The organism is Peribacillus sp. RS7, from assembly GCF_041956845.1.
In the GTDB taxonomy this organism is placed as follows: domain Bacteria; phylum Bacillota; class Bacilli; order Bacillales; family DSM-1321; genus Peribacillus.
Window position 1 is genome coordinate 4,381,707 of record NZ_CP168135.1, and the last position, 230,686, is coordinate 4,612,392.

Here is a 230,686-nt window from a genome sequence, read left to right on the forward strand (position 1 = left end):
AAGAATACGAAACAGTATTCAACGATAACAAACGTTGGAATGAAATCCAAACAAGCAACGAAGCGATTTATGCTTTCGATTCTAAATCAACATATATTCAAAATCCTCCATTCTTTGAAGGATTATCACCAGAACCAGGTTCAGTTAACCCACTTTCCGGTTTGCGTGTAGTAGGTAAATTCGGTGACTCAGTTACAACTGACCACATTTCTCCTGCAGGTGCAATCGGTAAAGATACACCAGCTGGTATCTACCTTCGTGAAAACGGTGTGAAACCGCGTGACTTTAACTCTTACGGTTCTCGTCGTGGTAACCACGAAGCGATGATGCGCGGAACGTTCGCAAACATCCGTATCCGTAACCAAGTTGCTCCAGGTACAGAAGGTGGATACACAACTTACTGGCCAACAGGCGATGTAATGGCTATCTATGATGCTTGTATGAAATACAAAGCTGATGGAACAGGTCTTGCAGTCATTGCTGGTAAAGACTATGGTATGGGAAGCTCTCGTGACTGGGCTGCGAAAGGTACTAACCTTCTTGGCATCAAAACAGTCATCGCTGAAAGCTTTGAACGTATTCACCGTTCTAACCTTGCGTTAATGGGTGTTCTTCCACTTCAATTCAAAGAAGGCGAAAACGCTGAAACACTTGGATTGACTGGTAAAGAAGCGATTGCAGTTAAAATCGACGAAACGGTTAAACCACGTGATATCGTAACAGTTACTGCTACTGATGAAGCTGGAAACGTAAAAGAATTTGATGTACTTGTTCGTTTCGATTCCGAAATCGAAATCGATTACTACCGTCACGGTGGTATCCTTCAAATGGTATTACGCAATAAATTAAAAGGCTAATTTCTGCTTAGGAAGCGGTAAACCTACTTGATAGGTTTACCGCTTTTTTTGTGTCAAGTTTATGAAAACAGGGGATAACATGATAAGATGATAGGAATTTCACTTTTCCGACTGTCCATTTATTGATAAGATGGAATAGGGAAGTAGTTCTATTTCTGGAAATGGACTAATATTTTTATTGTGATGGGACTAGGGGGACGAGTATGCTTAAAAAAATTATTGCCTCGGTTGTCTTACTGTCACTCTTTACGATAGCGATCGTGCAGGCGATGGATAATGAACCGAAGGAAAATGATGAAAAAGATTCACTGGGCGGATTGAAAATTGGAGCTAAAGCACCGAATTTCTCCCTAAAAACTTTGGATGGGAAACAAGTTGAATTATCGGATTATAAGGGGAAAAAGGTAATGCTGAATTTTTGGGCAACGTGGTGCCCGCCTTGTAAGAAGGAAATGCCGGATATGGAGAAATATACACAACAAGCGGGTGATGATGTTGTTGTTCTTGCTGTCAATATAGACCCGGAAAATGATGTACAATCCTTTGTAGACAATAATGGAATTACTTTTACCATACCGCTGGATAGTCAAAGTGCAAAAAATCCAGTGAATGAGCGCTATAAGATTCTTAGTATTCCGACAACTTACTTCATCGACAAAAAAGGCATTATCAGGAACAAGGTAATTTCAGCCATGCAACTTAAAGATATGGAACGTAACATCAATAGCATGCAATAGCGAAACCTTTTTGAGGTTCAGTTAGTTTGTCTACAAAAGGTGGCTTGGAATGGTCATATCCCAAACCACTTTCACGATTCTTTGACTACGCAATCATAAATGAAAGAAAAATCAATGGCAGCTTCCATTTTTCGGACACATGGTTCGGGGACGCAATATAGTCTAAAGCGAGGATCTCATTTGGTATCATTGGATATTATCATATTGGTTACCTCGAGGGGATTATTACTTAAATCAAAATTTGGTTTTACTCCATGACCTTTTACTGATTTAAATGGGTTGAAATAAACCCTCACAAGATTGAAGAATATTTGCGAGACTCCTTCCGAATAGCTGGCTAGCCAAGACCCCAATGACGCTTGCGGCGAGGCAGAAAGTCGGCGGAAGGGAGCGGATTTCTCTTCAACAAACTCTAGGTAAACTCAATATTCTTCGAGATTGAATATGCTCCAGCGGAACCTTTATGAGGTTCCGTTTTTTGTAATGTTAACAAAGTTGTCAAAAGTTAATGGAAAAATCAAAAAAAATAAAAAAATATGGTTAATGTTCATGAAAAAAGGGTTAAAGTATAGAGAGTGAAGTAATGGAATTTTTATCGGATTAAAAATCTGATAATTATGACAATTTATGGTTTGAGACCATATAGTCATAATTTTACATTAATTTGGCAATGCTGAATAATATACTAAATATAAGTAGGTGAAAACCATGAAAAAAAGAAAAAGGACATTTGAAGAATTAATTAAAGAAAACAAAAAAGAATTGCTGATGGACCTGGAACAAATGGAAAGACTTGAGGAACGTCTTGAAAAAAAACATATGCAAAAGGCTGAATAAGTTTTGCAAAATATTTCGAAATAAGAGTCAGTGCCATGAAGGTCCCTTCAAAGTGCTGGCTCTTTTTTTTGGATTTTTCAAAAACTGGCATTCATGAATTTCCTCTTTTATATCCATGATAAGAGAAGGAGGCGATAGAATGGGTAATCCAAAAAAAGATTCCAAACACTTTAGACCAAGCCATCTGGGGACACAACCAATAGCAGCAGGTGGGAATAACGGGAAGAAAATGCAGGACAAATCAGGGAAACACCCTCAAGTCATTCAAACTAAAGGTGAGTAATCGTAATAATATTATGTAAACAAAATAACATGAGGTGAAATTAATGGGCTCATATAAGCACAATCAGGATAACCGTTTGGATAATGTTGAAAAAATTCAGGATGCGATTCAAAATACAGAAGAAAACATAGTCGCAGCAAATGAAACGTTATCATTCTCTTCAGGGGCGGAAAAAGAGGCAATTAAGGACAAAAATGAACGAAGAAGAAAGAGCATTGATGGGATGAAGGAAGAAATGCAAGAAGAGCAAGAAGCACGGGAAAGCGGTTATAGTAACGATAATATTTAGCAAATGGGTAATGGGGAGAAAGAGGCGCGAAATCTTTCTCCCCTTCTTTATATTGCGAAGCAGACCGTTGAAACAGCTTAAATGAAATTTGAATAGTTATTATGGTAAAATGTTTATTGCAATAGACATGAAAGTGGGGAAACAAAATGTTCATAGCAGAAAACGAAATTGAAGTGCGGTATGCAGAGACGGATCAAATGGGTGTCGTTTACCATGCGAATTATTTTATATGGATGGAACTGGGCAGGACAAAATTGATAAATGATTTAGGTTTTTATTATGCTGATATGGAAGCGGATGGCATCCTCTCACCTGTTATGGATATTCAGGCTTCGTATAAAACCCCTGTCCGATATGGTGATAAGGTAAAGGTTAAAACCTGGATTGAAAAGTATGACGGCTTACGGGTCATTTATGGATATGAGATCGTTAATGGGAAAAATGAAGTGGCGGCTACAGGTCATTCTTCTCACGTTTGCGTTAAAAAGGAGAGCTTCCGCCCGATATCCATTAAACGCATGTTTCCTGATTGGCATGAGGCCTATGAAAAAAATAAAAAGCAGGATGAATTGGTTTAATAACAATTATTGAGGTGATCAAGAAATGGCTTTTGGGATTAAACGGGTAGACGTCGTAACCTGGAAACAGCGAATCGATCAAGGCCAAATAGCTTTTTTAACTCATTATTGGATCGATGACCGATTTCCTGGTTGCAAGACGGTTACAAAAGTGGGCTGCAAAGATTTAGGGCGTTTATCGGAGTGGGGTAAGAAATATGGCCTTAAAAAAGAGTGGATTCACCACAGGAAGGATGGTTACTCTCATTTCGATCTTCTAGGGGACAAGCAAAAGGAAATTCTTGAGGCAGAAGAAATTAAAGAGCGTCTGCTCGATTGAAACAAGAAAAAACAGCAGTTTACACCGCTGCGCATTGTCAAGCACCTTTTTCATAGTGAAATTCAGGTTCAGACAGTTTTTCGTTAAAGGTAATAATTAAATCATGGCCATCAAAGTACCAGATATCTTTCTCTTCTACATAGAAATTAATCTTATTCAATGTTGTTACGGCTCCTGTAGTTTCTGGTTCTTCTTGCATGATACCTAATGAAAAGCCGCTTTGGACGGAACTATGTCCACCATATCTTACATAAAAGCGCAAATGAGAGCCTTCTTGAAGCCCCAGTTCATCAATATACCACTTAGCTGCTTGATCGGAAATGGTAAGTTTCATAAAATTCTCCTTCCTGAGGTTCGTTATTTAAGTATAAAGTAATTATGAAGTAGATGCGAATAATGTGCGTTTTAGAAAGGAAACAACTATGGAGATCATATATAATATTTGTTTCATAACTCGAAAAATATCCAACGAAGTTGAAGTGTTGATGCTATTTCGCAAAAAGAATCCGAATAGGCATAAATGGAATGGAGTAGGTGGGAAATTAGAACAAGGTGAAACCATCGATGAATCGATGGAGCGCGAAATTCTTGAAGAAACTGGATTGAAGGTCAAGGGGTTGGCCTTTCGAGGGATTGTGACATGGAATCAAACGGGTGGAATGTATGTTTACCGAGCTGAAGATGCCTGGGGCGTGCTTGATGCCTGTGATGAAGGAGAACTTGCCTGGAAGCCATATCAATGGGTTATGGAGGCAGATGAAGTGGTGTCCAATATAAAGTATTATCTAAAAGATATTTTACAGGATGACCCACCACTGGAATTTGCCTGTATCTATGAAAATGAACACTTAATATCCGTCAAAAAGAAGCCTTTGCCTGATTTGGCAAAAGAATTGACTCTCACCATTTGAAAACCGCCAATGTGCGGTTTTTTTGCCGTATTCCGATTAGTAAGCTATATATCAAAAAGTGGCATAGGAGTACTCAGAATATAGGTACAATTAATGAGTTAAGGAAGATATATATCATATAAAAAGGATAAAACCGAAAAACTATATGGTATGAAGATATAGCGATAATACCATCTATTTAATTACCTTATATAGAGAATGCTGCTGATTTGCGGAAAACGGAGCTGTTAAAAGGGAGTAGGGATATGGTGTTGCTTTCATTATTATCATTATTAGCCTAAAAGGATATGTAAGGGTATGAGATGATTGTAAAGCTCAAACAGTTATTAAGTGATGGTTATTTACATTATAAAGAAGGGATGCTTTACCCAGCTTTAAGAAGGCGGGAAGAGAAAGAGAAATTAAAAAGACTTGCGGGATTCTTTAGAAGGATCGAAAAGGAAATACTATTATCCGACGAAATTTGGTGTTACCCAGTTTCAAGGTCAATGGAAGGAATGGAACGGATTTCAATAACTAATCAGTAAGGTCGTTTCCAAAACATATGGACACACAAAAATAGCTGCAGATTCCTGCAGCTATTTTGTATTTTCTTTTGCTTCAGCTTCTGCAAGCTTTCTCAGCAAGATTGGGGTAGGCATATGCATGATTTGCTCTAAAGGCAAGTTAAGCGACTTGGATAACTTTAATGCCGTTTCCGGTGATATTTGCAATGGCTTCATGGCACTTTCTCCTATCGATGGTTATTAGCTAGTTCCAGTGTAGCCTTTGTTCTACAATTATACAATCCTTACTTGACCATTTCTCGATCAAATAAAATCCATGCTTTACATATGAATGGAAGTTATCGTAAGAATTTTCAGTATATTTTACCTTGACATAGAGTGTGGTTGAAGGCAGAATAGGATAAGTGGTAGTCCGGATGGACTATAAATACCATTTGTAATTCATGTATTTTTATTTAATATCAATAAAACGGGTACAAAGATTCATGTTGATTTGATGGTTAAGATTGGCCTTATCGCGAATTACATGATCAGGGGGAGTAGGAAATGGGGATTTTCACGAAAGCTAAGCCGGAAAAAGCAATCTGGCTGCAAAAGGCAAAAGAGACGGATGGTATATTGGATGTAAGCAGTGAACAGGTGAGACTTCAGGTAAATATCATTGATTTAAAAGAATTCGATTTAAAGCTGATTCATGCTTTTAGGGAGGCAATCGAACCTAAGGTCGAAAGTGTTGTGGATTCCTTTTACCAAACGATTCTGCAGGTTCCGGAATTGAAAGGGATAATCACGGAGCACAGTACAGTGGAAAAATTGAGAAAAACGTTAATTTCTCATATGCTATCATTATTCAATGGTGTGATCGACGATGAATTTGTTGCATTGCGAACGAAGGTGGCGAAGACTCATTATCGAATTGGATTAGAGCCACGTTGGTATTCATCCGGTTTTCAAAATGTACAGAATTTTTTGCAAAAGATTGTCTTTGAGCAAACCAAGAATGAAGAAGAGCAGCGTGCATTGATATCAGCGATAGGAAAAATACTCAATCTCGAACAGCAGTTAGTCATTGAAGCCTATGAAGCGGAAAATTTAAAAGCAAGGGAAAATAAATACAAAGAAATCAAGGAGGAAGTGAAAAAGAAAATCTCATTGATTAGTGAAGAAGTACTATTATTAAGTAAAGAAACGGATGTATCCGTTAAACAATTGATAGAAAATGGGCATTTTGTCAAAGCGCAGATCGCAATGCGTGCTAATCTATCACTTCGTTCAAGAACGATAGCTGAAGAGGGTCAGGATCGTATGCAGATCATGACGGAAAAGATACAAAACCTTGTTATATTCATGAAAAATGTTGATGAAAACATCGGTTTGTTAAACCAATCCTTCCTAACCATTACCGAGTTTGTAAAGCTTGTACAGGGGATAGCCGACCAGACAAATTTACTCTCATTGAACTCAGCCATCGAGGCAGCACGTGCAGGTGAACATGGTAAAGGATTTGCAGTTGTTGCGAATGAAGTCAGGAAGCTTGCTGAACAGACTAAAACTTCAATCACTGAAATAGATGCAATCGTCCATACTTCCGGTGAATATATGAAAGAAGTTGTTGAATCAGTCCAAAGGGTCAAGGCGGTCGTTCAAGCAGGAGAGGAAGAATCTGAGTTAACCGAAAAGGCCTTCAATGAAATAATCGGAGTGATCGAAGGGAATATAACGGATTCAAATGAAATGGAAAGGACAATTCAGGAATTAGTATCAGTCATCCAGGAAATCGGAAACTCTACGGAAAAGGTGTCAGGGCATGCCAGTATACTGAATAACACGGCAAATCAACTGTAGAATGGAAATAAGCCCGTGTATAAGGGCTTATTTCGATGGACATTATGATCCTGTTACAACCATTTTACTTTTGGTTCAGTTTTATTGATAATCCGCTTGATGTTTGCACGATGCCGGTAAAAAATGAAAATCGTTAATATACCGATTACAATAATAAGCGGCCAATCCCCGGCATGAAACACTAAACTGTAGATGAGAGCAAGTAGAGAAGCAATCATGGAAGAAAGCGAGACATATTTGGATATGTATAAGGATATAAAGAATATGATAACGGCAAAGACAAAAAACAATGGTTCATAAGCAAGAATGACACCAGCTGAAGTTGCCACCGCTTTCCCGCCACGAAAGTTAGCGAAAATGGGAAACATATGACCGATGACTGCAAAAACGCCGGCTAGCAATAAATGCATTTCCACGCCTAACAAGTACGGAAGAAACGTTGCTAGGGTACCCTTAAGTATATCCATGATGGTAACGGTAAGCCCTGCTTTGACACCTAGTGTCCTGAAGGTATTTGTGCCGCCTAGATTTTTACTGCCATGCTCCCGAATGTCGATTTTGTAAAAGGTTTTACCTATTATTAAACCGGAAGGAATCGAACCGATCAGGTAGGCTGACAGTAGAGTGATAAATGTAAACATTCTATGACCCTTTCTTTAAAGAAAAATCTTCTTTTTTATCACGTTTAAGAAGCTGATTATTCCTTTTTTCAAAAATAAACGTGTAGAAATAGCTAAAAACAGCCTTAAAATACCTGTTAAGCTTCTCTTATTGTAACATTTTCGTGACAAAATGGTACGGCTGTCCAAAAAAAAATCCACTGAAAAAATGAATTTTCCTTGATGATCTTATATCTTTTGATATACGTTAAGTTCATGAAGGGTTAAAGGTTTACGCTTCCTTATTTTCGTGAATATAAATTGATGGAAGCCTCTTTGTATATATTATTACAATACGTGGTAGTCTGTATGAACAGAAAGACAGTTAAGATAAGTTAAGTGGGTCACACCTTTTCGAAACATATTCTTTCTTGTATAATGGTCTTTCTTAATAAAGGTAATAAACAGCTTTTCTCTTAATTAATACCCGTGTTAAGGAATACTCTATATGCTATGCAAATATTACACTTTATTATAAAGGGGATTGAAAAGAATAATGGAGAATCCAAGCAGAGAAGAAATGGGTCAGATGTTGAAAAAATCAAAGCGCATCGCTGTCGTTGGTTTATCAAATAACCCTGAGCGAACTTCTTATATGGTATCAAAGGCCATGCAGGAAAGCGGTTATGAAATCATCCCGGTAAACCCTGCTGTATCTGAAGTGCTAGGTGTCAAGGCTGTAAAAGCCCTGAAAGATATTGAAGGGCACATTGATATCGTCAATGTTTTCCGCCGTTCAGAGTTCCTTCCAGAGATTGCTAAGGAATTTGCAGAAATCGATGCTGATATCTTTTGGGCACAGCTAGGAGTGGAAAATGAAGAAGCCTATAATTTTTTAAAAGAAAAAGGATATACTGTCATCATGAATCGATGCATTAAAGTCGAACACGCCCTTACTAAGTAAAATGAAAAGAGCGAAATTCCGCTCTTTTTTAAGGATGGCAGTGTCTCAACCAGAGAAATAGTGGGGATTGAGCTTCAGGGCAAATTTAAGCCATTTAAGCTTAATTTGATTAAAATAGTAAAAGTATATTTGCCAAATGAAAATTTACCGCTACAATTAGAAAGGTAGCTATGATACGTTTTCAAAAAAGTGACCAGTTCCAAACAAAGGTGCTAACGCTAATAAAAGGGACGAAAAAAATAGAACACTTGTTCTTTGTTCGTGAAAGTATTATACTTTTTATATGATATTAACGTATGAATGAATTTGTTAAGCTAGTGAGTCATTTCATTGCAGTATGATTTGGCCCGGAAATTGTGTTTAGTAAGGAAAGGGGAATTTCTGTGGCAAAGAAAGTAAAAACAATCGAGTACAATGATGATGCAATTCAGGTACTGGAAGGACTCGAAGCGGTCAGAAAACGTCCCGGTATGTATATCGGCAGTACTGATGCACGCGGACTTCATCATTTAGTGTACGAGATTGTCGATAACTCCGTAGATGAGGCTTTGGCTGGATATGGAGACCAAATTAGTGTGAAAATACATAAAGATAACAGTGTAAGTGTGTCAGATAAAGGCCGTGGAATGCCTACCGGTATGCATAAATTGGGTAAACCGACGCCTGAAGTCATTTTGACGATTCTTCATGCCGGGGGTAAATTTGGACAAGGCGGTTATAAAACGAGTGGAGGCCTTCATGGGGTTGGTGCTTCGGTCGTTAACGCGTTGTCTGAATGGCTTGTCGTGACGATCAAAAGGGACGGGTTCATCTACGAACAACGTTTTTTCAATGGCGGCAAGCCGGAAACCACCCTGGAGAAAATCGGTAAAACCAATCAAGCTGGTACCAAAATCCACTTCAAGCCCGATCCAAAAATATTTTCGGTGACAACGTTCAATTATGATATCCTATGTGAGCGTCTTCGCGAATCAGCTTTTCTTTTAAAAGGCATGAAGATAGATTTGACGGATGAACGAAACGATCATAATGAAACTTTTCACTATGAAAATGGAATTGAAGCGTTTGTGGATTACTTAAATGAGGAAAAAGAGACCCTCCATAGTGTAGTCAGCTTAGAAGGGGAACAAAATGGGATAGAAGTCGATCTCGCCTTTCAATTCAACGATGGGTATTCAGAAAATATTTTAAGCTTTGTAAATAACGTTCGAACAAAAGACGGCGGCACCCATGAGATTGGCGCAAAAACGGCCATGACACGGGCATTTAATGATTATGCCAGAAAAATGGGGCTATTGAAGGAAAAAGATAAAAACCTCGAAGGTACCGATATACGTGAAGGCTTGTCTTCAATAATTTCTGTTCGTATCCCAGAAGAACTTCTTCAATTCGAAGGACAAACCAAGAGCAAGCTTGGAACTAGTGAAGCCCGTTCTGCAGTCGATTCCATCGTGTCAGAGCACTTAGCCTACTTTTTTGAAGAAGATCCGACCACGAGTACACTATTGGTTAAAAAAGCGATTAAAGCGTTCCAGGCCCGGGAAGCTGCGCGCAAAGCCCGTGAAGATGCAAGAAGCGGAAAGAAACGGAAAAAATCTGACGCCATCCTTTCAGGGAAATTGACACCAGCTCAATCGAAAAATCCCGAACGGAATGAATTATATCTCGTGGAAGGGGACTCTGCTGGAGGATCCGCAAAACAAGGGCGCGATCGCCGATTCCAAGCAGTACTGCCATTACGGGGTAAAGTTATCAATACGGAAAAGGCAAAACTAGCGGATATTTTTAAAAACGAGGAAATAAATACGATCATCCATGCTATCGGTGGAGGTGTCGGGGCGGAGTTCAATACGCCGGACACCAACTATGATAAAGTTATCATCATGACTGATGCCGATACGGATGGTGCCCATATCCAAGTGCTGCTGCTGACTTTCTTTTATCGCTATATGAAGCCGTTGATAGAGGCAGGAAAGGTTTACATTGCCTTGCCCCCTTTATATAAAGTGAGTAAAGGGACCGGGAAGAAAGAAGTCATTGAATATGCTTGGAGCGACGAGGAACTTCAGGGAGCGATAGATAAGGTAGGGAAAGGCTATATGATTCAGCGCTATAAAGGGCTGGGTGAGATGAATGCCGATCAATTATGGGATACCACCATGAACCCGGAAACTAGGACATTGATACGTGTGAAGATCGATGACGGTGCCCGTGCAGAAAGACGAGTGACAACGTTGATGGGAGATAAGGTCGAACCGCGCCGTAAATGGATTGAAGCCAATGTCGCTTTTGGTCTCGAAGAGGAATCGAATATTTTAGATAATGAAAATATGTCGATTGAAGAGGAGGTCAATAACGATGGTATTTGAAGAAACGTTTCGAGATTTGCCGCTAGAAGAGGTAATTGGGGACCGCTTCGGGCGTTATAGTAAATATATTATCCAGGATCGGGCACTGCCGGATGCAAGGGACGGATTAAAGCCAGTTCAGCGCAGGATATTGTATGCGATGCATGTAGAAGGAAATACACAGGAAAAAGGATTTAGGAAATCTGCAAAAACGGTCGGTAATGTAATTGGTAACTATCATCCTCATGGCGATTCATCTGTTTATGAGGCAATGGTCCGGATGAGCCAAGACTGGAAGCTGCGAAAGGTCATGGTTCAAATGCACGGAAACAACGGTAGTATTGATGGTGATCCGCCTGCTGCGATGAGGTATACAGAAGCAAGGCTATCATCGATTGCCTCCGAGATGTTACGAGATATTGAAAAAAGGACGGTCGATTTTGTACCGAACTTCGATGATACTTCGGAAGAACCTATTGTTTTGCCAGCGATGTTTCCTAACTTGCTTGTAAACGGATCCACAGGAATTTCTGCCGGTTATGCCACTGAAATCCCGCCACATCAAATAGGTGAAGTCATTGATGCTGCCATTATGCGAATCGATAAGCCTGAAGCAACAGTCGCTGATTTAATGACGGTCATTAAGGGGCCGGATTTCCCTACAGGCGGTATCATTCAAGGAATTGAAGGCATTCGTAAAGCCTATGAAACAGGTAAAGGGAAAATAATCATTCGCGGGTTGGCGGAAGTTGAAACGATTCGCGGCGGCAAACAGCAAATCGTCATCACTGAAATCCCTTATGAAGTCAATAAAGCGAACCTTGTTAAGAAAATGGATGAGTTCCGTCTTGACCGGAAAGTGGAAGGTATCGCTGAAGTAAGGGATGAAACGGACCGTACAGGACTGCGTATCGTCATTGAACTGAAAAAGGAAGCGGATGCCAATGGCGTCCTGCATTATTTATATAAAAATTCCGATCTTCAAATTGCTTACAATTTTAATATGGTCGCGATTTATAAAAAGCGGCCGACATTGATGAGCCTGCCAAAAATGCTAGATGCTTATATCGATCACCGTAAAGAGGTAATCGTGAACCGCTCCCGTTATGAGTTGCAAAAAGCTCATGACAGGGCACATATTGTCGATGGTTTAGTGAAGGCTTTATCTATATTGGATGAAGTCATCGCTGTAATCCGTGCCTCTAAAGATAAACGGAATGCCAAAGATAATCTCATCGCTAATTTCGCATTTACAGAAGCTCAAGCTGAAGCCATTGTCTCCTTACAGTTATATAGGCTGACAAATACGGATATTACAGCGCTTGAAGCAGAGGCAGCGGAATTGAAGAACAAAATTGAGGAATTGACCAAGATTCTTGGCAGTGAAAAAGTTCTTTTTCAAGTTATAAAAAAAGAACTTCGATTCATTAAAAAAGGTTTTGATGACGGCCGGCGTTCCAAAATCGAAAAAGAAATTGAAGAAATCAAAATTAATCTTGAAGTCTTGATTGCGAGTGAAGATGTGATGGTGACCGTGACGAAAGAAGGCTATGTCAAACGGACTTCATTACGGTCTTATGCAGCATCAGGCGGTCTTGATTTTGGCATGAAGGATTCCGATCGCCTGCTCCAGAGGCTGGAGATGAATACGACAGATGTCCTGTTACTGTTCACATCAAAAGGAAACTTCCTCTATTGTCCAGTTCATCAGCTTCCTGATATTCGTTGGAAGGAAACCGGTCAGCATATCGCGAACATCATACCTATCGACAGGGAAGAACAAATCATAAAAGCGATTCCTATCAAAGATTTCACCCTGCCGCAATTCTTAGTGTTCATCACTAAAAATGGTATGGTGAAAAAGACTGAAATAGCTTCCTACAAAGCCCAGAGACATTCAAAACCACTGGTCGGTGTCAATTTAAAAGGTGATGATGAACTGGTCGATGTCCATCATACCGATGGACAGGCAGACCTTTTCCTAGTCACGCATAATGGCTATGGTTTATGGTTTGATGAAGAAGAAGTAAGTGTTGTAGGTGTCCGGGCAGCAGGAGTAAAAGGGATTAATTTGAAAGAGGATGACTATGTCATTGGCGGTAAGGTTTTAGCCAAGGATAGTAAAGAATCAATCCTTATCGTTACCCAGCGCGGAGCCATCAAGAAAATGAAATTAACCGAGTTTGAGAAAACGAGCCGGGCAAAACGCGGTGTCGTGGTCTTGAGGGAATTGAAATCGAATCCTCATAGGGTCATTGGATTTGATACCATCAACAAAACTGATAGTCTATTCATTCTTTCCGAAAAGGGAACCATTGAAACGATCCACGCCGCTTCATTAAAGAATCATGATCGATACACGAATGGATCATTTGTTTTTGATGAAACGGTTAGTGGAAAAGCGAAAGAACTGTGGAAGATATCATTGGAAGATGACTCCGCCATAGAGCAGTGAATCATTTTTTTAAAGGGATGCTGATCATGATCAGCATCCCTTTTTATTTTTTTCACAAAAGAACAGTCCTATAAGAAAATAATCCCCGCATATCCCCATTACAGGTTGAGTCCTTTTACGAGAGTAACCTTTTAAGTCAAAAATGACTTATTGAGTCAATTTTAAATCCTAGCATTGCGAGCCATATATTTCTAATGGGACAACAAATAATTCAATTTTGAATTTTAATATTAACAGAATCTACATAACATAACGATTTATTTTTGGCACACTCCTTGCATATTGTTAGTATGACTTCTTTATTTTTTGAATGAAGAAAGGGGAGGACCAATGGATAGACCTTGGAAAAAGCATATCCCGCCCGGAAATCCAATGGAGATTGATATTCCTGAAATGTCTTTAACAGAACTATTTTATCAATCAGTCGAACAATATTCGGATAAAACAGCGGTTACGTTCATGGAGCAAAGGTATACATATTCAGAGTTAGGGAACTTAGTGAAAAAATGTGCCCGCTTGCTTGCTGATGAAGGGATTAAAAAGGGGGATCGTGTGGCTCTTATGCTTCCTAATTGTCCCCAATATCCGATTGGTTTTTTCGGAACTCTTTTGAATGGAGCAATAGTTGTCCAAATCAATCCGATGTATAAGCAAAACGAATTAATACATGTCCTGAAAGACTCAGGTGCAAGGCTCATCATTGTGCTCGACGAATTATTGCCAATAGTTGAAGCCGTAATGGCTGAAACCGATGTTGAAAAGATGTTGTGTGTGTCTCTGGAAAAAGGTAAATGTGAAATGATAAAAAAGCTGCTATCAGTAACAGAGGCGGATTTCACAGTGTGGATTGAACCCTCCGAAGATGTCGCCGTTCTCCAATATACAGGAGGAACGACAGGGCGTTCTAAAGGGGCGATGCTAACCCATGGTAATATCGTTGCGAATACGCTGCAAAGTGCAGCTGCTTCAAGAATAAATACTCAAAAGGGGAAGGAAAGGGTACTTGGAGTTTCCCCATTATTTCATGTTTACGGGATGACTTCAGGGATGAACCTGACATTTTATAATGGTGGAGAATTAATTCTTGTATCCCGGTTTGAGGTGACGGAAATCGTCGATATTATCAATAAACTTAAACCGACCATTTTTCCAGGGGTACCAACGATGTATATTGCTTTATTACAATATTACCAGTCCCAACCATTTGATTTGCATACATTGAAATCTTGCGTTTCAGGTTCGTCACCATTGCCATTGAATGTATTGTCAAGGTTTAACGAATTGAGTGGAACAAAGATTGCAGAGGGCTATGGCCTGTCCGAGGCGTCACCAGTCACTCACCGAAATCCAGTTAGCGGTCTCCAGAAATCTGGAAGTATCGGGATTCCTTTACAGAATACTGATGCCGCCATAATTGACAGTATTACAGGAGAACCATCCCTCATGGTTGATACACCAGGTGAATTGGTCATAAAGGGTCCACAGGTAATGAAAGGCTATTGGGGCATGCCTGAAGAGACGCGAAATACGATTCAAAACGGATGGCTTCATACCGGTGACATTGCCAAGATGGATGAAGATGGCTTCTTTTACATTGTGGGACGCAAGAAAGAAATGATCATCGCAGGCGGATTCAATATTTATCCAATTGAAATTGAAGATATTCTCTACAGCCATCCTAAGGTTCTTGAAGCTGCCGTCTTTGGCGTTCCCGATCAATATCGCGGTGAAACGGTACATGCTGCGGTAGTTTTAAAGCCAAGTGAAAGGATAACTGAAAACGAGTTGAAAGATTATTGCCGAAAACAGCTCGCTGCCTTTAAAGTCCCAAAAATAATCACATTTGAAAGTGAACTTCCGAAGACAGCGGTCGGTAAAATCTTGAAACGCAAGCTTCAAGAAAAACATATCGCTTATTCGGATAAAATATGAAAGCGTTAACAATCAATTCGCAGATAAAGGGGAATGCAAATGGACTTTCGCTTAGATGAAGACATCCTGCTATTAAAAGAAAATATAAGACAGTTTATCGAAGAGCAAATCGATCCTTTTTCCATGCAGATAGAGGATGAAGATCATATACCGGAATCGATCATTAATTTATCGAAGGAAATCGGGTTATTCGGACTTAGTATCCCGGAAAAGTATGGTGGGCTCGGAATCGGAATGGTAGGGAAATGTGCTTTATATGAGGAAATCGGCAAAACACATAATGGATATACCACTCTGATTGGGGCCCACACAGGTATAGGGACAGTAGGGATAGTTGAAATGGGCAATGAAATGCAAAAGGAAAAGTATCTTCCAGATATGGCAAGCGGTAATAAAATTGGCGCATTTGCTTTAACTGAGCCTGCAGCGGGGTCCCATGCGACGAATCTCAAAATGACTGCTGTCAAAAGTGGCGATAAGTATATCCTAAATGGGACTAAGCATTATATAACGAATGCAGATGTAGCGGATATTTTTACAGTTATGGCCGTAACGGACAAAGATAAAGGGGCAAAAGGAATCACTTCATTCATAGTAGAAAAGGATTTTCCTGGTTTTAGAGTTGGTAGCCTGGAAAGGAAAATGGGACTACGAGGCTCACATTCGGCCGAATTGGTTTTTGAAGATTGCGAGGTTCCGGCTGAAAATGTACTGGGGGACGTTGGTCAAGGGTATGTAAATGCATTGAAAATCCTTGCAAATGGCCGGGCAGGCCTTGCGGCACGAAATTTGGGGTCCTGTCAATACCTGCTGGATCTATCTACTAAATATGCCACTGAACGTGAACAATTCGATGTTCCTATCATTGATCATCAAGCCGTATCTCATATGATTGCCGAGATGGCAATGGAAATAGAAGCACTTCGCTCATTCACATACCGTGTCGCATGGATGGTCGATCAGAAAGAAAAAATCATTAAAGAAGCGGCAATGCTTAAGTTGTATGGTTCAGAAGTATATAATCGTGTCGCTGATAAGGCCGTTCAGATTCATGGCGGGATGGGATACATGAAGGATTATCCAGTTGAACGTTTCTATCGGGATGCCCGAATCACTAGAATATATGAAGGCACATCCGAAATCCAAAAAAATATCATTACTGGGCAATTGAAGAGAAAATATCAAAACTAGTCTAATTGGAAAGTGGAGGGGTTAAAATGGATTTACGATTATCGGATGAACAAAAAATGGTACAAAAAACAATACGCAAGTTTGTGGAAAATGAATTGATTCCCTTGGAAAATGAAGTACTACGGAATGAAATGGCTGGAAAACCTAGTTTACCAGAGGGGACATTAAAAGAATTACAGGAAAAAGCAAAAAAAGCTGGGTTTTGGGGCATCAATACTCCGGAGGAATTTGGTGGGGCAGACTTAGGACAGCTTATGATGGCCATTGTCTTGATGGAAGTATCAAAAACGTTTGTACCATTCAGCTTTGGAGGTTCGGCGGACAATATTCTTTATTATGGAAATGAAGAACAGAAAAAGAAATATCTGATCCCTACGATTAACGGGGAGAAAAAGACCTGTTTTGCCATGACGGAGCCGGGAGCAGGGTCCGATACGCGAAATATTAAAATGACGGCAGTAAAAGAAGGGAACGAATGGGTGCTTAACGGGGAAAAAACTTTCATTACAGGAGGAAACGATGCCGATTTCGTCATGGTCATTGCTGTAACCGACAAAGAAAGTCATCAAGCAACCGGAACGGAAGGGGTAACTTGTTTCATTGTAGACCGTGATATGGGCTGGAGATCAGAATATATCAATACGATGGGAGAATGGGGACCGGCCGGTTTGGTTTTTGATAATGTCAGGGTACCTGAAGAAAACATTTTAGGGGAAGTGCATGGCGGTTATAAACTAGGCTTGGAATGGATTGGGTTTGCAAGATGGATTGTGGGGGCGCGCGCTGTCGGTTCTGCAGAAAGATTGCTGCAAATGGCTATAGAATACGCTAAAGAACGTGTTACATTCGGTAAACCGATTGCTGAGCGACAGGCCATTCAATGGCAGATTGCTGATTCGGCTGTAGAAATCGAAGCTGCAAGATGGCTTGTTTTGAATGCAGCTTTCACACTTGATAATGGAGAAGACAATCGCCATTTAGCTTCAATGGCTAAACTCTATGGAGCGAATATGGGGAATCGGGTCGTTGATCGCGTATTGCAGATACACGGTGGCATGGGTTATACGAAGGAGCTTCCTATTGAACGTTGGTACCGTGAGGCTAGGCTTTGGAGGATTTATGATGGCACGGATGAAATACAGCGGATGATCATTTCCCGAAATTTGATTAAGGGACATGTTAAATTAGGACAATTCTTATAATAGATTAGGAGGAAACGATTATGACAGGGAGATTTACAGGGAAAACGGCTTTAGTTACGGGTGGAAGCAGAGGGATTGGCCTGGCGATCGTCGAACTATTTGCAAGCGAAGGCGCAAATGTAGCCATTATCGATATCAACGAAGAGGTTTTGACATCAACAGGAAATGAATTAAGGGATAAGGGTTACACCATTTTTACAAAAGTGGCCAATGTGGTCAATTCCGAAGAAGTGGAAGCATCCATTAAAGAAATAGCCGACACATTCGGCTCTCTTGATATCCTCGTGAATAATGCGGGGGTCATCCGAGATAATCTACTTTTTAAAATGACCGATTCAGATTGGCAAACGGTGATGGATGTGCATTTAAAGGGTACCTTCAATGCAGTACGTTCCGCCCAGAAGCATATGGTTGCAAATAAATACGGAAGAATCATCAATATATCATCCACCTCCGCCCTTGGGAATCGTGGGCAGGCTAATTATTCAGCTGCAAAAGCCGGGCTTCAGGGGTTAACAAAAACACTAGCGATCGAACTTGGAAAATATGGAATAACGGCTAATTCGGTCGCACCAGGTTTTATCGAAACCGAAATGACGAAAGAAACAGCCAGGCGGGTGGGAGTGAGTTTTGAACAATTCATCCAGGATAGGGCAAACAGTATTCCTGTTGCTAGAAGCGGTTTGCCAAGTGATATTGCTCATGCTGTTGCATTCTTTGCTGATGAAGCATCCTCATTCATTAGTGGGCAGGTTTTATATGTCGCAGGCGGTCCAAAAAATTAAGGGAAAAGGCGGGATGTTATGTTCAACGAAAGTATTGGAAAACGATCCAAACCCGTTAAAAATATGGTTGAACGGGGTGCCGTTAAAAAATTCGCATTATCGATTGGTGATCCCCACCCGATTTTCATCGATGAAGAAATAGGCAGGCAATCAAGGTATGGAACGAATATCGCACCACCAACTTTCCCAAGGGTTTTTGATTTTGGGACGATCGAAAGCTTAAACCTCCCGAATAAAGGGTTGATTCACGGCGAGCAGATATATCGCTACAACAGGCCGCTGAAGGTAGGGGAAGAAATCACCTGTTATACGGAAGTGAAAGACTATTATGAGAAAAAGGGAAAACAAGGGGAAATGGGATTTCTAGCCTTTAAAAATTATGGGACGGATGCGGATGGGGAAATTGTCTTCACTGCTGAACAGCTTGTCATTATCAATGAAACGATCAGAAAGATGGTGATGAGTAAGTGACGACATTAACCGAACTTCATATTGGTGACTCGTTACATTCAATTGAGCTTGAACCTGTAACGCGTTTGGATCTCATTAAGTACGCTGGTGCATCAGGTGATTTCAATCCCATTCATACGATTGATGAGGAAGCAAAAAATGCTGGTCTTCCCGGTATCATCGCACATGGAATGTGGACGATGGGAAACCTCGCAAAGATTTTCAGTAATCTTTATGAAATCGGATTTATCGAAGAATACAAGATTCGTTTCAAAGGTATGGTTTTCTTGAATGATGTCCTAACTCTTCAAGCCGATCTAAAAGAAAAAAATGGGGATAGATATTTTTTCAATGTAGCGGCCACTAACCAGTCAGGTAAGGAAGCGATCAGTGGAGAGGTTATTTTTAAGACCTACTAAGGGAAAGTAGTGATGAAAGTTATTTCATCACTACTTTTTTTAGGAACGAAATTCGACAATTTTAAAGGGATTTCGAATTTTATCCAGAATTGTACTTAAAAAGAATTCTTTTTGCGGCGGTGAATAGTATTGAATCAAGTGAAACAGGATTCTCAGTTTAATTTGCTCAAAGAGTGGACCTTTCCTGCACTAGTCGTGGATTCTGCAAACCGGATAAAGGATTGGGGCTATTATTTTAATCAATTGTTAGGTCAGAATGGTAATAAAATATTAACCGAACAATTCGATGAGTGGCAATTTCTCGATAATAAAAGGCTTGCAGCTGCAAGGCTGCGTGATAAACGGTATTTATTTTTATTGATGAAACAAATGGATACTGACAATATTCTATATATAGGCAGAGAAACACAATTTTTGGATGATTTATTGATTGATGCTCATGAAACGGATAAGTTGAATCGCGCTCTGGATGCCATTATCGAAAATTCCTATGATGGGATATACATCACCGATCAAGATGGAATCACCCTTTATACCAATTCGGCAATTGAACGGATCACTGGCATTCCAAAAGAGTATTATATAGGCAAGTCGGTGGACCAATTGATTAAGCGCGGCATCCTGAATGCTTCGGTGACGCATAAGGTAGTGAAGCTGAGACGAACGGTATCAGTCGTACAGGATAATTTTGCTGGAAAAGAAACATTGATTACAGGAAGTCCCGTTTTTAATGCGGCAGGGGAAATAGAGCAAGTCGTTACGAATATAAGAGATTTATCAGATTTAAATGAACTGATGCATGAGTTAACGAAAGTTAATGAATTGAATAATCAATATAAGCAGGAAATTGAAAAACTGCGGAAGATAACAAGCCAGGATGGCGTCGTATTCGTCAGTGATAAGATGAAAATGATTTATGAGATTGCTGAAAGAATATCGGATATTGATGCGACCGTACTCATTTTAGGAGAAACGGGCGTTGGAAAAGATGTCCTTGCCCGTAATATTTATAATCGGAGCATCCGATCTAAAAAAGGAGATTTCATCAAAATAAATTGTGGGGCAATTCCTGCTGATTTATTGGAATCCGAGCTCTTTGGATATGAAGGAGGGGCATTTACCGGTGCCAATCAAAAAGGTAAACCAGGGATGTTTGAGCTGGCGGAAAGTGGGATCTTGTTCTTGGATGAAGTCGGTGAGCTTCCCCTGCAACTTCAAGTGAAGCTGCTTCGGGCCCTTCAGGAAAGGGAGATTCAAAGAATCGGAGGTACAAAGCCAAAGAAAATCGATGTTCGCATAATCGCAGCCACGAACCGGAATCTATCGGAAATGGTCAAATCGGGCGATTTTCGTGAAGACCTCTTTTATAGGCTGAATGTCATTCCGATTACGATTCCTCCCCTAAGGGAAAGAAGAGAAGATATCTTGGCATTGATTGACCTATTTTTAACAAAGGCAAACGAACAATATAAATTCTCAAAAGAAATAGATTCGAGGCTGAAGGAATACTTTTATCAACATGATTGGCCAGGAAATGTCCGTGAATTGATTAATATAGTGGAAAGGCTCGTCGTACTGACGGATAATCATTTATTATCGATTAACGACCTTCCAGAAGAATATCAGCCGGAAAATCGGAATCAGCCCAACCGTAATTCTTCCCTAACTTTAAAGGAAGCGGTGGAAAGAGCCGAAAAGGAAATCCTGACGAAAGCGGCTCAAACCTACCAAACTACATATGAAATCGCAGAAGCCCTTGATTCCAGCCAGGCAACAATTGTGCGGAAACTTAAAAAATATCGATTGAAGGTCAGTGGAAAAGAATAGGTAAGTATGAAATGCACCTCCCATTGTTGGACACCATCCAACAATGGGAGGTGCATTTTTTTTTGACTAAATACCGGATAGGCGAAAAATTACATGGAGTTAAGTACTTGGAAGGGGAAAAATTTTATAGATCCATCGCAGATGAAAGAAATGTAGTTTTATCCATCTAATAAGATGGGTGACTTGCTATCTAGTAGACGGGATGGGAGGAATTGCCTTATTAAAGATTGTTATTTACTTTTTTCTAATATTCAAATAAATAAGGAAAAATATTATTGTGTTAGCAAGATCAAGGTAGGGTTTTAAATTATCCATCATGAAATCACCTTCTTTTTTCAATAAGTAGTCTCCAACCAATATTTGTCTTTGGCAACCCTTGTATATACTCTAGAAACGTTCAACTTGGAATTTTGAGATGCTCAATACTTAATCTCCCCCCATATGCACTGTAATTTAATGTCTCCGTACCTCATGGGCTTCTATTGAACAGTACTGAGTTCTAACTTCATCACATCAGAGATACCAACATCAGTAAGAAACATAGAACTCATTACTGAATAACGAAGTAATATTCTTTTCATGAATAAACTACCTCAACTTGGTAAGGAGCCTTCTTTACAAGAACAACAGATAGATAATTACCACATATTTTGTTCATATCAAAAATTACCCCCGAAAAAATTTCGTTTTTAATGTTGCTTTTTGTGCATGATTACCTCCTATTGCGAGAAATAAATGTAGTTGTGAAGGGTATTTTTAGATACTTGTCTTTTTATTTCTTCATTCTGATTCTTTTACTGATTCAGAAATGATTTTTTCAGTCAAAAGTGAATGATGGATAACCCATATGGAACCCATACATTTGGTTTTTACAATTCAATAATGAATTCACAGTGCTGGGAATAGGCGGTTGGACAGTGTGTTACTTATGGCACGGCACTTGCATTCATAAATAGGAAATTAAATCTATCTACGGAAGAACCTGTAGAAAGTGCGAGGTGAAAGGGGTGAACGATCCAGACGATTACCGCGGGGAAACTGTTAATCAGAGAAGAAGGAATCAGTGGCTATCCCTAAAAACAGCATATGCATTTCAGATAATCGTATCGCCTGGGATTCATTAGGCAGAAAGAATAAGGACTTAAAAACGTTAGGTGCATGTACTGAAATAAGTAGTCATTATAAATGAAAGCGCTAACAAGAACCCGAGTGGTGTTATCCGCTACTCCTAAGCTATATCTGTAGGCGGAAAGAATAGGGAAATAAACAGTGCCTATCTAATTGATCGATGATTGAGTTACTGCTCCTCCTCGAGAGGTTGAGCCAGTGAGGAATAAGTGAAAGTGTTTTTCGTCGCAGAAGTGTGCTTTCAAAATATGGACAGGAATGTGGGCCAGGGAATGAACCTAGGAGCAAAGTGAAATTCAATAATTATCAGGGAGGAAGTAAATGGATATTTTGATCCAGCAGCTTTTTAATGGTTTGACGATTGGCAGCGTATATAGTCTTGTTGCCCTGGGATTGACGCTAGTATATGGAATTTTGCATATCCCGAACTTTGCCCACGGTGCCCTATATATGTTGGGTGGATATATCACGTTGTCAATGATGACATTATATGGGGTCAATTACTGGATTGCCATGTTTGTATCCGTTATCGTTGTTGGTTTGTTGGGAGTCCTTTTGGAACGTTTCGTGTTTCGTCTGTTAAGGGAGGCACCTCCATTGCACGATAAGATAGCAGCAATCGGCATTCTCCTTTTTCTTGAAGCTTTTGCCCAATTTGTCTGGGGTGCAGACTTCCATACAATGACTTCTCCATACGGCCAAGTCGTCAACTTCATGGGCTTGACGTTCACACTACAGCGGTTATTGATCATCGTGTCAGCTATCGCAGTAATGGTTTTACTTTATCTTTTCCTTAAGAAAACTTATACCGGGTCAACGATAATAGCGATGTCCCAAAGCCGTGAAGGTGCGTCATTAGTGGGAATCAACATTAATAAAGTCGCGATGCTGACCTTCATGATATCGGGTGGTTTAGCTGCCATCGCTTCATCCCTTGCATCACCGATTAACCTTGTTTTTCCCGGCATGGGGCATTTAGTCATCCTAAAAGCATTCGTCATTATCATCTTGGGCGGGATGGGGAGCATCCCGGGGGCGATCGTAGGCGGATATATCCTAGGTTTTAGTGAGAGCCTGGGCGCAACTTATATTTCAAATGATTATAAGGACATCATCGCATTCATTCTTTTAGTCGTGATATTAACCGTGAAACCAACAGGTCTTTTTGCCAAGGGGGAGAGGTAGCGTGAAGATCTTAACGAAAAGAAATGGAATCATCGCTCTTATCATCTTTGCATTTTCATTCCCCTTTATCGCGCAAAACGACTATTATCTCCATATGCTGACGCTTTCGTTCATCTGGGCGATAGCTGTTTATGGGATTAATTTACTGTCAGGATATACTGGATATCTCTCACTTGCACATGCTGGATTTTTTGCCATTGGAGCATATTCACTTGGCCTGCTGACGGTAAAAGCGGGAATGAACTTTTGGTTGGCACTTGTAACGGCATGTTTAATCACATGTGCAATTGGGTTTTTAATCGGATTGATAGCGTTGAGGACAAAGGAACACTTTTTCGCGATTTATACCCTATGTGTTGGTTACATCATATATCTGGTCATCGATAAATGGGAGGGGCTTACAGAAGGGGTTAGGGGATTGATCGGTATTCCTGCTCCTGGAAATATAGGTCCAATCGCATTTGATACTGCAGCATCACAATATTATTTGGTCCTCATTTTCCTGCTTGCAGTGATTTTGATCGTGTATCGAATTATCCGCTCGTTGACCGGCAGGACGTATATGGCCATCAGGAACAGCGAGGACCTTGCACAAACGATAGGCATATCCACAATGAAGAATAAGTTAACCGCATTTGTCCTATCCACATTCTTTGCAGGTTTAGCAGGTGCCTTGTATGCTTCATTCATTCGCTTCATTGGACCTGATATCGGATCAACTGCCATAATGTTCGATCTATTGATGTATTTATTGGTTGGTGGAATCGGGACACTCTCAGGTCCATTGGTAGGTACATTACTATTAGTTATCCTTTCGCAGAATCTGCAATTCCTTCAAGAATATCGAATGTTGATATTCGGACCATTGCTTACGATAATCATCATCTTTTATCCGCGCGGAATCTCAGGGGCCATCTTTGATTGGCAAAACAAGCGAAAAGTTAATAAGCGGTCCAAGGTGAGAAACGAAATTCACATGAAAGCGGAGGAGGGATGAGTTTGCTTATCGAAACGAGGAATTTGACAAAGCGGTTTGGCGGATTAGCGGCGGTCAATAATGTGGATTTTATGATTGAAAAAGGCAGAATCAATGCAATAATCGGACCGAATGGTGCAGGAAAATCAACTTTTTTCAACTTGATCAGTGGCTTTCATCGCCCAACTTCAGGTACGGTCCTTTTTAAAGGGATAGATATCACCAAACTTCCTGCCAATGAAATTGCAGGGCTTGGAATTTCAAGGACCTTTCAAACGACAAGCCTTTTTGATCAATCGACCGTCTTGGATAATGTCATTGTCGGGCATAGACTGCGTACCAAATCCAATTTGGTTGATGCCATTCTAAGAACAAACCGTTTAAAACGGGAGGAAGCGGCATGCAGGGATAAGGCAATGGAGGTGCTTGATATTGTTGGATTGACGCAATCTGCTGACAGAATGGTCTCCAGCATCTCGCAGGAGGAAAAGAAACGGACAGCCATTGCCCTTGCCCTTGCAACGGAACCGGAAATTATCTTTCTCGATGAACCTGCTGCGGGAATCAACCCGGATGAAACGGAAGGTTTGACAGAACTGATTAAAAAATTAAATCGATCAGGACTGACCATTTGTTTAATCGAGCACAAAATGCATATGATCATGAACTTGGCAGATCAAATCATGGTCCTTAATTACGGGGAAAAAATTGCCGAGGGCACACCTAAGGAGATCCGCGGAAATGAAGCGGTGATTAAAGCCTATTTGGGAGGTAGTGCCAGTGCTTAAGTTAACCGATGTCGCCGTGAATTATGGGAGTTTCACTGCGATAAAACATGTGAATATCGAAGTTGCCAAGGAAGAAATCGTAGTTTTGTTAGGAGCTAATGGGGCAGGGAAAAGCACGACTTTTCGTTCCATAAGCGGTATCAGTAAGCTGTCCAAGGGGGAAATTCATTTTCAGGGCATGCCCATAGGGGGCCGTGCCCCGGATAAGAATGTTCTGGAGGGAATAGTCCAGTGTGCCGAGGGACGTAAACTATTTCCACAGATGACCGTCCAGGAAAACCTGAGGATGGGTGCCTATGTGCATCGAAAGAAAAAGGCGGAGATCAAGGATTCCTTGGAATACGTCTATCATTTATTCCCGATTTTAAAAGAAAAGCATCATGATGAAGCGGGAAGCCTGAGCGGAGGTCAACAGCAAATGCTGGCAATTGGAAGGGCCTTGATGTCGAAACCCAAATTGTTGATGCTTGATGAGCCTTCGGTGGGACTGGCTCCACTTATTGTCGAACAGATGTTTCAAGTCATTGAAGAAATAAACCGGGAAGGAATCACGATCCTGCTTGCGGAACAAAACGCGAATGCTGCCCTTAGCATTGCAGATAAAGGATATGTTTTTGAAAATGGGGAAATTGTCGTTCAAGGGACAGCCAGTGATTTATTAGCCAATGATGAAGTAAGGAAAGCATATATTGGAGCCTGAAAAATTGAATGGGGGATTTTTATGAAAAAATTGAAAGTAATATTTGTCTTCATGCTGCTAATGATCACTGTTTTGACTGGGTGCAATAAAGGGGATAGCACTGTGTCTAGCAGTGGCGGTAAAGGTAAAAGTGAAAATGTCGTTAACATTGGTTTTAGCGGTCCATTAAGCGGGGCAGCAGCGCTATATGGGAAAAGGACATTGAATGGTGTCGAAATGGCCGTCAATGAAATTAACGATGCTGGTGGTTTTGAAGTGGATGGTAAGAAATACACATTGAATTTGGTATCATTGGATGATAAATACTTACCAAATGAAACAGGTGCGAATGCAAAACGGCTAATTCAGGAACATGATACGCCGATCATTTTCACGCCTCATAGCGGAGGTGTGTTGGCACTGCAGGTTTTTAATGAACAAGAGGAATTCATCATTGGTGCTTATACGAGTGAACCGACAGTGACCGAGAGTGGAAATTCATTAACCGTTCGAATTCCGCCGAATTACGAAGGGTATATCGAACCTTTTACAACTTACGCAATGGAAAATTTCGGCAAGAAAATAGCCGCTTTACCTACTTCCTCCCAATATGGTAAAGACTGGACGGAAGCCGTTCTCCCACATTGGGAAAAGCAAGGCGGTAAAGTCGTTTATAATTCGTCGATCGATTTCGCCAAAGAAACCGATTTCTTCACGATCGTTACCAATGCCTTGAAAAAAGACCCTGATGTTCTATTTATCGGTGGTGCTTCGGAACCTACGGCAAAAGTAGCGAAGCAAGCTCGGGAGCTAGGGTTTAAAGGCGGTTTCATCATCATGGATCAAGCAAAGCTAGATCAAATGAAGCCGATTGCCGGTTCATATGAAACATTGGAAGGCTCGATTGGCGTTCTTCCACTGATGGATTCGGATGAAGAAGCAGTTCCCGCTTTCGTTGAGAAATATCAAAAGAACTATAAGGAAGATCCAAGTTCCGAAGTAGGTTTGAATTATATCGCCATGTATGCCTTTGTTGAAGCTATGAAATCTGCAGGCAGTGTGGATGATGCGAAGGCTATCCGTAAACATATGCAGGATGGTCTTTCAAATATAGGGCCAGATCAAAAAATATATGATATTCCCTCAATTGATGAAAATGGAGGATTTGCATCAACTATTGTCGTCGGCGCTGTCGAAGACGGGAAAGTTGTCCCCGTCCGTTAACTGGGTCAGGGGTTGCAGGCGTCCCGAGTCCTGTGAGTAAACCAGTTTAGCATTTTGTTATAGTACTTATGCGTGTATCGTACCCAAGTTTGGGAACGGTACACGTTTTTTTATTGTCGGAAAAATCAGGAGTGCAATATTACAAAACTAGAGGTTTCTATGGGTAAATCATTACACGCAGAAGGCGGCTATAGATGCATCCATTTCCCCGGGATGTAATGAAATTTTATTTGATTCCAAATAAGGAGATTGCCTGTGTGGGGTATGTTAAGGGAATGAATAATGTGAATTTTACAAAAATATCTTGTGCTAAAGTAATGAAACCGCTATCATTGAATATAATATGAAATATAATTTCATTATTTTCTATCAAATTTTGAAATTATATTTAAGCAATAGGAGGATTTGATTGTCTATGGAAGAACATCTGCGTTCGTTAACGACTGAATTACGGAACGAAGGGACGATGAATATCGATAGTGTAAATACGATGGAAATCATTTCAGCAATCAATAAAGAAGATTCAAAGGTGGCAGCAGCGGTACAGGAGGTTTTGCCAGAAATAAAAACGGTAGTTGAATGGGCTTACGAATCGTTAAAAAAAGGTGGGAGACTCATATACATCGGAGCAGGAACGAGCGGAAGACTCGGTGTTCTGGATGCCGTGGAATGTCCACCTACTTTCAGTACCCCGCCTGATAGGGTGCTGGGAATTATTGCAGGAGGGGAAAAGGCATTTGTTCGGGCTGTTGAAGGAGCGGAGGATAAAGAAGAGTTTGGGGAATCTGATTTAATTGACGTGAACCTTACAGCAATTGATACGGTAATAGGCATTGCGGCAAGCGGCCGTACCCCTTATGTGAGGGGCGCTTTACGTTATGCAAGGAAAGTTGGGGCTAAAGCGGTGGCTTTATCATGCAATAAAAACGCGAGCATCACAGAAGCAGCTGATATAGGGATTGAAGTGGTGGTCGGACCGGAAGTGTTAACGGGATCCACGAGAATGAAAGCGGCAACCGCACATAAAATGGTACTCAATATGATTTCAACAGCAACCATGATCCGCTTGGGAAAAGTCTATGAAAATCTGATGGTTGATGTAAATGTCAGTAATCAAAAACTGAAGGACCGTGCGATAGGCATCATAGAAACTGTAACGAATGCTGACTATGATCAAGCTTTGAATACGCTTGAGAAGGCAAATAATCAAGTTAAACCAGCGATTGTCATGATAAAAACGGCAACAGATTATCAAAAAGCAATCGAGTTACTGGAAAAGGCTGATGGAGATGTCAGAAAAGCCATCTCGATCCATAAAGATTAAGGAGGGAAACAATGGCTACAGGAGGATTATCCATCATACAGACGATGTTGAGCAAGCTGCCGCAATCAGAACAAAAACTAGCAGAATATATTCTACAGAATCCTCATGAAGTTGTGAACAGCACTGTACAGGAATTGAGTACGTCTGCCCAAACCAGCGGGGCTGCTGTTATTAGGTTGTGTAAATCGCTTGGAATAAAGGGGTTTCAAGATCTGAAAATAAGGATAGCTGGAGATTTGATGAAGACTGTAGAACAGGGTTACCGGGATATCGAGCCTTCCGAATCACTGTATCGGATTGTTGAGAAAACGACGAGTAATTCGATTCAGACCATTCGGGACACATCTGAAATAATCGATCATGATAATCTCAAACAGGCTATAACGCTGATGCTGAACGCTAAAACCGTCCACTTTTGCGGAGTGGGTGCTTCGAATATAGTTGCTGCAGATGCTCAGCAAAAATTACTTCGCATCAATAAAGGGGCAACTGCTTTTACAGATATGCATTTAGTTGCAACCCTGATTGCAAATGCAGATGAAAATGACATCGTTTTTGCCATTTCATTCTCAGGGGAAACACCTGAAGTTGTCAATATACTGAAGCTTGCTAAAGAACGTGGGGTCAAGACGATCGGGCTTACTCATTTTGGCCAAACAACGGTGTCTTCTTTATGTGATGCGACACTGTATACATCCTTTTCGAATGAAGCACCGTTTCGAAGTGCAGCAACATCCTCACGATTGGCGCAGTTATATATGATTGACATTTTGTTTTTGGGGATGGCTTCAGAGCAATATGAAGAAACTGTCCAATATATTGATAACACCAGGTCCGCAATCAAATCGATGACGGATCGATATAAATGAATATTACGAGATTTGACAAAGGGGGTTTTTGAATGGGTAAGGGGGATAAGTACGCCAGTTTAGCAGAAGAGATATTGGGGAAATTAGGTGGGGCATCGAATGTTGCCGATGCTGCACATTGTATGACCAGACTAAGGGTAATGCCAATCGATCGTTCAAAAGTAAACATGGATGATATAAAAAACACGGACGGCGTTCTTGGCGTCATTGAAGAAGAAACGATCCAAATCGTCCTGGGACCAGGCGTGGTGAACAAGGTTCATACAGAATTTGAAAAGCTTCTGGAGTCTTCCGGCGGTTTGGACTTAAAAGAAGTGGCCTCGAAGAACAAATCCGAGAATGATAGGAAAAACGCCAAACCTTTTAAACTTTTTTTACGCAGGATTGCAAGCATTTTCATCCCCTTAATTCCCGCGTTAGTGGCATCAGGTTTGATTACCGGTATTACAAAAGCGATCGTTCAAGCGGGCTGGCTTGCAGCAGAGTCGCAATTAGCCATCATTTTAACCGTTATCGGGTCAGGGCTCTTTGCCTATTTGGGAATTTTGGTTGGGACCAATGCGGCAAAGGAATACGGCGGATCACCTGCACTTGGTGCAGTAGCGGGTATCTTGGTCATCAATCCGGCAGTCGGCGACATTTCATTGTTCGGTGAAAATTTACTTCCTGGCCGCGGTGGGTTGATAGGAGTCCTTTTTGCTGCTATCTTCATAGCCTTGGTGGAAAAACAGGTCAGGAAATTCATTCCGCAATCACTGGATATCATTTTGACGCCAACCATCGCTTTACTCATTACCGGGATTGTCACTTACATTGTTTTTATGCCGGTAGGAGGGTTTTTATCGGATGCCATTACGACAGGGTTATTGAATATATTGGATATCGGCGGTGTTGTAGCAGGATTCGTGCTTGGTGCGGCATTCCTACCTCTCGTCATTACTGGTTTACATCAAGGTTTAACGCCAGTTCATCTAGAATTGATCAATTCGATTGGAGATGATCCACTGCTACCCATTTTGGCAATGGGAGGTGCAGGGCAAGTAGGAGCGGCATTTGCCATCTATATGAAAACGAAGAAAGCTAGTTTAAAGAGAGCAATCGGCGGGGGTCTTCCTTCAGGGATGCTTGGTATCGGCGAACCGCTTATATTTGGAGTGACGCTGCCACTGGGCCGGCCTTTCTTAACCGCCTGTTTAGGTGCAGGAGTAGGTGGGGCATTCCAAGCTCATTTCGGAATCGCAACGTCGTCTATCGGTGTTTCTGGACTACCGCTTACCTTTTTAGTGCATCCAAACCAAATCGGTCTGTTCCTCGTAGGGTTGTTTATTTCCTATATAGCAGGATTTGTTTTTACGTATTTGTTTGGATTTAAAGATGAAATGGCAGTAGAATTCAAGTGATTGGAATCTCTTTTTATTTACAGGATCCACATGCAGAAGCACAAATTATCCATGCCGCCAACCTAGGAGTGAAGAGGGCATTTACCTCGCTTCATATTCCTGAAGAAAAGGGTGACCTCGTAAAGAGGATGATCAAGCTTTTAAAGCTTTCAGAGTCCTATGGAATGGAAATCCATGCAGATGTATCATTAAACACGCTTAATCATTTGGGGATTAGCAAACTTGAGGATTTATGGCCATTAGGGATTAAAGGTATTCGCCTTGATGATGGGTTTGATCAAGAAGCGGTTACATCTTTATCTAAGGTGTTTTCCCTCTCACTGAATGCAAGTACGTGGAATGAAGATGAACTTCTAGCCGTGCTTGGGAGCGGGGTGGAACCGGAAAGTTTGATAGCATGGCACAACTTTTATCCAAGGCGTGAAACGGGACTTGAGGAAGAATTCTTTCATGTGCAAAATCGTATGTTCAAGAAATACGGCATACCGATTTTTGCTTTCATCCCGGGTGCTGGGAGTAAACGCGGCCCACTGCATGAGGGCCTTCCAACGCTTGAAAAACACAGGTTGATGAATCCATATGCTGCCGGTGTTGAGCTGTTTCAGCATGTGGAGGGAGTTTTCGTTGGAGATCAAGGAACGGAGAATAATTTGCTTGAGAATCTAATTACCTATAAAAGTCTAAATATTCTATCTATTAGAGTGAAATCCCGACTCTTGCAAAGCGGTCAGTTTAAATTGAGGCCAGATGTTTCTCAAGATGTTTTCCGGCTGCAAAATACCCGAGTCACAGTAAATGTTGAACCGAGTAATACTGTTGCACGCACCCTTGGATCCATAACGATGGACAATGATGGATACGGTCGATATCGGGGAGAGGTTCAAATTTGCAGGAGAGACCTGGAGGCAAGTCATCGGGTCAATGTGATAGGGCGAATTATAGAAGAAGATATTCCCTTGCTGTCCCTTCTAAAGCCTGGTCAAACGATAAAACTTATAATTGAGTGACCAATTGGGCTCTGAAAATCAATTATACAGGGATAAATGGATATATTCATGAAGGCTTGTTAAAAGAAGGCGGCTGATGGGGTTCCGGATGCTGCCTTGATTTCTTTTTATGACCTAAATAGCTCATTTCCAATCTCATCCTTTCAGGGTTATGGATATGGAATTGTTACTAACAGAACTAAAAAGTATACAAGGGAGGAAGCCTAAATGATAAAAAGGATATGTGCCCCTGCTGGAATCGCATTATTCTTGGTTTTATCCAGTCTGGGAGGGAATGCGACAGCAAAGGGATCAGAGAATGAGAATGAAAAATCAGTATCGGAAATTCAGGAAATCGTAGAAAACATGACAATCGATGAAAAAGTCGGTCAAATGCTCATGCCGGATTTTCGCAATTGGCAAAAACAAGGAGAAGCTAAGGCTACAGGGTTTACTGAAATGAACTCAGAAGTTGCAAGCATCATCAAAAAATATCATCTGGGCGGTGTGATTCTGTTTGCTGAAAATGTAGTCGATACCGAACAAACTGTTCGGCTCACGGATGGTTTGCAAATGGCAAGCCCAGACCTTCCGCTGTTCATTACGATTGATCAGGAAGGAGGAATCGTAACTCGCCTTCAAACTGGAACGAACCTTCCTGGTAATATGGCGCTTGGTGCAGCCAGAAATGGAAATTACGCTTATCAAACTGGAGAAATCATTGGAAAGGAACTTTCGTCACTTGGCATAAATGTCAATTTTGGGCCGTCTGTCGATGTCAATAATAATCCCGGAAATCCAGTTATTGGCGTTCGTTCCTTCAGTTCTGATCCAGAACTTGTATCAAAGCTTGGCATTCAGACGATAAAAGGATTGCAAAACCAGAACATGATAGCAACGACCAAGCATTTTCCTGGTCATGGAGATACAGCAGTCGATAGTCATTATGGACTCCCACTTGTCTCTCATGATAAAGAGCGTTTGCGTTCCATAGAGTTGGTTCCTTTCCAAAAGGCCATCGATGCTGGAGTGGATATGATGATGACTGCACATGTTCAATTTCCTGCATTCGATGACACTACGTATATCAGTAAAAATGACGGACAAGAAATTATGGTTCCTGCAACGTTGTCACATAAGGTCATAACCGGTCTTTTACGTGAAGAAATGGGTTTTGACGGTGTTGTGGTCACAGATGCTTTGAATATGAAAGCCATTGCGGACAACTTCGGACAGGAAGAAGCTGTTGTCCTTGCCCTGAAATCGGGTGTTGATATTGCGTTAATGCCTGCACAAGTAAATTCGCTACAAATGGAAAAGAATATAACCTCTGTATTCCATGCAGTGAAGGCAGCAGTGGAAAGCGGCGAACTACCTCTAAGTCAAGTCAATCAATCCGTAACAAGGATACTTGAACTGAAAGTGAAAAGAGGGATATTAAACCCTGATAATACTCCGATCGATAAAAAAATCGAAACCGCGCTTCAAGTGGTCGGGAATGAAGATCATTTAAAAAAAGAAAGGAAAATCGCGGAAGATGCCATCACTCTATTGAAAAATGAAGATAGAACATTGCCTTTCAAACCTAAGAAAAATGATAAAGTTTTAGTTCTTGCCCCTTTTGATGATCAAGTTGAATCCATGTCAAGGAGCATCCTAGAATTAGCTGATAAAAAGAAAATAAAGAAAGTCCAAATAACGGGTATGAGTTTTTCAGGAAAGTCATTTACAGTTGAAGTGGCTAAACTAATCGATGAATCGGATTTTGTCTTAACCGGTTCCTATGTTGTCAAAAACGATCCGGCTGTAAATGATGGAGTGATCGATGATAGCATTCAAGATTCGTCGAAGTGGGCAACAGCCTTCCCAAGAGCGATCATGAACCATGCTAATAAGAAGGATAAAGAATTTGTTTTAATGAGTTTAAGAAACCCGTATGATGTTGCAAACTTTGAAGAAGCGAAAGCGGTTCTTGCTGTTTACGGGTTCAAAGGTTATTCGAATGGGCGTTATAGACAGCCGAATATCCCGGCAGGCATCTCGACCATTTTTGGAGAATCAAAACCTAAAGGCACGTTGCCGGTCGATATACCATCAGTGACTAAGCCCTCTGAAAGGCTTTATAAATTTGGATATGGATTAGATATTAAATCAGGAAGATCCATTAAAAAATAGGGAGGGAAGCAATTTGAAAAGAATGATTATCTTATTTACCATTTGCATGCTTTCTTTCGGCATCGTTTCCTCAAAAAGTGTAACCGCTGTTAAAGAGAAGAAAAAACAAAAAGTCAATCCCGGTATTGAAGTCCTTTTAAAAGAAGAAAAGGACGTGTTAAGCGGAAAGAAAGTCGGTTTGATCACGAATCCAACTGGCATCGATTCTAAATTAACCAGCATCGTAGATCTACTTCATGATGATCCGGATATTAATTTGACAGCGTTATTCGGTCCTGAACATGGAGTGCGAGGAGATGCGCAAGCAGGTGCAAGCGTTGAATATTATATTGATGAAAAAACAGGGTTGCCCGTTTATAGCTTATATGGCAAAACGAAAAAACCGACGCCCGAAATGTTAAAAGATGTTGAGGTCCTTGTCTTTGATATCCAGGATGTCGGAACACGCTATTACACGTATATCTACACGATGGCTTATGCAATGGAAGCAGCCAAAGAAAATGATATCCCCTTCATCGTGCTGGACCGGCCGAACCCACAAGGCGGGGAGTCGGTAGATGGACCGGTGCTTGAACCTGAATTCTCATCGTTTGTTGGTTTGTACCCAATACCGCTTAAGCATGGGATGACTGTTGGGGAACTCGCGACTTTGTTCAATAAGGAATTTAAAATTGGTGCAGATCTAAAGGTCATCAAGATGAAAGGCTGGAAGCGAGATATGGATTATGACGATACTGGGCTTCCTTTTGTCTTGCCGTCACCGAATATGCCGACAGTCTCCACTACATTCGTATATCCGGCTACAGGCTTGATCGAGGGAACGAATGTCTCGGAAGGCAGAGGAACGACTAAACCATTCGAGTTGATTGGTGCTCCTTATATAAACGGTGATGAGCTTGCTGGGAAATTAAATGCTCTTCGTTTACCTGGTGTAAAATTCAGGGCAGCCTCTTTTACACCTATGTTTTCAAAGCATGCAGGTAAACTTAGCCACGGAGTGGAAATTTATATAACGGATAGAGAGGAATTCAAGGCTGTCCCTACTGGACTTCACATCATCAAGACCATTCAGGACCTATATCCTGGTGATTTCGAATTCCTTGCAGCCAACAATTTCAATTTATTGATTGGAAATGGCTGGGTAAGGTCCAGAATTGAAGAAGGTTCTTCAGTAAATGAAATTATAAAAGAATATCAAGAAAAGCAGGATGCTTTTAAAAAGGTTCGCAAAAATTACTTACTCTATAAATAAGTGGAGAAAAAGGAAAAGTCCATTTGGACTTTTCTTTTTTTATGAACATTAGAAGGAGGAGTAAATCGCTAAGACTTTTTTCCTGAATATAGTCAATTTATTAATGAAATGAAGTTCTAAAATGGAAGGAACCGTTGTCTAATAGAATATGGGGTTTGCCCTAAATCAGTAATTGTCAGGAGGAAAGCGGAATGAAAAAATATCTTCAAAAAATTGGACGTTCCTTGATGCTGCCAGTAGCCGTATTACCGGCAGCCGCCATTTTAATGGGGATCGGTTATTGGATAGACCCAGCAGGATGGGGAGCGGAAAGTCCGTTAGCGGCTTTCTTAATCAAAGCAGGGTCTTCCATCATTGACAATATGGCTATCTTGTTTGCTGTTGGAGTGGCGTTGGGGATGTCGAAAGGAAAAGATGGAGCCGCCGCTTTGAGCGGGCTGGTAGCCTATCTAGTCGTAACGACATTGCTTTCCACGGATTCGGTAGCGATGCTGCAGGGAATTGATGTAAAAGATGTAAACCCAGCATTTGAGAAAATAGAAAATGCATTTGTCGGAATCCTCTCGGGTCTAATAGCGGCAGCTATGTTTAATCGGTTCAGTAAGGTCGAACTGCCGGATGCATTCGCTTTCTTTAGCGGTAAACGCCTTGTCCCGATCCTTACTGCGGTTGCCATGTTACTGGTTTCTCTTATATTATTCTTCGTTTGGCCACTCATCTACTCCTGGTTAGTAATATTTGGGGAAGGAATAAGTGAATTAGGTGCTGCTGGAGCAGGACTCTATGGATTCTTCAATCGGCTTTTGATACCAACAGGTTTACATCATGCGTTAAACTCCGTATTCTGGTTTGATGTAATAGGTCTTAACGATATCGGTAAATTCTGGGCTGGAACAGGAATAAAAGGAACCACGGGTATGTATCAAGCCGGATTCTTTCCCGTCATGATGTTCGGTTTACCGGCTGCGGCTCTTGCCATGTACCATACGGCAAAATCACGGAAGAAAAAACAAGTGGCTTCATTAATGCTTGCAGCCGGTTTCGCTTCATTTTTCACAGGCGTCACTGAACCGTTGGAATTTGCTTTCATGTTTGTTGCACCAGCCCTTTTTGTTGTGCATGCCTTATTAACAGGAATATCGTTAGCTATTGCTGCGACTTTCCAATGGACAGCAGGGTTCGGTTTTAGTGCAGGATTCATTGACTTTGTTTTAAGTTCAAGATTGCCAATGGCAAATGAACCTTATATGCTACTTCTTCAAGGACTTGCTTTTGCTGTCATCTACTATTTCTTATTCCGATTCTTGATAACAAGGTTCAATTTAATGACTCCCGGCAGAGAAGATGATACAGAAGATGAGCTTGATGGTGAAGGAGTGATTGCGGAGGCGGACAACAGTCAAGGCGGTAATAATGAGAGTAAATTCTTTAGGATGGCTTCTGTTATTTATGAGGGATTAGGCGGAGACGCCAACGTAACATCTGTAGATAACTGCGTTACCCGATTAAGGGTTGAGGTGGAGAATATGGGAGCTGTCGATCAGAATAAAATCAAATCAACAGGGGTTGCTGGAATCAATATCGTGGGTCCCCAAAGCATTCAAGTCATCGTAGGGACACAGGTACAATTTATAGCAGATGAAATTGAAAAGATCCGACGGCATTAGGTCGGGATAAACTGCATATTGGCTTCCAATTCCCCCTTTAATGCAACTGTTTGTTTAATGTAAATGGGATGGATACACTAACTCTACGATCAGTTTTAAGTTTCCTTATCATTCTGATCGTAGAGATATTTATGATAACGTACTGTTTCATAGGTACCAATCAATTGATGTGAATCAAATCAATTCCTTAGATATATCTTATTAATCTCTGCTTTTAAATTAGAATAAAACGAATCAATGTTCTATAATATAAGGGTATTGAATAAAGGATTTGCAATGAAGTTTGGAGAATTACTAAATGAAGCTCGTCCGCATTCATTTGAATAGTAAGGATTTCATCGATAATGTAGGCTGTAGCTGTATACATAAAGACGACCTTAAAGAACACGATCGAATAGGGTACTTCGTTTTGAGCAAAGGATATCTTTGAATTTTTCTACCTTTTAGTATAGGAGAGGTTCCGATCATGTATAAACAAAAAACCAAAGAAACTGACAGTAGTGTCATTGAGTTCATTGAGAACGTCGATAATCCTAAAAAGCGTGAAGATGCATATCAATTATTGGATGTTTTTGCCAAGACGACAGGTTATGAGGCAAAGATGTGGGGACCGAGCATCATTGGATTCGGTATCTATCATTATAAATATGAATCTGGTCACGAAGGCGATGCCCCTCTGGTTGGCTTTTCACCCCGAAAAGCAAAAATCAGTTTATATTTTTCTCCGGGTGACAAAAAAAGGGAAGAATTGTTACAGGCATTTGGAAAACACACTTCTGGAAAAGGGTGTGTGTACATCAATAAAGTGGCAGATATCGAAATTGATGTTTTGAAAGAATTGATTAATCAGTCTGTCAAGTTTTTGAGAGAAAAGTATCCAAACAATGAAGTGAAATAAAGCGGTTGATCAATTTAATATTTGTTTCAGAGAACAAGAAAGCGAGAGGGAACCGAAAATGAGAAAAATTAAAGTGGGTTTAGTTGGGTATGGATTATCGGGCGCTACATTTCACGCGCCTTTACTAAGTGTTTTAGGGCAATTTCAAATAGTGAAAGTTGTCAGCTCCCAAAAGGAAAAAGTCCTAAAAGATTTGAAGGATGTGGAAGTGGTAGGCAGCTTGGAGGAAATACTTGAAGACTCGTCAATCGATTTGGCCGTTATTACGACACCGAGTGGTTTACATTATGAAATGGCCAAGCAAAGCTTGTTAGCCGGGAAGCATGTCATCCTTGAAAAGCCGATGGTAGTGGAAGCCTGGGAGGCAGAGGAGCTCATTAAGATTGCAGAGGAAAAGAATCTGCTCTTAAGTGTTTATCATAACAGGAGATGGGATAATGACTTTTTGACGGTGAAAAAACTTATGGATGATGGAGTGCTTGGGGAAATCAATACATACCAAGTCCATTATGATCGGTTCAGGCCAATGGTCAGGGATAGATGGAGGGAAAAACCAGGCCCGGGGTCAGGTATCCTATTTGATCTAGGTTCACATCTCATCGATCAAGCCTTGCATTTGTTTGGGGTGCCGCAGTTCGTTTGGGCAGATGTATTTTCGCAAAAAGAAAATGCAGAAACTGATGATTATTTCCATGTGATATTAGGATATGAAAAGCTGAGAGTTATATTGCATTCAGGTTCAATCGTCCCGACTAATGGACCTCGTTTTCAGGTTCATGGAAGTAAAGGATCATTTATAAAGTCCGGTAATGATTGCCAAGAGGCCGACCTAAGTGATGGTAAAAAACCGATTGATGACTCTTGGGGTGCAGATGCTCCTGAATTTTATGGTAAGCTGGTTACGGTTGAAGGAGAAAATGAGACACATGAAACCATTGAAACACTGCATGGTTCTTATTTAACGTATTACCAGGCAGTTGCCGATAGTATATTGAGCGGAAAAAAAGCTCCAGTCACTGCCGAAGAGGGACTAGCCGTCATTAAAATCATTGATGCGGCTTTTGAAAGCAGTAAATTGAGGAAAGCCGTTTATATTAAATGAAATTAATTTTCCCCTTATAACAATTTGAAGAACTATAAGCGGCCTTAACCTCTTTCAAGAGGAAAAAGGCCGCTTTTTATTATCGACAAATGTATGATTTCCTGGTTTATTAGGGAAATCATTAACTTAAGGAACATATGAAGCATTTACTCGTGAATTTGGAGCAAATACTCGTGAAATTCGTACATTTACTCGTGAATTCGAAGCAAATACTCGTGAATTCGAACGTTACGCAAGATTTCGAGCTGTAAATGCACATAAGTTTGGCCCAAAAATTCGGTAGAAGGTAGCATTACTCGTGAATTTGAGCCATTTACTCGTGAATTTGGAGCAAATACTCGTGAAATTCGTACATTTACTCGTGAATTCGAAGCAAATACTCGTGAATTCGAACATTACGCAAGATTTCGAGCTGTAAATGCATAAGTTTGGCCCAAAAATTCGGTAGAAGGTAGCATTACTCGTGAATTTGAGCCATTTACTCGTGAATTCGAACGTTACGCAAGATTTCGAGCTGTAAATGCATAAGTTTGGAGCAAATATTCGGTAGAAGGTAGCATTACTCGTGAATTTGAGCCATTTACTCGTGAATTTGGAGCAAATACTCGTGAAATTCGTACATTTACTCGTGAATTCGAACGTTGAGCAAGATTTCGAGCTGTAAATGCATAAGTTTGGCCCCAATATTCGGTAGAGGGTAGCAATACTCGTGAATTTAAGCCAAATACTCGTGAATTCGAACGTATTACTCGTGATTAAACTGAATGAAGGATCACGATTACAAGAGGAAAGGATATAAAAATCCTAATGAAAAACCCCGAATAGCGCTGCTACTCGGGGTTTTCATCATGCTATAAAACTTGAAATGCCTTTTTGAGTTCTAGGATAATGCCTTTGCATGAAGAGATCGCTTTTGCCAAGCCATGGTAATCATCAAAGTAATGATTAAGAGGAAAAGGCCCAACATGAACGGATAGGTGATGTGGATATCATACATCATTCCGGCAAGTGTGGGTCCAAGCACATTTCCGATACTCATATACGCATTATTCATACCCATTGCAAATCCCTGCTCATTCCCTGCCATTTTGGAAATCAGTGTGTTAAGAACTGGCCGTAAAATGGAAGTGGAAAGGAAGATAATAAGTGAGATTAAAAAGAAAATCAGGTAACTTGAAGCAAAAAGTGATAGAAGGAAACCTATGGCTGCAACACTGATAAAAATATTGAGCACATTCACTTCCCCAAAACGCCGTACAATCCGGTCGACGACAAACAATTGTACGATTACACTGACGATACCTGTTGCTGTAACCATGACAGCGATGTCCTTAGGACTTGAGTTGAATTGATTATCAAGATAAAGACCAATTACAGACTCATATGCCATTAATCCAAAGCTCATTACAAGAGTAATGATAAGTGGAATGAAATAGGGCATTTTCACGGATAAGGCAATCTTCCGAACCATTGTTTCAGTTTCTGCATCCATGGATTGAGTAACTTGTGCCGTTTCGCTTTCTTTTAATACAAAAATCGAAAATACCACTGCTGATAGGGATACCAGTGCAGAAATTAAAAAGGGAAACTTCAGGCCAAAGTCAGCTAAAAACCCTCCAATTCCTGGACCGACTACAATTCCTAGGGACATAGCGGCAGATACTAAACTATTGCCTTTAGCGCGTTGATCAAATGTGGTGATGTCAGCTACATAAGCAAATATTGCGGGTATAAGCAAAGCGGCTCCAATCCCACCGATGATACGCGACGCATACAATAACCAAATGGAATTGACTGCATAAAAAATAAACATGGATAATGTCAAACCGACCAATCCATAAATAATCATTTTTCTGCGCCCGAATTGGTCAGTCCATTTTCCGGCAATTGGCGAAAAGATAAGTTGTGCACCTGCGAAAATGGCGATCATTAGGCCAGCGGCGGTTCCGCCTTGATTAATGGAGGCCAGGTATGCTGGTAAAATGGGAATGATGATACCGAAACTTCCTATTGCTATAAACATATTGATCATGAGGATTATGATCTTTTTACGTTGCTCTGCTGACATGGACAGCCTCTCTCTCTTTAAAAATCAATAACCATTTTAGTTCGCATGGTTAATTTTTTGATACGTTAATTATGTTATAGTTTTAGATAGATAGTTGTCAATAAGAAAGGATTGTCAAACATGCATTCAAGTGAATTGTATAATTTACATATAGAGATTAAAGAACTAAGCAGCCTCACACAGGAAATGGTGGAACCGTTATTGGTTAAATACGATTTAACTTCTGTACAGTACCGTGCATTGCAATTAATAGTCTTAAATGAATCCATAGCTGTTAAAAATGTTTCGAATCATTTGAAGATTAAACCTGCAGCAGGAACTGCGCTAATTGACCGGCTTGAACGGAAGGATTTGATCGAAAGGGTACACAGCAAGGATGATCGGCGGGTCGTTTTTATCCAATCAACCGAAAGTGGAAAGGAAACCTACCATTCCATCAATAAGTGTTTTGCCAAAATCTTTCGTGATTTTTATAGCGTCTTAAATGAAGAGGAAACGGAAAGGCTTAAACAAATCGTTGGGAAACTGACAGAACATGTGTCGTCACGTATAGATAATAAAATATAGTCTTCTTGAAGGGGTTCCCTTATATATAGAAAGAAAAAGCACTATATTGATTTTCACGCTGGCCATTTTTATTTATTAGAGCAATGAATTCCACTATAACTTCATTGCTTTTAGGTGATTAATTATCAGAATGATTAATGATAAATGTTCCTAAACTTTTTTTCATTGTGTTCATAAAATGCCCAACGATGTAATCTGTTCACCACATACACATTCCCCGTAGTCTAATTTCAGCAAATTCAATGATTCTTAAAATGATGTCAGAAATCCATTAAAGAAGATATGATGATGGGAAATTGAATATGTATCAAAAGATTAAGAATTTTTTTTAATGTGAAATGCAAATGGTTCATACTAATGACGGAACTTGTAAAATGATACACTCAAACAAACTGGTGTGTAGTTCTATAAGAAGATAAAAAGGTCGATTCCTTATCGTAGAGGAAATCGACCTTTTTAGGTTGGAATTCTCTTAGCGGATAAACTTTCCGAAAAGGAATTTTAGGGATTAGTTGGTATATTTCCTTTGAAATGGCACGATTCATGCATATTATTTTTGCATATATATCTAACAATTATTTATGGGGGAGGAAAAGAATAGGAAACTGATAGAAGAACAATTATTGAAAACATTTATTTGAGTACCTTATCATGTTCGATGTAATTTAGGTTTAATTTCTCAACTTTGGATACCTGTAGCCCCTTGGTTATAAAACATATTGGCTAGGTTTATATGTCAGAAAATTAATCCCGATTTATATGGGCAAGGTAATGCAATTAAACTTAAAAAAGTTAGGAGATTATTAGTATGAAAATACCAGTGGAAAATATAGTAGAGTTAACTGTAGAACATCAATTCTTACAGGCTTACCCTATATTGAGTCAGTTACGAACTGATTTGACCCTAAAGGAATATCTACAATTATTAAATGATATGCGTAAGGAGGGTAAACAGCTATTTGCTTTATATCATGATACAAGCATTGTAGCTTTAGCGGGTATTAGCTGGCGTGAAGATTTATATAATGAACGCTATGTGTTTGTACAAGATTTGGTTACTGATGTAAATCATCGTCCTAGTGGCCTTGGATATAGTCTGCTTAGTTATATACATAATTGGGCAAAAGAAAATGGTGCTGAATATATTTCATTGGAATCGTGAATTCGGCGCGTTTTTTAGGAGGCTAGTACCTATTAGGTGCAGCCTTTTTTTTCGTACAAAACAAGTTAAAGGGATCCAAATGAAAAATGAAATGAGTCAGGAAGAATACTATGCACCTATTCAAAGGGGGAGGTGCCCTGCTGGAATTTATGATTGAAATTATCCTATGAATAAATGCATAAATTGCCAATATACGCATAATTTTGACTGAACCTTTATTTAATTGTACCGAATTACCTAATAAATTTACTGATTTATTTTTTTGTAATACTTTATATATTTAAATTTTAAGAGCAATTACTTAGGTAGGCTTATATCAGTCTGTATACTGGCAGGTAGATTAATCAACGAGGGCTTCTAAATGAAAGATTCGATTTAGTGTAATAAATATAAGTTATTTTAGATAAACTTGGTTTTTTACCACTAGCATAGACTGATACGTGGTAAGCGTGTTTTCCGGAATGATATGCTGCAATTAAACTATTTGGACTGCCAGCGAGTGCGGATGCCAGTGCAGTAGCTACTCCTGCTGGTGCTGTTGGACTACCTGCAAACACAAGAGTACTTACGATGCTTAACCATGTTGTTCCCTTTTGATAAGCCTTTACCATCTTTCCTAATTGGGCATTTGTTAGTTTAGCTTGATGAGCAATAGGTTTGCTCATTTCAATAATGCTTGCAGTTGGTTGTATTTGTATAAAATCTTCACTAATTAAATTGACTTCTACGATTGGGTTTACTGCTGTTGATGATGGTGTTAATTCAATTTTCTCTTCTGTGAGTGCATTAGGAACATTAGAGACCACCAATAAACTTGTTATTAGTTGAAAATAAGGACTTTTTCTTCATTTAATAACACTCCCTTTGTATTTTTTTGAATATTGGATATAATTTGATACTATATAACTATATAAGGGAGGTCAAGATAAATATGGAAATAAAGGAAAGAAAATATAAATCAGTGAAAATTGTACTTATCTCTACTTGTATAGGTTTAATAATAAGGATGTTTTCAGTAATTATAGCTGATCAAAAAGTATTTTCTATTTACAACATAGACATATTAATTTTAATTATAGCCATAATTGGATTAATCATATTTTTGAATAAAAAGAAAAAAATAAGATAAAATTAATAATGTATTTAGAATAAAATGTTGCAATGCTCTCTATATCCTAAAGTATCTAGAGGTTATCTTTATTTTTTATGATATATAGTACGGTAACCGACTGGAATGCTATTTTTGTATTCCCATAGGGCCTATGATTTTTTGAAATTTAGAATTTTGGAACATCTGTTACATCAATTGTCTTTTTGTATAAATCCGTGAAAAAATAAAAGGCGGGAAGAAAAACAGATTGTTTTTCTTCCCGCCTTTTATTTCATTGGACAGTCCCCAAAATGTTTAAAAGTTCCCCAAACTAGATCACAATATAAGGGAGAAATTAACAATTATGGCGAAAGAAAAATAATGAATGATTTATGTATTCTGTAAATTCAAATCAAACATTATAACGTTATATTGATTAGTTCGGTAAAATATGATAATCTATTTTTGTGAAGAGAAATGAAATGAATTCTCACACAATTCAGTGTAACCGTATACAAAGTCCTTGCAATCGATAGGATGTACCGAAAAGGATGAGGGAAATGACAGATACGTTAGTTCTGAAGAATGTAAAGATGATAGAGGGATATGCAGCTGATATCTTACTTGAAAATGGGATGATTAAAGAAATCGCACTTCCCGGAACTGCAACAGGAGATAAGGTAATAGATTATGATCAAAAAGTATTTGTTTCCAGCGGATGGATCGATATGCATGTACATGCTTTCCCGGAATTCGATCCTTATGGTGATGATGTTGATGAGATTGGATACAAAACTGGTGTAACAACGGTCATTGATGCGGGAAGCACGGGGGCAGATAGGATATCTGATTTGGTTAGCAGTTGTGAAAATTCCAAAACGAATGTTTTCGCCTTTCTGAATATTTCGCGGATTGGATTGAAAAGGATTGATGAGTTATCGGATATTTCATGGCTGGACGAAGGGGAGATCGGGAAGGCAATTTCCAAGTACGGGGATTTTGTCGTTGGACTAAAAGCGAGAATAAGTAAAAGTGTGGTTGGTCCAAATGGTATCGAACCATTGAAAATCGCTAGGAAGTTCTCGGTTGAAACTGATTTACCTTTAATGGTTCATATCGGTTCAGGGCCGCCTGATATTAAGGAAGTCCTTGATTTACTTGAGGAAAAGGACATTATTACACATTTCTTAAATGGTAAAGCGAATAATTTATTTGATGAAAGAGAAGAGCCACTGCCTGAGTTCAGTAAGGCGATTGAACGTGGTGTTCATTTGGATGTAGGTCATGGAACGGCAAGCTTTTCTTTTAAAACGGCAGAAACGGCGAAAAAGCGGGGAATCCGCTTCAATACGATCAGTACGGATATCTATCGGAAAAACAGAGAGAATGGCCCAGTTTTTAATATGGCACATGTGCTTACAAAATTTTTGTATCTTGGCTATCCATTAAAAGAAGTAATAGATGCCGTTACGGTCAATGCAGCATCATGGTTGCATAAACCAGAGTTAGGCAGGATTTCTGCTGGGGATATTGCGAACTTAACCTTATTCTCAATTGAGGATGAGCCGACGCTTTTATTGGATTCCGATGGCGAAAAAAGAATGGCAGAAAAAAGAGTTGTCGTAAAAGGAGTGGTTATAAATGGAGAGTACAATGAATGCTAAATACGGTTTGAAAAGAGTCATCAATGCAAGCGGAAGAATGAGCATATTGGGGGTTTCTGCCCCAACGGATACAGTGATGGACGCCATGAAAAAAGGTGGACAAAATTATGTTGAAATTTCTGATTTAGTCGATAAGTCAGGCCAGCATATAGCGAATTTGCTTCAGTCTGAAGCAGCTGTCGTCGTAAACTCGGCATCAAGTGGAATTGCCCTTTCAGTAGCGGCGATCGTTACTGAAGGAAACAGAAGAAAAAGCGAAAGGCTTCATCAAGAACCGATTAAAAAGAATGAAATCATCATGCTGAAAGGCCATAACGTTCAGTATGGTGCACCGGTTGAAACCATGATTTACCTGGGTGGCGGAAAATTGGTTGAAGTTGGGTATGCAAACGAAGGGAAAGCGGACCATATTGCGGATGCCATTAATGAAAATACTTCCGCCATTTTATACGTGAAATCACATCATGCCGTTCAGAAAAATATGATATCTGTCGAAGAAGCATGGGAAGTGGCCAAAACGAATAATATCCCTCTGATTGTCGATGCAGCAGCGGAGGAAGACTTGGAGAAATATGTACAATTTGCCGACTTGGCGATTTATAGTGGATCAAAAGCCATTGAAGGACCGACATCCGGTATCGTAGCTGGCAGAAAAAAATATATCGAATGGTTAAAGGTTCAATTGCACTGTATCGGAAGGAGCATGAAGGTCGGTAAAGAAACTACCTTTGGGCTGCTTCAGGCATTGGATGAGTATTTTGTCAAAACGGATAATAGTGAAAAAGAAAAAGCTAGTTTACAAGTTCTCGCTTCATTAAACTCCATTGATGGCGTAAAAGTAACGATTGTTCAGGATGAAGCCGGTCGTGCCATATATAGGGCACGTATTTCCATTGATCCTTTGATTACGGAAACAACGGCGAAGGAAGTGAACGAGCAGCTCAGAAATGGGGATATAGCCATTTATACACGTGATTATGGGATACGGCAAGGCTTTTTCGATATAGATCCACGTCCATTGCAAGGCGATGATATAAACGTCATTGAAGCTCAATTAAGAACCATTTTAGGAGGAAAACAAGGATGACAAACATAAACAAACGGTTATTGAATGATCGTGTAGCCTTAAATGTACTAGCAAACAGTGTAGAAAATGCAGTGGAAGTCTTTGAAGCAGCGGAAGGCCATGTATTGGTTGGTGTACTCTCAAAGGATTATCCAACTGTGGAAGCTGGTGTTACAGCAATGAAAGAATACGGGGAAGCCATTGATGAGGCCGTTTCCATAGGATTGGGCGCGGGCGATAATAGACAGGCAGCAGTTGTCGCAGAAATTGCAAAATACTATCCAGGCAGTCATATTAATCAGGTTTTTCCGGCTGTAGGTGCTACAAGGGCTAATTTAGGTGAGAAGGATAGCTGGATAAATTCACTTGTTTCTCCAACGGGGAAAGTCGGTTATGTGAATATTTCCACTGGTCCTGTAAGTGCAGGTGCAAGTGAAACGGCCATTGTGCCTATCAAAGCTGCCATTGCGCTGGTTCGCGATATGGGAGGAAATGCATTGAAATACTTCCCGATGAAAGGCCTGAAGCATGAAGATGAGTATCGTGCTGTGGCAAAAGCTTGTGGTGAAGAGGGATTTGCTTTGGAACCAACAGGCGGAATCGATTTAAATAATTTCGAGACCATACTGGAAATCGCATTGGAAGCAAAAGTGCCTAAAGTCATTCCCCATGTCTATTCTTCCATCATCGATGAAGAAACTGGAAAAACGAATGGGGAGGATGTACGGAAATTATTAGCCATAACAAAACAATTGGTTGAAAAACATGCCTAAAAGGATTGTGGCATTCGGGGAAGTAATGATGCGTTTGCAGGTACCAGGGTATGAATTGCTATCACAGGCTAACACTCTGCAATACTCCTTTTCAGGCACGGGGGTAAATGTTGCTTCTGCTATGACCAAGCTTGGACATGATGGATATCTTGTTACAAAATTACCGGATAACCCCCTTGGGGATTCAGCGGTTTCGGCTTTACAGCGCTTAGGAATTGGACGGAACTTCATCTCTAGAGGTGGAAAATACTTGGGGATGTATTTTTTGGAAAATGGTTTTGGACAGCGGGCGAGCCGTGTCACATACTCCAATCGATTGGAAAGCAGTTTTAATACAGCATACTCTTCTGGTTATGATATGGATATGATTTCAGAAAATGCGGATATCATCCATTTTTGCGGAATCACGCTTGCCATGGCGGAAAATGTACGGGAAAGTATGAAGGTGCTGGCTAGAAAAGTCAAAGAAAAAGGCGGCACAGTCTGTTTCGATTGCAATTACCGCCCCTCTTTATGGGAGGGTGGTTACGCGGACGCAAAGCCTCATTATGAAGAAATGCTTTCTTTGGCTGATATCGTCATGATGAATGAAAAAGACGCACTATATATTTTAGGAATGAAGTCAGAAGGCTCCACAAGGGAAGGGCAGCTTGTTGAGTTGACCCCAAAAGTAGCAGAGACATTCAATATTCAATCGATAGCGGGGACACATCGTTCGATCAACAGCGATAATACCCATACGTTGAGGGGATATATGTATAAGGAAGGAACATTTTACTTTTCCGATATCCTATCATTTTCCGTATATGATAGAATAGGTTCTGGAGATGCCTATACCAGCGGAATCTTACATGGTGAATTACTGGGATATTCCCCTGAAAAGACAGTTCGGTTTGCGGCTGTATCAGGAATGCTGGCATGTACTGTCGTTGGAGATACTCCTTTGGCAACCGAAAAGGAGATACTTTCGGCGATGGAAGGTAAAATGGAAGATATTAAGAGATAAAAGGCAGGAGATTAGGAATGAATGTGAACAGAAAAAATGGACCGATGTATTTACAAATAAAAGAAATATTGAAGGATCGTATTTTACATGGGGTTTATGCCATCGACACAAACATTCCCTCCGAGCCTCTATTGGAAGAAGAATTTAATGTAAGTAAGGTCACTGTCCGTAATGCAATCAAAGAACTCGTGCAAGAGGGGTATGTTGAAAAGAAAAGCGGCAAAGGCACCAGGGTCATAGCTAATGGATCTATTGTCAAACTTTCTAAAGGAAAGCGTTTTACAGAGCTTTTGGTGGAAGAAGGGCACTTCATTGTAAAAAAGGTGTTAAACATAAGTCATGTTGACCTTTCTTCGGACGCTAAGCTGCATTCTTTATTTGGTGACCAATGCACAAAAATCGAACGAATATATTTATTGGACAATGAACCTTATATTTACTTTACACATTATGTTTCACTTAATATAAATCAAGAAGAGATTAAAGAGGTCCAAATCAATTCTTTGTACCGCTTTTTGGAAGATCAAAACGTCAAACTTGAAACATTCAGAGATGAGTTTGCCGTTGCTATCGCTCCGGATCACATTTGCGAAACACTGAAAATCGAAAACAATAGTCCAGTATTGAAAAGGATTCGGATTTCCAGTGATGGGGACGGAAATGTTATGGAATACAGTGAAGGGTATTACAACACGGCTAAACAGAACTACATTGTGACATATAACGAGCCAGTACAATAATCCCATTTATTGTATTGGTTTGATTGTAAGCGATTTCTTAGGGATGGGGAGAACATATGGATCTATATTTATTAGGAATCACGCTGATAGCAATCGTAATTGTTATTTTGGGGGTATCATGGTGGAAATGGCATGCATTCATAAGCTTGACTGTAGCCAGTTTATTTTTAGCGGTTTTTTCCGGACTGCCAATGGACAAGATTGTAGGAGCTTATGAAACGGGTGTCGGAGCTGTCCTTGGTCACCTTATTGGAATATTGGCCTTAGGGACCATCTTAGGAAAGATGATGTCCGACTCAGGAGCTGGTATGCAGGTAGCTGACTTTTTCATTGATAAATTCGGCGTGAAGAACCTTCCATGGGCCATGCTTTTATCTGGTTTCATCATCGGTATTCCGGTATTTTTTGAAGTTGGTTTAGTCATATTGCTGCCTTTGGTCATTTCCATTCGAAAATCAACCAAAGTGAACATCTTGTTAATAGGTATTCCCGTGCTTGCTGGTTTATCGATCGTACATGGTCTGGTACCTCCGCATCCGGGAGCCATGACAGCTATTGGAATCTATAATGCAAACATGGGACACGTACTTCTGTACTCATTGATCATCGCATTCCCGACAGCTGTAATTGCCGGACCAATATTTGCAAAATGGCTTCATAAACGGGTCATTCCTGTTGGAGAACCTGAATTGATTCGGGTGGAAACAAAGTCAAGTGGATTACCGGGGACTGGAGTTTCGTTCTTCATCATCCTTTTGCCGGTTTTGTTGATGGTTTTAACTGTAGTGGCGCCTTATCTGTCGCTACCAGGTTCCATAGAAAAATTCCTATTGTTTATCGGAAGTCCAGTGATCGCCTTATTAATCTCCTGTTTTGCAGCTTACTATTTCTTGGGTTTCAGACAGGGCATGGACAAATCGCTACTTAAAAAGTTAACGGAAGAATGCTTATTGCCATTAGCTTCCATAATCCTTATTATCGGTGCAGGTGGAGGATTCAAGCAAATTTTAATTGATAGTGGCGTAGGGACTGCAATTGCTTCCATGTCTGAAGAAATATCATTATCACCCATCGTCCTTGCTTTCCTTGTGGCCGGATTGATTCGGGTTGCCACAGGTTCTGCAACAGTCGCTTTGACCACGGCAGCAGGAATTGTATCACCGGTCGTTGCCAATATGACGGGTGTTAATCTAGAATTACTCGTTATTGCCACGGGCGCAGGCTCACTTATGTTTTCCCATGTTAATGACGCCGGTTTCTGGTTAGTAAAAGAATATATGGGATTAACCGTAAAAGAAACCTTCAAAACATGGACAGTCATGGAAACCTTGCTTTCTTTCGTGGCATTCGGTCTGGTTTTAATTTTGGATATATTCATATAGTCAACAAAGGATGCAATTGTTGAATAAATAACTTTTACCTCCGTGATATGTCTTGGGGTGACATATCACGGAGGTTTATTTATTGAAAAGCTTTCTGGGAAGGGATCTCTTCTAAAGTAAATGAAAAGGATTGAATATAGTTGCCTTAGCTATGGAAGTGATTTGACTAGTGACAAGGGCAGTTTTCACCCAGAAGACGTTTGTTTTGCTCCTCGAAGATATAGGTCCTGACAAAGACTTCTATATTGTAAGATTGATAGCTTCCCGTTTACATATTCATCCTGAATATAATCCAATAATTCATTGGCATGATTAGGCTTTTGACGTTTTTCCTGAATATAATGGAGTATTAAAACTTCTATATTCACACACTCACCTTACTTGACAAGTATTTTTTTCATTAACAATATAACATGGGTAACCGAGTAATTGTCATTTTTTGAATATTTTAACTATCGACATTTTTATACAAATAAAGGAATGATTAGGGATGAACGCGGGAAAAATTGACGAATTATTATCGGGAAATGCTAAAAAGAGCTATACCGACTGATATGAGCTCTTTCCAACTTTTATTGTGCCGGCTTGCATTTAGGTCCGCCCAAGAAAAAAACCCTTGATATTTCAAGGGTTGGAGATAGTCCATTAAACTAGTGTTCGTCTAATTTTACAAGGAACGTTCTCTTTAGACTTGTATCTTTTGAGCAGGCAAAGGTGATAAAAGCAGTTCTGCCGCTTCTCTCTTAATGGAGAATATATAAGCTCCCAAACCTAAGAGGGCTGCAAAAATCAGCATGGCGATCGAAGTACTGAAATCCCCGCCGGACAAGTCACGAAGCCACCCCATGAAATAGCTTGAAAAGCCCCCCATTATATTCGTGAATCCCATTAGTCCAGCAGCACGTCCTGCCGTTTCAGGTGTTGAGTATTTTACCATGAGCATATTACTTAGATGGAACACACCGCCTTGACATCCCATTGCCAGTCCCATACATAGCCCGGCCAAAATAGGATTGGGGATGAATACCGCTACAGTCAGAAAGACAGCCGTCAATGAAAATAGAATCGAGGCCATCAAACTTGGACGTCTGGTTTTGTCCGCCAGAAAACCGCATGCCAAGACAAACCCTAAAGCAAATAGCCAGGAAAGCGAAGTAATGCTCGACATCCCTTCCTTTTCGAATCCTTTTGCTTCGATGAGATAGGTAGGGAGCCAAATGCTGATCCCGAAAAAAAGGAAGGAGCATACGAGCATGCCGAACCAGACTATCCAGAAACGATAATCCTGTGCGAAACTCTTACTCTCGGAAGGGATGCTTTCTTTCTCTTCATCATCCGATTGGCGAATGAAAGCCAATTCCTCCTTACTTATACGGGGGTGCTCTTCTGGTGTATTCCTCGTCAAAAAGATGAACATCGGGATATTAATAAACAAGTTGAAGGCTGCTAGCATAAAGAAAGCTGCTTGCCAGTGGAGTAAAGATATCACGAGCACCAAAACAACGGCTCCAATTGCAGGACCTAAATAGTTTCCGGTGAGCCATGATGCCTGGGCCCTCCCCAATTCTCGTTTATTAAACCAGTTAGAAATAAATTTACCGGAAACTGGAATCATCATCCCTTCGCCAAAACCGAGAATGACCCTGCTAATTAAAAACATTTCATATGAATTTGCTAGACCTGATGTAATCATGGTAAGAGTCCATACGAATAATCCGGCGATGGCTGTTTTTCGGGCACCTAATTTATCAATGATGAAGCCCCAAAAAAGATTTGAAACTCCATAAGCAATGGTGAATACAAAAGAAAGAAGACCGATCTTCGCGTTTTTGTCGTCGCCTGTCATACCAAGTGCATTCAAAAATTCTGGATCTGTTTGAATGATGGAAATGCCAACCTTATCAATTTGTCCAAAAAACCAAAAGAAAAAAATTGGAACGGCAATATACAGCCATCTTTTTTGCCCATTTAACATAATACCATCTCCTTATAGCTTTTAGCATTGCTTAAAACACTTACCATTGGAATAAGTGAATAACGGTTTCCTTTAGATAGGTACTAGTTTTGATTTTCTCCTTTAAGATCTGCATCCCGCCTTTCGTTAAAATAATGAAAGATAAATAAGTAATGGTATGTTTCGCAAGCGAAACAAAGTTTTACTTTCTTTACGATAAAATAAATATAATTGATTGTCAATTTAATATTTTGATAATTCTCCATTTTTAGAATAAATGATTCAATGGCCATTTTTAAATAATCCATTGGGATTCATGTTTAAAATCGACCTCCGTTGCACACTATTGTACGTTGTGGGGGAAAACATATAAGCAAATGAGTGGAAAGGCACTTATATAGGAATTAAAAAGAGAAGTGTATTTGATTTGTGTCAAAAAAAGGAATTAATATTAAGTTATTAAAAATTCTGACTTGTTTATATTGAATTTAAAATCAGGAAAATTTATAATTCATTTAGGTTGTTTTATATATGAAATACTTATTATGGAAAATCACATGATTTGGTAGAAAAATATTGATGTATTAAGATTCTTCATTTGTTCTTATTTGCATATTTAGATATATTTGCTGGATCGAGATGTCTTCGATAAGTCGTGTAATTCTATCGTTACGTCAATTAAGCTAGGCCCTTCAAATAGTTTTATAAATGTAATTATGCTTTAATTGACAAATAAACACTTAATATTCATGAAGAGTAAAGGATTGTGAGGTTGCAAGGATGCCAATTAGCCATATAGAAGAAAGCTCGATTCATTATCTGGAATCGGGTGAAGGAAAAGCGCTTGTTATCCTCCATGGTTGGGGAAACAATTCTCAATCGTGGAGACAACAGCTCGGTCAGTTGGATGATGAATTTAGAGTAATTGCCTGGGACGCACCAGGGTACGGTGAAAGTTCTGCTGGATACCGGTTCGTTGCCTTCTCTTTATCAAATTTAAACCAAATGGACATCCTTCTATATCTATCCCGACATTGGTCATGTGTGGTGAACTGGATCAGGTCACACAGGTTAGTGAATCAAGAATTTTTCATGAATTGATTCCTAATTCCGAGTTGGCCATGGTACCGAATACCGGCCATTTATGTTACCAGGAAGATCCAGGGGTTTTCAATGAATATGTTACCGAGTTTTTACTGAGACAAAAGGCAGGCAAAGATTGAAGTAAGCATGAAAAAATATTCACCAAAAGAAATTGCAGGAAGAGATGTACATATACTGCAAGTTCCTTCTAGGTAGTTGAGATGAAGAAATCTTAACAATAGGGTATATAGTTCGCAGAGAAATCAATAACAACGGGGGGAATACTCGAATGGCAAGCGAAGAAAAAGAGAAAGAGAAATATAGTGCTAATTCATTGGTAAGAGGGTTGGAAATCATTAAGCTCTTTAATGAAGTACAGCCGAGTTTGTCTCTTTCAGAAATTGCAAAACAACTGGGAGTAAGCAGAACGGTACCATATCGATTATTATTCACATTACAAAATATTGGTTATCTGTCTCAGGATGAACATACGAAACGTTACAGTTTAACGCCAAAGGTACTTGAATTGGGCTTCAGCTATTTGAATAGCTTGAAGTTCCAGGAAATTGTCCAACCTTATATGGAGAACCTGCGTGATGAAATCGGAGCCTCCTGCCATCTGTCCATTTTGGATGGACAGGAAGTTGTGTATGTTGGGAGTGCCCCAATTAGAGGGGTATCCGCTGTCAATGTGAACATAGGTTTGCGGCTGCCGGCACATGCTTTGGCCAATGGAAAATTGCTATTGGCCTATCAACCGAAAGAAATGCTAATGCAAATGTTCAAAATCTCAAACCTAACTCCTTATACAGATAAAACACTTACCACGCCGGGTGAGTTTCAAAAACAGTTGGAATCGATTCGGCAAAATGGTTATTCGATGACAAGCGGGGAATTCCACCCTGGCATCCGTTCTGTTGCCGCTCCGATTTTTGACCGCACAGGAAATGTATTGGCTGCCTTGAATGTCGTGGCGACGGAGTCGGCTTATCAGGAAGATTTCATCGATAAAATCGCCTTGCCTAAACTCCTTGATGTTTCTCGGCAGTTATCCGTTTATATGGGATATAGTGGGGTGACGCCGTTTCAGCATGAAGATATCTGATCATGATTGAGTGCCAATCTAAAAAAATGAATAATCTTCGAAAGTGTGGATCCCCAACTCTAGGGTATCCGCACTTTTTTTGTGTTAAAAAAGGAATATGGTGGTTGCATCGTTCCAAGTTATACCAAGAGGGAAGAAGGTTTGAATTATAAAAATAGTTTTAAATATTCTAAAAACTCATTGACAATAAAGCGGTTTCATTTTAGTATTAATTCATAGACGAAACAATGTTTTGCTTATGAAACGCAATGGGGTTTAGAAACAACAAATAAGGGAGGAATTTTAAAATGACAAAAGAAACTTTTTCAGTGAAAGATTTTGAAAAGAAATATGTTGCCCGATTGAAAGACCGTACGCTTGATTGGGGTGTCTTGAAGTTCCAAGAAGAAATCGATCCAGCTTATAGACGTGCACAGATGAGATATATCGGACGCGGTGCCACCGCAAATAACGATACAAATGTAATTGCAGGTGAGCATTTCACTCTTAGTACAATGGTGCTGCCGCCGGGATGTATCGGGCCATTGCATCTTCACGATGATGTTGAAGAAGTGTTTTTCATTCTTGAGGGTGAAGTCACTGCGTTAATTCAAGAGGATAGCTTCAGTGAAGTGCATGAAATTAAACTAAGTGCGAGAGACTGCATCAGCAGCCCACCAGGGGTTTATCGGGGAATTAGGAATGACGGTGATGTTGAAGCGCGCATGCTCGTGATGCTAGGGGCAGTGAAGCCTAACTTGCCAACATATCCTGAAGGCAGCGAGCTGGAAGAACTGCGTAAACAACGCTCAAAAGAAAGAGAAGCCATCATTAAAGACTGATCATTTAGCCGAAAAGGGCACCTGCATTATGGAAATTAATGAGGCGCCCTTTTCGAATAGATTTTAATGTGGTCAATGCAAATTTTCTAAAGGTAATCTGATTTATGGGAGGTATAAAAAAAGATGCTAGGGATTACTCATTTACGACATATTAGCTTGATTACTCCGAATTTCGACGATCAAGCAGAGTTTTACGAAAAGGTTTGGGGACTGGATAGAGTGGATGCTCCGGATGAGGAGAACACCGTTTATTTTCGGGGGGCAGGACCGGAACATCATATTTTAAGCCTTCACAAGGGAGAAAAACGTGGGTTGCACCATATATCTTTCGGCATGGTCGATAAAAATGCGGTGGATCGAGCAGCGGGGATATTACAATCGAAGGGTGTTCGAATTATTGAACCGCCTGGATATTTGGATGAAGCAGGTGCTGGTTATGGCCTGAGGTTTATTGATCCGGAAAATCGCGTGATAGAGCTTTCGGCTTGGGTGGAAGTTCAAACGTCATTTTGGAACAATAAAAATGTTGATCCAGTGAAGCTGAATCATGTTGTAATGAACACTAAGAACTTGGATATGATCGTTGAGTTTTATACAAACGTACTTGGTTTTAAAGTTACCGATTGGAGTGAGCATCAAATGTCATTCCTGCGATGCAACAGAAAGCATCACTCCATTGCCTTCAATCAAGATGAACATGCGTCAGTCAATCATATCGCCTACGAAGTCGATTCCGTGGATGAACTGATGCGCGGCATAAGCAATGTGCGGAAAGCGGGACTGTCAGAACTTTGGGGACCTGGACGTCATGGACCTGGAGACAATATTTTCTGTTATTTTCAAGATCCAGGCGGTTTTGTTATGGAGTATACATGTTATCTGGAAACGATTGAAGATGAATCGGAATGGAGAGCACGTGTATGGAAACGGGTACCACATTTAATGGATCAATGGGGGATTGCAGGGCCGCCGAAACCCGAAGCCCGCAAAGCAATGGGCGGAGATCCCGATCCTGGCTGGGTGGACTCTGCTATAGATGATTCAGTCATGTCTAAAAAATGAGAAGGTATTCCACTTACTTCCATTTGTACTTGCGCTAGATGTATTGGTTACAGTGAAACAACTTCCTGTATTTTAAAGGACAGCGCACTTAAGGAAAATGGCTTTGAAAAGGAGTGACAAGATGGATTTAGGATTGAAAGGGAAAGTGGCTGTCATTATGGGCGGCACATCGGGCGTGGGATTAAAAACAGCAGAAATGTTTTTAGCTGAAGGAGCGAAAGTGGCTATATGCGGCAGAAGCACAGAGCGTATGGATAGTGCACAAAGTCAATTGCTCTCATTTGGCACTAAGGATGATATTTTTGCTTCAACCTGTGATGTCACCTCCAAATCGGATGTGGATTCTTTCATTAATGGTACGGCTGAGAAGTTTGGCGGGATCGATATATTGGTGAATGCAGCCGGTCAAAGTGTTATGGGATACTTTTTTGACATTACGGATGAACAGTGGGATGAACAGATTCAATTAAAGTTTTTTGCCATCATATATGCCGTTCGTGCAACGCATCCTCATTTAGTTAAAAGGGGAGGGGGGCGGATTATTAATATTAATGCAACGCTTGCTAAAGAACCTGAACGTCACATGGTAGCGACTGCAGCAGCAAGGGCTGGTCTCCTTAATTTAAGCAAAACCTTGTCCCAGGAACTGGCCTTTGACAACATACTGGTGAATTCAGTGAGTCTTGGATTGATCCGGACCGATCAATGGGAGCGAAGAAGATTGAAAAATGCGCCTGATATGGACCCGGAAGAATATTACGGAGACCTTGCGAAAAAACGGAATATCCCTCTCGGCCGCGTAGGGGAAGCGGAAGAAGTGGCCAGTGTCATTGTTTTCCTTGCTTCAGACAAAGCAAGTTATGTAGCGGGTTCGACGATTGAGACAGCAGGAGCGATCGGAAAGGCACTTTAAATATATTACTAAAAAAGGTAGGATAACGCGATGAAAATACAAGAAGAAATAGAGTTTACGACTGCCGATTCCATCGTAAAGGAACTAGTTCTAGCAGGAGTGGAAGCGGCTTTCGGGATTGTCAGTATTCACAATATGCCCATCTATGATGCAATTCTTAGAGAAGGGAGCATTAAACTCATTTGTTCACGCGGTGAGAGCGGTGCCGTCAATATGGCCGATGGATATGCCCGCGCTACTGGAAAATTGGGTGTAGTGATCACGAGTACCGGTACAGGGGCAGGTAATGCTGCTGGTTCATTAGTGGAAGCTTGGGCAGCTGGTGTTCCCCTTCTTCATCTTACTGGTGAGGTAGCTTCCTCTTATCTTGGTACAGGCAAAGGATACATACATGAGTGTAAAGACCAGCTTTCCATGATGAGCGGAGCGTGTAAAAATGCAGTGAGGCTAAGAAATCCTGAGCAAACTGCGGCAGTTGTAAGGAAGGCGATCCAAGAGGCGTTAGCTGCACCAACAGGACCGGTTACATTGGAAATTCCCATTGACTATCAATCGGCAATCATAGAAGATCTAACCCTCGAAGGACAACGAGCTTCAACGTCTGAAACAAATTCAACGCCATTCATTCCCGAACAAGCCGTGCAAAAAATGGTTGAAGCACGCCGTCCTGTGATATGGGCCGGGGGTGGAGTCATCACTGCCAATGCTTCGCAAGAGCTGCAAAAATTGGCGGAAATCCTTGGTGCAGCAGTTATAACCAGTCAGTCAGGAAAAGGTTCGATCCCAGAAAACCATGAACAATGCATCGGACATTTTGCAGCTTATGAAACAACAAAAGAGTTTTTGAGAAATGCGGATTTATTGATCAGTGTAGGTGTAAGATTCAGGGGAAATGAAACATCCAACTGGAAAGTGCCGGTGCCAGAGGAACATATAGCGATCGATGCGGATTGGCAGGCCATTAACCGGAATTATAAGGCCACGCTGGGTTTGGTTGGCGATGCAAAAGATATGCTAGCTGCCATCATTCAAAATCTGGAAGGAAATTCAGTGCAGGCTGAACCTTCTTATTTACGAGAAGTCCTTTCGCTTAGAAACGAAGTGCGTGCTCAACTCCGGGAAACGCTTGGACCCTATGAGCAATTTGTAGATGGCATGAGGGAGATATTACCGGATGATACCATTTTAGTTCGAGATGTAACTGTACAGGCAAACGTGTGGGGCAGCCGTTTATTTGAAATCTATGAACCGAGAACATCCATTCATGCATCTGGCGGTGGAATAGGTCAAGGTCTTCCAACAGCAATCGGTGCCCAAATGGGGTGTAAAGATAAAACCGTAGTTCTTATGGCTGGAGACGGTGGATTTATGGTGAATGTCGGGGAAATGGTTACGGCAGCCGAAGAAAACTTACCAGTTATCATCGTATTGTTCGATGACTCAGGCTATGGGGTTCTTCGCAATATTCAAACTGCCGCATATGGTCGGCAGGTAGCCGTGGATTTATTAAGTCCAGATTTTGTGAAACTGGCTGAGTCCATGCATTTTGATGCAGTACGGATTGGATCTGGAGATGAATTCATATCTGAACTGAAAAAAGCAAAAGAAAGACGTAAACCTTCAATGATCGTTGTTGATATGGATGCTGTCGGTCCAATGGCCAAGCCATTTGGTGGACCACCAGGAGCTGCGGAAGCATTTAAGCCAAAAAAACTATAAGGAGGATTGAGAATGATTTCGACATACCCATTTGTTTCAGGAAAATGCCTTGTTAATGGAGAATGGATAGAAATGATTGAAAAAGCCGATGTGATCAATCCCGCCAACACATCGGAAGTAGTTGGCCAGGTGGCAAAATGCTCTGGGGAAATCGTGAATGACGCGATTGAAGCGGCAGAAAATGCTTTTGAAACGTGGTCTCGCTCTGATGTCAGGGATCGGGCTAGCCGGATGAATTCAGCGGCAGAAGAACTTTCAAAAATAATCGAGGAAAATGTTACAGTGTTTGTACGTGAAAATGGCAAAACACTAGTTGAAGCTAAAAAGGATTTATTACGCTGTGTTGAAGTCATGAAGGGCTGCGCGGCAGAACTACTTGATTGGTGGAAGCCTGAAGTGCTCCCAGGAAATCAAAAAGTCCAAATCCGGAGAAGGGCAAGAGGTGTCACGGCAATTATCACACCGTGGAATTCTCCGATGATATTAACATTTAAAAGGGTCATACCTGCTGTCTTGGCAGGCAATGCGGTTGTAGTAAAACCTGCAACGAATTGCCCGTTAACGATAATGACCTGTTTAAAAGTAGTTGCTGAACATTTTCCTCCAGGAGTCATCAATATAGTCTCAGGATCAGGAAAAGCAATCGGCGACAAACTTTGTTCCGATTCCCGTGTACGGACAGTGGCGTTTGTCGGAAGTACAGAAACTGGAAAAGATATCATGAAGAAATCAGCTGGAAACCTGCAAAAAGTGTATATGGAACTTGGCGGCAATGATCCTGCCATTATTTTGGAAGACGCAACTATGGATGAAGCGGCGATCAAACGTTTGAGGATGGGGATTTTACGGGCTGCAGGTCAGGTGTGTTCTGCGGTTAAACGAGTATATGTCCATGAATCACGTTATGACGAGGTAGTTGAGAAGCTGACCAAAGAGTTTAGCCGGGTGGTAATTGGGGATGGCATTCAGCCTGACGTAACGATGGGTCCATTGAATAATAAAGTACAGTATGACTATGTGAATGGCTTGATCGAACGTACCGCTAAGGAAGGAGGAAACATAATCACTGCTGGCATTCAACTGAATCCTGAAACTTGGGATAAAGGTTATTATATGCTTCCTTCCATTATTACTGGTGTCAATCAGCAGAGTGAAGTGGTTAGGGTAGAACAATTCGGTCCTGTCATTCCAATTTTACCTTTCAATGATATTGATGAAGTTGTAAAATTAGCGAATGATAGTGAGTTTGCATTGCGTGCGTCTGTTTGGACCGATAATGAAGATATAGCTGTTGAAATGGCAGATCGACTCGAAGCTGGTGCGGTTTTCCATAATAATCATACCGTTTTCAGCGACTTGGCTCTGGATTTCCCTGGCTTAAAAGAAAGTGGTGTTTCCCGGGAAACAAGGCATTGCGGGCTGGAATTCTTTGCGGACTCATACGGGTTTGCTGATTGAGGAAGGATGAAACTATATGAAGTTAGGCTTAATCGGGTGCGGCAATATCGGGAAATTTCTGCTTCAGGCAATTAATAACGACGGACTTCTTCCAGGTGGGAAAATCGTTTCGATTTATGCCCGCCGTGAAGAAATCGCAGCTCAACTGGCTGAAGATTTCAGGACACAGCCATATAGTGATGTCGACGAACTCCTTAAATCGGATGTAGATTTAGTCATAGAGGCTGCAACGATTGAAGCTGCTGAAGAGTACTCATTGAAAGTGCTTAAAAGCGGGAGAAATCTCTTGTTAAGTAGTATAGGCGTGATGGCGAATGCTGCCTTCGAAGAACAATCAAACCAGATTTGCAAAAAAAATAAAGTGAATATTTTCCTTCCATCTGGTGCGATTGGAGGTCTCGATGTCCTTAAAGCGGCAAAAGCGGTGAATGGCCTCGATTCTGTTTGCATCACTACGAGAAAACCGCCAAACGCATTGCCCACAGGTTCTTCAGTGGAAGAAGAAACGGTTTTATTCGAAGGATCGGCTGCAGAAGCGATCAAACAGTTTCCGAGAAACATTAATGTCGCGATTGTGCTATCTTTGGCTGGTCTTGGATCTGAAAAGACGAAAGTGAAAATCATTGCCGATCCAAAAGTGTTTAAAAACAACCACTTAATTGAAGCGTCAGGTTCATTCGGGAAACTAAAGCTTGAAGTGGAAAATGATCCGATGCCAAATAATCCGAAAACGAGTTATCTAGCCGCATTAAGTGTTTTGGCTACTCTGCAAAACAAGGAAAAGAGCGTTCAAATCGGGTAATGAATTATTGGTCAAGTTTATGGAAGGGAGAGAGTAAGTATGCTTAAAACTGATAAATCCTTAGAAGAGATGTCAAAACAGCAAGTTGTCAACTATTTGAATGAAACCGTTAAACCAGAGGAAGGCGTTATACCTGCATACCTCCTTGGAGATCAAAAGGTTTATGATATAGAACATGAAAAAGTGTTTTTGAAAACATGGGTTTTTGTCGGTCATGAATCTGAAGTTCCCAACAAAGGAGACTTCATGACCCGTGACCTTGCTGGCTACTCGCTCATCATTACTCGTGATGCTGAAGGGGAAATCAGGGCGTTTTATAATATGTGCACCCATCGCGGAATGAAACTATGCCGTGCAGATAAAGGGAACAAGTCTTTATTTACATGTCCCTATCATGGATTTAATTTTAAAAACACAGGTGAGCTCGTGGGGGTACCATTACAAAAGGACATTTATGGGGGCACCCTTGACCGTTCAGAAATGGGCCTTCATAAAGTGAAGCTTGAATCTTATAAAGGTCTTTTATTTGGAACTTGGAATGAAGATGCAGAGCCGCTTGAAGAGTTTCTTGGAGATATTAAATGGTATTTGGACTTACTTGTAGGTCGTGCAGAAATGGAAGTTATCGGCGTCCCTCAAAGATTCGTCGTTAATTCCAACTGGAAAGTGGGTTCCGATAACTTTGCTGGTGATTCCTATCACACGATGGTCACGCACGGCTCCATCGCAAAACTGGGGATGGTGCCCAATGCTACCTATTCAAAGCGTGGTTTTCAAATCCATATGGATAATGGACATGGACTAAACTTAGGGACACCTAACCCTGACTTCGCTTTCCCTGAAGAATTGAAAGATGAATTTAAAAGTAACCTGACTGAAGAACAATATGAAGTGTTATCAAACTTAAAGAATATGATTGGAAACGTTTTCCCCAACTTATCCTTTTTAATATCCCATACAAAAATCAAAGACCAGTTCATCTCCAACACTTCAATTAGAATGTGGCGTCCAATCGGTCACAATAAAATGGAAGTGATCGCTTGGATGCTCGTGGAAAAGAACGCCTCCCAAGATTGGAAAGATAGATCAAGAGATTCGTTTATATTGACCTTTAGCCCATCCGGTATTTTCGAACAGGATGATACTGAAGTGTTTACTGATATTACTGAAGCAGCCCAAGGTCCAATGCCTTTCCTTAAGAACTTAACCTATAATTATACCATGGGACTACATCGTGATCCTGTTGATTTTATTGGACCGGGTATTGCTTACGATGATAAATTTACAGAAGCGAGCCAACGGAATTTTTACAAGTACTGGCTGGAATTAATGACGAAATAATAACTGGGAGGGGGAACGGAAATGAACGTGGAGAAAATGTTGCTTAAATGTGAATTTGAACAGTGGTTGTATGATGAAGCACAATTATTGGATGATATTGAATTTGATGATTGGTTCGATCTAATGCACACCAGCTTGCGTTATCAAATGCCTGTTCGTGTTAATAAAGAAGGGGTGGAACGCCCGGATTATTCAACGGACATGTTTACATTTAATGATGATATTGAGCTGCTGAAGCTGCGCGTGGATCGATTGAAAACAGATTATGCCTGGGCGGAAATACCACCATCAAGAACACGGCGTTTTGTCTCTAATGTACGCGTTAAAGATTTTGTAGAAGGTGAAAAGGCAGTCGTTAAGAGTTATCTGCTTATCTATCGAAGCCGAAGCACGGATATTCAACACGATTTGATTTCGGGGGAACGAAATGACGAATTCATATTCGAAGAAGGTAAATGGAAACTTTCCAAACGGATATTCATTGTTGACCAAACAACGATAAATACCAGGAATCTTGCTATCTTCGTATAATATGGACTTGGATAAAAGAGAAAAACAAGGAGGCTGGTTACAATGGCAATGGCGTTAAAGGATAAAGTAGTGTTGATTACCGGAGGCAATTCAGGTATAGGAGAGGCTGTCACTAGACGTTTTATACAAGAAGGGGCAAAAGTCAGCATTATCGGCCGCTCGATAGAAACGCTAAAGAAAATGAAAGAAGAATTTGGTGAAGAGATTCTCATTAACCAAGGTGATGTAAGTAAATATGAAGACAATGAGAGGGCTGTACAGGCCACTGTCAAGCAATTTGGAAAGCTGGATGTTTTCGTTGCCAATGCAGGAGTCTTTGATGGATTTGCTAAATTTGCCGACGTAACTCCCGAGGCACTTTCCGATGCATATGATTTTCTGCTCGATATCAACGTAAAAGGATCTTTCTTCGGTGCGAAAGCCGCTCTTAAAGAACTGCAAAAATCGAATGGCAATATTATTTTCACCGTATCCGGTGCTAGTTTCTATCCTGATGGCGGCGGGGTTTGGTACACAGCAAGCAAGCATGCTCAAATAGGGTTGATGCGCCAACTTGCCTTTGAACTCGCTCCGAATATTAGGGTGAATGCGGTTGCGCCTGGTGGTACACTGACAGCATTATCCGTCATCCCTTCTCTAAGTCCATTCGTGAAAATCGTGGATAATGATACGAAGGCCAAAAGCATAAAAAAAAGAAACCCACTTCAGCTTGCCCAGATGCCCGAAGATCATGTAGCTGCTTATGTCCTGTTAGCATCGGATGAAGCGCGTGCAATTACCGGAGAAGTCATTTCCAGTGATGGGGGATTGTCAGTTCGCGGACTGGGATGAGTTTATAACAAAATAAACGATGGGAAGTAGGTTAATAATTATGGCTGAATCACTATTGGGCAATAGGAATATTAATCAACTCGCATTTGTTGTAAAAGATATTGAAGCTGCTAACCTAGCTTTCACAAAACTGCTGGGCATTAAGAAGGCAGAACCATTTTTAACTGGGGACAGTTCTGTTTCGAAAGTCACTTTTAGAGGTGTGCCGACGGAATCAAAATCTAAACTGGCTTTTCTGAATACACCAACCGTGCAATTTGAACTAATAGAACCGGATAAAAATCCAGGAACGATGCGTGAGTTCCTGGATGAAGTGGGCGAAGGGATCCACCATATTGCTTTTGATGTTGACTCTATCCAAAAGAGACTGCCAATCATGGAGAAAAGTGGATACCCGGTTTTGCAAACGGGCGAATTCACTTCAAGTGACGGCAGATATGTATATGTGGATACACTGGATGATCACAAAACCTTAGTTGAACTGCTTGAAAGTGCAGAACCAAGACAAACGGAATGGGAAAGACCTGAAGATGCAAGAGTTCAGCCGCTATTAGGGACAAACAAAGTGGAACAACTTGCACTGGTTGTGAAAGATCTGGATGCGGCTGCAGATGCATATTGTGAGTTGTTGGGTATTGAAAAACCTCCCATCATTCATTCGGGTCCCACCGAAATTACAAATGTGATTTACAAAGGGCAGCCCACTGAAGGAAAATCAAAATATATGTTTATCGATACTCCGTTAATTCAGATTGAATTGATCGAGCCGGGCGAATCACCTAGCACGTGGAAAGATCATCTTGAAACATATGGAGAGGGAGTTCACCATATCTCGTTTGTCGTAGAAGACATGGAGGATAAAATGAGGATGTTGGAAGAAATGGGGTACCCGGTCATACAGACAGGGAACTTTTTTAACGGAAAAGGCCGATATGCCTATATGGATACATCCTCGACCTATAAAGTGATTATTGAATTGCTAGAACGTTTTGATGGGTAATCGTATTTCATTTGATCATCAAAAAGTGTTCCGAAAGCAATTATCTGATCCCTTTGAACTTACATAATCAGGAATATTGAACTCCAGGAGTCTATATATCCGAAACTTTTATTCACTATAATCTATAGTTCAGCCATTCATCAGCATACCCACTTCGCAGTTGATAAACTTACTGGACAAATTAAAACCGTAGAAAGCATTTACAAGGCAATGGGCAAGCGGGGGACTTCACCATTGCCTTGTACGGTTGGATAAAAGTGAGATATTTAGCAACAAAAGAAAAAAGTAGTTGACAAATAATTCTGAATATTAATATTATTAAAGGGCGTCCTTTTGTTCTAAAAATTTAATTTAAGATGTATACATGTATGCATCTTAAATTGTTAATCTTTTCAAGAAACAAACGGGTTATAACAAAAATTTGTACGTATGGAGGCTGAATGAATTGGAGATATCAGGAAAAATAAACTTTATTTATAGTACAGAAGTGATTTGGGAAGCTATGCATAATCCGGAATTACTAAAGAATGCCATACCAGGATGTCAAGATCTGTCATTAGTTGCAGATGGCGAATACGATGTTGAACTAAAGCTTGGTGTTGCAGCTGTAAAAGGTGACTATACGGGAAAGGTTAAATTGAGGGATTTGGAAGTGCCTTATCATTATATCTTAAATGCTGAAGGCAGCGGGAAGCCGGGTTTTGTTTCTGCGGAAATGGCCTGTAAAATCGTTCCTGATGGTGAGGGATGCCAATTAATTTGGGAATGTAACGCAGATATAGGTGGAATGATCGCTGGTGTGGGAAGCAGGGTCATTGGTGGTATTGCAAAATTCATGGCAGGTAAATTCTTTAAGGATATGGAGAAACAGTTAAAAACACATCAAAGAATTTGATGCGGTCATTCAAACCAATTTGAAAGGTGAAATAAGAATGGAGGGGTTCCTATCAAACCAGCTAAGTTTAATTACCTTCGACCTTCGAGCATGGAAGAAGCGGTCCACTATTTATCGGAATACGGAGAAGATGCGAAAGTTTTATCCGGTGGTCAAAGTTTGATCCCATTATTGAATATGAGACTTTCAACACCTAAATACCTTATTGATATAGGTAGGGCTGAAGGGTTGAGCTATATAAAGGAAGATGGTGAATCACTGGTTATCGGAGCTTTGACGAAACACACGGAAATAGAAAAATCTGAATTGGTTAAGGGAAAGTGTCCATTGCTATCGGAAGCGATCCGGTGGGTAGGCCATGAACAAATTCGCAATAGGGGAACGGTTGGTGGCAGTATTGCCCATGGGGATCCATCTGCGGAGCTACCATGCGTTTTAACCGCTTTAAGAGGTGAAATTGTCATTGCCGATGTAAATGGCGAAGAAATAGTGAGCCCTGAAGAATTCTTCCTTACCTATATGCTAACATCCTTGCAGCCGGATCAATTGGTTAAAGAGATTCGGTTCCCGAGCATAAAACCGACTAGTGGATCGGCATTTGTTGAAGTGGCCAGAAGGCATGGGGATTTTGGTTTGGTTGAGGTGGCTGCAGTAGTGGATTTATGTGAAGATGGCAGATTTTCTGATGTTAAATTAGCTATTGGTGGAGTGAACTCCGTTCCCACACTTTTAGAGGATGTGGAGAGTCTTTTAGTTGGAAAGGAACCTACTGAGGAAATTTTTAACGAAGCGGGTGATTTAACCATGGAGTTGGTCGAACCTGAATCGGATCTCCATGGTACTGCCGAATATAGAAGGGAACTATCTGGTACGATGGTCATCCGGGCCTTAAAGCAAGCGACCGTTCGTGCACAAGGGGGCAGGGTGATGTGATGGAGGGAATTAAGATACACCTAAAAGTTAACGGACAAGATATTTCGAGGGAAGTAGATCCTAGATTGCTATTATCGGATTTTATCAGGGAGAACCTGTTACTTACTGGAACACATATTGGCTGTGAACACGGAGTTTGCGGTGCTTGTACAATCCAGGTTAATGGTGATCCAGTCCGCTCATGTTTAATGCTTGCAGTCCAAGCGGATGGATGTGAAGTCAAGACTGTGGAGTCACTGATCCAAGAGAATGGGGAACTTAGTCACTTACAGCAAGCTTTTTCTGACAATCATGCCCTGCAGTGCGGATTTTGTACACCAGGTTTTTTGATGACGCTTTCAAGTTTCCTGGAAGAAAATTCAAATCCGAGTGAAGAAGAAATAAGAAAATGCATATCAGGAAATTTATGTCGATGCACAGGCTACTCCAACATTATTAAAGCTGTCAAGCAGGCTGCCCAGACGGTGTCCAATTAAGGAGGGATGAGGCATGACGAAATACGTTGGCCAAAGTATTAAACGGAAGGAAGACTATCGTTTGGTTACAGGTACAGGGCAATTCGTGGGAGATATCCGAATGGCAAATATGGTTGAAGCAGTCTTTGTCCGCAGCACGCATGCACATGCCACCATCAAAGGGATTGATATCAGCGAAGCTCAGGCATTGGAAGGTGTACATGCAATCCTCACCGGAAAGGATATAGATGGAAAAATAAAGCCTCTTGTCCAATTTGAATCCCATTGTGCTTTGCCTCCCAATCTAGTGGAAGCGATCAATCCTACTATCCATTTTTGTTATGAAGATGTCCTGGCCAAGAATAAGGTGATGTATGTAGGGCAACCAATTGCAGTCGTAGTTGCAGAAAACCGTTATGTGGCTGAAGATGCAGCAGATTTAATAAAAGTGAAATATGAAACATTACCAGTGGTTGTTGATCCATTCAAATCATTGGAAAAAGGCGCACCATTGATTCAAGAACACTTACAGAGTAACATCCAGTCAAATTTTCATGTTACGACAGGAAATGCCGTACAGTCGCTTAAGGATGCAAATCATATTCTAAAGGCAAGAATCAAAACGCCTAGAGTTTCTTCCAACCCGCTCGAAACGAGGGGGGTCGTTTCAACCTATGAAAACCGAACCGATCAATTACATGTTTATTCTTCTACCCAGCTCCCTTTTGAGATTAGAACTTATATAGCTAGATCATTGGATTTGGTTGAACAGCAAATCAGGGTGACAGCACCCGACGTAGGTGGAGGCTTCGGACCAAAGGGTGGGGTTCACCCAGAAGAAATTATGGTTCCATATTTATCCAAGTTAATGAATAGACCTGTAAAATGGATTGAAGACCGCCTTGAACATATGACAAGTGCCCGCCATTCAAGGGATCAAATCCATGATGTTGAGGTTGCTTATAATCGGGATGGCACTATTTTAGGAATTAAAGATCATTTCATTATAGATAGTGGCGCTGTTAATTATTTTGGTTTAACATGCGCCTACAATAGTGCCTACCATCTAAGGGGGGCATATAAGATTCCAAACTATGATTCTACTTGCCAGATTGTCTTAACGAACAAAACACCGAATGTTCCATTCAGGGGAGCGGGGAGACCAGAGGTCGTTTTCGTAATGGATCGAATTATCGATATGGTCGCTAGAAAGTTGAAAATGGATCCGGTGGAAGTTATGCGAAAGAACATGATTCAAGCGGAGGATATGCCTTATGACCAAGGGATTTTGGTTAAAGATGGAGCACAGCTGATTTATGATAGCGGGGATTATCCTGCAGCACTGGATCAAGGGTTGAAAATGGTTGATTACGAAGGCTTTAGAGAGCAGCAAAAAAAGTGGAAAAAGCAAGGAAAGCTTGTCGGTGTCGGCATTTCAACTTATGTAGAAGGAACCGGTGCTGGTCCATTCGAAAGCGCCTATGTCACGATTGATGGTTCCGGTCAAGTTGTGGCATATCTTGGAGCATCCCCACAAGGGCAGGGACACGAAACGGTATTCTCCCAAATCTGTGCGGATGAATTAATGCTTAGCCCCAATGAAATTACTATAAGGGTCGGGGATACAGCAAACTTAGCCTTTGGTGCCGGGACGTACGCAAGCAGGAGTGCAGTAAATGCTGGATCTGCCATTCAAATTGCTTCAGCAAAATTAAGGGAAAAAGTATTGGTTGTCGCAGCTGCCATGCTTGAAGTGAACTCCTCTGATTTACAAATGGAGAATGGTAAAGCATTTGTTAAGACCCAACCTGAAAAATGTGTGACCTATAAGGAAATTGCGGAAGCGGCACGTCCAGGAAACAGATGCAAGGTGCCAGCAGGAATGGAACCAGGCCTGCAAGTCACACATTACTTCGTTCCGCCGACTGTTACTTTTTCATCGTCCGTCCACATTGCCATGGTGGAAGTGGATAAGAAAACAGGTTTTGTCGAGTTGAAGGGCTATAGTGTGGTCCATGACGCAGGAAAGGTCATCAATCCAATGATCGTGGATGGTCAGGTTCAGGGTGGCATAGCCCAGGGAATTGGTGCGGCCCTATATGAAGAAATCGTTTACGATGAGAAAGGTCAACTGTTGACTGGATCTTATATGGATTATTTATTGCCGACATCCATGGAGATCCCGACTGTAGAAAAGTCCCATCAAGAATTCCTCTCCACCAGAAATCCACTTGGTATCAAGGGAGTAGGTGAAGGTGGAGCCATTTCGCCGCCTGCAGCGATAGCGAATGCTGTCGTTGATGCGCTCGATCCATTAGAAATCATGATCAATCAATTGCCCATTAGCCCTAGTAAACTCCGTAATTGGATTAAGGAAGCGGAAAGGAAACAGTATAAAATCGAAGTAGGTTAAAAGGATTCATTTTAGCGATTCAGGATTCATTGTTGATGGATATTACCCTATGCCATGACAGAATGACAGACGAGCATGAAAATGGAAGGTGTAAATAGGGGATTACACTCGTTACGAACATTTCATGAATAGGGGCTGATTTTCTTGAATAAATTAAATCCACAACTGCAAGTTCCATCGGGGAAAATGACGAACACTCGTTGGTTCTTTACGGCTTTTCCTTTGCTTATTCTTTTCACTGTTTCCATGATGGATAAGGCAAATATAAATATTTTACTGGCCAACAAGCCTTTTCTAACTGATTTGGGCATTGATGGAAACTTAGTGAAAGGAACACTTAGCAGCATATTTTTAGTGACTTATGCTTTTGGTCAATTAGCATGGGGTTTCATCGTTGATAGGATTGGTGCACTACGCAGCGGTCTCATTGGGATCACTCTATGGGCATTTGCGATGGTTTTAGGTGGAATGGCCGATTCCATTAGTGCAATCTTATGGTCCAGGGCCATATTGGGAATCGGAGAAGGTGTCCTGTATCCAATGGCACTGAAATTGACCTCAAGCTGGTTCCCGCAGAATGAACAAGCAAAAGCACAAACAACATGGTATAACGGGAATGCGATAGGGCCAGTTATCGGGCTTCCGCTAATAGCCATCATAGCGTCTACATACGGATGGAGGGAAAGTTACTTTATACTTGCAGCATTATCGGTCGTATGCTTGATTATATTTGTGATCATGACAAGAGATAATCCGGCTAAGCATTATGCAGTTAATTCAATGGAATTAAACTATATTCAAAGTAATCAAAAAGAGGGGAAAACTCCTGCCGCAAATAAAGGGAATGTAAAAGCGGTTCTTACGAGTCCGATGTTCTGGATCTTAACGATTGTTTATTCTTGCATTTCCATTGCCTACTATGGAATTTCCACCTTTTTACCAAGCTATTTAACGGAAGAAAAAGGGATAGCTTTTGTAAATTCCGCTGTAATAAATGCCGGGGGTTTTGCATTAGCGATTGTTGTACAAATGGTTGCTGGCTTTCTCTCTGATCGATTCATGAAAAGGGCTGTTTTTGTATGCGGGGCATGCGGGCTTATCATCGTTTTCATGCTTTTCTCCCTTTTCACTACTGACAGCACAGTTGCGGCCGTATTGAGCATTTTACTGATAGGTCTTTTGTTTATGCCAGCTGCCCTTACCATGACCATACTTCACCGTGTCGCATCACCGGAGGTAATGGGGAGCATCAGTGGGGTTTTCGGCTGTGTATCTTATTTAATTGCAGCTCTAGGACCTATGGTTGTCGGATTATTCAGTCAAATGAGCGGTTCATATAATGGCGGGTTTATTGCCCTTTTATGTTTTGTTGCCCTCTCCCTAATCTTAAGTGTTTTCTTAGTCAGAAAAGGATATTAGGTGATCTGATTTAAATTACTGAAAATGAATAATGGGGGAGAGACAAATGGGCATTTTCTATTTGTCTCCCTTTTTTTGCTTCCAAATATGTGAATATCAGATTTCAAGAAGGGGGTTAAGTATGTCAAGGTTACAAGAACTAAAGGATGTATTGGAAAATATAAATTCAGCATGGGAGCGGCACGAAAAAGCAGCTATGGTCATGCAGATAGGTGTAAAAGGTTCTGCATACAGACTTCCAGGTGCAAAAATGATGATGGCATCGGACGGCAAGATGTTTGGCACGATAAGTGGCGGATGTTTGGAAAACGATTTATATGGCTGGGCGGAAAAAGCTATGGAAACCAACACTTTCCTCACACACCAATATGACTTAAGCGAGAATGAAATTTGGGGATTGGGAATCGGATGCAAAGGTAAATTGGATATATTTATCCTTCCTATTGAGCCAGATGACGAATTCTGGATCATGACCAATCAAATTGTCCAGAAAGGTCAAAAATTCACATTGATATTGGATGTCTCCACCGGTAAAGGGTTAATCATCGATAAATATGGTAACCTCATTGGAAATCATGAGAATGTGCCTTCTGAAGTCATTGAAAAAGCAAGAATGGTGATGGATACACAAACTCGTGCGGAAATGGTGAACCTGGAGGGAAACCGGTTTTTAATTGATGCTATAAAGCCTAGTGAGCATTTGATAATCGCTGGGGCTGGCAGAGATGCTGTACCAGTTGTTGATTTGGCGGCAAAAGCTGGGTTTTCCGTAACGGTATTGGATTCACGTAAAGATTTCAATAATGATCGTCTGTTTCCTTTGGGTTCGAATTTGCAAAAATGCCCAGAGGAAATAAATCCTTTTGAATTCACTGGATCATGGTGGGTAGTCATGAATCATGTCCAGTCTTTAGATGAGAAAACCTTACAAGTGGCTTTAAAAAGTGACCCACGATATATTGGTGTGCTTGGCCCAATCTCCCGTACAACGGAAATGCTCAATACCATTGGAGAAGACTTCAACAGCGGTCCAATTCACTCACCAATTGGTTTGGACCTCGGTGCTGAAACGATGGAAGAAGTTGCACTAAGTATTGTGTCAGAACTTATGGCTGTAAGGAATGGAAGAATTCCTGCACCCTTGCATGGTAAAGTGAAGATTCATGCCTAAAATAGGCGCAATCATACTTGCGGCAGGCATGTCCATTCGAATGGGAGAACCTAAACTGTTACTTCCTTTACGGGGCCAACCTCTTTTTCGTCATGTCATTCATCCTATCCTTGGCAGTTCCATGCAGCCCATCTTCTTGGTTGCCGGTAAATATATAGAAGAAATGCGTCAACATTGTGCTGATTTTCCAGAATTGAAGATTATTCATAATCCGAAGTATGCAGATGGAATGTCCACCTCCTTAAAACTTGGAGTTCAATCCATCAAAGAACATGTGGATGCAGTCATGATCTTCCTTGCGGATCAGCCGCTCATTTCCCCTGACATCATACAAGCTTTAATTCAAAAATATACAGCATGTAAAGATGAAGGAATACGGATCGTACAACCGAAATATAAAGGAGACTTAGGACATCCGATACTAGTGGATGCAGTGATCCTCAATGAATTCCATTCAATAGAAGGTGATCAAGGTGGTAAAAAAATCCTCAGGAAATATGCCCGGGTGACTGAAACAGTTTCTTTTGATAATCCGATGTGGGGAGTTGACATTGACACGCCAGAAGACTTCCTGAAAGTGAAACTGCATTTGGATTCATAATGCAAACCAATGAATGACATGAGTAATACTGGACGAAATATCGCGCGGATGGCCGGAATAAGCGAGAGAAGGTTGGAATATCACGCGAATCGATCGTATACTGCCTGAGGGTCTTTAAATGTGGCATAAAATAAAAGGGTTCCTACAATTGCGGACTGAATATCGCAAATAGGCACCCTTTTATTAATGTTAATTTTATTCAGATATACGTTTTATGTAATCAAGGTAATAATCATGACTTTTTTGGATATGGATTGTATTGACCTTTATTGCTTTTTCTACATCTTTGTCACGAATTGCATGGATTAACTGTAAGTGCTCGTTGTTCCGATCCTCATACCAGCCTTTATCAACCATTGTAACATCTTCATTACGGGCCGACAAAAAGGAAATTCTTAAAGAAAGCCATAATGAATCAGTAGTCTTTTGGAGAAAGGTATTTCTCGAGTAGGAATATAATAAGCGGTGAAATTCAATGTTTGCACGACTAGCCGCTATTCGGTCATTACTATTTATTGCCCCTTGCAGTTTATCCGTTGCCCATTCCAATTTTTTTAATTCCTCTTCCGTAATTCCTTCACATGCTTTTTGTATCGAATAGTTTTCGAGCATTTTCCTGATTTCCAATTCTTGCTGCAAAAGTCCAATATCCACATTGGATATGACCATACCTATACCAGGTTTCACCTGAAGCAAATTTTCCTGTTCTAATTTCCTCAAAGCTTCACGAACCGGTGTACGGCTACAATTGAATTGTTGGGCGATATCATCTTCCGTTAAACGATCTCCTGGTAAAAATACCCCTTCGATGATCGCATTTTTAATAACAAAAAATATAGCTTCCCTTAAGGGCTTAGAAGAATAATGTTCTATTTGTTCTGTAATATATTGATAGTGTTTGGTTTCCATGGTGCTCCTTTCTAAAATCCAATTATATACAAGTATATTTATTTTATCTTAAAAAACGATTGAAGTCATTTCAATGCTTCAGACTTTTGATTATTTATACATTTCAATGGTTCGAGTCCGTTTCTGTTTCGGCATAACTAATGATTTAGCATTTATTTCAAATCCAAGAGGTGACTTATATAATCTAGGGAATTGCCCGATAATATAGTGGAAAACAAGGGAGTCATAGAATAAGTGGAAGCAAACTTACAGTAAACATCGGTTTGATATAGTCACTTTGCCGTGATGAATGATGTATTCTATCCTGCTAGAAGTGCAATGAAGTTGCTCGTTTACCTAAACATGCTATGATGGAAATAGAAGTGTTTGCTATTATTTATTTTCTAAAGTAACGAGAACGTCAGATTGATTTTTTTTCAAATGTACAACAGAGGATACAGGAGGAGTTTTTATAATGAATTTAGCACAATTTCCTAGAAAGCGATATACACCAACATATACATCAGTTGAGAGATTAGATCATTTTTCTGAAGTTCTTGGGGGCCCATCCATATATGTTAAACGAGATGATATGCTTGGTCTGACGGCTGGGGGAAATAAAACAAGAAAACTGGAATTCCTTGTTGCCGATGCATTGGAACAAGGCGCGGATACGTTGATTACATGTGGAGGCATTCAATCGAATCATTGCCGCTTGACACTAGCTGCTGCCGTTAAAGAGAAAATGAAATGCATCCTAGTGTTGGAAGAGGGGCTTTCAAAAAATTCAGAGCCGGATTTTAACGGTAACTATTTTCTCTATCATTTATTGGGGGCTGACCAAATTATAGTTGTACCTAATGGAGCGGACTTAATGCAAGAAATGCAGAAAGTGGCTAAAGAGGTAACGGAGAAAGGACATAAACCTTACATCATTCCCGTTGGAGGATCCAATGTCATTGGTGCAACGGGATATGTTGCATGCGCTCAGGAGATTTTAGCACAGTCCTTTGAGCAAGGGATAGATTTGAAAGCCGTTATTTGTGTAAGCGGCAGTGGGGGAATGCATGCTGGTTTGGTGGCAGGATTTCATGGAAATCAAAGTGGAATTTCAGTAATTGGCATAAATGTAAGCAGAGGAAAAGCTGAACAAGAAGAGAAAGTTTTTCAGCTTGTTAGAGAAACTTTAACACATATCGGCATAGAAAATTCAATCCCTCGTGAGGCTGTTACGTGTTTGGATGAGTATGTCGGTCCTGGTTATGCTTTGCCTACCCCTGAAATGGTGGAAGCTGTCAAGCTTATGGCAAGAACAGAAGGGATTTTGCTGGATCCGGTATACACGGGTAAAGCGGCAGCGGGACTCATTGATTTAATCCAAAAAGGCACCTTTAAGCCGGAGGATAACATCCTTTTTGTACACTCTGGTGGTGCTTCATCGTTATACGCCAATACTTCTCTCTTTAATTAAATGTCATTGAATAATAAATACTAATCTTAAAGTGGAAAAAGCTCGCTCATTTGCATAGCTCAATTAGCAAGACAACAGAAGCAGTGAGAGTATTCTAAACGGGATTCTTTCTATACTTAATATGCAGGCAAATTCCAATATGAGTCATTAATTCCTAGTTTATAACTCTTTATTTCAACTAAATTTGAATGGGGAGAACATATGTTTTATAATGTTCTTTGAGTAAGTAATTATCTATCGGAATAGGGAGGGATTATATGTATATTACAATTTCAGATTTTATTAAAGAATGGAATAAAGAAGCTATACTGACTCAAAAGGTTTTGGATAGCTTGACAGATGATTCATTAGAACAACAAGTTTATCCTGAAGGTCGTACTTTGGGAAGAATTGCGTGGCATTTCACAACAAGCATTCCAGATTATCTAGCTCATTTCGGTTTAAAGATTGATCGGATAGAAAGTGCAGAAAACGTCCCATCTTCAGCCCAGGAAATAGCTATTACTTTTAAAAATGTAAGTTCTCATGCAGCCAAAATTATTGAACATCAATGGACAGACGAATCCTTAGAACAAATACAAGAAGCTTTTGGAAGACAGGAAACAAATGCGTCCATCCTTATGGGGCTAATCAAGCATATTGTTCATCATCGGGGACAAGTTACGGTTCTGATGCGTCAAGCAGGAATAAAACCTTCTGGGGTTTATGGGCCGCCAAAAGAAGATTGGATTCATTTAGGTGTGGAAAATCCACGACTATAATTATGCTATCTTATAAAGCTTAAGTAATGATCTTCAACAAAAAGGTTCTATTGTTTAATATTTAAATCCCCATTCCTCATTCATAGACTGAGAAATTGGGATTTTTAATCGTGGAATACCCTTAAAACTTCGGAGCTGTCTTAAAGAGCTTTTCCTTTTATGAAACAGAAGGGGGGAGCTAAGTGCTTTTGCAGAGAACAAAGCTATTAAGCTGTACGTAAAAATGGGGCTTTAACATAAGAACAGTTACTATGAGTTTGCTGTTTTGAATGAAAAGCACTTTAACTTCACTTTGAAAAATACTTACGGCTGAAATAGGGAAAAAGGAGATTACTTACTATATTTACATAATAAAAAATGGATGGTGCGGAACAAATCGTAAGTCTTGAAATAAAACTAAACAAATCGAACAGTTATTCGTCAACTATGCTATACTTGTAAAAGTGGGTGAAAATTTTGTATATTTTGAAAATTAGTTACAATTTTTCTCCTAAATATGGCTTTTTTTTTATGGATCAGGAGTTCTTTTATTGATTAAATATGTAAAATATCTTTAAGTCGAGATATGGTCGTAAAAATAGATTTTGGGAGGAAAAGCCTTATGAAAGAAACAGCTATAGTATATTGTGAAAATAATTTTGGGACAATGGATGGAAAGACAGCTAATGGACTAGTTAGAAGCTCTAGGAAATTTGAGATTGTTGGTGTGATTGATAGTACAAAGGCTGGAATGGATGCGGGCGATTACCTTATTGGGGAGAAAAATGGAATACCTATATTCAAGGACCTTAACCAGGCACTCGAAAATATACAGAATGTTCCTGATCAATTCATATATGGAATAGCTCCTTCAGAGGCATTCCTTAAAAAGGATGAGAGAAATCTCCTTCTCAAAGCTATGGAACATGGGATGAATATCGTTAACCCTCTTCATGAGTTTTTTACAGATGACCCAGAGTTCATTAAGCACGCAGAACAATTCAATATCACGATCCATGACGTAAGAAAACCTGCACGAAAAAAGGATATGCATCTCTTTTCAGGACGGATTTTAAACATTGATACACCCATTGTAGCCGTTCTTGGTACGGATAGTGCAATAGGCAAGCGTACAACGTCGGTTCTGCTCGAAGATGCCTTACTAAAAAGGGGCTTTAATGTCGCTTTTATTGCGACGGGACAAACGGGACTGATACAGGGGGCGAAATACGGTGTGGCGATTGATGCAATCCCGTCCCAATTCATGACAGGTGAAATTGAAAACCAAATCATGAAGGCATATGAAAATGATAATCCGGATATTATTATAGTCGAAGGCCAAGGGGCGTTAAGCCACCCAGCATATATAAGTTCGTGTGGAATAATAAGAGGATCAAGACCCGGAGCGGTCATCATTCAGCACGCACCCAAACGGGAACATTTAGGTGACTTTAGCTATATGGAAATGCCGACGGTAAAAAGCGAGATCGATCTTATTGAAAACTTTTCAAAGGCAAAAGTGATTGCGGTGACCATCAACCATGAAAACATGTCCGATGATGAGCTGGCTAAAACAATTTCCGAATATGAAGAGGATATTAAACTTCCAACGACTGATGTACTAAAATTTGGCTGCGACAAACTGATTGCAAGTATTTTTGATGCCTTCCCCAACTTGAATGGTAAACAGGAAAAAGCATTGATTAAATGACACATTCTTTTACACCAAGGATCGAAATCAACCTTGCAAAAATTGCCCATAATGCAGCAGAGCTTGTTAAAATATATGGCACAAAAAATATTGAGATTATGGGCGTTACAAAAACGGTTTGCGGAGCTCCGGAAATAGCAAGGATCTTATTGGATCAAGGGATTCATATGCTCGCAGATTCGAAGGTTGCCAATCTCCAAAAAATGCGTGATGCAGGAATCAAGGCAAACTTTGTATTATTAAAATCTCCTTCTTTAAGTGAAGTGGATTCCGTTATAAAAAATGCAGATATTAGCTTGAATACCGAGTTTTCCGTTATTGAAAAATTATCAGAAGCTGCTTTAAGGCATAACAAGGAGCAGAAGATTATTCTTATGATCGAAATGGGAGATTTAAGAGAAGGAATCATGCCTGAAGATCTAGATTCTTTTATTTCAGAGGTCTTGAAACTCCAAGGTGTCAAAATAGTGGGCATAGGAGTTAACTTTGCCTGCTTTGGAGGAGTAAAACCAAACGAGCAGAAAATGGGCATGTTATCTTTACTGGCCAGCGCAGTTGAAACGAAATTCTCTCTTCCTCTTTCCTATATATCGGGAGGGAACTCTGCCAATTATAATTGGTTCATGGCAGTTGATTCAGTAGGGAAGGTTAACAATTTACGGTTGGGCGAATCCATTTATTTGGGTCGTGAAACCTTAGATAGACTGGCCATCCCGGATTTATATACTGATGCGTTCACTTTCGTGACTGAAGTTATTGAATCGAAAAGAAAACCATCCGTACCCTATGGGGAAATAGGTCAGAATGCTTTTGGAGTCTTTCCTAAATTTCAAGATCGTGGCCAAATGAGTAGAGTTATTCTTGGAGTGGGTAATCAGGATGTTCTGGTGGGAGGGTTAATTCCGACAACGGATATCGAGATCCTTGGTTCGAGTAGTGATCACACCGTGCTTGATCCAAAAAAGTGTAATCTGATAGTAGGAGACGAAGTCACTTTTAACCTTAACTATGGTGCGCTTCTTTCCATTATGACTTCTCCTTATGTTTATAAAAAATACAGCAACGCCATTTAAGCAAGTCATCATTCCACGTAATAAACTCCATTTCTTCTCCATTCATTCGTTAAAAATGAAAGGCGAAAAAGCTATCCTTTAATGAGCCAATTATACAATGAATCAAAATTTATCAAGAAAAACATGAAAAAATATCCCATCTTGAGAAAAACTTCACATGTAAAGTGCATTATATTTGAAATTCAAAGGGTGGGATGTGTGTACTTTGAAGATTATAGATACACATTGCGACGCTCTTGTAAGATTATGGGGTGGACCTAGGAAGATAAGGTTTAGTGATTCAAATGAACTACATACAAATTTTAGTCGCTTACAGGCAGGTGAAGTGTCCTTACAGTGCTTTGCAATATTTGTACCAGCACATATAAAGACGGAACAAAAGTTTCAAGTTGCGTTAGAACAGATTGATATTTTTCACACTGAAATTTTAGCTAAGCACCCTAAGGTGAAACATATTATATGTTGGGATGATATTGAAAACCTCAAACCCGATGAAATAGGAGGAATGTTAACATTAGAAGGGGCAGATGTTATCGGGAATGATTTGACTAAATTAAGGATTCTATATCGTTTAGGCATAATGTCCATAGGCTTGACATGGAACGGGTCAAACCTTTGTGCAGACGGTATAGAAGAAAAAAGAGGAGCGGGACTAACTGAGTTAGGAAAACAGATCGTCATATTAAACAATCAAGAATTAGTATGGACTGATGTATCCCATCTAAGCGAAAAATCTTTCTGGGATGTTATTGACTTAGCGAAGTATCCAATTGCAAGTCATTCTAATTCTAGGACGCTTCACGACAATCCACGTAATCTATCAGATCGCCAAGCAGAAGTGCTCTTTAATCGAAACGGTTTTGTTGGAATCGGTTTCTATCCGCCATTTGTGAAAGTGGATGGGGAGGTGAGCATTGGAGATTTGATTACTCATATTGACCATTTTTGCTCTTTAGGGGGAGTAAATCATATTTGTTTAGGTTCAGATTTTGATGGAGTAGAGCTAACGATTAAAGATTTAGAGAATTCTTCGATGTATCAGAATTTAATTAATGAGTTATTAAAGCATTTTAAAGAAGAAGAAGTAAAAGGTATTGCTTATCAAAACTTCATAAATCATAGACCGACAATGCTGGAAAATACCCGCTAATAACAGTCAATAAATATACCAAGAGTAGATAATGGAAAATAACAACAGTGGAATTCCGGAATATAACAAGAGAAAAGTTAATCTGAAGGATGAAAAATGGGGGAATGCTTCCTCCTTTTTTCCTTCAATCTCTTCAATTACTTGTTGAAAGGGGTTTGTTTTCCGGAAGATAATTCTGAAACTTCTGATTATTCCATTGAAAAATCCACCTTGGATTACGAGCAACGCTCCACCAGCGAGAGTCATTAAGAGTGAAAAACTAAAAAGGCTATTTATCCATATTAGTCTATTAAAAGAATGATTGAAATAAAAGGATAGTAGAGTTGATAAGAAAAGCGTTCCCAAAATGATAAATAAATTTAAACGAAACATATAGATGACAACTCCTAAAGTCAATATAACTGATTATAACATGGGAATATTTCGAAACTGATAAAAATGATAAACAGTGGTGTTTTACCGATCTATTCCGATACTTTTATTTCAAGTTAATATAAAAAAAGGGGAGATTCCATTGAACAATAGTTTACAGTTAAAGTTGCTGACACTAATAACGGTAGTAGGTCTGGTACTTGCAGGTTGTAATTTTGACTCATCAAAAAAGACAGATTCAGAAACCAGCGAAAACTCAAAAACTAACAAAGATAAGCAAGTATTGAATATGGTAGAAGCCTCTGAAATACCAACTATGGACTCTACACTTGCTCATGATAATGTTTCATTTACTGTGTTAAGCAACGTTAATGAAGGGTTATATCGATTAGGTAAAGATCATAACCCGGAACTGGCTATGGCTAAGGATGTCAAGGTTAGTAAGGATGGATTAGTTCATACCTTTACTATACGTGATGCTAATTGGAGTAATGGTGAACCTGTAACAGCTGCGGATTTTGTTTTTTCTTGGCAAAGGGTTTTTAATGAAACAGGTCATTATGCAAGTATGTTTGAAACAGCAAATATTCTTAATGCAAACGATATCTTAAAAGGTGAAAAGCCGGTTAAAAATTTGGGAGTTAAGGCTCTTGATGAGAAAACACTGGAAGTTACATTAGCATCTCCCACTGCTCTTCTTGGACAATACTTAACATTCCCTACATTTCTACCTCAAAATCAAAAATATGTTGAGAGCCAAGGGGAAAAGTATGCTTTAGAAGCTGATAAACTTATATATAATGGTCCTTTTATGCTCTCTGAGTGGAAACATGATGCAAGTTGGAAATATCGGAAAAATCCAAAATATTGGGATGCTGATAATGTTAAATTAGATGAGGTTAATGTATTTGTGGTAAAGGAAAGTGCAACCCAGTTAAATCTATATGATACAAAAAAAGTCGATATCATTAATCTAAGTTCAGCTTCTGTAGATCAATATAAAGACGACAAAGACTTTAGTTCAATGGCTGACTCAGAAATCTTCTTTCTTCGTTTTAACCATAATAATAAAGCTTTAGGTAATGAAAATATACGCCGTGCAATTGATATGAGCTGGGATAAAGAAGCCCATGTTGATAGGATTTTAAACAATGGTTCATTAGCATTGTATGGACTGGTACCAAAGGATTTCTCTTTTTCCCCAGCCGGAAAAGATTTTCGGGAATTAAATGGAGATTTGAACACGGGGAAGATCGAAGAAGCACAGAAATACCTCGCTGAGGGTTTAAAGGAAATTGGTCAAGATTCAGTGGAATTTACGCTTACGGTTTCTGCTGTTGAAGGAAATGATAAGACTGCAGAATATTTAAAAAACCAAATAGAAAAGAATTTACCAGAAGTAAAAGTTACTATTAAACTGGTACCTGTAGAACAAAGATATGAATTAGAATCTGCGCTTGAATATGATATGGTGATCTCGGCTTGGGGACCCGATTATATTGATCCAATGACATACATTGGGATGTGGGTTACGGGTGGCTCTGCTAATCGAATGGACTATTCCAATACCGAGTATGATGATCTTGTGAAAAATATCAATATAGAAAAAGAGACGGTAAAGCGTTATGAAATGATGCTGGAAGCTGAAAAGCTGCTCTTTGAAGATGCTGCCATCGCACCATTATATCAAAGAGGCCTAGCCGTCCTCCAAAGGCCTGAAATCAAAGGTTTAGTTCGTCATCCTAGTGGCCCTGATTTTACATTTAAATGGACTCATATAGAAGGTAGATAATGAGTAAATAAAAAAGAGGTATTAATTTTACCTCTTTTTTATTTAAAAACTAGCTAAAAGAGGTGGGGTTATTGAAAGGATATATTGCTAAACGAATAGGTTATATGTTCCTAACACTTTTTATAATAGTATCGATTACATTTTTTTTAATGCAACATCTTCCGGGAACCCCCTTTACTGATCCAGAAAAGTTATCTGTAGAGCAGCTAGAATCAATGAATGAAAAATATGGGCTGGATAAGCCAGTCGCCATACAGTATGTAAACTATATAAAAGGTCTTGCAAAAGGGGATTTAGGAATTTCTTATCAATATGAAGGACGTTCAGTGAATAGTATCCTCGGTGAACGTATTGGCCCTTCCTTTCTAATAGGGTTTCAAGCACTGATTTTCGGCTCGGTAGTAGGCTTGATACTTGGTATTACTTCCGCGTTAAATCACAATAGTTTTTTAGATTATGGGTCTGTAACCATTGCTGTGCTGGGAATGTCCATTCCATCCTTTGTTTTTGCTGCACTATTACAATATTTTATTGGGGTTAAACTAGGCTGGTTGCCCGCAGCGTTATGGGAAGGCTATGAAAACACAATAATGCCTTCATTGGCACTATCCGTGACCGTAATAGCGACAGTTGCTCGCTTTATTAGAACAGAAATGCTGGAAGTCCTAGGACAGGATTATATCGTAATGGCTAGAGCAAAAGGGATAAGTGAGAGTGCAGTCGTTTTCAGGCATATCATCCGTAATGCTATCATTCCTGTTATAACCATGTTAGGCCCATTAGCAGTTGCTATTATAACAGGTACTTTGGTGATTGAAAAAATTTTCACGGTACCCGGTCTTGGGGAGCAGTTTACAAAATCCATCCTGGTTAATGATTATAGTGTCATTATGGGTGTTACATTGATGTACAGCGCCTTATTTATCGGGATAGTTTTCATCGTCGATATTCTTTACGGAATTATAGATCCTCGGATTAGCTTAAAAGGGGAGACGTGAAAAATGAAGATTCTAAAGCAAGAAGTTAATGAAGATTTGTTTTTTTATGCTCCTTTGGAGTCTGAAAAAATTGAGGGTCTTGCTGGTACACCAGTATCTTTTTGGAGTGAGGCTTGGAGAAGGCTTAGAAAAAATAGAGGAGCCTTTCTTGGACTTTTAACGATAATTTTGATTTCTTTAATGGCATTGTTTGGTCCTTTCTTAAATGGAAATTCCGGAATGGACCAGGACTTGGCTCTTTCTAACTTACCTCCAAAGGTAGATGGTTTAGGATTTCTTGGATTTGATGGCAAAGATGTAAACGGAAAAGATCAATATGAATCTAGAGAAATCGATAAAAACTATTGGTTCGGAACGGACGAATTTGGACGTGATTTATGGAATAGGGTTTGGAAGGCAACTCAGATCTCATTATTCATTGCTATCATTGCTGCCCTCTTGGACTTAATCATTGGAGCTGTGTATGGAGGTATTTCTGCATTTTATGGAGGACCGGTCGATAATGGAATGCAACGTATTATTGAAGTGTTAATAGGTATTCCTAATTTAATAGTGATAATTTTATTTATCCTGATTCTTAAGCCGGGAATCACCTCCATCATCTTAGCGATGGTTGTTACAGGGTGGGTGGGAATGGCCCGTGTTGTCCGAGGAAAAATATTACAGTTGAAGGGGCAGGAATACATCCTTGCTGCCAGAACTTTGGGATCCTCCAATTCCAAAATAATATTGAAACATTTATTTCCTAATGTTATGGGTTCTATAATAATCACTTTGATGTTCACGATACCAACAGCAATATTCTTTGAAGCATTTCTTAGCTTTATCGGCCTGGGTTTACAGCCTCCAATGGCTTCATTAGGTGTTTTAATAGAAGATGGATATAAATCAATGCGTTTCTTCTCCTATAAATTAATATTTCCGGCTATTATAATCAGTGTCATTATGATTAGTTTCAATTTATTGGGTGATGGTCTTCGTGATGCACTTGACCCTAAAATGAGAAAGTAAAAAAGGAGAGACTTATGGAAGATACTACATTAAAAATAAATAATCTTCATGTTTCCTTTAAGACGGATGAAGGCGGGGAGATAAAGGCGGTTAGAGGGGTGAGCCTAGAGCTGAAAAAAGGAGAAACATTAGCCATTGTGGGCGAGTCTGGTTCTGGTAAATCAGTAACAGCAAAATGTATAATGGGACTTTTACCTAAACGAAATAGCATGATTAAAGAAGGAGAGATATTATATGAAGAAAAAGACTTACTGAAATATACTAATAAAGAAATGCAAAAAATTAGAGGGGCAGAAATATCAATGATATTTCAAGACCCTATGACATCACTTAATCCGACCATGAAGATTGGTAAGCAGATCATGGAGGGATTAAGAAAACATCAGGGACTTGGGAAAAAAGAAGGTTTTAATAGGGCAACGGAGCTGCTTAAACTTGTAGAGATTCCAAATGCTGTTGAGAGGATGTCTGATTTTCCTCATCAGTTTTCAGGGGGAATGAGACAGAGGGTAGTAATTGCGATGGCATTGGCATGTAATCCCAATGTGTTAATAGCAGATGAGCCCACTACGGCCCTCGACGTAACCATACAAGCACAAATTTTAGACTTAATGAAGGATTTGCAAAAAAAGACTGGAACTTCCATTTTGATTATTACTCATGACTTAGGTGTGGTCGCTAGTGTGGCTCAGCGTGTAGCTGTTATGTATGCCGGAGAAATTGTCGAAACAGGAATGATAGATGAAATTTTTTACGAACCAAAGCATCCTTATACACGTGGGCTACTATTATCCATGCCAAAACTGAATTCAAATCGTTCTACTAAGTTGATTCCCATTCCTGGGACACCACCGGATTTAGGTCACTTACCTCAAGGATGCCCCTTCGCATCCCGATGTCCATATGTAATGAAGGTTTGTCACGATTTTGCACCTGATAGGACCCAAGTGTCGGAAACGCACACCATCTCATGTTGGTTGGCAGATTACCGTGCACCCCGAGTAGAGTGGTTAGGTGCAGTAGGAGGAGATTATGATAAAGGGCAAAGAAAAGTTAATTGAGATTAAAAATTTAAAAAAATATTTCAGAGTTGGAAAAGGTAAAGTATTAAAAGCAGTGGATGATGTATCGTTTGATATCTATAGAGGTGAAACATTAGGTTTAGTAGGGGAGTCAGGTTGCGGTAAATCGACAACTGGCCGAACAATTATTAAATTACACAATGCTACCTCAGGAAAAGTGATTTATGATGGAGAAGATATTCAGTTGGTAAAAACAGCTGTACGTCTTAAAGAAAATAAGAAGAAAATGCAAATGATATTTCAGGATCCTTACTCATCTCTTAATCCTAGAATGACTGTATTAGAGATTATATCAGAAGGGATATACAATCATGAAGCAAATCTTACAAATAGGGAAATTAAAGATAAAGTTTATGACTTGCTTGAATCTGTCGGGTTAAATAGAACTCATGCCAATCGTTACCCACATGAATTTAGCGGAGGGCAACGGCAACGTATAGGAATTGCACGAGCTCTTGCTGTGGAACCAGAATTTATAATTGCTGATGAGCCTATTGCTGCTTTAGATGTTTCAATTCAGGCTCAAATTGTAAACCTTATGCAAGAATTACAGCAAAAGAAGGGGTTAACGTATTTATTTATCGCTCATGATCTAGCAATGGTTAAACACATCAGTGATCGTATTGCCGTAATGTATTTAGGTACGGTTATGGAATTAGCCGATAGTGAAAATTTATATGAAAATCCACTTCATCCCTATACGGAAGCTTTGTTATCAGCTATACCTATCCCTGATCCCAAAATGGAGAGAACACGGGAACGCATAATTTTAAAAGGGGACGTGCCAAGCCCCATGAACCCTCCAAGCGGTTGCCGCTTTCGCACACGTTGTCCTAAGGTTATGCAGATTTGTTCTGAGAGCGTTCCGAAGTGGCAGGAAGTTTCCTTAAAACATTTCGTTGCTTGTCACCTTTATGAGTAATTGGGTCAGTGAAAAGTTTTCTATTCAATATACTTATCTATTTCTTCTACTTTTAATAAAGTTTAAAACTAGTTTTGTATTATTAGGGCATTAACTAAACATTTTAATAACCTTAACTAAGGAAGGGGAAAGTCTCTTCCTACAAAATAAAGTGGTTGATACAAAAAATGGATGAGTGATATAACAATAAAAAGGCTCCTATCATAGACAGCATCATTCGCAAAGATCATACTATCGGCTTGGTTTCATAGGCCATTTTTTGTTTAATTCATTTATAAAAGTCTTTACATTCTTTTTATCTTCCATAATTGGTGAATACACGTACGAAAGTGTTCTGTTAAAGGATGCATTTTTTAACTGAATAATAGAAAGAATTTTATTTTGCACATCCCTTTCAATGACACTTCGGGAAAGGAGAGCCAGCCCTACGCCGTTTTTTATAAGTGTTTCTTTAATTCCTTGATTGCTGCTTATCGTAAGTATTGATTTAATTTTCAAACCATTTGAACGTATGACATGGTTAAGGTATTCACGTGTACCGGACCCAACTTCCCTGGTTACCCATGCTTGGTCATGTAGATCGGTAATCTCCACTTCGTCTTTATAAGCGAGTTCATGATCGTTGGAAGAAACAACGAAAAGCTCATCTTGCATGAAGGGGTGTACAGAAAGCTCTTTTTCATTAGTTTGACCCTCGATCAAGCCAATATCCACTTTGTATAAACGAACGGCTTGAACGATTTCTTCAGTGTTTCCAATTACGACTTGAAGTTCAAGTTCAGGGTAATTCTTTTGAAGGTCGATTAGCAACGAAGGTAGGATATACTCTCCTATCGTAAAACTTGCCCCTATCTTTAATTCGCCCTTGATGGACCTATCATGTTCCTGGATGTCTTGTCTGGTCTGTTCATAAATTGTGATCATTTGCTTAGCCCGATCGTAAAGAATTTCTCCTGTCAAGGTGACTTTTAGGAATTTAGGGGAGCGGAGAAATAATTTGGTTTGGAACTCTTCCTCTAATTTTTTTATGTGCAAACTAACGCTTGGTTGTGACATTAGAAGCACTTCTGCTGTTTTAGTAAAATTCTTGACTTCCACAAGGGTCACAAATGTTTTTAGAGCATCATAGTACATAGAATTACCACCTTATTATTAATATTCTTAATAGTTACAATAAATTATATATATTTTACTAATGATATGCCTTCCGGTAAAGTTTAATAAGAAACTTATTTTAGGAAGAGTCTAGGCTGGGGAAGGCTAACGTCCTTTATAACCTTATTTTTTATTTCTAGCGTGCTATGAAAAAATGTTCCCTCCCGTGTATGAACTGTACTTTTTAATTTTTTTTGCAGTTAAAACCGACTTGGTCTATAGGAGTAAACGAGTTAATTGATTTTATGGATGGAAATAAATGTTTAAACCCACTCGTTATACATAAGAGTCAACTAAGATAAGTTAATATCCCTTTGTGAGGTGGAAATCGTGCAACTTCAGGTAATGAACAGTCCCTTTAATCATGAGCAGGCAGAGATTCTTAACAGTCTACTGCCTGGCTTGACAGAAACACAAAAAATTTGGTTGAGCGGTTATCTGACCGCATCTTTGTCAGTGTCGAACATTGGAACGGCCGACACTCCGGTAATGGAAGCTCAAAGGAGCGGGAAGACAATATCAAAAGAGGTTACCATTCTTTATGGTTCACAGACGGGCAATGCTCAAGGGCTTGCAGAAAATGCAGCGAGAAAGCTTGAGGGTAACGGCTTCCAGGTTACCATTTCATCCATGAGTGACTTTAAAGTCAACAATTTAAAAAAAGTCCAAAATCTTCTTATTGCCGTTAGCACGCATGGAGAAGGTGATCCACCGGATAATACGCTGTCTTTCCATGAGTACCTTCATGGCAGGAGGGCACCAAGCCTTGAAGAACTCCGCTTTTCGGTATTGGCGCTTGGAGACAGCTCATATGAGTTTTTCTGTGAAACGGGAAAACAATTCGATAAACGCTTGGAGGAACTTGGCGGGACAAGGTTATTTCCGCGGATGGACTGTGACCTTGATTATGATGAGTCGGCGGCAGAATGGCTGGAAGGAGTCATTTCCAGTTTAAGTGAAGAGCAAGTCAGTACGGTTGCTGCAGTCCCTGCAGCGATAGCTTCAGAAGTGAACACACGTATTCCAGGACAAATCCGTTTAAAGCGGAAGTGCTGGAAAATATAAACTTGAATGGCCGTGGCTCTAATAAAGAGACACATCATCTTGAATTATCACTTGAAGGCTCTGGTCTTACATTCGAACCTGGAGACAGCCTTGGTATTTATCCGACAAATGATTCTGAATTAGTGGATATGCTTCTTATGGAACTCGATTGGGACCCTGAAGAAACCGTGAAGGTCAATAAGCAGGGGGATCTTCGTCAGCTTAGGGAATCGCTCATCTCCGATTTTGAAATTACGGTTTTGACAAAATCGTTCCTTGAGCAGTCAGCCCAGCTTTCAGGTAACGAGGAATTAAAGGAGCTCCTATCACCAGGTAATGAAGAAAGTCTAAAAGAATATCGTGAAGGCCGTGATTTGCTTGATTTTGTCCGTGACTTTGGCTCATGGGGTGAAACGGCGCAAGAGTTCGTATCCATACTCCGGAAAATGCCAGCCCGTCTATATTCGATCGCGAATAGCTTATCCGCTTATCCGGATGAAGTGCATTTGACCATCGGTGCTGTCCGATATGAAAGTCACGGTCGGGATCGAAAAGGAGTCTGTTCCATTTTATGTGCGGACCGAATACAGCCTGGGGACATCCTGCCCGTTTACATTCAGCATAATCAGAACTTCAAGCAGCCTAAGAACCCAGATGCTCCAATCATCATGGTTGGACCGGGAACGGGCATTGCTCCGTTCAGATCCTTTATCCAGGATCGCGAAGAATCGGAAGCGAAAGGGAAAACGTGGCTCTTTTTCGGCGATCAGCATTTCGTGACGGATTTCCTTTATCAGACTGAATGGCAAAAGTGGTTGAAAACAGGTGTACTTACGAAAATGGATGTTGCCTTTTCGCGTGATGCGGATGAAAAAGTGTATGTTCAAAACCGGATGCTCGAACACAGCAGGGAATTATTCGAATGGCTTCAAGAAGGGGCAGCGCTATACATTTGCGGTGATGAGAAAAACATGGCACATGACGTCCATAATACGCTTATTGAGATCATTGAAAAAGAAGGTCAGATGAGCCATGCTGATGCGCAAGCTTATCTTGAAGATATGCAACAGAATAAACGTTATCAACGTGATGTGTACTGAAATATGGATGAAAAGGAGATAACAACATGGTGAACCCACTATTAAAAGCACCAGAAGGCCCGCCTAGCGATGTTGAGCAAATTAAAGCGAAAAGCGATTATTTGCGAGGTACGCTTGGAGAAGTGATGCAGGAGCGGATCAGCGCCGGTATTCCAGATGATGACAATCGGTTAATGAAACACCACGGCAGCTATTTACAGGATGACCGGGACCTACGCAATGAGCGTCAAAAACAAAAACTTGAGCCTGCCTATCAGTTCATGTTGCGTGTCCGCATGCCAGGCGGTGTTGCACAGCCTTCTCAATGGCTTGTTATGGATGACCTTGCTCAGAAATACGGTAACGGTACCTTGAAATTGACAACAAGACAGACGTTTCAAATGCATGGAATCTTAAAATGGAATATGAAAAAAACCATTCAGGAAATCCATGCGTCCATGCTGGATACAATCGCTGCATGCGGGGATGTAAACCGTAACGTAATGTGCAATTCGATTCCATTTCAATCCGAAATCCATTCCGAAGTATATGAATGGTCGAAAAAATTGAGTGATTATTTATTGCCACGTACAAGGGCGTACCATGAAATCTGGCTGGATGAAGAAAAGGTTGTCGGTACACCTGAATTGGAGGAAGTCGAACCAATGTACGGTCCGCTTTATTTGCCAAGGAAGTTTAAAATAGGCATTGCGGTCCCGCCTTCCAATGACATTGATGTCTACTCCCAGGATCTTGGCTTCATAGCCATTATTGAAAATGGGAAACTCGTTGGCTTTAATGTGGCGATCGGTGGCGGTATGGGAATGACCCATGGTGACAAAGAGACTTATCCACAGCTAGCCAAAATAATCGGCTTTTGCAAGCCTGACCACATACTGGATGTCGCGGAAAAGATCATTACGATTCAGCGCGATTACGGAAACCGTTCCGTCCGGAAATATGCCCGGTTCAAGTATACGGTTGACAGGCTTGGGCTCGAACCGGTAAAGGCTGAACTGGAAAATCGTCTTGGATGGAAACTTGAGGAGGCGAGAACTTATCATTTCGACAATAATGGTGACCGCTATGGCTGGGTAGAAGGCATTCAAGGTAAATGGCATTTTACACTATTTGTCGAGGGTGGCCGAATTGCTGATATCAAAGATTACAAACTGATGACCGGCTTGCGCGAAATCGCTAAGATCCACACGGGCGATTTCCGTTTGACGGCCAATCAAAACCTGATCATTGCCAATGTATCAAGCGAGACAAAGGAAAAGATCGTTGAATTGCTCGAAACATTCGGTTTGACGGATGGTTCACGCCATTCAGCGCTCCGACGCAGCTCGATGGCATGCGTGTCGCTTCCAACATGCGGGTTGGCAATGGCCGAAGCGGAACGTTATTTGCCGGTTCTGCTTGATAAAGTCGAGGGCATCGTTGATGAAAACGGGCTGAGGAACGAAGAGATCACGATACGAATGACCGGATGCCCGAATGGCTGTGCCCGACATGCACTAGGAGAAATCGGTTTTATCGGGAAAGCACCTGGCAAATATAATATGTATCTCGGTGCTGCATTCGATGGAAGTCGATTAAGCAAAATGTACCGTGAGAACATCGGTGAAGATGAGATTTTAAAAGAGTTGCGCGTACTACTTTCCCGTTATGCCAAGGAACGACAGGAAGGGGAGCGTTTCGGAGACTTTGTCATCAATGCAGGCATTGTTAAAGAAGTGACGGATGGAACGAATTTTCATGATTGACTAACACGAACGAGAGACAGGAAAGTATTCCTGTCTCGGTTTGTATTTAAGGTGTTTTTTATTAAGTAGAAAAGTTTTCTGGCTTGTGTCCTTCAATAACTCAAGTTTTTTCTCTTCCAACTTTCCTCATCAATCAACCCCTTGGTTGCACTTTTGAATTCAGATAAAGTTCGTCCAAAAGCCCGCAGTGATTTTTCAGGACCAAAAATCACAAGTGATAAGAATGATAACTAGGCCTGGAACCTCGAGATTTTGAAACATGACCATTCACTACTATCGTCTATTTTTTTGACTTGCTGTTATTTTTAAAGGCTACCTCTGCTTCAATCTCAATGAGATAATCCGGCGAAAACAGACTTTGCACCCCTACTGTGGAACGAGCTGTTTTCACTGGATTTTCTTTTGTATTAAAGAACATAGCATAGGCATTAAACCAACCTTGATAGTCTGGAGTACCTTCTTTGTTTGGATCTGGTGCGACATACACACGAAGAAAGGTTACATCAGCGAGGGAAAGTCCTTTTGTTTTCAAATCTGCTTTTAATTTTTCTAAAATTCCGATAGCCTGCCTTTCTGTATTGCCATATCTCTCATAAGTGGTTTTTCCATCCTTGTTTAAAAGAGGAGAGACTGTTCCACTAAACATTATCCGATTATAACTTTGAGGTACAGCAACTGAACTGGAAATCGCAGAAGTTGGGGACCCAAAGAAGGTCACTTTATCCGAGTTCAATTCATCTTTTTCGCTACTTGCGGAAGCTAAAGAGAATCCGACGATTAAACTTATACCTAATATTGAAGTAGCGATGACTGATATTATGGTATTCTTCATAAAGTCAGCTCCTTTCAATTATAAAAACATCGTAAGGTTAATGTTTTATCCTACTCAAGTAGTGACCTTACCTTCTTTTATACTATCTGGCTGATTTAAAAGCACCTGCCGTGCAACCGATTTAATAAATGTGATATTCACAAGCAAAATGAATTCTACCCTGTTGTATATTCAATATATGGTAGTAGTTTTTACGAACAGATGAAGAATATTAAATGCCCTATTGATATTCGTTTAATATTTATTATTCTGAGACCCCGGTTTGGATGATGTCAACTTTGGTTTTTACTTTAATGTCCATCTTCGGATAAATCTTTTTCCAATGTTCATAGGTCATTTTTTTATTTTTGGCGTGATATTTTTCCTTTAAGCCAATCGGATCAATGTTTTTTTTCTGAAAATCTTTAATAAGACGGTTTGCTCGCCTCGTTAAATCATCTTCCATATCCTGTTCGATTTTTTTTATCATCTTTCTATTGGTTAGATTTTCACTTCGCATTGATTCCTTGATTTGCCCTTTTATTTTAAGTTTAATCGTGATCGAGGGATTTCTCTCTGAGTCGGAGACCTCATAACTTGAACTGCTTCGGATGCTTTCCACTACGATATCGCTTTTTTTCTTATCTTTTAATTTGAATTTGTAAATTCCCCGTCTATGGGATTGAACAAATGTCTTGAAAACGAACATATCTCTCGTTCGGACTTTACTGACGATTTTATTTTCATGAAACAATGCCACTCCGGATACCGCAACTTCATTGTTAATTAATTTAATTAAAGGAAGATACGAATCTCCGCCATCTTCCAGGGCGTTTCCTAAAAAAAGATGGAGATTTGTATCGGGTCCATTTCCTGTTTCATTCTGTTGATTAATCAAATCCGATAAAAAGATTCCAACATTCACATTCGTATTTGGAGGTTTCGTATTTATTACATCCTTGACCTTTCCTTCAACGACGGCCAATATGACCCTGTTTCCAAGTTGTGGCTCACGGTAGAGATAATCGGTAAGTTCTGTCACTCCGATTTCATGAACGATTTTTTCGCTAAATAAAACGATGCGTGTCTGTCCAAGCAACACAGGCTTATCCGCTTTTTTGGAAACGACAGCCTGAACATCACTCGTTGTCGTCGATGTTCCAGTTAAGATTTGATATTTACCCATCTTGTCCTGTTGGAAGATGGGGATGACGAACATCCCTTCGACGATATCATTCTTGAATATATCGTAGCCAATGGCTTGGGACATATTGACTTCGTCAACCACCCTTGGCTCGGCACAGCTGCAAAGGAGGGGAAAAGCCAATATAACAAGAAATAATTTTCTCATAATCGTTTCCTCATTTTCTTTATATAAATGACTACCAAAAGAAGAGGCAAGTATAAGGCAAGAAAGAGTGCGCCGTATGGATCGATTATTTTATTCAATATATATAGGGAATCGACATCAAAAACAAAAATATTTGTAAGCAGGATGATAATGGACATCACCCATAATGGATACTTTTGCTGAACATTGAATAAACGCTTGAAACCCCTGCTGGCAGCCCACAAGGCGATGGTCATGTTGGGAATGATTACGATGGCCCACCAAGAAACATCTATATATTCAAATCGCTGAATAAAGGGCAATTCGACAATGCTGGTCAATGACAGTGTCGGCCATATAGTCAGTTCCAATTGTTTTTGTGAATAAAAAACCAGTGAAACCAAATAATAGGATACGGTTATTAAGGTTGTTGTCAAGGCCCCTCCATGAGCATATTTTTGTGAAGTTTTAGCATCTTTGATGAACGGATAAAACATCAGGATCATTTCAAAACCAAGCATCGTTAAGGAAGTACTTCTGGTTCCTTTCAATATATCCAATAGAGTGTGGTGAAAAATAGGGAGCAAATTAGTGAATTCAGAGTATTTCATGGCATAGAACAGGACAAATAAAAGCCAGTATGTCAAAATGACGCTTAAAAAGGCAATACCCGTAATTGTTCGGAACCCTCCCGTATTTATATAATAAATGAGGATCAGGAATATTAAAGCAAAAGCCCAAGATGGTACCTCTTCAAACATCCATACATGTATGACATTTATATAGCTGATCATGACTGTCATCCCAAGGATCAAAAAGTAAAGAATGAATAATAGACTGAAGAAATTCCCGATCCATTTCCCGAATGCATGATTATTTGCGGAAATAATATCACCAGGGACGATACTGAAGATTTTATATATCACCCAAATCAATATATGAACGATCAGTCCGGCTAGTAATATCGAAATCCAGCCATCCGTTCCCGTTGACTTCGCTAAAACTCTTTGAAAACTTAAAATGCCTACTCCTGTTTGCATGGAATGCACTAAAAAAAACACATAGAACGGTGACACTTTATACTTTTCATTAACTCCAGCTTGGTTCATATAGGACCCTCATTTAAATCATTCATTAAAATCATTTTTTTTGATTCTTGCTTTTTTGGGCTGTGGCTGTCTGGACGTATTATCAGGACGTAAATTTACAGGTCTAGATTTAAAAAGATTAAAAGGAAGCCGAACAAAGCTATCTTTCCAATCTTGCATACGAAATGGGTATATCGGTTCAAGGTAGGGGTGTCCCATTGACGTTAATTTGATAAGGTGGGTCAACAAAAACACGGCCGCTATGGTAATGCCGAGCAGCCCCCAAATCTGGGCGCCCACTAAAAAGGGGAACCGCAGTAACCGAATGGCATTCCCCATTTTATAAATAGGAGTAACGAATGATGCCAATGCCGAGAGGGCAACGATGATCAATAAGATATTACTGGTCAGACCAGCTACAACTGCCGCTTGACCGATAACGATACCGCCGACGATACCTAATGTCTGACCTACCTTTGTTGGCAGCCTGGCAGCCGCTTCACGTAATAACTCAATGGAGATCTCTAAAAATAGTGCTTCAATCAATGGCTGAAAAGGTATCAAATTCCTTGAAGTGACGATCGTTTCCAAAAGATCTTTAGGAATCAGTTCATAATGATAAGTCAGCACGGCTACATAAATGGGAGTAGCAAATATTGAAAAAGCGACCGCGAATATCCTTAATAAACGGAAAGCAGATGCCGGAACCCATGGCATATTATAATCTTCCATGGTTATAAAGTATTCCAACAATATGGTTGGTGTAATAAGTGCAGAAGACGACCTATCGATTAACAGGGCTACTTTACCTTCAGCCAATGCACTTGCGATGCGATCAGGCCTTTCCGTATTTAGAAAAAGGGGAAATAAGGTATTTGAATCATCATAAAGCAATTGCGCGAGATATGACCCGTCCAATATTTCATCAAACTCTACGTCATTGATCCTTTGGATAACATTATCGACATTTTCCTGATCAACGATTCCTTCTATGGATAAAACCGCCACTTTCGTTTTAGACAACGACCCCACAGTCAGTTCACTTACTTGCAATCCAGGGATAGGCAGCCTTTTTCTGACTAGATTCAGGTTGATATCAATATCCTCGACAAAAGCTTCTTGAGCACTTATGATTCCAAATTCAAGTTCAGGTTTATCAACTTGCCTTCCTTGTTGGGCGGCAACATTGATTAATAGGCATTCATCAAGATTCGCATCTAAACGAATGGCAATTTCGCCTCTCATGATCCTTTCTTCGATTACAACCTTGGTATTGGTGATAAGTGTATTTTCTATAGGAACGTTTTCTTTAATTTGCTCCAAATTTATCGCTTCCAGAGTTGGTATGACAGAAAGGACACTTTTATGAAGTTCCTGCGCATCAATTAAAGAGCGATAAAAAGATACCCAATAGCCTACGCCATGATATATTCCTTGATGGTTCATGAAATCATTGGATGAAGAAAGGGTATTGAATAGATCCCTTACATCCGAAACTTTATTTAATTCATCATTTTGATCGTTTGGTTGATTGGGTTTTTTTTTGAACTTTCCGCGGTTAAACAATGCTGTCACCTCTAAACTAAAGCTTGTTATCCTAGCATTTGCAATTTAATTACATATTAACCATTTTGGATTGTTTAGGATGCTCGTTTCGGAAAGGGAATACATTATAAAGATCCTTGGTCTAAAAGCTGTCACCATATCCTTTTCGAATAAAATAATTGAAGAAAGTGGAAACTAAAATAAAACGCATTTAATCAAAGGAGTTCACCATGAAAAGTAAACCCTTGCATATAAGATTGGATCAAAAGCAGGAAAAATTGAAATCTGAATTGGATATGCAGGATGATGTAGTTTTTAAACAGATATTCATTCCCGGTTATGAAGTTTCAGGATTATTTATATTTGTCAATGGAACGATGGATTATCCAGCATTCAATGATATAGTCCTGGATTTATCCGCTGCGCAGGTCGAATCAAGGCACCCGGTTTCCATCGAGAAGCTGGTCATTTCCAAAATCTGTTCAGTCAGGGAACAAGATGTTGAAACATATGAAAAAGCCATAGAGCATATTTTTGACGGGAAAACACTTTTATTTATAGATGGAATGACAAATGGTTATGTTTTGAATCTGGAAAAGGAGAAAATTCGTACACTGAGTGAACCTTCGACAGAGAGGGTTGTCCGTGGACCGAAGCTTGGGTTTATCGAAAGTCTCCAGGAAAATATCGGCTTGATAAGACAATATTCAAACCATCCCAACCTAATCGTCAAACAACAGAAGTTAGGGACGCTTGAAAAGCGGGAAGTTGCATTGGTTTATTATGAAGGAAAAGCAAGCGATTCTTTGTTAAAAGAAGTGAATGATCGGATAAACGGAGTAAAAGCTGCCGATCTCCAAGACTCGGGGATGCTTGAAGAATTAATTGAAGATACATCGTTTAGCCCTTTCCCACAGATCCAGAATACGGAGCGTCCGGATAAAGTATTGGCGGCACTGCAGGAGGGAAGGGTGGTCATCATGGTTGACGGCTCGCCATTTGCGTTGATGGCACCTACGACGATCACGATGCTGCTGCAGTCACCTGATGATTATTATGAAAGGTGGGTCGCGGGTTCTTTTCTACGTGTCCTTCGTTACTTTTCTTTATTTATTACCGTTTTTCTTTCAGGAATTTATATCTCCTTGGTTTCGTTCAACCCTGGATTGCTGCCGACGGAACTAGCGATGACCATCGCTGGTACAAGGGAGAACGTGCCATTTCCGCCTTTTGTTGAAGCTATCATTATGGAATTGACGATTGAACTGCTTCGCGAAGCAGGCATTCGGCTCCCGGCGCCCATTGGGCAAACGGTTGGATTGGTTGGTGGTGTAATTATTGGACAAGCAGCCGTTCAAGCGAATATTGTGAGTTCCCTCATGGTCATAATCGTTGCGATTACTACGATTACCTCTTTTACGGTACCACAATATAGCTTTGGACTGGCATTCAGGGCATTAAGGTTCGGGGCGATGATTTTTTCCGCCGTTCTAGGCCTATATGGAACCACTTTATTCTTTATCATCGTTATCAGCCATTTGTCGAAATTGACTAGCTTTCAAGAACCTTATTTTCAACCAACGGATTTTATCGGTAAAAAGACTTGGAAGGACGCGTTCCTCCGGTTACCGAAGCGGAAAAAGGGGGGAGAACTTTCTTGAGCCAAGCAGACGGCAAAATTTTTAGTGGGGAATTGGCATCGATCATTTCATGCGCCATGTTAGGAGTTGGGATGCTTACGCTGCCAAGGACGATAACGGAAAAAGTTAATTCATCCGATGGATGGATCGTCTTGATTTTTAATGGGATTGCTATTGCCCTTTTCATATGCTTATTGGTTGTACTGTTAAAAAAACATAAGGTGGCTAACTATTACACATACATGGAGGAGGCATATGGAAAGTGGCTCTCCAAAATTATTGGGTTGATCGTGGTGGTGTACTTTGTAGGTGTGGCCAGTTTTGAAGTTCTTGCAATGAGTGAAATGGTCCGATTTTATTTGTTGGAGGATACCCCGGTTGAAATAGTAATGCTCACATTGATTTTAACGAGTGTCCATCTATTGACAGGCAAAATTAAAGCGATAGCAAAGGTGTGCGTCTTCTTTCTACCACTGACAATTGTCATCGTTTTGTTCATTTATATGTTCAGTATAAAAGTAGTCGATATAAAAAACCTGCAGCCTGTTCTTGGAAAAGGGTTTCTCCCTGTGATGAAAGGAATGAGCTCCGGGACTTTGTCTTTTTTTGGAATTGAACTTTTCATCTTTTTGTTTGGCGTCGTTAAAAATCAAAACAAGATAAAAAGTGGCGTTTTAATCGGTTTTTTCATACCGATGATATTATATGTGATTACATATGTTCTGGTAGTCGCTACACTGGCTGTTCCTGAAGTCAAAGCTGTTACATGGCCAACCATTTCTTTTATTCAATCGTATGAAGTAAAAGGGATATTTATAGAGCGTTTAGAGCTGTTTCTCTTAATCACCTGGATTCTTCAGTTCTTTTGTACACATGCAATTTACTATTACTTCGCAGCAGAAGGACTGACGAAAATTTTCAACAATTCATATTCAACGAACCTTATTGTTTTGGTTCCAATCATTTTTTTTCTCGCCAAAATCCCTAAAAATACAACCGAGATTTTTAAAATGAGCGATTTGCTGGGCTATGTATTTCCCTTTATATTGATTGGCTTGCCAATTATTACATTCGCAATCGTTCAAGTGAAAAGGAGTAGAAGAAGCGGATGAAAAGATTATGGTTAATCTTGCTTATTCCTTTGCTTACAGGCTGTTGGGACAGTCAAAATATTGAAGAATTATCCCTTGTGGTCGGAATGGGAATCGATAATAGTAAAAAGAAAGACGAAATTATGTTAACACAGCAAATTCTGGTACCTCCAGGAAGTGGTGTTCAGGAGAATCAAGCTCAACTAAAATATAAGAATGTTACCGTCAGTGCCAAAACGTTGCATGAAGCAATAAGGGATTCTTTGCTCATAACCAATACGGTTTTAACCAATCATCAGCGTATCCTGCTCATTAATGAAGATGTATTAAAGAAAGTACCTATGGAAGCTATCATCAATCAGTCCATACGCGATAACAATACAAGGAGAAGTTGTCTTGTTTATTTAACAAAGAGACCGACAAAAGAAATTTTGGGACTAGCCGACGATGGGGAGATTCCTTCGAATGTAATTTATGAATTGAAAGATAATGTAGAGCGAACGAATAAAATCCTTCCGCCTTTAACAATGGGCAAAGCTTCCTCAAATTTGCAATCAGATGGAAGCTTTGCCATTCAGGCCGTTAATATTAGGAGAGGGAAATTAATTTTGGAGGGTGCAGGGGTGATCAACAATTCAAAGTTGGTCGGGGTCATGAATAATGAAGATATAGCTGCTTTAAATTGGTTGAACGGAAAGGTGAAAGGCGGGATAATCGAAGCGGTCCAACACGGTAAGCCTTTAAGTGTTGAAGTGATCAAAAGGACAAGGAGGCAAATCACGACGGAATTGAACGGGGATCATTTGACGATAAATGTTAAGGTCGGTTACACAGTTAGACTTTCGGAAGATTGGTATGGTAAGGAAAATTCATTTGAAGAAGCCTATTTAAAAGAGATTGAGCGTATTGCCGAGGCTGAAGTTAAGAAGGATGTCAAGAAAATCGTATACAAATTACAGCATGAATATAAAACAGGGGTAGCAGGATTTTATCGTTATGTGGAAATTCAGCATCCGAAGTTTTGGGAGAAAAATAAGCAGAAATGGGACGAAGTTTTCTGTAAAGCCGATATTAATTATGATGTGGATTTAAGGGTCATAGACTTCGGTTCAAAAGGAGGGATAAAGTGAATGGTCATAAGAAGATAAACCTTCCAAAGGGAAGGTTTTTTGTCATGGCTCTTTAGTCGATTGAAACTTTATGGTTCAAAAAGTCCCTTCGTTATATAAAGTCTAATAGAATGTTCTAGGCAGATTCGTCACTTCATGTGCAACCCTGATGCCGGATTGAATGGCTCCTTCAATCCATGCTGGTACGGTTGATGTATGCTCACCAGCGAAGTGGACCCTTCCTTCAGGGGTTGGGATGTATGGAAACAAGTCCGTTTCCTGACCAGGTTTAAACATGGAGAAAGCGCCGTATGCATACTGATTCAGGGTCCAGCTATAAGAAGCTCCTGATAAAAAATGATCATATACTTGTTTTCCATGGACCACTGCCAAATTTTTCAATGCGTGTTGTAAACGATCATTTTCTGGAAGTATATCCCACAAAGTGGCATCATCTTCCCATGTATAACTTGCTAAGATGAGACCGGATTCACTCTGGTTGCTCGTTTGGCTGGGGTAATAAGAAAATCTAATGGGCAAATCGGTCGTCAATTTACCGCCGAAGATTCCTTCCTTTTCCCAAAACCTATGTGTGAACTGAAGTCCAATTTTTGTGGACGCAGCATAATGGAGTTCCCTTATTGCCTTCCACTTATTATGGGAAAAGGAATTCCGGGGTTCAATATCCATAAATTGCAGCAATTGAAGAGGGATAGTCACGATGGCGAGGTCACCGGTGACCGTTAAGGGTCTTTTGCTTTGAGTATGTTTGGAATGGATGGTGACTTGATTATCATGTTGAACGATCTTTGTCACTTCATATCTGAAGTTTAGATTATCCTTTAATTCCGGTAGAAAAGCATAAGGAAGCCGGTCGTTTCCTCCTTCGATTGCAAAAAACTTTATGTCCGGATTAAAGAGCGGCATAAGCTCCCGAAGAATGGCCGGAAAGGAAAGTTCAGGGAATCCTTCTAAACCCATTAGGACTTTGATGCTTTCAATCGCCCCCGTGGATAGACTCGCCCCTACAGGATTGTACTGCAAAAAGAAGCTCATGGAGTATTTATCAAACTCTTTAATGACTATTTCCCAATTTCTGCGTGGGTTTTGAATGATGAAGTCAGTCACAGGCTTAATTGCCATGTTGAGTAATTCTTCAGCTGTTTTGCCTCTTTCATGGGGAGCTACAGGGTACCTCAGTATATCCGGGTTCCGTTGATATATGGCAGCGGTCGTCTTGATTCCATTGGCATAAATGGGATCATTAGGAGTCGCATTCACAAAAGTGTTGACTCGTAAACCATACTTCTTGATGTATTCAGCAACTAAGTAATGATAATTCGGGATGCGCATGGCACCGGCTTCAAGGTAGGAGCCTTCTGAAAATGGCTCCCGTATGGTCAAAACACGCCCTCCGACCCTTCCTGTTGCTTCCAATATCGTTACATCGTGCCCCGCTTGTTTTAAAAGGGATGCTGCAACCAACCCAGACATGCCAGCACCAATGATTATGATTTTTTTGGGGATTTGGGATTTTCCCAGTCCATTTCTGATGGCAGACAGCATTTGATCGGGTGACAGCGGACTATTGATAAAGGACAAAGTGTTTTTCTCCTCTCCGGTTACACTTTCCTAATACGCTATCCTATTCTCATGGGTCCACCATTTATGAAGGATCTTCATTAATTTGTCATGATTGATTATTGCTATCATATTCCACTAGGTTTATCCAAATACTCAATTTTCAGATAATTTAAATGTGCAGGAGATGAATAAGCTGCTGATTAGTGGTTAAAAGATGATGCCTTTTTTCGGCAGCTAACTATCTTAAGACTACTATGATGGAGCCGAAATTAATTTAGTAAGTTAGAGAAGCAGTGTTCAGCTTTTTGGGCAATGGGATGAAATTATTAAATAACTGAGGCATTAAGCGTGGCAAGGAAGTTTTTCAAAAATGATTAAATTCATCGTTTTGAATTTCAAGAATTTATTTTCTTTCTTTGTCCATTGAAACCAAACGTTAATTTAGCACAACAATTGGAGTCAGTATAGTTTCATATTTTTAGTGAGTGCACATAAAAATTATATGAGAATCATTGAAGAGCATTTGCTGAGTGGTAGCTATACGGCGATTGTGTCCCATGATCATCGTATAATTGCCAGCGTAAAAGAATTTGTTCAAAAACACAATTTTCCAAGTAACCAATTTGAGTTTCAGATGTTATATGGATTTAGAATAGACATGCAACTAAGTTTAGCTAAAGAAGGATATACAATGCGTGTGTATATTCCTTTATGTAACGACTGGTTTGGTTATTTTATGCGTCGCTTGGCAGAAAGACCCCAAAATAGTGGATTTGCCCTTAAAGGATTCTTTTCTAAATAATTGATGAGTTTATAATAATGGGTGAAGTTTTCATAGTAAGATATTTTACGTTTAGAGTTCGAAACTGGGAAACTAAACAAATAGGCACATCTACTATTTTTCTAAAATAGAAAAACATAAGCATAAATCTTGTTTCTTTCTCCGCTTTATCTTTGAGCATGCATAAGAAGCAAGATTTACGTTGTTAATAATATGTAGAATTCATTGATAATGATTCAGTTTCAACGGAAGTGGAAATTAAAGAAAACGCTCAGTGATGAGTATGATCTGACCACGTCCTCCCTTGACCAGTGGCTTCACCAATATGAAAAGGTTCCTTCCAATAGAAAGACAACAGTTACTCGAACAGGAGGAGCTTTTAATGCTTCGCAAAGAGCTGGAGCAACAGCAGATGGTGAATGATATTTTAAAGCAACCTGCGTGCGCATTCTCGGAACACTAAGCTACGTAGGCCGATAGTGAAGGATAAAAAGCTCAATTTTGTACCATAATATTACCATATACTAAAAGTTTACATAGGTGATTTCAGGTCCCATGTTTTAGGAGGACGGGTTTATGGAAGCAAAATATTGCAAAGAATCAAGGGTGATAAGAACGAGTCGTATATTTCCGAATGATGTGAACAATCATAATACATTATTTGGCGGCCGATTAATGAGTGACGTCGATCAAGTGGCATCGATTTCTGCAGCACGTCATAGTCGAAGTGAATGTGTAACTGCTTCAACAGATTCAGTTGACTTTTTACATCCCATTCGTACAACGGATTCAGTTTGTTTTATATCTTATGTGGCATGGACAGGCACTTCTTCAATGGAGGTATTTGTAAAAATTATTGCTGAAGATTTAAAAAGCAGTGTACGTAGAATTGCAGCGACTGCTCTATTAACATTTGTTGCACTTGATGAACAAAAACGTCCAACACGTGTTCCAAAAGTTATTCCGGAGACAGAAGAAGAAAAAAAATTACATGAAACGGCATTAGATCGAGCAAAAATGCGGAACCAGAGAAAACAAAAAAGCAAAGATGTGGCTACGTTTTTAAATGTAGATTATCCTTAACTTTCATATAGAAGATAAAACTTATAACCTACGAGGTGAAAGAAGGTAAGAGGCAATCCTTATCAATATCGATCAAGCTGAAAATCCGGACAATAAGCAAAGTGAAGTATTTGATTTACTAAGTTCAATCCAGTTTATTATAAAAAAAGTAATTCAAAAGTTAGATAACATTGTACGAGTTACTGAAAGAACCTGTTCGAATGGGTGATGAATAAGTAAAAGTTTTCACCGGCTATCGATCTCAACAAAATGATGGAGTTGAGCCTTCCGTTTTCACCCAGAAGTAACTGCTTTATCCATGTTTGATGGAGGAAAAGATCCCCCCGAACATGTCCTCTTCTGAAAGTTTTTTTATTATAGAAGTCCTTCGTTATGGTGCCAAAACCACTCGATGGAAACATAGAGCTATTTTTGCAATAAAGTTAATTTTGAATTGTATTGTTCTTTTTATGTCCAAGATAGTTCTACGGATAATAAATAAATATATATAGGCTAGTACCCGTACTTTTAATTTGATATATAGGAAAATCATTCCTAAAACTGGGCAAAAGTCAATGCCGGCCGCAATACACACATAGACTACTATTTTGTAGGGTATGTGTGTATTTTTTATGTGAAGGAAATATAAAAATGAATGTTCTTTAGAGGATTGTGAAGAATTCGCGGCAATCTTTGATTCCACTCCTAGTGATGTCAATGGTAATGGTTTGGTGACCCGATCGTTATGCGGAAGAATAAATTACAAGTTAAAGTGGAAGTAATTTATTTTATAAATACTTTATTACTTGCACAGTTATAATAAAATTGCCGTTCGTACATGCAATCTAAGCGAGGTTAAGAAGCGATTAACCGAAATATATATCCTAAGAATAACCTCGATAGAATATTGAATAAAAAATAATCCAAAAACATCATTAAGTAAATTACTGACTTTCTGTAAAATCTTTGAAAACTTTGTTTGTGGAAAATTATTAAATATTTTCCTTTACAGAGGAGATACTACCAAGAGACAAAGGTTAGAAAGGAAGACAGTATGGATCATATACAAATGGCCCGTGCGATGTTCGGGACGAATATGGCTGTACATATCATATTTGCAACGATCGGCGTCGGGTTGCCGATGATGATGTTGGCCGCGGAATTGATGTATCAAAGGACAAAGGATTTACAGTATGTTGTCATGGCTAAACGCTGGACCAAAACATTAGGGGTTTTACTTGGGGTCGGGATTCCGACCGGTACGATTGCGGGTGTACAATTGTCACTATTATGGCCTGGATTCATGGAAGTGATTGGGCGTGTCATGGCGCTTCCGTTCCAAATCGAGATTTATGCATTCATGGTTGAAGCGTTGTTCATGTCGATCTATGTGTATGCTGCTGAAAAAATCAAGCCATGGGCGCGAATCGTGAGTTTATTCTTTGTTGCATTCGGAGCAATGGCTTCGGCTGTTTTGATATCGAATGTCCATGCTTTTGAAGGGACACCTGCTGGGTTCCGGTTTGAAAATGGGGAAATCGTCGATGTCGACCCTTGGGCGGCATTTTTTAACCCAAGTTTCTTAGTGACTGCAGGACATACGGCCCTGACTGCTTATACTACAGGAGCGTTTGTCGTAGCGGCAGTTGCAGCCTATAAGATGCTGAAAAATAAATATGGGACTACTGAATTTAATTTTCACCAGAAAGCACTCAGGCTCAGTATTGTATTAGGTTTGGTTTTTTCTTTTTTGACGGCACTGAATGGTCATGCGACTACACAGCATTTATATAGGGAACAGCCAGAAAAATTGGCGGCGGCAGAAGGATTGTTCGAAACAAAGGACCATGCTGGACTTACCTTATTCGGTTATACAGATAGGGAAGCCCAGGAAGTGAAGTATGGGATTGAATTTCCATGGGTGCTAAGCTTCCTATCTGGAAATAGTTTCGATACGGTCGTAACGGGTTTGAATGATTTTCCAGAAGAGTATTGGCCGCCACTTTATGTCCATATCTTATTCAACGCCATGGTCCTCATTGGTTCAGGTTTAATTGCGTTAGCACTGTTTGCATTGGTTTGGAATAAGTGGCTGAAAAAGGAGACTTATCCGAGATGGATTCTCTGGCTGTTTGTTGCTGCAGGGCCGCTTTCGGTGATATCAATCGAATGCGGTTGGATTTTTGCTTGTACAGGCAGGCAGCCATGGACGATATACAGGATGCTGACCACAGAGGACTCAGTCACCTCGTACGAAAACCTTGGATTTCTTTTCACGATGTTCATTCTTGTATATATCATTTTATGCGTTTCGGTCGTGTTTACACTTTTGTATTATTTCAAACGACATTCCGTGATGGATGATATATATAAAGCCGAACAGAAAGATGTAAGGCTTTTCGATTCGAATTCATAAAGGGGGAGGGAAGGCGAATGAGTGATGCTCTTCTTGCAATAACACTGGTGTGGGGCTTTATTTTTCTTTATGCCATCATGGCCTCCATGGATTTTGGCGCTGGCTTCTGGGCAATGACTTACATTAAAAAGGAGGAAACGAATGCTACGAAGATAGCGAATAGCTATTTATCACCGACTTGGGAGGTGACTAATACTTTTGTCGTTGGTCTTGTCATTGCGATTTACAGTTTATTTCCAGGTGCGGTTTTTCCGATCGGGGTAGCTTTGATCGTTCCCGCGAGCCTGATTTTGGTCCTGCTATGCATTAGGAGTGCTTTCTTGGTTTTCTCGCATAGCGTAGACAAATATGAAAAAGCGTTAACGTATATATCAGGATTAACGGGATTGATCATACCCGGACTATTAATCAGCGTATTGCCAATCACCCACCTGGGATTTGTCGAGGGCGTGAGAGGGAATGAAGAATTGAATCTTTCGAGACTTTTCACGAGCCCGAATGAGTATGCATTTGTGGGGTTTGGGATTATGAGCACGCTTTTTTTATCATCTTTGCTCCTATCTGATTACTCAAAACAGGCTGATGAAATGAAAGCATACAAAATATACCGCAGGGATGCGATGATAACGGGACCGCTTATGTTAGCCATGGCTCTGCTGGTAATGCTCACGTTAAAAAATGAAGCGTATTGGATCTACGAAGGGATGATGAGAAACTCTGCATTATTACTCGTCTCGCTCGTCTTTTTCATCATTAGCGGGGTAGCTCTGTACCTGCCCTATTTTTCTAAGCAGGAGGTTAAAGGGATGCCTCGCCTCGCCGTAATAGCGATTATCATTCAGTATTTGATCGGCAGTTATGTGTATGGAATCGCACATTTACCCTATATCATTTATCCGAATGTCACGATTCTTTCGGGATTTACCGACCCGACTTCATTCCGTGCCGTTTTTGCCACATATATCGTGGGCTTTGCGATATTAGTGCCAGGTTTCTATTATTTCTGGTCCATCTTCATGAAAGATCAGCGTCGAAAGTTCAAACGGCGCCAAATGTCAAATTAGTTCATCTTGGAAAAGAGAGGTTATCACTATGAAAAAGTTATATCTGCTAAAATATGCGGTTTTAGTCATCTCACTCTTTTTGAGCTATCAAGCGGTTGAAGCACATGATAAGAATTTTCAGGTCGATGGCACATATATTTCAACAAAAAGGGATGTAACAGGTGACCAGAAAATAGACATCATCCAGATTCAGGGGTTGCCTTATGAGGAAGGAAGCAAGTTTCTGAAGAAAATTGAGTTAAGCGTTGAAAGCAATCGCCGTACAATCAGTGTCCCGCTTGACGCAGGGTATAAACCTGATCTCAAGGTTGCGGACTTGAATAATGACGGGGTCCAGGATGTATTGGTCACGGTTTTGATGGAAGGCAAGGACCGTTTGATAACCAGTTACGCCTATACGTTTAAAGATGGAAAAGTTAAGGAATTGGAAGTACCTCCATCCGTTCCCGTAATGGCCCAATTTCTAGACGGATACAAAGCGGAAATCAGAATTGAAGGGCAAAAGCCAGTGGTGATTGATGTCAGTTCCAGAAAACAAACGTATGATGAATTGGGCATTTATCGTAATGGAAAGCTTAATGAACCTACCGAGCTTTTGGTTGATCCATACTCTTCACTGGACCTCAAGACCGTTTTGGGAAAAGGAAAGGGGCTTATGGGAATCCAAAATGTGAAAGGGTCCGATGAACGTGATCCGATATTTGAGATTAAATCAGTCTGGAATTATAACCATGGATGGAAGCTTGTAAAAGCCCAGGTAAAACCAGTCAAGGCAAAAAATAATAAATAATCAGTGTGATTGGTAAACGGATAATTTGAATGAATCATTGTTCAGGCATATCTTACTTAAATAAAGTAAGTTGACAGCTCTTGGTTTTGAGGGCTGTTTTTTTGTTTATAATTAAAAATTGACAATTTTTAAATATTTGGTAAAATCTAAATAAATCCAATTAACTACATAGCAACACTCTTTATGTTGTTGAATGTAAGCGGATACAAATAGGGGGTGCAGTCTTACGGAGTTAAAAGAAAAAATAATTGAAACATCGTTGACACTCTTCGATCAGCATGGTTTTCATGGTGTCTCCGTTAACGAAATCGTTAAGGCATGCGGAACTAGCAAGGGTGGTTTTTATCACCATTTCTCTTCCAAAGATGAGCTCTTATTTGTCATTCATGATTACTTTATTTCATATGTTTTAACAAAAGCACAAGAAGCCATTTCAGCAAGTACCCATCCAACAGAAAAAATGCAAAAGATCATTCAATCATTCGTTAAAGTTTTTGACCTCTATAAACCACACATCTCAGTTTTCTATCAAGAAAGCATTTACTTAAAGCCACCTTATGTTGAAGCAATTAAAAAAAAGCGTCAAATGTATAAGGAAATCATTTTTTCCGTCATCAAAGAAGGTATTGATAAGGGAGTGTTCCGCAGTGAATTGCCTGTTGAAATAACCGGGATGTCGATTCTGGGCATGGTGAACTGGTCCTACAAATGGTACAAAAGGGACGGCGGAAAAACAATCGATGAAATCGGTGATATCTACGTAGATTTAATTCTCCAGGCATTATTGACAGATAAACAAAAGAAAGCGGAAATAACTCAGCCATTTTTACTGAAAAACCAAATGGTTGCGGATTAAACAGAAAATTTGACTTGTACAGACCAACTAGTCGGTCTTAAAAGGAAGGGGAATGAACAAATGGATTTCTCACTTACAAAAGAACAACAGATGATTAAGGAAATGGTTAGGGAATTTGCCGAAAAGGAAATTAAACCAATTGCGATAGAATTGGATGCCAAGTCGATGTTTGCGGAGGATGTATTCAAAAAAATGGGGAAACTTGGGTTGCTTGGAATTCCGTTCCCCGAAGAATATGGCGGCTCGGGCGGAGATACGATTTCGTATGCCATTGCCGTTGAAGAGATTGGCAAGGCATGCGGGGGAACCGGCTTAAGCTATGCAGCAGCCGTTTCACTTGGGGCAAGTCCAATTTACTATTTTGGAACCGAAGAACAGAAGCAAAAATATCTCGTTCCAATCACGACAGGTGAAACTCTGGCAGCATTCGGGTTAACAGAGCCCAATGCGGGTTCGGATGCTGGGGGTACGAAAACGACTGCTGTATTAGAAGGTGATGAATATGTGATTAATGGCGAGAAAACATGGATAACCAATGCCAGCTATTCAAGAACCATCACCGTTACCGCTGTATCTGGTAAGGATTCCCGGGGCAAGAACATCATCTCTGCATTCATCGTGCCAACGGATACAGAAGGACTTACGATCAATAGCAATTATGAAAAAATGGGAGTTCGAGCTTCCAATACGTGTGAAATCATTCTTGATAATGTCCGCGTGCCAAAGAAAAATTTATTGGGAGATCCAGACAAAGGGTTCAAACAATTTTTATTCACGCTGGATGGCGGCAGGATTTCGATTGCAGCTTTGGCCGTCGGCATCGCACAAGCAGCCTTTGACAAGGCTTTAGCTTTTTCAAAAGAGCGCATTCAATTCGGTAAATCCATTTCAAGTTTCCAGGCGATTCAATTCAAGCTTGCAGACATGGCGATGGAAATTGAATTGGCTAGGAATATGGTATATAAGGCAGCATGGTTAAAAGACAACAAAAAACCTTTTGCAAAGGAAGCGGCATACGCCAAGCTTTTTGCTAGTGAGACCGCGTTCCGTGCCAGCAATCAAGCGATTCAAATACATGGCGGTTCTGGCTACATGCGCGAATATGAAGTGGAACGCTATTTAAGAGATGCTAAGTTATTGGAAATTGGGGAAGGCACATCCGAAATTCAAAGAATCGTAATCGCCAGACAATTAGGCTGTTAATCTTTTTGGAACGCAAAATGAACAATGATGCTAGGGTTCATTTAGGTGAAAAGCAGATGTTATCTATACAGCAAAAAGCGTTCATCCTTACTTTTATTTGATAGGAGGAGTATGATGTCCGATTTGCTAGATGTTACTATCGGGAAACTGCTTGAAAAGGCAGCTGAACAGTATGGTGATAATGAAGCTGTGGTTTACCATGAACTTGGCCTTCGCCATTCGTATCGCGAATTTGAAAAGATTTGCCGAAAGGCAGCCCGGGGGTTCATGTCACTCGATATTGAAAAAGGGGAACATATCGCCATTTGGGCGTCCAATAAACCGGAATGGCTTATATCCCAATTTTCCACCGCGAAAATGGGCGGGGTGCTGGTTACGGTCAATACTAATTACCGTACAAGTGAACTGGAATACCTGCTTAAGCAATCGGATTCGACGACGATTATCCTGATGGAACAATATAAGGATCATTCCTATATAGAAACGCTGTATGAAATCGTACCTGAATTGAAAAATGCAGAACCGGGAAAATTACAATCTGAGAAACTGCCAAAATTGAAAAATATCATCGTTTTAGGCGAAACGCGTTATCCCGGCACGTTTTCCTGGGATGAAATCATTAGTGGGAGCGAATTCATTTCGGAGGAGTCGCTGGACTTGAGGATGGGGGAATTGGGTCCAAGTGATGTGATTAATATGCAATATACATCAGGGACGACAGGATTTCCAAAAGGTGTGATGCTAACGCATTCAAACTTGGTCAACAACGGATTGAATGTTGCGGAATGCATGAAGCTTACCAAGGATGACCGGCTTTGCATCCCCGTTCCGTTTTTTCATTGTTTCGGCTGTTCCCTTGGTACGATGGCCTCTGTTACTGTAGGGGCAACAATGGTGCCCATCGTGGAATTCAATCCACGCGCAGTCCTTCAGGCCGTTGAATCCGAAAAATGTACGGCACTTCATGGTGTACCGACGATGTTCATCGCTGAACTTAATCTCGATGACTTCGACCAGTATGATTTACGTTCGTTGCGGACTGGAATCATGGCAGGCTCAACATGCCCGATCGAAGTCATGAAAAGTGTGGTGAATAAGATGGGGATCTCGGAAATTACGATTACTTATGGTCAAACGGAATCATCTCCAGGAATTACGATGACGAGAACGGATGACCCAATCGAACTTCGTGTTTCCTCAGTGGGTAGGGCCTTGCCGAAAGTGGAAGTGAAAATTATCGATCCAGCTACTGGGGAAGAAGTCCAGCGGGGCAAACAGGGGGAACTTTGTTCAAGGGGATACCATGTGATGAAGGGATATTATAATAACTCGGAAGCTACTGAGCAGGCGATTGACCGGGAAGGCTGGCTTCATACGGGAGATTTAGCGGTGATGGACGAAAATGGTTATTGCAAGATTACAGGTCGGCTGAAAGATATGATCATTCGCGGAGGGGAAAATATATATCCCCGTGAGATAGAAGAATTCCTCTATCAACATCCTGCAATAGTCGATGTACAGGTACTCGGCGTTCCAGATCAAAAGTATGGGGAAGAGGTAGCGGCATGGATCATTTTGAAAGCGGGAGAAACCCTTACGGAGAAAGAATTGATTGAGTATTGCAAAGGGAAAATATCTTTTCATAAAATTCCCCGATACTTTCAATTTACCGATGCTTATCCAATGACTGCATCCGGAAAAATCCAAAAGTATAAGCTTCGGGAACAAACTCTTGACCTACTATCGGAACGCACTAAATAAGGAGGATATCGAATGATTCGAAAAATTCTTATCGCAAACAGAGGAGAAATAGCATCACGTATTATTCGTACATGCAAGAAGATGGGAATACTTACTGTCGCCGTCCATTCGGAAGCAGATTCGGATTCGCCATTTGTGGGATTGGCAGATGAAGCATATTTATTGGGTGGTTCAAGAGTACAGGAAAGCTATTTGAACGTCGAAAAGATTTTGGAACTCGCTAAAGAAACCGGAGTCGATGCCATTCATCCAGGTTACGGATTTCTTAGTGAAAATGCAGATTTCGCCCGTTCTTGCGAAGAAGCCGGCTTGATATTCATTGGTCCCAAACCAGAGGTCATCCAGCAGATGGGGAATAAAGTCGAGGCAAGGAAAAAGATGGAGGAAGCTGGACTTCCATTGGTTCCAGGATTTTCACGTCCATTAATTGATAGTGCAGAAGCGGCAGCAGTTGCCGAAAGGATTGGATATCCAGTCATGTTAAAAGCAGCGGCGGGCGGCGGGGGAATCGGCATGCAGGCCGTTGCCGATGAAGATGAACTTTCCAAAGCCTTCGAAGGGAACCAAAAACGTGCCCAATTGTTTTTTGGCAATGGAGATATGTTCATTGAAAAATTGATAGAAAAACCTCGTCATATCGAAATTCAAGTATTGGCGGATTCCTTTGGGAATGCTGTTTACTTATGGGAAAGGGAATGCTCCGTTCAAAGGCGTCACCAGAAGGTCGTGGAAGAAGCTCCCTCTTCTTTCCTGGACGAAGAAACAAGAAACAGGATGGGAATGGCTGCAGTGAAAGCGGTAAAATCCATTGGTTATAGCAATGCGGGTACCCTCGAATTTTTAGTTGATGCGGATAAAAATTTCTATTTCCTGGAAATGAATACACGCCTTCAGGTTGAGCATCCTGTCACCGAAGAAATTACGGGACTGGATTTAGTCGAGCAGCAAATTAACATAGCGTCAGGCAACAAACTGGAATTCACACAAGCAAAGATTAAAAAGGATGGACACTCCATTGAAGTGCGCATATATGCTGAAGATCCGAAAACCTTTTACCCAGCACCGGGGAAAATCACCAGCATGGAACTTCCAGAAGGTGAGGGGATCCGTCATGAATTGGCGGTTCATGGAACTTCCGTCGTCTCGCATTTCTATGATCCGATGATCGCCAAATTGGTAGCGAGCGGCGATTCGAGGGATAAAGCAATCGAGAGATTAAGAGAAGCGCTGGAAAGCTATAACATAGAAGGAATTAAAACAAACCTTCCATTGCTGAGGGAAATAATTTCTCATGAAGCTTTTTCCCAAGGGGATACGACTACGGATTTCATTGGGAAATATATTAAAAAATTGACTGTATAACGCATATTTTTAAAACATTAATGATCTGGGGGAATATAAGATGGCAGAATTAAAGGCGAGCATGGCAGGAAGCGTTTGGAAGATCGTAGCGAACGAGGGGCAAAGTGTAACCGAGGGACAGGATATCATTATCTTGGAATCCATGAAAATGGAAATCCCGATTGGAGCTGAGGATGCCGGCACCATCAAAGAACTTAAAGTGAATGAGGGGGATTTTGTAAATGAGGGCGATGTATTGGCCGTCATTGAATAAAGGGACGGAGGGGTAAGATGAATTGGCCCGAAAAGGTGATAATTAAGGAAGTCGGTCCGCGTGATGGGCTACAAAATGAAAAGGTCATCATACCTACGCGAAGCAAAATCGATTGGATCGACCATCTTTCTGATACAGGACTATCTTATATAGAAGTCACTTCTTTTGTACATCCAAAGTGGATTCCTCAATTGAGTGATGCCGTTGAGGTGGCTAAGGGAATTAAGCGCAATCCCGGTATCACTTATGCTGCCCTTGTACCCAATCAAAGGGGACTTGAGTCGGCGCTTGAGGCTAATATCGATGAAATTTCAGTGTTCATGTCATCCAGTGAAACTCATAATCTTAAAAATATCAATAAATCGATTTCCGATACCTTTCCAGTATTGAAGGATGTCATCGGGACAGCAGCAAAAAGCGGGAAAACGGTTAGGGGTTATGTTTCAACCGTTTTCGGCTGTCCTTATGAAGGGGAGGTTTCAACCGAACAGGTTTTCCGTGTTTGTGATCAACTTTTTGAATACGGGATCAATGAGGTCTCATTGGGTGATACCATCGGGGTTGCATCTCCAAGACAGGTTGCCTTGTTCCTTGAACAGGCTGTTAAACGATATGATATCAGCCAAATTGCCCTCCATTTTCATGATACAAGGGGCATGGCACTCGCTAATGTACTCGAATCACTGAATTATGGAGTGGTCACTTTCGACTCTTCGCTCGGTGGTTTAGGGGGATGCCCGTATGCACCAGGTGCGAGCGGCAATGTGGCAACGGATGACCTGATTCATATGCTTCATAATATGGGAATACACACGGGAATCAATCAAGAAAAACTAACTAAGGCTGCGACCATGATGCAAAGCTTTTTGGAAAAGCCATTGCCTAGCCATCAAATGGCTGTATATAACGCGGAAAAAGAAAATTGAGGTGGAATTTATGACTTCATTAGTTGAGATCAGTCATGAGGAAAAGGGAATTGCCATCGTGACTTTGAATCGTCCGGATGCTGCCAATGCATTATCCACGGAATTGCTTCATTGCTTAATCGAAGGGTTGGATGAACTGAAAAGGGATTCCAATTTACGAACCGTCATATTAACGGGAGCAGGGGATAAGGCGTTTTGTGCAGGTGCTGACCTTAAGGAACGAGCTGGGATGAATGATGATAAAGTCAAGGAAACAGTCAAGCTGATCGGTGAGACGATTACGGCTGTAGAAAACCTTCCAGTCCCAGTCATCGCTGCAATTAACGGCTCGGCTTTTGGCGGAGGGCTGGAGTTGGCTCTAGCTTGTGACATACGCATCGCATCGGAAACGGCAAAGGTGGGACTGACGGAAACGGCATTAGGAATCATCCCGGGCGCCGGCGGTACTCAGCGCCTGCCGCGAATAGTCGGAATACCTACAGCTAAAGAACTGATTTATACAGCAAGGAGATTGGACGCAAAAGCAGCACATGCCTTGAAAATCATCAGTCATGTATATCCGCCCCAACAATTACTTAAGGAAGCGAAAAAACTGGCTGGGGAAATTGCGGGCAATGCCCCATTAGCACTCAGGGCAGCAAAAGCGGCGATCAATCAAGGGGCTGATACCGACTTGAACACAGGATTGCAAATTGAAAAAGACTGCTATCAGACAACCTTAAAAACCCGCGACCGACTAGAGGGTCTGTCAGCATTCAAGGAAAAGCGCAAACCGGTATTTACGGGTAAATGATTTCAATTGAAGGAGGAACATGAATGGTAACGACGGATAAACTAACCGAAACGGTTGAAACGATTAAAAAAGGCGGTTTAGAAAAATATCATCAAAAAAATGCTGAAAAAGGAAAGCTTTTCGTACGTGAACGGCTAGAGCTTCTATTCGATGAAGGGGTCGAAATAGAGGACGCTTTCTTTGCGAATTGTTCCAGTGATGGCCTTCCCGCAGATGGTGTAGTTACAGGTATCGGGAAAATCAATGGTCAGAGGGTCTGTGTCATGGCCAATGATTCGACGGTAAAGGCCGGTTCCTGGGGAGCAAGGACAGTCGAGAAAATCATTCGCATTCAGGAAACAGCTGATAAATTACAGTTGCCCCTCCTTTATTTAGTCGATTCTGCCGGTGCTCGAATCACGGATCAGGTAGAAATGTTTCCGGGACGCCGCGGTGCAGGACGAATCTTTTACAACCAAGTGAAGTTATCGGGAAAAGTCCCGCAAATTTGTCTATTGTTCGGTCCGTCTGCGGCGGGTGGGGCATATATTCCAGCTTTTTGTGACATTGTCGTAATGGTTGAGGGAAATGCATCCATGTACTTAGGTTCACCGAGAATGGCAGAAATGGTCATTGGCGAAAAGGTGAGCGAAGAGGAAATGGGCGGGGCGAAAATGCACTGTTCTGTTTCAGGGTGCGGGGATGTGCTTGTTAAGTCGGAAGAAGAATCCATCGCGTTTGCACGCCGTTACTTAAGCTATTTTCCAGGAAATTATCAAGAAAAGCCTAAAGCCACAAAGCCTGAGCTGCCTGCGGATTTCGAAAAAACATTGGAAGAACTGATTCCAAAAAATCAGAATGCAGCCTTTAATATGTATGACCTGATCGATAGAATCATAGACAGGCAATCGTTTTGTGAAATCAAGAAGCTATTTGCTCCTGAATTAATTACTGGGCTTGCAAGGCTAAATGGGCAAACAATCGGGATCATTGCCAATCAGCCGCGAGTCAAGGGCGGCGTCCTGTTCCATGATTCAGCCGATAAGGCAGCCAAGTTCATCAATTTATGTGATGCTTTCCATATACCGTTGTTGTTCCTGGTGGATATTCCTGGATTCATGATTGGGACGAAGGTCGAACGGGCAGGCATCATTCGCCATGGTGCGAAAATGATATCGGCCATGAGTGAAGCCACGGTCCCAAAAATTTCAGTCATTGTCCGTAAGGCTTATGGGGCTGGACTTTATGCGATGGCCGGTCCCGCTTTTGAACCGGACTGCGTTCTTGCCTTACCGACGGCATTGATTGCGGTCATGGGGGCAGAAGCTGCGGTCAATGCAGTCTATGCCAATAAAATCAATGCGATGGAACCAGAAGAGCGCCCGGCATTCATCGAACAGAAGCGCAATGAATACAATGAAGACATTGATATCTACCGCTTAGCCTCCGAGATGATTGTTGATGGCATCATCCAGCCAAATGACCTGCGTGATGAATTGTGCGCCAGGTTTGAAGCATATAGCAGTAAACAATTGACATTCACCGATCGTAAACATGGAGTCTATCCAGTCTAATTAATTCAAAAAAAAGCCCGGTCATGATGACCGGGCTTTTTATCTTGTGTTAAAATAAATGACTTTTCAAATAATAAGAAAAATTTTTTCCATTTAGAGTTGCTAAATCACACAAGGAAGAGTACTATAATTAGTAATTAATGATTTACTAATTACTTGATCCCATACTTAGTGAAAGAAAGTGAGAGTTGCCATGGTTCAGCAGGAAAAAAAGAAATATATTACTCCAGATGGATACACAGCTGATATTGCGATCTTTACTATAACTTCGAAGAAAACGGCAGAGAAAGCCCCGCCTGAAATGTTTTTGAAGCTATTATTAATCAAACGCGCAACAAAAGATAAAGAAGGACGCCCAAATGTCGAAGGAGATAAATGGGCTTTGCCCGGAGGCTTTGTCAATGCTTTCGAGACTGCCTATGAAGCAGCTAAACGAGAATTAAAAGAAGAAACGGGCGTAGCTGGATTCCATGTCAAGCATTTCGGGGTCTATGACCGGCCAGGACGCGATCCCAGGGGATGGATCATATCCAATGCTTTTTATGCAATTGTCCAGGAAGAGTATCTTCATCAAAGAAAAGCGAATGACGATGCAGCCGAGGTTGAATTGTTCACGATACAGGAAGCCTTACGATTAGAGCTTGCATTTGATCATCATACAATCATTAACGATGCGATGAACTTAATGAAAAAAGAAATGGTGCAAACGACGATAGCCCAAAAATTCCTGCCGGATGAATTTACTCTTTCTGAACTGCAACGGGTTTTGCTGACAGCTAGAGATGATGCAAAAATCAGCGCAGACTCACTTTTTTATGCTAAAGCCCCTAAACTCCCGTTCTTGGAGAAAGTCTTGGATGAAAAGGGTATGCAGAAGAAAACGAAACGTAATTCATATCGGCCTTCACAACTTTACCGATTTAATGCAGAGGTTGTCATGGACTCTATTTATTACTAAGGGGGAATAGTGAAATGGGTAAAAAGGCATTGATCAATATCGATTATACGTATGACTTTGTGGCAGACGGGGGTTCATTGACCTGCGGGAAGCCAGGCCAGGATATCGAGAAGGCACTTGTCAGCATAACAAAGGAATTTATCAAACAAGGCGAATACACAGTCTTCGCGATTGACTTACATGAAGAAGGAGACCGCTTACATCCTGAATCGAATTTGTTTCCACCGCATAATATTAGCGGTACAATGGATAGAGACCTATATGGGGCGTTAAAAGAAGAGTATGAAACAAATAAAAATCAAAAGAATGTTCATTATATAGATAAAACGCGTTATTCGGCATTTGCAGGAACGGACCTAGATATCCGCCTAAGGGAACGCCACATTACTGATGTATATTTAGTCGGGGTTTGTACAGATATCTGTTTATGAATACTAGGAATCGGATATTTGTTCAAACCCTTATATAGTAGGGGTTTTCAGGGTGTATACTTCAATAAAAATTTATTAGAATTTGAAGTCATATCGTTAGTAATAAATGACTCATAACAGACCCTGTTTTCTACTACAACATGTGCACCCAAAAAATCCATGTTGTAGTAGAGTTGTAGTAGTAGTGGGATAACAGTAGTATACGTTAACGAAAGGAATTGTACATATATTTATTGTAGTTAGAGAGAATATGGTTCCTAAGCGGCAACGGTAAACGCTTCAATCCAAGCTATAGATTAAGTTCTTATAGGGTATTACAATCTCTATAACATTAGAGGATGCTGGAATATTAAAAAAGACAGATGATGATAAGTTTAGTTTTTTTTCAAAATTTTCTAAATGATACATTCCTCTCGCCACGTTCTATCCCACCAATATATGAATATTGAATTTCAGTTATACGCTAATTGTTCTTGCTCACCCTTTAAGCATGAAAATGACAGATGCTATCTCCAAGATTTGTTAGTGAACCCCTAAAATATTATGTCCACAATAATTATCCGGACTCCAAATCTATTAAAACATGCTGAATACGTTCTACATTTAATATCCATACTTTATTCCCAAAAGGGATACATTATAGATTAAGCTGCCAATTAATGGTGGCTTTTTTCGTTTTGATTTTTTTAGAGTAAAGTTATAAAGACTTAAAACGCCCTAATTAGGCTATTTTTATGATGTTTTTGTGAAAAATAATAATTTTATTAAAAAAGGTTAAGTCTCCCCTAGTTTTATATTATACAAATCGGATTTAATTCAAACACCTTAGTCAACTAAGAGAATTAAATCAAGAATGGGGATAAATAAAATGACTGTAAGTAAATCAGCAGGAGAATTGAAATTGATAAATGGCGATGTATTTAATGAAATAAAAAAAATTGAAAGTAATTCTATTCATTTAATCTGTACGGATCCACCATATTTTATTTCTAGAAAGACGAATTTTAAAAGTGGCGGCGGTGACCAAAAAAAATATGGTTCAATTTCAATGGAATTTGGTGAATGGGATTTAGAAGAGAATAGCTTAAATTGGTTTTCTCTATTACAAGAATTTAAAAGAGTACTAGTTCCAGGTGGATCAATGGTCATTTTTTACGATATTTTTAAAATGAATGATATTTCAAAAGTTGCGGAAAATCTGAAATTGAAACAACCAAGAATAGGGTCTTGGGAAAAAACCAATCCGGTCCCAATTAATGCGAAAGTAAATTATTTGACAAACTCAAGAGAATATTTTATTTCCTATACAAAAGGGACAAAAAGAACGTTTAATTCTTATTATGATAGGGCTTATTATGAAGCACCTATAGTTAGTGGGAAAGTAAGATTTCACCCTTGTCAAAAGCCGGTTTCTGTTCTCGAAAAAATTATTGCAACTCATACCAACGATGGGGAAACAGTATTAGATTGTTTTATGGGATCAGGTTCAACAGGACAGGCGGCTATAAATCTCAATCGGAATTTTATTGGATTCGAATTAGATAATACCTACTTTAATGGAGCATTGATTGCTTTGAATAAAGATACGGAAAGTTAAAAGGTGTTGTTGCTGCTAAAACCTTCTGAAGACATCGGATTAAACCTCTTGTGACAATTAGGAATTTGAATACTAAAGGCTTTAATCTTAACGATCCGAGTTAAACACCGTTTCCGGCGGTGTTTTTATTTTGGATAAGAATGTTGATCTGGGAAAGTAGGGTAATTAAGGAAAATTATTTTATGTATAATTAAGACAGTTGTTCTGTAATGTAAATTATAGAATGAATGGAGATGTTCAAAGTCTATTCGTGACAGAGGAATTATAAAGTGCCAGGCAGACAACCGTTATGGGGGGATATTTCAGAATTTAACGAGAATTATCTTCAGACAAAAATAAAACATTCAGGTCACTTAAAGGAAGAGAGGACCTGTCCAAATGACTAATGATGATTTTTATATGGAAGTAGCTATAAAAAATGCTCGAGCAATGAAAGGCCAGACAGATCTCAATTCATTAGTAGGTTCTGTGATTGTTAATGATAACCGTATGGTGGGAATGGGAGCCCATCTGAAAGGAGGTGAACCACATGCCGAAATCCATGCCCTTCGGATGGCTGGTAATCAAGCAAAGAATGGAACCATTTACGTCACACTTGAGCCCTGCTCTCATCACGGAAGAACAGGACCATGTGCGGGTAGATATTGTAAGCCGGGATTCAGAAGGTAGTGATTGCTACGCTTGATCCCAATCCTGTTGTTTCTGGTAATGACATTATGATTCTTCAAGACGCCGGATTTGAAAGTCAATTGATTGATAAAGCCGTGCTCTATATTGCTCCCAAATTAATTGGCGGGCAGCAAGCCCCTACCTTGCTAGAAGGAACGGGAATTAAGAAAATGGGAGAGGCAGTAGAGTTAACAGATGTAACGGTTGAAAGTGTGGGGAACGATTTCAAGTTTGTTGGTTACCCGGTCTATTTAAAAAAGTAGATACACCTAATAGCGATGGCTTGCTCGATAAATGAAAAATAAGGGGTTTATTAGATGAGATTTGGGCTTGATATTAAGCATACATTAATTAATTTAAGAGAATGTGCTTTTACTATTTACATGAGCTACGGCCCACTTTAACCGTTAGGTAAGTGGGCCGTAGCTCAATGTTTATTTTTTCTAGATACGCATTTTATTATTTTACGCAGAAGCTTTTGTATTTTAAAAAGTAACATAAAGCCATTACGAAAAAGGCCTCACATTGTGTGTGGCCTTGTCATCGCTTATTAAATACCATTCCAACCTAAAAATTCAGAAATCATTGCTGATCTTTCTTTTAATATATTGACAGCTTTCGAATTTTCAGAAGTATCTAATGAGTTTTCAAGACCTACGACTGTGAGTGTGGCAACTAGTTTAGATGATTGATCAAAAATAGGAGAAGCTATTGCACTTATTCCAGAAATTATAGTGCCTTTTACATAGGAGTATCCATTTGCTTTGACAAAATCAATTGTACTTTGAAATTTTTCTGAATCGACGGAAAACTCATTTAATTCTTGTTTAATTTTTTGTTCAGTCACTTTGTCTGGTAGGAATGTGGCAAACACTAGTCCAGCAGCACTTTGTGTTACTCTGACCTGTGAGCCAACTTTGATACCGATATTCACAGGTCCGTTGCTTTCTTCCCAGCTAACAAAAAATGGACCATTTTGCCCCCAAACAGCAAGTGCGACTGTTTCATTCAAGGCTTCTTTTAAATACATTAAATGTGGAGCAACAATTTCTGTAACCTTTAGCTTTTGTGAGGCTTTTAATCCTAGCCTGATGATTTCCGTTCCAAGTATATATTTCGCATCCTGATTCTTTTCCAACATTCCAGTTCTAACAAAACTGGTTAAGTAACGGTGTAGCTTACTTTTTGATGTGTCGCATAATATCGCTATTTCCGTAATGGAAAGAGGCTTTCCTGCTTCGGCAATTATTTTTAATATGTGCATACCTACTTCAATGGATTGTATCCCTTGACTTTTTGTTTCTTCCTCCAACATGATTAGTCGCCTTCTCTCTACTCGTCCTATTGAGTTAGGTCAATCTACAGACATAATCATATTTCATTGATGGTGAGCCTGTAAGTTTTGCTAATCTCTCTAAAAAACAGTATATAATAAATATCAAGATATAGAGAAGGTAAATATATAATTTTCGTTGCTTTACTAACATTTTTTAAATCGCCTGATGATCGAATTGTTGCACATGTTTTGCCCAAAAAAGATTCAGTTTTATCGTTAGTCCTCCGGGACCGAACTTTACTTTCTCATTTCCAGCTATACAATAGCTTTGACAAAAAGAAAGTACGACTTTTCGCCGATTTACTATGTGGCTTACTCCTTGTTCATAAAACCAACGATCTATGGTATTGTACACCCCTTTATTAATGTAAAAATGATCCTCACAAAGCTTTGAAAAAAGTAAATCCGGCAGATTTAATATTTCTTCAGATTTAAATTTCATCCTAAACACTCCTTCAACATGTCAACTAACAAGCTATTTATTCTTAATGAAGAAATTGCTTATTTGCTTGTTCAATATCAAGGTTTAACTGTTGGACCAACTGATCAATTGAATTAAATGTTTGTTCTTCACGAATGAAAAATAAAATGTCTACCTTTAATTGTTCTCCATAAATTTCTTGATTGAAATGGAGGATATGCACTTCGAAGGAAAGCGCTTCCTTTTTATCTTTGAAGGTTGGCCTCATGCCAATGTTCATTACCCCGTTATAATACGTATTGTCATGATGAACTTTAACCCCGTAAACCCCTTTTGGAAGGTAGGATTCAACTTCTGAGTTGACATGGAGATTGGCTGTTGGAAATCCAATGGTTCTTCCAATTTGTCGTCCGTGGATGACCTCGCCCCTTAAAATGGTTTGTGTATAGCTGTCTAGTACTTTCATCATTTCACCTACAATCTTATAATTTAGATCATTTATTTGGTGCCAAATACCCTAAAGTAGCCAACTAATTCAGCATTTTAGTCAGCTACTTTAAGGCACTATCTAGGTAAGAGAGAAAAACGTAGGTAACTACGTTTTTCTCCTTTTTGGAATTACTTAACTAAAGCTTCTTCTTGCTTAAAATGAGGCATAACACCCTTAGCAAACCGTTCCATAGCTTGCATGGTTTCTCTATGAGATAAACCTCCAAAATCGAAGTATAAGATAACCTCATCTAATCCAGTTTTTTCAATTTCCTTCAATTTCTCTGTCACATATTCCGCATCACCAACGATGATACTCTTATCACTTAAACTATCCGTGGTCATTGTCTTAAGATTCTCCACGATTTCTGCAAAATAACGAATATTTGGCGGAGCTGTAGATGGATCTTCAGGGAAAGCAGGAACTAAACCAGTAAAGTATTTTAACATCCTTTGTTTAGAGCGTTCTGCTTCTTCTTTAGTTTCTGTCACATTAATAAAGTAAGAACAACTTGCCTTTTTATCAGTGAATCCGTGTTTTTTAGAGATATCATTAAACGTATTAATTGCATTCTCCATCGTTCCGAAAACCATATTAGCAGCAAACGGAGCGAAGATAACATGTTCTCCCATTTCAGCAGCTTTTGTAATAGACGGCTCACTGAAAGCGGCTACATAAATAGGCAGATGATCTTGAACTGGTTTAGGAGTTAATTCAATCTCTGGAAAAGAGAAATGATTTCCTTGATGAGATAGAGTGCCCTGTTTCCAAGCTTTTTGAATAATATCTAAGCCTTCAAAGAAAATTTCCCGACTTTTATTAAAGTCAATCCCAAATACATCATACTCACGTTTATCATACCCACGACCTGCAGAGAAGATGGCTCTTCCATCACTTAACAAATCTAGTAAAGCATACTCCTCAGCCATGCGGATCGGATGGCTTGCAGGAAGCAATACAGTTGCAGGAGCTAATTTAATGCGTTTTGTTTTTGCAGCGATATGCCCAAGAAACATGGAGGGTGAAGGTAAAACTCCTAAAGCACTGAAGTGATGTTCTGGAACCCAAACAGAGTTAAATCCTAGATCTTCTGCATAAATACATTGTTCTGCTAAATCTAAAATCATTTGATTAGGGTCTTTTCTTGTGTTCCCATACTCGATTGGATTGTCAGTAAGAGTAAAGTAGCCTATTTTCATAATTTTCCACCTCATTATAATTTGTTAACTAATGGTGAACTATATTCACTAATAGTTATTTCTTTATCAACATATCAGAATCTCTATAAACTTGTAAATAGTTTTCTGAATTTTCCGCTAAATATTTTCTGGATTTTTTTTGAAATTTTTATTTACAGATAGAGGAATATTGATTTATTATGTATCTATGAAAACGCAAATGGTAAACGGAATTCACTATTTGTGAACAAATATATAAATAATAGTAATATTCACCTTTTCCTCATAAGGTTATTTGTTCACAACAGAAATAACATTTGCTAATCATTATTGATTAGTTATACTTTTCTGAAAATTAATAAAGAGTGAAGTTGCTTAGGTTTGTTATTTACCTCTAATGTGTAATTTCAGTAAACATAACAGAGAGGAGTGATGCTGTTGAAATATGAAAACGCTGCCAAAAAGGAGGGGTAAATTAAAAGAATTGATACGAACATTATTTTCAACAATTTAATAAAACCTAAAATATTGTATTTCTACTATAGTGAGAAAATGGGGGATGTCTATGAACTCAATAAATGTGGGAACCATGATTGATCAATCAAAATTTAATCACTTCCATGGATTGGTATTATTTTGGTGTGCGTTTATTATCGTATTTGATGGGTACGATCTAGTCATTTACGGATCTGTTCTTCCATCACTAATGAAGGAATGGTCTTTAACCCCTAACCAGGCTGGGGCATTAGGAAGTGCTGCCTTAATAGGCATGATGCTTGGAGCTCTTATCTTTGGTCCTTTGGCAGATAAAATAGGGAGAAAAAGTGTTATTTTATTCTGTATCGCTCTTTTCAGTTTGTTCACTGGACTTATTGGAATATCAAATAATTCACTCGAGTTTGGTATCTATCGATTTATAGCTGGGCTTGGATTGGGCGGTGTTATGCCCAATGCGATAGCGCTAATGACGGAATATTCGCCAAGGTCACTCAAAAGCACATTGGTTTCCATTATGTTTAGTGGATATTCGATAGGTGGTATGCTGGCTGCAGGGCTCGCCATCATCATGTTGGGGCAATTCGGGTGGAGATCTTTATTCTTTGTAGGAGCTTTTCCTCTATTATTACTTCCCTTAATGTATAAAACCTTACCTGAGTCACCAAGGTTTTTACTAAACAAAAACGAATCGAATAAAATTGGAAAGATATTAACAAAAGTAAATCCAACCTTTACTTACCGTGAAAATCAAACGTTTGAACAGATGAAAACGGAAGAAGCAGGAGCACCTGTGATTAAGTTGTTTAAAAGCGGAAGAGCATTAAGTACGATTATGTTTTGGATTTGTTTCTTTATGTGCCTATTAATGATTTACGGGCTAAATACTTGGTTGCCAAAATTAATGGACAGCGCTGGATTGTCTGTATCGGGGTTAATGTTTTTATTCGTGTTAAATTTCGGTGCAATTTTTGGTGCTGTTTTTGGTGGTCGGCTAGCTGACAAATGGAGTCCAAAGGCTGTCTTGCTGATATTTTTTACTTTAGCAGGTGTTTCTTTAACTCTACTTGGATTGGTAAACAACATCGTTTTAGTATATGTTCTTGTAGCGTTTGCTGGAGCTTCTACAATTGGAACCCAAATTATTACTAACGCCTATATTTCACAATATTACCCGACAGAAATGCGTTCAAGCGGGCTTGGGTGGGCATTGGGAATTGGTCGGTTAGGAGCTATTTCTGGTCCGCTAATTGGTGGGGTTCTTCTTACAATGAATCTACCTTTTTATCAAAACTTCCTTGTATTTGCGATTCCTGGAATCCTTGGGGCGCTGGCTTTATGCTTTGTTCAAGAAAGTTATTCATCCAGTAAAGCAAGAGAAAGATATCTAAAGGAAGAAAGTCTGACAAGTGATGTTCAATAGGTGAAATGTTCACGTTAAGTATGTAAAACATAATGAAGTTCAAAGATATTGTGACAAAAATCAAAAAAAAGGAGAGTTTATTATGATGAAAATGGTAAATGAAAATCAACAGCTGTTTAGAGCGGTCATGGGCAATTATCCTACAGGCGTTACTGTAATAACGGCAAAAGATAGTGAAGGTAAGCCAGTTGGATTGACGGTAAATTCCTTTGCTTCGGTATCTATGGAACCACTTATGGTACTCTGGTGCATTGATCATAAAGTCTCAACCATAAAAGCATTTACAGAAGGAGGAAAGTTTGCGGTTCATGTGCTAGCAGGTGATCAGCAGGAGTTATGCAAGACGTTTGCAAGTAAAAACGTAGATCGGTTTAGTACGTGTAGCTGGAATTTTTCAGATAATCAACTGCCGATTATTGATGGTGCCTTTGCTGTTCTTGAATGTAAAACGTTTCAAACTGTAGAAGCAGGAGATCATACCATCTTAATTGGAGAAGTGACAAACATTCAAATGGATAAAAAAAATCCTATGTTGTATCACCGCAGACATTTTGCATCAATTCCGGCTGAATTCTATGAACTTAGCAAGAATTAATTTTAATAATAAATTGGACTATCACCCAGCTATTAGAGAAAACTCTAAATAAACGAGGTAGGGTTACATCTTCAATTCCATCAAATTTACTAAATATTAATTTAGATATAAGAATGAATGGACCTAAAAGTAATATCTATACCTGATAAACAGAGTATATTGTTCCTTCGGATCATCCAGATAAGTTGGAAAAAGGTAAGTCCAAAAGTTGACTTCTAGTGAAGAGTACAAGGGTACACCTTAAATATAGTAATCTTTATTTAAGTTTGTTAATTTTATAGTTAACAAGAGAGGAGGTATTATAAAACATATATATCCGTCATTATAAGCGTTACCTAACATACAAAATGAAAGAGGTGGAGTAAATGGAAACGTTGACAAAGAAGAAAGTGAATCTGTTAATTAATAATCGTGAAGTTTCTACTGATAATTATTTCGAAGTGTATGACCCTGGTAAATTAGACAATCTTGTTGGCGAAGTAGCTTTAGGTTCAAGAAATGATGTAGATCAAGCGGTAAATGCAGCCCATAATGCTTTTCAATCATGGAAGAATGTGAGTATGCAAAAGCGTATTCGTCTGGTTTTAGAGGCAGCAGAAGTATTAGAAAACGCTATTTCCGAGTTAAAACACCTTTTAGTAAGAGAACATGGAGGGGTTCTTTGGGAAGCAGAGACAGACTTTTTCCTAGGAAATGGCGTTTTGCACTATTATGCCAGCATTGCAGAAAACTTTATGAAGGCAGAGCAGACTGAAGATGAAAATAGCTGGACAAGTATCGAAAAAGTTCCAAAAGGTGTTGTTGCTGCAATAGTTCCATGGAATATGCCTATTATTTTGACAATGATGAAACTTGCGCCGGCTTTAGTTACAGGAAATACAATTGTCATTAAACCATCACCGACTGCACCAATTGCTTTAAGCATCTTGCTAAAAAAAATGGCTAGTGTACTGCCCGATGGCGTTATTAACGTTATTCATGGCAATGCTGAAGCAGGTTCTGCTTTAACAGGACATCCATTAGTTAAAAAGGTTGCGTTTACAGGCGGTACGGCAACAGGCAGAGCTGTTGCTGTCAGTGCAGCTGATCGTTTTAAAGCGGTTACTTTAGAGCTGGGCGGGAATGATCCAGCAATTATTTTGGATGATGTGAATATTGAAAGCATTATACCAAAGCTACTTAAAGGCATTTACACGAGAAGCGGTCAAATTTGCTTTGCAGTTAAGCGAATTTACGTGCCGGAGCACATGGTGAATTCGTTTTATGACACCCTTTGTGAATTTGTTGATGAATATAAAGTAGGACACGGGCTGGATGAAAGAGCTTCTTTCGGACCTTTAAACAATAAAAAGCAGTTTGAATTCGTAAGAGACTTAATAAATCAAACGAAGCAAAGTAATGCAGTAATCAGGGAGCTTGGTCAGAAGTTAGATCCAGACAACTGGAAGAATGGATATTATATGCTGCCTCATGTAGTGAAGAATGTAGATCAGTCTTCACCTATTGTTTCATGTGAGCAGTTTGGCCCGATCATTCCTGTTGTACCGTATCAATCCGTTGATGAAGTTGTGAAAATGGCCAATGATTCTGATTATGGTCTGGGCTCTTCAGTATGGTCCGGGGATTTTGAAAGAGCATTAGGTATAGCCAGACAAATTGATTCAGGATCCACCTTTATCAATACACACAGTTTTGATTCTCTTTCATTAGGAATGCCGTTTGGCGGAGTGAAGAACAGTGGTCTTGGTCGAGAGCTGGGTAGCGATTCCACTTTGTCAGCATACATTAACTTCCATTCAATTCGAGCATTAAAGCATTAAAGTATACAAGATATATTAATAAATCAGGGGGGATGGGAAGATGCAAGTAACAGCTGCTGTTATTCATGAAACAGGTGATGATTATCAGTTAGAGGAAATAACGCTGGATGAACCAAAACATGGAGAGGTAATGATTCAGATAGTCGCTTCAGGTATTTGTCATACAGATGTATCTGCACAAAATCAGCTTCTCCCTGTGCCTTTGCCGGCTGTTCTTGGACATGAAGGGGCAGGGGTGGTAGTGAAAACAGGGGCAGGGATAAAGGGTCTTGAAGCAGGAGATCACGTTATTTTATCATACGCATCTTGCGGACACTGTGAATACTGCTTGAAGGGTTATTCGTATGCTTGTGAAGATATCTTGCCAGCCAACTTTGCAGGAAAAATGCTCGACAATACCCACCGCTTGCATCAGGAGGACAAGGATTTATCGAACTTTTTTGGCCAATCTTCATTTGCAACATATGCTGTTGCCAATGCCCGAAATGTGGTGAAAGTGGACAAAGAAATCGATCTCCGCCTGCTAGCTCCATTAGGATGCGGAATTCAAACAGGAGCGGGAGCTGTTTTGAATGTATTTAATCCTTCTCCAGGTTCAAGCATTGCTATTTTCGGAAGTGGTACGGTAGGAATGAGCGCACTTATGGCGGCTAAGGCTGCTGGTTGCACGACTCGGATCGTTGTTGATTTACATGATTCACGGCTTGCACTGGCGCGTGAATTAGGTGCCACGCATACGATTAATTCCAAAAACGTAAACGTTGTCGAAGAAGTTAAGAAAATCTCCGGAAAAGGCGTAAACTATGCAATTGAGTCAACCGGTGTGACAGAGGTTTTGCGAGAAGCTGTTCTTTCATTGGCACCAATGGGGAAGGCAGGAATTATCGGAGCGCCTAAAATGGGGACGAGCGTTCAGTTGGATGTAATGGATATGCTTATTAATGTAAAAGAAGTAGTAGGAATTCATCAAGGAAGCAGTATTCCCAAAGTATTCATTCCAGTTTTAATTGATTTATATAAAAAAGGGGAGCTGCCTTTTGATAAGCTGATAAAATTTTATGATTTTGCGGAAATTAACAAAGCCGTGAGCGACTCAAAGAGTGGTGCGACAATTAAACCTGTTTTAACAATCTCATAACTTTTATATTATGAGAAAAGTCAGCAGGAGTTGAGGCACGTCCCTTGTTATCAAAAACCGTTCAAAACATATCTATTTAGAACGATTTAGAGAGGCATATAATGATTTGATGAAGACATTCCCATTGGAATGTCTTTTTTTAAAATTATCTGCTTATTCATGAAATATTTATGTGAGCATGCTGATCCACTTGTTCATAATACCCCCATTCCATTTATATGGCCCGAGAGGTGCTATTTTAGCGTAGAGGTTACCGATTGGACTTTCATTTGACCGATAATTTGCACTTATTTTAAGTGTTATTTTGCACATCCAATCTTAAAACCCACTCAATGGGCATTGAAACTAAATAAAACAGTACATAGAGCAGAGGTTCTAGACCTTTGCTCTATACAATATCTCGATATCTTTTCATCAGTGCAATATCTATAAATAAATCAATGAATCAACCATTTACGAATTGAAAAATTATACATTATCCCTCTTATATTAGTTAACTATTCCTTTAAGCTTTGCCTATTGCAAAGATTGTAATGGAGAAGGAAAAGAATTGGTCCCATCATCAAACAGGCTACAACAGTGGGGGCTAAGCTATCGACAACGTTCTTCCCATTCAATTAAGCTCAACTTTGATAGGATAAAAAGACTTTTTACTCATTCTTTAATTAATATTGGGCCATTGAAAAAAATTCCCCAAAAAAAACCGCAAGAAATTCTTCTGAATTACTTGCAGTCTTTTTATATCTTATCTTTTAGTGTTTCATTTCTTTACTCGAGATTGGCATGTCGGCCATACATTTTATTGGTATCCAATCCCTTTTTATCCATGAACCTCAAAATGACAGCATCGTAAAAAAGTAAAAGTGTTTGCTCAAATAGTGAGCCCATTGGTTGGATTGTTTTATAATCGCCTTCTGACTGATCTTTAGGTGAACCAGGTAATTTTATTGCGATATCCGCTAATTTTCCAATGGTGGATTCAGGGAATATTGTTGTAGTTGCAATCGTCCCACCGATACTTTTTGCTTTCTCAACCATGGAAACCAAACTTTTTGTTTCTCCTGAACCTGTTCCGATTATCAAAATGTCATCTTTTTCAAAGGTAGGGGTGACCGTTTCACCCATTACATACGCATCTATCCCCATGTGCATCATTCGCATGGCAAAGGCTTTGCCCATAAGCCCAGATCTTCCTGCACCCGCCACAAAGACTTTTTTTGATTCAAGAATCCCGTTAACCAGTTTTTCAGTTTCTTCGTCAGCTATTAAGTGTACTGAACGATTTAGCTCTTTTATGATTTCAGCTAAATATTGAGTAGTCTGCATGATGGATATTAGCCTTGTTTTACTAATTTTTGTATTTGGGCAGCTGTCCCTTTAATATCAGCTTGTCCAGTGATACCTCCACCAACAATAACAAGGTCAGGTTGTGCTTTAATGACTTCCGGAAGTGTATCTAATTTTATGCCGCCTGCTACAGCAGTCTTTGCATTTTTTACAACACGTTTAATGGTTTGAAGGTCCTCAAAAGAATTTTTTCCAACAGCTTGAAGATCGTAGCCAGTGTGCACACAGATGTAGTCGACGCCAAATGCATCCACTTCTTTAGCACGAGTTTCAAGATCTTTCACAGCGATCATATCAACAAGGATTTTTTTGCCTTGTTTTCTAGCTTCTTCAACAGCCCCTTTGATGGACATATCTTCAGCTGCACCAAGAATCGTGATGATATCAGCGCCAGCTTCAGATGCCTTCATCACTTCATAACCGGCTGCATCCATAATTTTTAGGTCAGCTAATACTTTTAAAGAAGGGAAAGCTTCTTTCATTTCTTTAACAGCCCTAAGCCCTTCATTAATAACCACAGGTGTACCGATTTCTACGATATCAACATATTCCTCCACTTGTTTAACCAATTCAATACCTTCTTGAATGTTTACTAAATCCAGTGCCAATTGTAATTCCATTTATCCTTCACTCCTAATAGTATGTTTTAGTTTGTTGCACAGTAAGTATGTCCCTCTGGCAATCAATCATTGAGCAGCAAGAAATTCATATCGACTGTACAATGTATCGTATACTAAGTATAATATTTTTGTAAGTACGCACTTTAATTTTACATAGTGTTAAAAAGTATACTATGTGATTTAGGATTTATATTCGGAGTTGATTTGAATGACAAGGCTACAGAATAAAACATTCAATTGTGAGAAAGAATTGACCCTTTCTGTTATTGGGGGGAAATGGAAGATGCTTGTTTTATGGCACCTAGGCAAGCAGGGGACTAAGCGTTTTGGTGAACTGAAGGCTCTTATGCCGGGCATCACTCAAAGAATGCTCGTTAACCAGCTTCGAGAGCTGGAAGAAGATCTTATTGTTCATCGCGAATCTATCCAATTGTACCTCCCAAAGTGGAATACTCTCTGACAGAACAAGGAGAAAGCCTGATGCCGATTCTTGATTCGATGTATAATTGGGGTAAAAATTATATGGAGAATGTCGTAGGGAACCAAGTAGAAATAAAAGAGGATACCAAGTAGAAAAATAACTCTTTTTTAAGGCTCAAAAATGTTTATTTCCTGTTTTTCTCTATCTTGATAAGGTCACGCACTCAAGATAGAGAAAACAGAACATTTAATAATCAGTTACTAAAGCCAAGGTTAGCGATTTGCATAGTCGCTGATCTTGGCTTTTTCACGTGCCTAAGTGCAGTTTCCGAGCGCTGGTGGCAATAGCGGTTAGCTTAATGCAGGTGTCAATTGTGACGGAACCTGAAGGAAGCCAAGCGGGATACCTCGGTCCTGCGGAATACGAACAGGCTGGGTATCGTGAATAGCTTACGTAACAAAAGAAAATCTCATACTGAATACAAACCTACATTAAAGTATACTTTTATAAACACTATATATTTTATTTGTAATCATCTGAATATAAAGTGTGTACCTACAAAAAATAAATATACGTAATATACTAATTTGGAATAAGTAATGCTAAGGGAATGCTATTACAAGCATGCAAAAACAAACCCATAAGAACATCAAATGACTTTCAATGATGATAGGTCATTAAATAGATCAGTATTTCCATATATCTTCTATAGAGAAGTAATAATAGATGAATCCTAATAAAAAGCTTTGAAACAAAAGTTACAAGTTACATGAATTGATTAATTTTCATTTATTATTTTTAGCATGCTGTTGCATTAAAGCTGATAAGAAAGGAGACCCCATGGAAAGATTCAAAACGGATCACCGAAGGGTTTGTGAAAGATGTTTAACAATCACCACAAATAATAAAAAAATGTCCAAAATGCGGCCATTCTCAATTAAGGGATATCCTATTTACCCTACAAGCTGGAAGAATTAAACAAGCCTTAAATTCAAAAGTAGGATAATGCATATGCGATTTAGCTAAGTGAAAAATCTACCTGCTCTGTTTAATTTATATCTGAATTAAAAATTGCCAGATTCTTTTTCAGTTGGTGTAGGGAGAGACGAAATGTCTGCTGTTTAATTTCAAACACGTGTAAAAGAATCATTAATAACCTTTTCTAGACATTTGATAAATGGGTTTGACCGGAACATGAAACTTTAAACTGAAGATGAAGCAAGACGTCCTAGACTTCATCGTCAAATTTCCTTAGAGTAAAAACTCGGCTTTTTTAATGTCGAATTTTCTTAGCGTATATTTCCGTTTTATCAACACTATAGTATCCCCAATATGGAGCCATGAGTTGCTCAGATAAAACTAAAATTAAATATAAAAATTATCTATTTTAAAAGTAGTTGCACACTTTTAAAAGTTGTAGTAGGATTAGGGTTATGGAAACGTATACAACACACGGATTGTTACTGTTAGATCAGGCAAAACCGATTACTTGCTAAAAGTATGGTTTTGTCTTTTTTGTGATTGGAGGTGTCGAAGTGAAGATTCTAAAAATATTAAACAACAATGTCATTGTCTCATTAAAAGAAGAGCAAGAGGTTATCGTCATGGGTCGTGGGATTGCATTTAATAAACGTGCAGGCGATGTAATAAATAAGGAGCAAGTTGATAAAATCTTCACTTTGGAAGACGAAGACATCACAAAGAAGTTCAAAACACTAATAGCAGATATTCCAATGGAATACATGGAACTATCAGAGAAAATCATTAATTATGCTAAAATTCAACTAGGTAAAAAGCTTAATGATAGCATTTATATTTCATTAACTGATCATATTCATTTTGCAATTGAGCGTTTTAAAAACCATTTACCTATTCAGAATGCTTTACTCTGGGAGACGAAACGTCTCTATAAGGAAGAGTTTGATGTAGGGATAGAAGCATTGAATATGATATGTGATCAATTTAATGTAATTTTACCAGAAGATGAGGCAGCGTTTATAGCCCTTCATCTTGTTAATGCTCAGTTAAATGAAGATATGACAAATGTTGTGGATATGACGAGGGTAATACAAGATATATTAACAATTGTTAAATATCATTTTAAAATTCAATTTGACGAAAACTCGTTAAATTATTATCGATTTATCACCCATTTAAAGTTCTTTGCTCACAGATTAGTGAAGGGTAATCATTATAAGAACGACAATGATGATGAACTATTGACCGTTATTAAGGACAAATATCCTGAAGCATATAAATGCTCGGAAAAAATTAAGAAATTTGTGGAAAAGCAACATAGATATGAGTTAACAGATGAAGAAATGCTCTATTTGACCATCCATATTGAAAGAGTAGTGAAAAAAATAAATTAAATTCTATTTTAGGATTGTAACTAACAAGGCAAAACCTAAATTGAAACTTTCATCCTGAGAGTTTCAATTTAGGTTTTTTTCTTTGAAAGAAGTGGTGAAGCAAATCGAATAATACCATATTTATTGATTGAAATGCCCAGTGGTGACTTTAACCAGAAAATAATTTAAAGGAGGAAAGACAATGAATCACGCAGCAACGGCAAAACAAATATTACAAAACGTTGGTGGAGAAGAGAATATCTCAAGTTTAGTTCATTGTGCTACACGTTTGAGATTTAAATTAGAAGATACGAACAAAGCAGATAAACAAGCATTAGAATCGATGGATGGAGTATTAAGTGTTGTTCAAGGTGGAGGCCAATATCAAGTTGTCATTGGCTCGCATGTTTCGGATGTTTATAAGGAAATAAATAAGTTGGCTAATGTTGAGTCAAATTCTAATTCTAGTTCTAATTCTTCAAAGGAAAAAAAGGAAAGCGTTACTTCACAAGTCTTTGATGTTATTTCACGAAGTTTCTCACCTTTATTAGGGGCACTTGCAGGAGCAGGGATGCTTAAAGCATTGTTAGTAGTTCTAACAAGTCTAGGCTGGCTGTTGCCTGAAAGTGGAACATATTTTATTTTGTCAGCTGCAGGTAATGCTGTATTCTATTTTCTTCCCATTTTTCTAGGGATTACACTTGCAATCAGACTTGGTGCAAATCCTTATGTCGGTGGATCGATCGGTGCAGCTCTTCTTGAACCAAATTTAACAGGTATATTAAATGAAGGTGGAGCAACGTCATTTTTTGGAATACCTGCTATTATCGTCGATTATTCATCAACGGTTTTCCCTGTATTTATTGCAGTTAGTGTATATGCATTATTTGAAAAGTTTTTAAAGAAGGTAATCCACAAAGAATTACAGCTGTTTTTAGTTCCGATGTTGTCATTAATCGTTATTGTCCCGTTTACCGTTCTAATCTTCGGTCCATTTGGGGTATATGTAGGAAATGGAATTGGTTCAATTATTGAATTCCTAACTCAACGGAGTGGCGTATTAACTGGAGCTGTGATGGGAGCAAGCTGGACTTTCTTAACCTTGTTAGGCTTGCATTGGGGAATTGTACCAATTATTATTTCAAACCTTTCTACTGGAGGAGATCCGCTTTTATCTATGTTAGCGGGTGGAGTTTTTGCTCAAATTGGTGTAGTAGTAGGAATCTTTGTCAAAACGAAAGACAAAAAACTTAAAACTTTAGCAGGGTCTACCATTTTTCCTGGCGCATTCGCAGGTGTTACCGAACCAATGATTTATGGTATCATTCTCCGATATAGAAAAACAATGATTTATGTAGCGACTGCAGGCGCAATTGGTGGAGCCATAAATGGTTACTTAGGTTCAAAGTCATTAGTATTTAACTTTGTAAGTTTCCTATCAATCCCTGCATACTCACCACTGGCTTTTCATCTAACGGGTGCGCTGACAGCTTTTGCATTAGCTATTTTGGTAACACTTGTATTGGGCTATGAAGCGAAAAGTGAAAAAGGAAGTAAAACGGATGGAACTGAAAAAAAGGAAGAGAATGATCGTCCGTTATCAAAAAAGGAAGTGATTGCAAGTCCGATCTCAGGTGAAGTTAAAGCGTTAAGTGAAGTGAATGATTCTGCATTTGCTTCAGAAGCAATGGGGAAAGGGATTGCGATTGAACCATCAGAGGGTGAAGTGGTATCACCAGTTGAGGGTACGATTTCTGCTATATTTCCAACCGGACATGCGATTGGCATTACATCAAGTGAAGGAGCGGAAATCTTAATCCATATAGGAATTAACACAGTTCAACTAAATGGAAAATATTTTACGCCACATGTAAAACACGGAGATCTTGTGAAACAAGGTGATTTATTAGTGACGTTTGATCTTGAGAAAATAAAAGAAGCTGGCTTTGAGGTTACAACCCCTATTATCATCACGAATACAGATCGCTATATTGAAATATTAGATTTCAATAAGAAAAGTATTCATGCGAAAGAAGAAAATTTATTATCACTTATTATGTAATTAGGTTGAGTGTTGGTTTTATATTTGTTATTGAGAATATCAGTACAATGACAGTTAAGACCAAAACACACACAATTATCAATAGTATCCAGAAATGAAAAATTTATATTAACGGTAGGAGGAATTACAATGAATGCAATCCATAAAAAGTTTCCAGAAGGTTTTCTATGGGGGGGAGCGACGGCTGCCAACCAAATGGAAGGAGGTTTTCACGAGGGGAACAAGGGCCTAAATATAGCGGATGTTCTTCCTGGGGGAAAAGAAAGATTAAACGTTCTAAAAAAGCCCGGGTTTAATTTTGAAATTGACAACGAAAAGTATAGCTATCCAAATCATGAGGGAATCGATTTCTATCATCGCTATAAAGAAGATATTGCGTTATTTGCTGAAATGGGTTTTAAAGTATATCGTATGTCCATTGCGTGGACGCGTATTTTCCCAAATGGTAATGAATTAGAAGCAAATGAAGAAGGTCTTGCTTTCTATGATCGTATTTTTGATGAATTACACAAGTATGGAATTGAGCCAGTTGTAACGATTTCTCACTATGAAATGCCTTTAAATCTTGTGAAAAATTATGGTGGCTGGAGAAGTAGAGAGGTTGTGACGTTCTTTGAGCGTTACGTCCATGCTATTTTTAACCGTTATAAAGATAAAGTGAAGTATTGGATGACGTTCAATGAAATCAATAGTGCATTACACTTCCCAATTATGAGTATGGGATTTTCGGTTGAAAAAGAGGAGGATAAATATCAATCTATTTTCCAGGGATTCCATCATCAGTTTGTTGCAAGCAGTATTGCCGTAAAAGCATGTCATGAAATTATACCGGGTGCAAAAATTGGGTGTATGATCCTTGTTGCTCCTGTTTATTCTTATGATTGTAATCCGGAAAACGTAATGTATTCATTACAAGAGGAGCAAATATTTAACTTCTTTTGTGGAGATATTCATGTACGTGGAGAATACCCTGCTTACTCTAGACGTTTTTTCAAAGAACATAACATTACTCTTGATATTCATGAAGGAGATTTAGAGTTAATCAAGGAGAATACGGTTGATTACATTGGCTTTAGTTATTACATGTCGTTAACGCAGAAAAAAGATAAATCAGGCCTTGAAACTACTCCAGGTAACCTTTTCGAAGGTGTAAAAAATCCATTCCTAAAAGCAAGCGACTGGGGATGGGAAATCGATCCAACCGGATTGCGTATCATTTTAAACAAACTTTATGATCGGTATCAACTTCCTCTATTTGTTGTAGAAAATGGGTTGGGAGCATATGATAAGGTCGAAGAAGATGGTTCCATCAACGATGATTACCGTATTGATTATTTACGCAGTCACATTGAAGCAATGTGTGAGGCAATCGAAGATGGTGTTGATCTTATGGGTTATACAAGTTGGGGTTGTATTGACTTAGTTAGTGCATCAACTGGTGAGTTTTCCAAGCGTTATGGATTCATTTACGTAGATAAGCACGATGACGGCAGCGGGACACTGGAGCGAAAGAAGAAAAAATCGTTTTATTGGTATAAAGATGTTATCTTTAGTAATGGAGAAGGTTTATAGACTATAGTCCATTTACTAAACGTTTAAATGTACTGAAGCAGGAAAAACCAAAATCATAGAACGTCACAGAGATATTTCTTTGTCGTTTTGTGACTTTGGTTTTTTTGTTTTTCAAAATGATGTTCTGACTAATATTCGGTATAATGATGTTTTTATTTTTTTGAATCATCGCTCACTCTATCTAGATAATCTAATCCCCATTCTTCCATTACATTCATAATAGGTCTGAGAGTATTTCCTAAATCACTAAGGTAATATTCTACTCTTGGTGGGACTTCGGCGTAAATTTTGCGTTCTATGATTCCATCCTCTTCCATTGATCGTAAATTTTGAGTCAGAACTTTCTGGCTTATTCCGGTTATGCCATTTCTAAGCTCGCCAAATCTTTTTGTACCTGTTAATAATTCACGTAAAATCAATAATTTCCACTTATTGCCTATAAGGCCAACAGTGGTTGCAACGGGACAAAGAGTCAAATCTTTTTTATCATCCATAAAATGACCTCCAATAGTTTCTAAAAGGTTCCTATACAACTTTAAGGTGCCTACTTCACAATTGTTACTAAGGAATATAGTATGAGTTTAAGGTTGCACTTACACAATGTCAATTCTTAATAATAGATTTAATGGTCTAATAAATTAAAATCAGATTAGAGGAATCCAATAAAGTTTGATTTTAACAATAAAATCATGTAAGCCTTGCATAATGAATAAGGAAAAGGGGGTATATATGATGTGTAGTTATCAAACACGTATAGAAAAAGCAAAAAAGGCAATTGAAGATGCCGAATATATTTTATTAGGTGGTGGAGCAGGCTTATCGGCTGCAGCGGGTTTAACGTATAGCGGGAAAAGATTTACAAATCATTTCGGCCCGTTTATTGAAAAGTATGGTTTTACCGACCTTTATTCTTCCAGTTTTTATCCATTTGAAACGCAGGAGGAGAGGTGGGCGTATTGGGCAAAACACATTAGTTTGAACCGATATGAAGTTGGAAAAACTAAGCTCTACATGAATTTGTTTAATCTGGTGAAGGATAAAAAAAATTTTGTTATCTCAACGAATGTAGAAAGCCAATTTGAAAAAGGCGGTTTTCCGTCGGATAAAGTATTTGAAATCCAGGGTGATTACAGTTATCTGCAATGTGAAACAGGCTGCCATGACAAGTTATATGATAACGAACTATTGGTAAAGGAAATGATTGATAAGACTGTTGAATGTCAAATCCCTTCGAACCTTGTTCCAAAATGTCCTGTTTGTGGCGGGGAGATGGACGTGAACCTTAGGAAAAATCAATTCTTTGTACAGGATGAGAAGTGGTATGAATCAGATATGCTATACAAACGTTTCGTCGAGAAAGCTGAGACAAAAAAAATCGTATTTATGGAGCTAGGTGTCGGATTTAACACTCCCGGCATTATTCGATATCCCTTTGAGAAGATGACTTATTACAGTGAGGATGCAACCTTAATCCGATTGAACAAAGATCATCCAGAGGGACTTGTGGAAAATAAAAATAAAACCATATCGTTCACTGAAGACATGGAAGAGGTTGTGTCTGTCTTAATAGAGTAAAGCAGCCACCAATAGGCATAGGAGGGCTAAAATGACACAATTACAGCTAAAAGAATATTCTTCTCTCATTTCTTTGAAAGATAAATACACACCATCAATGCTCTATATAAATCAAAATGAGGAAATTATAAACACGTTATTGGATAAGCTTTTGAAAGAAAATAGCAGATTGGAAAATGCTGAAATTCCCCAAGATTACCAAGGCAAACGAAAATTATTAAGAGGACTTTTAACTATCAGGGAAGCAATATCACTTGATCCTGAATTTTCACAAAAATTAGATGCTCTTCTCCAAACAGAGCTAAAAGAAAAAGGCATTGTTGATGTTGAAAAACTTGAAACGGTTTCAAGTCTGGTTCCAATTAATCCCTTTAACCAATCGAATAAATTTATATTATGGCAAGGTGACATTACACAAATAAATGCAGATGGTATCGTAAATGCCGCAAATAAACATATGTTGGGCTGTTTTCAACCTTTACACGTCTGTATTGATAATGCCATCCATTCTGCTTCAGGCCCACAACTAAGGGAAGAATGCAAAACAATTATGGCAATCCAAGGGAAGACTGAGAAAACCGGCGGGGCAAAAATTACGAGAGGATATAATCTGCCAGCAAAATTTGTTTTGCATACAGTGGGACCAATTGTTCCAAACGAAACTGAACTAACAGAAAAACAAAGAGCAGAATTAGCTTCCTGTTATATATCCTGTTTGGAACTAGCGAATGAAATAGCTGAAATAAAGACCATCGCTTTTTGTGCGATTTCAACTGGGGTGTTTGGATTTCCAAAGACAGAGGCGGCCAACATTGCTATCCACACCGTCAATGAATGGTTAAACAGACATCCCAATCAATTTGAAAAGATTATCTTTAATGTGTTTAGTGATGAAGATTATGACGAATATATCAATGTCTTTTCACCAAGAAAGAGCAGTGGTGATAGCAGAGGGTAATAATTTTGATAAAGGAGAATACAAATGAAAGCAGTTGTATTAGAAAAGCCGTGCACTGCACAGGAACTAAGAGTGAAGGAAGTCCCTGTACCTGAAGTAAAACCAGGATGGGTACTAGTTAATATAAAAGCCTTCGGCATAAATCGTTCAGAAATATTTACAAGACAAGGAGATTCACCATCCGTGAAGCTGCCACGAATTATAGGAATAGAATGTGTGGGAGAAATTGAAGACCCCTCTGATAGTTCTTTTCAAAAAGGGCAGAGAGTAGTCTCTTTGATGGGAGGGCTTGGACGAGAATTTGACGGCAGTTATGCGGAGTATGCCCTTATTCCTTCAAATCAGGTTTACTCGATTAGCAATGATATGGACTGGGTGAAATTGGCGGCCATTCCAGAAATGTATTATACGGCCTATGCTTCATTATTTGATACTTTGATGCTGAAAAAAGAGGACATCCTCCTCATACGTGGCGGTACCAGCTCTGTAGGATTGGCAGCATTGCAGCTTGCCAAAAGTGTTGGAGTAACAGTTATTTCAACTACTCGGAATAAGGGCAAAGTAGAATTATTAAAACAATATGGTGCTGATTTTGTGTTGTTGGATGACGATAGTATACAAACCCAACTTTACTCCATATTTCCGCATGGCGTAGATAAAATACTAGAATTGGTAGGAACGGTTACTTTGAAAAGTTCACTCGGAATGCTTGCAGAAAAAGGGGTCCTATGTATGACTGGAATATTAGGCGGCGAGTGGGTGTTGGAGAATTTTGAGCCGATGGCGGATATTCCTTCAGGTTCGTATTTTACCCAGTTTGACAGCGGAGATAATTTTAAAGAGAAATTGCTAACCGATTTATTTCATCATATTGAACAATATCAAATTAAAGTACCTATTGCAAAGGTGTTTACTTTAGATGAAATCAGCAAGGCTCACTTCCTAATGGAAAGAAACAGTGCCAACGGTAAAATTGTGGTTGTTAATAAATCATTAAAGGAGTAAACAAATGATTCAATTTGAAAACGTATCTAAACAGTTTGATGATGGTACAACTGCAGTTAGTTCATTAAACTTAACAATCAATAAAGGGGAATTTTTTGTTCTAATTGGACCAAGCGGAAGTGGGAAAACCACAACTCTAAAAATGATTAATCGTTTAATTGCTATATCCGACGGCACCATTTTCATTAATGGGAAAAAAATTAGCGAGTATGATATACATGAACTGCGGTGGAATATTGGATACGTACTTCAGCAAATTGCCCTATTTCCTCATATGTCCATTGAAGAAAATATTGCTGTTGTACCTGAAATGAAAAAGTGGAATAAAAAGAAAATCGTCAATAGAGTGGACGAGCTGCTTGAAATGGTTGGATTAGAACCCCAAATTTATAAACAAAGAAAGCCGAGTGAGTTATCTGGGGGCCAGCAGCAAAGAATTGGCGTGGTAAGAGCTTTAGCGGCAGATCCAGAAATCATCCTGATGGATGAACCTTTTAGTGCACTTGATCCAATAAGCAGAGAGAAATTACAAGATGATATTCTAAATCTGCACAAAGCGATAAAGAAAACCATCGTTTTCGTTACTCATGATATGCAAGAAGCTCTCAAGTTAGGTGATCGTATCTGTATCATGAAGGATGGTGAAGTTGTTCAAGTGGGGACCCCGAATGAATTAATTTATCATCCCATCAATGATTTTGTTAAAGAATTCATTGGAAAGATGGAACAGGATGATTTTGTTTTCAACCTGGAAAATGTTTTGTCCAGAACCAATGATAAGCACGATATAGAAAGAATGCCAATTATACCGATTACAAGTTCACTGCCACAAACATTAGAAGCATTAGCTGAACAAGAACGAATTGGAGTAGAAAAGGACGGAAAAGTCATTGGTTCTTTAAATAGACAGTCGTTAATTCAGCATCTATTAAACAACCTGAAAGAAGGTGCAAAGAGTGAGTAATTTATATGATACCTTCTTAACAAGAAAAGGTGAATTGTTAGACGCTCTAATACAGCATATTGAAATTTCATTTGTTGCCCTCTTTTTTGCTTTATTAATTGCTATTCCACTTGGCATTTTCCTTACTAGAAAGAAAAAAGTGGCTGAGTTTGTAATTGGAATAACAGCTGTATTTCAAACGATTCCGTCATTAGCATTATTAGGTCTCCTTATACCACTTGTTGGAATCGGGACAATACCATCAATTATTGCTCTGGTCATTTATGCTTTACTTCCCATTTTAAGAAACATATATACGGGAATAAAAGAAGTTGATCCCAATTTGATAGAAGCAGCAAAAGGTTTGGGCATGAATAATCGAAGGCTGCTTTTTAAGGTTGAACTACCGCTGGCCATGCCAGTTATTATGGCTGGCATAAGAACGGCAATGGTTTTAATTATTGGGACTGCTACGATCGCTTCTCTAATCGGGGCTGGAGGATTAGGGGATTTGATAACAGTCGGTATCGATCGTAATGATACAAACATTATTTTAATGGGGGCAATTCCAGCAGCACTCCTAGCTTTATTTTTCGACTTTTTGCTGAGAAGAATTGAAAAATTACCCTTTAAGAAATCGTTGGTTGCAGTTGCAACTGTTATAATCGCAATGTTCTTGGTCATAACAGTGTCTACTTTTACTCAACCAAAAAAAGCAGATATTATCATAGGGGGAAAAATAGGTTCCGAACCAGAAATACTAATGAATATGTATAAGTTATTGATTGAAGAGGATACCTCCCTAGATGTGGAGCTAAAACGTAATATGGGGGGCACATCGTTTGTCTATAATGCTTTAACATCTGGTAATATAGATATTTATCCCGAATTCACGGGGACGGCAATAATTGAACTTTTGAAAGAACAACCAACAAGCACGGATAGAAGAGAAGTATATGAACAAGCTGAGGAAGGATTAATAAATAAAATTGACTTAGTGATGCTTGAGCCGATGAAATTCAATAATACTTATGCTTTGGCTGTCCCAACGTCACTAGCAAAACAGTACAACCTTAAAACCATTTCCGACCTAAAACCAATTGAAGGCATAATAAAAGCTGGCTTTACGCCTGAATTTCCAGAGCGTGCAGACGGATACCTAGGAATCCAAAAAATCTATAAAATTGAATTTTCTAAAGTGAATATCATGCAGCCAGAATTAAGGTATACCGCTGTCAAATCAGGTGATATAAATTTAGTCGATGCCTATTCAACTGATAGTGAATTGCAAAAATACGATCTTACCGTATTGGACGATGACAAACATGTATTTCCTCCATACCAAGGAGCACCTTTATTAAAGAAAGAGACATTAGAAAAATATCCTGAGTTAAAAGTGATTTTGAATAAACTAGGTGGGAAAATCAGTGATGATGATATGAGAAGAATGAATTATGAAGTAGCGGTGGAAAAGAAAACGGCAAACAGTGTGGCTAAAGAGTTCTTGGAAAGAAATAATTTACTTAACAAATAATGAAGCTTACTAACATGAAAGTGCATAGGACCTTTTCTCTAATTACTTAGTTCATTTCAAAGAGAGGAGGGCAACGTATATGAAGATTGAAATAAAAGAAATGCTGGCCAAGAAAATTCTAACTGAAGCAAAGGGTTATTTAGATGTTGGATTTACTCATTCATTGAATCCATATAGTGGATGCGCTTTTTCATGTAAATATTGTTATGTAAGAGAAATGCCCATTCAAAAATACAAAGAAATTCCATGGGGAGAATGGCTGGACATAAAAACAAATGCTGCTGAAAATTTCCGGCATGAAATGATAAAACTCCGTATGAAAGGCAAAGTCGTGAATGTTTTCATGTCTTCAGCAACCGATCCCTACCAGCCAATTGAACGTAAAGCAAACATTACACGGGGGATATTAGAAGAAATGATTGAAAATCCGCCTGATTTTCTTCAAATCCAAACACGTGGGCCACTTATTACAAGAGATATAGATTTGTTAGTAAAATTAAAAGAAAAATGTGATGTTCTTGTATCCATGACGATTGAGACGGATAGAGATGATGTCAGGAAGATTTTTGCCCCTTTAGCACCGGGGATTAATTTGCGGTTAAAAGCCTTAAAAGAAGTTCATGATGCTGGAATATCCACACAAGCTTCCATTTCTCCTGTTTTACCCTTTACCCCTGACTTTCCAAAAGTATTGGCTGGAATTGTGAATCATATTTGGATCGATACTCTAAGTATTGGGGATGGTTCAATGGGTAAACGTTCAGAGAGATTAGGAATGCCGAAATTATTTGAGAAGAATGAACTATCAAAGTGGTATCTTAAAGACATACATGTAAGGGTGGAAAAATATTTTAATAAACACTTTCCTAGTGAAATGATAAGAGTTTCTAAAACGGAAGCCTTCCCAATATAAAGAAGCTGTCTTACAAGTCGGTGAAAACTAGCTTCCGTTTATAAATTATAGTTTTAGGCATGGTACTGTTGTTTTAAGACGCATTTCTTAAGCCTTTTTGAAACTCCCTTCATTATTTTAGAAGGGAGTTTTTTAGGCTGTAGAAGACTGTGAAGCATTGTATTATCAAGCGGATTAAGGCTCGCTCCATTTATGGAAGCGCATTTTTGAGTATTTCACATAAAGACTTGTTATATTATCTCATTTTCTAGTACAACAATATCTGAGTTCAAATCTTGAGTAATATACTTCCATTCTCGAATGATGCCATCATAATCCCTACCTAATCGGTCCAGTGAATCAAAGTATAACAAATCTCCTTCGCGAATGATTAAAAGCACCCCTGATACAAAGTATGCTTTTTGACAGAAGAGCTCTCTAAATAAAATATCTAAATATTGGAAATAGCTAACGCGCAGCTGCCATTATAGCAGCTTTTTCTTGTGCTACAGGGCAGGTTAATTAAAAAATGCAATGTAATTTATGTTGGGAAAATGTAAGATTAAAATAAAAAGGTCATTGACACAAAAGAATATAAGTATTAATATTATCTCACATTAAAAATATTTTAATTCGAGATATTTTTTTAGGGGGTGAAATCATTGGAAAGGAAATGCTCGAATTTACCTTATCTTGCATTAATGCAAACATCTAAAGCAGTACATGACTGTATGAGATTCGAAATGAGCAAAGATAACCTAAGTATTACGGAATTTTCTGTTTTGGAAGTGCTATACAATAAGGGAAAACAAACGATTCAACAAATCGGTAACAGGATACTAATATCAAGTGGATCAATGACGTATGTTATTGATAAATTAGAACAGCGAGGCTTGTTAAATCGCATTCCATGTCCCGACGACCGTAGAGTAATACATGTTACTTTAACAGATGACGGAAATGATATTATGGAGAAAATTTTGCCAAAACATCATAAGTTAGTTGATTATATATTCGATTCATTAAATAATTCTGAGGTAGAAATATTGGATGAATTATTAAGAAAAGTAAGCAAAAGAGTTGAAAGTTAATTTTTTATTTAAAATCTCGAATTCGAGATAAAAATAATTAGGGGGATTTTAATATGATAAACATTGGTTTATTAATAATTCGTTTGGTAATTGGTTTATTGTTCATTGGGCACGGTGCTCAAAAGTTGTTTGGTTGGTTCGGTGGCTATGGATTGAAGGGAACAGGTGGATGGTTTGAATCCATTGGCATGAAACCAGGAGTAACCATGGCTCTTTTCGCAGGGTTAGCAGAACTTATTGGGGGACTATTGTTTGTTTTAGGACTATTAACGCCACTTGCAGGAATTATGATTGCAGGTACCATGTTAATGGCTATCGTAAAAGTGCATGCTCCAAATGGATTATGGGCTACAGCTAATGGATATGAATACAACTTAACGTTGCTTGCAGTTGCTATCGGTATAGCTTTGGTCGGTCCGGGTCAATATGCTTTAGATTCATTTTTATTCTAAAATACCTCAAATTAAAGATTATTAAATTTAAAATAAAATATTCGACATGTGTTAGCAATTTTAAATGGGCAAAATAAGGTAGCTAGGTTAACTGGAACAAACGATCCATTAATATCACTATTGAAATCAGTTGAAAATGCACTCTTTATTAGATTCATTGGGAAAATAGGGAACATCAATTGACCATTGAAGAAGTTGAAATCGCAGATGAGTGGTATACAAATATTGTGACAGGAGTGAAATGAGATGGAACTCTTAGGACTACATCATGTATCGATATTAACAGGAAAAGCGGAAAAAAATTATGAATTTTATACAAAAATTTTAGGAATGAGATTGGTAAAGAAAACGGTTAACCAAGATAATACAGAATCCTATCACCTATTCTATGCTGACGCGGAAGGAACCCCAGGAACTGAAGTTACGTTCTTTGACATTCCTCATCTGGAGCAAACATACAGGGGAACTTCAGATATTTCTACTGTATCACTATGGGTTAGAAAGTCAGATTCATTGTTATTTTGGAGAGACCGTTTTAAACAATTTGGGGTTGAACATGATGATATTCAAAAAAGAGCAAATCGTGATACATTGGCTTTCAGAGATTTCGAGGGGACTCGCTTAATACTGGTAGCAGATAACGGTGAAAAAGGTGTGAGATCTGGGATTCCTTGGCAAAAGGATGACGTTCCACTGGAACATGCCATTATTGGTTTAGGACCTGTAACCCTTACAGTCGCAATTGTAGAACCAACGATCGGTATTTTAACAGATGTTATGGGTTTTCGATTTACCGGAACTTATCCTTCACTTGAAGGGAATTATCCAGATATATTGATTTATGCAACGGGTGAAGGCGGCAGCGGTGCAGAAGTTCATCTTGAAACAAGACCCGATTTGCCAAGAGTCCGCTTAGGGCGTGGAGGTGTTCACCATGTTGCCTTCCGTGTTCCGAATGAGGAAGAATATGATCAATGGGCAGAGCGTTTGAAAGAATACAGGTTACCGAATTCAGGGAAAGTGGAACGGTATTACTTTAAAGCATTATATTTCAGGGAACCCAATGGTATATTATTTGAATTATCAACGGATACACCAGGATTTGCGACAGATGAACCAATGGAAACAATGGGGGAAAAACTATCACTACCACCATTTTTGGAGCCAAATCGAAAAGAGATCGAAGAAAAATTGCGACCATTAATCTTAAATTAAATCTTGGAGGAATATATATTGAACCATCTAAAAGGAATCCACCACGTAACAGCTATTACCAGTAGTGCAGAAAAGAACTATGAATTCTTCACTTATGTTTTAGGTATGCGTTTAGTTAAAAAAACGGTAAATCAAGATGATATTCAAACCTATCATTTATTCTTTGCAGATGATAAAGGCAGCGCAGGCACAGACATGACTTTCTTTGATTTCCCCGGCATTCCTAAAGGCGTACATGGTACAAACGAGATTTCAAAGACATCTTTCCGTGTACCGAGTGATAAATCATTAAACTATTGGGTAAAACGTTTTGATCGTCTAGAAGTCAAACATACTGGGATTAAAGAACAATTTGGCAAGAAAACCCTCTCTTTCGTTGATTTTGATGATCAGCAATATCAATTGATTTCAGATGAATTCAACAAAGGGGTGGAATCTGGAACACCATGGCAAAAAGGTCCAATTCCACTGGAATATGCAATTACTGGTTTAGGTCCGATTTTTGTCCGTATTGCAAACTTTGATTACTTTAATGAAATGATGGAAAAAGTCCTATTATTTAAAGAGACAGATAAAGAAGGGTCATTCCATTTATTTGAAGTGGGGGAAGGCGGGAATGGTGCGTCGGTCATTGTAGAATATAATGCCATTCTTCCTGAGGCCCGGCAAGGTTTTGGTACGGTTCACCATGCGGCATTACGTGTAGAGGATCGCTCTGTTTTAGAAGAATGGATTGAACGGATGAATAGTTTTGGGTTCCATACATCCGGTTATGTAAACCGTCACTTTTTTGAGTCATTATACGTAAGAGTTGCACCACAAATTTTATTTGAGTTTGCTACAGATGGTCCGGGTTTCATGGGAGATGAACCTTATGAAACCCTTGGGGAAAAATTATCTTTACCTCCATTCTTAGAGTCTAAACGTGCAGAAATAGAAAAATTAGTTCGCCCAATTGAAACAGTGAGAAGTACAAAGGAATTCATAAAAGAATAAAAGGAAAAATATTATACAAAACAAATATTTACGAAGAAGTGGAAAATTTTTGCTAAGCAACTTGATTGTGTTGCAATGTACTTAAAATAAAGCAGGTCAGTCGAAGAAGAAATTTGACTACTTTATCGTTTGTTTGGATAACATAATTTCGTGAAACCAAAAATTTAACTCGAAACATATTACTTGAAAATAACCTTTTTAGCATTAAAATATAATTAATTCAAGTATCTCGAATTCAATGCATTTGATTTATAACTGAACTCTAGGAGGCAACTATGAAAATTCAAGCAGCAGTAGCACATAATGTCGATGAAGAATTAAGAATTGAAGAAGTAGAATTAACAGAACCTGGCCCTGACGAAGTTTTAATTAAAATCGTGGCTACTGGTGTTTGCCATACAGATGCAGAATCCATTAAAGGAAGAGGGGCTCCATTTCCATCTGTACTTGGTCATGAAGGCGCTGGAATCGTAGAAAAAGTTGGGTCTAGTGTCACGAATGTACAACCTGGAGATCACGTTGTTCTTTCTTATTCATATTGTGGTGAATGTTCACAATGTCTGTCTGGTCATCAGAATTTATGTGAAAGAACAGTTGAGCTTAACTTCGGTGGTAAATCAAAAGATGGTTCTAACCATATTCATCAACATGATCATGCAATTTCTACTTTCTTTGGTCAATCGTCATTTGCAACCTATTCAGTTGCAAACAAAAACAATGTGGTAAAAGTAGATAAAGATGTTGATTTAGCACTATTAGGTCCATTAGGATGCGGAATCCAAACGGGTAGTGGTACAGTAATGAATAGTTTACGTCCTGAACCGGGTACCTCTATTGCTATTTATGGTGGAGGTGCAGTTGGTTTAAGTGCAGTAATGGCAGCTAAAATTATGGGGTTAAAACATATCATTGTAGTCGATCTTCATCAAAATCGGTTAGATCTTGCATTGGAACTTGGTGCAACTCATGTATTAAACGGTAAAGAAGTAGATGTCGTAGAAGAAATTAGAAAAATTACTGACGGTGGCGTTCATTATGCTGTTGAAACAACTGGTGCAACTCCAGTAATCATCCAATCAATTCATGCATTAAGAGTTTCAGGTACAGTATCTATCGTTGGTATGGGTGGAGATGTTACGTTAAACTTTACGAATGATTTATTAATGGAAGGTAAAAAAGTTATGGGTACGGTTCAAGGAGATTCCGTTCCTCAATTACACATTCCAAAATTAATTCAATATTTTAAAGAAGGAAAATTTCGATTTGACAAATTAGTGAAATTTTACGACTTTGAAGATATCAACAAGGCTTTTGAAGAATCAAAAACCGGTGTAACACTTAAACCTATCGTAAGAATTGCTAAATAACAAACAAGATCAAATATAGCTTTGAAATAAAGTGTCGTCAAAATTACTGGATAAACTCAGATTTATGGTAAAAAAAGAATCCATTTTGAAAAAAGATTAATCAAAATGGATTCCATCTAGCAGATAATATTTATGTCTATGCTGAGGGATACTATCAGAAAAATGAGGATATCTGCATTGAAGTTTTTAAGCAAATTATTTGGTGAATCAAAGGAGGTGGAAAATATGTCAAACGTTAAATTAGCAGTGGTATTTTACAGCATGGGTGGAACAAATTATCAATTAGCAAAATGGGCTGAAGAAGGAGCAAAAGAAGCAGGTGCTGAAGTGAAAGTATTAAAAGTACAAGAATTAGCTCCTGAATCTGTTATACAAGGAAATGAAGTATGGAAAGCAACTGTCGAAGCAACAAAAGACGTTCCATTAGCAACATCAGCTGACCTTGAATGGGCAGATGCTATTATCTTTAGTGTCCCAACACGTTTTGGGAATATGCCATCACAAATGAAACAGTTCCTCGATATCCAAGGTGGGCTTTGGGCAAGCGGTAAGACAGTGAATAAAGTAGTAAGTGCGATGACTTCTGCACAAAACCCACATGGTGGTCAAGAAGCTACATTGTTATCCTTATACACTTCTATGATGCACTGGGGTGCTATCATAGCTACTCCTGGTTATTCGGATCCGGTACTATTTGGTGCAGGCGGAAATCCATATGGAACAAGTGTAACAGTCGGACAAGATGGTAAGATGATTGAGGATGTTAAAGATGCTGTAAAACATCAAGCTAAACGTACAGTTACAGTTGCGGATTGGGTTAAAAAAGGTAATCAATAAATATATTCCAAATGACGAAACCCAGCTAATCTTCTCATGTGAAGGTAGCTGGGTTTTAAAGTTTAATGTGCAAAATAGCACTTAAATAAGCTCAAATTATCGCCTTAAGTAAGACCATATTTTATCCATTTTAATTATTCATAGAGTAAATAGTATCTTTAAACCCGCAAAAAACCGATCTATGTTTGTTATATATTTATTATGTATAATAAAGATTCAGAAAATTTTGTAGACAAATAGAATTTCAATTGCTAATATTCTTTGTAAGGGGTTTCATTTTTCTTTTGATTTTTAGTCAAATTTCATATTATTTACAGTTTATTCTGAGAGGTGAGTGCATGAAAGATACATATTCATTCTTATCGAAACGACAACTTGTCTGATAACCTAACAATCTTATATGAATAGTAGCAAATTTTTATTGTTTATTAACAAATATTTTCTTGAAGTTTTTTTAAAAATTATTTAATATTTTTCATTATTTTTTTGCTTGTTCGGTTGTCTTCTGTATAGGCCATCCTGTCTGATAACCTTACATAACAACTTGTCTGATAACCTTATAAACATTAAATCAGGGAGGTGGTGAATGGGTCAAAAAGGTAAAAATATCTATTTTTGGATTAGGGAGAATCGCACGTACACATATTGATGCTATCAATCATTGGCCTGAATTATGTGATTTATCTGCTGTTGTAGATATAAAGGAAGATTTGGCCAAGGCATATTCTGAAGAATTGAATGTTCCTTATTACTCATCAGTAGAAGAATCTTTAACAGATCCAGATATAGATGCAGTTATAATTTGTTTACCTCATAACTTACATGAGCCTGTTTCTGTACAAGCTAGCGATGCAGGTAAGCATGTTCTAGTAGAAAAAGTAATGGCGACATCTGTTGCAGAAGGTCTATCGATGGTAGAAGCTGCAAAACGGAATAATAAAAAACTGATGGTTGCACAAAGCCGAAGATATTTCCCAGCATTCGATGAAGCTAGAAAACATTTTGACAAAATAGGAAAAATCACTAATTCACTATACAACTTTACTTGCTACTTTGATAAAAACATTGCTCCACCTTGGTGGCAGTCAAAAGAAGCTACAGGTGGATTAGTCTATCCAATGCTTGGATCACAATGCAATAGATATTACTCTATGGATCCTAGATGATAGAGATCCAGTATCTGTATTTGCTCAAGGCGCTAACAACAATCCTGATTTTGAAGGTCATGATGACATTACGATTGTCATTGGATTTAACGATGTACTCAAGCAACATGCTTCTTAGGAACAAATAATAGATATCCAAAAACATGAAGGAAACATTATAGGAAGAGATGGCAGTATATATTGGAGTCAAACAGGAGACAGATATTTGTCTAATGGAAAAGCGGATACAGATCTTATTGTTAATGAGGAAAAAATAATGTCAGGGGCACCTAATCCTCACAATTTTGCAATCCAAATGAAAGAGTTTGATGATTCCATTATTGAAGATGGAGAACCCTTTACATCTGGTGAAAAGATTATTACACAACTTAAAATTATTGAAGCAGCCCAAAAGTCTGCTGTAGAAAAACGAGTGATTATGTTAGAAGACTATATAACTGCTACTGCTATTAACTAATCCTTCAGATTCTGAAATTGGTTGAAGTAGTATTTTGTATATTTTATCTATAAATACCTTTGTATTTTTAGAATAATGAAATTTCTCATTAAGAAGGAGGAAAATTTATGGTGCCAATTAAAAGAACTTTGGATCGAATTCCTGGGGGAATCATGATTATTCCACTATTCTTAGGTGCAATCGTTAATACATTTGCTCCTAACTTATTAAGAATCGGTGGTTTTACAGAAGCCTTATTTGTCAATGGAGTTGTTCCATTAATCGCCTTTTTCTTTGTTTGTATAGGTGCTGAAATTAACTTAAAAACGGCAAAGAGTGCTTTAGCAAAAGGAACAACGATGTTAGTTACAAAGTGGGTCATTGGTGCTGTATTTGGTATTATTGCCTATATGCTGGCTGGTCCGAATGGATTGTTTTTAGGTCTAGCTCCTCTTGCTGTTATTGCAGCTATGACAAATAGCAATGGTACGATGTACATTGCCATTGCTAGTCAATTCGGGAAACCGGATGACCGAGCTGCAATTGGCGTTTTATCTTTAAACGATGGTCCGTTTTTAACCATGATAGCCTTAGCTATGTTTGGAGCAATGGGATTTGGTGGTAATCTATTCTCAATTATGGATTTTGTTGCCGTACTTTTACCACTTATATTAGGAATGATCTTAGGTAACATAGACCATGATATGAGAGACTTTTTAACAAAAGGCGTTGACGCTCTTATTCCTTTTATGGCATTTGGACTTGGTATGGGGATTAATTTTAGTTCTATTCTTGAAGGTGGTTTAGCAGGTGTTGCTCTGGGTGTATTAACTGTCTTTTTAACTGGTACCACATGTTCTCTTGTTTTCAAAAAATTAGGCTGGAATCCAATTGTAGGTGTAGCTGAAGGTGCTGTTGCTGGGAATGCCATTGCTACTCCTGCTGCGATCGCTACTGTGAGTGCAGCATTTGCTCCAGAAGTAGAAATTGCTACAGTTCAAATAGCCGCTGCTTGTGTAACATCGGGAATTCTGTTACCGATTTATGTTGCTTTTCTTGCAAAAAGGTTAGAGAAGAAGAACAAGAACCAAATAAATCAGGAATTAGAGTTCGTAGAATCAAAAACAGTAAGTAAGTAAGTAAGTAAGTAATAAACCCTCACAAAAAGTCTTGAAATAGCTTTTTTTGAAAGTGCTTTCGCAGATGAGTAGGGGGATTTAAGGTTTAAATTGGCAGTTATTTTTAACCTTAAACAACTGAAGTTTATTATATATATGAAAAGAGGGATAGAGAGATGGGTAGGTTAAAATGTTCTATTTCTTTCGTGTTAGTCCTTTTGATTGCGAATAGTATACTAGGATCCACGATTTATGCAGAAGAAACAAAGGCTCAGAAAAAAGAAATGAGTACTACGGTAGGTGAGGCAAGTTGTTCAAACCTAAGCGGTAAAAGTATTTCTAAATCTTCTATTGGATTACGTACTACAGGTGCTTCCATTACTTCAGCTATACTCACTGCAGATGATAAAAGCCTAGACTTTTGTAAGGTGTTAGGTTCAATTCACCCGGTCGATTCTTCTGCACCAGATATTCAGTTCGAAGTCAATTTACCTTCAAACTGGAATGGAAAATCACTACAAGTGGGTGGTGGAGGATTTAATGGGTCTGTAGTAACAGGTTTAGATAGCAATTTTTATGATCCAATCAATACTCCTACCCCGTTGGCAAGAGGTTATGTAACCTTTGGAAGTGATTCTGGCCATGTATCTGCTGGTTGGGATGCTTCGTGGGCCACAAATGATGAGGCGCTAGCTAATTTTGCAGGAGAACAACTTAAGAAAACCCATGATGTAGCCATGACGATCATTGAGGATTATTATAAGATGAAGCCAAGTCAAACATATTTTTCAGGTGGCTCTGAAGGTGGACGTGAAGCGTTAGTGGTGATTCAACGTTGGCCGCAAGACTATGATGGTGCTGTTATTTTTTTTCCTACTTATAATTGGATTGCTAAGGCAGTTCAAGACAATCGAAACATGCAAGCTTTATACAAAAATAATGGTGAAGGCTGGATTAGCCCCGAAGAAAACAAACATATCAATCGTATAGTACTTCAAGCGTGTGATTCCTTAGATGGTGCAGCGGATGGAATTATCAGTAACACAGAAGCGTGTAAGAATAAAGAAGACCAAATCCTTGATGCGTTGAGTAACGCAGGTTTATCTGATGCACAAATTGATGTAATTCAAACGTATAACTCACCGATGAAATTTAGATTCTCTTTTAATAATAAAGTCGATTCTACAGCTGGATACTCTCAACTTCAAGGTGCGGATATCGGAGGGCAGTTTGGATCAACATTTACACCGAAGGCGTTCTCAGATTATGGAAGTATGAGTCAATTTTCTGACCGAGTTCTTCGTTACATGGTAACGAAAAACCCAAATTTAGATACTTTCACCTTTAACCCTGACGAATGGAAAAAAGAAATTCAAACGGCTTCAAAGCTTCTCGAACCATCGGATCCTAATTTATCAGCTTTCAAAGCTTTAGGTGGTAAGCTCATTTTAGTTCATGGCACATCGGATGAAGTTGTTACTCCCTACGGAACTATTAAGTATTATCATCAGCTAGAAAATAAATTTGGAGATAAATTAAGTGAATTTGCTCAATTTTATATGGTCCCTGGTTATGGTCATGGTTCTGGTGATTTCAACATGTCAGCGGATCTATTAGGAGAATTAGATGGATGGGTAGCAACTGGATCTGAACCTACTGATTTACTTACAACTGATAAAGCTAATAATTATCGTACAAGACCATTGTGTGAGTTCCCTGCTTGGCCTCAGTATAATGGGATTGGTGACGTGAATTTAGCAGCAAGCTATACATGTTCACGTTAATCATAATGAACGAAACGGCTCTCTCATGGCTTAATGTAGGTTGCAATTCCTCATAATTTTACTACTCAAAATAAAACTAAATGTAGAGCTATATACGAAAAAGAGTCGAAATTATTAGGGCTGTATAAAAATTTGTTGGTTTAGAAGTATCTAGAGATATTATTGTTTTAGCAATTAACAAGAATTGAGTAAAACTACCCTGAAAATAGACACGCCAACCCCTTGATAGATTAGGGGGTGGCGTTTTTGGGGTACTCGTTTCTTAGGCTTTCTGGGAGGATATGTATATACTCCTCATTGGCAACAAACCGTAAAAAGTCTATATCATCATTGTTTTGAATGATTTTAGCGGAGGGGGCAGCCGCTTTGGCATTTAAGTTGGTATTTCAATCCCCTTTTCTTTAGATTTTCATGGAAACTTAAAATGAAGTGAATAAAATAAAATTACTATCATTAAGCAGGGAGCGGACATTTTTCTCATTCAAAAGGAGTTTGGCCACCAGGACCGAAGCACAACGGAGCTGTATCTGGAAAGGGCTTGCAGAGATTGGAATACTATGGAATGGAGACAATTTTTAGATGGAGGCTATTATCTATCTGCTCATACCTCCGGCTGCGAGGCTTTGGCAAGATTGTTTTAATCAAACACCAAAAACGGATACGCGCTATTCATGATGGTGGACCTTATTTAATTAACAAGGAGCAATTCAACACTCATGCGGAACAATCAGAATATGGAAATAAGTCGGAGGGATACTCAATGATCCATTCCTAGAAGATTTGAATGTTAAGGGACGAGGATTTAATCTTAGAAGAAGTACAGGTTGTCGAAATGGCAATTTACAGCGGACAAAAGGGTAATTTGAAAATTGGGGCTTTTTATATGTTCCTTATTATTTGAACAAGTTTAGACCATAATATGGAGTTGGGAAGCAATCGCGATCCTGCATTATGCAGGAGTGATTGGTTCAACAGTTGCTTATACACTTTGGTCATTTATTTTGAACTCAGTAGAAGGTGGGAAAACTTCTATATCTTTATAATGGGTGCCAGTAATAGACATTTTTTCTGATCAATCTTTTTAGGGGAAGACTCCTTACATCTCAATGATTGATATACTCTTAATCATAGGAGCCTTTGTTTTAGTTAAAAAAAATAAGTCTATCAATAAACATAACTATCAAAACGAATGCCTTAATAAGGTATATATCAAATAAAGAAACTAATGGAGCAAATCAATTAATGAGTAGGTTCTATATTTTGATCATTATATCATTGAACATCAGATTGGAGAGCAGCCCATGATAAGGTGAGCGAGAGAGGATATACCCATTCTACGGAGCTTTTGCAGATCATTTACTAAATTTAGATAGGACTAGACCAAAGTTAGATAGAAATAAGCCTTGTAGGCTGTCTACAAGGTTTATTTCTATTATTGGTACGCCATTTTTTACTAGTAGGAAGAATAATGGATATTAAGCAAGTTGAGATGTAAATGGTGAATTGTATAAACGTCCTGATTCTATGTTTGATTTATCTCTTGCTTCTAATTCTGCTTCTGATAGTTGCCAGCAAAGTCCGCCAATCGGTAAGGATAGGTCGATGGCATTTGCGGATTCAACTGCAAGCTTTATATCTTTTGTTAGGAATTTGTATACCTCTCTTGTTCCAGCTAATGAATGCGTTTGCATCATGTTTCCAAAGTAATCCCAGTTTTCTACAATGAAACTATTTCCAGTACTTAGATGTGCAACTTCCATAAGTTGTTCTTCAGAAATACCGTAACCTTTTGCTAATTTGACCGCCTCTAAAGCTATTAAATTATTACATAGTGCCATTAGATTATTGGCCAGTTTTATAGCTTCTCCCGATCCAGTTGGACCGGCATAGAAAATATTGCTTCCTAAATGTTCTAAAATTGGACGAATCCGCTCGAACAATTGTTGTTCATTACTTCCAACCATAAAGGTAAGGGTTCCTTCGATAGCTCCTGGTTCGCCTCCACTCATAGGTGCATCAATAACATTAATCCCTTTTTGAATAGCTAATTCTACCATAGAAAGAACTGTTTGAGGATTAACGCTACTGTTAACTACAATAAGTTTTTCAGGTGTAGCATATTCTAATAATCCGCCTTCACCAGCAATAACTGACTTAACCTGATCATCTGTAAGAACTGCTACAAATACAGTTTCACTTACCTCAATTAATTCTTTCAACGTTTCGACAGGTGTTGCACCAATTGCTGCAACATAATCTAAAGCCTCTTGTTTCCTGTCATAGACAAATACTTCATAGTTACCTTTGATTAGGTTATGAACCATATGTCTACCCATTGTTCCAACCCCAATAAATCCAATACGCCCTTTACTTGTTGTCATATTCTTCTACCCCTTTCACGAAAAAACTATACTTTTGTAAGTATTTTTACTTTTCATTCAGTAAACTTGGTCCGAATTATATTAATTTATAATTCGGACCAAGTTATTAAGTCGCTTGTATCAAACCTACTTAATCTGAATTAATATATTATATGGTTATCTGACAACCAATATATATGATTATCAGACAATTTAATAACGAAAATAAAATACCAGAAATGATATAATGAATTTTACAAAAAAAAGAAGTGTTATCAATGTATCATTCGGATATGGTATTATGTATATAAGGTTATCAGACAGGAATTAATATACTTTTCTGAAAAATCGGAAATATTTCTTAAACATATACTATCAAATAACTTTTTTAATGTCTATATTTAATTTATAAATTTTTGGGGAATATAAATTAAAATTTTGGAGGAAAACATGGAACCACTAAAAATGACCACAGTAAGAATTTATGAAAAAATTGCTGACCATATCAAACAACAAATTTTAGATGGTAAACTAAAATCAGGAGATAAATTACCTTCTGATAAAGAATTGTGTCAGCTCTATTCAGTAGGACGTTCAACGATCAGAGAAGCATTAAGTGCATTGAAAATTATGGGACTTATTGAAACAAGACAGGGTGAAGGAAGTACAATTTGTAAAATAGACCCAGAAAGTGTCGGAATGCCAGACTTTTCTGGATTACTTTTAAGTGACAAAACCATTCTTGAATTAATGGAAGCACGTAAATCATTAGAAATTTCCAACGTAGAGTTAGCAGCAAGTAAAAGAACAGATCAGGATTTGAAAAAGTTTAAACAAATTATAAATCAAATGGAAGTAAACGTATTAAACAAAAAGGAAAGTGAAAAGGAAGATATGATCTTTCACCATACAATAGCTAAAGCAACTCAAAACGCCATTATGGTACGACTATTAGATACCATTTCTGAACAAATGGAAAAAGCAATGAGAGAAATACGTAGAATGGGATTCAGTAATCCATTATCAGCAAACATCATTTTAGAAGAACATAAAAATATTTATCAAGCTATTGCAGAACAAGATGTAAAGAAGGCACATAAAAGTATAAAGGAACATATGGAACATTTTGAGTACGAGTTACGAAATTATATGAAATCAAAATATAATTGATTTTTTACATTAGTTATTAATTTTCTGATATATACAAAAATACGCCAGAGAGAAAATACTCTCTGGTCCCATTTTAAAAAAATTGATAATTCTAAATAATCCGTAGACAAAGATATAATATTATGATATTTTTAATAAAACCTAATGAAAATCTAACCATTCCCAACTTGTCTGATAACCTTATAGGTAGAGGGTTGAATAGTAAGTATTCACTCATCAAATATGAATGTATTTGAAAGCGTTATTAAAAAGTAAATGATTAGGTTTTTTATAAAACAGCCTTTTATTCTGCTTGTCTGATAACCTTATAATAGGTTGGAAGAGTGACTTTAGAATCTTTGGTTATGTGATGTTTATTTAAAAAGTAGTAGTAATAGGGGTAAAATGGGTCGAAGTTTGAAATTTTCTTATTTTTTTTTGTATAGTTACTTAAATTCAGAAAGGAAATCGTATAAATGAATGTAAAAAACCGTGTAATTTTAGTCACAGGTGCCGGTAGTGGCATTGGAGAAGGCATTGCTAAGAAATTAGCACAAAGTGGAGCGAAAATAGTTATTAATGATGTGAATCTAGAAAAGGCTGAAAAGGTTGCAAGAGATATAAATGAACAAGGACAGGAAGCTATTAGTCTAAAAGCAGATATCACAAAAACAAATGAAGTACAGGTGATGGTTGATGAAATAATTGAACGCTATGGAAAAATTGATGCATTAGTTAATAATACAGGGGTTGTCAGAGATAATTTGATCTTAAAAATGCCTGAGGAAGATTTTGATCTTGTAATGAATGTAAATCTAAAGGGTGCCTGGATTTGTTCCAAGGCTGTACTGGGGCATATGAAAGAAGCTGAGTACGGTCGAATTATCAATATTTCCTCCCGTGCATGGTTAGGACAGGTTGGCCAATCAAACTATTCAGCTTCTAAGGGAGGTCTTGTAAGTTTAACACGCTCACTGGCACTTGAATTTGCCAAATTCAATATTACGGTAAACTGTATTGCGCCGGGATTAATTGATACACCTTTAATCCGTAATCTTCCTCAAAAGGTACAGGAAAATCTTATTCAAGCTCAGCCTACACCATTGATTGGAGAGCCAAAAGATATAGCTAATACGGTTCTATTTTTTGCATCTGAGGAAGCTAGATATATTACAGGTCAAGTATTACATGTTGATGGTGGTAAAAGCTTGGGGGCACGAAATATATAAAGATACTACATAAAAATAATGGTAAGGAGAGATATGAATGCAACCTCTAGAAGGAATCAAAATCCTAGATTTATCAAGAACCCTTGCTGGCCCCTTCTGTGCCATGTTATTAGGTGATGTTGGAGCAGATGTTATTAAAATAGAACAACCCGAAACAGGAGACGAAGCAAGAAGATTTACTCCTCCTGCATGGGATGGAGAAAGCTGTTATTATCTTACAGCCAATAGAAATAAAAAAAGTATAACCGTAGATTTAAAGAGTGAAGAGGGCAAAGAAATTATTTATAAGCTGGTCAAAGAGTCGGATGTGTTAGTAGAAAATTTTCGAACTGGAGCACTGGATAAAATGGGCTTTGGTTATGAAGAATTAAAGAAAATAAACCCAGGTTTAATTTACTGCTCCATATCTGGTTTTGGTCGTACAGGTCCAGAAAAGCATCGGGCAGGTTATGATTTATTATTACAAGGCTTTGGAGGTTTAATGAGTATTACCGGGGAACCGGATCGCCCACCAGTAAAGGCAGGTATGTCGATTGTAGATTTAACGACTGGAATGTTTGCAGCCTATGGAATACTAAGTGCTCTTTTCTCCAGACAAAAGACGAGTAAAGGGCAGCACCTTGATGTTAGTTTATTAGATGGACAAGTCATGCTTCTAAACCACATGGCGACAGGATATTTAGCAACCGGAAAACCTGCGGGGAAAATGGGATCTGCCCATCCTACGCTTGTTCCTTATCAAGCCTTTCAAACAAAAGATTCATATATTATATTGGCTGTCGGTAATGACGGGCAATGGGTAAAATGTTGTAAGGCTATGGATTGGACGGATTTGTTGGAGGATGATCGTTTTAAAACAAATCAAAACAGGGTTGCCAACCGCGACGAGCTCATTCCAATCCTTACGAGCAGATTAGTTCTTATGGAAAGTAAGGATGTTTTTGAGAAAACCGAAAGGGCAGGGGTTCCATGTGGCCCTATTCATACGATTGATCAAGTTATCAACCATCCTCAAATCATTGAGAGAGAAATGATTATCAACGTCGAACATCCTCATATTAAAAATTTAAAAATGCCAGGATTTCCTGTTAAATTTTCAGATACACCAAGTACAGTACGGCAATATCCGCCACTACTTGGAGAGCATACAGATGAAGTTTTATCGCAACTAGGCTATACAGAAATGGAAATCGAAAAACTTAAGGATGGTAAGGTAGTGTAAAAAAGAAGAGAACATGGCTTGAACAAGTTGTCTGATAATATGATTACAATTATAAGACTCTTTTTCAATATCGTTTACAAAGTTAAAGGGAGTGATTAAATGGCTTTTGCAAGTTGGGAAAGAATAGGGGATAAGGGCACAATAGGAAAAATTGTCTTAAATCGCCCTGAAGCTCGGAATGCATTTAACACGGAAATGGGAAAACAAATTATTGACATCTGTCAGCAAATAGCAAAGAGCGATATTCGGGTTGTGCTGCTGACTTCATCCAGTTCAAAGGCATTTTGTTCTGGTGCAGATTTAAAAGAAAGAAATGGAATATCTGAAGAGGAATTTCATCGTCATCATGAAATTTTTGTAGAAATGTTTAATGCAATTGCTGATTTACCACAGCCTGTCATCGCTGTCGTGGATGGATATGCTCTAGCGGGTGGTTTCGAATTAGCGCTTAATTGCGATATGATCCTCGCCTCACAAAATGCTGTCTTTGGTCTTCCTGAGGTTACTCGTGGCATTATGCCGGGAGGCGGCGGCTCGCGCTTGTTGCAGCGAAAGGTTGCTATGCATATTGCAAAAGAGTGGCTTTTTACGGGTAAGTTCGTTATGGCAGAAGAAGCTAATCGAGCAGGATTATTGAATGAGTTGACCGATTCATCCGTTTTATATAACAGAGCAATCGAACTTGCGGAAAGCATTGAAAAAAATGCACCGATTGCCGTTCAAAATTGCAAGTCATCCGTTAATGATTTACACGGAATGATCGATAGAGAAGCTAGGGAACAAGAAAATGTTTACTACAGTCGTTGTTTAAATACGGAAGACAGATATGAAGGCATTAGAGCTTTTGTAGAAAAAAGGTCGCCTGTGTTTATTGGTAAGTAGTCATTTCCACATACTTTAATAAAAATTGATTTTAATCAAATTAAAAGGGGGTAGACGATATGACAACGAAATCGCTTGTCAAAACAATGAAATCTCTTATTAAAGAAAATAAAGGGCCCGGTTTTACATTTAAACAATCCGAAATTCCTAAGCCTGGTAAGGGCGAAGTTCTAATTCGTGTCAAATTATCTGCAATATGTGGATCAGACCTTCATATTTATCAATGGAATAATTGGGCAGCAGGAGTTGGTATCAAAGTTCCAGGTATCTCAGGACATGAATGTGTAGGGGAAGTTGTTGAACTTGGAGCAGGTGTAACTTCTTTCGCAGTTGGAGACCGAGTAAGTGTAGAAACGCATATACCGTGTGGTGAGTGTGAATTATGTTTAAATGGTAACCAGCATATTTGTGATAATTTAACCTATTTCGGTCTTCATATCGATGGTTGTTTTGCTGAATGGGCATTGGTTCCAGAAGTTTGCCTGCGTAAAGTACCTGATTTCATTCCTGAAAAAGTAGCAGCCATTCTTGAACCTCTGGGAGTCGGTGTGCATGCTGCTCAAGTTGGGGATGTACAAGGTAAAAAGGTTGCTGTTCTCGGAGCCGGTCCAATTGGCCTTTACTCAGCGTGTGCAAGCTTAGCCTTAGGAGCTGAATCAGTATATATCAGTGATTTAAAACAAACCAGATTAGATGTTGCTTCTCAATGTGGTGAATTTAAAGTCTTTAACCCAGCTGAAACACCGATATCTTCTATATTCAATGGGAATAACAAAACTGATGTGATTATTGAAACGACGGGAAGCGCCCAGGCATTTAATGAAGCGCTACCATTTTTGAAAAAAGGCGGAAAAGCTGTGATGGTTGGGTTGTTCCCAGGAGACGTTCCAGTAAATTTATCTAGTTTAGCAACAAAGGAAATAACCTTAAGTGGAATTTCTGGCCGCATGATGTGGGAGACTTGGGACTTAATGGAACAGCTACTACTAGAAAATAAATTAAATGTTCTTCCTTCCATCACACATCAATTTCCATTAGAGGAATTTGAAGAAGCTTTTAGAGTTGCTTTAAATGGAGAAGGAGTAAAGGTTTTACTCCGACCATAATTCATATCAAATTATATAATCATAGTTTTTAATAATATAGATTTAGGAGTGAATAAAATGAAAGTTACATTACACCATTATAATTTTAGTACGAATAATGTTGAAGAAATGACCTCTTTTTATAAAAATGTATTAGGTTTAAAAGAAAGTACGGAAATGCGTGGGGAAGAAGTTTCGGGCCGGGGATATGATACTTATACCCGATTTTTATTAGCGGGGGGAGATTATCAAATTCATATCGCTACAAGGGATCTATTTAATGGTTTTAAAACGGGACACTATGTTAATCCGCTTCTAACGGGCCATTTAGCATTTCGTACAGATGACATTGAGGAATTAAAAGCAAGATTAGATAAACATAATGTACCTTATTCAGATTTTGGCGAATGGTCTATTAAAGGATGGTACCAAATCTTTTTATACGACCCTGACGGTAATTGCCTTGAAGTTCAACAAGTGGATGCTGAACCAGAAGATCATAAAATGGATATCCAATTGCACCATGCGAATTTTAGTACAAATAATGTTGAAGAAATGACCTTTTTTTACAGGGAAGTATTAGGTTTGACTGAGAGTAAGGAAATGAATGGTGGAAGAATTTTAAATCACTATGATGGAGAAACAAGATTTTTAGTGGACGAGAACGGAAACCAAGTTCATATCGCTGCAAGAGATCTACTTAATGGTTTTAAAACGGGACATTATGTAAATCCGCTTCTAACGGGACATGTAGCTTTCCGTGTTGATGACATTGAGGCCATTAAAAAGAGATTAGTAGAGAATAATGTAGCTTTCTCAGATATGGGGGAATGGTCAATAGAAGGCTGGTATCAAATTTTCCTATATGATCCAGATGGAAATGTACTTGAACTTCAACATATAAGCGAGTAGAAAATAAACATTTGCATAAGGGGCTTGGACAGTCAATTGTCCAAGCCTTGATCTCGCAGCGTTAGGTGGCTCATAGATAGATGAATCGTGCCTGCCCAATGATGGGATTCTTTTAATACCTTTTTTGGAGATAATAATACTTTAAATAATCTAGAAATGTGTATAAAGATCATTGATTATATTAATTTCTGGCTATATAAAGGGGGAAAAAAAGTGAGTGATAGAGTTGTAATTGTAGATGGTGTCCGAACGGCAATTGGACGATTTGGAGGGAGTTTAAAAGACGTTAACTCAGGCTTTTTAGCGTCACATGTTATTGAAAAGATATTAGAAAAAACCAATATTCCAGCTAACAAAATAGATGAAGTGATCCTTGGAGAAGTACGGCAATCCACAGAGTCATCTAACGTAGCACGCGTAGCTGCCATTCGAGCAGGAGTTCCATTGGAGTCCCCGGCATTTACAGTGAATAGATTATGTGCATCAGGAATACAAGCCATTGCATCAGGTGTCCAGCAGATTAAATCCCAACAGGCAGAGATTATTATTGCCGGAGGAACAGAAAGTATGAGTCAAACCCCGATCTATTTGCGCGGTACGAGATTTGGAGGAGATCAAGCCTTCTTAGTAGATTCAAATAAAGAGGCAGGTCACCAACCAAAAGAATTATATGGTGACAATATGGGAATGGGCATTACTGCAGAAAATGTGGCCTTAAAATTTGATATCTCTCGGGAAGATCAAGATGAGTACGCACTTGAAAGCCAAAGGAGGGCTTTGGAAGCTATAAATACAGGGAAATTCAAGGATGAGATTGTTCCTTATGAGATAAAAACAAAAAAGGGATCTTATGTTTTTGAAACCGATGAACATCCACGTCCGGAAACAACTTTAGAAAAGCTTCAAAGCCTGAAACCTGCTTTTAAACCCGATGGGACAGTTACAGCAGGGAATTCCTGTGGACGAAACGATGGATCGGCTGCTGTTCTTTTAATGACTGAAATAAATGCACTTAAGCATGGTCTTAAACCAAAAGCGGCCATTGTGGATTGGACCTCTGTAGGTGTTCCTCCAGAAATAATGGGAATTGGTCCAATACCTTCCATCCGAAAACTATTAGATAGAACCAAGCTTTCCATCCAGGATATTGATTTATTTGAACTTAACGAAGCATTTGCTTCTCAAGCCTTAGCAGTTCAAAGAGAACTTTCAATTGACCGTTCAAAACTGAATGTGAATGGCGGAGCCATTGCTCTTGGCCACCCTATAGGTGCGTCTGGAGCTAGAATCGTCATTACGCTCATGCATGAGCTGAAACGAAGAGGCGGGCGTTACGGAGTTGCTTCATTATGTGCAGGGGGAGGCCAAGGAATGGCCATTTTAATTGAGAATCTGGAATGAATATAAAAAAATATGCTATGAGTTATATAAAAAAAGTGGGGAAGGGCAAGTCTCTTCTCTTTTAACGAATGTGAGTATAAAAACGAATGAAGAGATTGATCGATAGAGTGACACAAAAAAAATACTTTCAAGTGTATGGTATACCTAAAAAACACTTGAAGGTATTTTTTCTATGGAAACAAGTAAGCTATCTAGCTGATATGAAAATAAAAGCAATGAAAAAATAAGGCTAGCCAGGATAATGGTCAAATAGGTTTTAAAACAGTTAAATATCCACACCAAGACGCAGCTTGGATAAAGTGTTACAAATCAGGTGCACTGAACAGTTGGAGGAAGTTGTTTCGCCTGTCTTGCTTTGCACAGTGATAGGAGACAAGATAAAAAATACCCTTTTTGTCTATCAAAACATACAAAATGAGAATTAAACCATTTGAGTTTCTGTATAGCTTTACGATTATCAGTTGCTTCTATTACATTATAAGGGCACTTGGGCATGAAAAAATTGAGATAACGATGATCTGCTTGCAAAAAAAAACAAGAGCAGCATGTAGTTAACCATTGAAACGATAATGCGTTGGAAAGACATATATATATAGAAGAAACTTGTTTCATTTTTTATGAAATACAACTTGTTTTAAGAGGGGAAACAGGACAATTATACTCAAGGTTTTGATAACACATTTACAATCTATTTCGAGAGTGAATGTAAAACCATTCCAAATAAAATTGAGGGATAAATGATGATTAAAACTGCTTTCTAAATTTTGGTCTTTTAACGAAGCTGGGTCATCACCATGTCCTGGAAGGTCTGGATTCAGAACTGTATGCCCTAACTCTTCTAATCTTTCTTTAACAAGGTTCCAATTCCAGCTAGTATGCCAAGCACCCATGATAAGTAGAAAAGTTTGTGATTTCGCTATGCTCAGTTTATTGTAAATATCCTGGATCGCAGAGCGAACCGGTAATCTTAGTTGGACACAGTTTGGGTAGTGCAATTGCTTGCCAAGTTTCCGAAAACAGACCGGAAAAAGTGAAAAAGTTAGTTGTGTTAAGCGGCTATTTGTTGAAAGACGGTCAAAGTCCAACTGGCTTGGATCATGGTGCTTTTCCTAAAGATTGGATGGCAATGAGCGAAGCCGGCGTCCTGAGCTTTACTCCATATTACAAGGTATCTCATTTGAACCCAAAATTTGTGAAAGTAAAAATTTATAGTTTTTTGACAGACGAACAGTTTGGCCCTTTAGCTATGCAGCTTTGCGGGGAAAGTATGGCAGCATTAAATCAGCAGGTTAAGCTGGGAGTAAATTTTGAAAATGTCCCAAAGGTTTATATTAAAACTTTAAAAGACGAAATGATGCCCTTGGAAATACAGGAACAAGCGATTGCAAACACTGTCGTTGAAAAGGTATATGACATTGACACTGGACATGATTCTTTCTATACGGCTCCACAAGAATTAACTGCTGTTTTAGATGAGATTGCCTCAAATTTTTAATGATTTATGGACAGGACAATGTAAGTATTATTAAAAATAGAAAAGAGCAACGCTCTGCTAAGCGTTGCTCTTAAAGTATTTGGACTTCTATAATACATCTTTCAATTCAGTATCAGAAAAAATCGAGATGAACACTACTGCTTTGGTATCTCCAATGTTTTTTACATAGTGTGGGACACTGGCATTCCAGCTAAAGGAATCTCCTTCTTCTACAATAAAGGAATCTTCTCCTTGTTCAGCTAAGACTTTCCCTTCCAATACTAAATGGCTCTCTTCTCCCTCATGTGAATGTGGATCTCCAATGGAGGCTCCAGGAGGAAATTCAACGATCATGGTTTTAAGTCCGCCCTTTGATGCTAAGTGCTCAATGTTTAGGTTATTGTAAGAAGAATTTCTTCTTTCCTCCTTTCGAACGACACGCATATGCTGTTTCTTATCTAACAGTAAGTAAGGGAGAGGAACGCCTAGAAAGTCTGCAATTGTACTTAGTGTATTTATAGAAGGTGAAGTATTATTATTTTCAACATTGCTTATAAATCCTTTTGAAAGGCCTGTTCCTTCACACATTTGGGCAATCGTAATTTTTTTTCGGTTTCTTATGGCTCTAATTTTTTTCCCAATATCCAGTTTAATCACCTCTGAAGTTTACTTTTAAGAAACTTATTTATATATTAGCAAAAAAAATATTGATATTCCACTGATGTGTTATTTTCTTTTAGAAAACAATTATTCTTATGAGGGAACTTATTTATAAACTTTATTTTTTGGCCTTTTGTATTCTCATAAGAAACTTATTTTCATATTAGTGAATAAATCTATTGACATTCTACTTTTGGATTGTTATCTTTTAAGTAACAATTATTCATATTAGAAAACATATTACTTAGCTTCTTGTTTCTCAATAAGAATAATCGTTTCTATATGAGTAAAAATACAATTAGGTTTCAAGCATAATGAGTGAGAAAGGGATGATACACTTTGAAGTCACCTATGATTTATGAACTTCGTAAACCATCTAAGGTTGAGCCTAATAAAACCTATCCTGCTATTTTTGTCCTGCATGGAATGGGTAGTAATGAACAAAATATGCTGACGTTGGTCGATGGGATGGAAGATAGGTTTTACATTTTTAGTGTACGCGGCCATTTATCTCAACCACCGGGCTTCGCATATTTTACAATTCAAGGCTATGGAAAACCACACCGGGAAGTATTTGATCATGCAATTGGTCAGCTGGCCAGCTTTATTGATTATGCAGCTGAACATTATCCACTAGATCAGGGGCATTTTTATCTGCTTGGATTCAGCCAGGGAGCCATTGCATCGATGACACTTGGCTTAACATTGGGAAATCGAATTAAAGGAATTGTCGCTCTAAGTGGATATATCCCCGGATTCGTCAAGGAAGAATACACAATAAACCCTGTTAATCAGCTTTCTATGTTTATTTCCCATGGTGAATTTGACAATGTTCTGCCGTATGAATGGGGAGTCGAAAGTAATAAGTTTTTTAAAGGGTTAGATGCACAAGTAACTTTTCAAGCCTATCCAGAGGGGCATACCGTTTCATTAAAGAATCAGCAAGATTTTACGAAATGGATCCTAGATGATTTAAATCAATAATAAAAAACACAAAGGGGGATTAGACAATGCTACCAGCATTATTTGTTGCGCACGGAGCACCGCTGTTAGCCATCGAAAATAACGAATATACTCAGTTTTTACATTCGTTAGGCGAGGCGCTGCCAAAGCCAAAAGCGATTGTACTGTTTTCAGCACACTGGGAATCATCTGCTCAAAAAGTGAGTAATGTAAACGAATATGAGACGATTTATGATTTTGGCGGATTTCCAGAAGCTTTATATCGTATTAAGTACCCGGCTATAGGCAGTGAAGCCGTCACAAAGGAAATCACAGATTTGTTCGCTAAACAGGAAGTGCCTTTTGAAGTGGAGAGAACACGAGGCTTGGACCACGGAGCTTGGATTGTCCTTAGGATGCTATATCCTGATGCCGATATTCCGGTTATTTCAATGTCTGTAAACCCTCGGCTAACGGCTGAGGAGCAATATAAAATTGGAAGTTCTTTATCATCATTGAGAGAAAAAGATATCTTGATTATTGCCAGCGGAGGAACCGTGCATAATCTCAGAGTTTTAAATATGGGCAGCGATAACGGGACTGTTGATCAATGGGCATTTGATTTCGATCAGTGGCTAGAACGGCATATAAGTAATTGGGATATAGAGTCCCTGTTTAAATACGAAACATTGGCTCCGAATGCAAAATTTGCGGTACCGCCATTTGGAAACGAGCATTTTATTCCGCTTTTTTATGCAATGGGTGCAGCCGATCAAGAAAAAAGTGCAAAGTTACTGCATCGCAGTTATCGATACGGAAATCTTAGTCACAGTGTATGGCAATTTGGAGAGGCAGAGTAAATCATCATTTATCAAATTTCTTTATATAAATAAATAAATAAATAAATATGGAGGCAGGAAAAATGAAAAACAAACATGAATTAGGCGCTTTAATTTTACGTCTGGTATTAGGAATTAGCTTTTTTATTCACGGAGTATCAAAGTTTCAAGGTGGAATTGAAAACACTGTTGGATGGTTTGAAAGTATTGGACTGCCAGGGTTTCTCGCTTATGCTGCGGCTTTGATAGAAGTTGTGGGAGGCATCGCAGTAGTACTTGGGTTATTTACGAGATTGGTATCTGTGTTGTTTGTCTTGCTAATGGCAGGAGCAATTATGAAAGTAAAATTAGCTGTAGGTTTTCTAGGGAATGGTCAAATGGCCGGATATGAATTGGATTTGGCATTTTTAGCGATGGCAGTATCTCTTGCGGTCACTGGCTCTAAAGCTTATGCACTGGATCAGTTCATTTTTAAAGGGCAAGAAACGGAAAACAAAACAGCTGTAAGCTAAATCTATTAAAAAATTTATTATTCTATTAGAGCATTACTTCAATTCAGGAGTAATGCTTTCTTTTTATAGGTTATATAGGAGGATATGGTATGCCGATTATTCAAATTACAGTGCACGAAGGAAGAGAGCAGGAAACAGTCGAAACATGTATACGTAATATTGCTCGTACTGTACGAGTCGCTCGGAACTCCTTTAACAGGTATTCAGGTTATTGTTAATGCGGTGGGAGATACGTTAAAAAGTGAGCTGGCCGAATAGGAGGATGCAAATTGATTGATTACAGAGGTCTTGCTGAATATTTAATCAAAGCAGAAAAACAGAAACAAGCGGTTTCTTGCATTACTGATCAACATTCAAATTTTAATCCATCAATGGGATACAAGGTGCAACAGGAATTGGTGAATCTAAAAATCGAGTCAGGGCAAAAGGTGACTGCTTACAAGATGGGTCTTACCAGTCAGGCAAAAATGAAGCAAATGAACGTTAGTACTCCGATATATGGTTATATTTTTGACTACATGAATGTTCCAGATAAGGGGAAAATAGAAATGGAAGACTTTATCCATCCAAAAGTAGAGGCTGAGATTGCCTTTATCCTTGGGGAAGATATTCATGGACCCGATATTACGAGTGAGCAGGTTTTGGAAAAAACACAATGGGTGGTACCTGCACTTGAAATTATTGACAGTCGGTATAAAGATTTTCGGTTTCAACTGTCTGATGTTATTGCTGACAACACTTCCGCATCAAGGGTCCTTTTGGGCAGTGAATTATTCCGTCCTTATGACTTTAAAGTTGATTTATTAGGGGTATCTATAGATATAAATGGAGAGGTAAGAGCGCGTGGGGAAAGTTCAGCGGTTCTCGGAAATCCAGCCAATTCTGTTGCGATGTTAGCCAGCATGCTATACGCGGAAGGAAGAAAGAAAATTAAAAAAGGCTCTGTCATTTTGACAGGGGGAATAACCGAGGCTGTATTGTTCGAGAAAGAAAACCATGTTATAGCGCACTATGACCACATGGGCGAGGTGTCTTTTTACGTCAGATAAGTAAAAAAGTTATAAAAATATCATTAATGATGAATTTTAAATGGATATCGCTTTTAAAAACGGACAAGCCATGAAAGGCCAGACAGATCCCAATCCATTAGGAGGCGCTGTGATTGTCAATCATAATCGGATAGTGGGAATAGGGGCCCACTTAAAAACAGGGGAACCACATGCTGAAATTCATGCCCTTCGGATGGCTGGTGATCAAGCGAAAGGTGGAACCATTTACGTTACCCTGGAGCCTTGCTCTCATCATGGAAGAACAGGTCCATGTGCAGTAGCTATTGTAGAAGCTGGGATTAAGAAGGTCGTGATTGCCACGCTTGATCCTAACCCCGTTGTTTCTGGTAATGGCGTTAAGATCCTTCAAGACGAAGGGATAGAAGTGGTGATCGGGATCGCCATGGAAAAATCCCAGCGGGTGAATGAAGTATTTAAAAAGTTTATTTTTTGAAAAAAGCCATTTGTAACATTAAAATCCGGGATCACTTTAGATGGAAAAATAGCCACTCATTCTTCTAGCAGCAAATGGATTACGTCAGAACAAGCGAGGGAGGATGTCCATCAGCTTAGAAATGAGCATATGGCTATACTCGTCGGGGTTAATACCGTGATTAAGGATAATCCAGAATGGACAGCCCGAACTCCTAATGGATGTAATCCTATTCGGGTGGTAATGGATCTGCGCTAAAAATACCTTTGGATTCAAAGCTGGTTACAGACAAACAAGCTGAAACATAGGTTTTCACCAGTGTGAATTATGATCAAGAATAGTCGGATTTTCTAAGCTTTCTGTATTTTTTGAGAAAACTGTTTAACTAACTTACTGTTCTCTTCATCCATTTCTTTAGACATACGAACGGAAGGTCCTGATATTGCAATTCCTGCAATAAAACGTCCATCTCTCCATATTGGCGCAGCATCCTACTACACAGGCCGAACATCTGCTGAAATAATAAAAGGTGCTCTGAAAGACAATTGATCAATGCGCATTATAATTAGGGAGGGAGGTTTATCATTTTCAGCGAGAACACCCCCACTTCAAGTTGCTAAGAGGGGGTAGTTCAAAAGAAGTTTACTGTATATAATTTGTTTAATGAACATCCAAATTTGTGAATATATCACATAAAGACTTGTTGAATTAACTTTCATTGAGGTTTTCATACCTTTCAATGATAAAGTCAATAAAGTACCTGCTTGCTATTGGCAATACCCTTTTATCCTTATACGCCAAAGTAATAGTTCGGATAATAGAAGGAGAAATGGCTTTCGTTATAATATGATAGGGACATTTATGTAAGAGCAGTTTCGGTAAAATCGAAATGCCAAGCCTTTGTTCAATCATGGACATAATCGCATAGGGATCATATACACGGTATTGTATATCAGGTTCGAAATTGTACTGTTTAAAAAGGATTAATGGTTCATGTATCACGCCCTCATCCAACAGGATATAAGGATCTTTTAACAATTCCTCCAAGGAGACTTCTGTGGATGATGCAAAAGGGTGATCAACTGGCATTACAGCCACCATTTCATCTGCTTGCAAGGGAATCGTAGTTAACTCCGTAACATTTGAATTCACAAAGCCAAAGTCTACGCTGCCTTCTTTAATCCAGTTTGAGATTTCCGTATAATTTCCTTGATGTAATTCAAAATGGACAGTTGGGTAAAGTTCCTTAAAATCTTTGATCAATCCCGGTATCCAATGACATGTAACACTGGAAAAGGTGCCAATTCGGATAAGGCCGCTTTCCAGTCCATCCATCTCTTTATGCTTTTCAGTCAGTTCCCTATGTGAATTATAAATCTTCCTGATATATGGCAAAAATTCCTCGCCATCTGGTGTCAGTGTAATACCCTTTCGAGAACGTAATATAAGAGTGGTGGAAAGCTCTTCCTCTAATGAATGCACCATTTGGCTAATGGCGGACTGCGTATAGCCAAGTTCTTCAGCCGCTTTTGTAAAACTGCCTGTTTCTATGGTTTTGATAAAAGCATAATACGAATTCAATCTCACTAACCCCCTTGTATAAGTAATTCTAATGATTGTATTATAAATATTCGTTTTACTAATGTAAATAGAAGAATTAAAATATAGTTGTGAACAGAACTACAAAATGATGATACCTTACTATTACTATACAGTAACAAGCATTCTTGATTTAGATCCTGTTTCCATAGGTTGGGGGCATCTTAAAGATTCTGTGTGGATATGATTCAGCAACATTTGAAACATTGTGATTTAGAATTGCATATTGAAGTTTGCAAGGAAGTTAACGGGGATATGCTTGTTTGATATCAAATTAATAGAACAAATAAAAATAAATAGAAGAAAACATGGAAAAATTGAGAAGCTAAAATGAAAAAGAATTTTCTTCAAAATGCTGTGTTTGTAATGTTAAGGAAACCTTAGATAAATTGTAGTTTAAACGCTTTATTGATTTCATATTCACGAACTATTTGTAAATTATTGATAGTAGTAATAATGATTTGAGCGCGGTTCCATTATTAATAAATAAAATTAGGGGTTGTTGGAAATGAAAGCAGCAGTATGGCATGGAGTAAAAGATATTCGAATTGAAGAAGTAGAATTAAGAGAAATAAGAGATAGAGAAGTAAAAGTAAAAGTTGCGTGGGCAGGTATTTGTGGTAGTGATTTACACGAATATTTAGAAGGTCCAGTATTTATTAATACGGATAACCCAGATCCAATCTCTGGTGAAATTGCCCCTGTAACGCTTGGTCATGAATTTGCTGGTGTTATTGAAGAAGTTGGATCAAATGTAACGAAATATAAAGTTGGAGATCATGTAGCAATCAACCCTACAGTCACTTATGGAATTCTAGAAGAAGAAGTTGACCGTTATGCAGGTTCAAGCTTTGTAGGTCTAAATGGTAACGGCGGTTTTACTAAATTCGCACTAGTTCCAGAATCAAATATTCATTTACTAGGCGAAAATATGACTTTACAAGATGGAGCTTTAGTTGAACCAATGGCTGTGGCGGTACAAGCTATATTAGATGCTGGAGTAGAATTGGGGGATTCTGTAGCTATCTTTGGTGCAGGTCCAATTGGATTATTAACTCTTATCGCAGCAAAAGCAGCAGGCGCTAGCAAAATATTTGTAGCTGATTTAGCTGATTTCCGCTTAGAAAAAGCAAAAGAATTAGGTGCAACACATGTCATTAATTCAGGAGATGCTGATCCTGTTCAAGTAATCCGTGAAGTTTGTTCAAACGGAGTAGATGTTGCATTTGAAGTAGCAGGTGTAGCACCAACTTTCAAACAAGCAATCGATGCTACAAAAGCACGTGGAAACATGATGGTTGTTTCAATCTTTGCTCGTCCAATTGAATGGAACCCAATTCAATTAACAAATTCAGGCGTAAACTTAATGACTACTATCTGTTATTCACCAAAAACATTTCAAAAAACAATCGATGCTATGAATGCGGGTCAATTAAAACCGCAAGGCATTGTCACAAGCCAAATTGTGCTTGAGGATATTGTTGAGAAAGGATTCGAAGCATTAACGAACGATAAAACACAAGCCAAAATTTTAGTGGAACTAAGCGGAGAAAGATAATAAGTTCGTTATTATAATAAAAGCTAAATCAAGGTGTAGAAATAAACTAACCCCCGAGTAGTGGTTCCTTTATATTCGGGGGACTATATTTGCTGGGTAAGAAAAATGATTATAGAGTTATGATTGAAGTACTAGCTTTCTTCATAGAATACCTATTTTGAAATGATTTTTATTTATCCCTGATAAAATAAATAGATATTTTATGAAGGATCTAAGTTAGTATGGACTTGTGCTTAACCTGAAGTTGCTGGTAGTTTAAACTCTTCTATTTGATTAAACGATTTGACAGGATAGAAGACATTTCTTGAAGGAATGTCTCAGACCGTTGATAAACCGAAAAGAAAAATGAGTTCACCTATATTCTATTTGATCTAGATGTAAGAAAAAACTAAGTTTATTTTGAATTAAAAACTGAAAGAATGATTTTCAAAACTAGCCCCTTTACATTAGATTTTCTAATAGATGCATTATAAATATTCGTTTTATTAATATAAATCCTAGTGATAAAATATAATGTATATTTCAAATGTTTCACTTTTAACATGTGAAATTAATTAACAAATATCAAGGAACCTATTAGTAGAAAAATGTAATTTAAAATTCTTTGATTAGGAAGTGTTGTAGAAAAATAATGAATATTAACGTTAAATACAGAAATATTATATTTGCATTTTTAATGGCCTTTAGCATGTCCTTTTTTATTTCATTTATATTAGTCTCAATAAATATGGGTTATGATCATACATTTTTACCTATATGGTTAAAAACTTGGTCACAGGCTTTTATTTGTGCTTTCTTTGGAGCTTACTTTTTTCCAAAGGTAATACAACAAATAATGAGAAAAATAGATTTTGTGGAAAAACCACTAATGATTGAGAAAGAATTTTTAGAGAGAGAAGAAACCAATTAATAATAACCAGTAGAGAATTAAAATTAAATTTTGGTTTATTATAAGCAATTAAAACTTACAACAAAGATTAAACAAGGGGATGTTTTATTTGGAAATTAAAGCAGCAGTAGCACACAATGTCGGAGAAAAATTAAAAATTGAAGATGTAGAATTAATGGAACCTGGTGATGACGAGGTATTAATTAAAATTGTAGCTACAGGAGTTTGCCATACTGATGCAGAATCAATAAACGGTAGAGGCGCTCCATTCCCAGCTGTACTTGGTCACGAAGGTGCTGGTATTGTAGAAAAAGTCGGTTCTGGTGTTACAAATTTACAACATGGAGATCATGTTGTTCTTTCTTACGCCTACTGTGGTGAATGTTCACAATGTTTAACCGGACACCAAAACTTATGTGAAAGAACAGTAGAACTTAACTTCGGTGGTAAATCAAAAGCTGGTAATAACCGTATTCATCAACATAATCATGCACTATCTACTTTCTTTGGTCAATCTTCATTCGCAACGTATTCAGTTGCCAATAAAAACAACGTTGTAATAGTAGATAAAGAAGTTGATTTAGCATTATTAGGACCTTTAGGCTGTGGTATTCAAACTGGTAGTGGTACAGTAATGAATAGTTTACGTCCAGAACCAGGTACATCAATCGTTATTTATGGTGGCGGTGCAGTAGGCTTAAGTGCAGTTATGGCTGCGAAAATCATGGGTTTAAAACATATTATTGTCGTTGACCTTCATCAAAGTCGTTTAGACCTTGCAAAAGAACTTGGTGCCACTCACACATTAAATGGTAAAGAAGTAGATGTTGTAAAAGAAATTAAAGAAATTACAAACGGTGGTTCTCACTATGCTATTGAAACAACAGGTGCAACGCCAGTAATTAAACAATCTATTGCAGCATTACGAGTTTCAGGTAAAGTTTCCATCGTAGGTATGGGTGGAGATGTTACATTAAACTTTACAAATGATATTTTAATGGAAGGTAAAACTATCGTGGGTTCAGTTCAAGGAGATTCAGTGCCACAACAACATATCCCTCGTTTAGTACAATATTATAAAGAAGGAAAATTCCCATTTGATAAATTAGTTAAATTCTATGACTTCGAGGATATTAACAAAGCATTTGAAGATTCAAAAACTGGTGTAACAATTAAACCAATCGTGAAAATCGATAAATAAAATCAGGAAATACTTAAAAAGTGTTTTCCTGAAAACAAAATAACTATATAGTAATATCTCCAGATTTTAAGAATAAAGAACGATATTAGGTATATCTAATATCGTTCTTTATTGAAGTTTAAATTAATGGAATCGTTTTGCTTAAGTACACCTTCTGGGATTTTAATTAATCAATTGTTACTTTAATAATAAGTACTTCAATTCGGGCACCCTGTTGAGAAAATGGATAAGAATACACTTTTTCCCAAAGAGGTCAAACACGTTTATAAAAAAGATTAATATGTTCTAGATATACTTGTTTCAGCTATAAACTGTTATTGATCTTCAAGATTTTAATATTGAATTTTTTAACTGTTTAAGATAACTGATACTGTTCTATTATGTTTAATCCTAGTTTTAACACATAATATGAATGTGTAGAAGTAAGTAGAATACGCAACTACTTATCTGACATGGTCGGTCCCTTTAGAAAACGAAGAATGAAAAACTCAAATACCGTTCCTTTCCAAAACAGTTTTCATCTTAACGCATGGTTTTGCCTATAAATTGGAAGTCGATAGTGGAAATTAAGAGGTACCCAACTGTGGTAATATAGGAAAATGTTCTGAATAAATATTATTTGCAGAAAGAGAAGCTGTTTTGTCAGAAACAATTTCATAAACCTTCCCTCAAAGGATAATTTCTGCATCAATAGAAGAGGTTTTTACATTGATATTAAAAATTAATTTTTTCACGAAATACATCCCCATAAATCATAAACATCTCTTAATCTATAACATATTGACTTAGAGGTACCACATATATAAACACTGTTCTGGAAGTAAATTTAACATGGGGAGCATAGGCTTTTTTATAACTGTCTACTTCACAAAGGTAAGACCATATTTTATCCCTTTTAATTATTAATATTCATATAGAAAAATAAAAATTTGTATCTTTAAACCCGCATAAAATCGATCTATGTTTATTATTTATTTTGTATATTAAATATTCAGAAAAATTTTTGTAGACAAATAGATTTTCAATTGCTAATATTATTTGTAAGGGGTTTCATTTTTCTTTTGAAGATTTTAAGCAAAATTCATATTATCTACTGTTTATTCTGAGTTGTGAGTGCATTTAAGATACATATTTTTATTCTTATCGAAAAATAACTTGTCTGATAACCTAATAACCTTATACGGATTCAAGCACACTAGTAATGTTTATTAACAAATATTTCCTTGAGTTTTCGGTTGTCTGATAAGCTTATAGCGATAAATTAGGGGAGGGATTAATAAATGGATAAAAAGTAAAAATCTCTATGATTGGATTAGGAAGAATCGCACCTACACATATTGATGCCATCATAATATAAACGCTAATCTATCTAGAAAAATAAAAATAATTTCAATATTCAGAAAAGTATAGACAACGCTTTCATTTGAAGCTATTATATAAATAAATATATTCAATACAGGATTGTAACCTTTCTGGGCAAAACCTAAGTTGATGAGAGTATTGCACATTTGCAATATTGCCATCGGTTTAGGTTTTTTTATTGCTCAGTACTAATGGAGGTGATACTTAAAATGTTAATCAGAAAAATTTTCAACAACAACGTAGTTTTAGCGGCAGCAGAAGATGAGAATGAACTGATTTTAATGGGAAGAGGAATAGCTTTCCAAAAGAAAATTGGCGATTTGATTGATGAGTCCAAGGTAGATAAAAAGTTCTTTCAAGGCTTGTCAAACAAACTATACGAATTGTTAAAGGATATTCCTCAGCATCATCTGGATTTGGCGGATGAAATAATCCAGAATGCTAAATCCCAGTTATCCACAAAGTTAAGTGATTATATTTATTTAACCTTAACCGACCACTTGGATTTTGCTATTACTAGAATACAACAGGGTCAAATCCTGAGGAATCCATTGCTATGGGAAATAAGAAAAATCTATCCTAAAGAATATAAAATAGGCCTACAGGCAGTAAGAATGGTAAAGGAAAAGCTGGGTGTTGCCCTCCCGGATGATGAAGCGGGCTCAATTGCGCTTCATCTCGTGAATGCACAGAACGGCAGCCAGCAAATGGATAAAACAATCGAGATAACCAAGATGGTACAAGATATTTTGCAAATTGTTAAATTTCATTTTGGAATTGATTTGGATGAGGTTTCAATTAACTACAGCAGATTTGTGGTCCATCTCCGCTTTTTTGCACAAAGATTACTGGAAAATCAAAACAATCCTCATGAAAACAATGACCTTTTTGAGGTTGTAAAAGATAAATATCCAAATGTATATGGCTGTGTTGAAATTATTAATGGATATGTAAAGAAGGCAACCGATATTTCCCTTTCTAAATCAGAAATGCTTTACCTTATGCTCCATATCCATCGTGTGACGGATAGAACAAGAAACTAAATAAACAATCTTGGGATTGTAACTGATAAAGGCAAAACCTGAGTTGTATACACTAAATGGAGAATCATCCTTTTGTATATGACTTAGGTTTTTTCTATTATAAAATCAATTACATTTTATAAAGGAGGCATTAAAAATGAATCACGAACAACTTTCAAAAGTAATCCTGCAAAATGTTGGTGGTACAAAAAATATTGACCAGGTTGCCCATTGTATGACCCGTCTGCGCTTCAATCTGAAAGACGACAAACTGGCTAACAAAGCACAGCTTGAAAAAACTCCCGGGGTAATGGGAGTAGCAGAAAAGGGCGGCCAGTTTCAAATCATCATTGGAAATAACGTTAACAATCTTTATAAAGAATTCGTGAAAGTCGCTGGAATTTCGGAGAAACAAAATACTCAAAGCAGCGATAAAAAACAGGGGGGGGTCAAAAATATCCTTGATACCTTAGCGGGGGTATTTACTCCAATCCTGCCTGCGATCGTGGGTGCAGGGATGATTAAAGCATTATTATCACTTCTACTGGTAGCAGGCTACGTGTCAGCTGATAGCCAAACATATCAAATATTCAATGCTTTAGCAGACGGCGCCTTTTACTTCCTACCAATTTTGGTTGCATTTAGTGCATCGAAGAAGTTCGGAATGAATACCTATGTTGGTGCTTCTATAGCTGCGGTTGCCCTTTATCCCAGCCTGACAGCATTAATGACAACGGCTAAAGAAGCTGGAGAAAACATTTCATTCATTGGCTTGCCGGTAACACCTGCAACTTACTCAGCCTCTGTCATTCCAATATTTTTTACAATCTGGTTTGCCTCTTATATTGAAAAAGTTGCTGACCGCTACACGCCAAGTGCTCTGAAAATAATAATGGTTCCAACGGTAACACTGTTAATCACTGTTCCTGTGTTTTTGATAGCAATCGGCCCGATGGGTGCCATACTAGGTAAAGGGCTTGCTGCTGGGGTAACTTATCTCTTCCAGTATGCCGGTCCACTTGCAGGCTTGCTGCTCGGTGCTGCGGCGCCATTCCTTGTCATGACAGGAATGCATTATGCTCTTGTTCCAATTTTCTTAGAGTCTCTTGCAAGTTATGGCTATGATTATATCCTGCCAATCTTAACTGTAAATAATATTTCTCAGGGTGCTGCTGCACTTGCTGTCTTCTTTATAGCCAAAAACAAAAACTTTAAATCGCTTGCTTTTTCAACAGGGATCACTGGCATACTTGGCGTGACAGAACCTGCAATGTACGGTGTCAATCTCCGCTTAAAGAAGCCATTTATAGCTGCAATAATTGGAAGTGCTGCTGGTTCCACTTTCATGATGATTTTTCATGCAAAAGCCTATATGTTCGTCAAAACCGGTATCCAGGGGCTTCCAATGTTTTTTGGTGAGACGTTCATTTATGCTGTAATCGGCATTATTATTGGAATCGTGGTTACTATAGTGATGACTTTTGTCCTAAAGTTTGAACAGCCGGATGTTGAAGAAGTCACAGAAGAGAAAGTGGAAGAGGAAGAGAAAGTTGTAATACAAGCTCGTCCAAGTACTGTGTTTAGTCCGCTAAATGGAATTGTAAGATCTATCGAAGAAGTAAATGATATTACATTTTCGAGCGGAATCATGGGGGAAGGAATTGCGATCCAACCTACAGAAGGCCGTCTTGTTTCTCCAGTAAACGGTACCGTGACTTCTCTATTCAATACCAATCATGCAATCGGGCTAACCAGTGATAGTGGCGCGCAAATTCTGGTCCACATCGGGCTTGACACCGTAAAGTTGGACGGTAAATTCTTTAAGGTTTATGTAAAACAGGGGGATAAAGTGAAGGTCGGGGATCTACTCATCGAATTCGATTTGGATGCAATCAAAGCAGAGGGCTACGATACGATCACGCCTGTCATTGTTATGAATAGTAAAGAATTTTCCAATGTAAAACGTTCCAATCTTGAAACAACAAATGAAAAAGAAATTTTGTTTGAACTTTTCGCTTAAAAATCACTAGATTATTGGTGGGGATACTTGGACCATCATTCGATGGTAATCAGGTATCTCCGCCAGATTACATAAAATTACATTAACCGGAGGGGTTAGCATGACAACATTAGAAAAAAGGTTTCCTGAAAATTTTCTGTGGGGAGGAGCAATTGCTGCAAATCAGGCTGAAGGAGCATGGAATGTAGATGGCAAAGGGGTGTCTCTTAGTGATGTTGTTCGGGGGGGAATCGTCGAAGGTACGGCGGATGAATGTGTAATAGAAGGAAGAGATTATGCCAGCCATGAAGCAATAGATTTCTACCATAGATATAAAGAAGATATCGCTCTTTTCGCTGAAATGGGTATGAAGTGTTTCAGGACATCCATCGCTTGGACACGAATTTTTCCAAATGGGGACGAAGCTGCGCCAAACGAAAAGGGCTTGCATTTTTACGATGATTTATTCGATGAGCTATTAAAATATGGTATTGAGCCAGTTATTACCCTTTCCCACTATGAAACCCCCCTTCATTTAATTAATGAATATGGAGGCTGGGCAAACCGAAAACTAATTGGTTTTTTTGAAAACTACTGCAGGGTCGTTTTTAACCGTTATAAAAACAAAGTAAAATACTGGATGACCTTCAATGAAATCAATAATTTACACACAATCCCATATGCGGCTGGTGCGATAAGAATTTCGAGCGAAGAAACTAAGCTTCAAGAAATTTACCAGACTGCTCACCATTTGTTTATAGCAAGTGCCATTGCTACAAAACTATGCCATGAAATCATTCCCGGGGCCAGAATGGGATGCATGCTTTCATTAAGTATTCTATATCCAAACACATGCAACCCGGATGATGTTTTTGCAGCATACGAATTGCGCCGTCGTTCGTTATTCTTCTCGGATGTCATGTTAAGAGGTTATTATCCAGGCTATGTAAAACGTATCTGGAAAGAATACAGAATAGAAGTGCATATGGAAGCAGGAGACCTTGAATTAATGAAGGAACATACAGCGGATTATTTAGGTTTCAGCTATTACAGAAGTACCACCTTCAAGGCTGGCATGCCTATTTTAGGCCACACCGGCGGAATTATGGGCTTAGACAACCCATACTTGGATAAGACAGAATGGGGCTGGCCGATTGATGCAATAGGTCTTCGCTATGTTTGCAACGAACTTTATGACCGGTACCAGAAGCCATTGTTCATTTTGGAAAATGGATACGGTGGCCATGATGAAGTGGATAAGAATGGAAACATCAATGACGATGCAAGGATTAATTACTTAAACCTCCACTTGGTTGAGATTGCGGAAGCAATTGAAGACGGGGTAGACCTGATTGGGTACACCTGGTGGGGGCCAATTGATATTGTCAGTGCCGGGACGGGCGAAATGAGAAAACGATACGGTTTTATTTATGTTGATAAAGACAACGAAGGAAATGGAACCTTTGAGCGCCGCAAAAAGAAGAGTTTTGACTGGTACAAGAAGGTGATCGAAACAAATGGGGAAGTATTGTTCGAAAAAGAAGAAGTAGCATCTTTTAATGAATAAAAAGCAGCAAGATACATGTAAAGTATGAATGATACGTACCGAATGTTAGCTAAAGCCTTTCATACTTTAAAACTATGATTATATAAATTTAGGAGGGTTTTAATCATGTTTCAAGTGAAAACAAAATTTCCGGATAACTTCTTATGGGGAGGAGCAACAGCCGCTAATCAATTCGAAGGAGGAAGTGGTGTTGACGGTAAGGGTCTTTCTGTCTCTGATGTATATACTTTTGATGAAAATATTCCAAAAGAGCATTGGTCAGATCAATGGCTTAAGATGACTCATAAGCAAGTAGAAGAAGCTCATAATTCTTCTTATAAAAAATTTTATCCAAAGAGGCATGGGGTAGACTTTTATCATCATTTCAAAGAAGATATCGCTTTATTTGCCGAAATGGGCTTTAAATCGTTCCGGATGTCGCTTGCCTGGACAAGGATATTCCCAAATGGAAATGAATTGGAACCAAATGAAGAGGGACTGGCGTTTTACGACCAAGTCTTTGACGAATTAAATAAATATGGGATTGAACCGGTTGTCTCGTTATCGCACTATGAATTGCCGCTTTACCTTGTTACAAAATATGGCGGTTGGGTGAACAGGGAGTTAATCAATTTCTTTGTCCGCTTTGCTGCAACAGTCTTTGAACGATATAAAGGGAAAGTGAAGTACTGGATTTCATTCAATGAAATCAACTCTTGCAAGCATCACCCCTTTGTAAGTCTCGGTTTGATAGAGGAAGGCTACCTTGATCTTGAACAGGCAAAATTTCAGGGCGCCCATCATCAATTTGTTGCAAGTGCGCTCGCGACGAAAGCCTTGAAAGAAATCGACCCCGAGGCAAAAATGGGCTGCATGATCAGCTACACGCTGTTTGTACCTTATAGCTGCTCCCCAGATGATTTCCAGAAATCAATGGAGAGACAGCGTGATGCATTATTCTTTGGTGATGTCCAGGTGAGAGGCTATTATCCTGCCTACACAGCCAGAATCCTTGCAGAAAAGAATGTCATCCTGAAGGTGGAACCGGAGGACGAACAAATCTTAAGGGATTATCCAGTAGATTATGTATCTTTCAGCTACTATATGTCAAGTGCAGTTAGTGCAAATCCGGAAGAGCTAGAGGGAGCAGAAGGAAATTTATTGGTTGGAGGAATCAAAAATCCGTATCTACCATCAAGCGAGTGGGGATGGCAAATCGATCCTAAGGGCTTAAGGAGTGCCTTGAACCAACTGTATGACCGATATCAAAAACCATTATTCGTCGCAGAGAATGGAATAGGCGCCATCGATACATTGCGAGAAGGTGACATTATAGACGATGACTACCGGATTTCTTACTTAAGAGAGCATATTAAACAAATGAAGGAAGCCATTTCAGACGGCGTCGACGTATTCGGATACACAAGCTGGGGCTGCATTGACATGATCAGTGCATCCACCAACCAAATCTCAAAACGGTATGGGTACATCTACGTTGACCAGGACGACATGGGCAGAGGGACAAAACGTCGCATAAAGAAAAAATCATTTTATTGGTATAAAGATGTTATTGCAACAAATGGAGAAAAATTAGATTAATTTAATTAGAGATAATCAGACATAGAATAGAAGAAACTCGTCAAAAATTAGCCTTTGCTCAATGGAAGCAAGGGCATTTTTTTAGGGATAAGGAGATATTTCATACTGACTAACACTTTGCGAAGTGAAAAAATACCACATTTTTTCAAAGAAAAAGAGCTATAGGTAGCTTTAATTCAACTCCGGGCTTATAAAAAATGTATATAACGACTCTTTAATAAGGACAGACATTATAGTGAAGGGGCGGAAATGAAATCAATGGATAGGGGAAGTTACGTTTGATGAGATCAATGTGCTTTTTCCTCAACAATTAAAAAAAGATTATGATGATCTGATTAAGTTTAATAATGACATTACTGAAGAAAGAAATGGCTTTTTAGCAGAAAACTTATCTAAATTAAAGCAACAATTAAATGATGTAAATAATAAATTGCTTATACAAAATAAGCGGCGTAATGAGATTCTCTCCGTTTTAAAGGAAAAGGATTCCTTTGTGAAATTTAAAAAATATCAAATGCAACTTGTTGAGTTAGAAAATGAAATAAGTAATTTGTTAAGTAAGATTGATAACTTTGATGTTTTAAAACAGATGCAAACAGCTATTAAAGGAAAGATTACAGAATTAGAAAAACTTATTGTGCAGATAGATAATCATCTAAAAAGAGGTAGCGAAATATTTAAAGCAATAAGGTTAGATTTCTCAGCATTAGTGCTCGACATTTTAGGAGAGACGGCGATACTATATAATGAATTGAATGGATCTAATAATGTTGATTTTAAGGCACACATCGTTGGAATGGATGAAGCTCAAATCACATCGAAATCAGATGGATATTCCTATAGAAAAATGCTTTGTGTTTGTTTTGATCTAGCGGTTTTACTAAATTATCCGACAGAAAAGTTTTATCAATTTGCTTACCATGATGGAAGTTTAGAATCAATGTCTGATTCAAAAAAAATAAAGTATATTGATAAGATTCGGGAATTGTGTTCCACAAATGGAATTCAATACATATTTACTACACTGGAGGATGACATACCTCGATATGCAGATGGTTCATTGTATAAAATTCAAGATTCAGAGATAGCTATTACTTTGGATGACAGGGAAAACAATGAGGGCAGGTTATTTGGTATAAGTTTTTAGATAAAAAAAATAGGAGAACTGAAAAAGCTCTCCTATTTTTTACAGTATCCGCAAGTGCTCCAAAATTAATTACAGTAATACAGTTTTTATGATTTATAATAATCTTGAATTATAAGTGCCTTTGAATGACCTATTAGTTTATTAAATATCAGCCTCCTTGATATAAGCTTATTTACTATGATCAGTCTCACTAATGGTAAGCATAGCAACAGCAACTATCAAACTCATCACTTAATTCTTCCTGTGCTATATCAAAATGTAGCTTATATTACTTGATGCATAAGGGTTTTCAAAAGTATACAAAAAGCTGTATAGCTTATTCAGCAGCCTGTTCTAATTATTCGACCAATAAAAGGAGTCACAGTCATCCTCTTTTCTAGAAGTGATTTTATTAGCTAGTACAATACAATAGAATTACTATAAGAGCCATGTTCATTCCATGGTGAAGATCAAAACCATTTAGTTTCGTATGCTGATGATAATTGGAGTGACAGGTATCATCATGAATTTCAGTACCTTATCGAACAAGATATGATATTTGGAGACCCTTTATTAGAGTTACTAAATGATTCTCTAAAGGATTAACGGTTAAGGATTTACCATATATTCAACAGATAACCACAAATCTGTGTCATGAAAATACACGCTGGTATGTGAGTTACTATAGTGTAGGTGAGATAGCAAGTCATAGAAGGAGTCTAGAAAGATGCTCAATCTCTGAAAACAAAGTTGCTTTCTTTAGACTTTGTGATTTGTAAATACATAAAAAGAATTTCTAGAATGCACATGTTTGTTTTGTATTTTAAATGATACTTTGAACTGTATAAAAATTGTGAAGATTTTCACTTAAACTAGCGTGCGCTTTTTTTGAATAAGTGAAGAGGGACCTTTAAGGTTCTTTTCTTTTTACTAAAAATCAAAAGCATCTTTTAACAGAGCTATATTAATAAAGAGAGAGTTAGAAGGTGCTAGCCCTCTACACTATAAATACCTTCAGCTCTCCCTCAAATAAACCCATTCCATTAGACTCATTAAAAAAACTTAGCTGTTTTATCGTTCTCTGCATCTATTTTCCTCTGCTACTTCCTCAGCAGTCATTTTCTTAAAGCCTTGATTTGTTTTTCTGCCTCTTTTAAATCTAGGTTGCTGTACTTCCTCATTTGTATCCTTAGACGCCTCTAACAGCATCCTCATTAAATCATCTGCATTCTCTGTAGGTTCTACGGCTTTCCTCCTCTTAACTTACTTAAAGTATCTTGCTCCTGATCCTCTATAGGTTCTAAGTCCATAATAAAAGCCTCAGGCTGTGTAGCCTCAGGCTTTTGTATTTGCTGTATTGGCTCTATTGGCGTTGTGTGTTCTACCGTATCCTTATCCTCTAATTCCATTGTTTCTAAGTCCTCAAGGGTATTGTCCTGCTTACTTTGTTCCTGTCATTCATGCTGTCTATCTCTTCTTTTATGTTTTAGTAAGCTGTCCCTTATTTGAAACAACTTTCTACATCTTTACATTCACCTGAATAGAGCTAAACCAAGCATTTACAGCTTTTATTAATGGTAATAAAACCCTGGTTTGTTGGGTGTAGTTTTACAGTTACCAAACGGAAGTTTGGAGGAATAAATGGAGCAGGTAAGGAACAGGGAGAGGGGCTGAGTCAAGGGGCACTTGTCCCAATTTGAATAACATGCATAGGATACATCAGAAGAAGCCTGCTAAATTTTAAAGTATGATTAGACTTTTGGAAGGAATTTCATACAGTTTGGAATCCTTGATAAATAAGGGTTGAGAGAGCTAGAAAAAGTTTCTACAAAAATATACTTTATTTCGTGGCTTGCAACTGTCTAGGAACTACCAACTTCCTTAAGGACCTAACAGTTAATACAGTAAAGAAAAAGTGACTTAAGTTATTAATTGATGCTATTAATGCTACTTGCCCATCCATTTCTCAAGGTATACAGTACCTCGAAGATGAAAAATATATAAAAAGACTAGTGGAAAATATAAATAAACAAAGCTTCCAGCAGAACCTTGAGTTTAATACTGGGAGAGGTAATAGCGCGTTCAGTAACCTAACGTATTTGGGAGATAAAAAAATACTGATGGATGTTAGCGAATTAAAAATAATAGGAATATGGTTGTATACAGGAAGGATTTACGATGATTTAATCATATTTGAAACAGAAGAAAATGAACCTTTTATTATAAATGGAAAAGAGACTTATAATGCATTAAGAGTCAACAATGAACATATAGTAGAAGCACATCACCTAAATACAGGGTATGTAGAAATTGGAGACGAAGTATTTAGTCTTAGTGACCTTCACGTACAAGAAATCAATAGATCAAATTATTATAAGTATTACTTTATTGGCACTGAGTTTCACTCTTCAATAATACCTGAGAATGATTCTGTGTTAGATGGGTTTCAAGAAATAGAGATCATAAATGGAGAAGTAGTATCACAAGTGATAAGAACTATAAGAAAGAAGAAACATAGAGAGGTATCATATAGGTTATAGTAACCGTGAAAATAAATGGACGTTAAAACACATTAAATAAAAAAGGAGGGGCTGTTTAGAGCTCCCTCCAATGAATATCTAACTTTGGCTCATTATTTGTCTCGATGATACACTAATAAGCAAACTGTTTAACAAAATGAGGGTTGAGTTAATGTATTGACCGGTTTAAATGAGTATCCTGAATTAGGTATAAAATTGAGGGGAGCATTAGAGTTTAAACTCCATTCGATGATTTAAGAGAGCCTTTTGGCTCTTTTTATTTTGAAAAAGTTTTAACTTTGTAAATTTGTGTTTTGCTGTCCTACCCTCCCCCTACAGGGATTATTTCTATTAGGATCATGGTCCTTTGTTTACTCTAAGCTATATTTATATTATGTAAATTGGGGAGGATAAAGTTTTCGCTTATTATAAAACGGATTTACATAAATATGGGGATGACTTTACATAATATAGAAGGATATGAATTCCTTTGTAATAGGGAGGTGATTAGATGTTCTTCAAAAAACGAAAGATTAGAAATAATAAAGACAAACAGGTCGTGACTGAGAATTCACAAGATATTGGCCAGCTGTTTGCTAAGGTTAAAAAATCCAGTGATTTTAAACAATTTCCACTTACGGATGAATCGGGACATTTAATCATTTCTTACTACAATACACTGGTCGATAAACAACAACTCCAACTGAAAATTTTAATGATTTTCCGAGAGACCCCTTTTGAACTAGGCAGGCTAGAGAAAATTGATGACATAAAGAAAATCATCGCAATAGAAGATATTGTAATAACGGATAATCGGAACGAAGCTGAATCAAAGTTACTTAAAGGGTATGCGATAATTCAAATGAAGGAAAATGATCAAAGGGTTGCTTTAATTCTCTTATCTAATGATAAAGCTGGATTGCGTGAACAAAATAATGTTGAAAATGAGTTTAGTGTGGTGGGGCCACAAATTGGGTTTCTTGAGAATATTGATGTAAATATACATTTATTAAGACAACAAATAAATACAACTGATCTAATTACGAAGGAAGTAAACATTGGTTCTACTTCAAATACTCGAGTTATTATTGCTCATATTGATGGGATTACGAGTGAGCAGCATGTTAATACCATGACCCAACGGCTTCAAGATATTGATTTTGATGTCATTTTTGATACTTCTCAGCTGCATCAATTTATAGAAGATAATTCCCTTACACCGTTTCCTTTGCTTCTTCCAACTGAACGTGTGGATAGGGCGGTTCAAGCTCTTATTAACGGACAAGTAGCTGTTTTAAGTAGTGGGTCGCCATATGTCATTACAGGTCCTTCTACGATCATTGATTATTTTATGTCACCTGAAGATTACTTTCTCCCATGGATTCTTGGATCTTTTTTTCGTTTAATACGGGTATGCAGTGTCCTTTTCTCCATTTTTGGAACATCTATTTATATAGCTGTTATCACTTACCATTACGAGATGATTCCAAACGATTTATTCGGTTCACTTAGTATTTCTCGTTATAATGTCCCGTTTCCGCCGGTATTAGAGGTGATTTTTCTGGAATTCACGATTGAACTATTACGTGAAGCGGGAGTCCGGTTACCTACAAAGGTAGGACAAACATTGGGAATAGTGGGCGGTATTGTTATCGGCCAAGCGTCAGTTGAGGCGTCCCTTACAAGTAATGTCTTACTCATTATAGTCGCCTTATCTGCCTTAGCTTCCTTTACTACCCCAATTTATAAAATGTCGAACACTATACGTTTTTTACGTTTTCCATTAATTCTCTTCGCATCTATTTGGGGGGGACTAGGCATCGTTATCGGGATTGCCTTTTTAATCATTCACCTTACACGGTTAGAATCTTTAGGAACACCCTATACCGTTCCATTTTATCCTTTTAGGCCTGAGGATTTAACGGACAGCCTGATCCGTTCCTCTTATAGTAAAACATCCAAAAGGCCAAATTATTTACGTCCTAAATCAATTTGGCGATACCACCCACATAATCACAAAAAAAAGAAAAGTGATTTTGATGAATAATCAGGAAAGGATAATAAAGGTGAAGTAAATGAAATTATGTTTTCTGTTAACTTTTAGCTTAACTTTCTTTTTATCAGGGTGTGGTATACATGAGAGGATCATTGATGAAGTTCAGATAATTGAAGCTCTAGGATATGATCGGGAAGAAGGCAAAGTTAAAGGAATTGCTCTTTATCCTACTTTCGCAGAAAAGGATAATATCAAATTGAAGATTTATAAAACGGTGTCTGATTCAAATGAAGACATACTCCCGAGAATGAATGCAAAATCAGCCTATCCTATTGAGACAGGAAAATTAGATTTTATATTGTTCGGCAAGGAATATGCCAGACAAGGGATCGAAGATGTTATCACTAATTTTGCCCGAAATCCAAGAACGGCGAGTCGAATGCAGTTGGGCATTGCTGAAAACAAAGCCGAAGATATACTTCAATCCAGTAAACATGTGAATCTTTCATTCCATTTAAGTGAAAAAATCAATCAAAACATTGAAAGTGGTAATTTGCCAAAAATGAATCTGCACATGTTTTTGAAAAATTTTCATCAAGAAGGGAGGGATCAAATTTTACCTTACTTTATCCTAGAGGAAAATCAAATTAAAATTGACGGGTTAGCTTTATTAAAAAACGGGAAGTACATAAATCATATTAATTTAAGACAGTCCTTAATTCTAAAAACATTAATTGACGGGTCTCAAAATGGACAATATAAAACCAAAATCACGCAAAATAAAAAGGAAGGTTTTATTCTCTTGAAAAACCTGGATGCAAAAACTACATATACGGTTGAGAAAAGCGAAAGCATTCCCAGTATATTCATCGATTTAACCATCCATGCAGAGATTGAAAAAGCATCATCCTGGTTTGATTTGAAAAAAGATAAAGATATTGTAAAATTGGAACGAACTTTAAATGAACACTTTAAGGAAGAGGTCCAACGTTTAATTTCACTGGTACAAGGATACAATGTAGATCCCATTGGGTTGGGAGAAAAGGTTAGAGCCACCTCAAGAAATTGGGACTATCAACGGTTTATGGAGATATACCCAGAAGTAAAAACCACTGTACACACAAATATTGACATCCTAAATACAGGTATTGAAGATTAAGTCTGCATGATAAGAGGAGGAACCACGTGAAATCATTACTAGACGAACGACATTTAGTATCTTCTTTTTACGTTTTCTTTCTGATCTACACGAATATTATTGGCATAGGAATCATGAGTTTTCAACGAGATATAACGAAGGACGCAGGTTATGATGCATGGATTTCCATCATTTTATCAAGTATAAGCATTCATATACTAGTTTGGATGGTCTATCGTATTCTTGGAATTGCTAATAATGATGTCATACATGTTCACAAATTTTGCTTTGGAAAATGGATTGGCGGACTGTTCAACATTTTTATGATTTTCTACTTTCTTATATTAGCGTTAATTGTTTTCCGTGTTTATATTGAAGTTGTTCAAGTTTGGCTGTTTCCCTTAATGAAGACCTGGCAAATAAGCCTCATTCTTCTAGTCCTCATTTATTACGTTGTATCCGGTGGATTCCGCGTGATTACTGGAATGTGTTTCTGGGGAACTATCATACCCTTTATTATCCTGTTTCCCCTTAATTTTTTTTCATTGGAATTTGCCAATTTTCACAATTTATTACCCGTCTTTAACCACTCTGTGAAGGAAATCGTATCATCCTCTAAAGCTATGTTGTTTCAGTATGTTGGCTTTGAGACCTTATTCATGTTCTACCCATTCATTAAAAATCCAGACAAATCACAAAAATGGGCCCATTTTGGACTTTTGTTCTCAAGCTTACTTTATCTAATAATAGCACTCATCACATTTGTCTTCTTTAGTGAAGGACAATTAAACCATACAATATGGCCAACATTAGCTCAAATGAAAATTGCGAAATTCCCTCTAATAGAAAGAGTTGAATTTATCGTTGTTTCGATTTGGTTACTTCTCGTATTACCCAATATCAGTGTGAAAATATGGGCAGGTTGTCGTGCTATTAAGAAAGTAATAAATGTGAAACAACGTATAAGTCTGTTCATTGTACTGGTCCTATTCTTTATTATAGCTAATGTGCTCAAAGAGAGGAGCCAAATAGAGCGATTGAATGAAATGTATTCAAACATTGCTTTTTATTTTGTGTATCTATATATCCCTTTTCTCTTTTTGTACATTCATATTAAGCATAAAATAACTAAGTAGGATAGAAAGCTTCTAGAAACTTATAATACAATCTGGGCAGATCGTTTTGTAAGGATTCAACAGAAAAGGTCTGCAGTTACATTTGGGAAGGTGAACCATTCCAAATCACAGAAATTACAATGGATGATCCTAAACTAAGTGAGGTTTTTAGTTCGCCTTATTGCGTCAGGGATTTGTCACACTGATGTTCTAACACAAATCAAGCTTACCATTATATATTTCTCCATTGGTTCTTGTAAATTTAGGTATCATAACGCATTTTGTTGGTTTGAAGTTAATTAGGGGGTTTGTAGGAATGGGAGTAAGTAGGGTAGGTGCAATTATAATTGGAATAAGCCTAAGAATCTTAGTTTTAATATTAATTACAGATTAAAATAAGAAAAGAAAATTGAAGAGAACCATTTGATTGATTAATGATGTACTTCTTAAACTCCCTCAGTTTGATGCGAATATCTCTCGAATGCTCACTTATTCGCAGGATTTCATACCCCCTGTAATTAGACTTACGGGTAAATGAAATGAGTTCAGATAAGTTAGGCTTCGTGAAGGCATAGTTAAATAAAGGAGTCAGCTACCACTCCACATTTTACCATATAATGCACATCTCCACGCCGCCCCTGGAGGCTTTCCCTCCCATGTCTCAACGGGTCAATTGCCCTCTCATTCCTTCGTCATGCCTATCCAAGGGGTGGAGGCCAGTTATGCTAACCTGATGGGTCACAGTGCCCTTTTGTTTAAGAAACCTGGTACTCGTACATATTTGAAATCCTACGAATAAGACAACATTCAAAATTAAAGTTAACTATTTTGAATGATACATTCTATATAACTAATGTTTTATTTCTATGCTGCTAATGGGATCAATACTTGGACTTTATTTGGACAATAAGACTCGTTTCGTCGTGCTATTCCTACAAAAATCCTTGCTAGTTTACCTATGAGTTTCATGATTGATTTCATTTTCTTTATCTTCTTTACCTTCACATTATGGGAATGGACGGCCTTAAACTCAGGGTTATTCATCACAAGGCTCATAGTTGCTAAGTAGAGGAATCGTCGTAGTCTTGACCTTCCACGCTTTGAAATGACAATCTGACCTTTCCATTTGCCTGAACTTGCTTCAGCTAGATGTAATCCCGCATGCCGCAATAGAGAGTTTCCGTGAGAGAAACCACTTAGATCTCCTGATTCACCCAGTATCCCGGCTAATGAAATTTCACTTATTCCTTTAATCATAAGTAGTTTTTTTGCAAATGGTATTTTGTAGAGAACTTCTTTAACTTGTTGTTCAACTCTTTCGAGTTGTTTGACAGCGAGGTCATATTCCTCTAATAATTGTTCTAAATGGAATTTATAAGCATCAAGAGCTTGTCCGGTCCCAATAGAGGATTTTGCTAGATTGATTAGTAATTGAGCCTTCTTGGGTCCTGGTTGTCGTTTCATTAAAGACTTCCAACCCCTCATGACATCTAGTGTTTCTAGTGAAGATATTTCATCCGGTGTAGGAAATAAACGAAGGGTTGCGATCGCCCCTTTGCACGTTACATCTTTAAACACTTGTCTGAGTTCAGGAAAGACCACATCCACCCATCGATTTACTTGATTAATAGACATCACGAGACGTTTAACAATCACATCACGATTAGACATTAGAACTCTAAGCTTCTCAAATGATTCTGATGATGGGCGAATAAAGGAATAGTAGCCGTTTTTGACCATATCCGCGATAACGAGCGCATCTTTTTTATCACTCTTAGATTGGGTATTATCACGATTCTCTTTATTCCTTTTTACTAAGTGGGGATTGACTGTTACAACCTCAATGTTTTGGTTATATAACCATTTTGAAAGGTTAATCCAGTAATGGCCTGTAGGCTCCATACCAACTATTGCTGCATCTAAGTTTTTTAATCTTTTTAAATCATGAATCCATTTTAATAGTTTAAGGAACCCCTCTTCATTATTTTCAAATGTAAGAGGGTCTCCAACTACAATTCCACGGAAGTTAACTGCTCTTGCAACGTGTAGTTGTTGAGCGATATCCACACCAACAATAAGGTGTGGATCGGAAATTCTTTCTATTAGTTGATTTTGTTTGTCTTGCATTTTAAAATTCATAGTAGGGCTTCCTCCTTAAGATTCTGAGTTAGATTGGACTCTATACTCATATCTTACTGAGGGGCTCTATTTTTTTCAAACCTGATATTTAACGATCTACAGGAATGCTAACGAGTGCGATACTTCAATAAGAGGTATCGTTTTTCTTATTGAGCTCCCATGAAAATTAAAAAAGCTCAAAATCCAGAAAAAACCACAACAAAATAGACCCAGTAAAAAAGCTTTTTAAAAAAAGGCTGAGCCTTATGAGTGATCTGATTGAGTTTGGTAAATCGTTAAACAAAACCTCCAATCATTGGAAATTAAGTAAAGGCTAGCGCAACGATCAAAAAAGGATTAATCTCCCAAAAGTATTACCCATAAAGGGCGCGACAGTCGATGGTACACCGTGGTCGTCGGAGTAACGGATGGGCTCAAAGGCACCCTAGTTCAACGACCTTCTTCGCCAGCCATTAAAACATTATCGACATAGAGACCAATTTTCATTCTCTGTGGTGAAGCGCTGGTTTTTGCGCTTCATAGATAGTAACGGGTGCGTTAGCTGAAAACAGGAGCTGTTTTTAAGGCAGCACATTCTTTGTATACCGGGCATTTTGGTTGAAGAAAAAAATGATTTGATTAGTGTTGAATTTAATACTAAATACCCTAATTATAGCTTATACCAAGGCGTAACTGCCGGGCAGGAACAAATATTTAGACAGTTGGTCAGAATATATTGAATAAGAAAAAAGAGTCGGCAAAGCGACTCTCCTCTAAAATTCTCCGTGTTTAACTTAATAAGAATTTATTCAATGCTTGTTGTAAAGTTCCTAATGTTTGTGCTTTTTCATTTAATCTTATTCCTAAGTTTATCATACTTCTAACCACTTCAGCTCTTAACCCGGTAATCACAGTGGTACATCCCATTAATGAAGTGCCGTCTATAATCTTCATTAAATGATCAATTACTTCGGCCTCGATTTCCATAATTCCAGATAAGTCCATAATCAATGTTTGAATACGTAATTTTCCAATCTCCATTAAAACTTTTTCCTCGATAATATTCGTTCGGTAAAGATCAACCGCACCAATAAGAGGCAAAATACATATAGTGGGTGTTATTGGGATTATAGGCACCGAAAGATTTTCAACCAATTCTTTTTGAGCCATTATCAACGAATCTTTGTATTGAGAATATGTGATAAAAAAAACATTTAAAAATCTGTCTACCTGATTATTAACTTGTTTTTCTACCGAAAAAAATTCTTCAGTAATAACCTTATTATTTACCTTGTTATATTCTTGTAGGAACCTCCACAAGGTCCTTCGAATTGCTTGCACCCACTCTAATTTGAAAGTTAATGGAATTGCGTGTGTCGCCCAAGCTATACCTTCTTGTGTAGCAAATGATTGAAGCTCCTGTTCTTTAGCCTCAATAATGTATTGAATCAGCCTATGGGCATTATTTATCAGGTCAATATTACCGATCGTTAAAATTTCTTCAATTTTTTCTTTTACATTAGATGCTTCGTTTAATATTGAATTTTCAAAATCCGCTTTATTTTGTTGGATGAATTCCAGTAATTTATATGTATCTAGTGACCCCTTCATCATTTAATCCCCCTATTTTTTATATACCAAAACTTTAATTACCCTGTAATTATAATTACTAAACCAGTTTACACTATAAGTTTCTACTTTAAAGGGAAAATGGATGTATTTATGTTAATTCATCTTGTTAAGATTTTTACTTAAACTAACGGGCGTTAGCTGAAGATCAGAGCTGTCTATAAGGCAGCTTTTTCTTTTTTGAACTATCGGGGCAGCATTCCTGTATTAACTGAAATACTAAAAAGATTGAGAAGAAATCTACTTAAACTAACGGTTGCGTTCGTATTATAAGGTTAGCCAGTTTTTACTGGTTGACCTTTTTTAATAGAGGCTATTATATCAGTAGCCTGGGTAGGGAGTAGGGGTGAGTGGGGCTTGATCCCGTGAACTAAACTGTCCGCCCCCTACTTGTAGAAACATGTTTGAGGCTGGTTGGGACGCAGATCTCGAATAACAAGCGAAGCTATGACACTACATGGAGGACTAGGGGTACTGGTTAATAAGTAGAGGAGGTAAAAATAATGAATCCAGTTGTTGGTCTGGATGTGGCAAAAGGAGAAAGCTAAGTCCAGGCATTCTTAGATCAATCTAAACCGTATGGGGTGAGCTTTTCTAGGAAGCATATCAAAGAGGAATTAGATCATTTTTTAGAATTTCTAAAAGAAATTGAAGAGGTGACAGGGCAAATGCCTATGGTCATTTTAGAATCTACAGGGCATTACCATTCTCCCGTTATTCAATACTTGGAGGAAGAAGGGATTCTATATATCTTACTAAATCCGATTATTCTTATCAGGCAAAGAAGTCCAGCTTAAGGAAGGTAAAAACAGACGCTATCGATGCGTAGTTGTGCGTGCTGTATTACAAAGAGGATTTAGAACCTCATAAAATTAGAGGAATTCAGCTATTAGACCTTTCGGAATTTTTCCAGACAACAGGAAATCGTAACGAATATGTATGTGGAGGCTAAACTTCAGTTTCACACCATTTTAGATCAAGTGTTTCCTGAATACCGGAAGGTTTTTTGGGATCTATATGGTATTTACATAATAATTTATAACTCAATAATTTAAGAAGTTGTCTATTAATACTATGATAAGAAGCTTTGTAATAGGAAAAACCTTTATTACTAGAGTTTGCTCTGATCAAAGCGAGAAAGTATGTTTTTCACGTACTGTCAGTAATAGCGTACTAAAGAAGAGGGAAGTTTTGTTTGACAGATTTTTTTTAAAATAAGAAAAGTAAGATTTTAAAAGACTGATATATATTAATTGATTATTCTGTTATTAGGGAAGGTTAACTCTACTTCAAATATCTTTATAAGATTTTCTTACCTTGACTTGTAAACGCTTTCTTTTGGAGATTTGATTCAAAAAAAGGAGGGATGACAACGTGGACGATTAAAGGAAAAAGTATATCTCTGGCCACTATCTCGTTAGCTAATCACCAAAAGTAAGAGTCTTCCGTTGTAGATTCCGTCCTAGGAGCTGGTCTGGGGCCAGAGACAGAATCTTTTTCTATCCAATGAAATGATAAAAAAGGAGGTTTCCAAAATGAGTATCGAAAGAGGTACAGACGTGAGGAAAAATATTGTGGATTTTTTTGGTAATTTAACTCCCGCTGCTCTTGGAACTGGTTTGGTTGCTGCATTGTTTAGCATTATGGGGCCAGGTTTAATTGTAATGAATTCAGCTAAAGAAGGTAATCTTTCTGTTGAGCAGGCAATTTCTTGGTTGTTTATTATTTATACGGCGGGAGGTATATTTACGATTATCTTGTCACTCCGCTATCGCATACCTATTGTGGTGGCCTATAGCATACCTGGTGCAATATTAATAGGTAATGCCTTAAAGCATATACCCTTTAATGAGGCAATTGGTGCATCTATTGTTGCTGGAATAGTAGTTACAATTCTTGGATTGTCAGGGGTAATCAAGAAGGTAATAGAATTAATTCCTCTTCCGGTTATGCTAGGAATGATTGCTGGTGTCCTTCTATCTTTTGGTATCAAAGCAATACAGGCTGTGGTAGAGGCACCAGCAGTTGCAGGGAGTTCTTTTGCAGTCTTCTTCCTCTTAATGGCGATGAAAAAATTCTCAAGAAAATTCCCGCCTATTCTAGGAGCAATAATAATAGGAGGGATAATCGCAACAGCCCTTGGGCAAACGAACTGGGGGTCGATACAACCTTCATTTGCTCATCCTATATTTGTAGTACCTCATTTTAGTATTCAAGCTACATTAGAACTAACGTTGCCCTTAATTATATTGATAATTGGTGTTCAGAATATGCAGGCTGTCGGGGTGCTATTTGCTACAGGATATAAACCTCCTATCAATGCTATGTTTACTATTCCAGGTATTGGTACAATCGTTAACTCTCTTTTTGGAGGACACCCAACTGTTATAGCTGGACCAAGTACTGCAATGGTTTCTAGCGATGCAGCAGGTGAGGATAAAAATTTGAGATATGTAGCGGCAACTTTTGATGGATTACTTTGGATATGTTTTGGTTTAGTAGCTGGGATGGTTATTGCGGTTTCGACGGTGGTTCCTGGTCAATTGCTTTCTGTGCTCGGTGGTCTTGCTATTTTTAACGTGTTTATAAGTACATTTGCCGGGGCTTTCAACGGGAAATTTAAAAATGGAGCCATGGTAGCATTTCTTATAGCCATTTCTAATGTAACAGTATTTACTGTTGGTGCCGCTTTCTGGGCTCTATTGGTAGGATTTGTTGTTTCATTATTACTTGATCGAGAGGACTACAGCAAAGCAAAAAGTAAAATGGATTCAAAAAAAGATGGAGCAAAGATTGCATAGTAATATAAAGGGCTTGGGATTTATGAAGCTCCCCTTTGGACTATATCCCTTAAAAGGGACAAATTAAAAAGGGGTACTCTATCAGAATAATTGAACTGGAGTCTTTCTTTAATTTCCATTGGTTTCTCTCAAATAATAATCGTATTTAAATTGTCTGCCTTTGTTGTATTTCATTAAGTTTTCACGTGACTTATGCTCCATTACATCTTTAAGATGACAAAATAATTACTATTTGAATTATCCTAATCTTCTTTTTTGAGACATTGATTCTGTTACCTTTAGTTTTTTTAAAAGAGGAGGATGTAATAGAAGCCAATGGAGAAATAGAAAATGATATTAGGGTGAAATTGTTATACAGTGAGTAAAAAAATGGAATTACCTAATAGATGACCATATTAATTTATCAGTCAACATATTTGAAGGTATGGGAACATATTGGCATAGTAAAAAACTTTGGCGTAAATTGTATTCTTCAACGTTATATTAAGCTAAAAAAAGTTAAAAGCCTGTGCAAAATTTCAGAAGGGGAATATTGAATCTTCAAAATAATAAGAAATATTTTAAGTGATTTAAACAAGATTTTGAAAATGGAAAGTAAGTTTATAGATTATTATGCTAGTAATGGAAGGTGAAATCACAATTAAAACAATCCATATTATTAATGCAATACTTTTTTTTCATTTATTATTTATCATTTGAAACCGCTTTCTTGAAAACGTTGTTAAAGATAGGATAGGAGGAGTTTATGATGGAAGGTAAAGGGAGTTTGAATTTGCCAGCAGGAATTGAACAGTCTTGGGATGTGTTATTAGATTCAGAGGTGCTTAAGAGATGTATCATGGGGTGCAAAAAATTGGAGTTAGTTGAAGAAAATAAATATGAAGCTGATATATCAATGGGTGTTGCATCAGTGAAAGGTGATTACTCTACAACAATTGAATTAGCGAATATTAATAAACCGATATCTTATCAAATGATCGTTAAAGGTGAGGGAGGACCTGGAAGCATAGAAGCCGTCGCAGATATTACTCTTGAATCAGTAGATGAAAACAACACTGTTCTCTCTTACAGCTTTGAAGCAGAAGTGGGAGGAAAAGTTGCGATGGTCGGTCAACGAATGCTAGGAGGCGTATCTAAACTGGTTATTAAAGACTTCTTCAAAAAATTTGGGAAAGAATTAAAAAAGGCTGAAGTTACCAATTAAATAAGTAATGAACCATCAAGGGGAGAAAGGAGAGATTTTCTATGAATTTAGGTACATTATTGGATTTTGCGGTGGAACGCTATCCAAATCAAATCGCTCTCGTTCAAGGCCTGAAATCTTATACTTATGCCCAATTACAAAAGGAAGTAGAAAAAGTTGCTGCCTCTCTGCAGCGTTTAGGCATTCAAAAACAGGACCGTGTTGTTGTCATCTTAAAGAACAGACAGGAAAATGTTATGGTTTACTGGGCAATACAACAGATTGGTGCAATCTATACTCCAATAAACCACCGCTTATCCGCCAAAGAGGTCGAGTATTGTGTAAACGATTCTGATGCGAAGGCCATCATCTTTGAATCCACCAGTCAAAGTGCTGTGTCAGGTGCGAACTTTCTCGAAAGACCAATCTTGATTGGTGTTGAAAATGATAATGGTGTGGATATTTCTTATCCGGAACTAGTAGACAGAAGCCCAGGAAGCTATCAAAGGCCAATTCTAGATGAGAATGATATATCGATAATGCTATACACATCCGGTACAACAGGACGTCCAAAGGGAGTACCACGAACGCATAGGAATGAATATGCCTCGGCTATGGCACATATCGTCCAAAACCAGTACCAGTTGTGGGAAAGTACATTAGGAGTAATGCCGCTTTATCATACAATGGGTGTTCGTTCGTTGCTCTCTATGACTTTTTTAAATGGAAAGTTTGCTCTTTTATCAAACTTAGACTTTGATGCTGGTGAGGCGCTTGAAATTGTAGAAAGAGAAAAAATTTCATCCCTTTATTTAGTTCCGACGCTTTATCATGATATGTTATCATACCCGGATTTTGGCAGGTATAACCTTACCAAGCTTGAAAAAATCGGGTATGCTGGTGCCGCAATGACCACTACATTAGTAAATCAATGTGTGGAGTTACTTAAACCAAAACTGTTTGTAAATCATTACGGCAGTACGGAGGTATATACGTTTACCATCTGCCCTGATGTACATGAAAAGCCAGGCAGTGCAGGTAAACCGGGGATTCATCAAAATATTCGCCTGGTAAAAGCAGATCCAGACGGTCATTCTACTCCTGATGATATTGTTGGGAGAGAAGAAGTCGGCGAAATTATTGCGAATCTGAAGTCCGTTGAAGCCTTTAAAGGGTATTGGAATCGCCCGGAGGCGACGGATAAAACTATTCGAGATGGCTGGTATTTTACAGGAGATATTGGCTTTATTGATAAAGACGGTGACTTATTCGTTGTTGGCCGGGTTGACGATATGATTATCTCTGGGGGAGAAAACATTCATCCATTAGAAGTCGAGGATTGTCTGACTCAACATCCAAAAGTTAGGGAAGCTACCGTAATTGGGGAGCTTGATGAGCGCTGGGGACAGATTGTTACCGCTTATATTGTTGCTAAAGACGAATCTGTTACAGAGCAAGAACTGGATGAATTTTGCAAGAATCTACCCAGTTTATCAAATTTCAAAAGGCCTCGTAAGTATACGTTTGTAAAAGAGATTCCAAAAAGTCCTGTAGGGAAAATTCTTCGCCGTAAATTGCGCGAGGGTGATATTGATGCACCGCACAATGAAAGTGAAGCTATCAGCCAATAAAAATTTTAAAATAGAAAAGGGGAAATAACAAATGACTATAACAGAGCAAACGTATGACCATATTCGGGTAGAGAAAAATACAGAAAAACAAACGGCAACAATCGTGTTCGATCGTCCAGAGAAAATGAATTATATCAGTATGCTCGGCAGAGAACAGCTGACAGAGATTTTTGATGGTTTGAATCAAGATGATGAAGTGCGTGTCATTATCCTCAAAGGAGCAGGAGATGTATGCTTCAGTGCAGGAGGAAGCATCCCAGAATTTATGGCGACCCATCAAGAAAAGCTTTCCCATTTAGCCGAAAACGTGGCTGCTCCTGAACGCTCTCCAAAACCTGTCATCGCTCAGCTGCAGGGATATACGTTCGGTGTAGGCCTAGAACTTGCGATGGCCTGTGATTTCAGGATTGCACGGGAAGATACCCTGCTTGCCCTTCCAGAAATGAACCTAGGAATGATTCCTGGGAGTGGAGGTACACAGAGAATTGCAAAGATTGTGGGCTTAACAAGAGCAAAGGACATGATCATGCGTGCCAGAAAAATTCCTGCAAATGAAGCGTATCAATGGGGTCTATTAACACAAGTAGTGTCCAAAGGGGACCTTCAACAAACAGTGGATTCGTTAGTTGAGGAGCTTGTTCAATTTTCTCCGCTTGCTCAGCGTGTTGCAAAAGAAGTGTTGAACGCTTCTGAAGAAAGTCCGCTGGGAGTCGGATTGAAAATGGAAGGGAAAGCCTACGGCCTCCTTCGCACAACAGAAGACTTTAAAGAAGGCGTAGATGCGTTCGTAGAAAAGAGAAAACCAGTTTTTACAGGGAAGTAATAAAATGAGAATCACCGGCAGCCTCTGCCGGTGATTCTCATTTTAGATCAAGAAAAGTCGCTTTAAATCATGTTTGATTCAGGGAAGGAATAGAACGATATGGGAAGGATTGAAGGTATGCAGCTAAAAAAGAGTTCTGAAAACAAGAAAGGTTTATTAAGTCATTTAAATGTAAGAACGGTTAGTGCAGGAACGCTGGCAGCAATTTTTGGCTGTACTGGTCCGTCGCTAATTATAATAAACGGAGCATCAAATGGTGAATTAACTCAAACACAAATGATTTCTTGGTTATTTGCCATTTATTTTTTTGGTGGGATATTAGGAATACTCATCTCCTTAAGAAATAAGCAGCCGATTGCTGGCGCTTATTCAATTCCAGGTGCTGTACTTGTTGTAGGTTCACTGTCAAACTATTCTTTAAATGAAGCTGCTGGTGCTTATTTGGCTGCAGGCCTCATTGTCTTTATGTTAGGGATAGCAGGGGTTATTGGTAAAGTTATGCACTGGATTCCGGTTCCAATTGTTATGTCGATGGTCGTTGGAACAATGATTAGTTTTGGGACTGAGATGATTGCATCCCTCGAAAAAGCACCAATCATTGCAGGTTCATCCATCCTCGTGTATCTTCTCTCATTCCGTTATATAAAAAAAATTCCACCTATTTTAATATCATTTGCTGTTGCTATCATTTTATCGGTTTGGATGGGAGAATTCCAAGTGAAAGATGTGAGTTCCGTTTTTGTCGTTCCTCAACTAGTGACTCCATCATTCAATATTGATGCGATTATTTCAATAGGCACCCCACTTGCACTTTTAGTAATTGGTGCTGAAAACGCCCAGGCTACAGGTGTGTTAAACACCCAAGGATATAAACCACCGGTTAATGAGATGACGATTTTAAGCGGAATTGGCGGGGTTATTACGTCTTTTTTTGGAGGTCATAATGCGAATATTGCGGGGTCAATGACTGCAATCTGCGCATCAAAAGAAGCTGGTCAAATGGAAGGAAGATATGCAGCAGTAGTTGTATGTGGTGTGTTATTTTCTACCTTTGGATTGTTTGCAGGTACAGTCATGCCTTTTGTAGCTGCAATGCCGAAAGTATTAATCAGTACTGTTGCAGGACTGGCTATGATGGGAGTGCTTTTAAGTTCATTACAAGAAGCGTTTTCTAAACCCCAATTCCAAGTTGGTTCTTTTTTTGCCCTTATCATTGCGATGTCAGGAGTCCATTTTTATGATATAAGCTCTTCATTCTGGGCGATATTGGGTGGTGTTGCTGTTTCTCTAATTATTGAAAAGCCTGATTTTAAAACCATCATTGTTCAACAAAGTAAAAATAGTACAGATTCTAACGTTTCTCAAGGAGTTTGAAATAAATAATAAACATTCATCTCTAATAAAAGCCCTCTCGATTAAGAGAAGGGCTTTTACATTAAACAATCACAGTTGGATATCCTTTTTACTTCAATTTTGAAAGGTACCGAATCGGAATTAGTACTATATATTACGCAGTTCACAAGGTGTAAAAGGTAAAATTATTGCCCATCTGAACGGGGTCTACGTTTCAGAATGGAGCAAACGTTTTTTGTTTATTTGAAATTTGCCATCCAGTAAGGTTCGAGCCTTACCCTAGTCTTCAAGAAAAGCGGAACTGCAGGGGTTCCAGTTGTAACGTCATTCGTTCCAGTTGGATGGTTAATGGGTAGGAAAGAGTGAATTTTAAACAGTTTATTAATGGCATGAAACTTGCAAATATAAAAGATGAATATTGAAAGTTGAAAGGGGGGAACTTTGAAAAGCGTGCAGTTAACAAAAGTGGATTGATTACCCGCTTCAAAGTGCATGATCCAAAAAGTCGTTTTCAAATGTAGGAGGAAACAGAGTGAAAAAAATTGTTATAGGTATATCAGGGGCAAGTGGATCCATTTACGGTATTAGATGTCTTGAGACATTAAACAAACTTCAAATTGAAAGTCATGTAATTATTAGTTCCTCTGCTGAAAAAACCATCGAATATGAAACAGAATACTCGGTGGAACAAGTAAAATCACTGTGCAGTTTTGTATATGATTCAAATGATATAGGTGCAAGCATCTCAAGTGGTTCCTTTCATGTTGACGGGATGATCATTGCTCCATGTTCTATTAAAACTCTATCATCTATCGCAAACAGTTTTAATGATAATTTAATCACTAGAGCTGCTGATGTAACTTTGAAGGAACAAAGGAAGTTGGTTCTAATGGTCCGTGAAACACCATTGCATTTAGGGCATTTGCGGCTAATGCAATCAGCTGCAGAGAATGGTGCGGTAATCCTCCCTCCTGTTCCTAGTTTTTATCATAAGCCAACATCATTAGATGATATTGTTAATCAAAGTGTAGGTAAGGCGTTAGATCAGTTTGGTATTGATGCTCGACTGTTTGAAAGGTGGTCGGGACTCAATAAAGATGAAATAATAACCAATCTATAATCATTATTTTTTTGGTATTAATATACTATTTTTCCCGTTTAACATGACTCAGAACATGATATGAAAAAATGGAGGTACTCTAATGTCTAATGTAGTCGCTCATTCTGAACAAGAAAATGTAATCGTTAACAGACGTCAGGTTGTCTCTGCAATGACAGCGTCACTATTAGGGTGGTCTTTCGATCTTTATGATCTTTTTCTTCTCCTTTTTGTGGCTCCCACAATTAGTGTACTATTTTTCCCTACAACCAGCCCCACGCTTTCTTTAGCTGCTGTTTATGCTTCTTTTGGGGTAACGCTTTTGATGCGGCCTCTTGGGTCGGCAATATTTGGATCTTATGCAGATAAAAACGGGCGAAAGAAAGCAATGATTGTTTCTGTGGTAGGGGTTGGTGTTAGTACAGCTGCCTTTGGTCTTTTGCCTACTGTCCCACAAATTGGTGTGACGGCTGCAATCCTTTTTTTAATTCTACGATTAGTTCAAGGGGTCTTTGTCGGCGGTGTCGTGGCATCTACACATACAATTGGAACAGAATCTGCGTCACCTAAATGGCGCGGATTGATGTCTGGTCTTATAGGTGGGGGAGGAGCCGGGTTAGGAGCATTATTCGCTTCACTAACGTTTACTATCGTTTCTGCTTTTTTTCCTGGTGAAGCGTTTAATGATTGGGGTTGGCGAGTCATGTTCTATACAGGGATTTTAGGTGCAGTAGCTGGTCTACTTGTATTTAGAACACTTAACGAGTCTCCGCTTTGGGCACAATTACGTAAAGAAAATGAAGAAAAAGGGCAAGAGGATGTAATACCGCAGTCTCCTATTAAGACCCTATTTACAAAATATTTCCGAGTTATAGCTGTGAATCTAATGATTGTTATTGGTGGTGGTTCAGGTTATTACCTTACAGCTGGTTTTATTCCCACATTTCTAAAAGTAGTTAACAATGTATCTTCAGAAGTTTTATCAGGTGTTCTCATTGTCTCAAGTATTGTCACGATAATTTCGGCTTTACTGTTCGGACAACTTAGTGAAATTATTGGAAGAAAAAAGACCTTTTTAGTTATTGGATGTTTAAATATCGTCGGACTTCCATATTTTTATCTAGCATTAGCCGATTCTGTTACAACGACTTCGATTTATTTGAATACGATGGGTCTGGTGTTTTTAGGAAATGCTGCTTATGCACCTGTGTTAATTTTTCTTAATGAACGCTTTCCTACATCAATACGGTCTACGGGTACAGGACTGTCATGGAATATGGGATTTGCAATTGGCGGTATGATGCCAACTTTCGTAACATTAGCAAGCGGTTCGATTGAAAATATACCGTACACACTTATGTATTTTGTGATTGTAATTTTTCTTGTCTACATTATTGGAAGCCTCATCGTTCCAGAAACAAAAGGCAATCTCAAATAGAAACGGGGGGATAAATAGTGATTACAAAATTAGAGATTACTAGAAATTATATTAATGGCGATTGGCAAGAAGCCAAATCTGGGGAAACGATGAAATCCGTAAATCCTGCTACAGGTGAGATTGTTGGAGAGTCACAGAAATCGGGATTAGAAGATATTAAATTGGCAATTAAATTGGCGAAGGCAGCATTTCATACATCCGACTGGCGTTCAAATTCTTCGCGACGTTCTGATGCTTTAATGCAATGGGCTTATAAATTGAAGGAAAATAGAGAAGAAATTGCTAGAATTTTAACCACAGAGAACGGAAAGCCGATAAAGGAGTCTCGTATAGAATTGGACGCCTGTATTGATACGTTAAAATATTTTGCAGGTATGGCTCGAAGTATATTTGGTAGGTCGATAAATCTTTCCTCCACGTCATATGGCATCATTGACAAAGAGCCGATTGGAGTAGTAGGGATTATTTCACCTTGGAACTGGCCGGCTATGCTAATGATTCGAGAGGTTGCTCCAGCCCTTGCTGCAGGAAACGCAGTGGTTTTAAAACCGGCAAGTCGGACACCACTTATCAGCACTGCCATTGTCAAATTAATCGAGGAAAATAGCGACTTTCCACCAGGAATTGTGAATATCGTGTCTGGTCCGGGAAAGGTTATTGGAGATGAAATGACTACAAATCCCGATGTTAATGCCATCAGCTTTACAGGTGACACGACTACTGGCAAAAACTTAATGAAAAAAGCAGCAGAAAAGGTGAAGAAACTTGCTCTTGAACTGGGGGGGAAATCTCCTAATATAATATTTCCTGATGCAAACCTAAACAAAGCAATTCAAGCCGTTGCAAAATCAGCCTTTATTACTGCCGGCCAAATGTGTTTTGCTGGATCAAGAGTGATTGTTCATGAGTCGATTCATGAAGAAGTGGTGGAAGGATTGCGTAAACAGGCTGAAAAATTGAAAGTTGGTAACGGGTTAAATGAAACAACCGATATGGGACCTGTCATCTCGGAAGAACAGCTTAATAAAATTTTGGAATATTGCGAGATTGGAAGACAAGATGCAAAACTTATTACGGGTGGTAATAGGTTGACCGGTGGAGATTACGATAAAGGGTATTATATTGAGCCAACCATTTTTGATCAGGTGCCAGTTGAATCAAGAATAGCACAAGAAGAGATTTTTGGGCCCGTGCTGGCCATACAAGTTTTTAGGGACGAGAAAGAAGCGATCTCACTTGCTAATGGAACAATTTTCGGTTTAGCTGCTGGCGTTTGGACAAAGGATGTCAACAGAGCTGTGAGAATTGCGAAAAAGGTGGAGGCCGGAACGGTTTGGATTAATACCTATAACAAAAATTACCCACAAGCAGAATTTGGGGGTTATAAAGAGAGCGGAATTGGGCGTACAAGGGGAATTGAAGGATTAATGGAATATACCGAAACAAAACATATTAATATTGAAATAGAAGAATAGGGGGGAATCTATCTATTATGTATCAATCATTTGAGTTTCATCTTCCCACAAAGATTTATTTTGGATATAACAAAATCAACGAACTTAACAATATACCTTTTAAAGTAAAACGTGCCTTTATCGTTACTGATAACGGTGTCTTAAAATCAGGGTTAATCGAAAATGTAACAAAAATCTTAGAGGACAATCACATTTCTTATGTGATTTATGATGAGGTGGAACCGGATCCGAGCGTTGAAACCGTTGACAAAGCAGCTCACGGATTTCAACAGGAAGAATGCGATGCTTTAATCGCCATTGGCGGGGGCAGTCCGATCGATACAGCCAAAGGTGTTCGTGTAATAGCTGGAAATGGAGGGAGTATTCGTGATTATGCTGGAGTAAATCTTATCAAGCAATCATCCAATATTCCTCTCATTGCAATACCTACGACATCCGGCACCGGAAGTGAAGTGACCATGTTTGCTGTTTTTTCGGATTGGGAGGAGAATCGAAAAGTTACGGTAACGAGCCCATTCATCGCACCGGATATAAGTATAGTGGACCCTAAAATGACGATGACTGCACCAACGAAAATTACAGCAGCCTCAGGATTTGATGCCTTTGCACATGGGGCAGAGTCATTTGTGTCACGGATATCCCAGCCTGCCAGTGACGCACTTGCATTATCAGCCATGCGAACTGTTAGCAAATACCTTCGTCGGGCCGTATTTAATGGAAATGATGTAGAGGCAAGGATCAAAATGGCAGAAGCTAGTCTTTTGGCCGGTATAGCATTCAATCAATCCTTCCTCGGATTAACACATGCCATTGGAAGTGCGTTAAGCGGATATGCCCATGTTAGTCACGGAGTAGCAATAGGTCTGCTTTTACCGGAGGTTATCCGCCGTAATTCGATATCCCTGGTCGATAAGCATGTTGAAATGGCGAGCGTTTTTCGAGTAACTGATCCATCGTTACCTGGTTGGAAGATTACAGACCAATTAATAGAAGATGTGACTAAATTACGAAACGATATCGGGCTTCCACAGAAATTGCAGCAGGTGGGGGTTAAAGAAGAGCAGCTTAAGGGGATCGCACACGACTCCGTGAAAAGTGGAATGTGGAAATTTAATCCTTGGCTAGCAACAGAAGAAGAGATTTTGGATCTACTGAAAAAACTGTTTTAAAGTTTGATTTTTTTATTAAAGACTATTAATTCTATTATAAAATTGGAGGTAATTGTAATGACAGAAAATATCGATAAAACTGAAGAGCTAATCCCTAGTATTGAAAAGACGACGGATGAAGTGGCATGGGACTTATATCGAAAAGCGATTCGTTTTGGGACTTGGGATCCTGCTGCTATCGATCTTAGCCAGGATAAAAGGGATTTTGAAGCGCTTGATGAAGACCTTAAAGGATATCTTATTCATTTTTGTACAGGATTTCTCGATGCTGAAGAAAATGTTGCCTTAAAGTTTTGTCCCTGGATCATGTTAGGTTCCTCTACAGAACAACAGGCATTCCTTAGTACTCAATTGCTCGAGGAATTTAAACATACTGAGTTTTTTATGCGCTATTTTAAAGAAGTAATTGGTCGTGAGCGAATTCCTTCAGTGAAAAATATGGTTCAGCAGAAACTTGATAATCGTGTAAAAGAAATGCTGAATGCTCTTGAACAAGGAGAAGAGGAACGTGAGGCTGCACTTGTAGAAGGGTTAACCCATTACCAAGGAATAATAGAAGGTGTTCAAGCGATGACTGGATATGATGTGTTTCGAGGTGTATACGGAAGTAAGGGCCTATTGCCTGGTTTGAGTGAAGGATTTGCCCGAATCAAGGAAGACGAAGGACGGCATGTAGGCTTTGGACTTCGTATGCTAAAGCTGTTTGCCCGTAAACCAGAACATGCCAAGAGAATTCGTGCGTTATACGAAGAATACCTTCCTCTTATCTTGGTTCGATATGATCAACCTGTCATTGTAGATGGTAGGGAATACCCAACTCCACCTGAAGTTCGAGGCCGTGAAAGAGTGTCTAAAATGTTAGAACGCAGACTAAAGGATATATTAGGGACTTCAGTTGCTATATAAGGAGGAGATCTTTTTTTATGAAAGCTAAGACATTTCGCACCTGGATTGAGCATCTGCAAGCAACTGATCGGTTGGCGGTAATTGACCGAAAAGTTAGCTTACAGTATGAAATCGCAAAAATAGCTAAGAAATTAGATGGCAAAAAAGCAACATACTTTACTAGTGTAGAAGATTATCAGATTCCTGTTGTATCAGGAATTTGTTCAACACGTGAAGATTTTGCAGAGGCGTTGGAAACAGACCAATATGGCGTTATTTCAAAATTTACCGAAGCAGTTGCATCTCCCGTTCCTTGTCGAGCACTAAACAAACAACAAGCGCCAATTAAAGAAAATATTATTCTGGATAATATCGATTTGATGAAGATGTTACCAATTCCGGTACACCATGAGAAAGATTCAGGTAATTACATCACAGCTGGGTTGTTTATTGTTCGGGATCCAGTAACTCGAAAGCAGAACGTTTCGATTCATCGCCTCCAAATCTCCGGGGGAAATAAGATAGGAGCCCTAATCTTGCCTCGCCATACATTTCATTTGTATAAACAGGCTGAAGAGGCGGGAAGACCACTGGAGTGTGCGATAGTAATTGGGGTCGATCCGGTGACGTTACTGGCGTCACAAGCAAGTACTCCGTTCGGGGTAGATGAACTGGAAATCTCAAGCGCCCTTCGGGGGGAACCGTTGGAAGTCGTTCGTTGTGAGACGGTAGATATCGATGTACCGGCCTACGCGGAAATAGTGTTAGAAGGAAAAATTCTTCCACATGTTCGAGAGCCTGAAGGCCCTTTTGGAGAATTCCCAAAATACTATGGACCACGCAGTGACAAAGAGGTGATTGAGATTACGGCTGTCACTCACCGTAACAACCCGATTTTTTATACCATTGTCCCTGCGGGTTACGAACATCTTTTGCTTGGTGGCATCCCTCGTGAGGCAAGTCTCTTTCAGAGCATTCGACAGACAGTTCCATCCGTAAAAGCGGTTCATATGAGCCCTGGTGGAACATGTCGGTATCATGCCATTGTTTCCATTAATAAAAGAAATGAGGGTGAAGCCAAAAATGCAATTTTAGCAGCACTTGCTAACAGTTTTGATATTAAACATGTCGTCGTAACGGATGAAGAGGTTGATATTTTTAATATGGAAGAAGTGGAATGGGCAATCGCAACCCGCTTTCAAGCAGACAGAGACTTAGTGGTAGTTCATGAAGCACAAAGTTCGAAGCTTGACCCGTCAACACGCGATGGAGTGGGCTCGAAGATGGGATTTGACTGTACAATCCCCTTAGACAGTGAAGAAATGCAATACTTGCGAGTTCAAATTCCCGGCTACAATGAATGTAATCTAGATGATTACATAAATCCTGATAAATTGATTCAATCAGTTCATCTTGAAGGAGATATAGACTTCTAAAAAATATGAAAAAATTGTGGCTGACTCAAAAGGCTTAGTGCTTGACCTTTTGGTGTCAGCCTTTTCAACATGGGTAATCAAAAAAACACTTCGCTCATTTCCTACAAGTTATCATTCATATTCTCCTCTATTCAATGTGATTGTAAGCAAACCTGTACAAAAAGTATTAGTCAAACTTTTGAATTCATGTTGAACAGTATGCCTTTGATTCACTGGGTAAAAAAGACCTGCAAAGTCTCTTGAAAAATAAACGGCTTCATGCTTTATTTTTTTCCTTTAAAACCACTATCAAAACAACTAAACTACCTTTTCTAGATGGAATTATAAGGAACAGGAAGCCTAGGTTTTTTTATAAATGGAACTTGGCTTGTTTTTTGCAGTTTTAATAGATTCAATATAGGTACATTGTTTGAACTAAGGAAAATATTGATATGAGGAAAGTGAAATATTGAATACCAAAAGTAAGTTATCGATTATTATGTCTATTAATAAATTTAAAGATGCATTCTTAATTTTAAAATCATTTTTTGAAACATAACTCTTCTATCATATGTTATTTTAGTAAAGTAATATAAAGCGAGGGGGTATTCATGATGGAAGGTATAGGGAGTTTAAAATTGTCAGCAGAAATTTAACAGTCTAGGGAGTAGATTCAGAGGTGTTTAAAATATGCATCATGGGGTGCAAAAAAATAGAGCTTGTTAAAGAAAATAGAAAATATGTATTAAGCTGATATTTCTATAGTTGTGTAGCAGTGAAGGGTGACTACTCGATTGTAAATCTATATCTTATCGAATAATCGTAAAGGGTGTGGGGGCCTTGGAATCAACTGACTCAAGGATAATACCCGCAACAGCCTCCATGCTAAAAAACCACAACTGGCCTTTCTTAGAATTAAAAAACGAGTAAAAAGTGATTTAGATAAGATAAGCACAACTCAAGGGGAAAAGGAGAGATGTAAAATGAATTTAGGTACATTATTCGATTTTGCAGTTGAGCGCTACCCAAACCATATCGCTTTAGTTCAAGACCAAAAACGCTATACTTATGTCCAATTACAACAGGAAATAGAAAAAATTGCAGCCTCTTTACAGCGTCTAGGCATTCAGAAGCAGGATCGTGTTGTAGTCATCTTAAAGAACCGAGTTGAAAATGTAATCATTTATTGGGCATTACAAAAACTTGGTGCGATCTATACTCCGCTTAATGACCGATTATCCACTAAAGAGGTCGAGTATTGTGTAAACGATGCTGAAGCGAAAGCTGTCGTCTATGAATCAGCCAGTCAAAATGCCGTATTAGGATCGAACTTTTCTGAAAGGCCAATTTTGATAGGTGATGAGAATTATATTGGTGTAGATATTTCTTATCCTGAACTAGTAGACCGAAGCCCAGGTAGCTATCAAAAGCCTACTTTAGATGAAAATGATATTTCGATCATGTTATACACGTCAGGAACAACAGGACGTCCAAAGGGAGTACCACGTACCCATAGGAATGAATATGCCTCAGCGATGGCACATATCGTCCAAAACCAGTACAAGTTGTGGGAAAGTACACTAGGAGTAATGCCGCTTTATTATACAATGGGCGTTCGTTCACTGCTTACCATGGCGTTATTAAATGGAAAAATTGCTATTTTGCCAGACTTTGATTCTGGAGATGCTCTTGAGATTATTTACAGAGAAAGAATCACTTCCCTTTATTTAATCCCTACGCTTTATCATGATATGCTAACACATCCAGACTTCAATAAATATGACCTATCCAAGCTTGAAAAAGTTGGATATGCAGGTGCTGCAATGACCACTACATTAGTAAATCAATGTGTGAAGTTACTTAAACCAAAGGTATTTGTAAATCATTACGGCAGTACAGAAGTATATACGTTTTCTATTTGTCCTAATGTATCTGAAAAGCCAGGCAGTGTAGGTAAACCAGGTATTCACCAAAATCTTCGTATTGTAAAAGCAGATCCCGACGGTCGTTCTACTCCCGAAGATATAGTTGGGAAAAAAGAAATTGGTGAAATAATTTCAAATTTAGATTCCATTGAAGCATTTAAGGGGTATTGGAATCGCCCTGATGCTACTGTTAAAGCGATGCGCAATGGTTGGTATTTTACAGGAGATATTGGTTTTCTTGATGAAGACGGCGATTTATTCGTTGTTGGTCGGCTTGACGATATGATTATCTCTGAGGGAGAAAATATTCATCCATTAGAAATTGAAGATTGTCTGTCACAACATCCAAACGTTTTGGAAGCTATTGTTATTGGAGAGCAGGATGATCGATTGGGACAAATCGTATCCGCCTATATTGTCTCTAAAAACGAAACGGTTACAGCACAAGAGTTAGATGAGTTTTGTAAAAGGTATCCTAACATGTCGAACTATAAAAGACCAAGAAAGTATACATTTGTTAAGGAAATGCCAAAAAACCCCGTTGGAAAAATCCTACGCCGAAAATTACGTGAGGGTGATTTTGAGGCACTACAAAATCAAAGCGATTCTGTAGGCTGATATAAAATAAATCTCTCCGCTGAGAGTGTTGAAAAAGATGTATTTTCTAACTCTAGTGAAGTGGTTAAATTTTTATAACTCTCATCTTAAAAAATTAAAACTAATTATTTCTGAATATTTTTATAATAGATTTACATAGAAGTAAAGAGGTGTCCTATGGCAGAGCTGCTAATTGTTGATACAGACCTAAGCTGTATAAGCAATATTCGTCATATTATTGAAAATAGCGACTATAACTTTCTTCGTATTTATGAAGCTAATAACGCACAACGGGCTATGATGATGCTTAAACAATCCCGTCCAAGTGCGCTTATAATGGATGTTTCACTTCCGAACATGGATGGCATAGATTTTGGAAAAAACGTACTACTTATCTATCCAGACTTACCCATCATTGCAATTACTGGGTTAAAAATGTTTGAAATCGTCCAATCAGCCATTAATGCGGGTTTTTCAGCTTATTTATTGAAACCGCTTACTAAAAACCAGCTTTTGAACATATTCGATCGTGTTTTAAGACCAATAATTAAAATGGAAATAAGTCAGACGGTTAAAAATGAAGGTGAATTCGAATTAGATTTAAGAAAACCGATTCAAAGTGCCGTACAATACATTCAGTTACATTACAATGAATGTCTTACTCTTAAAAATATTGCTGATAAGGTTTATTTAAGCCCATCCTACTTTAGTAAATCTTTTAAGGAAGAAATAGGGATGACATTTGTAGAATACTTATCTTGGATTCGTGTTCAGAAGGCAAAAAATATGTTAAGAATGATTTCACTACCAATTGATGTTATTGCTAATAACACCGGTTTTGCAAATTCCAGTTACTTTGCAACAACATTCAAGAAAATAGAAGGAAAAACTCCAACTCAGTATCGAGAGCATTTTTTCTGGGAAAGAAAAAAAGATATCAATTGAAAAAAATATTTTTTCACTTTGGGAGGGGTGGTTATGATTACCATAATAAATGAGATGGACAGGTGTGTCAGAGAAAAGAAAAGAGGAATTCTGGCCACTGTCATACGTGTCGAAGGTTCAACCTACCAGAAAGAAGGGGCAAAATGTTTTTTTGCTGAAGATGGAGAGTTAATAGGCTTGTTAAGTGGAGGATGTGTGGAAGGTGATGTCCTTGAGCATGGAAAAGAAGTTTTACAGACAGAAAAACCCAAAAAAATCCATTACGATTTCAGAGGCGAAGAAGACCAAATTTGGGGCTTGGGTGTAGGGTGTAATGGAGCCATTGAGATTTTTATAGAGCTATTTGATCCTGTTGGTCACCATGAAAGAAGTAAGTTAATGAGAGAGGCTTTTACAACAAGTCAGCCCATTATCATAGCAACCATAACTCGTGATGAAGAAGAATCTAAGATCGGTGAGAGATGGGTTCACTCCAATTTACAAATTGGGGAACCAATGGATCTCAAGATGAAAGATAACAGTGAAGTCTTCTATGACCATATTACGCCGGTTCCTACCCTTTACATATTTGGTGCAGGACCAGACGCTGTTCCATTGGTGAAGACGGTTAAAAATTTAGGCTGGACTGTAAATGTATTAGATCACCGACCGGGCTTTGTTAATAAAAGAAATTTTCCCTTAGCCGATGAATTAATATGCTATGAACGAGACCACCCCACTTCCGTTCCATTAAGTGAACATAGTTATGCTATTGTGATGAGCCACAATTTTACTCAAGACCAATTGGTTCTAAAATCGTTGTTACATTCATCGGTACCCTATATCGGAGTGTTAGGACCAACAACCAGAACAAACCAGTTGCTCCACGGTTTCACTATTGATGAAATACAGTTAAACCGTATTTATAGTCCTATAGGCCTTGATATTGGTGCAAAAACTCCTGAGGAAATTGCTATCAGTATTGCTGCAGAATTGGTTAATGTTCATCGTGGTGGTAATTCGATGCATTTAAAACAAACGAAGGGTAAGGAACTTTTGTACACCTCTAGAGATCATAGGAGAGTGATTGCTTATCAATGATAAGAATCATGAAGTCTGGGGGATCATTTTAGCTTCGGGCTTATCAACCAGAATGGGTACTCCAAAAATGCTTTTGCCCTATCAACAAAAAACACTAGTTCTTCATGTCATCGAAACGTGTTTACACTCAGTACTTGATGGGGTGGTTGTTGTGATAAATCCAAAAGTGAATGGGTTGGTAGAGGCGGTATCTGTTCCTGGTATAAAACAAGTGGTAGAGAATCATGATTCACATTTAGGTATGTCTACTTCGATTAAAGTCGGACTGGAAGCTTTACCCCAACAAGTAGAGGCCATGGTTATTCTTTTAGGCGATCAGCCTGAAATGGATGAAGGCTCAATAAACAGAATTGTTGAAACCTACCAAGTAAAGAATAGGCCATCCATCGTTCAGTCGGTTTTTTTTAACAACGAGAAGGGGCATCCTGTTTTATTCAAACGAGTTATGTTTCATCATCTTTTACAGGTAGAAGGAGATAGTGGTGGAAAGTCCGTCATTCAAAAGTTTAGCAGGGAAGTTGTATATGCACCAATGAATCAGCACATTATTCCGGATGTTGACACAATAGACGATTATCAAAGATTGATTAAAAAGAGGGGGGTTGTACATGACAAAGGTAATAGGTAAGTCTGCTACGAGGGTGGAGGACAAACGGCTACTAACCGGTCAAGGAACTTATATTGATGATCTTGGTAACACAACAAATACAGGCTATGCGGCAATTTTACGTAGTCCACATCCTCATGCTTATATAATATCCATAGACGCAACCGAAGCGGTAAAAATGCAGGGAGTAAAGGGAGTAGTAACCGGTCAAGACATAAAAGACCATGTAAAACCATTTAGTGTTGGGGTTACGGCACCAGTTAAGTACTTTCCTCTTGCCATCGAAAAGGTGAGGTATGTTGGAGAACCTGTTGCCATTGTAGTTGCCAAGGATCGTTATACTGCCGAAGACGCAATGGAAAAGATTAAAGTTTCTTATAAACAGTTACCAGCCATTGTAGATATTGAGAAAACGGTACAAGAGGATGCACCGATCTTACATGAAAATGTTGGGTCGAATATCGCCAATCATCGTCAATTCCATTATGGAGATGTAGACAAAGCCTTTAAAGAAGCAGATCATATCGTCAAGCATAAATATAAGTTTCCGAAATATACGGCTACCCCTGTTGAAACATATGGTGTGGTTGCAAACTATGATTCTGCTCATAATCAGTATAATGTTCATGCTAATTTTCATGGACCCTTTATTATTCAGGCAATCATGGCTCAATCCTTACAAGTCCCCAGCAATAAATTAAGACTGATCATTCCAAAGGATATTGGGGGAAGTTATGGAATAAAGGCAGGGCTTTTCCCATATATCGTTCTTTGTTCCATCACAAGTAAACTTCTCGGCTGTCCAGTTAAATGGATAGAAGATCGACAGGAACATCTTTCATCAAGTGCGAGCGGAACAGATCGCGTGACCTACATTGAAGCCGCAGTCAAAAATGATGGCAAGGTCACCGGTTTAAGAATGAAATTGATGGATAATGTTGGTGCTTATATTCGCGCACCAGAACCAGCCTGCTTATACCGTAACCATGCCAACTCAACCGGGGCATACGATATACCAAATTTAAATATTGAAGCGTTTGCAGTCATGACAAACAAGTCACCTACCGGGTTAATCCGTGGTTACGGGGGACAGGAGCATTACTTTGCCCTCGAAAGAATTATGCAGCTTATTGCAAAAGAACTTTCTTTGGACCACTCTGAAGTGATTAGAAAAAACCTGATTAAAAAACAACAATTTCCATTCACAACAGCTTCGGGTGGAATTTACGACAGTGGGGATTATGAGAATTCATTTGAACTCGCCCTTTTAACGGGGAAATATGAGAACTTTAGAAAAAAACAAGCAGAAGCGCGTAAAAACGGAAAAATTTTAGGCGTCGGCCTTGCATGTATCGTCGAACCATCCGGATCAAATATGGGATATATCACGGTTGCCTTAACACCAGAAGAAAGAGCGAAATCCTTACCGAAATCAGGGGCATCAGAAGCGGCTACTGTTTCAATGGATCCCTTAGGAAGTGTAAACGTGAGAATTAGCACTGCACCAACAGGTCAAGGACACGAAACTGTGGCAGCCCAAATTGTATCTGAAGTTTTAGGGATACCAAGGGAACAAATAAATATAATCGCTGAACTTGATACAGCGACTAGTCCTTGGTCCATCGCTTCAGGAAGCTATTCAAGTCGGTTTGCCTCGTTAGGTTCAAGCGCTATTTATTATGCAGCCCAAAAGGTAAGGAAAAAACTTTTTAACATTACTGCCTCTCAACTTGGTGTAGACGTCTCTGAGCTCGAGCTGGGAGAGGGTTTCATTTACGTAAGGGATAATCCTACTAAAAAGTTTCCTATCAAGCGCCTTGCAGGTCTAGCACATTGGAATCCGCTTGCATTACCTGAAGGAATGGAACCAGGAATCTATGAAACTCATTATTATACACCTCAGGCTGCAGAACCACCGGATGATAACGACCTGATCAATTCCTCTGTCACATACGGATTTGTTGCGGATATGGTGACCGTGGAAATTGATCCGGATACAGCAGAAGTGAAAATACTAGATTATTTCACCGTTCATGATGCTGGAAAGCTTTTAAATCCGTTGATTGCTGATGGACAAATCATGGGTGGTCTGGCTCATGGTGTTGGTGGCGCTTTATACGAGGAATTAGCTTATGACAAGAATGGACAGTTCTTAACGGGGTCATTTATGGATTATTTATGCCCAACTGCTCCAGAAATCCCTAATGTAACGATTAAACATACGGAGTCTCCGTCCCCTCTTACTCCTTTAGGAGCCAAAGGCTTGGGTGAAGGGAATACCATGAGTGCACCGGTGGCGATTGCCAATGCCGTAAGTGATGCCTTAGCCCATTTAGATATTATAATCGATGAGCTACCATTAAGTCCTAATCGCATTTGGAAGTTACTCAGTGAGGCAAAGGAAAAAGTGACAGCTCCTTAAACAAATATTCTGAATCTCATAAAAATAGGATTACCGAAGGGGAGGGGAAATATGAAACCACCAAAGTTTGATTACTATAAACCTACCACACTAAAAGAAGCATTGAATCTTTTAGAAGAAGCCGGTGAAGATGGAAAGATCATTGCCGGTGGGCAAAGCTTAGTTCCCATTATGAATATGCGACTTGCATCACCCAAGTGCTTAATTGATATTAATGGCTTAACAGAACTAGATTATATTAAAAATGATGAAAATCAAAATCTACTTCAAATAGGAACTTTAACAAGACAAAGTAAAGTAGAAGAATCTGAAATGGTAGCCAATACCTGCGGTCTATTAACCGACGCAATTACCCAAATTGGACATGTGCAAACAAGGAATAGGGGAACTATAGGTGGAAGCATTGTTCATGCCGATCCAAGTGCCGAGCTCCCGCTTGCCTTGCTAACACTGAACGGTTCAGTGGAAATTGCATCAAAGGATGAGGTTCGAAACGTTAGTGCAGAAGATTTCTTTGTTACTTATTTGACGACAGATATTATCCCTACAGAAATCTTAACGGAGATTAATATTCCAATCATTGGAGGTAGACGAGGGTATTCGTTTCAGGAAATTGCCAGGAGGCATGGGGACTTCGCGTTAGTTGCTGCTTCTTGCTATATGACAGTTGATGATCATGACAAGATTTCATCCATAAGATTAGCCCTTGGCGGAGTTGAGGCCATTCCTTTGTTAATAGAGGATGCAGAAGACTTCATGATAGGGGAAACACTGTCCGATTCTTTGCTAGGAAAAATAGTCGAAAGTGTAGAATTAGCAGTTGAGCCCGAATCAGATCTTCATGCTTCAGCAGAGTATCGAACACATCTTGCTAAAGTTTTAACGAAGCGTACGTTAACACAAGCCTATGAAAGGGCAAGGAGGTAGAGAAATGGGACGTCATCAAGTGGAAGTAACTATTAATGGCAAAGTCTATCAAGAAGAAGTGGAATCACGAATGCTGTTAAGTGATTTTATCCGAGATGTATGCGGACTGACTGGAACACATGTTGGATGTGAACACGGTGTTTGTGGTGCTTGTACCGTACACGTAAATGGCACAGCTGTGAGAAGTTGTCTCATGTTTGCTGTACAAATAGATGGGGACGAAATTAAAACCGTTGAAGGGTTAGCAAATAATGGTGAGTTGACAGATCTACAGAAAAACTTTGTCGAATGCCACGGTCTTCAATGTGGATTTTGTACACCAGGTATCTTAATGTCTACAACAGATTATCTTGAAAAAAAGCCAGATCCATCTACCAAGGAAATCAAAGAAATGCTTTCTGGCCACTTATGCCGCTGCACGGGGTATGCCGGTATCATTAATGCCATCGAGAAAACGATTGTAAATAAAAAAACAGCGATCTCATCTTAAATAGAAAAGGGGAAATAACAAATGACTATAACAGAACAAACGTATGACCATATTCGGGTAGAGAAAAATGCAGAAAAACAAACGGCAACAATCGTGTTCGATCGTCCAGAGAAAATGAATTATATCAGTATGCTCGGCAGAGAACAGCTGACAGAGATTTTTGATGGTTTGAATCAAGATGATGAAGTGCGTGTCATTATCCTCAAAGGAGCAGGAGATGTATGCTTTAGTGCAGGAGGAAGCATCCCAGAATTTATGGCGACCCATCAAGAAAAGCTTTCCCATTTAGCCGAAAACGTGGCTGCTCCTGAACGCTCTCCAAAACCTGTCATCGCTCAGCTGCAGGGGTATACGTTCGGTGTAGGCCTAGAACTTGCGATGGCCTGTGATTTCAGGATTGCACGGGAAGATACCCTGCTTGCCCTTCCAGAAATGAACCTAGGAATGATTCCTGGGAGCGGAGGTACACAGAGAATTGCAAAGATTGTGGGCTTAACAAGAGCAAAGGACATGATCATGCGTGCCAGAAAAATTCCTGCAAATGAAGCGTATCAATGGGGTCTATTAACACAAGTAGTGTCCAAAGGGGACCTTCAACAAACAGTGGATTCGTTAGTTGAGGAGCTTGTTCAATTTTCTCCGCTTGCTCAGCGTGTTGCAAAAGAGGTGTTGAACGCTTCTGAAGAAAGTCCGCTGGGAGTCGGATTGAAAATGGAAGGGAAAGCCTACGGCCTCCTTCGCACAACAGAAGACTTTAAAGAAGGCGTAGATGCGTTCGTCGAAAAGAGAAAACCTATTTTTAAAGGAAAGTAAATAATGGATAGTAAGTCAACTGAGGTGTTGAGAAACCCCTGAATCCGTTCTTTCCCAGCTTGTAGAGAAAGCGTGGTATTACTCTCTACAAGCTTTTTTTGTTCCTTTTGACTTCCTTACAAGGACTTACACCTTTGAATATTTAAAATAATCAAAAAGAAAAATCTTCTATCCTTAGTTGACCAATGAACTATCGAATGATATACAGTTATACCTATTTGAAGAGTAATAATATTATTGTTTTAAGAGGTTGTTTACTCTAATGATATTATTCACGATGGTGTTTATTAGGTTAATTTTCATATCCGTTCTCATATATAAGAGCTTCATTTCTACACATCTATTTAACAAGAAACAATTCCAAATATCCTTAATCTGTTCGAAAAGAATGAAAAAAGGTGATATACATGAACTGGTTAGATTGTATTGAACAAAATGTTCCTGTCGTTCAAAGTGCAGATCCTATCTGGAAAGCGGCTGAATTCATGAAGTCTTCACAATTAAATGAGATCCCTGTTTTGTCGGGTCAAAATTTCATAGGAATAATTCATGCAAGGGATTTACTAAATACTGATTCAGACCGATTCGTCGAAGAGTACATTGATAAAGACTGTGTTTCAGTCGACGGGACGGAAGTGATTTACGGCTTACCGTGTTCCAACACCCACCAAATTATTCCTGTTGTAAAGGGTGGAATTTATTACGGCAGTATCAAATGGAATGAGATTCATCGTTGCCTGCAGGAAGAATTAAATCAGTTAATGCTCGTTATAGACAATTCTTATGATGGAATATTGATAACAGATGAGACAGGATATATTCTGCATATCAATAAGGAGTTTGAACAGATCACTTTGCTGAACAAGGAGGTAATGGTCGGGGCGCACATGAACGATATGGTGGATAAAGGCCTATTTCTGAATGATTCTGTGGTGATGAAGACGCTACAATCAGGAAGATCCTATACAAACGTTCAGAAGTATAAAAATACTGGAATATATACTCTGGTTACAGCTACGCCGGTTTGCAACCAAAAAGGAGAATTGATCCGGGTTCTGGCAAACGTCAGGGACGTCTCGGACTTAACTAGACTTCAGGAGCAACTTGCTGAATCCAAGAATTTACCTTCGCGCTACCAAACCGAGCTCAAACAGGTGCGCATTCAAAATATAACAAGTTCAGGAGAAGTGATAGCCTATAGCCAAGAAATGCTAGATGTCCTTGATCTTGTCTATCATGTTGCATCATCCGATTCTACTATATTATTGCTGGGGGAATCTGGAGTTGGGAAAGAGGTCATTGGCAAAGTGCTACATGAAAACAGCTTGCGTTTTGAAAAAGGATTATTCGTGAAAGTAAACTGTGGAGCGATTCCTCCTAATCTATTAGAGGCAGAGTTGTTCGGATATGAACAGGGTGCTTTTACAGGGGCAAAAAAGGCAGGTAAGCAGGGTATTTTTGAATTGGCCAATAACGGAACTCTTTTCCTTGACGAAATCGGAGAGTTGCCATTAGACATGCAGGTAAAATTCCTGCGGGTTCTTCAGGAACAGGAACTTATCCGAGTTGGAGGAACACAAACGATCAAAATTAATGTAAGGGTTATTGCTGCAACCAATCGAAACCTGGAAAGAATGGTGGAGGAAGGAACATTTAGGCTAGATCTCTATTATAGGTTGAATATCATACCAATAACAATTCCGCCACTAAGGGAAAGAAAGGATGATATTACTCCGCTACTTGGTTATTTTTTGAAGAAATTTAATGAGAAACATCAATATTCAAAACGCTTATCAAAAGAAGTTGTGGATCAATTGTTAATGTATAAATTTCCCGGGAATGTTCGGGAGTTATCCAATATAGTGGAACGACTAGTGCTTACCTGCCGTGCCAAGGTCATTAAATTGAAGCATATTCCAAATATAGTAAGTGAATGTAACGAGATAGAAAATAAACTGAAGGTTCAAGAAGGTAAACCTGAGGTAGACTTGCAAATCCTCAAGCTGTCTTGTTACGGTCCTGCAGAAGGAGGCAACCTGGTCGATCTGGAAAAGGAAGCGCTAATCCAAGCCCTAAAAAAATACGGATCAGTGCGAAAAGCTGGTAAGGCCATAGGTGTCACTCATACAATGGTTCTCAAAAAGATGAAAGAGTTTGGGGTTACCCTCAATGCGATACGCTAAAGAACTATGTACATTACTATTCTAATTATTGTTCGTTTTGGATCCGGTTATATATTGAGATTCATATTCGTCGTTGTTTTGTTCTGCTTGTCGTACATTTCTTTTGTACTGTATAGAGAAGCCGTTTCAGAAAGGGCTAACAGGTGACACATAAGCGTTACTGGAAATGGTTTATAACTATACAATTTGGATCGTAGGAGGAGCACATGGAGTTTACGAGGATACCTGATTTAGAATTATATCGGACAATTGTAGAGAATTTTCATGATGGAATTTTGGCGATGAATCAGGAAGGGAAAATTCTATTGGTCAATCAGTCCATGCTTAAATTAAGTGGTTTACCTCGCGAAGCTTATGCTGGGCGGAATATAAGGGATATTGTGGAAAGTGGAATCTTCCAAAAAGAATCTGTCACATTGAGGGCTATTCAGGAAAAACAAACGGTGACCGATTTCCAACAGTATCAGAACGGAAGGACTGTCTTGGTTACTGCAATTCCTATCTTTGATGGAGGAAACCGTTTGATTCGGGTGTTATCCATCACCCATGATATAACCGATCAGATAATTATGAAGAAAAAGGTAGAAGAAATAGAGAGGCTTTCAGCAAAATATTATATGGAACTTTTATCACTTCGACAGCACCATTCCAAAAGGGGAATCATCACCGCTAACCGGATGATGAAGGAAATTATCGACCTTATTCACCATATCGGTCCAACTGACTCAACAGTACTTCTGTTGGGTGAATCTGGAGTAGGAAAAGATGTCTTGGCTAGGGAAATTCATGAGACAAGTAAGCGGAAAGATTCCGGAGCCTTCATCAAAGTGAACTGCGGGGCCATCCCTAAGGATCTCTTGGAATCTGAGTTCTTTGGCTATGATACCGGTGCCTTCACCGGTGCAAAGAAGGATGGGAAGCCAGGATTATTTGAACTTGCTGATCAAGGAACCTTATTTTTGGATGAAATCGGGGAGTTTCCCTTATATCTTCAGGCAAAACTTTTAAGTGTGCTACAAGACCAGCAGTTTACCCGGGTCGGTGGAACGAAGGTGATTCAGGTCAATGTAAGAATTGTGGCAGCGACCAATAGGGATTTAGAATCTATGGTCCTGAGAGGAGAATTTCGGGAAGACCTATATTACCGATTGAACGTCATCCCTATCCAGACTCCAGCATTGAGGGAACGAAAGGATGATATCCCCTTGTTAATCGGCCATTTTCTCCAAAAATTTAATGAGGAATATAATAAGAATAAATCATTTACGATGGATGCTATGGATATTCTTTGCGCATATCACTGGCCAGGCAACATCCGAGAATTGTCAAATATTATAGAGCGACTTGTCCTAACCACTAAAAACGATGTAATAGAACCGAAGGATTTGCCTATTGCAAAACAACATACGGGAGTCAGTCTATCAAAACTCTTAAGAAATGAGGATACCAAAAGTAACTTATTTAAGTCTGTGGAGAAAAATCTAATCGAGAGCATGATTCAGCGGGAAGGGAGTATTCGCAAGGCTGCCAAGGTATTGGGAGTTTCGCATACGACCTTAATCCGCAAAATGAAAAAACATGGTCTATAACGTCTACTCAAAGGGGGAAAGTCTCATCTTCTCCAGGGTCTAAGATGGAAAAGATAGTCGTTGTACACTCTCAGCTAGATGAAGTCCCTAAAGTGTTATGTCGAAGTAAATGACTAAAAAATTAAATAGTCATATTTCTTTATTCATTAATATAAGCGTACTCTCTGCTAGTCTACTTTCTTAATTGAGGAACTTGCCCTCCTTGACCCTGCACCCCTGCCATCCACACTGAAGAAAGATGGTTGCCGTAAACTTACCCGATGAGTGAACACTTGGATCTACTCCAGCGAAGGCAACCAGTTTTTTCGGATGATTAAACCGATCGATTTCACCAATTTCAGAGATAATCGTGGCTGCGATTTTTTCTCCTATACCGAAAATCGATTGGATGATCTTATATACCAGGGACACCTTTCTGATTTGGAAAATCGTATAGTGGCCCTGGCAAACACTTGGCTCTCTGGCTGGCATCCCGAATTAACAAAGTTCAAACGGAAGGGGATCGGAAATACTCTGCTTGTACCTATACAGAGCGTATTAAGTTTGGCAGGGGTTTCGGATCTGAAGAAGATGTGGGAAATCCATGAAGAAAAAGGGGGAAGTAGTCACGTAGCTGCTCAAGAAGTATCTGAACGTTGTAGGTTAGCTTCACCGATAGAATTGTTGCCTTTGAATGTCGAGCAAATTTTAATTCATGATGAGTTAGACCGCCATGTTCCAGTTGATTTGAGTGTTGAGTATCATCGTAGGGCTATTAAACAGGGCGATTTTACTTTGTCTGAAGAAATTCTAGAGGAAAAAAAGGAATATGACACCATAATTGAAGATTATCCTGACGTTAGTGGTCGCTATGACAATTGCGGTAAAGCTTAGTTTGAAAGTTCGGTTAAATATATTCGGAAATGCAGAGAGTGTGGCATGAAGAAATCGATTTAACCCTAGTAAGAAAGAAGTAAAAATCGTTTAGATTGGATCATCTACATTACCATTATTACCTTGTTTTGCTAAGCACTTCCTATAATATACCCCTAAAAAAAGCAATGTTTCTCAAGTTCGAGAAATTCATTGCTTTTTTCGACTTGCCCGAACCTCTGTGTAATCTGTCTGTTTTCACATCCATGAGGTGACTTTATTGTTGAGGAAGGTTTAGGGCTGTATTTGCTGTATTTAAATCAACTTGTAATTGTTCACTTAAATCATGTGGATGATAGTAACCTTTTGAAATCATATAGTTACTTATCTCTCCGTGTCTTTCTACAGCGACACGAAGCTGTTCTCTTAAGGCTGCTTTCAATTCAGGTGTTTTTGTTTCTGTAATGGCAAAAGCAAGATTTCTAATTCCTGATTTTGCGGATATTAAGAAGTCCGTTGCAATCACCTGATCAGTCATGCCACCCATCCCCGCCATATTTTGCAAGAAATTTGTCATTACTGTTCCCCTCGATTCGTCAGAATTTCCTGGAGTGTTTGAATATCTTGTGTCCCAGTGCTCATGTCTTTTAATAGAATATTTTGTAGTTCTGTATCCTGCACTAAACTGCTCATTGTAGAGGACTTTGTTAGACAAAGACTCTTGAAAGTTAAAATTTCGTGCGCCTCTAAAGTCTCATGCAGTCCTAAATTTTTCGTCATGATTTTTCACTCCATTTCTTTGAGAATTCACTTACATATCTTTCGTAATACAAAAGTTTTTATACATCATCATTTGCAAAGGTAACGTGTATTTTGCGAAATAAACTACCTATCGGTCAATATTCCGTATAACAAACAGATGAACTGGGAAAGGTATTTTTGTTATATAGATTAGGGAGGTGCACGTATGGAAAATGAAAGCTTGGCATTTCATGAAACCATGGAAACGCATGAAATTTTAAATTTTAAAACAATCGGTTTAATGAGATCAAAATTAATGCAAGGAATTTGCTTTGACAATGACTTAAAAGCATTAATGGAAAAAGACGTACAACAATCTATAGCTGCTATAAACGAGCTAAAGGGATTTTATACAGAAGCCCGAACAAACTATGAAAAATGAGGTGAAATTTAAATGGAAATGGATTTTTTAGATCCTCAAGGCGCTGAACATATGCCGGAAATGGCTGATTCCTCTTTCGCGCTAGATTTTCTACTCTCTATCAAAAGTGGGATTCATACTTATGGTATTGCATTATCTGAAACAGCGAATCCCGCATTGAGAAAAGCATTGTACCAGCAAATGGAGCAATCTATTGACTTACATGGTGAGTTATCCGATTTAATGATCAGGAAGGGATGGCTTTATCCGAACGATGTAGGTAAACAGGTGGAATTAGATTTGAAATCAGCCGATATGGCGGTTAGTATCGCTGGAATGAATCTTTTCCCGAATGATACTGACAGACTCGGCATGTTCGCAACGCCGAATAAATAAAGGAGGAAAAGCATCATGAAAGCCGTAACTTACCAGGGCAATAAAAATGTACAGGTTAAAGAAGTTAAAGACCCTAACATCAAAAATTCGGATGATATTATTGTAAAAGTCACTACTTCAGCGATTTGCGGCTCCGATTTGCACTTAATTCATCAATTAATTCCCAATATGCCTACAGATTATGTGATTGGTCATGAGCCGATGGGGGTTGTTGAGGAAGTTGGACCAGGGGTAACTAAGTTAAAGAAGGGAGACCGGGTCATTATCCCCTTTAACGTTAGCTGCGGGAGCTGCTGGTATTGCGACAACGACCTTACAAGTCAGTGCGATAATTCAAATCCTCATGGGGAAATGGGTGGTTTTTTTGGATACTCAGAAACAACTGGTGGGTATGCGGGCGGGCAAGCTGAATATATGCGTGTTCCTTATGGAAACTTTACCCCTTTCAAAATCCCAGAAGACTGCGAGGTAGAAGATGAAAAATTGGTGTTGCTCGCTGATGCAGCATCCACAGCATTCTGGAGTGTAGATCACGCAGGTGTCAAATCTGGCGATACGGTTATCGTTTTAGGCTGTGGTCCTGTAGGTCTACTCACTCAAAAATTCGCTTGGTTTAAAGGGGCGAAAAGAGTGATTGCAGTCGACCATCTAGATTATCGTTTAGAGCATGCAAAAAGGACGAATAAAGTCGAAACCGTAAATTTTGCACAATATGAAAATACTGGTGAATACCTTAAAGAACTCACTAAAGGTGGTGCAGATATCGTTATTGACTGTTCCGGGATGAGTGGCAAAATGACTCCGATGGAATATCTTGCATCGGGTCTTAAATTACATGGGGGAGCCATGGGAGGGATTGTAATTGCGTCCCAAGCCGTGCGTAAGGCGGGAACCATACAGATAACAGGCGTTTATGGCGGCCGTTATAATGGATTCCCCCTAGGTGATATTTTCCAAAGAAACGTGGATATTAAAACCGGACAGGCTCCTGTTATTCCTTATATGCCCTACCTTTATAAACTAATATCAGAAGGAAAAGTAGATCCTGGCGATGTTGTAACCCATGTACTTCCAATTGACCAAGCAAAGCATGGGTATGAAGTGTTTGATACAAGGACAGATGGATGTATTAAAGTGGTCCTTAAGCCATAAAGATTGTTGTTTTCATTTGGGGTAAAATAGATTTTACAACTATGGAAATGGACTATGAGTAAGGAGGGAAGGTATCAAACCCTTTTTGGAGTAATTTTTACTTCTGGATGAAATATGAATAGAAGAAGATTTTAGAAAAGTGAACTACCTGACTTGAGAGCTACATTTACCTTATTCAAATTAAGCACCAGAAAAGACGATTTTGCCCACGTTAAGGGAAAATCGTTTTTTTTGTGCTCTAAGCTATCTTTTTTTCATTAAGTAAAACCCACGACCTACAAAAACTATAAAGGGCAAATTAGTTATAGGGTTTTTGTTATTTTTTACTTTTTTCGTTTGGATTTATCACATATACTTTTTCTTTTCTTTGGAGAACAATATCAGAAAAGATTATAGCAGTAAGTGAATTCATTCAGCGAATCATTCGGCATATACTCTTTCATAGTAAAATCCCTATCAATTGGATAGGGATTTTAGTTTGTTATTTTGATTTAGCAAATGTTTTTTTGCAAATCCAAATCCAATCGACCCATCATCTTTCAAAATAAGAGAAGCATCAAAAGGCTTCTTTTCTTTTGCCTTTGGTTTCATCCCTTTGATCACACTTGTTTTCTTCTTGGTGCATAAATCACTTTCTTTAATGCATTTGAGATGGGAATGTCTGTTTACATCCACTTGCATATTCCGGAAATTTGATCAAAGCGATTACGATGACTGATATCCGAAGAAGGTTATCCTCGATAGCTTCCAAGTATTATCTCTTTGTCCTCTCCAATAAACGATCTATGGAATCCTGTATGTGGCTGGAGATCGCAATCTCGGCTCTGTATACATCCCTTGTCCGGATGGCCTCAATGATTTCCATATGTTCCGATGGTGCGTCTTTTTGGTCGATCTCACCTTTGACATGATAAAACCGCCCTATATGAAGATGGCAGTGCATGCCTTTATACGCTTCATATAAAAACGAGTTTCCTCCAGCGTTCATGATGGCATGATGAAATTGTTGATCTAAATGAGTAAAATCTAGTATTTTTTTGTTGGAAGCACCTGTGTTTGTGGAAAACATTTCATCTGTAAGCGCGGCCATTTCTTCCGTCACCCTTACATTATTTAAGCGGATAATATTCCGGACCGCATGCGTCTCCAGTAATATCCGGGCCTCCAACATTTTCGCCATATTTTCAGTATCTAATATGTCACTGACCCGATACCCCTTATTTGGTTCTAAGATGACTAAGTTCTCAGAGTTCAGACGAGATAATGCTTCTCTGAGAGGTATGGCGCTAATGTTGATTTCCCGGGTTAAATGGCTGATATTGATTTTTTGTCCCGGCGATAAATCCCATTCAAAAATCTTTTCCTTTAATAAATTATAGACATATTCCGTTGTCTCCCCGCGTTCTTTTTCCTTTATCATCGAGATGCCCCTAACTTAAAAAAAATTTCTATGAGAACGAGTGTTATTTCATATAGATGTAACAGCTTAAATTATTACTGAAGTAGCTTTCTTCTTGTTGCCCTATCAATAAGATAAGGCGAAACCATATTGATATCAAGAATAGAGAGTTTATAAGGGGACCTATAGTTTGCTGGATAGCTACAAAAATATCCTCATTACTGATAATTATATATGATATTTGATAGATTTTGGAGGGATTATATATAAAATTATTAAATAATTATGAAATATTTAATCTATATTTATTATTTTTTTGTTAAAAACGCTGTTGTATCAACATTTACAAAAAATACACAGAATATTTTTAATTTTAAATATTTACATAATTGTATATTATGTGATATATTTTCGGAAACGATTACATATGATTTTTGGAATATATGATAAACAGTTTGTTAAAGAGCATTGATAGGCAGACAAAATCATGAGATTTAAATGAAAGCGCTTTATCTTGTGCGTTTTCCTGATTGAATTTATTCCATCTATTAGCAGAAATAACTGTGAAGTGAAAAAATGTGATTGTTATTTTTCAAAGGGAGGAATCTTCAATGAGCATATCGCTTAGTAGAAAAAATGCATTTTATGGCCATTTCATAAATGGGCAATGGATATCCGATCAACAAACAATCGCTGTTATGAACAAATATAACAAAGAAGAAATTGCCCAGATTGGCAGGGCATCCCGCGAAATTGTTTCTGAAGCGGTGACCAATGCCTTGGAAACCTTTAATACGAGAAAGCTAGATTCCGATCAACGCTACGAGATTCTAATGCGTGCAGCGGAAATCGCGAAAGAAAGAAAAGAAGAGCTGGCGATGATTCTGGTTCAGGAAGTTGGTAAAGTATTGAAGGACGCCAGAGGGGAAATCGATAGAGGAATTCATACGATGATTGCATCAGCGGAAGAAGCAAAACGGATTGCCGGTACGGGTGTTCCTTTGGGGCAGTCTGGTAACGACAATAAGATGGCTTTCACCATCCGGGTTCCTGTTGGAGTTATCGGTGCGATCACCCCGTTTAACTTCCCGTTCAATCTCACCATCCACAAGGTGGCTCCTGCGTTGGCAGCGGGAAATACAATCGTGTTGAAGCCGGCTGAAATGACGCCGCTCATTGCATGCAAGATAGCAGAAATCTTTTCCGAAGCTGGATTGCCCGCAGGTTTCCTCAATGTGGTTAACGGGTTTGGGCAGGAAACAGGTCAATACCTTTTGGAGGATGAACGAATTGCGTTGTTCACTTTTACAGGGAGTCCCGGCGTAGGCAGGCACATTAAGAGCAGTACGGGAATTCGTAAGGTTACCTTGGAATTAGGGAATAACTCCCCTAATATCATCCACAAGGATGTCCCTGATTTAGACAGAGCAGTTGAACTCTGTGTCACGCGGGGGTATGTGAATGCAGGGCAAGCCTGCATCTCTGTGCAGCGCATCTACGTTCATAGAGATATCTGCGATGTGTTTGTGGAGAAGGCAGTCAAGGTGGCACAGGGCTTGAAGGTTGGAAATCCTGCAGATCCTTCCACGGACATTGGTCCCATGATCTCCGAAAAGGAAGCAAGGCGTGCGGAAGAATGGATTCAGGAAGCTGAGCGTCTAGGGGCCAAAGTGGTATATGGAGGGAAAAGGCGGGAATCGATCCTGGAACCTACTATATTAATAGATGTGAAA

The 230,686-nt window shown here is 38.7% G+C and carries 198 protein-coding genes and 12 pseudogenes (2 of these 210 only partly in view); 175 read left to right on the forward strand and 35 right to left on the reverse strand.

Going from position 1 to position 230,686, the window contains the following annotated elements; all coding sequences use genetic code 11:
- The 7 genes from acnA to ACDZ29_RS21940 form a co-directional block, all read left to right on the forward strand.
- A protein-coding gene (acnA, locus tag ACDZ29_RS21910; RefSeq protein WP_289324850.1) for an aconitate hydratase AcnA crosses the window boundary here: on the forward strand, positions 1–857 show its 3' portion. The gene continues 1,855 nt to the left of window position 1, outside the view; 857 of the gene's 2,712 nt are visible here — the last part of the coding sequence; its start codon lies beyond the left edge, outside the window; the stop codon is at positions 855–857.
- Between the two features lie 203 nt (positions 858–1,060).
- On the forward strand, positions 1,061–1,594 hold the full coding sequence (locus ACDZ29_RS21915) for a TlpA disulfide reductase family protein (protein WP_370014824.1): 534 nt from the start codon (positions 1,061–1,063) through the stop codon (positions 1,592–1,594).
- Positions 1,595–2,302: 708 nt separating this feature from the next.
- Positions 2,303–2,431: an FbpB family small basic protein gene (locus ACDZ29_RS21920; RefSeq protein WP_289324852.1), complete on the forward strand. Its 129-nt coding sequence runs from the start codon at positions 2,303–2,305 to the stop codon at positions 2,429–2,431.
- Between the two features lie 139 nt (positions 2,432–2,570).
- Positions 2,571–2,714, forward strand: coding sequence for an acid-soluble spore protein N (locus ACDZ29_RS21925; RefSeq protein ID WP_057275900.1), 144 nt, complete (start codon positions 2,571–2,573; stop codon positions 2,712–2,714).
- A gap of 43 nt (positions 2,715–2,757) precedes the next feature.
- On the forward strand, positions 2,758–3,003 hold the full coding sequence (gene tlp / locus ACDZ29_RS21930) for a small acid-soluble spore protein Tlp (protein ID WP_289324853.1): 246 nt from the start codon (positions 2,758–2,760) through the stop codon (positions 3,001–3,003).
- Between the two features lie 146 nt (positions 3,004–3,149).
- Complete coding sequence (locus ACDZ29_RS21935) at positions 3,150–3,581, forward strand: thioesterase family protein (RefSeq protein ID WP_289316625.1); 432 nt, start codon at positions 3,150–3,152, stop codon at positions 3,579–3,581.
- Between the two features lie 25 nt (positions 3,582–3,606).
- Positions 3,607–3,900, forward strand: a complete 294-nt coding sequence (locus ACDZ29_RS21940; protein WP_289316624.1) for a hypothetical protein — start codon at positions 3,607–3,609, stop codon at positions 3,898–3,900.
- 37 nt (positions 3,901–3,937) lie between these two features.
- On the opposite strand, the gene ACDZ29_RS21945 is transcribed toward ACDZ29_RS21940, so the two are convergent.
- A complete protein-coding gene (locus tag ACDZ29_RS21945) occupies positions 3,938–4,234 on the reverse strand; it encodes a HesB/YadR/YfhF family protein (protein WP_289324854.1) in 297 nt (98 codons plus the stop codon).
- A gap of 88 nt (positions 4,235–4,322) precedes the next feature.
- Here ACDZ29_RS21945 and ACDZ29_RS21950 point away from each other — a divergent pair, with 88 nt between their 5' ends.
- Both ACDZ29_RS21950 and ACDZ29_RS21955 read left to right on the forward strand, forming a co-directional pair.
- The gene (locus ACDZ29_RS21950; RefSeq protein WP_375088648.1) at positions 4,323–4,811 is read left to right on the forward strand and encodes an NUDIX domain-containing protein; all 489 of its coding nucleotides are present in this window, start codon (positions 4,323–4,325) and stop codon (positions 4,809–4,811) included.
- A gap of 302 nt (positions 4,812–5,113) precedes the next feature.
- The gene (locus ACDZ29_RS21955; protein ID WP_375088649.1) at positions 5,114–5,338 is read left to right on the forward strand and encodes a hypothetical protein; all 225 of its coding nucleotides are present in this window, start codon (positions 5,114–5,116) and stop codon (positions 5,336–5,338) included.
- A 51-nt stretch (positions 5,339–5,389) separates the two neighbouring features.
- Here the strand turns inward: ACDZ29_RS21955 and ACDZ29_RS21960 are convergent, their stop codons facing one another.
- Positions 5,390–5,533: a YycC family protein gene (locus tag ACDZ29_RS21960; RefSeq protein WP_207438196.1), complete on the reverse strand. Its 144-nt coding sequence runs from the start codon at positions 5,531–5,533 to the stop codon at positions 5,390–5,392.
- A gap of 330 nt (positions 5,534–5,863) precedes the next feature.
- On the opposite strand from ACDZ29_RS21960, the gene ACDZ29_RS21965 reads away from it, so the two are divergent.
- Positions 5,864–7,162, forward strand: a complete 1,299-nt coding sequence (locus ACDZ29_RS21965; RefSeq protein ID WP_375088650.1) for a protoglobin domain-containing protein — start codon at positions 5,864–5,866, stop codon at positions 7,160–7,162.
- Between the two features lie 53 nt (positions 7,163–7,215).
- On the opposite strand, the gene plsY is transcribed toward ACDZ29_RS21965, so the two are convergent.
- Positions 7,216–7,803, reverse strand: coding sequence for a glycerol-3-phosphate 1-O-acyltransferase PlsY (plsY, locus tag ACDZ29_RS21970; protein ID WP_289316620.1), 588 nt, complete (start codon positions 7,801–7,803; stop codon positions 7,216–7,218).
- 514 nt (positions 7,804–8,317) lie between these two features.
- Between plsY and ACDZ29_RS21975 the strand changes: the two genes are divergently transcribed.
- The 24 genes from ACDZ29_RS21975 to ACDZ29_RS22090 all read left to right on the forward strand — a co-directional run bounded on the left by ACDZ29_RS21975 (position 8,318) and on the right by ACDZ29_RS22090 (position 38,987).
- Entirely contained in the window at positions 8,318–8,725 is a 408-nt protein-coding gene (locus tag ACDZ29_RS21975; RefSeq protein WP_375088651.1) for a CoA-binding protein, read from the forward strand.
- A 383-nt stretch (positions 8,726–9,108) separates the two neighbouring features.
- On the forward strand, positions 9,109–11,094 hold the full coding sequence (gene parE, locus ACDZ29_RS21980; protein ID WP_289324859.1) for a DNA topoisomerase IV subunit B: 1,986 nt from the start codon (positions 9,109–9,111) through the stop codon (positions 11,092–11,094).
- Positions 11,084–13,528 (forward strand): DNA topoisomerase IV subunit A, encoded by a 2,445-nt coding sequence (gene parC, locus ACDZ29_RS21985; RefSeq protein WP_289324860.1) that lies wholly within the window; start codon positions 11,084–11,086, stop codon positions 13,526–13,528. The genes parE and parC overlap by 11 nt, the downstream gene beginning before the upstream one ends.
- A gap of 330 nt (positions 13,529–13,858) precedes the next feature.
- Positions 13,859–15,460 carry a long-chain fatty acid--CoA ligase gene (locus tag ACDZ29_RS21990; protein WP_375088652.1) on the forward strand — a complete coding sequence of 534 codons (1,602 nt, stop codon included), beginning with the start codon at positions 13,859–13,861 and terminating at the stop codon, positions 15,458–15,460.
- Between the two features lie 39 nt (positions 15,461–15,499).
- Positions 15,500–16,651, forward strand: a complete 1,152-nt coding sequence (locus ACDZ29_RS21995; RefSeq protein WP_289316615.1) for an acyl-CoA dehydrogenase family protein — start codon at positions 15,500–15,502, stop codon at positions 16,649–16,651.
- Between the two features lie 26 nt (positions 16,652–16,677).
- The gene (locus ACDZ29_RS22000; protein WP_375088653.1) at positions 16,678–17,853 is read left to right on the forward strand and encodes an acyl-CoA dehydrogenase family protein; all 1,176 of its coding nucleotides are present in this window, start codon (positions 16,678–16,680) and stop codon (positions 17,851–17,853) included.
- 20 nt (positions 17,854–17,873) lie between these two features.
- Positions 17,874–18,638: an SDR family oxidoreductase gene (locus ACDZ29_RS22005; protein WP_375088654.1), complete on the forward strand. Its 765-nt coding sequence runs from the start codon at positions 17,874–17,876 to the stop codon at positions 18,636–18,638.
- An 18-nt stretch (positions 18,639–18,656) separates the two neighbouring features.
- Positions 18,657–19,109 (forward strand): MaoC family dehydratase N-terminal domain-containing protein, encoded by a 453-nt coding sequence (locus ACDZ29_RS22010; RefSeq protein ID WP_370014836.1) that lies wholly within the window; start codon positions 18,657–18,659, stop codon positions 19,107–19,109.
- The gene (locus tag ACDZ29_RS22015; RefSeq protein WP_375088655.1) at positions 19,106–19,507 is read left to right on the forward strand and encodes a MaoC/PaaZ C-terminal domain-containing protein; all 402 of its coding nucleotides are present in this window, start codon (positions 19,106–19,108) and stop codon (positions 19,505–19,507) included. Before ACDZ29_RS22010 ends, ACDZ29_RS22015 begins: the two co-directional genes overlap by 4 nt.
- A gap of 138 nt (positions 19,508–19,645) precedes the next feature.
- Entirely contained in the window at positions 19,646–21,334 is a 1,689-nt protein-coding gene (locus tag ACDZ29_RS22020; protein ID WP_370017029.1) for a sigma-54 interaction domain-containing protein, read from the forward strand.
- 1,449 nt (positions 21,335–22,783) lie between these two features.
- A complete protein-coding gene (locus ACDZ29_RS22025; protein WP_289316610.1) occupies positions 22,784–23,647 on the forward strand; it encodes a branched-chain amino acid ABC transporter permease in 864 nt (287 codons plus the stop codon).
- Position 23,648: 1 nt separating this feature from the next.
- Entirely contained in the window at positions 23,649–24,644 is a 996-nt protein-coding gene (locus ACDZ29_RS22030) for a branched-chain amino acid ABC transporter permease (RefSeq protein ID WP_375088656.1), read from the forward strand.
- The gene (locus ACDZ29_RS22035) at positions 24,641–25,411 is read left to right on the forward strand and encodes an ABC transporter ATP-binding protein (protein ID WP_289324868.1); all 771 of its coding nucleotides are present in this window, start codon (positions 24,641–24,643) and stop codon (positions 25,409–25,411) included. Before ACDZ29_RS22030 ends, ACDZ29_RS22035 begins: the two co-directional genes overlap by 4 nt.
- On the forward strand, positions 25,404–26,111 hold the full coding sequence (locus ACDZ29_RS22040) for an ABC transporter ATP-binding protein (RefSeq protein WP_375088657.1): 708 nt from the start codon (positions 25,404–25,406) through the stop codon (positions 26,109–26,111). Before ACDZ29_RS22035 ends, ACDZ29_RS22040 begins: the two co-directional genes overlap by 8 nt.
- A gap of 21 nt (positions 26,112–26,132) precedes the next feature.
- Entirely contained in the window at positions 26,133–27,314 is a 1,182-nt protein-coding gene (locus ACDZ29_RS22045; protein WP_289324870.1) for an ABC transporter substrate-binding protein, read from the forward strand.
- Between the two features lie 415 nt (positions 27,315–27,729).
- On the forward strand, positions 27,730–28,638 hold the full coding sequence (murQ, locus tag ACDZ29_RS22050; RefSeq protein WP_375091197.1) for an N-acetylmuramic acid 6-phosphate etherase: 909 nt from the start codon (positions 27,730–27,732) through the stop codon (positions 28,636–28,638).
- An 11-nt stretch (positions 28,639–28,649) separates the two neighbouring features.
- Positions 28,650–29,507 carry a MurR/RpiR family transcriptional regulator gene (locus ACDZ29_RS22055; protein WP_289324871.1) on the forward strand — a complete coding sequence of 286 codons (858 nt, stop codon included), beginning with the start codon at positions 28,650–28,652 and terminating at the stop codon, positions 29,505–29,507.
- A 32-nt stretch (positions 29,508–29,539) separates the two neighbouring features.
- Positions 29,540–30,907: a PTS transporter subunit EIIC gene (locus tag ACDZ29_RS22060; protein ID WP_289324872.1), complete on the forward strand. Its 1,368-nt coding sequence runs from the start codon at positions 29,540–29,542 to the stop codon at positions 30,905–30,907.
- Positions 30,904–31,914 carry a MupG family TIM beta-alpha barrel fold protein gene (locus ACDZ29_RS22065; protein ID WP_375088658.1) on the forward strand — a complete coding sequence of 337 codons (1,011 nt, stop codon included), beginning with the start codon at positions 30,904–30,906 and terminating at the stop codon, positions 31,912–31,914. Before ACDZ29_RS22060 ends, ACDZ29_RS22065 begins: the two co-directional genes overlap by 4 nt.
- A 207-nt stretch (positions 31,915–32,121) precedes the next feature.
- Positions 32,122–34,068, forward strand: coding sequence for a glycoside hydrolase family 3 N-terminal domain-containing protein (locus tag ACDZ29_RS22070; protein ID WP_375088659.1), 1,947 nt, complete (start codon positions 32,122–32,124; stop codon positions 34,066–34,068).
- A 13-nt stretch (positions 34,069–34,081) separates the two neighbouring features.
- Positions 34,082–35,320, forward strand: a complete 1,239-nt coding sequence (locus tag ACDZ29_RS22075) for an exo-beta-N-acetylmuramidase NamZ domain-containing protein (RefSeq protein WP_370014843.1) — start codon at positions 34,082–34,084, stop codon at positions 35,318–35,320.
- A 191-nt stretch (positions 35,321–35,511) separates the two neighbouring features.
- Positions 35,512–36,987, forward strand: coding sequence for an N-acetylglucosamine-specific PTS transporter subunit IIBC (gene nagE, locus ACDZ29_RS22080; RefSeq protein WP_370014844.1), 1,476 nt, complete (start codon positions 35,512–35,514; stop codon positions 36,985–36,987).
- A gap of 466 nt (positions 36,988–37,453) precedes the next feature.
- Positions 37,454–37,885: a DUF1801 domain-containing protein gene (locus tag ACDZ29_RS22085; RefSeq protein ID WP_289316601.1), complete on the forward strand. Its 432-nt coding sequence runs from the start codon at positions 37,454–37,456 to the stop codon at positions 37,883–37,885.
- A 58-nt stretch (positions 37,886–37,943) separates the two neighbouring features.
- A complete protein-coding gene (locus tag ACDZ29_RS22090) occupies positions 37,944–38,987 on the forward strand; it encodes an oxidoreductase (protein ID WP_289324876.1) in 1,044 nt (347 codons plus the stop codon).
- An 880-nt stretch (positions 38,988–39,867) separates the two neighbouring features.
- Here the strand turns inward: ACDZ29_RS22090 and ACDZ29_RS22095 are convergent.
- Positions 39,868–41,055 (reverse strand): MFS transporter, encoded by a 1,188-nt coding sequence (locus tag ACDZ29_RS22095; RefSeq protein ID WP_370014847.1) that lies wholly within the window; start codon positions 41,053–41,055, stop codon positions 39,868–39,870.
- A 135-nt stretch (positions 41,056–41,190) separates the two neighbouring features.
- Here ACDZ29_RS22095 and ACDZ29_RS22100 point away from each other — a divergent pair, with 135 nt between their 5' ends.
- Together ACDZ29_RS22100 and ACDZ29_RS22105 are read left to right on the forward strand one after the other, a co-directional pair.
- A complete protein-coding gene (locus ACDZ29_RS22100) occupies positions 41,191–41,622 on the forward strand; it encodes a MarR family winged helix-turn-helix transcriptional regulator (protein ID WP_375088660.1) in 432 nt (143 codons plus the stop codon).
- Positions 41,623–42,430: 808 nt separating this feature from the next.
- Entirely contained in the window at positions 42,431–42,784 is a 354-nt protein-coding gene (locus ACDZ29_RS22105) for a GNAT family N-acetyltransferase (protein ID WP_289324879.1), read from the forward strand.
- A 344-nt stretch (positions 42,785–43,128) separates the two neighbouring features.
- Here ACDZ29_RS22105 and ACDZ29_RS22110 read toward each other — a convergent pair whose 3' ends face one another.
- Positions 43,129–43,593, reverse strand: coding sequence for a hypothetical protein (locus ACDZ29_RS22110; protein WP_375088661.1), 465 nt, complete (start codon positions 43,591–43,593; stop codon positions 43,129–43,131).
- 841 nt (positions 43,594–44,434) lie between these two features.
- On the opposite strand from ACDZ29_RS22110, the gene ACDZ29_RS22115 reads away from it, so the two are divergent.
- The 6 genes from ACDZ29_RS22115 to ACDZ29_RS22140 are packed head-to-tail and all read left to right on the forward strand — an operon-like array spanning position 44,435 to position 50,505.
- Positions 44,435–45,538: an amidohydrolase/deacetylase family metallohydrolase gene (locus ACDZ29_RS22115; RefSeq protein WP_375088662.1), complete on the forward strand. Its 1,104-nt coding sequence runs from the start codon at positions 44,435–44,437 to the stop codon at positions 45,536–45,538.
- Positions 45,516–46,625: a DgaE family pyridoxal phosphate-dependent ammonia lyase gene (locus tag ACDZ29_RS22120; RefSeq protein WP_375088663.1), complete on the forward strand. Its 1,110-nt coding sequence runs from the start codon at positions 45,516–45,518 to the stop codon at positions 46,623–46,625. Before ACDZ29_RS22115 ends, ACDZ29_RS22120 begins: the two co-directional genes overlap by 23 nt.
- On the forward strand, positions 46,622–47,377 hold the full coding sequence (locus tag ACDZ29_RS22125) for a KDGP aldolase family protein (protein WP_289324883.1): 756 nt from the start codon (positions 46,622–46,624) through the stop codon (positions 47,375–47,377). The genes ACDZ29_RS22120 and ACDZ29_RS22125 overlap by 4 nt, the downstream gene beginning before the upstream one ends.
- The gene (locus tag ACDZ29_RS22130; protein WP_375088664.1) at positions 47,370–48,383 is read left to right on the forward strand and encodes a sugar kinase; all 1,014 of its coding nucleotides are present in this window, start codon (positions 47,370–47,372) and stop codon (positions 48,381–48,383) included. The genes ACDZ29_RS22125 and ACDZ29_RS22130 overlap by 8 nt, the downstream gene beginning before the upstream one ends.
- Before the next feature lie 17 nt (positions 48,384–48,400).
- Positions 48,401–49,123: a GntR family transcriptional regulator gene (locus ACDZ29_RS22135; RefSeq protein WP_289324885.1), complete on the forward strand. Its 723-nt coding sequence runs from the start codon at positions 48,401–48,403 to the stop codon at positions 49,121–49,123.
- A 56-nt stretch (positions 49,124–49,179) separates the two neighbouring features.
- A complete protein-coding gene (locus ACDZ29_RS22140; RefSeq protein ID WP_289316590.1) occupies positions 49,180–50,505 on the forward strand; it encodes a gluconate:H+ symporter in 1,326 nt (441 codons plus the stop codon).
- Positions 50,506–50,690: 185 nt separating this feature from the next.
- Here ACDZ29_RS22140 and yppF read toward each other — a convergent pair whose 3' ends face one another.
- Both yppF and ACDZ29_RS22150 read right to left on the reverse strand, forming a co-directional pair.
- Positions 50,691–50,873, reverse strand: coding sequence for a YppF family protein (yppF, locus tag ACDZ29_RS22145; protein WP_289316589.1), 183 nt, complete (start codon positions 50,871–50,873; stop codon positions 50,691–50,693).
- 317 nt (positions 50,874–51,190) lie between these two features.
- Positions 51,191–52,480 carry an MFS transporter gene (locus ACDZ29_RS22150; RefSeq protein ID WP_375088665.1) on the reverse strand — a complete coding sequence of 430 codons (1,290 nt, stop codon included), beginning with the start codon at positions 52,478–52,480 and terminating at the stop codon, positions 51,191–51,193.
- Positions 52,481–53,239: 759 nt separating this feature from the next.
- Between ACDZ29_RS22150 and ACDZ29_RS22155 the strand changes: the two genes are divergently transcribed.
- From ACDZ29_RS22155 to ACDZ29_RS22250, 20 genes are all read left to right on the forward strand, one after another.
- On the forward strand, positions 53,240–53,560 hold the full coding sequence (locus tag ACDZ29_RS22155) for an alpha/beta fold hydrolase (RefSeq protein WP_375088666.1): 321 nt from the start codon (positions 53,240–53,242) through the stop codon (positions 53,558–53,560).
- Positions 53,500–53,682: an alpha/beta fold hydrolase gene (locus ACDZ29_RS22160; protein ID WP_375088667.1), complete on the forward strand. Its 183-nt coding sequence runs from the start codon at positions 53,500–53,502 to the stop codon at positions 53,680–53,682. The genes ACDZ29_RS22155 and ACDZ29_RS22160 overlap by 61 nt, the downstream gene beginning before the upstream one ends.
- A gap of 149 nt (positions 53,683–53,831) precedes the next feature.
- Complete coding sequence (locus ACDZ29_RS22165; protein ID WP_289335481.1) at positions 53,832–54,647, forward strand: IclR family transcriptional regulator; 816 nt, start codon at positions 53,832–53,834, stop codon at positions 54,645–54,647.
- Between the two features lie 287 nt (positions 54,648–54,934).
- A complete protein-coding gene (locus ACDZ29_RS22170) occupies positions 54,935–55,468 on the forward strand; it encodes a cupin domain-containing protein (RefSeq protein ID WP_289324890.1) in 534 nt (177 codons plus the stop codon).
- 123 nt (positions 55,469–55,591) lie between these two features.
- Entirely contained in the window at positions 55,592–56,530 is a 939-nt protein-coding gene (locus ACDZ29_RS22175; RefSeq protein WP_375088668.1) for a VOC family protein, read from the forward strand.
- Between the two features lie 121 nt (positions 56,531–56,651).
- Positions 56,652–57,443: an SDR family oxidoreductase gene (locus ACDZ29_RS22180; RefSeq protein WP_289324892.1), complete on the forward strand. Its 792-nt coding sequence runs from the start codon at positions 56,652–56,654 to the stop codon at positions 57,441–57,443.
- A gap of 30 nt (positions 57,444–57,473) precedes the next feature.
- Positions 57,474–59,162: a thiamine pyrophosphate-binding protein gene (locus ACDZ29_RS22185; RefSeq protein ID WP_375088669.1), complete on the forward strand. Its 1,689-nt coding sequence runs from the start codon at positions 57,474–57,476 to the stop codon at positions 59,160–59,162.
- A gap of 12 nt (positions 59,163–59,174) precedes the next feature.
- On the forward strand, positions 59,175–60,620 hold the full coding sequence (locus tag ACDZ29_RS22190) for an aldehyde dehydrogenase family protein (protein ID WP_375088670.1): 1,446 nt from the start codon (positions 59,175–59,177) through the stop codon (positions 60,618–60,620).
- Between the two features lie 16 nt (positions 60,621–60,636).
- Positions 60,637–61,422, forward strand: a complete 786-nt coding sequence (nadX, locus tag ACDZ29_RS22195) for an aspartate dehydrogenase (RefSeq protein ID WP_375088671.1) — start codon at positions 60,637–60,639, stop codon at positions 61,420–61,422.
- 39 nt (positions 61,423–61,461) lie between these two features.
- Positions 61,462–62,763 (forward strand): Rieske 2Fe-2S domain-containing protein, encoded by a 1,302-nt coding sequence (locus ACDZ29_RS22200; protein WP_370014860.1) that lies wholly within the window; start codon positions 61,462–61,464, stop codon positions 62,761–62,763.
- 21 nt (positions 62,764–62,784) lie between these two features.
- Entirely contained in the window at positions 62,785–63,294 is a 510-nt protein-coding gene (locus tag ACDZ29_RS22205; RefSeq protein ID WP_370014861.1) for a 3-phenylpropionate/cinnamic acid dioxygenase subunit beta, read from the forward strand.
- A 42-nt stretch (positions 63,295–63,336) separates the two neighbouring features.
- Positions 63,337–64,125 (forward strand): SDR family NAD(P)-dependent oxidoreductase, encoded by a 789-nt coding sequence (locus ACDZ29_RS22210; protein WP_375088672.1) that lies wholly within the window; start codon positions 63,337–63,339, stop codon positions 64,123–64,125.
- Positions 64,126–64,144: 19 nt separating this feature from the next.
- On the forward strand, positions 64,145–65,125 hold the full coding sequence (locus ACDZ29_RS22215) for a VOC family protein (protein ID WP_375088673.1): 981 nt from the start codon (positions 64,145–64,147) through the stop codon (positions 65,123–65,125).
- Positions 65,126–65,570: 445 nt separating this feature from the next.
- Entirely contained in the window at positions 65,571–66,020 is a 450-nt protein-coding gene (locus tag ACDZ29_RS22220; RefSeq protein WP_375088674.1) for a carbon monoxide dehydrogenase subunit G, read from the forward strand.
- A 90-nt stretch (positions 66,021–66,110) separates the two neighbouring features.
- Positions 66,111–66,953, forward strand: coding sequence for an FAD binding domain-containing protein (locus ACDZ29_RS22225; protein WP_375088675.1), 843 nt, complete (start codon positions 66,111–66,113; stop codon positions 66,951–66,953).
- Positions 66,953–67,429 (forward strand): (2Fe-2S)-binding protein, encoded by a 477-nt coding sequence (locus ACDZ29_RS22230; RefSeq protein WP_289327303.1) that lies wholly within the window; start codon positions 66,953–66,955, stop codon positions 67,427–67,429. Before ACDZ29_RS22225 ends, ACDZ29_RS22230 begins: the two co-directional genes overlap by 1 nt.
- A 13-nt stretch (positions 67,430–67,442) precedes the next feature.
- Positions 67,443–69,821, forward strand: coding sequence for a xanthine dehydrogenase family protein molybdopterin-binding subunit (locus tag ACDZ29_RS22235; protein ID WP_375088676.1), 2,379 nt, complete (start codon positions 67,443–67,445; stop codon positions 69,819–69,821).
- Between the two features lie 144 nt (positions 69,822–69,965).
- Positions 69,966–71,240 (forward strand): MFS transporter, encoded by a 1,275-nt coding sequence (locus tag ACDZ29_RS22240; protein ID WP_375088677.1) that lies wholly within the window; start codon positions 69,966–69,968, stop codon positions 71,238–71,240.
- A 121-nt stretch (positions 71,241–71,361) separates the two neighbouring features.
- On the forward strand, positions 71,362–72,411 hold the full coding sequence (locus tag ACDZ29_RS22245; protein ID WP_375088678.1) for an XdhC family protein: 1,050 nt from the start codon (positions 71,362–71,364) through the stop codon (positions 72,409–72,411).
- Complete coding sequence (locus ACDZ29_RS22250; RefSeq protein ID WP_289324904.1) at positions 72,404–73,012, forward strand: nucleotidyltransferase family protein; 609 nt, start codon at positions 72,404–72,406, stop codon at positions 73,010–73,012. The genes ACDZ29_RS22245 and ACDZ29_RS22250 overlap by 8 nt, the downstream gene beginning before the upstream one ends.
- A gap of 195 nt (positions 73,013–73,207) precedes the next feature.
- Here the strand turns inward: ACDZ29_RS22250 and ACDZ29_RS22255 are convergent, their stop codons facing one another.
- Positions 73,208–73,921 (reverse strand): GntR family transcriptional regulator, encoded by a 714-nt coding sequence (locus ACDZ29_RS22255; RefSeq protein ID WP_289316575.1) that lies wholly within the window; start codon positions 73,919–73,921, stop codon positions 73,208–73,210.
- Positions 73,922–74,375: 454 nt separating this feature from the next.
- Here ACDZ29_RS22255 and ACDZ29_RS22260 point away from each other — a divergent pair, with 454 nt between their 5' ends.
- The 5 genes from ACDZ29_RS22260 to ACDZ29_RS22280 all read left to right on the forward strand — a co-directional run bounded on the left by ACDZ29_RS22260 (position 74,376) and on the right by ACDZ29_RS22280 (position 80,045).
- Entirely contained in the window at positions 74,376–75,371 is a 996-nt protein-coding gene (locus tag ACDZ29_RS22260; protein ID WP_375088679.1) for a D-cysteine desulfhydrase, read from the forward strand.
- A gap of 257 nt (positions 75,372–75,628) precedes the next feature.
- Positions 75,629–76,132, forward strand: a complete 504-nt coding sequence (locus ACDZ29_RS22265; RefSeq protein WP_375088680.1) for a DinB family protein — start codon at positions 75,629–75,631, stop codon at positions 76,130–76,132.
- 601 nt (positions 76,133–76,733) lie between these two features.
- Positions 76,734–77,822, forward strand: a complete 1,089-nt coding sequence (locus ACDZ29_RS22270) for a DUF1611 domain-containing protein (RefSeq protein WP_289324907.1) — start codon at positions 76,734–76,736, stop codon at positions 77,820–77,822.
- On the forward strand, positions 77,819–78,895 hold the full coding sequence (locus ACDZ29_RS22275) for an alanine/ornithine racemase family PLP-dependent enzyme (RefSeq protein ID WP_375088681.1): 1,077 nt from the start codon (positions 77,819–77,821) through the stop codon (positions 78,893–78,895). The genes ACDZ29_RS22270 and ACDZ29_RS22275 overlap by 4 nt, the downstream gene beginning before the upstream one ends.
- A 205-nt stretch (positions 78,896–79,100) precedes the next feature.
- Positions 79,101–80,045, forward strand: coding sequence for a dipeptidase (locus ACDZ29_RS22280; protein ID WP_375088682.1), 945 nt, complete (start codon positions 79,101–79,103; stop codon positions 80,043–80,045).
- 6 nt (positions 80,046–80,051) lie between these two features.
- Here ACDZ29_RS22280 and ACDZ29_RS22285 read toward each other — a convergent pair whose 3' ends face one another.
- The gene (locus tag ACDZ29_RS22285) at positions 80,052–80,417 is read right to left on the reverse strand and encodes a DUF3899 domain-containing protein (RefSeq protein ID WP_375088683.1); all 366 of its coding nucleotides are present in this window, start codon (positions 80,415–80,417) and stop codon (positions 80,052–80,054) included.
- Positions 80,418–80,559: 142 nt separating this feature from the next.
- Here ACDZ29_RS22285 and ACDZ29_RS22290 point away from each other — a divergent pair, with 142 nt between their 5' ends.
- The 5 genes from ACDZ29_RS22290 to ACDZ29_RS22310 all read left to right on the forward strand — a co-directional run bounded on the left by ACDZ29_RS22290 (position 80,560) and on the right by ACDZ29_RS22310 (position 86,222).
- Entirely contained in the window at positions 80,560–82,209 is a 1,650-nt protein-coding gene (locus ACDZ29_RS22290; RefSeq protein WP_375088684.1) for a peptide ABC transporter substrate-binding protein, read from the forward strand.
- 104 nt (positions 82,210–82,313) lie between these two features.
- A complete protein-coding gene (locus tag ACDZ29_RS22295; protein WP_375091198.1) occupies positions 82,314–83,207 on the forward strand; it encodes an ABC transporter permease in 894 nt (297 codons plus the stop codon).
- Between the two features lie 3 nt (positions 83,208–83,210).
- A complete protein-coding gene (opp3C, locus tag ACDZ29_RS22300; RefSeq protein WP_375088685.1) occupies positions 83,211–84,218 on the forward strand; it encodes an oligopeptide ABC transporter permease in 1,008 nt (335 codons plus the stop codon).
- Between the two features lie 14 nt (positions 84,219–84,232).
- Positions 84,233–85,279, forward strand: coding sequence for an ABC transporter ATP-binding protein (locus ACDZ29_RS22305; protein WP_375088686.1), 1,047 nt, complete (start codon positions 84,233–84,235; stop codon positions 85,277–85,279).
- On the forward strand, positions 85,251–86,222 hold the full coding sequence (locus ACDZ29_RS22310) for an ABC transporter ATP-binding protein (RefSeq protein WP_375088687.1): 972 nt from the start codon (positions 85,251–85,253) through the stop codon (positions 86,220–86,222). The genes ACDZ29_RS22305 and ACDZ29_RS22310 overlap by 29 nt, the downstream gene beginning before the upstream one ends.
- A 231-nt stretch (positions 86,223–86,453) precedes the next feature.
- On the opposite strand, the gene ACDZ29_RS22315 is transcribed toward ACDZ29_RS22310, so the two are convergent.
- Positions 86,454–87,356, reverse strand: a complete 903-nt coding sequence (locus ACDZ29_RS22315) for a LysR family transcriptional regulator (RefSeq protein WP_375088688.1) — start codon at positions 87,354–87,356, stop codon at positions 86,454–86,456.
- A 351-nt stretch (positions 87,357–87,707) separates the two neighbouring features.
- On the opposite strand from ACDZ29_RS22315, the pseudogene ACDZ29_RS22320 reads away from it, so the two are divergent.
- Positions 87,708–89,521, forward strand: a pseudogene (locus tag ACDZ29_RS22320) (assimilatory sulfite reductase (NADPH) flavoprotein subunit).
- Between the two features lie 26 nt (positions 89,522–89,547).
- On the forward strand, positions 89,548–91,266 hold the full coding sequence (gene cysI, locus ACDZ29_RS22325; protein WP_375088689.1) for an assimilatory sulfite reductase (NADPH) hemoprotein subunit: 1,719 nt from the start codon (positions 89,548–89,550) through the stop codon (positions 91,264–91,266).
- A 92-nt stretch (positions 91,267–91,358) separates the two neighbouring features.
- Here cysI and ACDZ29_RS22330 read toward each other — a convergent pair.
- From ACDZ29_RS22330 to ACDZ29_RS22350, 5 genes and pseudogenes are all read right to left on the reverse strand, one after another.
- Positions 91,359–91,527: pseudogene (locus ACDZ29_RS22330) on the reverse strand (twin-arginine translocase TatA/TatE family subunit).
- Between the two features lie 19 nt (positions 91,528–91,546).
- On the reverse strand, positions 91,547–92,098 hold the full coding sequence (locus ACDZ29_RS22335) for a Rid family hydrolase (RefSeq protein WP_375088690.1): 552 nt from the start codon (positions 92,096–92,098) through the stop codon (positions 91,547–91,549).
- A gap of 244 nt (positions 92,099–92,342) precedes the next feature.
- The gene (locus ACDZ29_RS22340; RefSeq protein ID WP_375088691.1) at positions 92,343–93,428 is read right to left on the reverse strand and encodes a Ger(x)C family spore germination protein; all 1,086 of its coding nucleotides are present in this window, start codon (positions 93,426–93,428) and stop codon (positions 92,343–92,345) included.
- Entirely contained in the window at positions 93,425–94,516 is a 1,092-nt protein-coding gene (locus tag ACDZ29_RS22345) for a GerAB/ArcD/ProY family transporter (RefSeq protein WP_375088692.1), read from the reverse strand. Before ACDZ29_RS22345 ends, ACDZ29_RS22340 begins: the two co-directional genes overlap by 4 nt.
- An 18-nt stretch (positions 94,517–94,534) precedes the next feature.
- On the reverse strand, positions 94,535–95,941 hold the full coding sequence (locus ACDZ29_RS22350; RefSeq protein WP_375091199.1) for a spore germination protein: 1,407 nt from the start codon (positions 95,939–95,941) through the stop codon (positions 94,535–94,537).
- A 329-nt stretch (positions 95,942–96,270) separates the two neighbouring features.
- On the opposite strand from ACDZ29_RS22350, the gene ACDZ29_RS22355 reads away from it, so the two are divergent.
- The 3 genes from ACDZ29_RS22355 to ACDZ29_RS22365 are packed head-to-tail and all read left to right on the forward strand — an operon-like array spanning position 96,271 to position 99,901.
- Positions 96,271–97,701 (forward strand): spore germination protein, encoded by a 1,431-nt coding sequence (locus tag ACDZ29_RS22355; protein WP_375088693.1) that lies wholly within the window; start codon positions 96,271–96,273, stop codon positions 97,699–97,701.
- Entirely contained in the window at positions 97,698–98,792 is a 1,095-nt protein-coding gene (locus ACDZ29_RS22360) for a GerAB/ArcD/ProY family transporter (RefSeq protein ID WP_375088694.1), read from the forward strand. The genes ACDZ29_RS22355 and ACDZ29_RS22360 overlap by 4 nt, the downstream gene beginning before the upstream one ends.
- On the forward strand, positions 98,789–99,901 hold the full coding sequence (locus tag ACDZ29_RS22365) for a Ger(x)C family spore germination protein (protein ID WP_375088695.1): 1,113 nt from the start codon (positions 98,789–98,791) through the stop codon (positions 99,899–99,901). The genes ACDZ29_RS22360 and ACDZ29_RS22365 overlap by 4 nt, the downstream gene beginning before the upstream one ends.
- Positions 99,902–100,003: 102 nt before the next feature.
- On the opposite strand, the gene ACDZ29_RS22370 is transcribed toward ACDZ29_RS22365, so the two are convergent.
- On the reverse strand, positions 100,004–101,446 hold the full coding sequence (locus ACDZ29_RS22370; RefSeq protein ID WP_375091200.1) for a flavin monoamine oxidase family protein: 1,443 nt from the start codon (positions 101,444–101,446) through the stop codon (positions 100,004–100,006).
- 511 nt (positions 101,447–101,957) lie between these two features.
- On the opposite strand from ACDZ29_RS22370, the pseudogene ACDZ29_RS22375 reads away from it, so the two are divergent.
- From ACDZ29_RS22375 to ACDZ29_RS22470, 20 genes and pseudogenes are all read left to right on the forward strand, one after another.
- A pseudogene (locus ACDZ29_RS22375) lies at positions 101,958–102,266 on the forward strand (proline dehydrogenase family protein); the annotation flags it as partial.
- Between the two features lie 210 nt (positions 102,267–102,476).
- Positions 102,477–102,668, forward strand: coding sequence for a hypothetical protein (locus ACDZ29_RS22380; RefSeq protein WP_375088696.1), 192 nt, complete (start codon positions 102,477–102,479; stop codon positions 102,666–102,668).
- Between the two features lie 153 nt (positions 102,669–102,821).
- Positions 102,822–103,328, forward strand: coding sequence for an acyl-CoA thioesterase (locus ACDZ29_RS22385; protein ID WP_289327305.1), 507 nt, complete (start codon positions 102,822–102,824; stop codon positions 103,326–103,328).
- 1,033 nt (positions 103,329–104,361) lie between these two features.
- Entirely contained in the window at positions 104,362–105,723 is a 1,362-nt protein-coding gene (locus ACDZ29_RS22390) for a cytochrome ubiquinol oxidase subunit I (protein WP_375088697.1), read from the forward strand.
- A 17-nt stretch (positions 105,724–105,740) separates the two neighbouring features.
- On the forward strand, positions 105,741–106,787 hold the full coding sequence (locus tag ACDZ29_RS22395) for a cytochrome d ubiquinol oxidase subunit II (RefSeq protein ID WP_375088698.1): 1,047 nt from the start codon (positions 105,741–105,743) through the stop codon (positions 106,785–106,787).
- 28 nt (positions 106,788–106,815) lie between these two features.
- Complete coding sequence (locus ACDZ29_RS22400) at positions 106,816–107,577, forward strand: hypothetical protein (RefSeq protein WP_375088699.1); 762 nt, start codon at positions 106,816–106,818, stop codon at positions 107,575–107,577.
- Between the two features lie 259 nt (positions 107,578–107,836).
- Positions 107,837–108,433, forward strand: coding sequence for a TetR/AcrR family transcriptional regulator (locus ACDZ29_RS22405; protein ID WP_375088700.1), 597 nt, complete (start codon positions 107,837–107,839; stop codon positions 108,431–108,433).
- A 60-nt stretch (positions 108,434–108,493) separates the two neighbouring features.
- The gene (locus ACDZ29_RS22410; RefSeq protein ID WP_375088701.1) at positions 108,494–109,636 is read left to right on the forward strand and encodes an acyl-CoA dehydrogenase; all 1,143 of its coding nucleotides are present in this window, start codon (positions 108,494–108,496) and stop codon (positions 109,634–109,636) included.
- A 123-nt stretch (positions 109,637–109,759) separates the two neighbouring features.
- Positions 109,760–111,397 (forward strand): AMP-binding protein, encoded by a 1,638-nt coding sequence (locus tag ACDZ29_RS22415; RefSeq protein ID WP_375091201.1) that lies wholly within the window; start codon positions 109,760–109,762, stop codon positions 111,395–111,397.
- 12 nt (positions 111,398–111,409) lie between these two features.
- Complete coding sequence (locus tag ACDZ29_RS22420) at positions 111,410–112,759, forward strand: acetyl-CoA carboxylase biotin carboxylase subunit (RefSeq protein ID WP_375088702.1); 1,350 nt, start codon at positions 111,410–111,412, stop codon at positions 112,757–112,759.
- Between the two features lie 40 nt (positions 112,760–112,799).
- Positions 112,800–113,012: an acetyl-CoA carboxylase biotin carboxyl carrier protein subunit gene (locus ACDZ29_RS22425; RefSeq protein WP_289316554.1), complete on the forward strand. Its 213-nt coding sequence runs from the start codon at positions 112,800–112,802 to the stop codon at positions 113,010–113,012.
- Between the two features lie 17 nt (positions 113,013–113,029).
- Positions 113,030–113,938 carry a hydroxymethylglutaryl-CoA lyase gene (locus ACDZ29_RS22430; protein ID WP_289324924.1) on the forward strand — a complete coding sequence of 303 codons (909 nt, stop codon included), beginning with the start codon at positions 113,030–113,032 and terminating at the stop codon, positions 113,936–113,938.
- 10 nt (positions 113,939–113,948) lie between these two features.
- Positions 113,949–114,731 (forward strand): enoyl-CoA hydratase, encoded by a 783-nt coding sequence (locus tag ACDZ29_RS22435; RefSeq protein ID WP_375088703.1) that lies wholly within the window; start codon positions 113,949–113,951, stop codon positions 114,729–114,731.
- A gap of 23 nt (positions 114,732–114,754) precedes the next feature.
- Positions 114,755–116,284, forward strand: a complete 1,530-nt coding sequence (locus ACDZ29_RS22440) for an acyl-CoA carboxylase subunit beta (RefSeq protein ID WP_289324926.1) — start codon at positions 114,755–114,757, stop codon at positions 116,282–116,284.
- Between the two features lie 193 nt (positions 116,285–116,477).
- On the forward strand, positions 116,478–117,242 hold the full coding sequence (locus ACDZ29_RS22445) for an NUDIX domain-containing protein (protein ID WP_375088704.1): 765 nt from the start codon (positions 116,478–116,480) through the stop codon (positions 117,240–117,242).
- 14 nt (positions 117,243–117,256) lie between these two features.
- A pseudogene (locus ACDZ29_RS22450) lies at positions 117,257–117,670 on the forward strand (cysteine hydrolase family protein); the annotation flags it as partial.
- 871 nt (positions 117,671–118,541) lie between these two features.
- A complete protein-coding gene (locus ACDZ29_RS22455) occupies positions 118,542–119,270 on the forward strand; it encodes a DNA-methyltransferase (protein ID WP_375088705.1) in 729 nt (242 codons plus the stop codon).
- A 275-nt stretch (positions 119,271–119,545) separates the two neighbouring features.
- Positions 119,546–119,656 (forward strand): annotated as a pseudogene (locus tag ACDZ29_RS22460) (GTP cyclohydrolase); the annotation flags it as partial.
- Positions 119,657–119,669: 13 nt separating this feature from the next.
- Positions 119,670–120,013 (forward strand): annotated as a pseudogene (locus ACDZ29_RS22465) (bifunctional diaminohydroxyphosphoribosylaminopyrimidine deaminase/5-amino-6-(5-phosphoribosylamino)uracil reductase RibD); the annotation flags it as partial.
- Positions 119,987–120,202 (forward strand): dihydrofolate reductase family protein, encoded by a 216-nt coding sequence (locus tag ACDZ29_RS22470; protein ID WP_375091202.1) that lies wholly within the window; start codon positions 119,987–119,989, stop codon positions 120,200–120,202. The pseudogene ACDZ29_RS22465 and the gene ACDZ29_RS22470, both read left to right, overlap by 27 nt.
- Before the next feature lie 287 nt (positions 120,203–120,489).
- Here ACDZ29_RS22470 and ACDZ29_RS22475 read toward each other — a convergent pair whose 3' ends face one another.
- The 4 genes from ACDZ29_RS22475 to ACDZ29_RS22490 all read right to left on the reverse strand — a co-directional run bounded on the left by ACDZ29_RS22475 (position 120,490) and on the right by ACDZ29_RS22490 (position 123,385).
- A complete protein-coding gene (locus ACDZ29_RS22475; protein WP_375088706.1) occupies positions 120,490–121,254 on the reverse strand; it encodes an IclR family transcriptional regulator in 765 nt (254 codons plus the stop codon).
- Between the two features lie 175 nt (positions 121,255–121,429).
- Positions 121,430–121,717 (reverse strand): hypothetical protein, encoded by a 288-nt coding sequence (locus ACDZ29_RS22480; RefSeq protein ID WP_375088707.1) that lies wholly within the window; start codon positions 121,715–121,717, stop codon positions 121,430–121,432.
- 43 nt (positions 121,718–121,760) lie between these two features.
- Positions 121,761–122,162 (reverse strand): riboflavin kinase, encoded by a 402-nt coding sequence (locus ACDZ29_RS22485; RefSeq protein WP_375088708.1) that lies wholly within the window; start codon positions 122,160–122,162, stop codon positions 121,761–121,763.
- A 152-nt stretch (positions 122,163–122,314) separates the two neighbouring features.
- Positions 122,315–123,385: an LLM class flavin-dependent oxidoreductase gene (locus ACDZ29_RS22490; protein WP_375088709.1), complete on the reverse strand. Its 1,071-nt coding sequence runs from the start codon at positions 123,383–123,385 to the stop codon at positions 122,315–122,317.
- A gap of 544 nt (positions 123,386–123,929) precedes the next feature.
- Between ACDZ29_RS22490 and ACDZ29_RS22495 the strand changes: the two genes are divergently transcribed.
- From ACDZ29_RS22495 to ACDZ29_RS22510, 4 genes are all read left to right on the forward strand, one after another.
- Positions 123,930–125,282 carry an MFS transporter gene (locus ACDZ29_RS22495; RefSeq protein WP_375088710.1) on the forward strand — a complete coding sequence of 451 codons (1,353 nt, stop codon included), beginning with the start codon at positions 123,930–123,932 and terminating at the stop codon, positions 125,280–125,282.
- 82 nt (positions 125,283–125,364) lie between these two features.
- Positions 125,365–125,877 carry a flavin reductase family protein gene (locus tag ACDZ29_RS22500; protein ID WP_375088711.1) on the forward strand — a complete coding sequence of 171 codons (513 nt, stop codon included), beginning with the start codon at positions 125,365–125,367 and terminating at the stop codon, positions 125,875–125,877.
- Positions 125,878–126,242: 365 nt separating this feature from the next.
- Positions 126,243–127,697, forward strand: coding sequence for an aldehyde dehydrogenase family protein (locus tag ACDZ29_RS22505; protein ID WP_375088712.1), 1,455 nt, complete (start codon positions 126,243–126,245; stop codon positions 127,695–127,697).
- A gap of 40 nt (positions 127,698–127,737) precedes the next feature.
- Positions 127,738–128,835 carry an NAD(P)-dependent alcohol dehydrogenase gene (locus tag ACDZ29_RS22510; protein ID WP_375088713.1) on the forward strand — a complete coding sequence of 366 codons (1,098 nt, stop codon included), beginning with the start codon at positions 127,738–127,740 and terminating at the stop codon, positions 128,833–128,835.
- 768 nt (positions 128,836–129,603) lie between these two features.
- On the opposite strand, the gene hxlB is transcribed toward ACDZ29_RS22510, so the two are convergent.
- Together hxlB and hxlA are read right to left on the reverse strand one after the other, a co-directional pair.
- The gene (gene hxlB, locus ACDZ29_RS22515) at positions 129,604–130,161 is read right to left on the reverse strand and encodes a 6-phospho-3-hexuloisomerase (RefSeq protein WP_375088714.1); all 558 of its coding nucleotides are present in this window, start codon (positions 130,159–130,161) and stop codon (positions 129,604–129,606) included.
- Positions 130,162–130,169: 8 nt separating this feature from the next.
- Entirely contained in the window at positions 130,170–130,802 is a 633-nt protein-coding gene (gene hxlA / locus ACDZ29_RS22520; RefSeq protein ID WP_098371994.1) for a 3-hexulose-6-phosphate synthase, read from the reverse strand.
- Between the two features lie 208 nt (positions 130,803–131,010).
- Between hxlA and ACDZ29_RS22525 the strand changes: the two are divergent.
- From ACDZ29_RS22525 to ACDZ29_RS22545, 5 genes and pseudogenes are all read left to right on the forward strand, one after another.
- Positions 131,011–131,375 (forward strand): annotated as a pseudogene (locus ACDZ29_RS22525) (winged helix-turn-helix transcriptional regulator).
- A gap of 158 nt (positions 131,376–131,533) precedes the next feature.
- Positions 131,534–131,671: a hypothetical protein gene (locus ACDZ29_RS22530; RefSeq protein WP_375088715.1), complete on the forward strand. Its 138-nt coding sequence runs from the start codon at positions 131,534–131,536 to the stop codon at positions 131,669–131,671.
- Between the two features lie 1,087 nt (positions 131,672–132,758).
- A complete protein-coding gene (gene licT, locus ACDZ29_RS22535) occupies positions 132,759–133,595 on the forward strand; it encodes a BglG family transcription antiterminator LicT (protein WP_375088716.1) in 837 nt (278 codons plus the stop codon).
- Between the two features lie 181 nt (positions 133,596–133,776).
- Positions 133,777–135,636 carry a beta-glucoside-specific PTS transporter subunit IIABC gene (locus ACDZ29_RS22540; protein WP_375088717.1) on the forward strand — a complete coding sequence of 620 codons (1,860 nt, stop codon included), beginning with the start codon at positions 133,777–133,779 and terminating at the stop codon, positions 135,634–135,636.
- A gap of 129 nt (positions 135,637–135,765) precedes the next feature.
- A complete protein-coding gene (locus tag ACDZ29_RS22545) occupies positions 135,766–137,208 on the forward strand; it encodes a glycoside hydrolase family 1 protein (protein ID WP_375088718.1) in 1,443 nt (480 codons plus the stop codon).
- 152 nt (positions 137,209–137,360) lie between these two features.
- Here the strand turns inward: ACDZ29_RS22545 and ACDZ29_RS22550 are convergent, their stop codons facing one another.
- Positions 137,361–137,702 carry a winged helix-turn-helix transcriptional regulator gene (locus tag ACDZ29_RS22550; RefSeq protein WP_375088719.1) on the reverse strand — a complete coding sequence of 114 codons (342 nt, stop codon included), beginning with the start codon at positions 137,700–137,702 and terminating at the stop codon, positions 137,361–137,363.
- Between the two features lie 238 nt (positions 137,703–137,940).
- On the opposite strand from ACDZ29_RS22550, the gene ACDZ29_RS22555 reads away from it, so the two are divergent.
- The 6 genes from ACDZ29_RS22555 to ACDZ29_RS22580 all read left to right on the forward strand — a co-directional run bounded on the left by ACDZ29_RS22555 (position 137,941) and on the right by ACDZ29_RS22580 (position 144,136).
- Positions 137,941–138,783: a Sir2 silent information regulator family NAD-dependent deacetylase gene (locus ACDZ29_RS22555; protein ID WP_375088720.1), complete on the forward strand. Its 843-nt coding sequence runs from the start codon at positions 137,941–137,943 to the stop codon at positions 138,781–138,783.
- A gap of 31 nt (positions 138,784–138,814) precedes the next feature.
- Complete coding sequence (locus ACDZ29_RS22560; RefSeq protein ID WP_375088721.1) at positions 138,815–139,741, forward strand: protein-ADP-ribose hydrolase; 927 nt, start codon at positions 138,815–138,817, stop codon at positions 139,739–139,741.
- Positions 139,742–139,765: 24 nt separating this feature from the next.
- Positions 139,766–140,746 (forward strand): zinc-binding alcohol dehydrogenase family protein, encoded by a 981-nt coding sequence (locus tag ACDZ29_RS22565; protein ID WP_375088722.1) that lies wholly within the window; start codon positions 139,766–139,768, stop codon positions 140,744–140,746.
- Between the two features lie 4 nt (positions 140,747–140,750).
- Positions 140,751–141,710, forward strand: coding sequence for an ABC transporter ATP-binding protein (locus ACDZ29_RS22570; RefSeq protein WP_375088723.1), 960 nt, complete (start codon positions 140,751–140,753; stop codon positions 141,708–141,710).
- Positions 141,703–143,223, forward strand: a complete 1,521-nt coding sequence (locus ACDZ29_RS22575) for an ABC transporter permease/substrate-binding protein (RefSeq protein ID WP_375088724.1) — start codon at positions 141,703–141,705, stop codon at positions 143,221–143,223. The genes ACDZ29_RS22570 and ACDZ29_RS22575 overlap by 8 nt, the downstream gene beginning before the upstream one ends.
- 79 nt (positions 143,224–143,302) lie before the next feature.
- On the forward strand, positions 143,303–144,136 hold the full coding sequence (locus ACDZ29_RS22580) for a radical SAM protein (RefSeq protein ID WP_375088725.1): 834 nt from the start codon (positions 143,303–143,305) through the stop codon (positions 144,134–144,136).
- A gap of 233 nt (positions 144,137–144,369) precedes the next feature.
- On the opposite strand, the pseudogene ACDZ29_RS22585 reads toward ACDZ29_RS22580, so the two are convergent.
- Positions 144,370–144,507: pseudogene (locus ACDZ29_RS22585) on the reverse strand (recombinase family protein); the annotation flags it as partial.
- Positions 144,508–144,816: 309 nt separating this feature from the next.
- Between ACDZ29_RS22585 and ACDZ29_RS22590 the strand changes: the two are divergent.
- From ACDZ29_RS22590 to ACDZ29_RS22640, 11 genes and pseudogenes are all read left to right on the forward strand, one after another.
- Positions 144,817–145,206 carry a MarR family winged helix-turn-helix transcriptional regulator gene (locus tag ACDZ29_RS22590; RefSeq protein ID WP_375091203.1) on the forward strand — a complete coding sequence of 130 codons (390 nt, stop codon included), beginning with the start codon at positions 144,817–144,819 and terminating at the stop codon, positions 145,204–145,206.
- A 53-nt stretch (positions 145,207–145,259) separates the two neighbouring features.
- On the forward strand, positions 145,260–145,658 hold the full coding sequence (locus ACDZ29_RS22595) for a DoxX family protein (RefSeq protein ID WP_375088726.1): 399 nt from the start codon (positions 145,260–145,262) through the stop codon (positions 145,656–145,658).
- A gap of 93 nt (positions 145,659–145,751) precedes the next feature.
- Positions 145,752–145,903: pseudogene (locus tag ACDZ29_RS22600) on the forward strand (carboxylesterase); the annotation flags it as partial.
- Between the two features lies 1 nt (position 145,904).
- Positions 145,905–146,873 carry a ring-cleaving dioxygenase gene (locus tag ACDZ29_RS22605; RefSeq protein ID WP_375088727.1) on the forward strand — a complete coding sequence of 323 codons (969 nt, stop codon included), beginning with the start codon at positions 145,905–145,907 and terminating at the stop codon, positions 146,871–146,873.
- Positions 146,874–146,891: 18 nt separating this feature from the next.
- Positions 146,892–147,869: a ring-cleaving dioxygenase gene (locus ACDZ29_RS22610; protein WP_375088728.1), complete on the forward strand. Its 978-nt coding sequence runs from the start codon at positions 146,892–146,894 to the stop codon at positions 147,867–147,869.
- A gap of 275 nt (positions 147,870–148,144) precedes the next feature.
- Positions 148,145–149,236 carry an NAD(P)-dependent alcohol dehydrogenase gene (locus tag ACDZ29_RS22615; RefSeq protein WP_375088729.1) on the forward strand — a complete coding sequence of 364 codons (1,092 nt, stop codon included), beginning with the start codon at positions 148,145–148,147 and terminating at the stop codon, positions 149,234–149,236.
- 225 nt (positions 149,237–149,461) lie between these two features.
- Positions 149,462–150,073, forward strand: a complete 612-nt coding sequence (gene wrbA / locus ACDZ29_RS22620; RefSeq protein WP_375088730.1) for an NAD(P)H:quinone oxidoreductase — start codon at positions 149,462–149,464, stop codon at positions 150,071–150,073.
- A gap of 653 nt (positions 150,074–150,726) precedes the next feature.
- Positions 150,727–151,239 carry a Gfo/Idh/MocA family protein gene (locus ACDZ29_RS22625; protein WP_375091204.1) on the forward strand — a complete coding sequence of 171 codons (513 nt, stop codon included), beginning with the start codon at positions 150,727–150,729 and terminating at the stop codon, positions 151,237–151,239.
- Positions 151,240–151,444: 205 nt separating this feature from the next.
- Positions 151,445–151,696, forward strand: coding sequence for a hypothetical protein (locus ACDZ29_RS22630; RefSeq protein ID WP_375088731.1), 252 nt, complete (start codon positions 151,445–151,447; stop codon positions 151,694–151,696).
- A 110-nt stretch (positions 151,697–151,806) separates the two neighbouring features.
- Positions 151,807–152,814, forward strand: coding sequence for a 2-keto-3-deoxygluconate permease (locus ACDZ29_RS22635; RefSeq protein WP_375091205.1), 1,008 nt, complete (start codon positions 151,807–151,809; stop codon positions 152,812–152,814).
- A 155-nt stretch (positions 152,815–152,969) separates the two neighbouring features.
- Entirely contained in the window at positions 152,970–154,577 is a 1,608-nt protein-coding gene (locus tag ACDZ29_RS22640; RefSeq protein WP_375088732.1) for a tannase/feruloyl esterase family alpha/beta hydrolase, read from the forward strand.
- Between the two features lie 1,475 nt (positions 154,578–156,052).
- Here ACDZ29_RS22640 and ACDZ29_RS22645 read toward each other — a convergent pair.
- A complete protein-coding gene (locus ACDZ29_RS22645; RefSeq protein ID WP_375088733.1) occupies positions 156,053–156,958 on the reverse strand; it encodes an NAD(P)-dependent oxidoreductase in 906 nt (301 codons plus the stop codon).
- Positions 156,959–157,387: 429 nt separating this feature from the next.
- On the opposite strand from ACDZ29_RS22645, the gene ACDZ29_RS22650 reads away from it, so the two are divergent.
- From ACDZ29_RS22650 to ACDZ29_RS22680, 7 genes are all read left to right on the forward strand, one after another.
- Positions 157,388–158,107, forward strand: coding sequence for a FadR/GntR family transcriptional regulator (locus ACDZ29_RS22650; RefSeq protein ID WP_375088734.1), 720 nt, complete (start codon positions 157,388–157,390; stop codon positions 158,105–158,107).
- A 455-nt stretch (positions 158,108–158,562) separates the two neighbouring features.
- The gene (locus ACDZ29_RS22655) at positions 158,563–159,315 is read left to right on the forward strand and encodes an SDR family NAD(P)-dependent oxidoreductase (RefSeq protein ID WP_375088735.1); all 753 of its coding nucleotides are present in this window, start codon (positions 158,563–158,565) and stop codon (positions 159,313–159,315) included.
- A gap of 37 nt (positions 159,316–159,352) precedes the next feature.
- The gene (locus tag ACDZ29_RS22660) at positions 159,353–160,537 is read left to right on the forward strand and encodes a CaiB/BaiF CoA transferase family protein (protein WP_375088736.1); all 1,185 of its coding nucleotides are present in this window, start codon (positions 159,353–159,355) and stop codon (positions 160,535–160,537) included.
- Between the two features lie 99 nt (positions 160,538–160,636).
- Positions 160,637–161,419: an enoyl-CoA hydratase/isomerase family protein gene (locus ACDZ29_RS22665; RefSeq protein WP_375088737.1), complete on the forward strand. Its 783-nt coding sequence runs from the start codon at positions 160,637–160,639 to the stop codon at positions 161,417–161,419.
- A gap of 59 nt (positions 161,420–161,478) precedes the next feature.
- Complete coding sequence (locus ACDZ29_RS22670) at positions 161,479–162,525, forward strand: alcohol dehydrogenase catalytic domain-containing protein (RefSeq protein WP_375088738.1); 1,047 nt, start codon at positions 161,479–161,481, stop codon at positions 162,523–162,525.
- Between the two features lie 57 nt (positions 162,526–162,582).
- Positions 162,583–163,416, forward strand: a complete 834-nt coding sequence (locus tag ACDZ29_RS22675) for a VOC family protein (RefSeq protein WP_375088739.1) — start codon at positions 162,583–162,585, stop codon at positions 163,414–163,416.
- 213 nt (positions 163,417–163,629) lie between these two features.
- A complete protein-coding gene (locus ACDZ29_RS22680; RefSeq protein WP_375088740.1) occupies positions 163,630–164,817 on the forward strand; it encodes a thiolase family protein in 1,188 nt (395 codons plus the stop codon).
- A 608-nt stretch (positions 164,818–165,425) separates the two neighbouring features.
- On the opposite strand, the gene ACDZ29_RS22685 is transcribed toward ACDZ29_RS22680, so the two are convergent.
- Positions 165,426–165,707 (reverse strand): alpha/beta fold hydrolase, encoded by a 282-nt coding sequence (locus tag ACDZ29_RS22685; RefSeq protein ID WP_375088741.1) that lies wholly within the window; start codon positions 165,705–165,707, stop codon positions 165,426–165,428.
- Between the two features lie 92 nt (positions 165,708–165,799).
- On the opposite strand from ACDZ29_RS22685, the gene ACDZ29_RS22690 reads away from it, so the two are divergent.
- On the forward strand, positions 165,800–166,312 hold the full coding sequence (locus ACDZ29_RS22690) for a hypothetical protein (RefSeq protein ID WP_375088742.1): 513 nt from the start codon (positions 165,800–165,802) through the stop codon (positions 166,310–166,312).
- A gap of 87 nt (positions 166,313–166,399) precedes the next feature.
- On the opposite strand, the gene ACDZ29_RS22695 is transcribed toward ACDZ29_RS22690, so the two are convergent.
- On the reverse strand, positions 166,400–166,939 hold the full coding sequence (locus ACDZ29_RS22695) for a helix-turn-helix domain-containing protein (RefSeq protein ID WP_375091206.1): 540 nt from the start codon (positions 166,937–166,939) through the stop codon (positions 166,400–166,402).
- 363 nt (positions 166,940–167,302) lie between these two features.
- Here ACDZ29_RS22695 and ACDZ29_RS22700 point away from each other — a divergent pair, with 363 nt between their 5' ends.
- From ACDZ29_RS22700 to ribD, 5 genes and pseudogenes are all read left to right on the forward strand, one after another.
- The gene (locus ACDZ29_RS22700) at positions 167,303–167,935 is read left to right on the forward strand and encodes an alpha/beta hydrolase (RefSeq protein WP_375088743.1); all 633 of its coding nucleotides are present in this window, start codon (positions 167,303–167,305) and stop codon (positions 167,933–167,935) included.
- Between the two features lie 26 nt (positions 167,936–167,961).
- Positions 167,962–168,753, forward strand: a complete 792-nt coding sequence (locus ACDZ29_RS22705; RefSeq protein ID WP_375088744.1) for a dioxygenase — start codon at positions 167,962–167,964, stop codon at positions 168,751–168,753.
- Between the two features lie 62 nt (positions 168,754–168,815).
- Positions 168,816–169,244 carry a DoxX family protein gene (locus tag ACDZ29_RS22710; protein ID WP_375088745.1) on the forward strand — a complete coding sequence of 143 codons (429 nt, stop codon included), beginning with the start codon at positions 168,816–168,818 and terminating at the stop codon, positions 169,242–169,244.
- A 269-nt stretch (positions 169,245–169,513) separates the two neighbouring features.
- A complete protein-coding gene (locus tag ACDZ29_RS22715; protein ID WP_375088746.1) occupies positions 169,514–170,293 on the forward strand; it encodes a 2-keto-4-pentenoate hydratase in 780 nt (259 codons plus the stop codon).
- Between the two features lie 40 nt (positions 170,294–170,333).
- A pseudogene (gene ribD, locus ACDZ29_RS22720) lies at positions 170,334–171,031 on the forward strand (bifunctional diaminohydroxyphosphoribosylaminopyrimidine deaminase/5-amino-6-(5-phosphoribosylamino)uracil reductase RibD); the annotation flags it as partial.
- Positions 171,032–171,434: 403 nt separating this feature from the next.
- Here the strand turns inward: ribD and ACDZ29_RS22725 are convergent.
- Entirely contained in the window at positions 171,435–172,307 is an 873-nt protein-coding gene (locus ACDZ29_RS22725; protein ID WP_375088747.1) for a LysR family transcriptional regulator, read from the reverse strand.
- Between the two features lie 526 nt (positions 172,308–172,833).
- On the opposite strand from ACDZ29_RS22725, the gene ACDZ29_RS22730 reads away from it, so the two are divergent.
- The 8 genes from ACDZ29_RS22730 to ACDZ29_RS22765 all read left to right on the forward strand — a co-directional run bounded on the left by ACDZ29_RS22730 (position 172,834) and on the right by ACDZ29_RS22765 (position 184,648).
- Positions 172,834–173,883: a 2,3-butanediol dehydrogenase gene (locus ACDZ29_RS22730; protein WP_375088748.1), complete on the forward strand. Its 1,050-nt coding sequence runs from the start codon at positions 172,834–172,836 to the stop codon at positions 173,881–173,883.
- Between the two features lie 631 nt (positions 173,884–174,514).
- A complete protein-coding gene (locus tag ACDZ29_RS22735; RefSeq protein ID WP_375088749.1) occupies positions 174,515–174,793 on the forward strand; it encodes a DUF2798 domain-containing protein in 279 nt (92 codons plus the stop codon).
- A 79-nt stretch (positions 174,794–174,872) separates the two neighbouring features.
- Entirely contained in the window at positions 174,873–175,973 is a 1,101-nt protein-coding gene (locus ACDZ29_RS22740; protein ID WP_375088750.1) for an NAD(P)-dependent alcohol dehydrogenase, read from the forward strand.
- A gap of 1,571 nt (positions 175,974–177,544) precedes the next feature.
- Positions 177,545–178,378, forward strand: coding sequence for a BglG family transcription antiterminator LicT (gene licT / locus ACDZ29_RS22745; protein ID WP_375088751.1), 834 nt, complete (start codon positions 177,545–177,547; stop codon positions 178,376–178,378).
- A 136-nt stretch (positions 178,379–178,514) separates the two neighbouring features.
- Positions 178,515–180,377 carry a beta-glucoside-specific PTS transporter subunit IIABC gene (locus tag ACDZ29_RS22750; RefSeq protein ID WP_375088752.1) on the forward strand — a complete coding sequence of 621 codons (1,863 nt, stop codon included), beginning with the start codon at positions 178,515–178,517 and terminating at the stop codon, positions 180,375–180,377.
- 100 nt (positions 180,378–180,477) lie between these two features.
- The gene (locus ACDZ29_RS22755) at positions 180,478–181,923 is read left to right on the forward strand and encodes a glycoside hydrolase family 1 protein (protein WP_375088753.1); all 1,446 of its coding nucleotides are present in this window, start codon (positions 180,478–180,480) and stop codon (positions 181,921–181,923) included.
- A 105-nt stretch (positions 181,924–182,028) separates the two neighbouring features.
- A complete protein-coding gene (locus tag ACDZ29_RS22760; RefSeq protein ID WP_375088754.1) occupies positions 182,029–183,501 on the forward strand; it encodes a glycoside hydrolase family 1 protein in 1,473 nt (490 codons plus the stop codon).
- A gap of 292 nt (positions 183,502–183,793) precedes the next feature.
- Positions 183,794–184,648, forward strand: a complete 855-nt coding sequence (locus ACDZ29_RS22765; protein ID WP_375088755.1) for a DUF2326 domain-containing protein — start codon at positions 183,794–183,796, stop codon at positions 184,646–184,648.
- Positions 184,649–185,868: 1,220 nt separating this feature from the next.
- Here ACDZ29_RS22765 and ACDZ29_RS22770 read toward each other — a convergent pair.
- Positions 185,869–186,036, reverse strand: a complete 168-nt coding sequence (locus tag ACDZ29_RS22770; RefSeq protein WP_375088756.1) for a hypothetical protein — start codon at positions 186,034–186,036, stop codon at positions 185,869–185,871.
- Between the two features lie 690 nt (positions 186,037–186,726).
- On the opposite strand from ACDZ29_RS22770, the gene ACDZ29_RS22775 reads away from it, so the two are divergent.
- The 4 genes from ACDZ29_RS22775 to ACDZ29_RS22790 all read left to right on the forward strand — a co-directional run bounded on the left by ACDZ29_RS22775 (position 186,727) and on the right by ACDZ29_RS22790 (position 191,416).
- Complete coding sequence (locus ACDZ29_RS22775; protein ID WP_375088757.1) at positions 186,727–187,167, forward strand: hypothetical protein; 441 nt, start codon at positions 186,727–186,729, stop codon at positions 187,165–187,167.
- Positions 187,168–187,657: 490 nt separating this feature from the next.
- Positions 187,658–189,193: a spore germination protein gene (locus ACDZ29_RS22780; protein WP_375088758.1), complete on the forward strand. Its 1,536-nt coding sequence runs from the start codon at positions 187,658–187,660 to the stop codon at positions 189,191–189,193.
- Positions 189,194–189,221: 28 nt separating this feature from the next.
- On the forward strand, positions 189,222–190,301 hold the full coding sequence (locus tag ACDZ29_RS22785; RefSeq protein WP_375088759.1) for a Ger(x)C family spore germination protein: 1,080 nt from the start codon (positions 189,222–189,224) through the stop codon (positions 190,299–190,301).
- Positions 190,302–190,327: 26 nt separating this feature from the next.
- Positions 190,328–191,416 (forward strand): GerAB/ArcD/ProY family transporter, encoded by a 1,089-nt coding sequence (locus ACDZ29_RS22790; RefSeq protein WP_375088760.1) that lies wholly within the window; start codon positions 190,328–190,330, stop codon positions 191,414–191,416.
- An 843-nt stretch (positions 191,417–192,259) separates the two neighbouring features.
- Here the strand turns inward: ACDZ29_RS22790 and ACDZ29_RS22795 are convergent.
- Positions 192,260–193,534 carry an IS110 family transposase gene (locus tag ACDZ29_RS22795; RefSeq protein ID WP_375088761.1) on the reverse strand — a complete coding sequence of 425 codons (1,275 nt, stop codon included), beginning with the start codon at positions 193,532–193,534 and terminating at the stop codon, positions 192,260–192,262.
- Between the two features lie 768 nt (positions 193,535–194,302).
- On the reverse strand, positions 194,303–195,124 hold the full coding sequence (locus ACDZ29_RS22800) for an STAS domain-containing protein (protein WP_375088762.1): 822 nt from the start codon (positions 195,122–195,124) through the stop codon (positions 194,303–194,305).
- Positions 195,125–195,645: 521 nt separating this feature from the next.
- Here ACDZ29_RS22800 and ACDZ29_RS22805 point away from each other — a divergent pair.
- The 22 genes and pseudogenes from ACDZ29_RS22805 to ACDZ29_RS22910 all read left to right on the forward strand — a co-directional run.
- Positions 195,646–196,179: pseudogene (locus tag ACDZ29_RS22805) on the forward strand (transposase); the annotation flags it as partial.
- Positions 196,180–196,677: 498 nt separating this feature from the next.
- On the forward strand, positions 196,678–197,943 hold the full coding sequence (locus tag ACDZ29_RS22810) for a benzoate/H(+) symporter BenE family transporter (RefSeq protein WP_375088763.1): 1,266 nt from the start codon (positions 196,678–196,680) through the stop codon (positions 197,941–197,943).
- Positions 197,944–198,688: 745 nt separating this feature from the next.
- Complete coding sequence (locus tag ACDZ29_RS22815) at positions 198,689–199,147, forward strand: carbon monoxide dehydrogenase subunit G (RefSeq protein ID WP_230175739.1); 459 nt, start codon at positions 198,689–198,691, stop codon at positions 199,145–199,147.
- Between the two features lie 41 nt (positions 199,148–199,188).
- Positions 199,189–200,757, forward strand: coding sequence for an AMP-binding protein (locus ACDZ29_RS22820; protein ID WP_347942322.1), 1,569 nt, complete (start codon positions 199,189–199,191; stop codon positions 200,755–200,757).
- Positions 200,758–200,788: 31 nt separating this feature from the next.
- Positions 200,789–201,580 carry an enoyl-CoA hydratase/isomerase family protein gene (locus ACDZ29_RS22825; RefSeq protein ID WP_370014904.1) on the forward strand — a complete coding sequence of 264 codons (792 nt, stop codon included), beginning with the start codon at positions 200,789–200,791 and terminating at the stop codon, positions 201,578–201,580.
- Positions 201,581–201,679: 99 nt separating this feature from the next.
- Positions 201,680–202,954: a benzoate/H(+) symporter BenE family transporter gene (locus tag ACDZ29_RS22830; RefSeq protein WP_375088764.1), complete on the forward strand. Its 1,275-nt coding sequence runs from the start codon at positions 201,680–201,682 to the stop codon at positions 202,952–202,954.
- Between the two features lie 511 nt (positions 202,955–203,465).
- A complete protein-coding gene (locus ACDZ29_RS22835) occupies positions 203,466–204,053 on the forward strand; it encodes a UbiX family flavin prenyltransferase (RefSeq protein ID WP_101225185.1) in 588 nt (195 codons plus the stop codon).
- 82 nt (positions 204,054–204,135) lie between these two features.
- Positions 204,136–205,470 carry an MFS transporter gene (locus ACDZ29_RS22840; RefSeq protein ID WP_375088765.1) on the forward strand — a complete coding sequence of 445 codons (1,335 nt, stop codon included), beginning with the start codon at positions 204,136–204,138 and terminating at the stop codon, positions 205,468–205,470.
- Positions 205,471–205,487: 17 nt separating this feature from the next.
- Positions 205,488–206,945 carry an aldehyde dehydrogenase family protein gene (locus ACDZ29_RS22845; protein ID WP_375088766.1) on the forward strand — a complete coding sequence of 486 codons (1,458 nt, stop codon included), beginning with the start codon at positions 205,488–205,490 and terminating at the stop codon, positions 206,943–206,945.
- Between the two features lie 17 nt (positions 206,946–206,962).
- Positions 206,963–208,114, forward strand: coding sequence for an iron-containing alcohol dehydrogenase (locus ACDZ29_RS22850; RefSeq protein ID WP_375088767.1), 1,152 nt, complete (start codon positions 206,963–206,965; stop codon positions 208,112–208,114).
- 57 nt (positions 208,115–208,171) lie between these two features.
- Complete coding sequence (locus ACDZ29_RS22855; RefSeq protein ID WP_375088768.1) at positions 208,172–209,020, forward strand: R2-like ligand-binding oxidase; 849 nt, start codon at positions 208,172–208,174, stop codon at positions 209,018–209,020.
- Between the two features lie 17 nt (positions 209,021–209,037).
- Complete coding sequence (locus tag ACDZ29_RS22860) at positions 209,038–210,435, forward strand: UbiD family decarboxylase (protein WP_144553663.1); 1,398 nt, start codon at positions 209,038–209,040, stop codon at positions 210,433–210,435.
- Positions 210,436–211,397: 962 nt separating this feature from the next.
- Entirely contained in the window at positions 211,398–212,957 is a 1,560-nt protein-coding gene (locus ACDZ29_RS22865; protein WP_375088769.1) for an AMP-binding protein, read from the forward strand.
- Positions 212,958–213,113: 156 nt separating this feature from the next.
- On the forward strand, positions 213,114–213,881 hold the full coding sequence (locus ACDZ29_RS22870) for a helix-turn-helix domain-containing protein (protein WP_375088770.1): 768 nt from the start codon (positions 213,114–213,116) through the stop codon (positions 213,879–213,881).
- A gap of 33 nt (positions 213,882–213,914) precedes the next feature.
- Positions 213,915–214,961, forward strand: coding sequence for an XdhC family protein (locus ACDZ29_RS22875; protein ID WP_144553657.1), 1,047 nt, complete (start codon positions 213,915–213,917; stop codon positions 214,959–214,961).
- A 52-nt stretch (positions 214,962–215,013) separates the two neighbouring features.
- Positions 215,014–215,589 carry an NTP transferase domain-containing protein gene (locus tag ACDZ29_RS22880; RefSeq protein ID WP_375088771.1) on the forward strand — a complete coding sequence of 192 codons (576 nt, stop codon included), beginning with the start codon at positions 215,014–215,016 and terminating at the stop codon, positions 215,587–215,589.
- Entirely contained in the window at positions 215,570–217,990 is a 2,421-nt protein-coding gene (locus tag ACDZ29_RS22885) for a xanthine dehydrogenase family protein molybdopterin-binding subunit (RefSeq protein ID WP_375088772.1), read from the forward strand. Before ACDZ29_RS22880 ends, ACDZ29_RS22885 begins: the two co-directional genes overlap by 20 nt.
- Positions 217,991–218,041: 51 nt before the next feature.
- On the forward strand, positions 218,042–218,917 hold the full coding sequence (locus tag ACDZ29_RS22890) for a xanthine dehydrogenase family protein subunit M (protein WP_144553651.1): 876 nt from the start codon (positions 218,042–218,044) through the stop codon (positions 218,915–218,917).
- A gap of 4 nt (positions 218,918–218,921) precedes the next feature.
- Positions 218,922–219,407: a (2Fe-2S)-binding protein gene (locus ACDZ29_RS22895; RefSeq protein WP_375088773.1), complete on the forward strand. Its 486-nt coding sequence runs from the start codon at positions 218,922–218,924 to the stop codon at positions 219,405–219,407.
- Positions 219,408–219,428: 21 nt separating this feature from the next.
- The gene (locus ACDZ29_RS22900; RefSeq protein WP_101225175.1) at positions 219,429–220,220 is read left to right on the forward strand and encodes an enoyl-CoA hydratase/isomerase family protein; all 792 of its coding nucleotides are present in this window, start codon (positions 219,429–219,431) and stop codon (positions 220,218–220,220) included.
- Positions 220,221–220,627: 407 nt separating this feature from the next.
- On the forward strand, positions 220,628–222,403 hold the full coding sequence (locus ACDZ29_RS22905) for a sigma 54-interacting transcriptional regulator (protein ID WP_375088774.1): 1,776 nt from the start codon (positions 220,628–220,630) through the stop codon (positions 222,401–222,403).
- Between the two features lie 206 nt (positions 222,404–222,609).
- The gene (locus tag ACDZ29_RS22910; RefSeq protein WP_375088775.1) at positions 222,610–223,992 is read left to right on the forward strand and encodes a sigma-54 interaction domain-containing protein; all 1,383 of its coding nucleotides are present in this window, start codon (positions 222,610–222,612) and stop codon (positions 223,990–223,992) included.
- Positions 223,993–224,229: 237 nt separating this feature from the next.
- Here the strand turns inward: ACDZ29_RS22910 and ACDZ29_RS22915 are convergent.
- Positions 224,230–224,391 (reverse strand): annotated as a pseudogene (locus ACDZ29_RS22915) (transposase); the annotation flags it as partial.
- A 171-nt stretch (positions 224,392–224,562) separates the two neighbouring features.
- Here ACDZ29_RS22915 and ACDZ29_RS22920 point away from each other — a divergent pair.
- On the forward strand, positions 224,563–224,865 hold the full coding sequence (locus tag ACDZ29_RS22920) for a hypothetical protein (protein WP_375088776.1): 303 nt from the start codon (positions 224,563–224,565) through the stop codon (positions 224,863–224,865).
- 256 nt (positions 224,866–225,121) lie between these two features.
- Here the strand turns inward: ACDZ29_RS22920 and ACDZ29_RS22925 are convergent, their stop codons facing one another.
- Positions 225,122–225,421, reverse strand: coding sequence for a spore coat protein (locus tag ACDZ29_RS22925; RefSeq protein WP_048682429.1), 300 nt, complete (start codon positions 225,419–225,421; stop codon positions 225,122–225,124).
- Between the two features lie 390 nt (positions 225,422–225,811).
- Between ACDZ29_RS22925 and ACDZ29_RS22930 the strand changes: the two genes are divergently transcribed.
- Genes ACDZ29_RS22930 through ACDZ29_RS22940 form a run of 3 tightly spaced genes read left to right on the forward strand, consistent with a single transcriptional unit; the run spans position 225,812 to position 227,554 of the window.
- Positions 225,812–226,027, forward strand: a complete 216-nt coding sequence (locus tag ACDZ29_RS22930) for a hypothetical protein (RefSeq protein ID WP_056519692.1) — start codon at positions 225,812–225,814, stop codon at positions 226,025–226,027.
- A gap of 12 nt (positions 226,028–226,039) precedes the next feature.
- On the forward strand, positions 226,040–226,402 hold the full coding sequence (locus tag ACDZ29_RS22935; protein ID WP_048682441.1) for a spore coat protein: 363 nt from the start codon (positions 226,040–226,042) through the stop codon (positions 226,400–226,402).
- Between the two features lie 15 nt (positions 226,403–226,417).
- Positions 226,418–227,554, forward strand: coding sequence for a zinc-dependent alcohol dehydrogenase (locus ACDZ29_RS22940; protein WP_375088777.1), 1,137 nt, complete (start codon positions 226,418–226,420; stop codon positions 227,552–227,554).
- A gap of 456 nt (positions 227,555–228,010) precedes the next feature.
- Here the strand turns inward: ACDZ29_RS22940 and ACDZ29_RS22945 are convergent, their stop codons facing one another.
- Together ACDZ29_RS22945 and ACDZ29_RS22950 are read right to left on the reverse strand one after the other, a co-directional pair.
- Positions 228,011–228,235: a topoisomerase C-terminal repeat-containing protein gene (locus ACDZ29_RS22945; RefSeq protein ID WP_375088778.1), complete on the reverse strand. Its 225-nt coding sequence runs from the start codon at positions 228,233–228,235 to the stop codon at positions 228,011–228,013.
- A gap of 73 nt (positions 228,236–228,308) precedes the next feature.
- The gene (locus ACDZ29_RS22950) at positions 228,309–228,974 is read right to left on the reverse strand and encodes a GntR family transcriptional regulator (protein WP_375088779.1); all 666 of its coding nucleotides are present in this window, start codon (positions 228,972–228,974) and stop codon (positions 228,309–228,311) included.
- 590 nt (positions 228,975–229,564) lie between these two features.
- Here ACDZ29_RS22950 and ACDZ29_RS22955 point away from each other — a divergent pair.
- Positions 229,565–230,686: the 5' portion of an aldehyde dehydrogenase family protein gene (locus ACDZ29_RS22955; protein ID WP_375088780.1), read on the forward strand. It continues 321 nt past the right edge of the window; only the first 1,122 of its 1,443 coding nucleotides appear in the window; it begins with the start codon at positions 229,565–229,567; its stop codon lies off the right edge, out of view.

Excerpts from the sequence above, each read along its gene's own strand:
- ACDZ29_RS21915 (WP_370014824.1), top strand. The coding sequence starts at position 1,061 with ATGCTTAAAAAAATTATTGCCTCGGTTGTCTTACTGTCACTCTTTACG.
- ACDZ29_RS21920 (WP_289324852.1), top strand. The coding sequence starts at position 2,303 with ATGAAAAAAAGAAAAAGGACATTTGAAGAATTAATTAAAGAAAACAAA.
- ACDZ29_RS21925 (WP_057275900.1), top strand. The coding sequence starts at position 2,571 with ATGGGTAATCCAAAAAAAGATTCCAAACACTTTAGACCAAGCCATCTG.
- tlp (WP_289324853.1), top strand. The coding sequence starts at position 2,758 with ATGGGCTCATATAAGCACAATCAGGATAACCGTTTGGATAATGTTGAA.
- ACDZ29_RS21935 (WP_289316625.1), top strand. The coding sequence starts at position 3,150 with ATGTTCATAGCAGAAAACGAAATTGAAGTGCGGTATGCAGAGACGGAT.
- ACDZ29_RS21940 (WP_289316624.1), top strand. The coding sequence starts at position 3,607 with ATGGCTTTTGGGATTAAACGGGTAGACGTCGTAACCTGGAAACAGCGA.
- ACDZ29_RS21945 (WP_289324854.1), bottom strand. The coding sequence starts at position 4,234 with ATGAAACTTACCATTTCCGATCAAGCAGCTAAGTGGTATATTGATGAA.
- ACDZ29_RS21950 (WP_375088648.1), top strand. The coding sequence starts at position 4,323 with ATGGAGATCATATATAATATTTGTTTCATAACTCGAAAAATATCCAAC.
- ACDZ29_RS21955 (WP_375088649.1), top strand. The coding sequence starts at position 5,114 with ATGATTGTAAAGCTCAAACAGTTATTAAGTGATGGTTATTTACATTAT.
- ACDZ29_RS21960 (WP_207438196.1), bottom strand. The coding sequence starts at position 5,533 with ATGAAGCCATTGCAAATATCACCGGAAACGGCATTAAAGTTATCCAAG.
- ACDZ29_RS21965 (WP_375088650.1), top strand. The coding sequence starts at position 5,864 with ATGGGGATTTTCACGAAAGCTAAGCCGGAAAAAGCAATCTGGCTGCAA.
- plsY (WP_289316620.1), bottom strand. The coding sequence starts at position 7,803 with ATGTTTACATTTATCACTCTACTGTCAGCCTACCTGATCGGTTCGATT.
- ACDZ29_RS21975 (WP_375088651.1), top strand. The coding sequence starts at position 8,318 with ATGGAGAATCCAAGCAGAGAAGAAATGGGTCAGATGTTGAAAAAATCA.
- parC (WP_289324860.1), top strand. The coding sequence starts at position 11,084 with ATGGTATTTGAAGAAACGTTTCGAGATTTGCCGCTAGAAGAGGTAATT.
- ACDZ29_RS21990 (WP_375088652.1), top strand. The coding sequence starts at position 13,859 with ATGGATAGACCTTGGAAAAAGCATATCCCGCCCGGAAATCCAATGGAG.
- ACDZ29_RS21995 (WP_289316615.1), top strand. The coding sequence starts at position 15,500 with ATGGACTTTCGCTTAGATGAAGACATCCTGCTATTAAAAGAAAATATA.
- ACDZ29_RS22000 (WP_375088653.1), top strand. The coding sequence starts at position 16,678 with ATGGATTTACGATTATCGGATGAACAAAAAATGGTACAAAAAACAATA.
- ACDZ29_RS22005 (WP_375088654.1), top strand. The coding sequence starts at position 17,874 with ATGACAGGGAGATTTACAGGGAAAACGGCTTTAGTTACGGGTGGAAGC.
- ACDZ29_RS22010 (WP_370014836.1), top strand. The coding sequence starts at position 18,657 with ATGTTCAACGAAAGTATTGGAAAACGATCCAAACCCGTTAAAAATATG.
- ACDZ29_RS22025 (WP_289316610.1), top strand. The coding sequence starts at position 22,784 with ATGGATATTTTGATCCAGCAGCTTTTTAATGGTTTGACGATTGGCAGC.
- ACDZ29_RS22035 (WP_289324868.1), top strand. The coding sequence starts at position 24,641 with ATGAGTTTGCTTATCGAAACGAGGAATTTGACAAAGCGGTTTGGCGGA.
- ACDZ29_RS22045 (WP_289324870.1), top strand. The coding sequence starts at position 26,133 with ATGAAAAAATTGAAAGTAATATTTGTCTTCATGCTGCTAATGATCACT.
- murQ (WP_375091197.1), top strand. The coding sequence starts at position 27,730 with ATGGAAGAACATCTGCGTTCGTTAACGACTGAATTACGGAACGAAGGG.
- ACDZ29_RS22055 (WP_289324871.1), top strand. The coding sequence starts at position 28,650 with ATGGCTACAGGAGGATTATCCATCATACAGACGATGTTGAGCAAGCTG.
- ACDZ29_RS22060 (WP_289324872.1), top strand. The coding sequence starts at position 29,540 with ATGGGTAAGGGGGATAAGTACGCCAGTTTAGCAGAAGAGATATTGGGG.
- ACDZ29_RS22070 (WP_375088659.1), top strand. The coding sequence starts at position 32,122 with ATGATAAAAAGGATATGTGCCCCTGCTGGAATCGCATTATTCTTGGTT.
- nagE (WP_370014844.1), top strand. The coding sequence starts at position 35,512 with ATGAAAAAATATCTTCAAAAAATTGGACGTTCCTTGATGCTGCCAGTA.
- ACDZ29_RS22085 (WP_289316601.1), top strand. The coding sequence starts at position 37,454 with ATGTATAAACAAAAAACCAAAGAAACTGACAGTAGTGTCATTGAGTTC.
- ACDZ29_RS22090 (WP_289324876.1), top strand. The coding sequence starts at position 37,944 with ATGAGAAAAATTAAAGTGGGTTTAGTTGGGTATGGATTATCGGGCGCT.
- ACDZ29_RS22095 (WP_370014847.1), bottom strand. The coding sequence starts at position 41,055 with ATGTCAGCAGAGCAACGTAAAAAGATCATAATCCTCATGATCAATATG.
- ACDZ29_RS22105 (WP_289324879.1), top strand. The coding sequence starts at position 42,431 with ATGAAAATACCAGTGGAAAATATAGTAGAGTTAACTGTAGAACATCAA.
- ACDZ29_RS22115 (WP_375088662.1), top strand. The coding sequence starts at position 44,435 with ATGACAGATACGTTAGTTCTGAAGAATGTAAAGATGATAGAGGGATAT.
- ACDZ29_RS22120 (WP_375088663.1), top strand. The coding sequence starts at position 45,516 with ATGGAGAGTACAATGAATGCTAAATACGGTTTGAAAAGAGTCATCAAT.
- ACDZ29_RS22125 (WP_289324883.1), top strand. The coding sequence starts at position 46,622 with ATGACAAACATAAACAAACGGTTATTGAATGATCGTGTAGCCTTAAAT.
- ACDZ29_RS22130 (WP_375088664.1), top strand. The coding sequence starts at position 47,370 with ATGCCTAAAAGGATTGTGGCATTCGGGGAAGTAATGATGCGTTTGCAG.
- ACDZ29_RS22135 (WP_289324885.1), top strand. The coding sequence starts at position 48,401 with ATGAATGTGAACAGAAAAAATGGACCGATGTATTTACAAATAAAAGAA.
- ACDZ29_RS22140 (WP_289316590.1), top strand. The coding sequence starts at position 49,180 with ATGGATCTATATTTATTAGGAATCACGCTGATAGCAATCGTAATTGTT.
- ACDZ29_RS22150 (WP_375088665.1), bottom strand. The coding sequence starts at position 52,480 with ATGTTAAATGGGCAAAAAAGATGGCTGTATATTGCCGTTCCAATTTTT.
- ACDZ29_RS22155 (WP_375088666.1), top strand. The coding sequence starts at position 53,240 with ATGCCAATTAGCCATATAGAAGAAAGCTCGATTCATTATCTGGAATCG.
- ACDZ29_RS22160 (WP_375088667.1), top strand. The coding sequence starts at position 53,500 with ATGTGTGGTGAACTGGATCAGGTCACACAGGTTAGTGAATCAAGAATT.
- ACDZ29_RS22165 (WP_289335481.1), top strand. The coding sequence starts at position 53,832 with ATGGCAAGCGAAGAAAAAGAGAAAGAGAAATATAGTGCTAATTCATTG.
- ACDZ29_RS22170 (WP_289324890.1), top strand. The coding sequence starts at position 54,935 with ATGACAAAAGAAACTTTTTCAGTGAAAGATTTTGAAAAGAAATATGTT.
- ACDZ29_RS22175 (WP_375088668.1), top strand. The coding sequence starts at position 55,592 with ATGCTAGGGATTACTCATTTACGACATATTAGCTTGATTACTCCGAAT.
- ACDZ29_RS22180 (WP_289324892.1), top strand. The coding sequence starts at position 56,652 with ATGGATTTAGGATTGAAAGGGAAAGTGGCTGTCATTATGGGCGGCACA.
- ACDZ29_RS22185 (WP_375088669.1), top strand. The coding sequence starts at position 57,474 with ATGAAAATACAAGAAGAAATAGAGTTTACGACTGCCGATTCCATCGTA.
- ACDZ29_RS22190 (WP_375088670.1), top strand. The coding sequence starts at position 59,175 with ATGATTTCGACATACCCATTTGTTTCAGGAAAATGCCTTGTTAATGGA.
- nadX (WP_375088671.1), top strand. The coding sequence starts at position 60,637 with ATGAAGTTAGGCTTAATCGGGTGCGGCAATATCGGGAAATTTCTGCTT.
- ACDZ29_RS22200 (WP_370014860.1), top strand. The coding sequence starts at position 61,462 with ATGCTTAAAACTGATAAATCCTTAGAAGAGATGTCAAAACAGCAAGTT.
- ACDZ29_RS22205 (WP_370014861.1), top strand. The coding sequence starts at position 62,785 with ATGAACGTGGAGAAAATGTTGCTTAAATGTGAATTTGAACAGTGGTTG.
- ACDZ29_RS22210 (WP_375088672.1), top strand. The coding sequence starts at position 63,337 with ATGGCAATGGCGTTAAAGGATAAAGTAGTGTTGATTACCGGAGGCAAT.
- ACDZ29_RS22215 (WP_375088673.1), top strand. The coding sequence starts at position 64,145 with ATGGGAAGTAGGTTAATAATTATGGCTGAATCACTATTGGGCAATAGG.
- ACDZ29_RS22225 (WP_375088675.1), top strand. The coding sequence starts at position 66,111 with ATGGAAGAAGCGGTCCACTATTTATCGGAATACGGAGAAGATGCGAAA.
- ACDZ29_RS22230 (WP_289327303.1), top strand. The coding sequence starts at position 66,953 with ATGGAGGGAATTAAGATACACCTAAAAGTTAACGGACAAGATATTTCG.
- ACDZ29_RS22235 (WP_375088676.1), top strand. The coding sequence starts at position 67,443 with ATGACGAAATACGTTGGCCAAAGTATTAAACGGAAGGAAGACTATCGT.
- ACDZ29_RS22245 (WP_375088678.1), top strand. The coding sequence starts at position 71,362 with ATGTCAAGGTTACAAGAACTAAAGGATGTATTGGAAAATATAAATTCA.
- ACDZ29_RS22250 (WP_289324904.1), top strand. The coding sequence starts at position 72,404 with ATGCCTAAAATAGGCGCAATCATACTTGCGGCAGGCATGTCCATTCGA.
- ACDZ29_RS22255 (WP_289316575.1), bottom strand. The coding sequence starts at position 73,921 with ATGGAAACCAAACACTATCAATATATTACAGAACAAATAGAACATTAT.
- ACDZ29_RS22260 (WP_375088679.1), top strand. The coding sequence starts at position 74,376 with ATGAATTTAGCACAATTTCCTAGAAAGCGATATACACCAACATATACA.
- ACDZ29_RS22265 (WP_375088680.1), top strand. The coding sequence starts at position 75,629 with ATGTATATTACAATTTCAGATTTTATTAAAGAATGGAATAAAGAAGCT.
- ACDZ29_RS22270 (WP_289324907.1), top strand. The coding sequence starts at position 76,734 with ATGAAAGAAACAGCTATAGTATATTGTGAAAATAATTTTGGGACAATG.
- ACDZ29_RS22275 (WP_375088681.1), top strand. The coding sequence starts at position 77,819 with ATGACACATTCTTTTACACCAAGGATCGAAATCAACCTTGCAAAAATT.
- ACDZ29_RS22285 (WP_375088683.1), bottom strand. The coding sequence starts at position 80,417 with ATGTTTCGTTTAAATTTATTTATCATTTTGGGAACGCTTTTCTTATCA.
- ACDZ29_RS22295 (WP_375091198.1), top strand. The coding sequence starts at position 82,314 with ATGTTCCTAACACTTTTTATAATAGTATCGATTACATTTTTTTTAATG.
- opp3C (WP_375088685.1), top strand. The coding sequence starts at position 83,211 with ATGAAGATTCTAAAGCAAGAAGTTAATGAAGATTTGTTTTTTTATGCT.
- ACDZ29_RS22305 (WP_375088686.1), top strand. The coding sequence starts at position 84,233 with ATGGAAGATACTACATTAAAAATAAATAATCTTCATGTTTCCTTTAAG.
- ACDZ29_RS22310 (WP_375088687.1), top strand. The coding sequence starts at position 85,251 with ATGATAAAGGGCAAAGAAAAGTTAATTGAGATTAAAAATTTAAAAAAA.
- ACDZ29_RS22315 (WP_375088688.1), bottom strand. The coding sequence starts at position 87,356 with ATGTACTATGATGCTCTAAAAACATTTGTGACCCTTGTGGAAGTCAAG.
- cysI (WP_375088689.1), top strand. The coding sequence starts at position 89,548 with ATGGTGAACCCACTATTAAAAGCACCAGAAGGCCCGCCTAGCGATGTT.
- ACDZ29_RS22335 (WP_375088690.1), bottom strand. The coding sequence starts at position 92,098 with ATGAAGAATACCATAATATCAGTCATCGCTACTTCAATATTAGGTATA.
- ACDZ29_RS22340 (WP_375088691.1), bottom strand. The coding sequence starts at position 93,428 with ATGAGAAAATTATTTCTTGTTATATTGGCTTTTCCCCTCCTTTGCAGC.
- ACDZ29_RS22345 (WP_375088692.1), bottom strand. The coding sequence starts at position 94,516 with ATGAACCAAGCTGGAGTTAATGAAAAGTATAAAGTGTCACCGTTCTAT.
- ACDZ29_RS22350 (WP_375091199.1), bottom strand. The coding sequence starts at position 95,941 with ATGAACCATCAAGGAATATATCATGGCGTAGGCTATTGGGTATCTTTT.
- ACDZ29_RS22355 (WP_375088693.1), top strand. The coding sequence starts at position 96,271 with ATGAAAAGTAAACCCTTGCATATAAGATTGGATCAAAAGCAGGAAAAA.
- ACDZ29_RS22365 (WP_375088695.1), top strand. The coding sequence starts at position 98,789 with ATGAAAAGATTATGGTTAATCTTGCTTATTCCTTTGCTTACAGGCTGT.
- ACDZ29_RS22370 (WP_375091200.1), bottom strand. The coding sequence starts at position 101,446 with ATGCTGTCTGCCATCAGAAATGGACTGGGAAAATCCCAAATCCCCAAA.
- ACDZ29_RS22380 (WP_375088696.1), top strand. The coding sequence starts at position 102,477 with ATGATTCAGTTTCAACGGAAGTGGAAATTAAAGAAAACGCTCAGTGAT.
- ACDZ29_RS22385 (WP_289327305.1), top strand. The coding sequence starts at position 102,822 with ATGGAAGCAAAATATTGCAAAGAATCAAGGGTGATAAGAACGAGTCGT.
- ACDZ29_RS22390 (WP_375088697.1), top strand. The coding sequence starts at position 104,362 with ATGGATCATATACAAATGGCCCGTGCGATGTTCGGGACGAATATGGCT.
- ACDZ29_RS22395 (WP_375088698.1), top strand. The coding sequence starts at position 105,741 with ATGAGTGATGCTCTTCTTGCAATAACACTGGTGTGGGGCTTTATTTTT.
- ACDZ29_RS22400 (WP_375088699.1), top strand. The coding sequence starts at position 106,816 with ATGAAAAAGTTATATCTGCTAAAATATGCGGTTTTAGTCATCTCACTC.
- ACDZ29_RS22410 (WP_375088701.1), top strand. The coding sequence starts at position 108,494 with ATGGATTTCTCACTTACAAAAGAACAACAGATGATTAAGGAAATGGTT.
- ACDZ29_RS22420 (WP_375088702.1), top strand. The coding sequence starts at position 111,410 with ATGATTCGAAAAATTCTTATCGCAAACAGAGGAGAAATAGCATCACGT.
- ACDZ29_RS22425 (WP_289316554.1), top strand. The coding sequence starts at position 112,800 with ATGGCAGAATTAAAGGCGAGCATGGCAGGAAGCGTTTGGAAGATCGTA.
- ACDZ29_RS22430 (WP_289324924.1), top strand. The coding sequence starts at position 113,030 with ATGAATTGGCCCGAAAAGGTGATAATTAAGGAAGTCGGTCCGCGTGAT.
- ACDZ29_RS22435 (WP_375088703.1), top strand. The coding sequence starts at position 113,949 with ATGACTTCATTAGTTGAGATCAGTCATGAGGAAAAGGGAATTGCCATC.
- ACDZ29_RS22440 (WP_289324926.1), top strand. The coding sequence starts at position 114,755 with ATGGTAACGACGGATAAACTAACCGAAACGGTTGAAACGATTAAAAAA.
- ACDZ29_RS22445 (WP_375088704.1), top strand. The coding sequence starts at position 116,478 with ATGGTTCAGCAGGAAAAAAAGAAATATATTACTCCAGATGGATACACA.
- ACDZ29_RS22455 (WP_375088705.1), top strand. The coding sequence starts at position 118,542 with ATGACTGTAAGTAAATCAGCAGGAGAATTGAAATTGATAAATGGCGAT.
- ACDZ29_RS22470 (WP_375091202.1), top strand. The coding sequence starts at position 119,987 with ATGATTCTTCAAGACGCCGGATTTGAAAGTCAATTGATTGATAAAGCC.
- ACDZ29_RS22475 (WP_375088706.1), bottom strand. The coding sequence starts at position 121,254 with ATGTTGGAGGAAGAAACAAAAAGTCAAGGGATACAATCCATTGAAGTA.
- ACDZ29_RS22480 (WP_375088707.1), bottom strand. The coding sequence starts at position 121,717 with ATGAAATTTAAATCTGAAGAAATATTAAATCTGCCGGATTTACTTTTT.
- ACDZ29_RS22485 (WP_375088708.1), bottom strand. The coding sequence starts at position 122,162 with ATGAAAGTACTAGACAGCTATACACAAACCATTTTAAGGGGCGAGGTC.
- ACDZ29_RS22490 (WP_375088709.1), bottom strand. The coding sequence starts at position 123,385 with ATGAAAATAGGCTACTTTACTCTTACTGACAATCCAATCGAGTATGGG.
- ACDZ29_RS22495 (WP_375088710.1), top strand. The coding sequence starts at position 123,930 with ATGAACTCAATAAATGTGGGAACCATGATTGATCAATCAAAATTTAAT.
- ACDZ29_RS22500 (WP_375088711.1), top strand. The coding sequence starts at position 125,365 with ATGATGAAAATGGTAAATGAAAATCAACAGCTGTTTAGAGCGGTCATG.
- ACDZ29_RS22505 (WP_375088712.1), top strand. The coding sequence starts at position 126,243 with ATGGAAACGTTGACAAAGAAGAAAGTGAATCTGTTAATTAATAATCGT.
- ACDZ29_RS22510 (WP_375088713.1), top strand. The coding sequence starts at position 127,738 with ATGCAAGTAACAGCTGCTGTTATTCATGAAACAGGTGATGATTATCAG.
- hxlB (WP_375088714.1), bottom strand. The coding sequence starts at position 130,161 with ATGCAGACTACTCAATATTTAGCTGAAATCATAAAAGAGCTAAATCGT.
- hxlA (WP_098371994.1), bottom strand. The coding sequence starts at position 130,802 with ATGGAATTACAATTGGCACTGGATTTAGTAAACATTCAAGAAGGTATT.
- ACDZ29_RS22540 (WP_375088717.1), top strand. The coding sequence starts at position 133,777 with ATGAATCACGCAGCAACGGCAAAACAAATATTACAAAACGTTGGTGGA.
- ACDZ29_RS22545 (WP_375088718.1), top strand. The coding sequence starts at position 135,766 with ATGAATGCAATCCATAAAAAGTTTCCAGAAGGTTTTCTATGGGGGGGA.
- ACDZ29_RS22550 (WP_375088719.1), bottom strand. The coding sequence starts at position 137,702 with ATGGATGATAAAAAAGATTTGACTCTTTGTCCCGTTGCAACCACTGTT.
- ACDZ29_RS22555 (WP_375088720.1), top strand. The coding sequence starts at position 137,941 with ATGTGTAGTTATCAAACACGTATAGAAAAAGCAAAAAAGGCAATTGAA.
- ACDZ29_RS22560 (WP_375088721.1), top strand. The coding sequence starts at position 138,815 with ATGACACAATTACAGCTAAAAGAATATTCTTCTCTCATTTCTTTGAAA.
- ACDZ29_RS22565 (WP_375088722.1), top strand. The coding sequence starts at position 139,766 with ATGAAAGCAGTTGTATTAGAAAAGCCGTGCACTGCACAGGAACTAAGA.
- ACDZ29_RS22570 (WP_375088723.1), top strand. The coding sequence starts at position 140,751 with ATGATTCAATTTGAAAACGTATCTAAACAGTTTGATGATGGTACAACT.
- ACDZ29_RS22580 (WP_375088725.1), top strand. The coding sequence starts at position 143,303 with ATGAAGATTGAAATAAAAGAAATGCTGGCCAAGAAAATTCTAACTGAA.
- ACDZ29_RS22590 (WP_375091203.1), top strand. The coding sequence starts at position 144,817 with ATGCAAACATCTAAAGCAGTACATGACTGTATGAGATTCGAAATGAGC.
- ACDZ29_RS22595 (WP_375088726.1), top strand. The coding sequence starts at position 145,260 with ATGATAAACATTGGTTTATTAATAATTCGTTTGGTAATTGGTTTATTG.
- ACDZ29_RS22605 (WP_375088727.1), top strand. The coding sequence starts at position 145,905 with ATGGAACTCTTAGGACTACATCATGTATCGATATTAACAGGAAAAGCG.
- ACDZ29_RS22615 (WP_375088729.1), top strand. The coding sequence starts at position 148,145 with ATGAAAATTCAAGCAGCAGTAGCACATAATGTCGATGAAGAATTAAGA.
- wrbA (WP_375088730.1), top strand. The coding sequence starts at position 149,462 with ATGTCAAACGTTAAATTAGCAGTGGTATTTTACAGCATGGGTGGAACA.
- ACDZ29_RS22640 (WP_375088732.1), top strand. The coding sequence starts at position 152,970 with ATGGGTAGGTTAAAATGTTCTATTTCTTTCGTGTTAGTCCTTTTGATT.
- ACDZ29_RS22645 (WP_375088733.1), bottom strand. The coding sequence starts at position 156,958 with ATGACAACAAGTAAAGGGCGTATTGGATTTATTGGGGTTGGAACAATG.
- ACDZ29_RS22650 (WP_375088734.1), top strand. The coding sequence starts at position 157,388 with ATGGAACCACTAAAAATGACCACAGTAAGAATTTATGAAAAAATTGCT.
- ACDZ29_RS22655 (WP_375088735.1), top strand. The coding sequence starts at position 158,563 with ATGAATGTAAAAAACCGTGTAATTTTAGTCACAGGTGCCGGTAGTGGC.
- ACDZ29_RS22660 (WP_375088736.1), top strand. The coding sequence starts at position 159,353 with ATGCAACCTCTAGAAGGAATCAAAATCCTAGATTTATCAAGAACCCTT.
- ACDZ29_RS22665 (WP_375088737.1), top strand. The coding sequence starts at position 160,637 with ATGGCTTTTGCAAGTTGGGAAAGAATAGGGGATAAGGGCACAATAGGA.
- ACDZ29_RS22670 (WP_375088738.1), top strand. The coding sequence starts at position 161,479 with ATGACAACGAAATCGCTTGTCAAAACAATGAAATCTCTTATTAAAGAA.
- ACDZ29_RS22675 (WP_375088739.1), top strand. The coding sequence starts at position 162,583 with ATGAAAGTTACATTACACCATTATAATTTTAGTACGAATAATGTTGAA.
- ACDZ29_RS22685 (WP_375088741.1), bottom strand. The coding sequence starts at position 165,707 with ATGGGTGCTTGGCATACTAGCTGGAATTGGAACCTTGTTAAAGAAAGA.
- ACDZ29_RS22700 (WP_375088743.1), top strand. The coding sequence starts at position 167,303 with ATGATTTATGAACTTCGTAAACCATCTAAGGTTGAGCCTAATAAAACC.
- ACDZ29_RS22705 (WP_375088744.1), top strand. The coding sequence starts at position 167,962 with ATGCTACCAGCATTATTTGTTGCGCACGGAGCACCGCTGTTAGCCATC.
- ACDZ29_RS22710 (WP_375088745.1), top strand. The coding sequence starts at position 168,816 with ATGAAAAACAAACATGAATTAGGCGCTTTAATTTTACGTCTGGTATTA.
- ACDZ29_RS22730 (WP_375088748.1), top strand. The coding sequence starts at position 172,834 with ATGAAAGCAGCAGTATGGCATGGAGTAAAAGATATTCGAATTGAAGAA.
- ACDZ29_RS22735 (WP_375088749.1), top strand. The coding sequence starts at position 174,515 with ATGAATATTAACGTTAAATACAGAAATATTATATTTGCATTTTTAATG.
- ACDZ29_RS22740 (WP_375088750.1), top strand. The coding sequence starts at position 174,873 with ATGTTTTATTTGGAAATTAAAGCAGCAGTAGCACACAATGTCGGAGAA.
- licT (WP_375088751.1), top strand. The coding sequence starts at position 177,545 with ATGTTAATCAGAAAAATTTTCAACAACAACGTAGTTTTAGCGGCAGCA.
- ACDZ29_RS22750 (WP_375088752.1), top strand. The coding sequence starts at position 178,515 with ATGAATCACGAACAACTTTCAAAAGTAATCCTGCAAAATGTTGGTGGT.
- ACDZ29_RS22755 (WP_375088753.1), top strand. The coding sequence starts at position 180,478 with ATGACAACATTAGAAAAAAGGTTTCCTGAAAATTTTCTGTGGGGAGGA.
- ACDZ29_RS22760 (WP_375088754.1), top strand. The coding sequence starts at position 182,029 with ATGTTTCAAGTGAAAACAAAATTTCCGGATAACTTCTTATGGGGAGGA.
- ACDZ29_RS22770 (WP_375088756.1), bottom strand. The coding sequence starts at position 186,036 with ATGGAATTAGAGGATAAGGATACGGTAGAACACACAACGCCAATAGAG.
- ACDZ29_RS22780 (WP_375088758.1), top strand. The coding sequence starts at position 187,658 with ATGTTCTTCAAAAAACGAAAGATTAGAAATAATAAAGACAAACAGGTC.
- ACDZ29_RS22785 (WP_375088759.1), top strand. The coding sequence starts at position 189,222 with ATGAAATTATGTTTTCTGTTAACTTTTAGCTTAACTTTCTTTTTATCA.
- ACDZ29_RS22795 (WP_375088761.1), bottom strand. The coding sequence starts at position 193,534 with ATGAATTTTAAAATGCAAGACAAACAAAATCAACTAATAGAAAGAATT.
- ACDZ29_RS22800 (WP_375088762.1), bottom strand. The coding sequence starts at position 195,124 with ATGAAGGGGTCACTAGATACATATAAATTACTGGAATTCATCCAACAA.
- ACDZ29_RS22810 (WP_375088763.1), top strand. The coding sequence starts at position 196,678 with ATGAGTATCGAAAGAGGTACAGACGTGAGGAAAAATATTGTGGATTTT.
- ACDZ29_RS22815 (WP_230175739.1), top strand. The coding sequence starts at position 198,689 with ATGATGGAAGGTAAAGGGAGTTTGAATTTGCCAGCAGGAATTGAACAG.
- ACDZ29_RS22820 (WP_347942322.1), top strand. The coding sequence starts at position 199,189 with ATGAATTTAGGTACATTATTGGATTTTGCGGTGGAACGCTATCCAAAT.
- ACDZ29_RS22825 (WP_370014904.1), top strand. The coding sequence starts at position 200,789 with ATGACTATAACAGAGCAAACGTATGACCATATTCGGGTAGAGAAAAAT.
- ACDZ29_RS22830 (WP_375088764.1), top strand. The coding sequence starts at position 201,680 with ATGGGAAGGATTGAAGGTATGCAGCTAAAAAAGAGTTCTGAAAACAAG.
- ACDZ29_RS22840 (WP_375088765.1), top strand. The coding sequence starts at position 204,136 with ATGTCTAATGTAGTCGCTCATTCTGAACAAGAAAATGTAATCGTTAAC.
- ACDZ29_RS22850 (WP_375088767.1), top strand. The coding sequence starts at position 206,963 with ATGTATCAATCATTTGAGTTTCATCTTCCCACAAAGATTTATTTTGGA.
- ACDZ29_RS22855 (WP_375088768.1), top strand. The coding sequence starts at position 208,172 with ATGACAGAAAATATCGATAAAACTGAAGAGCTAATCCCTAGTATTGAA.
- ACDZ29_RS22860 (WP_144553663.1), top strand. The coding sequence starts at position 209,038 with ATGAAAGCTAAGACATTTCGCACCTGGATTGAGCATCTGCAAGCAACT.
- ACDZ29_RS22865 (WP_375088769.1), top strand. The coding sequence starts at position 211,398 with ATGAATTTAGGTACATTATTCGATTTTGCAGTTGAGCGCTACCCAAAC.
- ACDZ29_RS22870 (WP_375088770.1), top strand. The coding sequence starts at position 213,114 with ATGGCAGAGCTGCTAATTGTTGATACAGACCTAAGCTGTATAAGCAAT.
- ACDZ29_RS22875 (WP_144553657.1), top strand. The coding sequence starts at position 213,915 with ATGATTACCATAATAAATGAGATGGACAGGTGTGTCAGAGAAAAGAAA.
- ACDZ29_RS22880 (WP_375088771.1), top strand. The coding sequence starts at position 215,014 with ATGGGTACTCCAAAAATGCTTTTGCCCTATCAACAAAAAACACTAGTT.
- ACDZ29_RS22885 (WP_375088772.1), top strand. The coding sequence starts at position 215,570 with ATGACAAAGGTAATAGGTAAGTCTGCTACGAGGGTGGAGGACAAACGG.
- ACDZ29_RS22890 (WP_144553651.1), top strand. The coding sequence starts at position 218,042 with ATGAAACCACCAAAGTTTGATTACTATAAACCTACCACACTAAAAGAA.
- ACDZ29_RS22895 (WP_375088773.1), top strand. The coding sequence starts at position 218,922 with ATGGGACGTCATCAAGTGGAAGTAACTATTAATGGCAAAGTCTATCAA.
- ACDZ29_RS22900 (WP_101225175.1), top strand. The coding sequence starts at position 219,429 with ATGACTATAACAGAACAAACGTATGACCATATTCGGGTAGAGAAAAAT.
- ACDZ29_RS22905 (WP_375088774.1), top strand. The coding sequence starts at position 220,628 with ATGAACTGGTTAGATTGTATTGAACAAAATGTTCCTGTCGTTCAAAGT.
- ACDZ29_RS22910 (WP_375088775.1), top strand. The coding sequence starts at position 222,610 with ATGGAGTTTACGAGGATACCTGATTTAGAATTATATCGGACAATTGTA.
- ACDZ29_RS22920 (WP_375088776.1), top strand. The coding sequence starts at position 224,563 with ATGTGGGAAATCCATGAAGAAAAAGGGGGAAGTAGTCACGTAGCTGCT.
- ACDZ29_RS22925 (WP_048682429.1), bottom strand. The coding sequence starts at position 225,421 with ATGACAAATTTCTTGCAAAATATGGCGGGGATGGGTGGCATGACTGAT.
- ACDZ29_RS22930 (WP_056519692.1), top strand. The coding sequence starts at position 225,812 with ATGGAAAATGAAAGCTTGGCATTTCATGAAACCATGGAAACGCATGAA.
- ACDZ29_RS22935 (WP_048682441.1), top strand. The coding sequence starts at position 226,040 with ATGGAAATGGATTTTTTAGATCCTCAAGGCGCTGAACATATGCCGGAA.
- ACDZ29_RS22940 (WP_375088777.1), top strand. The coding sequence starts at position 226,418 with ATGAAAGCCGTAACTTACCAGGGCAATAAAAATGTACAGGTTAAAGAA.
- ACDZ29_RS22945 (WP_375088778.1), bottom strand. The coding sequence starts at position 228,235 with ATGCAAGTGGATGTAAACAGACATTCCCATCTCAAATGCATTAAAGAA.
- ACDZ29_RS22950 (WP_375088779.1), bottom strand. The coding sequence starts at position 228,974 with ATGATAAAGGAAAAAGAACGCGGGGAGACAACGGAATATGTCTATAAT.